The organism is Gordonia sp. X0973 (assembly GCF_013348785.1).
Taxonomy (GTDB): Bacteria; Actinomycetota; Actinomycetes; order Mycobacteriales; family Mycobacteriaceae; genus Gordonia.
Genome location: NZ_CP054691.1, coordinates 1,357,676 through 1,587,350 on the forward strand (window position 1 = coordinate 1,357,676; position 229,675 = coordinate 1,587,350).

At 68.3% G+C, this 229,675-nt stretch carries 223 protein-coding genes, 4 tRNA genes and 3 pseudogenes (2 of these 230 cut by a window edge); 147 read left to right on the top strand and 83 right to left on the bottom strand.

What is annotated here, in order from left to right; all coding sequences use genetic code 11:
• Positions 1–35 carry the start of a hypothetical protein gene (locus HUN08_RS06675; RefSeq protein WP_124248395.1) on the bottom strand. Its footprint begins 424 nt before the window's first position, so the window shows 35 of its 459 coding nt (coding positions 1–35); the start codon lies at positions 33–35; its stop codon lies off the left edge, out of view.
• A 103-nt stretch (positions 36–138) separates the two neighbouring features.
• The gene (locus tag HUN08_RS06680; RefSeq protein WP_124248396.1) at positions 139–570 is read right to left on the bottom strand and encodes a molybdenum cofactor biosynthesis protein MoaE; all 432 of its coding nucleotides are present in this window, start codon (positions 568–570) and stop codon (positions 139–141) included.
• 173 nt (positions 571–743) lie between these two features.
• Here HUN08_RS06680 and HUN08_RS06685 point away from each other — a divergent pair, with 173 nt between their 5' ends.
• From HUN08_RS06685 to HUN08_RS06695, 3 genes are all read left to right on the top strand, one after another.
• The gene (locus HUN08_RS06685) at positions 744–1,619 is read left to right on the top strand and encodes an ABC transporter permease (protein ID WP_124248397.1); all 876 of its coding nucleotides are present in this window, start codon (positions 744–746) and stop codon (positions 1,617–1,619) included.
• Positions 1,595–2,320, top strand: coding sequence for an ABC transporter ATP-binding protein (locus tag HUN08_RS06690; RefSeq protein ID WP_124248398.1), 726 nt, complete (start codon positions 1,595–1,597; stop codon positions 2,318–2,320). Before HUN08_RS06685 ends, HUN08_RS06690 begins: the two co-directional genes overlap by 25 nt.
• Positions 2,321–2,408: 88 nt before the next feature.
• On the top strand, positions 2,409–3,449 hold the full coding sequence (locus HUN08_RS06695; protein ID WP_124248399.1) for an ABC transporter substrate-binding protein: 1,041 nt from the start codon (positions 2,409–2,411) through the stop codon (positions 3,447–3,449).
• Positions 3,450–3,470: 21 nt separating this feature from the next.
• Here HUN08_RS06695 and moaCB read toward each other — a convergent pair whose 3' ends face one another.
• Together moaCB and glp are read right to left on the bottom strand one after the other, a co-directional pair.
• Positions 3,471–4,478, bottom strand: a complete 1,008-nt coding sequence (gene moaCB / locus HUN08_RS06700; RefSeq protein WP_124248400.1) for a bifunctional molybdenum cofactor biosynthesis protein MoaC/MoaB — start codon at positions 4,476–4,478, stop codon at positions 3,471–3,473.
• Positions 4,454–5,656: a gephyrin-like molybdotransferase Glp gene (glp, locus tag HUN08_RS06705; RefSeq protein ID WP_124248401.1), complete on the bottom strand. Its 1,203-nt coding sequence runs from the start codon at positions 5,654–5,656 to the stop codon at positions 4,454–4,456. Before glp ends, moaCB begins: the two co-directional genes overlap by 25 nt.
• 68 nt (positions 5,657–5,724) lie before the next feature.
• Between glp and moaA the strand changes: the two genes are divergently transcribed.
• The 7 genes from moaA (at position 5,725) to HUN08_RS06740 (ending at position 11,873) form a co-directional block, all read left to right on the top strand.
• The gene (gene moaA / locus HUN08_RS06710; RefSeq protein WP_301546930.1) at positions 5,725–6,738 is read left to right on the top strand and encodes a GTP 3',8-cyclase MoaA; all 1,014 of its coding nucleotides are present in this window, start codon (positions 5,725–5,727) and stop codon (positions 6,736–6,738) included.
• Positions 6,731–6,979, top strand: coding sequence for a MoaD/ThiS family protein (locus tag HUN08_RS06715; protein ID WP_301546931.1), 249 nt, complete (start codon positions 6,731–6,733; stop codon positions 6,977–6,979). The genes moaA and HUN08_RS06715 overlap by 8 nt, the downstream gene beginning before the upstream one ends.
• A gap of 42 nt (positions 6,980–7,021) precedes the next feature.
• Positions 7,022–7,759 carry a molybdate ABC transporter substrate-binding protein gene (modA, locus tag HUN08_RS06720; RefSeq protein ID WP_124248404.1) on the top strand — a complete coding sequence of 246 codons (738 nt, stop codon included), beginning with the start codon at positions 7,022–7,024 and terminating at the stop codon, positions 7,757–7,759.
• A complete protein-coding gene (gene modB / locus HUN08_RS06725; RefSeq protein WP_124248405.1) occupies positions 7,756–8,577 on the top strand; it encodes a molybdate ABC transporter permease subunit in 822 nt (273 codons plus the stop codon). The genes modA and modB overlap by 4 nt, the downstream gene beginning before the upstream one ends.
• A 97-nt stretch (positions 8,578–8,674) precedes the next feature.
• Complete coding sequence (locus HUN08_RS06730; RefSeq protein ID WP_124248406.1) at positions 8,675–10,072, top strand: MFS transporter; 1,398 nt, start codon at positions 8,675–8,677, stop codon at positions 10,070–10,072.
• A complete protein-coding gene (locus HUN08_RS06735) occupies positions 10,072–11,202 on the top strand; it encodes a uroporphyrinogen-III synthase (RefSeq protein WP_124248407.1) in 1,131 nt (376 codons plus the stop codon). The genes HUN08_RS06730 and HUN08_RS06735 overlap by 1 nt, the downstream gene beginning before the upstream one ends.
• 35 nt (positions 11,203–11,237) lie before the next feature.
• Complete coding sequence (locus HUN08_RS06740; protein WP_165353423.1) at positions 11,238–11,873, top strand: YoaK family protein; 636 nt, start codon at positions 11,238–11,240, stop codon at positions 11,871–11,873.
• Here HUN08_RS06740 and HUN08_RS06745 read toward each other — a convergent pair.
• The 7 genes and pseudogenes from HUN08_RS06745 to HUN08_RS06770 all read right to left on the bottom strand — a co-directional run bounded on the left by HUN08_RS06745 (position 11,780) and on the right by HUN08_RS06770 (position 22,599).
• A complete protein-coding gene (locus HUN08_RS06745) occupies positions 11,780–12,511 on the bottom strand; it encodes a sirohydrochlorin chelatase (protein ID WP_124248409.1) in 732 nt (243 codons plus the stop codon). The genes HUN08_RS06740 and HUN08_RS06745 overlap by 94 nt on opposite strands.
• On the bottom strand, positions 12,508–12,933 hold the full coding sequence (nirD, locus tag HUN08_RS06750) for a nitrite reductase small subunit NirD (protein ID WP_124248410.1): 426 nt from the start codon (positions 12,931–12,933) through the stop codon (positions 12,508–12,510). Before nirD ends, HUN08_RS06745 begins: the two co-directional genes overlap by 4 nt.
• Positions 12,930–15,509, bottom strand: coding sequence for a nitrite reductase large subunit NirB (nirB, locus tag HUN08_RS06755; protein WP_124248411.1), 2,580 nt, complete (start codon positions 15,507–15,509; stop codon positions 12,930–12,932). The genes nirD and nirB overlap by 4 nt, the downstream gene beginning before the upstream one ends.
• Positions 15,510–15,761: 252 nt before the next feature.
• A complete protein-coding gene (locus HUN08_RS18525; RefSeq protein ID WP_367649948.1) occupies positions 15,762–16,301 on the bottom strand; it encodes a molybdopterin-binding protein in 540 nt (179 codons plus the stop codon).
• A gap of 46 nt (positions 16,302–16,347) precedes the next feature.
• Positions 16,348–17,349 (bottom strand): annotated as a pseudogene (locus HUN08_RS18530) (NTP transferase domain-containing protein); the annotation flags it as partial.
• A gap of 35 nt (positions 17,350–17,384) precedes the next feature.
• Positions 17,385–21,506 (bottom strand): bifunctional nitrate reductase/sulfite reductase flavoprotein subunit alpha, encoded by a 4,122-nt coding sequence (locus tag HUN08_RS06765; RefSeq protein WP_124247528.1) that lies wholly within the window; start codon positions 21,504–21,506, stop codon positions 17,385–17,387.
• Positions 21,507–21,657: 151 nt separating this feature from the next.
• Positions 21,658–22,599, bottom strand: a complete 942-nt coding sequence (locus HUN08_RS06770; RefSeq protein ID WP_301546932.1) for an alpha/beta hydrolase — start codon at positions 22,597–22,599, stop codon at positions 21,658–21,660.
• Positions 22,600–22,818: 219 nt separating this feature from the next.
• Between HUN08_RS06770 and HUN08_RS06775 the strand changes: the two genes are divergently transcribed.
• The 3 genes from HUN08_RS06775 (at position 22,819) to ssb (ending at position 25,592) form a co-directional block, all read left to right on the top strand.
• Positions 22,819–22,891: transfer RNA gene (locus HUN08_RS06775), tRNA-Arg, on the top strand.
• Positions 22,892–22,964: 73 nt separating this feature from the next.
• Positions 22,965–24,953: a cytochrome c oxidase assembly protein gene (locus tag HUN08_RS06780; protein WP_301546977.1), complete on the top strand. Its 1,989-nt coding sequence runs from the start codon at positions 22,965–22,967 to the stop codon at positions 24,951–24,953.
• Positions 24,954–25,064: 111 nt separating this feature from the next.
• Positions 25,065–25,592: a single-stranded DNA-binding protein gene (gene ssb, locus HUN08_RS06785; RefSeq protein ID WP_124247526.1), complete on the top strand. Its 528-nt coding sequence runs from the start codon at positions 25,065–25,067 to the stop codon at positions 25,590–25,592.
• Between the two features lie 19 nt (positions 25,593–25,611).
• On the opposite strand, the gene HUN08_RS06790 is transcribed toward ssb, so the two are convergent.
• Complete coding sequence (locus tag HUN08_RS06790) at positions 25,612–27,444, bottom strand: alkyl/aryl-sulfatase (RefSeq protein WP_124247525.1); 1,833 nt, start codon at positions 27,442–27,444, stop codon at positions 25,612–25,614.
• A gap of 165 nt (positions 27,445–27,609) precedes the next feature.
• On the opposite strand from HUN08_RS06790, the gene ettA reads away from it, so the two are divergent.
• Genes ettA through HUN08_RS06810 form a run of 4 tightly spaced genes read left to right on the top strand, consistent with a single transcriptional unit; the run spans position 27,610 to position 34,926 of the window.
• Positions 27,610–29,286: an energy-dependent translational throttle protein EttA gene (gene ettA, locus HUN08_RS06795; protein ID WP_301546933.1), complete on the top strand. Its 1,677-nt coding sequence runs from the start codon at positions 27,610–27,612 to the stop codon at positions 29,284–29,286.
• A gap of 46 nt (positions 29,287–29,332) precedes the next feature.
• On the top strand, positions 29,333–33,775 hold the full coding sequence (locus HUN08_RS06800) for an NAD-glutamate dehydrogenase domain-containing protein (RefSeq protein ID WP_301546934.1): 4,443 nt from the start codon (positions 29,333–29,335) through the stop codon (positions 33,773–33,775).
• Between the two features lie 12 nt (positions 33,776–33,787).
• A complete protein-coding gene (locus HUN08_RS06805) occupies positions 33,788–34,237 on the top strand; it encodes a thioesterase family protein (RefSeq protein WP_124247524.1) in 450 nt (149 codons plus the stop codon).
• Entirely contained in the window at positions 34,237–34,926 is a 690-nt protein-coding gene (locus HUN08_RS06810) for a hypothetical protein (RefSeq protein WP_124247523.1), read from the top strand. Before HUN08_RS06805 ends, HUN08_RS06810 begins: the two co-directional genes overlap by 1 nt.
• Here the strand turns inward: HUN08_RS06810 and HUN08_RS06815 are convergent.
• From HUN08_RS06815 to HUN08_RS06825, 3 genes are all read right to left on the bottom strand, one after another.
• A complete protein-coding gene (locus HUN08_RS06815; protein WP_124247522.1) occupies positions 34,913–36,091 on the bottom strand; it encodes a Fic family protein in 1,179 nt (392 codons plus the stop codon). The genes HUN08_RS06810 and HUN08_RS06815 overlap by 14 nt on opposite strands.
• Before the next feature lie 62 nt (positions 36,092–36,153).
• The gene (locus HUN08_RS06820; protein WP_124247521.1) at positions 36,154–37,794 is read right to left on the bottom strand and encodes an alpha-amylase family glycosyl hydrolase; all 1,641 of its coding nucleotides are present in this window, start codon (positions 37,792–37,794) and stop codon (positions 36,154–36,156) included.
• Between the two features lie 24 nt (positions 37,795–37,818).
• Positions 37,819–38,202, bottom strand: coding sequence for a globin (locus tag HUN08_RS06825; RefSeq protein WP_124247520.1), 384 nt, complete (start codon positions 38,200–38,202; stop codon positions 37,819–37,821).
• Between the two features lie 121 nt (positions 38,203–38,323).
• Between HUN08_RS06825 and HUN08_RS06830 the strand changes: the two genes are divergently transcribed.
• Complete coding sequence (locus HUN08_RS06830; protein ID WP_301546935.1) at positions 38,324–38,845, top strand: HNH endonuclease; 522 nt, start codon at positions 38,324–38,326, stop codon at positions 38,843–38,845.
• On the opposite strand, the gene HUN08_RS06835 is transcribed toward HUN08_RS06830, so the two are convergent.
• The 6 genes from HUN08_RS06835 to HUN08_RS06860 form a co-directional block, all read right to left on the bottom strand.
• A complete protein-coding gene (locus tag HUN08_RS06835; protein ID WP_124247519.1) occupies positions 38,842–39,261 on the bottom strand; it encodes a hypothetical protein in 420 nt (139 codons plus the stop codon). The genes HUN08_RS06830 and HUN08_RS06835 overlap by 4 nt on opposite strands.
• A gap of 235 nt (positions 39,262–39,496) precedes the next feature.
• A complete protein-coding gene (gene fadD1, locus HUN08_RS06840; RefSeq protein WP_124247518.1) occupies positions 39,497–41,068 on the bottom strand; it encodes a fatty-acid--CoA ligase FadD1 in 1,572 nt (523 codons plus the stop codon).
• 2 nt (positions 41,069–41,070) lie between these two features.
• Positions 41,071–42,030 carry an alpha/beta hydrolase gene (locus tag HUN08_RS06845; RefSeq protein ID WP_124247517.1) on the bottom strand — a complete coding sequence of 320 codons (960 nt, stop codon included), beginning with the start codon at positions 42,028–42,030 and terminating at the stop codon, positions 41,071–41,073.
• Positions 42,027–43,406, bottom strand: coding sequence for an NAD(P)/FAD-dependent oxidoreductase (locus HUN08_RS06850; protein WP_124247516.1), 1,380 nt, complete (start codon positions 43,404–43,406; stop codon positions 42,027–42,029). Before HUN08_RS06850 ends, HUN08_RS06845 begins: the two co-directional genes overlap by 4 nt.
• A 73-nt stretch (positions 43,407–43,479) precedes the next feature.
• Entirely contained in the window at positions 43,480–43,854 is a 375-nt protein-coding gene (locus HUN08_RS06855) for a type II toxin-antitoxin system VapC family toxin (RefSeq protein ID WP_124247515.1), read from the bottom strand.
• The gene (locus HUN08_RS06860) at positions 43,851–44,108 is read right to left on the bottom strand and encodes a ribbon-helix-helix protein, CopG family (protein ID WP_165353415.1); all 258 of its coding nucleotides are present in this window, start codon (positions 44,106–44,108) and stop codon (positions 43,851–43,853) included. The genes HUN08_RS06855 and HUN08_RS06860 overlap by 4 nt, the downstream gene beginning before the upstream one ends.
• An 86-nt stretch (positions 44,109–44,194) precedes the next feature.
• Between HUN08_RS06860 and HUN08_RS06865 the strand changes: the two genes are divergently transcribed.
• The 3 genes from HUN08_RS06865 (at position 44,195) to HUN08_RS06875 (ending at position 45,697) form a co-directional block, all read left to right on the top strand.
• Positions 44,195–44,821: a histidine phosphatase family protein gene (locus HUN08_RS06865; RefSeq protein WP_124247513.1), complete on the top strand. Its 627-nt coding sequence runs from the start codon at positions 44,195–44,197 to the stop codon at positions 44,819–44,821.
• A 61-nt stretch (positions 44,822–44,882) separates the two neighbouring features.
• Positions 44,883–45,347, top strand: coding sequence for a type II toxin-antitoxin system Phd/YefM family antitoxin (locus HUN08_RS06870; protein WP_124247512.1), 465 nt, complete (start codon positions 44,883–44,885; stop codon positions 45,345–45,347).
• Between the two features lie 2 nt (positions 45,348–45,349).
• Positions 45,350–45,697: a hypothetical protein gene (locus HUN08_RS06875; RefSeq protein ID WP_124247511.1), complete on the top strand. Its 348-nt coding sequence runs from the start codon at positions 45,350–45,352 to the stop codon at positions 45,695–45,697.
• Between the two features lie 29 nt (positions 45,698–45,726).
• On the opposite strand, the gene HUN08_RS06880 is transcribed toward HUN08_RS06875, so the two are convergent.
• The gene (locus HUN08_RS06880) at positions 45,727–46,155 is read right to left on the bottom strand and encodes a hypothetical protein (protein WP_124247510.1); all 429 of its coding nucleotides are present in this window, start codon (positions 46,153–46,155) and stop codon (positions 45,727–45,729) included.
• Positions 46,156–46,349: 194 nt separating this feature from the next.
• On the opposite strand from HUN08_RS06880, the gene HUN08_RS06885 reads away from it, so the two are divergent.
• Genes HUN08_RS06885 through HUN08_RS06900 form a run of 4 tightly spaced genes read left to right on the top strand, consistent with a single transcriptional unit; the run spans position 46,350 to position 48,031 of the window.
• Positions 46,350–46,622: a helix-turn-helix domain-containing protein gene (locus HUN08_RS06885; protein ID WP_124247509.1), complete on the top strand. Its 273-nt coding sequence runs from the start codon at positions 46,350–46,352 to the stop codon at positions 46,620–46,622.
• Positions 46,623–46,667: 45 nt separating this feature from the next.
• A complete protein-coding gene (locus HUN08_RS06890) occupies positions 46,668–47,270 on the top strand; it encodes a TetR/AcrR family transcriptional regulator (RefSeq protein ID WP_124247508.1) in 603 nt (200 codons plus the stop codon).
• A 43-nt stretch (positions 47,271–47,313) separates the two neighbouring features.
• Positions 47,314–47,574 (top strand): hypothetical protein, encoded by a 261-nt coding sequence (locus tag HUN08_RS06895; protein WP_124247507.1) that lies wholly within the window; start codon positions 47,314–47,316, stop codon positions 47,572–47,574.
• Positions 47,561–48,031, top strand: a complete 471-nt coding sequence (locus HUN08_RS06900) for a DUF5130 family protein (RefSeq protein ID WP_124247506.1) — start codon at positions 47,561–47,563, stop codon at positions 48,029–48,031. Before HUN08_RS06895 ends, HUN08_RS06900 begins: the two co-directional genes overlap by 14 nt.
• A 199-nt stretch (positions 48,032–48,230) precedes the next feature.
• Here the strand turns inward: HUN08_RS06900 and HUN08_RS06905 are convergent, their stop codons facing one another.
• From HUN08_RS06905 to pepN, 4 genes are all read right to left on the bottom strand, one after another.
• Positions 48,231–48,830 (bottom strand): hypothetical protein, encoded by a 600-nt coding sequence (locus HUN08_RS06905; protein ID WP_301546936.1) that lies wholly within the window; start codon positions 48,828–48,830, stop codon positions 48,231–48,233.
• A gap of 361 nt (positions 48,831–49,191) precedes the next feature.
• Entirely contained in the window at positions 49,192–49,914 is a 723-nt protein-coding gene (locus HUN08_RS06910; RefSeq protein WP_124247504.1) for a hypothetical protein, read from the bottom strand.
• A 445-nt stretch (positions 49,915–50,359) separates the two neighbouring features.
• A complete protein-coding gene (locus HUN08_RS06915; protein ID WP_124247503.1) occupies positions 50,360–51,730 on the bottom strand; it encodes a cation:dicarboxylase symporter family transporter in 1,371 nt (456 codons plus the stop codon).
• A gap of 31 nt (positions 51,731–51,761) precedes the next feature.
• A complete protein-coding gene (gene pepN, locus HUN08_RS06920; protein ID WP_124247502.1) occupies positions 51,762–54,341 on the bottom strand; it encodes an aminopeptidase N in 2,580 nt (859 codons plus the stop codon).
• A 249-nt stretch (positions 54,342–54,590) separates the two neighbouring features.
• Here pepN and HUN08_RS06925 point away from each other — a divergent pair, with 249 nt between their 5' ends.
• The 3 genes from HUN08_RS06925 (at position 54,591) to HUN08_RS06935 (ending at position 55,801) form a co-directional block, all read left to right on the top strand.
• Complete coding sequence (locus HUN08_RS06925) at positions 54,591–54,833, top strand: hypothetical protein (RefSeq protein ID WP_124247501.1); 243 nt, start codon at positions 54,591–54,593, stop codon at positions 54,831–54,833.
• 69 nt (positions 54,834–54,902) lie between these two features.
• Positions 54,903–55,163 (top strand): CopG family transcriptional regulator, encoded by a 261-nt coding sequence (locus tag HUN08_RS06930; protein ID WP_165353414.1) that lies wholly within the window; start codon positions 54,903–54,905, stop codon positions 55,161–55,163.
• A gap of 35 nt (positions 55,164–55,198) precedes the next feature.
• Positions 55,199–55,801, top strand: a complete 603-nt coding sequence (locus tag HUN08_RS06935; RefSeq protein ID WP_124247499.1) for a DsbA family protein — start codon at positions 55,199–55,201, stop codon at positions 55,799–55,801.
• A gap of 30 nt (positions 55,802–55,831) precedes the next feature.
• On the opposite strand, the gene HUN08_RS06940 is transcribed toward HUN08_RS06935, so the two are convergent.
• Complete coding sequence (locus HUN08_RS06940; RefSeq protein WP_124247498.1) at positions 55,832–56,836, bottom strand: M48 family metallopeptidase; 1,005 nt, start codon at positions 56,834–56,836, stop codon at positions 55,832–55,834.
• A gap of 49 nt (positions 56,837–56,885) precedes the next feature.
• Here HUN08_RS06940 and HUN08_RS06945 point away from each other — a divergent pair, with 49 nt between their 5' ends.
• Together HUN08_RS06945 and HUN08_RS06950 are read left to right on the top strand one after the other, a co-directional pair.
• Complete coding sequence (locus HUN08_RS06945; RefSeq protein ID WP_124247497.1) at positions 56,886–57,359, top strand: ribose-5-phosphate isomerase; 474 nt, start codon at positions 56,886–56,888, stop codon at positions 57,357–57,359.
• A complete protein-coding gene (locus HUN08_RS06950; protein ID WP_124247496.1) occupies positions 57,352–58,173 on the top strand; it encodes an Fpg/Nei family DNA glycosylase in 822 nt (273 codons plus the stop codon). Before HUN08_RS06945 ends, HUN08_RS06950 begins: the two co-directional genes overlap by 8 nt.
• Positions 58,174–58,200: 27 nt before the next feature.
• On the opposite strand, the gene HUN08_RS06955 is transcribed toward HUN08_RS06950, so the two are convergent.
• From HUN08_RS06955 to HUN08_RS06965, 3 genes are all read right to left on the bottom strand, one after another.
• A complete protein-coding gene (locus HUN08_RS06955) occupies positions 58,201–60,378 on the bottom strand; it encodes a protein kinase (protein WP_124247495.1) in 2,178 nt (725 codons plus the stop codon).
• A gap of 99 nt (positions 60,379–60,477) precedes the next feature.
• Positions 60,478–61,236, bottom strand: a complete 759-nt coding sequence (locus tag HUN08_RS06960) for a hypothetical protein (protein ID WP_124247494.1) — start codon at positions 61,234–61,236, stop codon at positions 60,478–60,480.
• Positions 61,237–61,292: 56 nt separating this feature from the next.
• Positions 61,293–62,510 carry a MinD/ParA family protein gene (locus HUN08_RS06965; protein ID WP_174900891.1) on the bottom strand — a complete coding sequence of 406 codons (1,218 nt, stop codon included), beginning with the start codon at positions 62,508–62,510 and terminating at the stop codon, positions 61,293–61,295.
• A 146-nt stretch (positions 62,511–62,656) separates the two neighbouring features.
• On the opposite strand from HUN08_RS06965, the gene HUN08_RS06970 reads away from it, so the two are divergent.
• Positions 62,657–64,282 (top strand): MinD/ParA family protein, encoded by a 1,626-nt coding sequence (locus tag HUN08_RS06970; RefSeq protein ID WP_124247493.1) that lies wholly within the window; start codon positions 62,657–62,659, stop codon positions 64,280–64,282.
• A gap of 28 nt (positions 64,283–64,310) precedes the next feature.
• Here HUN08_RS06970 and HUN08_RS06975 read toward each other — a convergent pair whose 3' ends face one another.
• Entirely contained in the window at positions 64,311–64,985 is a 675-nt protein-coding gene (locus HUN08_RS06975; protein WP_165353413.1) for a hypothetical protein, read from the bottom strand.
• Positions 64,986–65,062: 77 nt separating this feature from the next.
• Between HUN08_RS06975 and HUN08_RS06980 the strand changes: the two genes are divergently transcribed.
• Both HUN08_RS06980 and HUN08_RS06985 read left to right on the top strand, forming a co-directional pair.
• Entirely contained in the window at positions 65,063–65,419 is a 357-nt protein-coding gene (locus HUN08_RS06980) for a hypothetical protein (RefSeq protein WP_124247491.1), read from the top strand.
• Positions 65,416–65,841, top strand: coding sequence for a YbaB/EbfC family nucleoid-associated protein (locus HUN08_RS06985; protein WP_124247490.1), 426 nt, complete (start codon positions 65,416–65,418; stop codon positions 65,839–65,841). The genes HUN08_RS06980 and HUN08_RS06985 overlap by 4 nt, the downstream gene beginning before the upstream one ends.
• A gap of 1 nt (position 65,842) precedes the next feature.
• On the opposite strand, the gene HUN08_RS06990 is transcribed toward HUN08_RS06985, so the two are convergent.
• From HUN08_RS06990 to HUN08_RS07045, 12 genes are all read right to left on the bottom strand, one after another.
• Positions 65,843–66,394, bottom strand: a complete 552-nt coding sequence (locus HUN08_RS06990; protein WP_124247489.1) for a hypothetical protein — start codon at positions 66,392–66,394, stop codon at positions 65,843–65,845.
• Complete coding sequence (locus HUN08_RS06995; protein ID WP_124247488.1) at positions 66,391–67,020, bottom strand: hypothetical protein; 630 nt, start codon at positions 67,018–67,020, stop codon at positions 66,391–66,393. The genes HUN08_RS06990 and HUN08_RS06995 overlap by 4 nt, the downstream gene beginning before the upstream one ends.
• A 10-nt stretch (positions 67,021–67,030) precedes the next feature.
• A complete protein-coding gene (locus HUN08_RS07000; RefSeq protein WP_124247487.1) occupies positions 67,031–68,257 on the bottom strand; it encodes a hypothetical protein in 1,227 nt (408 codons plus the stop codon).
• Between the two features lie 2 nt (positions 68,258–68,259).
• On the bottom strand, positions 68,260–68,553 hold the full coding sequence (locus tag HUN08_RS07005; protein ID WP_124247486.1) for a hypothetical protein: 294 nt from the start codon (positions 68,551–68,553) through the stop codon (positions 68,260–68,262).
• Between the two features lie 75 nt (positions 68,554–68,628).
• The gene (locus HUN08_RS07010; protein WP_124247485.1) at positions 68,629–69,378 is read right to left on the bottom strand and encodes an ESX secretion-associated protein EspG; all 750 of its coding nucleotides are present in this window, start codon (positions 69,376–69,378) and stop codon (positions 68,629–68,631) included.
• On the bottom strand, positions 69,375–70,673 hold the full coding sequence (locus HUN08_RS07015) for a WXG100 family type VII secretion target (RefSeq protein ID WP_124247484.1): 1,299 nt from the start codon (positions 70,671–70,673) through the stop codon (positions 69,375–69,377). The genes HUN08_RS07010 and HUN08_RS07015 overlap by 4 nt, the downstream gene beginning before the upstream one ends.
• 68 nt (positions 70,674–70,741) lie before the next feature.
• Positions 70,742–71,119: a hypothetical protein gene (locus tag HUN08_RS07020; RefSeq protein WP_124247483.1), complete on the bottom strand. Its 378-nt coding sequence runs from the start codon at positions 71,117–71,119 to the stop codon at positions 70,742–70,744.
• Between the two features lie 10 nt (positions 71,120–71,129).
• Positions 71,130–71,792 (bottom strand): DUF3558 family protein, encoded by a 663-nt coding sequence (locus tag HUN08_RS07025; RefSeq protein ID WP_165353412.1) that lies wholly within the window; start codon positions 71,790–71,792, stop codon positions 71,130–71,132.
• A gap of 315 nt (positions 71,793–72,107) precedes the next feature.
• The gene (locus HUN08_RS07030) at positions 72,108–72,872 is read right to left on the bottom strand and encodes a DUF3558 family protein (RefSeq protein ID WP_124247481.1); all 765 of its coding nucleotides are present in this window, start codon (positions 72,870–72,872) and stop codon (positions 72,108–72,110) included.
• A 199-nt stretch (positions 72,873–73,071) separates the two neighbouring features.
• Positions 73,072–73,665, bottom strand: a complete 594-nt coding sequence (locus tag HUN08_RS07035; protein WP_165353411.1) for a DUF3558 family protein — start codon at positions 73,663–73,665, stop codon at positions 73,072–73,074.
• A 348-nt stretch (positions 73,666–74,013) separates the two neighbouring features.
• Positions 74,014–74,925 carry a DUF3558 family protein gene (locus HUN08_RS07040; RefSeq protein WP_165353410.1) on the bottom strand — a complete coding sequence of 304 codons (912 nt, stop codon included), beginning with the start codon at positions 74,923–74,925 and terminating at the stop codon, positions 74,014–74,016.
• Positions 74,926–75,157: 232 nt separating this feature from the next.
• Positions 75,158–75,757: a DUF3558 family protein gene (locus HUN08_RS07045; RefSeq protein ID WP_165353409.1), complete on the bottom strand. Its 600-nt coding sequence runs from the start codon at positions 75,755–75,757 to the stop codon at positions 75,158–75,160.
• A gap of 220 nt (positions 75,758–75,977) precedes the next feature.
• Between HUN08_RS07045 and HUN08_RS07050 the strand changes: the two genes are divergently transcribed.
• Positions 75,978–76,139 (top strand): hypothetical protein, encoded by a 162-nt coding sequence (locus HUN08_RS07050; RefSeq protein WP_165353408.1) that lies wholly within the window; start codon positions 75,978–75,980, stop codon positions 76,137–76,139.
• 8 nt (positions 76,140–76,147) lie between these two features.
• Here HUN08_RS07050 and HUN08_RS07055 read toward each other — a convergent pair whose 3' ends face one another.
• From HUN08_RS07055 to HUN08_RS07075, 5 genes are all read right to left on the bottom strand, one after another.
• Positions 76,148–76,552 (bottom strand): hypothetical protein, encoded by a 405-nt coding sequence (locus HUN08_RS07055; RefSeq protein ID WP_124247477.1) that lies wholly within the window; start codon positions 76,550–76,552, stop codon positions 76,148–76,150.
• Between the two features lie 276 nt (positions 76,553–76,828).
• Positions 76,829–77,233, bottom strand: coding sequence for a hypothetical protein (locus HUN08_RS07060; protein ID WP_124247476.1), 405 nt, complete (start codon positions 77,231–77,233; stop codon positions 76,829–76,831).
• Positions 77,234–77,267: 34 nt separating this feature from the next.
• Entirely contained in the window at positions 77,268–78,053 is a 786-nt protein-coding gene (locus HUN08_RS07065) for a hypothetical protein (RefSeq protein WP_124247475.1), read from the bottom strand.
• A 74-nt stretch (positions 78,054–78,127) separates the two neighbouring features.
• Positions 78,128–78,436: a hypothetical protein gene (locus HUN08_RS07070; protein ID WP_124247474.1), complete on the bottom strand. Its 309-nt coding sequence runs from the start codon at positions 78,434–78,436 to the stop codon at positions 78,128–78,130.
• Positions 78,437–78,441: 5 nt separating this feature from the next.
• Positions 78,442–79,143, bottom strand: a complete 702-nt coding sequence (locus HUN08_RS07075; RefSeq protein WP_124247473.1) for a hypothetical protein — start codon at positions 79,141–79,143, stop codon at positions 78,442–78,444.
• Between the two features lie 405 nt (positions 79,144–79,548).
• Here HUN08_RS07075 and HUN08_RS07080 point away from each other — a divergent pair, with 405 nt between their 5' ends.
• From HUN08_RS07080 to HUN08_RS07115, 8 genes are all read left to right on the top strand, one after another.
• Positions 79,549–79,869, top strand: a complete 321-nt coding sequence (locus tag HUN08_RS07080; protein ID WP_301546937.1) for a type VII secretion target — start codon at positions 79,549–79,551, stop codon at positions 79,867–79,869.
• Positions 79,866–81,161 carry a hypothetical protein gene (locus HUN08_RS07085; RefSeq protein ID WP_174900893.1) on the top strand — a complete coding sequence of 432 codons (1,296 nt, stop codon included), beginning with the start codon at positions 79,866–79,868 and terminating at the stop codon, positions 81,159–81,161. The genes HUN08_RS07080 and HUN08_RS07085 overlap by 4 nt, the downstream gene beginning before the upstream one ends.
• Positions 81,162–81,174: 13 nt before the next feature.
• A complete protein-coding gene (locus HUN08_RS07090) occupies positions 81,175–81,483 on the top strand; it encodes a PE domain-containing protein (RefSeq protein WP_124247470.1) in 309 nt (102 codons plus the stop codon).
• Positions 81,484–81,527: 44 nt separating this feature from the next.
• Complete coding sequence (locus HUN08_RS07095) at positions 81,528–82,508, top strand: PPE domain-containing protein (RefSeq protein ID WP_124247469.1); 981 nt, start codon at positions 81,528–81,530, stop codon at positions 82,506–82,508.
• Positions 82,505–83,290: an ESX secretion-associated protein EspG gene (locus HUN08_RS07100; RefSeq protein WP_124247468.1), complete on the top strand. Its 786-nt coding sequence runs from the start codon at positions 82,505–82,507 to the stop codon at positions 83,288–83,290. The genes HUN08_RS07095 and HUN08_RS07100 overlap by 4 nt, the downstream gene beginning before the upstream one ends.
• Before the next feature lie 104 nt (positions 83,291–83,394).
• On the top strand, positions 83,395–83,712 hold the full coding sequence (locus HUN08_RS07105; RefSeq protein WP_124247467.1) for a WXG100 family type VII secretion target: 318 nt from the start codon (positions 83,395–83,397) through the stop codon (positions 83,710–83,712).
• Positions 83,713–83,743: 31 nt separating this feature from the next.
• Complete coding sequence (locus HUN08_RS07110; protein ID WP_124247466.1) at positions 83,744–84,034, top strand: WXG100 family type VII secretion target; 291 nt, start codon at positions 83,744–83,746, stop codon at positions 84,032–84,034.
• 119 nt (positions 84,035–84,153) lie between these two features.
• Positions 84,154–84,504, top strand: a complete 351-nt coding sequence (locus tag HUN08_RS07115; RefSeq protein ID WP_124247465.1) for a hypothetical protein — start codon at positions 84,154–84,156, stop codon at positions 84,502–84,504.
• Positions 84,505–84,528: 24 nt separating this feature from the next.
• Here the strand turns inward: HUN08_RS07115 and eccE are convergent, their stop codons facing one another.
• Positions 84,529–86,271 (bottom strand): type VII secretion protein EccE, encoded by a 1,743-nt coding sequence (eccE, locus tag HUN08_RS07120; RefSeq protein WP_165353406.1) that lies wholly within the window; start codon positions 86,269–86,271, stop codon positions 84,529–84,531.
• 153 nt (positions 86,272–86,424) lie between these two features.
• Here eccE and eccB point away from each other — a divergent pair, with 153 nt between their 5' ends.
• Positions 86,425–87,822, top strand: a complete 1,398-nt coding sequence (gene eccB / locus HUN08_RS07125; RefSeq protein WP_165353405.1) for a type VII secretion protein EccB — start codon at positions 86,425–86,427, stop codon at positions 87,820–87,822.
• Positions 87,823–87,829: 7 nt separating this feature from the next.
• Here eccB and mycP read toward each other — a convergent pair whose 3' ends face one another.
• Positions 87,830–89,218, bottom strand: coding sequence for a type VII secretion-associated serine protease mycosin (mycP, locus tag HUN08_RS07130; protein ID WP_124247462.1), 1,389 nt, complete (start codon positions 89,216–89,218; stop codon positions 87,830–87,832).
• A gap of 5 nt (positions 89,219–89,223) precedes the next feature.
• Positions 89,224–90,726 (bottom strand): type VII secretion integral membrane protein EccD, encoded by a 1,503-nt coding sequence (eccD, locus tag HUN08_RS07135; RefSeq protein WP_124247461.1) that lies wholly within the window; start codon positions 90,724–90,726, stop codon positions 89,224–89,226.
• 160 nt (positions 90,727–90,886) lie between these two features.
• Here eccD and eccCa point away from each other — a divergent pair, with 160 nt between their 5' ends.
• Complete coding sequence (eccCa, locus tag HUN08_RS07140) at positions 90,887–94,930, top strand: type VII secretion protein EccCa (RefSeq protein ID WP_124247460.1); 4,044 nt, start codon at positions 90,887–90,889, stop codon at positions 94,928–94,930.
• Between the two features lie 29 nt (positions 94,931–94,959).
• On the opposite strand, the gene eccA is transcribed toward eccCa, so the two are convergent.
• Together eccA and HUN08_RS07150 are read right to left on the bottom strand one after the other, a co-directional pair.
• Positions 94,960–96,729: a type VII secretion AAA-ATPase EccA gene (gene eccA / locus HUN08_RS07145; protein ID WP_124247459.1), complete on the bottom strand. Its 1,770-nt coding sequence runs from the start codon at positions 96,727–96,729 to the stop codon at positions 94,960–94,962.
• A 118-nt stretch (positions 96,730–96,847) separates the two neighbouring features.
• Entirely contained in the window at positions 96,848–97,522 is a 675-nt protein-coding gene (locus HUN08_RS07150) for a L,D-transpeptidase (protein WP_124247458.1), read from the bottom strand.
• 303 nt (positions 97,523–97,825) lie between these two features.
• Between HUN08_RS07150 and HUN08_RS07155 the strand changes: the two genes are divergently transcribed.
• The 6 genes from HUN08_RS07155 (at position 97,826) to clpX (ending at position 102,288) form a co-directional block, all read left to right on the top strand.
• Positions 97,826–97,896 (top strand) — tRNA-Gly (locus tag HUN08_RS07155).
• Between the two features lie 31 nt (positions 97,897–97,927).
• A tRNA-Pro gene (locus HUN08_RS07160) sits at positions 97,928–98,001 on the top strand.
• A 39-nt stretch (positions 98,002–98,040) separates the two neighbouring features.
• Complete coding sequence (gene tig, locus HUN08_RS07165; protein WP_124247457.1) at positions 98,041–99,393, top strand: trigger factor; 1,353 nt, start codon at positions 98,041–98,043, stop codon at positions 99,391–99,393.
• A 218-nt stretch (positions 99,394–99,611) separates the two neighbouring features.
• Entirely contained in the window at positions 99,612–100,187 is a 576-nt protein-coding gene (locus HUN08_RS07170) for an ATP-dependent Clp protease proteolytic subunit (protein ID WP_124247531.1), read from the top strand.
• Between the two features lie 31 nt (positions 100,188–100,218).
• On the top strand, positions 100,219–100,905 hold the full coding sequence (locus HUN08_RS07175; RefSeq protein WP_124247456.1) for an ATP-dependent Clp protease proteolytic subunit: 687 nt from the start codon (positions 100,219–100,221) through the stop codon (positions 100,903–100,905).
• 102 nt (positions 100,906–101,007) lie between these two features.
• Positions 101,008–102,288 carry an ATP-dependent Clp protease ATP-binding subunit ClpX gene (gene clpX, locus HUN08_RS07180; RefSeq protein WP_124247455.1) on the top strand — a complete coding sequence of 427 codons (1,281 nt, stop codon included), beginning with the start codon at positions 101,008–101,010 and terminating at the stop codon, positions 102,286–102,288.
• A 19-nt stretch (positions 102,289–102,307) separates the two neighbouring features.
• Here clpX and HUN08_RS07185 read toward each other — a convergent pair whose 3' ends face one another.
• Positions 102,308–102,949 carry a hypothetical protein gene (locus HUN08_RS07185; protein WP_174900895.1) on the bottom strand — a complete coding sequence of 214 codons (642 nt, stop codon included), beginning with the start codon at positions 102,947–102,949 and terminating at the stop codon, positions 102,308–102,310.
• Positions 102,950–102,965: 16 nt separating this feature from the next.
• Here HUN08_RS07185 and HUN08_RS07190 point away from each other — a divergent pair, with 16 nt between their 5' ends.
• From HUN08_RS07190 to HUN08_RS07200, 3 genes are read left to right on the top strand one after another with little or no spacing between them, the layout of a single operon-like run.
• Positions 102,966–105,623, top strand: a complete 2,658-nt coding sequence (locus tag HUN08_RS07190; RefSeq protein WP_124247453.1) for a valine--tRNA ligase — start codon at positions 102,966–102,968, stop codon at positions 105,621–105,623.
• On the top strand, positions 105,620–107,050 hold the full coding sequence (locus HUN08_RS07195) for a folylpolyglutamate synthase/dihydrofolate synthase family protein (protein WP_124247452.1): 1,431 nt from the start codon (positions 105,620–105,622) through the stop codon (positions 107,048–107,050). The genes HUN08_RS07190 and HUN08_RS07195 overlap by 4 nt, the downstream gene beginning before the upstream one ends.
• Positions 107,047–107,451: a DUF4233 domain-containing protein gene (locus HUN08_RS07200; protein WP_124247451.1), complete on the top strand. Its 405-nt coding sequence runs from the start codon at positions 107,047–107,049 to the stop codon at positions 107,449–107,451. Before HUN08_RS07195 ends, HUN08_RS07200 begins: the two co-directional genes overlap by 4 nt.
• Here the strand turns inward: HUN08_RS07200 and HUN08_RS07205 are convergent.
• A complete protein-coding gene (locus tag HUN08_RS07205) occupies positions 107,448–107,846 on the bottom strand; it encodes a hypothetical protein (RefSeq protein WP_124247450.1) in 399 nt (132 codons plus the stop codon). The two genes, HUN08_RS07200 and HUN08_RS07205, sit on opposite strands and share 4 nt — an antisense overlap.
• Before the next feature lie 112 nt (positions 107,847–107,958).
• On the opposite strand from HUN08_RS07205, the gene ndk reads away from it, so the two are divergent.
• From ndk to mutM, 13 genes are all read left to right on the top strand, one after another.
• Positions 107,959–108,378, top strand: a complete 420-nt coding sequence (gene ndk / locus HUN08_RS07210) for a nucleoside-diphosphate kinase (protein ID WP_124247449.1) — start codon at positions 107,959–107,961, stop codon at positions 108,376–108,378.
• Positions 108,379–108,781: 403 nt separating this feature from the next.
• A complete protein-coding gene (locus tag HUN08_RS07215) occupies positions 108,782–111,745 on the top strand; it encodes a translation initiation factor IF-2 N-terminal domain-containing protein (RefSeq protein ID WP_124247448.1) in 2,964 nt (987 codons plus the stop codon).
• A gap of 136 nt (positions 111,746–111,881) precedes the next feature.
• Positions 111,882–112,193 carry a 50S ribosomal protein L21 gene (gene rplU / locus HUN08_RS07220; RefSeq protein WP_124247447.1) on the top strand — a complete coding sequence of 104 codons (312 nt, stop codon included), beginning with the start codon at positions 111,882–111,884 and terminating at the stop codon, positions 112,191–112,193.
• 13 nt (positions 112,194–112,206) lie between these two features.
• Positions 112,207–112,470: a 50S ribosomal protein L27 gene (rpmA, locus tag HUN08_RS07225; RefSeq protein ID WP_124247446.1), complete on the top strand. Its 264-nt coding sequence runs from the start codon at positions 112,207–112,209 to the stop codon at positions 112,468–112,470.
• A gap of 100 nt (positions 112,471–112,570) precedes the next feature.
• Positions 112,571–114,109, top strand: a complete 1,539-nt coding sequence (obgE, locus tag HUN08_RS07230) for a GTPase ObgE (protein ID WP_124247445.1) — start codon at positions 112,571–112,573, stop codon at positions 114,107–114,109.
• Positions 114,106–115,233 (top strand): glutamate 5-kinase, encoded by a 1,128-nt coding sequence (gene proB, locus HUN08_RS07235; protein WP_301546938.1) that lies wholly within the window; start codon positions 114,106–114,108, stop codon positions 115,231–115,233. Before obgE ends, proB begins: the two co-directional genes overlap by 4 nt.
• A gap of 18 nt (positions 115,234–115,251) precedes the next feature.
• Entirely contained in the window at positions 115,252–115,812 is a 561-nt protein-coding gene (gene rsmD / locus HUN08_RS07240; RefSeq protein WP_124247443.1) for a 16S rRNA (guanine(966)-N(2))-methyltransferase RsmD, read from the top strand.
• A complete protein-coding gene (locus HUN08_RS07245) occupies positions 115,809–117,107 on the top strand; it encodes a glycoside hydrolase family 125 protein (RefSeq protein WP_124247442.1) in 1,299 nt (432 codons plus the stop codon). The genes rsmD and HUN08_RS07245 overlap by 4 nt, the downstream gene beginning before the upstream one ends.
• Before the next feature lie 24 nt (positions 117,108–117,131).
• Entirely contained in the window at positions 117,132–117,620 is a 489-nt protein-coding gene (gene coaD, locus HUN08_RS07250) for a pantetheine-phosphate adenylyltransferase (protein ID WP_124247441.1), read from the top strand.
• 105 nt (positions 117,621–117,725) lie between these two features.
• Complete coding sequence (locus HUN08_RS07255; protein WP_124247440.1) at positions 117,726–118,508, top strand: DivIVA domain-containing protein; 783 nt, start codon at positions 117,726–117,728, stop codon at positions 118,506–118,508.
• A gap of 27 nt (positions 118,509–118,535) precedes the next feature.
• The gene (locus tag HUN08_RS07260; RefSeq protein ID WP_124247439.1) at positions 118,536–119,102 is read left to right on the top strand and encodes a DUF177 domain-containing protein; all 567 of its coding nucleotides are present in this window, start codon (positions 118,536–118,538) and stop codon (positions 119,100–119,102) included.
• A 6-nt stretch (positions 119,103–119,108) separates the two neighbouring features.
• The gene (gene rnc, locus HUN08_RS07265; RefSeq protein WP_124247438.1) at positions 119,109–119,822 is read left to right on the top strand and encodes a ribonuclease III; all 714 of its coding nucleotides are present in this window, start codon (positions 119,109–119,111) and stop codon (positions 119,820–119,822) included.
• The gene (gene mutM, locus HUN08_RS07270) at positions 119,815–120,720 is read left to right on the top strand and encodes a bifunctional DNA-formamidopyrimidine glycosylase/DNA-(apurinic or apyrimidinic site) lyase (protein ID WP_124247437.1); all 906 of its coding nucleotides are present in this window, start codon (positions 119,815–119,817) and stop codon (positions 120,718–120,720) included. The genes rnc and mutM overlap by 8 nt, the downstream gene beginning before the upstream one ends.
• Before the next feature lie 50 nt (positions 120,721–120,770).
• Here the strand turns inward: mutM and HUN08_RS07275 are convergent, their stop codons facing one another.
• On the bottom strand, positions 120,771–121,769 hold the full coding sequence (locus HUN08_RS07275) for an HNH endonuclease (protein WP_124247436.1): 999 nt from the start codon (positions 121,767–121,769) through the stop codon (positions 120,771–120,773).
• Positions 121,770–122,343: 574 nt separating this feature from the next.
• Between HUN08_RS07275 and HUN08_RS07280 the strand changes: the two are divergent.
• Positions 122,344–122,508, top strand: a pseudogene (locus HUN08_RS07280) (zinc finger domain-containing protein); the annotation flags it as partial.
• Positions 122,509–122,516: 8 nt separating this feature from the next.
• Here the strand turns inward: HUN08_RS07280 and HUN08_RS07285 are convergent.
• Positions 122,517–122,882, bottom strand: a complete 366-nt coding sequence (locus HUN08_RS07285) for a DUF2510 domain-containing protein (RefSeq protein ID WP_124247435.1) — start codon at positions 122,880–122,882, stop codon at positions 122,517–122,519.
• A 343-nt stretch (positions 122,883–123,225) separates the two neighbouring features.
• Here HUN08_RS07285 and HUN08_RS07290 point away from each other — a divergent pair, with 343 nt between their 5' ends.
• From HUN08_RS07290 to dprA, 25 genes are all read left to right on the top strand, one after another.
• A complete protein-coding gene (locus tag HUN08_RS07290; protein WP_124247434.1) occupies positions 123,226–123,636 on the top strand; it encodes an OsmC family protein in 411 nt (136 codons plus the stop codon).
• Between the two features lie 4 nt (positions 123,637–123,640).
• On the top strand, positions 123,641–123,937 hold the full coding sequence (locus HUN08_RS07295) for an acylphosphatase (RefSeq protein ID WP_124247433.1): 297 nt from the start codon (positions 123,641–123,643) through the stop codon (positions 123,935–123,937).
• 19 nt (positions 123,938–123,956) lie between these two features.
• Positions 123,957–127,574, top strand: coding sequence for a chromosome segregation protein SMC (gene smc / locus HUN08_RS07300; protein WP_124247432.1), 3,618 nt, complete (start codon positions 123,957–123,959; stop codon positions 127,572–127,574).
• A gap of 40 nt (positions 127,575–127,614) precedes the next feature.
• A complete protein-coding gene (gene ftsY / locus HUN08_RS07305; RefSeq protein WP_124247431.1) occupies positions 127,615–128,844 on the top strand; it encodes a signal recognition particle-docking protein FtsY in 1,230 nt (409 codons plus the stop codon).
• A 77-nt stretch (positions 128,845–128,921) separates the two neighbouring features.
• The gene (locus HUN08_RS07310) at positions 128,922–129,566 is read left to right on the top strand and encodes a HEAT repeat domain-containing protein (RefSeq protein WP_124247430.1); all 645 of its coding nucleotides are present in this window, start codon (positions 128,922–128,924) and stop codon (positions 129,564–129,566) included.
• Between the two features lie 5 nt (positions 129,567–129,571).
• Positions 129,572–130,624 (top strand): MerR family transcriptional regulator, encoded by a 1,053-nt coding sequence (locus HUN08_RS07315; RefSeq protein ID WP_124247429.1) that lies wholly within the window; start codon positions 129,572–129,574, stop codon positions 130,622–130,624.
• A gap of 88 nt (positions 130,625–130,712) precedes the next feature.
• A complete protein-coding gene (locus tag HUN08_RS07320) occupies positions 130,713–132,050 on the top strand; it encodes an ammonium transporter (protein WP_124247530.1) in 1,338 nt (445 codons plus the stop codon).
• A gap of 46 nt (positions 132,051–132,096) precedes the next feature.
• The gene (locus HUN08_RS07325) at positions 132,097–132,435 is read left to right on the top strand and encodes a P-II family nitrogen regulator (RefSeq protein WP_124247428.1); all 339 of its coding nucleotides are present in this window, start codon (positions 132,097–132,099) and stop codon (positions 132,433–132,435) included.
• A gap of 30 nt (positions 132,436–132,465) precedes the next feature.
• A complete protein-coding gene (locus tag HUN08_RS07330; RefSeq protein ID WP_124247427.1) occupies positions 132,466–134,862 on the top strand; it encodes a [protein-PII] uridylyltransferase in 2,397 nt (798 codons plus the stop codon).
• A gap of 63 nt (positions 134,863–134,925) precedes the next feature.
• Positions 134,926–136,503 (top strand): signal recognition particle protein, encoded by a 1,578-nt coding sequence (gene ffh, locus HUN08_RS07335; protein ID WP_124247426.1) that lies wholly within the window; start codon positions 134,926–134,928, stop codon positions 136,501–136,503.
• A 6-nt stretch (positions 136,504–136,509) separates the two neighbouring features.
• Positions 136,510–137,595 carry an amidohydrolase family protein gene (locus tag HUN08_RS07340; RefSeq protein ID WP_124247425.1) on the top strand — a complete coding sequence of 362 codons (1,086 nt, stop codon included), beginning with the start codon at positions 136,510–136,512 and terminating at the stop codon, positions 137,593–137,595.
• Between the two features lie 210 nt (positions 137,596–137,805).
• Positions 137,806–138,378: a 30S ribosomal protein S16 gene (gene rpsP, locus HUN08_RS07345; protein ID WP_124247424.1), complete on the top strand. Its 573-nt coding sequence runs from the start codon at positions 137,806–137,808 to the stop codon at positions 138,376–138,378.
• Positions 138,378–138,623, top strand: a complete 246-nt coding sequence (locus HUN08_RS07350) for an RNA-binding protein (RefSeq protein ID WP_124247423.1) — start codon at positions 138,378–138,380, stop codon at positions 138,621–138,623. Before rpsP ends, HUN08_RS07350 begins: the two co-directional genes overlap by 1 nt.
• Positions 138,624–138,640: 17 nt before the next feature.
• Positions 138,641–139,174 (top strand): ribosome maturation factor RimM, encoded by a 534-nt coding sequence (gene rimM / locus HUN08_RS07355; protein ID WP_124247422.1) that lies wholly within the window; start codon positions 138,641–138,643, stop codon positions 139,172–139,174.
• Positions 139,175–139,178: 4 nt separating this feature from the next.
• Positions 139,179–139,904: a tRNA (guanosine(37)-N1)-methyltransferase TrmD gene (gene trmD / locus HUN08_RS07360; protein WP_124247421.1), complete on the top strand. Its 726-nt coding sequence runs from the start codon at positions 139,179–139,181 to the stop codon at positions 139,902–139,904.
• A 146-nt stretch (positions 139,905–140,050) separates the two neighbouring features.
• Positions 140,051–140,392: a 50S ribosomal protein L19 gene (gene rplS / locus HUN08_RS07365; protein ID WP_124247420.1), complete on the top strand. Its 342-nt coding sequence runs from the start codon at positions 140,051–140,053 to the stop codon at positions 140,390–140,392.
• Positions 140,393–140,514: 122 nt separating this feature from the next.
• Positions 140,515–141,297 carry a signal peptidase I gene (gene lepB, locus HUN08_RS07370; RefSeq protein ID WP_124247419.1) on the top strand — a complete coding sequence of 261 codons (783 nt, stop codon included), beginning with the start codon at positions 140,515–140,517 and terminating at the stop codon, positions 141,295–141,297.
• An 8-nt stretch (positions 141,298–141,305) separates the two neighbouring features.
• A complete protein-coding gene (locus tag HUN08_RS07375) occupies positions 141,306–141,983 on the top strand; it encodes a ribonuclease HII (protein ID WP_124247418.1) in 678 nt (225 codons plus the stop codon).
• Positions 141,980–142,285, top strand: a complete 306-nt coding sequence (locus HUN08_RS07380; RefSeq protein WP_124247417.1) for a DUF2469 domain-containing protein — start codon at positions 141,980–141,982, stop codon at positions 142,283–142,285. Before HUN08_RS07375 ends, HUN08_RS07380 begins: the two co-directional genes overlap by 4 nt.
• Before the next feature lie 136 nt (positions 142,286–142,421).
• A complete protein-coding gene (locus HUN08_RS07385; protein WP_124247416.1) occupies positions 142,422–143,993 on the top strand; it encodes a DNA mismatch repair protein MutS in 1,572 nt (523 codons plus the stop codon).
• Complete coding sequence (locus HUN08_RS07390; RefSeq protein WP_124247415.1) at positions 143,990–145,525, top strand: DNA mismatch repair protein MutS; 1,536 nt, start codon at positions 143,990–143,992, stop codon at positions 145,523–145,525. The genes HUN08_RS07385 and HUN08_RS07390 overlap by 4 nt, the downstream gene beginning before the upstream one ends.
• 4 nt (positions 145,526–145,529) lie before the next feature.
• A complete protein-coding gene (locus HUN08_RS07395; protein WP_124247414.1) occupies positions 145,530–146,102 on the top strand; it encodes a histidine phosphatase family protein in 573 nt (190 codons plus the stop codon).
• An 86-nt stretch (positions 146,103–146,188) separates the two neighbouring features.
• Entirely contained in the window at positions 146,189–146,590 is a 402-nt protein-coding gene (locus HUN08_RS07400) for a YraN family protein (protein WP_124247413.1), read from the top strand.
• Positions 146,590–148,101: a YifB family Mg chelatase-like AAA ATPase gene (locus HUN08_RS07405; RefSeq protein ID WP_124247412.1), complete on the top strand. Its 1,512-nt coding sequence runs from the start codon at positions 146,590–146,592 to the stop codon at positions 148,099–148,101. The genes HUN08_RS07400 and HUN08_RS07405 overlap by 1 nt, the downstream gene beginning before the upstream one ends.
• Entirely contained in the window at positions 148,098–149,228 is a 1,131-nt protein-coding gene (gene dprA / locus HUN08_RS07410) for a DNA-processing protein DprA (RefSeq protein ID WP_124247411.1), read from the top strand. The genes HUN08_RS07405 and dprA overlap by 4 nt, the downstream gene beginning before the upstream one ends.
• Positions 149,229–149,240: 12 nt before the next feature.
• Here the strand turns inward: dprA and HUN08_RS07415 are convergent, their stop codons facing one another.
• Positions 149,241–149,837 carry a maleylpyruvate isomerase family mycothiol-dependent enzyme gene (locus HUN08_RS07415; protein ID WP_124247410.1) on the bottom strand — a complete coding sequence of 199 codons (597 nt, stop codon included), beginning with the start codon at positions 149,835–149,837 and terminating at the stop codon, positions 149,241–149,243.
• A gap of 114 nt (positions 149,838–149,951) precedes the next feature.
• Here HUN08_RS07415 and HUN08_RS07420 point away from each other — a divergent pair, with 114 nt between their 5' ends.
• The 5 genes from HUN08_RS07420 to HUN08_RS07440 all read left to right on the top strand — a co-directional run bounded on the left by HUN08_RS07420 (position 149,952) and on the right by HUN08_RS07440 (position 154,446).
• Positions 149,952–150,584 (top strand): TetR/AcrR family transcriptional regulator, encoded by a 633-nt coding sequence (locus tag HUN08_RS07420; protein WP_124247409.1) that lies wholly within the window; start codon positions 149,952–149,954, stop codon positions 150,582–150,584.
• 100 nt (positions 150,585–150,684) lie between these two features.
• The gene (locus HUN08_RS07425) at positions 150,685–151,560 is read left to right on the top strand and encodes a PHB depolymerase family esterase (protein ID WP_301546939.1); all 876 of its coding nucleotides are present in this window, start codon (positions 150,685–150,687) and stop codon (positions 151,558–151,560) included.
• A 65-nt stretch (positions 151,561–151,625) separates the two neighbouring features.
• Positions 151,626–152,495 carry a siderophore-interacting protein gene (locus HUN08_RS07430; protein ID WP_124247407.1) on the top strand — a complete coding sequence of 290 codons (870 nt, stop codon included), beginning with the start codon at positions 151,626–151,628 and terminating at the stop codon, positions 152,493–152,495.
• A 366-nt stretch (positions 152,496–152,861) separates the two neighbouring features.
• A complete protein-coding gene (locus HUN08_RS07435; protein ID WP_124247406.1) occupies positions 152,862–153,776 on the top strand; it encodes a tyrosine recombinase XerC in 915 nt (304 codons plus the stop codon).
• Positions 153,777–153,843: 67 nt separating this feature from the next.
• A complete protein-coding gene (locus HUN08_RS07440) occupies positions 153,844–154,446 on the top strand; it encodes a M15 family metallopeptidase (RefSeq protein ID WP_301546978.1) in 603 nt (200 codons plus the stop codon).
• On the opposite strand, the gene HUN08_RS07445 is transcribed toward HUN08_RS07440, so the two are convergent.
• Positions 154,439–154,924, bottom strand: coding sequence for a M23 family metallopeptidase (locus HUN08_RS07445; protein ID WP_124247404.1), 486 nt, complete (start codon positions 154,922–154,924; stop codon positions 154,439–154,441). The genes HUN08_RS07440 and HUN08_RS07445 overlap by 8 nt on opposite strands.
• 261 nt (positions 154,925–155,185) lie before the next feature.
• Between HUN08_RS07445 and rpsB the strand changes: the two genes are divergently transcribed.
• From rpsB to HUN08_RS07470, 5 genes are all read left to right on the top strand, one after another.
• Positions 155,186–156,031 carry a 30S ribosomal protein S2 gene (rpsB, locus tag HUN08_RS07450; protein WP_124247403.1) on the top strand — a complete coding sequence of 282 codons (846 nt, stop codon included), beginning with the start codon at positions 155,186–155,188 and terminating at the stop codon, positions 156,029–156,031.
• A gap of 47 nt (positions 156,032–156,078) precedes the next feature.
• Positions 156,079–156,903 (top strand): translation elongation factor Ts, encoded by an 825-nt coding sequence (tsf, locus tag HUN08_RS07455; protein ID WP_124247402.1) that lies wholly within the window; start codon positions 156,079–156,081, stop codon positions 156,901–156,903.
• A 161-nt stretch (positions 156,904–157,064) separates the two neighbouring features.
• Positions 157,065–157,799 (top strand): UMP kinase, encoded by a 735-nt coding sequence (gene pyrH, locus HUN08_RS07460; protein ID WP_124247401.1) that lies wholly within the window; start codon positions 157,065–157,067, stop codon positions 157,797–157,799.
• A gap of 16 nt (positions 157,800–157,815) precedes the next feature.
• Positions 157,816–158,373 carry a ribosome recycling factor gene (gene frr, locus HUN08_RS07465; protein ID WP_124247400.1) on the top strand — a complete coding sequence of 186 codons (558 nt, stop codon included), beginning with the start codon at positions 157,816–157,818 and terminating at the stop codon, positions 158,371–158,373.
• A 12-nt stretch (positions 158,374–158,385) separates the two neighbouring features.
• Positions 158,386–159,249: a phosphatidate cytidylyltransferase gene (locus HUN08_RS07470; RefSeq protein WP_124247399.1), complete on the top strand. Its 864-nt coding sequence runs from the start codon at positions 158,386–158,388 to the stop codon at positions 159,247–159,249.
• A gap of 88 nt (positions 159,250–159,337) precedes the next feature.
• Here the strand turns inward: HUN08_RS07470 and HUN08_RS07475 are convergent, their stop codons facing one another.
• Both HUN08_RS07475 and HUN08_RS07480 read right to left on the bottom strand, forming a co-directional pair.
• Positions 159,338–159,958: a GPR1/FUN34/YaaH family transporter gene (locus HUN08_RS07475; protein WP_174900896.1), complete on the bottom strand. Its 621-nt coding sequence runs from the start codon at positions 159,956–159,958 to the stop codon at positions 159,338–159,340.
• Between the two features lie 195 nt (positions 159,959–160,153).
• A complete protein-coding gene (locus tag HUN08_RS07480; RefSeq protein WP_124247397.1) occupies positions 160,154–161,122 on the bottom strand; it encodes a zinc-binding alcohol dehydrogenase family protein in 969 nt (322 codons plus the stop codon).
• 68 nt (positions 161,123–161,190) lie between these two features.
• Here HUN08_RS07480 and HUN08_RS07485 point away from each other — a divergent pair, with 68 nt between their 5' ends.
• The 5 genes from HUN08_RS07485 to rlmN all read left to right on the top strand — a co-directional run bounded on the left by HUN08_RS07485 (position 161,191) and on the right by rlmN (position 165,275).
• Entirely contained in the window at positions 161,191–161,802 is a 612-nt protein-coding gene (locus tag HUN08_RS07485; RefSeq protein WP_124247396.1) for a TetR/AcrR family transcriptional regulator C-terminal domain-containing protein, read from the top strand.
• Between the two features lie 292 nt (positions 161,803–162,094).
• Positions 162,095–163,339, top strand: coding sequence for an amidase domain-containing protein (locus HUN08_RS07490; protein WP_124247395.1), 1,245 nt, complete (start codon positions 162,095–162,097; stop codon positions 163,337–163,339).
• Positions 163,336–163,743 carry a hypothetical protein gene (locus HUN08_RS07495; RefSeq protein ID WP_124247394.1) on the top strand — a complete coding sequence of 136 codons (408 nt, stop codon included), beginning with the start codon at positions 163,336–163,338 and terminating at the stop codon, positions 163,741–163,743. The genes HUN08_RS07490 and HUN08_RS07495 overlap by 4 nt, the downstream gene beginning before the upstream one ends.
• Before the next feature lie 35 nt (positions 163,744–163,778).
• Positions 163,779–164,123, top strand: a complete 345-nt coding sequence (locus tag HUN08_RS07500; RefSeq protein WP_124247393.1) for a hypothetical protein — start codon at positions 163,779–163,781, stop codon at positions 164,121–164,123.
• A 45-nt stretch (positions 164,124–164,168) separates the two neighbouring features.
• Positions 164,169–165,275 (top strand): 23S rRNA (adenine(2503)-C(2))-methyltransferase RlmN, encoded by a 1,107-nt coding sequence (gene rlmN, locus HUN08_RS07505; protein WP_124247392.1) that lies wholly within the window; start codon positions 164,169–164,171, stop codon positions 165,273–165,275.
• Positions 165,276–165,297: 22 nt separating this feature from the next.
• On the opposite strand, the gene HUN08_RS07510 is transcribed toward rlmN, so the two are convergent.
• Positions 165,298–165,567, bottom strand: coding sequence for a DUF2631 domain-containing protein (locus HUN08_RS07510; protein ID WP_124247391.1), 270 nt, complete (start codon positions 165,565–165,567; stop codon positions 165,298–165,300).
• A gap of 96 nt (positions 165,568–165,663) precedes the next feature.
• On the opposite strand from HUN08_RS07510, the gene dxr reads away from it, so the two are divergent.
• The 4 genes from dxr to HUN08_RS07530 are packed head-to-tail and all read left to right on the top strand — an operon-like array spanning position 165,664 to position 170,137.
• Positions 165,664–166,851 carry a 1-deoxy-D-xylulose-5-phosphate reductoisomerase gene (gene dxr, locus HUN08_RS07515; protein WP_174900897.1) on the top strand — a complete coding sequence of 396 codons (1,188 nt, stop codon included), beginning with the start codon at positions 165,664–165,666 and terminating at the stop codon, positions 166,849–166,851.
• Positions 166,848–168,068, top strand: a complete 1,221-nt coding sequence (locus tag HUN08_RS07520) for an RIP metalloprotease (RefSeq protein WP_124247389.1) — start codon at positions 166,848–166,850, stop codon at positions 168,066–168,068. Before dxr ends, HUN08_RS07520 begins: the two co-directional genes overlap by 4 nt.
• Before the next feature lie 8 nt (positions 168,069–168,076).
• On the top strand, positions 168,077–169,246 hold the full coding sequence (ispG, locus tag HUN08_RS07525; protein ID WP_124247388.1) for a flavodoxin-dependent (E)-4-hydroxy-3-methylbut-2-enyl-diphosphate synthase: 1,170 nt from the start codon (positions 168,077–168,079) through the stop codon (positions 169,244–169,246).
• Between the two features lie 57 nt (positions 169,247–169,303).
• Entirely contained in the window at positions 169,304–170,137 is an 834-nt protein-coding gene (locus tag HUN08_RS07530; protein WP_124247387.1) for a GNAT family N-acetyltransferase, read from the top strand.
• Positions 170,138–170,152: 15 nt separating this feature from the next.
• Here HUN08_RS07530 and HUN08_RS07535 read toward each other — a convergent pair whose 3' ends face one another.
• Together HUN08_RS07535 and HUN08_RS07540 are read right to left on the bottom strand one after the other, a co-directional pair.
• Positions 170,153–170,710 (bottom strand): hypothetical protein, encoded by a 558-nt coding sequence (locus HUN08_RS07535; protein WP_124247386.1) that lies wholly within the window; start codon positions 170,708–170,710, stop codon positions 170,153–170,155.
• A 13-nt stretch (positions 170,711–170,723) separates the two neighbouring features.
• Positions 170,724–172,430 (bottom strand): AMP-binding protein, encoded by a 1,707-nt coding sequence (locus tag HUN08_RS07540; protein WP_124247385.1) that lies wholly within the window; start codon positions 172,428–172,430, stop codon positions 170,724–170,726.
• 130 nt (positions 172,431–172,560) lie between these two features.
• Here HUN08_RS07540 and HUN08_RS07545 point away from each other — a divergent pair, with 130 nt between their 5' ends.
• The 5 genes from HUN08_RS07545 to HUN08_RS07565 all read left to right on the top strand — a co-directional run bounded on the left by HUN08_RS07545 (position 172,561) and on the right by HUN08_RS07565 (position 178,381).
• A complete protein-coding gene (locus HUN08_RS07545) occupies positions 172,561–173,166 on the top strand; it encodes a TetR/AcrR family transcriptional regulator (protein WP_124247384.1) in 606 nt (201 codons plus the stop codon).
• Positions 173,167–173,268: 102 nt separating this feature from the next.
• Positions 173,269–175,101, top strand: a complete 1,833-nt coding sequence (locus tag HUN08_RS07550) for a penicillin-binding transpeptidase domain-containing protein (RefSeq protein ID WP_124247383.1) — start codon at positions 173,269–173,271, stop codon at positions 175,099–175,101.
• Positions 175,102–175,136: 35 nt separating this feature from the next.
• Positions 175,137–176,015: a type I methionyl aminopeptidase gene (gene map / locus HUN08_RS07555; protein ID WP_124247382.1), complete on the top strand. Its 879-nt coding sequence runs from the start codon at positions 175,137–175,139 to the stop codon at positions 176,013–176,015.
• 4 nt (positions 176,016–176,019) lie between these two features.
• Positions 176,020–177,528 carry a cobyric acid synthase gene (locus tag HUN08_RS07560; RefSeq protein ID WP_124247381.1) on the top strand — a complete coding sequence of 503 codons (1,509 nt, stop codon included), beginning with the start codon at positions 176,020–176,022 and terminating at the stop codon, positions 177,526–177,528.
• A gap of 28 nt (positions 177,529–177,556) precedes the next feature.
• Positions 177,557–178,381 (top strand): alpha/beta fold hydrolase, encoded by an 825-nt coding sequence (locus HUN08_RS07565; protein WP_124247380.1) that lies wholly within the window; start codon positions 177,557–177,559, stop codon positions 178,379–178,381.
• Positions 178,382–178,393: 12 nt separating this feature from the next.
• Here the strand turns inward: HUN08_RS07565 and HUN08_RS07570 are convergent, their stop codons facing one another.
• Complete coding sequence (locus HUN08_RS07570) at positions 178,394–179,473, bottom strand: alpha/beta hydrolase (protein ID WP_124247379.1); 1,080 nt, start codon at positions 179,471–179,473, stop codon at positions 178,394–178,396.
• Between the two features lie 122 nt (positions 179,474–179,595).
• On the opposite strand from HUN08_RS07570, the gene mqo reads away from it, so the two are divergent.
• Genes mqo through HUN08_RS07590 form a run of 5 tightly spaced genes read left to right on the top strand, consistent with a single transcriptional unit; the run spans position 179,596 to position 186,760 of the window.
• Positions 179,596–181,089, top strand: coding sequence for a malate dehydrogenase (quinone) (gene mqo / locus HUN08_RS07575; protein WP_124247378.1), 1,494 nt, complete (start codon positions 179,596–179,598; stop codon positions 181,087–181,089).
• Between the two features lie 7 nt (positions 181,090–181,096).
• Complete coding sequence (locus HUN08_RS07580; protein ID WP_124247377.1) at positions 181,097–183,046, top strand: VWA domain-containing protein; 1,950 nt, start codon at positions 181,097–181,099, stop codon at positions 183,044–183,046.
• Positions 183,047–183,057: 11 nt separating this feature from the next.
• A complete protein-coding gene (gene cobO / locus HUN08_RS18360; protein ID WP_124247376.1) occupies positions 183,058–183,675 on the top strand; it encodes a cob(I)yrinic acid a,c-diamide adenosyltransferase in 618 nt (205 codons plus the stop codon).
• Entirely contained in the window at positions 183,669–185,087 is a 1,419-nt protein-coding gene (locus HUN08_RS07585; RefSeq protein WP_301546940.1) for a cobyrinate a,c-diamide synthase, read from the top strand. Before cobO ends, HUN08_RS07585 begins: the two co-directional genes overlap by 7 nt.
• Complete coding sequence (locus tag HUN08_RS07590) at positions 185,084–186,760, top strand: GAF domain-containing protein (RefSeq protein ID WP_124247374.1); 1,677 nt, start codon at positions 185,084–185,086, stop codon at positions 186,758–186,760. Before HUN08_RS07585 ends, HUN08_RS07590 begins: the two co-directional genes overlap by 4 nt.
• Positions 186,761–186,767: 7 nt before the next feature.
• Here the strand turns inward: HUN08_RS07590 and HUN08_RS07595 are convergent, their stop codons facing one another.
• The gene (locus HUN08_RS07595; RefSeq protein ID WP_124247373.1) at positions 186,768–187,304 is read right to left on the bottom strand and encodes a hypothetical protein; all 537 of its coding nucleotides are present in this window, start codon (positions 187,302–187,304) and stop codon (positions 186,768–186,770) included.
• Positions 187,301–187,954, bottom strand: coding sequence for a response regulator transcription factor (locus tag HUN08_RS07600; protein WP_124247372.1), 654 nt, complete (start codon positions 187,952–187,954; stop codon positions 187,301–187,303). The genes HUN08_RS07595 and HUN08_RS07600 overlap by 4 nt, the downstream gene beginning before the upstream one ends.
• A gap of 159 nt (positions 187,955–188,113) precedes the next feature.
• On the opposite strand from HUN08_RS07600, the gene HUN08_RS07605 reads away from it, so the two are divergent.
• The 3 genes from HUN08_RS07605 to cobA are packed head-to-tail and all read left to right on the top strand — an operon-like array spanning position 188,114 to position 190,610.
• Positions 188,114–189,148, top strand: coding sequence for an acyl-ACP desaturase (locus HUN08_RS07605; RefSeq protein WP_124247371.1), 1,035 nt, complete (start codon positions 188,114–188,116; stop codon positions 189,146–189,148).
• On the top strand, positions 189,145–189,363 hold the full coding sequence (locus HUN08_RS07610; RefSeq protein WP_124247370.1) for a hypothetical protein: 219 nt from the start codon (positions 189,145–189,147) through the stop codon (positions 189,361–189,363). Before HUN08_RS07605 ends, HUN08_RS07610 begins: the two co-directional genes overlap by 4 nt.
• Before the next feature lie 23 nt (positions 189,364–189,386).
• Complete coding sequence (cobA, locus tag HUN08_RS07615) at positions 189,387–190,610, top strand: uroporphyrinogen-III C-methyltransferase (RefSeq protein WP_124247369.1); 1,224 nt, start codon at positions 189,387–189,389, stop codon at positions 190,608–190,610.
• Between the two features lie 47 nt (positions 190,611–190,657).
• Here the strand turns inward: cobA and HUN08_RS07620 are convergent, their stop codons facing one another.
• Positions 190,658–191,311 carry a hypothetical protein gene (locus HUN08_RS07620; RefSeq protein WP_124247368.1) on the bottom strand — a complete coding sequence of 218 codons (654 nt, stop codon included), beginning with the start codon at positions 191,309–191,311 and terminating at the stop codon, positions 190,658–190,660.
• 146 nt (positions 191,312–191,457) lie between these two features.
• The gene (gene yaaA / locus HUN08_RS07625) at positions 191,458–192,198 is read right to left on the bottom strand and encodes a YaaA family protein (protein WP_124247367.1); all 741 of its coding nucleotides are present in this window, start codon (positions 192,196–192,198) and stop codon (positions 191,458–191,460) included.
• 44 nt (positions 192,199–192,242) lie between these two features.
• Between yaaA and HUN08_RS07630 the strand changes: the two genes are divergently transcribed.
• Positions 192,243–193,985, top strand: a complete 1,743-nt coding sequence (locus tag HUN08_RS07630; protein WP_124247366.1) for a proline--tRNA ligase — start codon at positions 192,243–192,245, stop codon at positions 193,983–193,985.
• A 24-nt stretch (positions 193,986–194,009) separates the two neighbouring features.
• Here the strand turns inward: HUN08_RS07630 and HUN08_RS07635 are convergent, their stop codons facing one another.
• The gene (locus HUN08_RS07635) at positions 194,010–194,447 is read right to left on the bottom strand and encodes a ferritin-like domain-containing protein (protein WP_124247365.1); all 438 of its coding nucleotides are present in this window, start codon (positions 194,445–194,447) and stop codon (positions 194,010–194,012) included.
• Positions 194,444–194,971 (bottom strand): hypothetical protein, encoded by a 528-nt coding sequence (locus HUN08_RS07640; protein ID WP_124247364.1) that lies wholly within the window; start codon positions 194,969–194,971, stop codon positions 194,444–194,446. The genes HUN08_RS07635 and HUN08_RS07640 overlap by 4 nt, the downstream gene beginning before the upstream one ends.
• Before the next feature lie 93 nt (positions 194,972–195,064).
• Between HUN08_RS07640 and rimP the strand changes: the two genes are divergently transcribed.
• The 6 genes from rimP (at position 195,065) to HUN08_RS07670 (ending at position 201,334) form a co-directional block, all read left to right on the top strand.
• Positions 195,065–195,586 carry a ribosome maturation factor RimP gene (rimP, locus tag HUN08_RS07645; RefSeq protein WP_124247363.1) on the top strand — a complete coding sequence of 174 codons (522 nt, stop codon included), beginning with the start codon at positions 195,065–195,067 and terminating at the stop codon, positions 195,584–195,586.
• A gap of 101 nt (positions 195,587–195,687) precedes the next feature.
• A complete protein-coding gene (gene nusA / locus HUN08_RS07650) occupies positions 195,688–196,710 on the top strand; it encodes a transcription termination factor NusA (RefSeq protein WP_124247362.1) in 1,023 nt (340 codons plus the stop codon).
• Positions 196,711–196,798: 88 nt separating this feature from the next.
• Positions 196,799–197,098 carry a YlxR family protein gene (locus HUN08_RS07655; protein WP_124247529.1) on the top strand — a complete coding sequence of 100 codons (300 nt, stop codon included), beginning with the start codon at positions 196,799–196,801 and terminating at the stop codon, positions 197,096–197,098.
• A 76-nt stretch (positions 197,099–197,174) separates the two neighbouring features.
• Positions 197,175–199,892 carry a translation initiation factor IF-2 gene (gene infB, locus HUN08_RS07660; RefSeq protein ID WP_174900898.1) on the top strand — a complete coding sequence of 906 codons (2,718 nt, stop codon included), beginning with the start codon at positions 197,175–197,177 and terminating at the stop codon, positions 199,890–199,892.
• A 45-nt stretch (positions 199,893–199,937) separates the two neighbouring features.
• Positions 199,938–200,381, top strand: coding sequence for a 30S ribosome-binding factor RbfA (gene rbfA, locus HUN08_RS07665; protein ID WP_124248190.1), 444 nt, complete (start codon positions 199,938–199,940; stop codon positions 200,379–200,381).
• Complete coding sequence (locus HUN08_RS07670; protein ID WP_124248191.1) at positions 200,378–201,334, top strand: bifunctional oligoribonuclease/PAP phosphatase NrnA; 957 nt, start codon at positions 200,378–200,380, stop codon at positions 201,332–201,334. The genes rbfA and HUN08_RS07670 overlap by 4 nt, the downstream gene beginning before the upstream one ends.
• Before the next feature lie 10 nt (positions 201,335–201,344).
• On the opposite strand, the gene HUN08_RS07675 is transcribed toward HUN08_RS07670, so the two are convergent.
• Both HUN08_RS07675 and HUN08_RS07680 read right to left on the bottom strand, forming a co-directional pair.
• Entirely contained in the window at positions 201,345–201,743 is a 399-nt protein-coding gene (locus HUN08_RS07675; RefSeq protein ID WP_124248192.1) for a hypothetical protein, read from the bottom strand.
• Between the two features lie 36 nt (positions 201,744–201,779).
• A complete protein-coding gene (locus HUN08_RS07680; RefSeq protein WP_124248193.1) occupies positions 201,780–203,075 on the bottom strand; it encodes an MATE family efflux transporter in 1,296 nt (431 codons plus the stop codon).
• A 102-nt stretch (positions 203,076–203,177) separates the two neighbouring features.
• Here HUN08_RS07680 and HUN08_RS07685 point away from each other — a divergent pair, with 102 nt between their 5' ends.
• The 10 genes from HUN08_RS07685 to HUN08_RS07730 all read left to right on the top strand — a co-directional run bounded on the left by HUN08_RS07685 (position 203,178) and on the right by HUN08_RS07730 (position 213,512).
• Positions 203,178–203,939 (top strand): lipase, encoded by a 762-nt coding sequence (locus tag HUN08_RS07685; protein ID WP_124248194.1) that lies wholly within the window; start codon positions 203,178–203,180, stop codon positions 203,937–203,939.
• A 22-nt stretch (positions 203,940–203,961) separates the two neighbouring features.
• Positions 203,962–204,765 carry a class I SAM-dependent methyltransferase gene (locus tag HUN08_RS07690; RefSeq protein ID WP_124248195.1) on the top strand — a complete coding sequence of 268 codons (804 nt, stop codon included), beginning with the start codon at positions 203,962–203,964 and terminating at the stop codon, positions 204,763–204,765.
• A gap of 72 nt (positions 204,766–204,837) precedes the next feature.
• On the top strand, positions 204,838–205,800 hold the full coding sequence (locus HUN08_RS07695; RefSeq protein ID WP_124248196.1) for a metallophosphoesterase: 963 nt from the start codon (positions 204,838–204,840) through the stop codon (positions 205,798–205,800).
• A gap of 32 nt (positions 205,801–205,832) precedes the next feature.
• The gene (locus tag HUN08_RS07700) at positions 205,833–206,504 is read left to right on the top strand and encodes a 4'-phosphopantetheinyl transferase (protein WP_124248256.1); all 672 of its coding nucleotides are present in this window, start codon (positions 205,833–205,835) and stop codon (positions 206,502–206,504) included.
• Positions 206,501–207,436: a tRNA pseudouridine(55) synthase TruB gene (gene truB, locus HUN08_RS07705; protein ID WP_124248197.1), complete on the top strand. Its 936-nt coding sequence runs from the start codon at positions 206,501–206,503 to the stop codon at positions 207,434–207,436. The genes HUN08_RS07700 and truB overlap by 4 nt, the downstream gene beginning before the upstream one ends.
• 23 nt (positions 207,437–207,459) lie before the next feature.
• On the top strand, positions 207,460–208,353 hold the full coding sequence (locus HUN08_RS07710; protein WP_124248198.1) for an acyl-CoA thioesterase II: 894 nt from the start codon (positions 207,460–207,462) through the stop codon (positions 208,351–208,353).
• Positions 208,354–208,432: 79 nt separating this feature from the next.
• Positions 208,433–209,122: a hypothetical protein gene (locus tag HUN08_RS07715; protein WP_124248199.1), complete on the top strand. Its 690-nt coding sequence runs from the start codon at positions 208,433–208,435 to the stop codon at positions 209,120–209,122.
• Positions 209,119–211,041 (top strand): ABC transporter ATP-binding protein/permease, encoded by a 1,923-nt coding sequence (locus HUN08_RS07720; protein WP_301546941.1) that lies wholly within the window; start codon positions 209,119–209,121, stop codon positions 211,039–211,041. The genes HUN08_RS07715 and HUN08_RS07720 overlap by 4 nt, the downstream gene beginning before the upstream one ends.
• A 57-nt stretch (positions 211,042–211,098) precedes the next feature.
• Complete coding sequence (locus HUN08_RS07725) at positions 211,099–211,572, top strand: hypothetical protein (protein ID WP_124248200.1); 474 nt, start codon at positions 211,099–211,101, stop codon at positions 211,570–211,572.
• A 113-nt stretch (positions 211,573–211,685) separates the two neighbouring features.
• The gene (locus HUN08_RS07730) at positions 211,686–213,512 is read left to right on the top strand and encodes a long-chain fatty acid--CoA ligase (RefSeq protein WP_124248201.1); all 1,827 of its coding nucleotides are present in this window, start codon (positions 211,686–211,688) and stop codon (positions 213,510–213,512) included.
• On the opposite strand, the gene HUN08_RS07735 is transcribed toward HUN08_RS07730, so the two are convergent.
• The 9 genes from HUN08_RS07735 to HUN08_RS07775 form a co-directional block, all read right to left on the bottom strand.
• Positions 213,513–215,975, bottom strand: a complete 2,463-nt coding sequence (locus tag HUN08_RS07735) for a LuxR family transcriptional regulator (protein ID WP_124248202.1) — start codon at positions 215,973–215,975, stop codon at positions 213,513–213,515.
• A 108-nt stretch (positions 215,976–216,083) separates the two neighbouring features.
• On the bottom strand, positions 216,084–216,833 hold the full coding sequence (locus tag HUN08_RS07740) for a hypothetical protein (protein ID WP_124248203.1): 750 nt from the start codon (positions 216,831–216,833) through the stop codon (positions 216,084–216,086).
• A 64-nt stretch (positions 216,834–216,897) separates the two neighbouring features.
• Positions 216,898–217,449: a pyridine nucleotide-disulfide oxidoreductase gene (locus HUN08_RS07745; protein ID WP_124248204.1), complete on the bottom strand. Its 552-nt coding sequence runs from the start codon at positions 217,447–217,449 to the stop codon at positions 216,898–216,900.
• Positions 217,446–217,991: a pyridine nucleotide-disulfide oxidoreductase gene (locus HUN08_RS07750; RefSeq protein WP_124248205.1), complete on the bottom strand. Its 546-nt coding sequence runs from the start codon at positions 217,989–217,991 to the stop codon at positions 217,446–217,448. The genes HUN08_RS07745 and HUN08_RS07750 overlap by 4 nt, the downstream gene beginning before the upstream one ends.
• A 77-nt stretch (positions 217,992–218,068) precedes the next feature.
• Positions 218,069–218,671 carry a YdcF family protein gene (locus tag HUN08_RS07755; RefSeq protein ID WP_124248206.1) on the bottom strand — a complete coding sequence of 201 codons (603 nt, stop codon included), beginning with the start codon at positions 218,669–218,671 and terminating at the stop codon, positions 218,069–218,071.
• 96 nt (positions 218,672–218,767) lie between these two features.
• Positions 218,768–220,504: a cytochrome c biogenesis protein CcdA gene (locus tag HUN08_RS07760; RefSeq protein ID WP_124248207.1), complete on the bottom strand. Its 1,737-nt coding sequence runs from the start codon at positions 220,502–220,504 to the stop codon at positions 218,768–218,770.
• 1 nt (position 220,505) lies between these two features.
• Positions 220,506–220,772: a hypothetical protein gene (locus HUN08_RS07765; protein WP_124248208.1), complete on the bottom strand. Its 267-nt coding sequence runs from the start codon at positions 220,770–220,772 to the stop codon at positions 220,506–220,508.
• A gap of 90 nt (positions 220,773–220,862) precedes the next feature.
• Positions 220,863–222,152 (bottom strand): acetyl-CoA C-acetyltransferase, encoded by a 1,290-nt coding sequence (locus tag HUN08_RS07770; protein WP_124248209.1) that lies wholly within the window; start codon positions 222,150–222,152, stop codon positions 220,863–220,865.
• 69 nt (positions 222,153–222,221) lie between these two features.
• Positions 222,222–222,608, bottom strand: coding sequence for a helix-turn-helix transcriptional regulator (locus HUN08_RS07775; RefSeq protein WP_124248210.1), 387 nt, complete (start codon positions 222,606–222,608; stop codon positions 222,222–222,224).
• A gap of 273 nt (positions 222,609–222,881) precedes the next feature.
• On the opposite strand from HUN08_RS07775, the gene HUN08_RS07780 reads away from it, so the two are divergent.
• The 4 genes and pseudogenes from HUN08_RS07780 to HUN08_RS07795 form a co-directional block, all read left to right on the top strand.
• Positions 222,882–224,624, top strand: a complete 1,743-nt coding sequence (locus HUN08_RS07780) for an ABC transporter permease subunit (RefSeq protein WP_124248211.1) — start codon at positions 222,882–222,884, stop codon at positions 224,622–224,624.
• A gap of 37 nt (positions 224,625–224,661) precedes the next feature.
• Positions 224,662–226,011, top strand: a complete 1,350-nt coding sequence (locus tag HUN08_RS07785; protein ID WP_124248212.1) for a nitrate/sulfonate/bicarbonate ABC transporter ATP-binding protein — start codon at positions 224,662–224,664, stop codon at positions 226,009–226,011.
• 444 nt (positions 226,012–226,455) lie between these two features.
• On the top strand, positions 226,456–227,373 hold the full coding sequence (locus HUN08_RS07790; protein ID WP_124248213.1) for a hypothetical protein: 918 nt from the start codon (positions 226,456–226,458) through the stop codon (positions 227,371–227,373).
• 319 nt (positions 227,374–227,692) lie between these two features.
• Positions 227,693–227,935 (top strand): annotated as a pseudogene (locus tag HUN08_RS07795) (tyrosine-type recombinase/integrase); the annotation flags it as partial.
• A gap of 46 nt (positions 227,936–227,981) precedes the next feature.
• Here HUN08_RS07795 and HUN08_RS07800 read toward each other — a convergent pair.
• Positions 227,982–228,058, bottom strand: a tRNA-Leu gene (locus HUN08_RS07800).
• A 93-nt stretch (positions 228,059–228,151) separates the two neighbouring features.
• Between HUN08_RS07800 and HUN08_RS07805 the strand changes: the two genes are divergently transcribed.
• Both HUN08_RS07805 and HUN08_RS07810 read left to right on the top strand, forming a co-directional pair.
• Entirely contained in the window at positions 228,152–228,742 is a 591-nt protein-coding gene (locus HUN08_RS07805) for an ANTAR domain-containing response regulator (protein ID WP_124248214.1), read from the top strand.
• A 10-nt stretch (positions 228,743–228,752) separates the two neighbouring features.
• Positions 228,753–229,675, top strand: the 5' portion of a protein-coding gene (locus HUN08_RS07810; protein WP_124248215.1) for a branched-chain amino acid ABC transporter substrate-binding protein. The gene runs 355 nt beyond the window's last position; 923 of the gene's 1,278 nt are visible here — the first part of the coding sequence; the start codon lies at positions 228,753–228,755; its stop codon lies beyond the right edge, outside the window.

Sequence of the window (229,675 nt, forward strand, 5' to 3'; positions counted from 1 at the left end):
GCCACCAGGGTCAAACCGGCTCCGAAGGTACTCATCGCGCGCTGCCTCCTCGACGCTTGCACTACACGTTGTCGTAATTCCCAACCTAGTGCGGGGCGGAGGATCTTCTCCACGGACCAAAGTCCCCGGCCGGGAACCTCAGCAGTGGGGGACCTGCCACTCGGCGTCCCCGTCGGCGTAGGTCTCGTACTTCCAGATCGGCACGGTCGCCTTGATCTCGTCGATCACGGCGGCGCAGACCGCGAAGGCCTCCCGACGGTGCGGTGCGGCGACCGCGACCACGACCGCCGCCTCGCCGATCGGTACCTCGCCGACGCGGTGTTGCGCCGCGACGCGCACGTCGGGTCCGCGGTGGGCGACGCAGACGCGCTCCAGGAACTCCGCCGCACGCGGGTGGGCCTCGTAGCGCAAGCCGACGACCCGGCGGCCGTCATGGTGGTCGCGGACGGTGCCGACGAATGTGACGACGGCGCCATCGGCGTCGGTGGCCGCGGCGCGCTCGCACGCCGCCCGGTCCAGCGGGCCTTCGACGATGGACTCGGGAGGGGGCGGGCCGGAGGCCTCAGTCATGACCGCCGCCACGGGATCGCCGAACGCGTGGTCGGCGTGATCTCTGCACCAGAAACACTGTAGTTAACCGGGGTTTCGATTCATAGGTTCGGCGCTGTCGACCGAATGCCTCGTCTGAACCTGCCTGATCGCAACCCTCCTCGCGGCGGGTGCGGCGGGCCAGACTGGCGGACATGAGCATCAGTATCGCGCCGGCGATCCCATCGGCCCTGGTGCCCGATGCCGAGCCCACCGCCCGCGTCGGGCGTCCCCGCCGAATAGTCGGTCGTGCGCCGCGATCGACGCCCGGGTGGTATCGGCTGCTGAGTCCTCTTGCGGTGCTGGTGCTGTGGCAAACGGCGAGCGCGACCGGTTTGGTGTCACCCGAGAAGGTGCCGTCGCCGGTCGACGTCTGGCGCACCGCGGTACGCCTGATCACGACGGATTCGCCGGCCTACGGAACCCTGCAGGGCGCGCTGATCGCGTCGTTGGAGCGCATGGCCGAGGGGTTCGCCCTCGGCGCGGCGGTCGCCCTGGTCCTAGCGGTGATCGCCGGACTCAGCCGCGTTGGCGAGACGGTGGTCGATCCGCTCATGCAGATGCTGCGCACGGTGCCGCTCTTCGGATTGGTACCGGTGTTCATCGTGTGGTTCGGAATCGGCCAGCAGCCCAAGTTGGTGCTGATCGCGCTCGGTGCGGCGATCCCGCTGTACCTCAATACCTTTTCCGGAATCCGGGGAGTGGACCCGAAGCTCGTCGAGGCCGGACGGGTGCTCGGGCTGAACCGGTTGGAGGTGTTGCGACATGTCGTGCTGCCCGGCGCGCTGCCGCAGATCCTCGTCGGATTGCGCCAGAGCCTGGGCACGGCGTGGTTGTCGCTGGTGGTCGCCGAACTGCTGAACACCAAGGCCGGGCTGGGCTTTCTGATCAATCAGGCCACGCAGTTCCTGCAGAACGACGTCATCTTCGTGGCGCTGATCGTCTACACGCTTCTCGGCCTGCTCACCGACTGGCTGGTCCGCATCGTCGAGAGGAAGGCCCTGGCATGGCGTCCCGAATTGGTGGCCTGATCGATACTCGCCCGGTGGTGCGGGCGCGCGGGGTGACGCGGGCCTTCGGGGACGACCGCGTGCTGGACGACCTCGACCTGGAGATCGCGCCCGGCGAGTTCGTCGCACTGTTGGGCCGCAGCGGTTCCGGCAAGTCGACGTTGCTGCGAATCCTGGCCGACCTCGACGACGGTGTGACCGGCTCGCTGGAGGTCGACGGAACCGTCGCGATGGCGTTCCAAGAACCGCGTTTGCTGCCGTGGAAGACGGTGCTGGCGAACACCGTCCTCGGCCTGCGAGGCGCCGAACCGAAACGTGTCGCGCGGGAGGCGCTGCAGGAGGTCGGGCTCGCCGACCGTGCGGACGCGTGGCCCCGGACGCTGTCCGGCGGTCAGGCGCAACGGGTTTCGCTGGCACGCGCACTGGTTCGCGAGCCGCGGCTGCTCCTACTCGATGAGCCGTTCAGCGCTCTGGATGCGTTGACGCGCATCACGATGCATCGACTGGTGCTGAGCCTGTGGCAGCGGCACCGCCCGGCGGTGCTGCTGGTCACGCACGACGTCGATGAGGCGCTGGCACTCGCCGACCGCGTCCTGGTGCTGCGCGACGGGCGGATCGAATTCGAATCTCGCGTCGTCGTATCGGCACGTCCCCGCAAGCGGGACGACGCGGAGTTGATCGCCTTGCGGACCCGGCTGCTGAGCGCGCTCGGCGTCGACTGAACCGAATCCCGTTTTCGGCAACGGCACAGTCCCGTGCCGCTGCCGTGTTCCATGCCGTAACCGTCTCGACAGTGAAAGAGGAAACACCATGAAGCACAGCCCATTCCGGTACCGATCGGCCGTCGCAGTGTCGGCCACACTGGTCGCGTCTGGACTGCTCGCCGCCTGTGGCAGTCCCAGCCCGACGTCGGAGACGACGGTGTCGGCCGCACCGCAGGCGAGTGGTCAGGGGCCGCGGGTCGACCTGTCGAAGGTCACGCTCACCGTCGGCGATCAGGCCGGGGTTGGGTCGCAAGCGCTGTTGTCGGCGGCCGGACTCACCGAGAAGCTGCCGTTCACGGTGAAGTGGGCGAACTTCAACGCGGGCCCGGTGATGCTGCAGGCCGCGGCCTCCGGTTCGGTGGACATTGGCAGCGTCGGCGACGCCCCGCCGGTCTTCACGGCGGCCGGCGGCGCACCGATCGCGATCGTGTCCGCGGTCCGCAATCCGGCCGGCTACGAGGCCATCGTCGTGCCGAAGAATTCGCCGATCACCTCGGTGGATCAGTTGCGCGGCAAGAAGATCGGTGGAAACCAGGGAAGCAACACCAACTACTTCACCTTCCAGGTGCTGAACAAGGCCGGACTCAAGCCGTCGGACGTCTCCCTGGACTACCTGGCACCCGCGGCAGGCTTGGCGGCGCTGGCGAATGGCTCGATCGATGCCTGGGCGGCGTGGAGCCCGTACATCGAGCAGGCGACCGTCCAGCACGGCGCCCGCGTCCTCACCGACACGGCGCCGTACGGCACGCACTACTCCTTCAACGTGGCGTCCAAGCGGGCCCTGAGCGATCCGGGCAAGGCGTCCGCGATCCGGGAGTACGTGCGGCTGTGGAACCAGGCACGGGTGTGGGCCAACGAGCACCCCGATCAGTGGGCGCAATTCTGGTCCAAGGCGACGGGTCTGCCGCTGTCGGTGACCGCGGTCGCGGCGCGGAACTCCGGCGGCGTGCCGGTCCCGATCACCAAAGAGGTCTCCGATTCCGAGCAGACGCTGGTCTCGACCTTCGCGGCCAACGGGCTGACGCCGAAGGATTACGACTTCTCGCCCTATGTCTTCACCGGACTGAACAACCTTTACGGGGGATGAGCGGCGTGGCGCGGTCGCGGCTCAGTCGTGGCCGCCGCCGACGGCGAGGTCGAACAGGTGCTTGACCAGCGGATCGAGTACGGCGATGCCGTCGCGGACACCCCCGCGGGAGCCGGGCAGGTTGATGACGAGGGTGCGACCGGCGAAGCCGGCCAGGCCGCGGCTCAACGACGAATACGGCGTCGACGCCCGGCCGGTTTCGCGCAGCGCCTCGGCGATGCCGGGCAGTTCGGTGGTCAGATAGGGGCGCGTCGCCTCGGGGGTGTGGTCGTCCGACGTCGGGCCGGTACCCCCGGTCGTGATGAGTAGTGACGGCCGGACGGCCAACGCGTCGGCGATGGCGCCGTCGATCTCCGCGTCGGCGACGATGATCGGCTCGTCGACCTCGAATCCCTTGTCCGTCAACCACTCCCGCAGAATCGGGCCGGTGGCATCGGTGCGCTCGCCGGCCGCGACGCGTGTCGACGACACGATTACGTGGGCCCGGCGGCCCGGATAGATGTCGACGACGGCGGGTGAGGAGGCGGTCGCCGGTGCGGCCGCTCCCGCATCGCGACGCCAGGCCCCGCGGCGACCGCCGTCCTTGGCGACGAGGCCGATGTCGGTCATCGTCGCCGCCGGATCGACGGCCTTCACCATGTCGTGCAGCGTCAACCCGGCGACGCTCACGGCGGTCAGCGCCTCCATCTCGACACCGGTTTTGCCGGTCGTCGTCGCCGTGGCGGTCACGGTCACGGCATCGGACTCCAGCGCGAACTCGACGTCGACCGAGTCGAGGGGGAGCGGATGGCACAGGGGGATCAGCTCGGCGGTCCTTTTGGCGCCCATGATCGCGGCGACCCGGGCGACGGCGAGCACGTCCCCCTTTCCGTGTCCGCCCGATTCGACGAGTCCGACGACCTCGGCGGTGGTGCGGAACACCCCGCGGGCCACGGCGGTCCGCCTGGTCACGGCTTTCGCAGAGACGTCGACCATGTGCGCGGCCCCGGAATCGTCGAGATGGGTCAATCCGACATCGTCAGCGGCCATAGCGGTACCTCCAGGTCTGGGGTGAGTTCGGTGAGGTCGGCGGGGACTTCGACGAGGACGTCGGCTTGGGAAGCGGTCGCGATGAGGTGGCTGCTCGGGCCGCCGATGACGGCGACGCGATTCCCGTCGGCCGTCCTCCCGCGCAGGAATTGAGTCTTTCCCGGCGCCGAGGCAACGGGGTCGAGCACGCGTCCCCGACCGCACCGCACCGGTGGGCGCCCCAGCACCGCATGGAGCGCGTCGCGCACGAACACCTCGAAGGACACCAGGACGCTGACCGGATTGCCCGGCAGGCAGAGCACCGGGGTGCCGTTGCGACGGGCCAACCCCTGCGGACCGCCCGGTTGCATCGCCACCGCGCCGAACCAGTTGCCGTCGGCGCCGGCCAGCAGGTCGCGCACCGGCTCGTGCTCGCCGGCGGAGACGCCGCCGGTCGTGATGACCAGGTCGGCCGAGTCGCATGCCGCGTCGAGCGCGGCGGCGAAACCGCCGTCGTCGCCGACAGTGCCGACGCTGGCCACGCGGGCGCCGCTGGTGGCGACGAGGGCTGCGAGCAGCGTCGAATTCGATTCGTAGATCTGGCCGGGGCCCAGCGGTTGACCAGCGCTGACCAGCTCAGACCCGGTGGAGAGGACCGCGACGCGGGGCGGGCGCCACACGTCGACCGTCTCGATGCCGGCCGCGGCCAGTGCGCCGAGCCGGTGCGGCGCCAACCGGGTTCCGGCCCGCGCGATCGGGTCGCCGGCGCGAACGTCGGACCCGGCGGGTCGCAGGAAGGCCCCGGTCGCCGGGGACACCGAGAAGGACACCTCGGTGCCGCCACCCGCACTCGGCCGCTCGTCGGATTCCTCGACGGGGATCACGGTGTCGGCGCCCCGGGGGACCGGTGCCCCGGTCATGATCGCCGCCGCCGCGCCCGGGGCGAGGGCGGGTGCCCGTGTTCCCGCCGGGATGCGGAAGGCGACGGGGAGCGCGCTCCCGGATACGACATCGGCGGCCCGCACCGCGAATCCGTCCATCGCCGAATTCGCGAAGGGCGGCAGTGCGAGCGGGGCGTCGACGGTGGTGGCGAGCACCAGGCCCAGGGCGTCGGCCACCGCGACTGGGGCGATGGCGGCCACGCCGGTGACGTGCTCGGCAACGGCGCGTCGGTGCTCGGAGACCGGACGTCTGGGCATCCTCCTAGCTTAGGGCGCCCGGATCGAACGGAACATTGCCGAAACACCGCAGGGGTAGCGTCACAGGTGTGACCGCGCCCGAATCGCCTGCGCTTCCCGCGCTGCTGGTTGACACGTTGGGACGGCGCGCCCGCGACCTGCGGATCTCGTTGACGCAGGCGTGCACGCTGCGCTGTCGCTACTGCATGCCCGCGGAGGGCTTGCCGCTCCTGCCGCGCGAGGAGTTGCTGTCGGCCGCCGAGGTGACCCGGTTGGTCGACGTGGCCGTCGGGCACCTGGGCATCGAGGAGGTGCGGCTCACCGGCGGCGAGCCGCTCGTGCGGGGGGATCTGGAGCTCGTGGTCGCCGGCATCCGCGCGCGGCATCGGGATCTGCCGATCGCCTTGACCACCAACGCCATCGGACTGGCCCGCCGCGCCGAAGCGCTCGCGCACGCCGGTCTGACGCGGGTCAACATCTCCCTCGACGCGGTGGACGCGGAACTCTTCGCCCGGGTGACCCGCCGCGACCGGCTCGCCGACGTGATCGCCGGGATCGACGCCGCCCGCGCCGCCGGGCTGCAGCCGGTGAAGATCAATGCGGTCCTGCAACGCGAGACCCTTTCCCACGCACCGGAATTGCTGCGCTGGTGCCGCGACCGCGGATTGCCGCTGCGCTTCATCGAGGCGATGCCACTCGACGCCGACCGCGCCTGGTCGGCGCAGACCATGGTCACCGCCGACGAGCTACTCGACGTGCTGGGCGCCACGATGGTGCTCACCGAGGCGGGTCGTGACGATCCGAGTGCACCGGCGGCGTTGTGGCTGGTGGACGGCGGACCGTATCGGGTGGGGATCATCGCCTCGATGACCCGCTCCTTCTGCGGGAGCTGTGACCGTACCCGTGTCACCGCGGAGGGCCGCGTGCGGCCGTGCCTGTTCTCCGACGACGAGATCGATCTCGCCGCGATCCTGCGCACGGGCGGGTCCGACGAGGCGCTGGCGGACGCGTGGCGCGCCGTCACCGTGCGCAAGCGGGCCGGCCACGCCGATGCGGCGCAGCTCGTCGCCCCCCGGCGCAGCATGGGGGCGATCGGTGGCTGAATCGGTGACCGTCACCTACTTCGCGGCCCTGGCCGACCGCACCGGTTGCCGCCGCGAGGAACTGCTCGTCGACCTGCTGACGGTGGGATCGCTGCGCGCCGCGGTCGGCGCCCGCCACGGTCCCGCGGTCGCGGAACTGGCCGGGCTGTCGTCGGTCCTGACCGGCGACGACGTGGTCCGTGACGACGCCGACCCGATCGGCAGTAGCGTCGACCTGCTCCCACCGTTCGCCGGTGGCTGACGAAAACCGCCCCCCCCGGGGCCGTGACGAAGGAGAACCGAAGTGAAATCCACCAGACTGCTCGCCGCGACGGCAGCCGCCTCGCTCGCGATCGTCTCGCTGGCCGGGTGCTCGAGCGACGGCACGTCGTCGCAGTCGATCCGCGTGCTCGCCGCCGCGTCGCTGGTCGACGTGCTCAGGCCGATGGTGTCGGCCTACGCGAAGGAGCATCCCGGGGCGAAGGTGCAGGTGGACACCGGCGCGTCGTCGGCACTGGTGCAGAAGCTGACGTCCGGGGCCAAGGGCGACGTACTGATCACCGCCGACGAGAAGACCATGACCAAGGCGGTCGACGGCAAGGTCGCGCACGACCCGCGCGTGGTCGCGACCAACCGCCTCGTGATCGTCGTGCCGAAGGGTAACCCGGGCAAGGTGACCGGCGTGAAGTACTTCACCGAACCCGGCAGTCGCGCGGTCATCTGCGCGCGGGAGGTGCCCTGCGGCGCGGCGGCGGAGAAGGCGATCGCCGCCATCGGCGGCACCCCGCATCCGATCAGCCGCGCCGTCGACGTGCGCGCCGCCTTGGCGTCGGTGACCAGCGGGGAGGCCGACGCGGCACTCGTCTACGCCACCGACGCCGCCTCGGCGGGCGACCGGGTGGAGACCATCGCGATCCCGGACGCACCGGTGAATCGTTACCCGGCTGCGGCGCTGACCGATGACGGCAAGGCATTCGTCGACCTGCTCGCCGGTCCCGAGGGGCAACGCATCTTCCGGGAGGCCGGATTCGGGGCTCCGTGAGGGGGCGGCCGGCAACGCCGATCCGCGCCGTCGGTGTCATCGGCCTGGTCGTCCTCCTGACACCGCTGGTCGCGCTGATTGCGACGGCGCCGTGGGGGCAGATGATCGGATTGCTGACGGCGCCGTCGGCGCGTTCGGCCCTGTGGTTGTCCCTGGCCTCGGCCGCCATCGCCACGGCGATCGCCGTCGTCCTCGGCGTCCCGCTCGCCGCGCTGCTCGCCGACGGCATCTCCTCGGATCGGCTGCGGGCCGCGTTGCGGCTGGTCGTGCTGGTGCCGATGGTGCTGCCCCCGGTGGTGGTGGGCGCCGGCCTGCTGGCGGCATTCGGGCGGCGCGCACCGATCGGCTCGCTACTGGACTCGTGGTTCGGCTGGACGCCGACCTACACCTTCGCCGCCGTCGTCATGGCGCAGCTGGTGGTGTCCATGCCGTTCCTGGTGATCAGCGTCGAATCGGCGTTGCGCAGTCGCGACGTCGACGCCGAGGAGGTCGCGCACACCCTTGGTGCGGGGCGGGCCACCACGTTCTGGCGCGTGACGCTACCGATGATCCGCGGGGGGATCGGGGCCGGTGCGCTGCTGTGCTTCGCGCGTTGCCTCGGCGAATTCGGTGCGACGGTGACCTTCGCGGGCAACGTCGAGGGCGTCACCCAGACGATGCCGCTGGCGATCTATCTGGCGCTGATCCGCGACGACCGGTCGGCCGTCGCGATGTCGGTCGGGCTGGTTTTGATCAGCCTTTTCGTACTTGTCCTCCTGCGTCGTCGCTGGTTGCCCGGCCTGCGCGGCGACCGCACACCGTCGGATTCGCGGGCGTGAGGATCTGGTTACGTCCCGGTGACCGCGGCTGACGAAAGCCGCAACACGGAATCCATAGCGTCGGCGACGACAACGGCTCGAACGCTTGGGAGGAAACGTGAAGGAACCGCGACGCACTGGCGGATTGCTGGAGAACTGGGATCCGGAGAACACCGAGCAGTGGGACAACGGCGGGTCGGCCATCGCCCGGCGGAACCTGATCTGGTCGGTGGCGGCCGAACACATCGGGTTCTCGGTGTGGTCGTTGTGGTCGGTCATGGTGCTGTTCATGCCGGCCGACGTCTACGGCCTCACCACGGGTGACAAATTCCTCATCGGCGCCACCGCCACGTTGACCGGAGCGCTGCTGCGCTTCCCGTACACGATGGCTACCACGCGCTTCGGCGGGCGCAACTGGACGGTGTTCTCCGCCTTCGTCCTGCTCATCCCGGTCAGCGCGACCCTCTGGATCCTGGCGCATCCGGGTATGCCGCTGTGGGTGTACCTGGTGTGTGCCGCCTCGACGGGGCTCGGCGGCGGCAACTTCGCTTCGTCGATGACCAATATCAACGCCTTCTACCCGCAGCGCCTCAAGGGCTGGGCGCTGGGCCTCAACGCCGGCGGAGGCAACCTGGGCGTGCCGGCCGTCCAGCTCATCGGGTTGCTGCTGGTGGCGTGGATCGGCGACGCCGCGCCCTACTGGGTGTGCGCGGTCTACCTGGTGCTCTTGACCGTCGCCGGTATCGGCGCCGCCCTGCAGATGGACAACCTGACCATCCCCGGTGTCGACATGCGGGCGATGCGCCGCGCCGTGGCCAACCGGAACACGTGGATCATCGCGGCCCTCTACATCGCGACCTTCGGCTCGTTCATCGGCTACTCCTTCGCCTTCGGCCAGGTGTTGGCCGGGTACTTCCGCGATCACGGCGACAACCCGTCGCAGGCGGCGCTGCACGCCGCTCAGATCGCCTTCGTCGGCCCGCTCCTCGGCTCCATCAGCCGCGTCTACGGTGGCAAGCTCGCCGATCGCATCGGTGGCAGCCGCGTCACGCTCGGCGTGTTCCTCGGCATGATCGCGGGAGCCGGGATCCTCGTCGCGGGCAACGGCTCCCTGGTCTTCTACATCGTCGGATTCGTCGTCCTGTTCGTGCTGTCGGGGATGGGCAACGGATCGGTGTACAAGATGATCCCGTCGGTCTTCGAGGCCGCCGCGCAGTCCAAGGGGTTCGCCACGGTGCAGGAGCGCGCCGACTATTCGCGCTCGCTCACCGGGGCGGTCATCGGCATCGCGGGCGCGATCGGCGGTCTCGGCGGCGTCGGCATCAACCTCGTCCTGCGGCAGTCCTACCTCAGCTCGGGTTCGGCGACCTCGGCCTTCGTCGTGTTCGCCGTGGTCTACGTCGCCGCGGCCGTCATCACCTGGTCGGTCTACCTGCGGGTGCCCCGTGCAGACCGACCGGTCCCCGTCGGCGCGGGCAGCGGTGCGCCGGCGTCGGCATCTGAGAGACTGGGGTGATGATTGCCGACGCAACGACCGGGCCGGCCGGGTTGATCGGGTTCACCGTCGCGATCACCGCCGCCCGACGGGCCGACGAGTTCGCGATGCTGCTGCAGCGCCGCGGTGCCACCACCCGCAGCGCCCCGGCGATGGCGATCATCCCGCTCGCCGACGACGTGGCCCTGCGCGCGGCCACCGACGAGGTCCTCGCCCAAGCCCCCGACGTGCTGATCGCGACCACCGGCATCGGCTTTCGCGGCTGGGCCGAGGCCGCCGAGGAGTGGGGGTTGGCGTCGGCGCTGATGAAGCAACTCGAATCCACCCGGATCATCTCGCGCGGGCCGAAACCGACCGGGGCGCTGCGGGCCGCGGGGCTGCGGGAGGAATGGTCGCCGGCCTCCGAGTCGTCGGTGGAGGTGCTGGCGCACCTCCCGCAGGACCTGTCCGGTCAGCGCGTCGCCGTGCAGCTGCACGGGGCGACCGACGACTGGGATCCGAACCCGGGATTCCTCGCCGAACTGCGCAGACGCGGGGCGACCGTGATCGCGGTACCCGTCTACCGGTGGACCGCGCCGGCCGACCAGGACCGGTTCGACGCGCTGTTGGTGGAGATCGCCGACGCCCGCGTCGACGCGGCCGCGTTCACCTCGGCTCCCGCCGTCGCCGCGATGCTGGAACGGGCCAGGCAGCTCGGGCGGGTCGACGCCCTGCTGGACGCGTTGCGCGGGCCGGTGGTGCCCTACTGCGTCGGCCCGGTCACCGCACGGCCGCTCGAAGACGTCGACGTGCCCAGCGTCGCCCCGGAACGGATGCGCCTGGGGGCGCTGGCCCGGTTGATCGGCGACGACCTGCCGCGGCGGCGCCCCGAATTGGCGGTCGCCGGGCACGCGATGGGGGTGCGCGCGGACGCGGCCGTCGTCGACGGGCGGGTGTGCGACGTCTCCCCGTCGGGCCTTGCGCTGCTGCACGCACTGGCCGCCAACCCGGGTGAGGTGGTCTCCCGCACCGACCTGTTGGCGCTGCTGCCCGTCGCCGGCGGCGATGCCCACGCGGTGGAGGTGGCTATCGGGCGGCTGCGGTCGGCATTGGGGGCGCGCGAACTCATCGCCACCGTCGTCAAACGCGGATACCGGCTCGCCGTCGACTAGATTCGACCGTCATGCAGTCGATTCGTCAGCGCGAGGTGGTGCTCGCGGTCGTGTTGGCGGCGACGGCCGGCTATGTCGACGCGGTCGGGTTCCTCGATCTCGGCGGCTATTTCGTGTCCTTCATGAGCGGTAACACCACCCGGATGGGGGCCGAGTTCACCAACGGGCGACTGGCCGGCGCGGGCAAGGCGCTCGGCCTGATCGGCCTGTTCTTCGTCGGCTGCGTCCTCGGCGGTCTGCTGGCCCGGTTCCGCGACGGTCGGGTGGCGGTGCTGGTCGCGACGACGCTCCTGGTGGCGGCTGCCGGACTCGCCGACACCCAGTCCTGGTTCCCGGTGCCCGCCGCACTCGTGGCGACCGTCGGCATGGGGACGATGAACGCGACCTTCCTGCGCGGCGGCGAGGTCGCGGTGCCGCTGACCTATGTGACCGGGTCGGTCGTGAAGGCGGGACAGCGCCTGGCCGACGCGCTGCTCGGCGGCCCGCGCTGGGAATGGGTGCGCCCGGCGCTGATCTGGGCCGGATTGGCCTGTGGCTCGGTCCTCGGCGGCTGGGTCTATTCGACGGTCGGCAACCTTCAATCGCTGTGGCCCGCGGTGCTGATACTCGTCGTGACGACCTCGGTCACCTGGTGGGTGCGCCGGCAGGCGAGGTCGAGTACCGCGGGATGAACCCCGAGCGGGGCGGCGACGACGTCGGCGCCGCACTCGTGCAGGCGGCGGGCGAACAGGCCGTCGGCCAGCAGATAGGTGGCGACGGCGATACGGCGACCGGCGCCGCAGTCACGTCGCAGGGTCGCGACGGCGTCGGGGACCGAGGGAAACCCGGATCGATCGGCGGGCGGGATGACGAAGCCGACGCGCACCGGTGCCCCGACGCGCAGCGACAACAACCGGCCCATCGTCGCGATGTCGGCCTGCGCGCGGGGATCGCGAGAACCGGCGGCGGCGAGGACGACCGGATCGCCCGGCTGCCATCCGGCGATGAGCAACCGCGAGACCATCGCGTCGGCCAGCAGCGGGTCGGGGCCGAGCGGGCGCGTCAACAGCGTCGCCCGCGGTGATCGCTCCAGATAGGCGGGTAGATCGGTGTGCACGTGGTAGCCGCCGGCGAGGAAGGCGGGTATCACCCGCACCGGGTCGGAGCCGGGGATCGACTCGAGGGCCTGTGCGGGGTCGGGGCCGAGGACGTCGACGAATCCGACGCGCACATCGTCGTGCAGGCGCCGGCCCAGCGCGTGCGCGAGGTCGCCGATCACGGCCACCCCGTGCGGGTTGCGCGTGCCGTGCGCGACGAGCAGCGTCGTCACGACGCGCTCCCCACCGCTGTACGCCGGTAGCCATCGGGGCGGTAGCCGAAGCTGATATCGGGGGAGTTCGCGACGAAGACCGTCCCGTCGAGGCCGATGCGCGTGGCGTAGACCGGGATGCTGATCCCGTCTGCGTCGAGGCACCGGCCGTCGATGAGGCTGAACGCCTGCTTCTTGAGCGGCGACTGGACGGTGGGGAAGCCGCCGCGGTCGCCGACGATGCCGCGTGACATGACCGCGGCCCGGCCGATCGGGTCGATGTTCCCGATGGCGCGAATGCTGTCGTCGGCCAGTCGGAACAGTGCGACCTGCGCGTTGTCGGGCAGCAGGACCGCCACCCCGCGCAGCGGCTCCAGCCGCGAGAGCGGACACGCCGCGGTCCAGTCCCGGGTCCAGCGGTGCAGGTCGAAGTTGAGGCTCATCGGAGGTTCCCTTCGGTGGCGAGGTCGGCGGCGGGCTCGGCGGCAGTCAGCACGGTCGGGGTGCCGAGGAGCACCGGGACCTTTCGCCCGTTGTTGCTGGTGAAGCTGACCGTCGGGTCCGGTGTGTCCGGGGCGTTGACGAAGGACACGAACCGGGAGAGTTTGTCGGGGTCGTTCAGGACGCCCTTCCACTCGCATTCGTAGCCCTCGACGTGGCGGGCCATGTCGGCCTCGAAATCGGCGGCCAGGCCCAGGCTGTCGTCGACGACGACCGACCGCACGTGGTCGAGACCGCCATCGATCTCCTCGAGCCAGGCCGCGGTGCGCTGCAACCGGTCGGCGGTGCGGATGTAGTACATGAGGAACCGGTCCACGTAGCTGACGAGGGTGGCCGTGTCGAGGTCGCCGGCGAGTAGTTGGGCGTGCCGCGGCGTCATGCCGCCGTTGCCGCCGACGTAGAGGTTCCAGCCCTTGTCGGTGGCGATGACCCCGACGTCCTTGCCGCGTGCCTCGGCGCATTCGCGGGCACAGCCGGAGACGCCCATCTTGATCTTGTGCGGCGAGCGCAGGCCCCGATAGCGCAGCTCCAGGTCGATGGCGAGCTGCACGGAGTCCTGCTGGCCGTAGCGGCACCAGTCCGAACCGACACAGCTCTTCACGGTGCGCAGGGACTTGCCGTAGGCCTGACCGGACTCCATCCCGCCGTCGACGAGGCGCTGCCAGATCTGGGGCAGCTGGTCGACGGTGGCGCCGAACATGTCGATCCGCTGGCCGCCGGTGATCTTCGTGTACAGGCCGAAGTCGCGCGCGATCTCGCCGATCAGGATGAGGTGCTCGGCGGTGATGTCCCCACCCGGGACCCGGGGGACCACCGAATAGGTGCCGTTGCGCTGGATGTTGGCCAGGAAGGCGTCGTTGGTGTCCTGCAGCGAGGCCTGCTCGCCGCCGAGGATGTGATCGGAGCTGGTGGAGGCCAGGATCGACGCGACGGTGGGCTTGCAGATGTCGCAGCCGGTGCCGGTGCCGAAGCGCCCGATCAGCCCGGAGAAGGTTCGGATTCCGCTGGCACGGACCAACTCGAACAACTCGGCGCGCGAGACGTCGAAGTGCTCGCACAGCGACGTGCTCTGCTCCACGCCTGAATCGGCGAGGATCTGCGAGAGCAGCGGCACGCAGGAGCCGCAGGCCGTGCCGGCACCGGTGCACTTCTTGAGGTCGGCGACCGTACAGGAACCGTCGGCGATCGCCGCGCACAAGGTGCCCTTGCTGACGTCGTTGCAGGAGCAGATCTGTGCGTCGTCGCCGAGTGCGCCGACGCCGATCCCGGGGGAGCCGTCGGTGGCCGGCGAGATCAGGCTCACCGGGTCGCCGGGCAGCGTCTGCCCGACGAGCGGGCGCAGCAGGCCGTAGGTGCTGGCGTCACCGACGAGGACGCCGCCCAGCAGGGTCTGCGCGTCGTCGGAGAGGACGAGCTTGGCGTAGGTGCCGTTGATCGGGTCGCTGACGACGACGTTGAGCGCGCCGTCGGTGCGCCCGTGCGCGTCGCCGAAGCTGGCGACGTCCACCCCGAGCAGCTTGAGCTTGGTGGACAGGTCGGCGCCGGGGAATTCCGCGTCCCCCTCCAGGAGGCGGTCGGCGACGACTTCCGCGGTGGCGTAGCCGGGTCCGACGAGGCCGTAGCAGACGCCCTCGATGGCGGCGACCTCGCCGATGGCGAAGATCGCCGGATCGGAGGTCGCGCAGCCGAGGTCGGTCAGGACCCCGCCCCGCTCGGCGATGTCCAGCCCGGCGTCGCGGGCCAACTCGTCGCGCGGGCGCACACCGGCGGCGAAGACGAGCAGGGCCGCGTCGACGACGGTGTCCTCGCCGAGGGTGACGCGCAGGCCGCCGTCGTCGGCGGTCTCGATATTCGACGTGCCGACCCCCAGCGACACGTCGATGCCGAGTTCGCCGACCATACGGGCGAGGTGCTCGCCGCCGGCCTCGTCGACCTGTTGTGGCATGAGTCGCGGGTTGTATTCGACGACGTGCGGTCGCAGGCCGAGCTGGCGCAGGGCGTTGGCCGCCTCCAGCCCGAGCAGGCCGCCGCCGACGACGATGCCGACGGCACCCGGGTCGCGCTCGAGGGCCGTCTGCGCATCGGCGCGGATCGCGTCGAGGTCGTCGAGGGTGCGGTAGACGTGGCAGTTGTCCGCGTCGTGCCCGGGCACCGGTGGGACGAAGGCGTAGGAACCGGTGGCCAGGACCAACGCGTCGTAGGCGAGCTGCGCGCCGTCGGCCAGCGTCAAGGTGCGCTCGTCGCGGTCGATCCGGGTGACCGCGTTGCCCAGGCGCAATTCGACGAGGTCGTCCCCGGCGTAGTCGTTGCCGGCCAGCGCGAGGTCGCCGCGCTCCCAGGTGCCGACGTAGGAACTCAGCCCGACGCGGTCGTAGGCGGCATCGGACTCCTCGCCGAGGATGACGACGCGCCAGCGGTCGTCGGCGTCGCGGGTGCGCAGCGCTTCGACGAACCGGTGGCCGACCATTCCGTGGCCGACGACGACCACGGTTCGGGTGCGGGTGGGCGCGGTTGTCATGTGATCCTCCTGGGCGGCTGTGACGGTGAAACCCACGGTAGGAATCCGGTGTTGCACCGGTGTTGCCGCGACTGTTGCGCCGGCATGACAAATACGACGGTCGTGTTTCGATCCGGTTCGAAACAGCGCACAGCTGTGCGGGATCGGATGTGAGAAGCAGTCAGATCAGACGGCGAACCGGGCCACCGGCCTGCGGCGCGAGCAGCGCGATCCCCCGTGCCCCGATCAACGAACCCGGTTCGGCCGTGCTCGTCACCGCGGCACCGAGCCATCGGCCGGCGCCCTGCGGACGGATCGGCACGACCCGCCACAGTGTCGGGTGGGCGAGTTCGGCGGCGTTGTCGACGGCGATCTCGTCGGCCGGCGCGGGTGCCGCGGCGAGCAGGGCATCGCGCAGCGGCGGCGCGCACAGGGCGGCGCCGGCGAGGGCGGCGACCGGGTTGCCGCCGAGGCCCAGCAGGGTGCCGCCGTCGGGAGGGCGGCGACGATCAGCGAGCCGCCCGGGCGGATCGGGAGCCCGTCGACGAGGATGACCGCGCCGACCGCGTCGAGTGCCGCCCGCAGGTGATCGGCGGTGCCGCGCCCGGTCGCGCCGATGATGACGACGAGTTCGCCCGGCATGCGGTCGGGCCCGACGGCATCGCGCACGGCGTCGGCGGTATCGGGCAGGTGCGCGCCGGTCGCGACACGGATGCCGGTGCGCGCCAACAACTCCCGCACCAGGGGTGAGGCGGTGTCGGCGATGCCTCCGGCGGCGGTCGCGCCGACCTCGTCGCCGGAGGTGTGCAGCACCGCGCAGCGGGCCGCGCACCGAGATCCGGGCGACCCCGGCCGCGTGTGCCGTGCCGACCAGCGCCGCGTCGACCGTGGTGCCCGCCTCGGCGAGGAGATCGCCGGTGGTCCAGGAATCCCCCTGTCGACGGGTGTCGTCGCGACCCTGCGACGTCGGGGTCACGGAGCCGTCGGGGAGCTTCGCGACCTCTTCGACGCGGACCACCCGATCGGCACCGTCGGGTAGCGGGGCTCCCGTCGCGATCACCGCGGCCGTGCCGTCGGCGACGAGTGCTCCGGGCCGGTGGCCGGCGCGGATCGGGGTGCCGACGAGATGCCACGGGGGTTCGCCGCGGACCGCGAACCCGTCCATCGCCGCCGTATCGAAGGCGGGGAAGGGGAGCGCGGCGCGCAACGGTTCGGCGAGGACCCCGCCGAGTGCGTCGGCGGGGGGAGCCGTCCGGACGGACGCGATGCCCATCCCCGCGAGCGCGGTCGTCAACGTTCCCGCCGGCCCGGCAAGACGTCGGGCCGCTTCGAGGTCGGCGGGGGTGTCGACGTCGGCGATACCCGGCAGCGGCAGCTCGACTGCCTCGTCGGGGATCATCGAGCGCATCGATTCGCCCGCGGCGGCGAGCGCCTGCCGCAGGGCGTCGGCCCGCCATACCCCGACGAGATATTGGCGCCGGCCCTCGTCGTCGACGGCCAGCGCGACCGGTGCCTGGGCTGCGCTGCGCGCCCGCGCGAGCGCGACCAGGTGCGCGGCGGTGAGGAAGGGCAGATCGGCGGCGAGGACTGCCACGGCGCGATCGTCGGGAAGGTCGTCGAGCGCGGCGAGGCCGGCGCGCAGCGCCGCCACCGGACCGGCGAACGGCGGGTCCTCGCGGGTCGTCCGGATGTCGGCGGGCAGGTCGCGCTGCGGACCCACGACGACGATCCGGTCCGCGTCGGCCACGGCGGCCAAGGCCACGTCGACCAACCGCCGACCGCCGACGAGGCTCGCCGGCTTGTCGGCGCCGCCCATCCGCCTGGCCTGCCCGCCGGCCAGGATGACCGCGTCGAAGTCCACCGCCTCACCGTATCGGTCGCGCCGGGTGTTCGTCGTCAGTAGACGTCGCGGACATAGCGGTTCTCGGCGGCCAGCGCGGCGACGTACGAGTCGGCCATGTGCGGCGACATGCGGCCGTGCTGCGCCACGATCTCACGCAGGGCGTCGTCGACGTCGCGGGCCATCTTGTCGGCGTCGCCGCACACGTAGACGTGGGCGCCGCGGTGGATCCAATTCCACAGTTCGGCCGCGTTGGCCCGCATCCGGTCCTGCACGTAGACCTTCTCCTCCTGATCGCGGGAGAAGGCGAGGTCGAGCTTGGTCAGGACGCCGGTCGTGGCGAATTCGGCGAGCTCGTCGCGGTAGAGGAAATCGGTCGACTCGTGGCGGTCGCCGAAGAACAGCCAATTCGGCCCCGGTGCGCCGGTGTGGGCGCGGTCGTGCAGGAATCCGCGGAAGGGTGCGACCCCGGTGCCGGGGCCCACCATGATCATCGGGGCGTCGCCGTCGACCGGCGGGCCGAACTTCTTGTTCGGCGCGATGAAGACGCGCATCGGCGCGCCCGGTTCGGCGTCGGCGAGGAAGGTCGAGCACACCCCGTGGCGGGTCTGGCCGTCGTGGTCGAAGCGCACCGCCGACACGGTCACCTCGACGCGGCCGGGGTCGGAGCGCGGCGACGACGAGATCGAGTAGAGCCGCGGCACCAGGGGTTTGAGAATCTGTAGCCAGTCGTCGCGCGGCGCGGCGACGGGGAACCGCGCCAACAGGTCGACCGCCTGCCGTCCCCACGACCATTCCCGCAGCTGGGCGGGCTGCGCGGCCAAGTCGGCGAACCCCTCGTCGGGGTGGTGCACGTGCAGCAGTCGCAGGAGATCCGGCGTGATCCGGGTGATGTCGTAGTGGTCGGTCAGCGCGTCGACCAGGGTGCGCTGTGCGCCGCCGACGACCACCGGCTCATCGGCCTCGAGCCCGGTGCGGGCCAACCACTCCTCGACGACCGCCGGCCGGTTCGTCGGCCAGACGCCGAGTGCGTCACCGGCGCTGTAGGAGAGCGTGTCCTCCGGCAGCGCGAAGGCGAATCGTCGGACGTCCTTGTCGGATTCGGGCGCGGTGAGCCGGGTGTTCTCGACGAGTTCGGTGGTCAGCGGGTGCTTGCGGGAGTAGGTCGTCGGCGCCGGTTCCGAAGCATTCGCCCCGGCGGCGGGCTCGCCGGCAACCGTTGTCTCGGCAGTGGACTCGCCGCTGGGCTCCTGCTCGGCCGCGAGGGCCGCCAGTGTGCGCTCCTGCCACGTCGCGGCCTGCTCCTCGTAGTCCGGCTCGCACGAGCCGCGCTCGGCGATCCGCGTGCCGCCCAGATCGTGCAGGCGGGCGTCGAGCTTGCGGGCGAAACCGCAGAAGTCGGCGTAGGAGGAGTCGCCGAAGCCCAGCACGGCGTAGCGCAGCCCGGCGAGTTCGTCGTCGGACTCGACGGTGGCGAGCGAATCCCACAGCGCCACACCGGAATCCGGTGCGTCGCCGTCGCCGGTGGATGCCACCACGAACAGGACGTCGCCGGTCAGCGCGTCGACCGACACCTGGTCGGCGCAGCGGTCGCGGACCGCGAATCCGGCGGCGCCGAGTGCGGCGGTCAGGGTGGGGACGTACTCCTCGACGGTGCCCGTCTGCGACGACCACACCACCTCGACCGTGCGTTGGGCCGGTCCGATCGGAGCGCTGCCGCCGGCCGCCGTGTCGCCGCCCCCGACCGATGGCGCGCCGCCGGTGAGGGGGATGCGGGAGAAGACGCCGGCCAGCACCCCGTCGACCCAGGCCCGCGAGGTCGGCGAGAGCGGGGCGTGTACCGGCACCGCGGGTACATGACCCTCGGGCGGGTTCGTCCGCAACCCGATGAGCAGACCTCCGACGTAGGCGCGTTCGGCCTCCGACAGCGTGATCTCGGCGGTCTGGTCGCCGAAGGCGGATGCGAGCAGGGTGACGGCATCGGACACGGGCTCTCCCAGGGGTGCGGTGATCGGTGCGGGGGACAGGGCGACGGCGCAGGCCTTGAATTCGGGCTGCAGCGAATCCGGGTCGACGGCGTCGTTGGTGACGGCGTTGATCGCCAGATCCGGACCGGTGGCGTCGGCGAAGTGCATGGGCACGAAACACGTTCCGACGGTGATGTTCTCGGTGACGACGGCCGGGGCGAACGCGGTCCCGCGGCGCGAAGAGACCGCCACGCGATCACCGTCGGCGATCCCCAGCCGCTGCGCGTCGAGGGGGTGGATCTCGACGAAGGTCGACGGGTTGAGCTTCATCAGCTTGGCGACCTTGCGGGTCTTCGTCATCGTGTGCCACTGGTGCGGGAGGCGGCCGGTGGTGAGGACGAGCGGGAACTCCTCGTCGGGCTGTTCGGCCGGCGGCAGATAGGGGCGGGCGAAGAACCGTGCGCGGCGCGACGGGGTGGCGAAGGCGAGGCGCGGCGCGGTGCCGTCGCCGTCGACGTGGCGGGACTGGCTGACGCCGTCGTTGAGGTAGCGGATCGGGTTGCGGTCGGGGGAGCCCGGCGGGGCCGGCCACTGCACCGGCCCGCGCCGCAGCCGCTCATAGTCGACACCGCGCAGATCCCACCCGGTCCGGGGGTTGTGGAATCGTTTGATCTCGTCGAATACCGCTGCCGCGTCGGGGAAGTCGAAGCCGTCGAATCCCATTGCCCGCGCGACGCGGCAGATGAGTTGCCAATCCGGCAGTGCCTGGCCGGGTGCGCGCATCAGGGGGGCGGTCAGCGTCAGGTTGCGCTCGGAGTTGATCATCACGCCCTCCGACTCCGACCAGAGGGCGGCGGGGAGCACGACATCGGCGTGATCGGCGGTCTCGACGCCGGAGAAGGCGTCCTGCACGACGACGTATTCGGCGGTGCCCAGGCCGGCGATCACCTTGGCGCGGTTGGCCATCGACGCCACCGGATTGGTGCAGATGATCCAGACGGCCTTGATCCGACCGTCGGCGAGGGCCTCGAACATGTCGACGGTGCCGCCGCCGACCTCGGTGCGCAGTGTGCCGTCAGGCAGGTCCCACAGTGCCTCGACCTCGGCGCGGTGTGCGGGGTCGGTGACCACGCGCTGACCGGGCAGGCCGGGCCCCATGTAGCCCATCTCGCGCCCACCCATCGCGTTGGGCTGCCCGGTGAGGGAGAACGGTCCGCTGCCGGTGCGGCAGATCGCCCCGGTCGCCAAGTGGAGGTTGCACAGCGCGTTGGTGTGCCAGGTCCCGTGGGTGGACTGGTTGAGGCCCATGGTCCACAGGCTCACCCAGTTGTCGGCGGAGCCGATCCAATCCGCGGCGGTGCGCAGATCGGCCTCGTCGATGCCGGTGATCTGCGCGACCCGCGCGGCTGGGTAGTCGGCGAGGTGGTCGGGCATCTCCTCCCACCCCTGCGTGTGTTCGGCGATGAACCGCTCGTCGAGCCGACCGGCGTCGACGATGAGTTTGAGCAGCCCGTTGAGCAGCGCCATGTCGGTGCCGGGTTTCACCGGCAGGTACAGGTCGGCTTTCGCCGCGGTGGTGGTGCGCCGCGGGTCGACGACGATGAGCTTCGCCCCGGCCTTGACCCGATCCATCATCCGCAGGAAGAGGATGGGGTGGCAGTCGGCCATATTCGCGCCGATGACGAGGAAGACGTCGGCGTGGTCGAGGTCGTCGTAGCTGCCCGGCGGGCCGTCGGCGCCGAGGGATTGTTTGTAGCCGGTGCCGGCGCTGGCCATGCACAGCCGCGAGTTCGACTCGATGAGGTTGGTCCGGAAGTAGCCCTTGCACAGCTTGTTCGCCAGGTATTGCGCCTCCAACGACATCTGGCCGGACACGTAGAAGGCGACGGCGTCGTTGCCGTGTTCGGCCCTGATCTCGGTGAACCGGCGCGCGACCTCGTCGACCGCCTCGTCCACGTCGACGGGCACCTGGTCGGCGTCGCGGGTCGGCCGGCGCAGCGCGGTGGTCAGGCGCCCGCCCCCGTTGAGCAGGTCGGCGGTCGTGTTGCCCTTGGTGCACAACCGGCCCTGATTGGCGGGGTGCGCCGCGGTGCCCTTGGCCTTGGTGATCGTCGGCTGCTCGTCGTCGGACCTGGTCAACGTCAGCCCGCAGCCCACACCGCAATAGCCGCAGACGGTGTCCACGGTGGTCGGCAGGACGGGCGAGTGCATGGCACCCATGGTTGGTCGGGTGCGTTTCGCAACCGTCGGCAGGGCGTAACGCGAGGGTCAACTCGTGCTCACAGTGACGATGGACCGAATGTGAGGAGCAACGCGCCCGGCGGAGTCGTGCTCCGCCGGGCGCGTTGGATCTACCTGTGGGTCACAGGTGCTTGTGGAAGAACGGCACCGCGGCCTCCAGGGCCTTGCCGGTCGCCTCCGGCTGGTCGTACAGGTCGTAGTGCGACACCCCGGGGAGGACCAGCAGGTCCTTCTCCTTCGACGCGGCGCGGCCGTACAGCTCCATGCCCAGGCGATACGAGGCGAAGGCGCCCGGCTTGTCACCGATCACGATCAGCAGCGGCTGGGTGAGGAAGGTCTCCGCGTGGTCGTAGGCGTCCCAGGTCGCGAGCGCACCCTGCCGGGCGAAGTTGAAGCTCGTGCAGGCCCGGTCGTGCTGGCCGCGCGGGGTCTTGTAGTACTCGGTGGCCTCCAGCACGTCGATGTCGGTCAGCCCGTTCTCCTTGGCGAACTCGACGGTCGGCGGCAGCAGGTCGTTGATCTGCTCGGCCTGGCCGCGCGCCTCGGCGGTGCGCTGCGCGGCGACCGCCTCGAGCATCGCGATCGGGTCGTAGTTCGAGAAGCCCTCGCGCATGAGGCGGCCCACGTTGGAACCGGCGATGGTGGTCAGCGCCTTGATGCGACGGTCGATCATCGTCGCGGCGACCGCGTAACCGGCACCGCCGCAGATGGCGAGGACGCCGATCTTGTCCTCGTCGACCCACGGCTGGGCGACCAGGTAGTCGACGACGAAGCTGAAGTCGCCGACGCGGAAGCCCGGGTCCTCGACGAAGCGGGGCTCGCCGCCGCTCTCGCCCTGGAAGCTGGCGTCGAAGGCGATGGCCACGAAACCCTCCTTGGCCAGCGCTGCGCCGTACACGTTTCCGGAGGTCTGCTCCTTATCGCTGCCGGTCGGGTGGGCGGTGATCACGACGGGGTACTTGAGCGCCTCGTCGAAGTTCGCCGGGAAGTAGATGTCCGCCGCGAGATCCCAGGCCACGCCGGGGATTTTCACGGGGGTGATGGTGGTGTTGGCGTCGGTCACGGCGTTGCTCCAATGATTGATGGCGGAGTCCCGGCGGTTCGTTGTTCCGGGAACACCATCTACTCTGCGGCGGCGCGAACGGGCCGACCAGTGAGGAACGGTGCCGGGGAAGGATCCTTCCCCCTCTCGTGACGCGGCGAGCGGTGGTCCGCGATGTGTTCGAGGGCGGTGGCCTTAGAATCGGGCGTGATCATCGGGTGTTCTCCCGACGATCGCCATGCCCTGGTAGCTCAGTGGATAGAGCAGCCGCCTTCTAAGCGGTTGGCCGCGAGTTCGAATCTCGCCCGGGGCGCGCGCGTGGGGCGGTTCTGGCGGCTCACTACCCTGGACCTATGACCGCGCACGACGAGAACACCTTCGACGAGATGGACGATCGCGGTTCGGTCGTCCGCGTGCTGAGCGCGATTCTCGCCGTCGTCGCCGCCGGTGTCGCCGTGGCGGTATTCCTGCCGTCGGCCGATCAGGCGCGGCTACTCAAGGGTGTGACCAACCCGGGTGCGCTGACCACTTACGGCATTCCCGCGGTCACCGCCGTCGGCTACGTCGCCGTCGCGATCGCCGTCGGGTCCTCGTTGTTCGCCGCCTTCTTCGTGCCGCCACAGCACGACGGCGTGTTCGACATCGGCGGCTATCGCGCGCTGCGCTGGGCCGGGAAGCTCTACGCGGCGTGGGCGGTGTGCTCGGTCGCGATGATCGCGTTGTCGATTTCCGACCTCGTCGGACGGTCGGTGGGGCAATTGCTGACGTCGGGGGAGTTCTTCACCGCCTATTCGACGGTGTCGAACGCCCGGACCTGGACGGTGACGGCGGTGCTGGCGGTGCTCGCCATGCTGCTGGCGCGGTTCGGCATGCATTGGGGATACGCCGTAGGCGCCCTACTCTTCGGGGTCTTCTCCCTGCTGCCGCTGGCGTTGGCCGGGCACTCCGCGGCGGGCGGCAGCCACGACTACGCCGCGAACAGTCTGATCCTGCACATCCTCGGTGCGGTCGGCTGGTTCGGCGGACTGTTCGCCGTGGTCGTCTACGCGATCGCCGGCGGACGGTGGCGCGAACTGGCGGTCCGGCGCTTCTCCCGGGTCGCCTTCTGGCTGATCCTCGTCGTGGGCGTCTCCGGTGTCATCAACGCGGCGGTGCGGATCACCCCGGGTGAGCTGTTCACCTCCACCTACGGGCTGATCGTCGTGGCCAAGGGCGTGGCCCTGCTCGTCTTGGGTGGTCTGGGGGCCTGGCATCGGCGGCGAACCATCGCCACCCTGGCCTCCTCTGACGACCCGCCGCGGTCGCTGTTCGTCCGGTTCGGCCTCGTCGAATTGTTCGTCTTCGCCATCACCTATGGGATCGCTGTCGCACTCGCGTGGAGCCCGCCGCCCGGCGGCACCGTCAAACCGAACATCACGCCGATGGAGGAAACCCTCGGGTATCTGCTCGACGGCCCGCCGACACCGTCGCGCCTGGCTTTCGACTGGCGGTTCGACCTGCTCTTCGGCACGGCCGCGATCGTGCTCTGCGTCGTCTACCTGCGGGGTGTGCTGCGACTGCGCCGTCGTGGCGACGCATGGCCCGTCGGGCGGACCATCTCGTGGGTGGCGGGGTGTGCGGCCCTGTTGATCGCGACGTCGTCGGGGCTCGGCCGCTATGCCCCCGCCATGTTCTCGGTCCACATGGTCAACCACATGATCCTGTCGATGCTGGTCCCGGTCCTACTCGTGCTGGGCGGCCCGATCACCCTCGCGCTGCGGGCGCTGCCGGTGGCCGGGCGCGGTAATCCGCCCGGTCCGCGCGAGTGGGTGCAGTACCTGGTGACCAGTCCGGTGGCCAAGGTGCTCGGGCACCCCGCCGTGGCCATCGTGATGTTCGTCGGCAGCTTCTATTTGCTGTACCTGGGCGGCCTGTTCAGCGTGATCGCCCCCTTCCACGGGGCGCACATCCTGATGAACGTCCACTTCCTGGTATCGGGCTACGTCTTCTATTGGACGGTGATCGGCATCGATCACGCGCCGTACCGGTTGAGTCCTCTCGGAAAGATCGGCGTGGTGTGGGGGACGCTGCCGCTGCACGCCTTCTTCGGGGTCGCGTTGATGATGACCACCGCGGTCATCGCGGAGACCTACTACCGCGGACTGCAATTGCCGTGGAACACCGATCTCGGTTCCGACCAGCGCGTCGGCGGCGGAATCGCATGGGCGGCCGGAGAGATCCCGCTGGTCCTGGTGATGGTGGCGCTGGCGGTGCAGTGGCGCCGCGAGGACGATAAAGAGGCCAGGCGCTACGACCGCAACGCCGAGCGCGACGACGACGCGGAACTGCGCGAATACAACGAGATGCTGGCCTCGCTGCGTAAAGGCGGCCGATAGTTCTCCACAGTTCGGCGTTGTCCACAGCGAGCCGATTTGGCGGTGGCGCCGGGTGATTCCGTGCATGAGAGTGGGTGGGGCAAGCACCATTCTCGGCTGGGGGAGGCCATCATGTTCGAAACATCCATGACCGTCGTAGGCAACGTCATCACCGATCCGATCGTCCGCCGTACCGCCACCGGCGACGTTTGCTCGTTCCGGATGGCGAGCAACTCGCGCCGGCGAAATCCGGACGGAGACGGCTGGGTCGACGACAAGACGCTCTACCTGACCGTTTCGTGCTGGCGACGGCTCAGTTCGGGGGTCGCGGCATCGGTCGAGAAGGGGCACGTCGTCATCGCCTCGGGCAACGTGCACACCTCGGAGTACGTCAACCGCGACGGGGAGCGCCGCGCGACATTGGAGATGAACGCCGCGCACGTCGGGCACGACCTGGTGCGCAGCATCGTCAAGGTGTGCGGATTCCCGATGGATGGCGCGCTGGTCGGCTCGTCGGACGAGGACTCCGACGCGGCCGAGGAGGTCGGCGCCGCGGGGACCACCGTCGAGGACGCCGTCGCGGGGCTGCCGCCGGTACGGGCCAGCGATGTCGACGAGGAGATCGCCGATCCGGTGCCGAGCATGGAGCCGGCCCTCTGAGGTCTTGGGAGGGACGGTTTCAGGGGGTCACGATGGCGAAATCCGGGTCGGGCCGCTGGAGGGCGCCGAAGACCTGGCCCAGCGCGGACACATCGCCGTCGACGGTGAGGCCCGCCTGCTGCGCACCGGGGATGTCGCCGGTGACGAGGTAGGGCAGCACGCCGTCGGGAACGGTCACCGTCGCGACGGCGTTCGTCCGCGGATCGTCCTCGTCGCGCAGCAGCACCCCGTTGTGCAACCGCGTCAGGAATCGGGAGTCGCCGAACACCCAGCGCATGGTCAGGTCGAGATCCCAGACCCGGGTGGCGTCGATCTGGATCGCGACGGCGTCGAGGAACATTTCCGGCCGCAATTGGGCGGCGATGTCGTTTCCGCTCCCCGCGGTCGGCGTGCCGAAGTTCTTCTGCCGCAACTCGAGTGCACCGGAGAGGAAGAAGTTGCGCCACGGGCCGCTCTCGGCGGCGAATCCGAGCTGCTCGAGGGTGTCGGCCTGCAGCTCCCGTGCCGCCCGGTGGTCCGGATCGGCGAAGATGACGTGGTCGAGCACCTCGGCGGCCCACCGGTAGTCGCCGTCGTCGAAGCATGTGCGCGCCTTCTCGACCACCGCGTCCGCGCCGCCCATGAACTCGACGTAGCGTTGCGCGGCGGCCTCCGGGGGATGCTGCCACAACCGTGCCGGGTTGCCGTCGAACCAGCCGAGGTAGCGCTGGTAGATCGCCTTGACGTTGTGATTGACCGAGCCGTAGTACCCGTGCGCGTGCCACGCCTTCTCCAGTCCGGGTGGCATCTGGAACTGTTCGGCGATCTCGATGCCGGTGTATCCCTGGTTGAGCAGGCGCAGCGTCTGATCGTGCAGGTAGGCGTACATCTCGCGCTGTGTGCGCAGAAACTCGATGATCTGGGCGTTGCCCCAGGTCGGCCAGTGGTGCGAGGCGAAGACGACATCGGTGTCCGAGCCGAACATGGCGATCGCCTCACCGAGGTAGTGCGCCCAGCTGTGCGGGTCGCGCACGACCGCGCCGCGCAGGGTCAGGATGTTGTGCAGAGTGTGCGTCGCGTTCTCGGCGATGCACAGTGCGCGGCGATCGGGGAAGTGGAAGTGCATCTCGGCCGGGGCCTCGGTGCCCGGGGCGAGCTGGAAGACGATGCGCACACCGTCGACCGTCAGTTCTTGGCCGGTCTCGGTGATGTCGACGGTCGGCTCGATCAAGGTGACGGTCCCGGTCGACGTCGTCTGGCCCAACCCGGCGCCGATGGCTCCGCGCGGCCCCTTGGGAAGGGCGGCGCCGTACATGTAGCCCGCGCGACGGCCCATCGCCGTTCCCGCGTAGAGGTTCTCCGAGATCGCGGGCTCCATGAATCCGGCGGGCGCGATGATCTGGACTTTCCCGGCGTCGACCTCCGCCTGCGTGGTGACGCCCTTGACGCCGCCGAAGTGGTCGACGTGGCAGTGCGTGTAGATAACCGCCGCGACGGATCGGTCGCCGCGGTGCTCGCGATACAGGGCCAGGGCTGCGGCGGCGGTCTCCGTGCTGATGAGGGGGTCGATGACGATGATGCCGGTGTCGCTTTCGACGACGGTCATATTCGACAGGTCGAAACCGCGGATCTGATAGATCCCGTCCGTCACCGCGTAGAGCCCGTGCTTGGCACACAGCTGCGACTGGCGCCACAGGCTGGGATTGGCGGAGTCGGGTGCGTCCGCGGCGAGGAAGTCGTAGGCATCCAGATCCCAAATCACCTCACCGGCGGCGTTCGTGATCGTGCGGAGGTCGAGGGTGGCGATGAAGCCGCGGTCGGCATCGTCGAAATCCCGGGTGTCGTCGAAGGGGTATGTCGGCCTGTCGACCATCTGAACTCCTCGTGTCGTGGTCGCGTCGTCGCGGCTATCCCCACTTTGTCAGCCGGCGGCCCGCGGCGCAGGATTCCCGCATCGCGGGCGGGGCGGGCAGGGCCGCGCACTGCCACTACACTGGGGGGCTGTTGTGCCCAGGCGTCGTTGAAGAAGAGGAAATCCGTGGCAGGCGAGTTCATTTACACGATGAAGAACGTGCGCAAAGCGCACGGTGACAAGGTCATTCTCGACAACGTCACCATGTCCTTCTACCCGGGCGCGAAGATCGGTGTGGTCGGCCCGAACGGCGCGGGTAAGTCGTCGATCCTCAAGATCATGGCCGGCATCGACCAGCCCTCCAACGGCGAGGCCTTCCTTGACCCCGGCGCCACCGTCGGCATCCTCCTGCAGGAACCGCCCCTCAACGAGGAGAAGACGGTCAAGGAGAACGTCGAAGAGGGCATGGGCGACGTGATGACGAAGCTCAAGCGCTACAACGAGGTCGCCGAGCTGATGGCCACCGACTACTCCGACGAGCTGATGGAGGAGATGGGCAAGCTGCAGGAGGACCTCGACGCCGCCGACGCGTGGGACCTCGACAGCCAGCTCGAGCAGGCGATGGACGCCCTGCGCTGCCCGCCGGCCGATTCGCCGGTCACGCACCTGTCCGGCGGTGAGCGCCGTCGCGTCGCACTGTGCAAGCTCCTGCTGAGCAAGCCCGACCTGCTGCTGCTCGACGAGCCGACCAACCACCTCGACGCCGAGTCGGTGCTGTGGCTCGAGCAGTTCCTCGCGAACTACCCGGGCGCCGTCCTGGCGGTGACCCACGACCGGTACTTCCTCGACCACGTCGCCCAGTGGATCTGCGAGGTCGACCGCGGCAAGCTGCACCCCTACGAGGGCAACTACTCGACCTACCTGGAGAAGAAGGCCGAGCGCCTGGAGGTCCAGGGCAAGAAGGACCAGAAGCTCCAGAAGCGCCTCAAGGAGGAACTGGAGTGGGTGCGCTCGGGTGCCAAGGCGCGTCAGACGAAGAACAAGGCCCGCCTGGCCCGCTACGAGGAGATGGCCGCCGAAGCCGAGAAGCACCGCAAGCTCGACTTCGAAGAGATCCAGATCCCGACGCCGCCGCGCCTGGGCAACGTCGTCGTCGAGGTCGCGAACCTGGACAAGGGCTTCGACGGCCGCGTGCTCATCAAGGACTTGAGCTTCACGCTGCCGCGCAACGGCATCGTCGGCGTCATCGGTCCCAACGGCGTCGGCAAGACCACGCTGTTCAAGACCATCGTCGGGCTCGAGGAACCGGATTCGGGCACCGTGAAGGTCGGCGACACGGTCAAGCTCTCCTACGTCGACCAGGGCCGCGCGAACATCGACCCGAAGAAGTCGGTGTGGGAGGTCGTCTCCGACGGTCTCGACTACATCGAGGTCGGACAGAACGAGATGCCGTCGCGCGCCTACGTCAGTGCCTTCGGCTTCAAGGGCGCCGACCAGCAGAAGCCGTCGGAGGTTCTCTCCGGCGGTGAGCGCAACCGCCTCAACCTCGCGCTGACCCTGAAAGAGGGCGGCAACCTGATCCTGCTCGACGAGCCGACCAACGACCTCGACGTGGAGACCCTCTCGTCGCTGGAGAACGCGCTGCAGCAGTTCCCGGGCTGCGCCGTGGTCATCTCGCACGACCGCTGGTTCCTGGACCGGACCTGTACCCACATCCTCGCGTGGGAGGGCAACGTCTCCGAGGGCCAGTGGTTCTGGTTCGAGGGCAACTTCGAGGCCTACGAGGCCAACAAGATCGAACGCCTCGGTGCCGACGCCGCACGGCCGCACCGCGTGACGCACCGCAAGCTCACCCGCGACTGAGCGCGGCACACCGCCGACCCACCGGCGGGGGCCTAGCATCGGAGATGTGGCCACGCCGACAGCGGTATCCGCGGAAGCTGTGTCGATCCTGCGTGCTCGCGGAGTCGCTGCCGAGTCGGACGCCGCGGGGTTGGCGGCTACGGGCGCGAGCCGCGTCGACGGGGCACCGTCGATCCACATCGTGGAGGATGCCGGGCTGATCACGGCCTTCGTCGTCACCGACGACATGCCGATGATCGTCGAATCGGTGTTGGCGGCTGCCGCCGCGACCGGGCTGCGCGTCGAAGCCGTCGGGCACCCGGTCGTCTCGGTCACTCGTGACGACGACGGGCGGCTCGCCTCGATCGGCCCGCGCGACGGCGCCGACGACGAGTCGTGGATCTGTCTGCGGTTGCGCGGTTCCGGTTCCCGGCCGCCGACACCGGACGTCTCCGAGATCCTGTCCGCGACGATCATCCGCGCCCTGGACAGCGTGGCGGCCATCCACGCCGACCGGGCGGCGATGGTGGCGGCATTGGCCGCGACGGCGGCGGAGGTCGACGATGCCGACGGGGATGCCGAGACCGCCGCCTTGTTGCGGTGGCTGGCCGACGGCAACTTCGTGCCCGTCGGCGAATCCGGAGACGGGAATGCGCGCGGGATCTGCCGCGCTGGCCTGACCGATGCCCGCCTTCCCGAGTATTCGAGCGACGCGCCGATTCTGGCGCGGTGCTACTTTCCGACGCTGGTCGCGCGCACCGACTATCCGGTTGTGGTAACCGTCGACGACCACCGCTTCATCGGGCTGCTCAGCACTGCCGGGTTGAGCCAGTCGGTCTTCGACATCCCGGTGGTGCGACGGGCGGTCGGGGAGGTGTTCGACGCGGCGGGTATCGACCTCGACTCCTACATGGGCGAGGAGATGAGCGGATACCTACAGGCCTATCCGCTCGCCGAGTTGTTCGCGACGCCGGCTGATGAGTTGGCCCGCCGGATGCGCGATCTGCTCGACTCGTCGGCGGCCACCGCGCTGCACTCCTTCATCCGGGTCAGCCCGGCCTCGCGCACCGCCACCGCCCTGGTGTACCTCCCGCGCGAGCGCTACAACACGACCAGCCGCCTACAACTGCAGGACCTGCTCGCCGCGGAACTCGGCGGCACCGACGTGGAATACACCGGTCACGTCGGCGACGGTCCGCGCGCCCTGCTGCACGTCCTGCTCCGCATCGACGCCGATGCCGACGGATCGTTCTATGCGACGGGGGCCGCCGCGCAGCGCGAGTTGCAGGATCGTCTTGCCCAGGTCATCGTCACCTGGGATGAACGGCAGGTCTACGCGATGTCGGCCGGCGACGCGGCCGTCACGGTCCCCGGCCCGCAGTCGGTGGTGCTCTATCTGTGTGGCGATTCGGCCGACCTCACCGACCTGCTCCCGGTCTTCGACTCCCTGGGGGTCCGCGTCGCCGAGGAACAGGCCTTCCGCATCGACCGGCCCGACGGGCAGACATGTTGGGCCTACGACTTCGACGTCGAGTTGCCGGCCGGGAGCGCCGCCGATCCACAGGCGTCACAGCGCCTCATCGACGCCTTCGAGGCGATCTGGCGCGGTGATGCGGAGCTGGACCCGTTCAACGCGCTCGTCCTGGGCATCGGACTGACCTGGCGCGAGGTCGCCGTGTTGCGCGCCTATCACCGCTACCTGCGCCAGTGCGGCTTCGCCTATCGCGGCGCCTATGTCGCCGACGTGCTCGCGTCGCACCCGGACGTGACCGCGGCCCTCGTCGGGCTGTTCGCCGCCACCTTCGACCCCGACCAGGCCGGCGACGACCATCGGATCGCGGCGGCCAATCGTCTCGACGCGGCGGCTGCGAAAGTCCTCAGCCTCGACGCCGACCGGGTCCTGTCCGCTCTGCGTTCGGCGGTCCTGGCCACGCTGCGCACCAATCACTATGTGACACAGGCATATTCGCCCGAAACGCGCCGGGCGCTCGCGCTCAAGCTGGCACCGCAGCAGATCCCGCTCACCCCGGCGCCCCGGCCCCGATTCGAGGTCTACGTCCACTCGCCGCGCGTGGAGGGCGTACACCTGCGATTCGGCACGGTCGCCCGCGGCGGCCTGCGCTGGTCGGACCGAAGCGAGGACTACCGCACCGAGATCCTCGGGCTGGCCAAGGCGCAGTCGGTCAAGAACGCGGTGATCGTGCCGCTGGGCGCCAAGGGCGGCTTCGTCGTCAAAGACGTCCGCGACCCGTCGCGCGAACTCGTCGTCGACCGGTACCGCGAGTTCATCGCGGCGCTGCTCGACGTCACCGACAACGTCGACCACACGAGCGGGGCGGTACTCGCGCCCGCACGGGTGGTCCGGCGCGACGGCGACGACCCGTACCTGGTCGTCGCGGCTGACAAGGGCACTGCCTCCTTCTCCGACGAGGCCAACGCCGTGGCCGCCGACTACGGTTTCTGGCTCGGCGACGCCTTCGCCTCGGGCGGTTCGGTCGGCTACGACCACAAGGAGATGGGCATCACCGCGCGCGGAGCCTGGATCTCGGTGCGCCGCCACTTCGCCGAGCTGGGGATCGACCCGCAGACCCAGGACATCACCGTCGTCGGGATCGGGGACATGAGCGGCGACGTGTTCGGCAACGGAATGCTCAGCTCACCGCATATCCGTCTGATCGGCGCCTTCGACCACCGGCACATCTTCCTCGACCCGGACCCCGATCCGGCCGCTTCCTTCGCCGAGCGGAAGCGGATGTTCGCGCTGCCGCGCTCCTCGTGGGAGGACTACGACGAGACGCTGATCAGCGCGGGCGGCGGCATCCACAGCCGCGACCGCAAGTCGATCCCGATCACACCCCAGGTGCGCGCGGTGTTGGGGATCGACGAGGAGATCGTCGAACTCTCCCCGCCGGAGCTGATCCGGGCGATCCTGCTGGCGCCCGTCGACCTGCTGTGGAACGGCGGGATCGGGACATACGTCAAGGCGTCGACGCAGACCAACGCCGAGGTCGGGGACAAGGCCAACGACGCCGTCCGCGTCAACGCCAACCGGTTGCGCGCCACCGTCGTGGGGGAGGGCGGCAACCTCGGCGTCACCGAGGCCGGCCGCATCGAGGCCGACTTGCACGAGGTGGCGATCAACACCGACGCGATGGACAACTCGGCCGGCGTCGACTGCTCCGATCACGAGGTCAACCTGAAGATCCTGCTGCAGTCGGCGGTGGCCTCGGGTGCTTTGCCCGTCGACGATCGGGCGGCGCTGCTCGCCTCGCTGACCGACGAGGTCGCGAAGGACGTGCTGGCCGACAACATCGCGCAGAACAACGAACTCGGCTTCGAGCGCACCCAGGCCACCCGCTACGTCGACACGCATGTGCGGATGCTCGCCGACCTGGCAACGCACCGCCACGTCGAGTTGGCGCTGGAGAGTCTCCCGACGCCCGAGCAACTGCGGGAGCGCTTCGCCTCGACGGGTAGTGCGGGCCGCGCGCGGGCGCTGACCAGTCCCGAGCTGGCCACGCTGATGGCGCACGTCAAACTCGCCCTGAAGGCGGACCTGCTGGAATCGGACCTCCCCGAGAACGAGTTGCTCCTGCGCCGTCTGCGGGCGTATTTCCCGGCGACCGTCGTCGACCGCTTTCCCGACGAGCTCGCCGGCCACCGGCTGCGTCGCGAGATCATCGTGACCGGCGTGATCAACGACGTGGTGGACCTGGGCGGGCTCTCGCACGTCTTCCGCCTCGGGGAGGGCAGCGGGGTCGGCACGGTCGACGTGGTGCGGGCCTTCGTCGTCGCCACCGAGGTGTACGACCTGCTGCCGCTGTGGGGCGGCGTCGTCGGATCGCCGGTGTCGACCGCGGTGATCGACGAGATGCTCTACTACTCGCGGCGGCTGCTGTTCCGCACGTCGCGCTGGTTGCTGGCGACCCGACCGCAGCCGCTCGCGCTGGCCGCCGAGGTGACGCGGTACCGCGCCCGGGTCGCCCACCTGCACGACCGGCTCTACGGCTGGCTGGGGCAGGCGTCGCGGTCCGATGTCGACGCGCGTCAGCGGTTGCTGGTGACCGAGGGGGTCGACCAGGAGCTGGCCAGACGGGTGGCCCTGAGCCTGCACAGCTATGCGCTGCTCGACATCGTCGACGTCGCCGAGATCACCGACCGCGACGCCGACGAGGTGGGGCAGGTCTATTGGACGCTGTGCGAGCGGCTCGACGTCGAGCAGCTACTCACCGCCGTGACGCAGCTGCGGGCCCGCGACCGCTGGCAGGTGCAGGCCCGCCTGGCGATCCGCGACGATCTGCACGGCGTCCTGCGCACACTGACACAGGCGGTCCTCGTGCAGGGGGAGCCGGGGGAGTCGCCCGAGGCGCAGATCGCCGATTGGGAGGTGCGCAACGCGACCCGCGTCGCACGGGTGCGCACCACGGTCACCCAGGTGCGCGAGTCGGGGGAGGTCGACTTCGCGTCGCTCTCGGTCGCCGCCCGCGCGCTGCGCAGCATCGCCTTTTGAGACAATGGCGCCATGATGATTCCCGACGACGGGCTGCGAACCGAGCGCGGCTATGTGGTGAAGGTGCCGGTTCGCTGGTCGGACATGGACGTGTTCCAGCACATCAACCATGCGCGGATGGTCACGTTGATCGAGGAGGCGCGGATCCCGTGGCTGTTCTACGACGAGCGGCCGACGGCGCCGCTGCGCGAGGGCTGCGTCGTCGTCGACATGCACGTCAAGTACCAGGCCCAGTTGCGCCACGACCAGGGCCCGATCGAGGTGCTGATGTTCGTCGAGAAGCTGCGCTCGGTCGATTTCGTGGTCGGGTACGAGGTGCGCCCGGCCGGTGCCGACCTCGACTCCAAGCCGGCGGTCGTCGCGACGACCCACCTGGCCTCCTTCGACATCGAGACGCAGCGCCCGCGGCGGATGACCGACGCGGAGAAGGAGTACCTGCGCGAGTTCCTGCGGGAGGCGTGATGGGCGACCGTCGGCTCGCCCTGGCGTCGGCGTCCGATGCCGCGGACGTGGCGGCCTTCGCGTCACGGCTGCTGCGCCTCGACGAAGCCGCGGTCATCCGGTTGCGCCAACGCGAGGACGGGCTCGTCGGGCTGTGGGGGACGACGGGTTTCGAGGTGCTGGCGACTCGTGCCGTATTCGGCTCGCTGACCCCGGCCGACGTAGTCTGCGATGCCCACACCCTCGCCGACGCCGCCGGGCGCGGTGACCTGGCGATCGACCCGGGCTTCGCGCTCGACAGCGCCTGGCGCGGCGCGCTGCCGCCGCAATCGGGATACCGGCAGATCGACGACGTGCCGCTGCGGACCGTGGTCGATCTGGCGCAGCGCGGCGCCGCCCTTGCGAAAGAACCGGTGAGCGGTGGCCACGGACCGGTCACCTCGTTACTCGACCAGGTCGTCCTCGAGGTCTCCGACCCGGCCGGTGACACCTCGGTCGGCGTCGCCCTGCGGTCCCTGTTCGCCCTGACCGGCATGGGGTTCGCCCGCGACCGCAACGGGCACGCGATAAGCGAATCCTCCAACCTGGACGAGATCGCCGACGACGAGCCGGTCCGCGTGCGGGCAAGCGGCACCTGGGTCCGCCTCGATGCGCGGTTCGGCGCCGTCTACCAGCGCCGCGGCGACCAGTTCTCCGTCACCGTTCTGTGAGACCGACCAGGGCCAGGTAGCCGTCGGCCGTAAAGCACACGAGGCGACCCCGCGGGTCCTTCGACCTGCCGAGGATTCCGGCGTCGGCCAGCTCGACCAAAGCGCGGTGCGCGGCCGACGAGGAGGCTCCGAGCCGCGCGGTGACGAGGTCGGCCGTGAGCACCGGATAGGACGCGAGGGACCCGAGGATCCGCAAGACCAACGAGTCGGCCCGGGGGACCGCCGGCGATGCGCCTTGCCGACGACGGTGGTCCACCAGATCGACGAGACATTTTTCGTCCAATTCGACTACCCGCTCGGCCAGCCGCACAGCGTTCGCGGCAGCCACCTCGACCGCATGCGCGAATCCGGTGACCCAGGCATCGACGTCGCCGGCCCGGAAGGCGGTGAGACCGGCGATGTAGCTGTCGGCGTCGGCGGCGAAGACCGAACTGATGGGCACGATCGCGTGTCGAACGGCGTCGGCCCGGCGAAGGATCGGGTGGATGAGGGCCCGTCCCGTGCGACCGTTCCCGTCGATGAAGGGATGAATGGTTTCGAACTGTGCGTGTGCGATTGCGGCGCGAACGACTGCGTTTCCCGCCGTCGCGCTGGAGAAGCGGCACAGATCCTCGACGAGGCGGTGAACCTCCGTCTCGGGCGGAGGTATGAAATCCGCGCGGAGCGGACTCCAGCCGGGACCGCCGACCCAGTTCTGCTCGGTTCGAAGTCCGGATTGCAGACGCGGTTCGATCACGTGTTGCAGCCGCTCGATGGCATCGATGGTAATCGGGCGGTCGGGGTCGGAGAGGTCGGTGATGGCCTCGGTGGTCGCCCGAACATTGGCGACGACTTCGAGAGCCGCGCGGCTGCCACGATTCAGTACCTCGGCCACCGCCAGTCGTTTGGCGGTGACGCGCTTTCCTTCGATCCACGACGACGAGATGCTCTCGGAATGGATTAGGAGGTAGTTGAGGTATCCGGCGTCGGCGGTGATCCGTTCGTCAGCCCGGGCGAGCACGACGAGGGCATCCGAGGCCGCGTCGGCCGTGCGCGGGGACAACGATGGGAGGGCGGTTCCAAGGGTGTCGGGGACATAGGCGCGATAGACACCGGGTGTCCGGTCCGCACGCGCGAGGCCACCGGTGTCTTCTGCGTTCCAGAGTCGTTCGACATAAGCGGGCACGGCCACCTCCTATTTCCACTTTAGCTGATCTAAGTGGGAAATATATCGGGTGACGATCCCGGTTAGCGGCGCGGCACCAGCCAGACCGCGGCGTCGGCCGCCAGCTTCCCGTCGACGAGGGGTTTGCTGGTCAGCAGGATCTCGCCAGGCGGCATCGTCACCGGCTCCGGTCGGGTGTTGAGCACGCAGACCAGGTGGCCCGCGGTGCGGCGGAAGGCGAGGCAGCCGGCAGGGGCGCCGTACCACTCGATGCCCTCGCCGGAGAACTCGCGACGGTGATCGCGCAGCTCGATGGCCCGGCGGTAGAGCGACAGCGTCGAATAGACGTCTTCGAGCTGTTTCTCGACGGTGAGGGCGGCCCAGTCCGGCGGCATCGGCAGCCAGGTGTGCGGGGTGGAGCTGAAACCGAAGGGCGGCGCGCTTCCCTCCCAAGGAATCGGTACCCGGCAGCCGTCGCGGCCGCGTGCGGTATGTCCCGACCGTTCCCACACCGGGTCCACGAGTGCTTCGTCGGGCAGGTCGACGTTGGGCAGTCCCAGCTCGGCGCCGTTGTAGATGAACACGGTGCCCGGCAGTGCCAATTCCACGAGCAACAGGGCGCGGGCGCGGTCGACGCCGATCGCATGTCCGGCCGGCGAGTCGTCGGGTGCGTAGCGGGTCGCCTCGCGGTAGACGTCGTGGTTGGACAGCGTCCACGTCGGCGGGGCCCCGACGGAGGCGACTGCCGCCAGCGAGTTGTCGATCGCCGAGCGGATCTCGTCGACGCGGTAGCCCGCCGTCGCCAGCCGGAAGTTGAATCCCAGGTGCAGTTCGTCGGGACGCAGATACGCCGCGAACTGCGCGTTGTCGTCGACCCAGACCTCTCCGACGGTGAACGCGCCGGGGTACTCGTCCACGACGGCCCGGATGCGGCGGTGGATCGGGTGCACCTGCGGGTTGTTGAAGCGCGGGTCGGAATCGGTGTGCCGCAGCACCTGCGCCGCGCCGACGTCCATATCGGGCAGGCCCGGTGCCTTCGCCAGGCCGTGTGCGACGTCGATCCGGAATCCGTCGACGCCGCGGTCGAGCCAGAACCGCAGCGTGTGTTCGAGGTCGGCGACGACGTCGGGGTTCTCGAAATCGAGGTCCGGCTGCTCGGGTGCGAACAGATGCAGATACCACTGACCCGGCCGACCGTCGGGTTCGGTGATCCGCGACCACGCCGGACCGCCGAATACGCTGACCCAGTTGTTGGGCGGCAGCGAACCGTCGTCGCCGCGACCGTCGCGGAAGAAGTACCGGGATCGTGCCGCGCTCCCGCGGCCGGCCGCGAGCGCTTCGGCGAACCACGGATGCTCGATGCTCGTGTGGTTCGGCACGAGGTCCATGGCGACGCGAATATCCCGGGAGTGGGCTTGCGCGATGAGGCGGTCGAAGGTCGCGAGGTCGCCGAACAGTGGGTCGATGGCTCGTGGATCGGACACGTCGTATCCGTGGTCGGCCATCGGGGAGCGCATCACCGGGGAGAGCCAGACCGCGTCGACGCCGAGCAGTTCGAGGTGTCCCAGCTTGCCGATGATCCCGTCGAGGTCGCCGATCCCGTCGCCGTTCGAGTCGGCGAAGGATCGCGGATAGACCTGGTAGACGACGGCGTGGCGCCACCAATCGCGGTCGGCGGGGTTGAGTTGGGAGGCGGTGCGGGAGCGAACGATGTTGGGGCTCATCGCGAGTGCGAATCCTCTTCCTGTCTAGAACTCCGCGTTGACCAGCGAATTCGCGGCCATGATCATGTAGTCGACAATCGCTTTCCGATGATCCTCGTCGAGGACGTCTGCCGGGATCTCCGCTATCGCCGTATTCATGCAGCGAAGCCACGCATCCCGCTCGATCGGGCCGATGTGGTACGGCACGTGACGCATCCGGAGCCGCGGATGGCCGCGCTCGTCGGAGTAGGTGTGCGGCCCGCCCCAGTACTGCTCGAGGAACATACGCAGCCGCCGCTGCGCCGGCCCGAGGTCCTCCTCGGGGTACATCGGTCGCAGGATCTCGTCGCGCGAGACCTCCTCGTAGAACCGTTTGGTGATCGCCTCAAAGGTGGCGTGGCCACCCACCTCGTCGTAGAAACTGGGCACGCACCCATTGTCCACCTCGCGCCGATTTACGTGACGGTTGGGGATTGTTAACTCCGTGTACCTGCGACGACACGCCACAATTAGAGTGCACGAGTGCGTCGCCCGTGGTTGTCTGGAGGGCGTGATCGGAATCTCATGGCAACGCCAGCGCGTCCTGCTGCTGAACGCCACGTATGAGCCGCTCACCGTCGTGTCGACGCGGCGGGCCATCGTGCTCACCATCGCGGGCCGCGCCGAGATCGTGCACGAGGACGAGGATCACGCCATCGCGCACTCCGAGCAACTCGACGTCGTGGTGCCCTCGGTGATCCGACTGCGGCATTTCGTGCGCGTGCCCTACCGTGCGCAGATCCCGATGACGCGAGCCGCGCTCATGCGACGCGACGCCCATCGCTGCGTGTACTGCGGGTCCAAGGCGACGACGATCGACCACGTCCTGCCCCGCAGCCGCGGCGGGCAGAACACGTGGGACAACTGCGTGGCCTGTTGCGCGCCCTGCAACCGCCGCAAGGCGGATCGTCTGCTCCACGAGCTCGGGTGGACGCTCAACCGGCAGCCCGTCGCCCCGAAGGGACAGCACTGGCGACTGCTGGCGACCGTGACCGACATCGACCCGGTGTGGGAGCAATACCTGGCCGCCTAGCTCGCGCCCCACTTCCGTGCGACACCGGGGAGGTGCCGCGCTCCTTTGGCCGCCTCCTGCGCGTAGGTGGCGAACTCGGCTCGCGCGTCCTCGACCGGCATGCCCAGGGCGGTCTCGACGAATTCACGATTGCCTCCGACGAGGATGAAGTCGTCGACGGATACCAACACCGCCGCGTCCAATTCGGGTGAGGCGAGAACCGTGTCGCACCAAAACATCTCCGATAACCACTCCTGGACCCCAGCTATGGGAGCGACGACGGCCTGATTCGGGACAGCGGAGTGCTCCGGACGGGTCGGTGTCATGTCGTCGACGGTGAAGCACACCAGTTCGGTGCAGCCGTGCGAGGCGAAAGCGGCCAAGAGTCGGCGGCCGTCGGGGTCCGTAGTCAGGTCGACGATCTCTTCGAACGGCACCACTACCCGACTCGGAGCTGCCGCCCATTCCTGGTTGAACTCCGGTCCCTCGCCGAGGAGGCTTCTCCGAATTCGGGTAGCTTCTGCCGCGCCAAGTAGTCGCATTATGCGCCGATGGCCTCCGCTCACGGGTCACGCCTCGCAACCGCCACACCGGTCTCAGCCGGCGTCCAAATCACTTCGGGGACAGAGTAATCGACCACCTTCGCCGCTCGACTGACTGCGGCATTGCGGACTATTCGCTGTAGACCTTGGTGCGCGGCTCGCGCGTCCAGATCTGGTCCGCTCCGGCGTCGGTGCCGAGGGTGACAAGTTCGCGCTTGAGGATCTTGTTGGTCGCGGTCGACGGCAGGTCCGCGGCGATCCGGACGACCGTCGGCCACGCTTTCGGTGACAGGTCGGGCTGTGCGGCGAGGAAGTCGGCGAACTCGGCGGCGGACAGCGTTGCGCCGTCGCGCAACACCATCGCCGTGGCCACCCGGTCGCCGCCGTTCGGATCGGGCAGCGCGTAGACGGCAATCCGGCTGATCGCCGGCAACCGCATCAGCACCCGTTCCACGGGCGCGGCGGCGAGGTTCTCCCCGTCGACGCGCATCCAATCCGACGTGCGGCCGGCCAGGTAGATCCAGCCGTCGGCGTCGCGGTAGGCGAGGTCGCCGGACCAGTACATGCCTCCGCGCATGCGCTCGGCATTGGCCTTCTCGTCGTTGTAATAGCCGGAGAAATAGCTGGCGCCCTCGGTGTTGACCAATTCGCCGACGGCGGCGTCGGCGTTGACGAGGGCGCCGGTGTCGTCGAACTCGGCGACGGCGCATTCGGTGACGGTCTCCGGGTCGTAGATCGCGACGCCGGGCAGACCGCGCCCGACCGAACCGGCCGGGGTGTCGGCTTCGCGGCCGATGATCACCGCGTTCTCGGTGGACCCGAACGCGTCGAGCACCATGACGCCGAATCGTCGGCCGAACTCGGCGATGTCGCGGTCGGCGGCCTCGTTGCCGAAGGCGATGCGCAGCGGGTTGTCCGCGTCGTCGGGGCGCTCCGGAGTCGCCAGGATGTAGGCGAGCGGCTTGCCCACATAGTTCATATACGTCGCGCCATAGCGGCGGATGTCGGACAAGAATCCCGACGCGGAGAACTTCGCCGGCGCCATCGTCGCGCCCGCGGTGATCGCGAGTGCGTACCCGCTGGCAATCGCATTGGAGTGGAACAGCGGCATCGCCATGTAGCAGACGTCGTCGCGCGTCAACCCGAACTTCTCGACGAGGAATTGGCCGGCGACGGTCACCATGAAGTTGCTCACCAGCACGGCTTTCGGATCGCCGCTGGTGCCGGAGGTGAAGATCATCATGAACGGATCCATCGCACCGGTCTCGCACAACGGGGTCAGCGGATCCGCCTGCGCGCACTGGCCCCGCCACTCGTCCGACTCGACGGCGACGACGCGCACCCCGGGCAGCTCCACGTCGTCCAGGAGCGCGCGGTTCTCCTCGTCGACGAGAAGGATCTGTACGTCGGCCTTCGCGACGTCACGTGCCAGACCCTCACCGCGCCGGGTGTTGTTGATCCCGCAGAGGACGTATCCGCCCAGTCCCGCGGCGGCCAGCGCGGTGAGCATCGCCGGGGTGTTGCCCAGCAGCGTCCCGACATGCGGCGGGCGGTCGGGGTCGAGTAGGCCGATCAGCGTCGACGCCTGTCGCTCCGCGTCGTCGAGGTACTGCTTCCAGCTGATCCGCTCGTCACCATAGGCGATCGCGGTTCCGGGGTTGTCGCGCTGGTCGCGCAGGGTCTGCTGGATGGTGTCGGCCATCGTCACTCCTGGTCGGTGGTGGGAATCGGGTTTCGCAGGTGGTGATCGAGGAAGGCGACCTGGTGTGCGACGCATCGGTCGAACCAGTTGGTGCCGCCGACGCCGGCGAAGACGTCGAAGTGATCGCACGGATAGTGGCGCACCTCGGCGCGGGCGGCGAAGGCGGCTTTCGCCGCGGCGTGGGGCGGCGCGCCCTGGTCGAGGTCGGCGATCTGCACCAGCATCGGCGCGGTGATGTGTTTCGCGAACCGGCCCGGCCGATGGGTGGCGATTTCCGTGCCGATCGTCGCGTCGACCTCGTTGCGCCACGACGGTCCGGCAAGCTCCGTGTAGGCCTCGTAGTAGCCCGGCGCGGTCAGGGCCCCGAATTCTCCGGGCCGCGCGACGATCGGGATGGTGGCCGGGCTCTTGCCCGCGAGTTGGCGCGCCGAACTGCGCCACCCCGTCGTCGTCGATCGGAGCAGACTGCGCGGGGTGTGCAGCGGCAGGGCGTGCCGGGCGGCCGCCAAGCCGTTCACCAGCGGCACGACCGCGAGAATCGCGGCGACATCGCTGCGGGTCGCGCCGACTTCGAAGACGTGTCCGCCCGACTGCGAGACTCCCCACAGGATGAGTCGTGAGGGGTCGACGCCGGGTTGCCGGGCCGCCGCGGCGCACGCGGCGTGGTAGTCGGCGACCTGGTTGCGCATCGAGACACGTTGGCGCGGAAGGCCTTCGGATTCGCCGAACCCGCGGTAGTCGAATGCGAACACGGCGTAGCCCGCCTGCTGCAGTGCCCGGGCGTACGGGTCGAGCCCGGTGTCCTTCGTGCCGCCGAGGCCGTGGCCCATGACGACGACCGCCGCTGGCCGCTTGTCATCGACCACGGCGGCCGCCGGGTAGAACCAGGCGGCGCATTTGACTCCGTCGCTGTGGAAGGTGACGTCCAGCCGGTCCGCGGCGATTCGCGTCGCCGGGCTCATGCGCTCGCCCCCGACGTCGTCGCCGGACTGGATTCGCCGACGCCGGCCCAGGTCGGCGGTCCCTGCCGACGGGCGCGCTCGAGGCCCGCGGGGAGTTCCTTCGTGCGCATGTTGTGCTCGTAGAGGAAGTAGTCGAGCTGCTGGGTGTGGCGCGGGCGGTCCAGCATGTGGCCCGTGTAGAGCGCCATGTCCTCTTCGATCACGCGCCGCATCTCCTCGACCGAGGGCGGCCGATAGTTGCCGACCGCGTAGGCGCCGACCAGCCGCGCCTGCGATTCGACGAAGGGGAACAGCGTCGGTGTGGCCTGCGCGAATCCGTGGAACAGGAGGTCGTCGATTCCGGGATAGAACATCCGCTTGTAAAGGTCGATCCGGTTGTCCGGGGCGCTGATGAACTCCTCGTCGAAGAAGGGGAAGGTGATGTTGTAGCCGGTCGCGTAGATGATGACGTCGAAGTCGGCCGATGTCCCGTCGTCGAAATGGACGGTCTCGCCGTCGAGGCGCGCGATATTCGGCTTGGGGATGACGTCGCCCGAGCCGAGGCGCAGCGGCAGGTCGATGGACTGTGTGGGGTGCGCCTCGAAGAACTTGTGGTTGGGCGTCGGCAGCCCGAAATTCTCCGGTCGCCCGGCCATCGGGATCATCATCTGCAGCACCTTGCGCTGCCAGCGCAGCGGGATATGCGGCGACGTGCGGTAGAACTTGTCGGCCGGCGTGCCGCCGTAATACTTCGGCACGATCCATGCGCCGGATCGCGTCGAGAGCATCAATTCGTTCTGCAGCGCCTTCGACGACAGCTCGACGGCGATGTCGGCGGCGCTGTTGCCCAACCCGACGACGAGGATGCGCTTGCCGGTGAAGTCATGCGGTGTCTTGATGTCGATGTAGTGGTGGGCGTGCATCTCGATGCCGGAGAACTCGCCGGGGAAATCGGGGAAGCGCGGATCCCAGTGGTGTCCGTTGGCCACGACGAGCAGGTCGAAGCGACGCTTGCCGGTGCGTTCGGTATCGAGTTCCCAACCGCCGCCGGGTAGCCGTCGCGCATGGATGACGCCGTTCTCGAACTCGATGTTGTTCTTGAGGTCGAAGGCTTCCGCGTAGTCCTCGAGGTACTGCTTGATCTGGGTGTGATGCGGGAAGTCGGGGTAGTGCTCCGGCATCGGGAAGTCGCGGAAGGAGAGCTGGTGCTTGGAGGTGTCGATGTGCAGCGAGCGGTAGGCGCTCGAGTGGCCGTTCGGGTTGCCGAAGGCCCAGTTGCCGCCGATGCGGTCCGACGACTCGAAGACGGTGTGCTCGACGGCGTAGTCGGTGAGCATCTTCGACGAGGTCAAGCCGCTGATCCCGGCGCCGATCACCGCCACGGAGGGGATTGCCATGCGCCGAGAGTACACAGATTGTTGGATGTGTCTACTTGGTTTGGGGAGACTCGGGTGTTGGAAAGCTGAGTTATCAGTAGGGCGCGGCTAGTCCCGGGAACATGGGAAAGTGCTTCACGTTCTTGGTGAGCGGCACTGTGTGGAGCACGATTGCCGTGGCCGCGATGGCTAGGTCGGCCGAGTCGATGTTGCGATAGGCCGGGAGCCACTCACGGCCGAGTGACCCCGCAGCTTCGGCGATTTGCTCGTCGACGGGATGCCAGGTCAGCGTCGCCAGCAGCGTGCGGGTCGCTGTCTCTTCGCGGGGTCGCATTCCTGCCAAGACTTCGAGCCGCGTTACCTCGCTCGCGTGCAATGGTCCCGCACGACGAGAATTCCGGAGTGCATCAAGTGCCGCCGGCGTTCCCCGGAGCACGTCGATGAGTACCGAGGTGTCGACGACGATCATCGGTGCGCGGCATCGCGAAGGCGGCCGCCACTCCGAAGCGAATCGACGTAGGTTTCCCCGTCGAAATCCCTGTTGGTCCAAGCGCCGAAAGCGGCGTCGAACGCGTTGAGATCCTCGTCGAGGTCTCGGTGGCCGCCGTAGGTCTGCACGACTGCGTCGCGAATGAGTGCCGAGATCGAGAGCCCGGTGCGGGCGGCCTCGGCGTTGAGCAGCCGACGATCCTCATCGGTCAACGAAATCTGCGTGCGCCGCATGATGTAATTATACATCATTGGGCGCAGATCTCCTGTTCTCTCAACGGCATGAAGCAACCGTGATCGACGGTCGTACGCTGGATCGCATGCCGTCGAAGCCCCGCCCGCGTCGCCACGTCCTGGTGATCCGCCACGGGCAGACCGAATGGTCCCTCTCGGACCAGCACACCAGCCGCACCGACATCGACCTCACCGTGCAGGGCGAGGAGGACGCCCGGTCGCTGCGGGGGATTGTCGAGCGGACCGGTTTGGATCAGCCGTATGTCATCGCGTCGCCGCGCCGGCGTGCGCAACGCACCGCGGCACTCGCCGGATTGCGGGTCGACGAGACCAGCGAGTTGTTCACCGAATGGGACTATGGCGCCTACGAAGGGTTGACCCGCAAGCAGATCCAGGCCGACGACGAGCCGGGCTGGGCGATCTGGACACACGGGGCCCGCGGCGGCGAGTCGGTGGCGCAGATGACCGCCCGCGTGGACCGCGCGGTGCGCCACGTCGAGGACTTGCCGGACGCGCGCGACGTCGTCATCGTCTCGCACGGACACTTCTCCCGGGCGTTCATCTGCCGGTTCTTGGGGTGGCCCATCGTTCAGGGCGCGAATATCGATCTGCGACCGGCGGGAACGGCACTGCTGGTGGAGACCGATTCGGATCGACGACTGTGCGAGCTGCACGGTCCGGCGGGACAGCGGGCGTCGTCCACGTCGATCTGATCCAGTAGTCGGCTGTTGCTATCACGTCGACTTCCGATCATATTCCGAATACAATCGAGGCATGGTCAGAACCGCACTCCGAACTACCGCGACCCGTCACTCTTCGGATCTGAGCAAGCGTCCTGCCGAGGTATTTGCGGAGGCTGAGAACCATCCGGTGACGGTGACTCGGCGTGATGGCGAGGCTCTCGTGCTTATGTCGCAGCGCGAGGCGGTGGCACGCGAACGCCTCCTGGAGTTCGCCGCACAGCTCATCGGGGTGGCAGTGGATGACGACGGCCCGCTGGTCAGCCGGATGTCGCGCGCTTTCCCGTGGATGTTTGCGTTGTCGCCGGACGACCGGAACACCTGTGCTCAGGATCTCGTCGACGCGGCGCGCGCATCCTTCTCCACTGACCAGCCACACCTGGCACTCGCTGAGCTCACTTCGTGGCGGGAGACCGCGACCGCTCTCGCCGCCGGTCTGGGTTCGGTGGACATCGAGTGGCTCGCAGCTGATGGCAAGTCCGCAGTCGAGCGCCCGTAACGATGGGGCGTAAGCGCGACGAACTTGTTCCGCGTCCTACGAAGAAGGTCGAGTACGAGATTCGCTTTGCGACTGCCAATGCGCAGAAGGGGTGGCAAGACCTCAAGGCGTCAATCCGCAACCCTCTCGCAGATACCTGGGACTTCCTGACACGGACGCCGCTAGAGAAGACTCCGACCAACTATCCGTTGCGCGGCCAACTTGGTACGGTCACCCGCGACGGCAGGGCATATGAACGCTGGCAGCACAAGCCCACCCAGCAAGGAGGCGCCAGGGTTTGGTTCTACGTCGAAGACCGCATCGTGTACTTAGAGCAGGTGCATACACATCACCCGAATGAGACGAAGTAGGTGCAACCCCAAGGGGCTCTGCACCAGATCTATGGCTGGGCCTCGACGAGAGCGATGATGCGGGTCCAGGGGACTGCCCTGCGGAATGCTGCGCACTCGCTCGACGGGTTGTGACCAGCTGCGTCGATAGCTGCGACTGCCTCGCGGAGCACCATTGGGTCCTCCCCGAGCGCTTCGGCGAGCCACAAGAGTCCGGGCGCACAACGGAAGTGGTTGTAGAACGTTTTGCCGCTCGTCGAAGGATTCTTGCGGGAGTAGGCGCCCGGACCATTGTATTCGCTCAACCAGCCGTCGAGATGTGCCTTCTGCTTGCTATTCGCGTAGCGGCCGCGGGAAGCGGTGCGAGCTTCGTACTCATCGGTGATCGGTTGGCGCTCATCTAGGCTCTGCACGATCTTGCGCAGCGCATCGACGGAGATGTCGCCATCGACGACTGGCTGGGTCTTACGTCGAAACATCGAACACCTTCATCACTTCGTCACGGTAGTCGTTGATGACTTTAGTGCTGACGGGACCGAGTCGAAGGGCGGCTTGATGACCGGATTGTCGATCACCTCCGCAGTCACTCATCCTCGCCTCCCACCATGTAAACCAGGTAGAAACCCATGTATACACGGTGGCCCACGAGACGTTGCGCCAGAACCCTTGATCTGTGGCCACCTCACCCGTCGAACAAGCCCTCGCGCGGGGTCTCGGTGTCGAGGTGCAACGCCTTCGGTTGGAGGCGAAGCTCAGCCAGGAGGAGTTGGCCCAGGCGATCGGGATCAGCAAGAACCACCTGCAACTGCTGGAGAGCGGGCTGAGCGATCGCAAGAAGAAGAGCCCGGCCAACCCGCGTCTGAGCACTCTGGCGGCATTGAGCCGTGAACTGGGCGTCGAGCTCCCGGAACTCCTGCGGCGCGTCGAGTCCGGCCAGGCGGGCTGAGCGACGCCGTCGTGTGCGGCGATCTCGCGGCTACACTCCACACCCATGACCCGACCGGATGCGGCGACGACGCGGGAGCGCTTGCTCGACGTCGCGGATGCGCTATTGGCGGAGAAGGGGATCCGGGCGACGACGATGAGCACCGTCGCCGATCGGGCCGGGGTGTCGCGGGCCTGGCTCTACCGCCTCTTTCCGGACAAGAACGCGCTGCTTGGCGCGGCGCTCATGCGGCTGGTGGAGACGACCTGGGAGCGCGATCACGCCGAACTGGAGGCGATCGACGGGCTGGAGAACCGGCTCGCCGCCGGCGTGCGGATCGGTCGCCGCGCATACGACAACCCGGGGGCGACGCTGATGCGGCTGCGCACCGCGGAGCCGGAGGAGTTCGCGGCGGCGATCGGAGTCGGCGTCGCCGGCATCGTTCCCGACCTCGCGGCCTTCTGGCGCCGGTATCTGCGGGCCGCCGTCGATGACGGCGAGATTCACCCCGGAACCGACCTCGACGAGGCGTCGGAATGGGTCGCCCGCGTCCTGATCAGCCTGGGCAGTGTGTCGGGCAACCAGATCGATCCCGACGACCCCGACGCCGTCCGGCGACATTTCCGCCGCTATGTTCTGCCCGCGCTACGCCAGGCTCCCGCCGACTGATAAATTCAACGCATCAGATCGTTCGAAACTGAGAGGACCAGACGTGGTTGAAGACCTCATCGTCCCAGTCGGCCTGCCGGTGGTGATTTTGGTGTGCGCGTCGGTGATCCTGTGCGTGCTGTCCATGGTGTGGCTGACGTTCTTCGGTGTCACGCGTTACAAGGCGCCGCAGCACTACACGCTGGACCAGCCGTGGGACCACGATCCGATCCTCTTCTCCGCGACCGGGGTGCCCAACATGGCGTTGCCCGCCCACGCGACGGAGTCCGATACCGAAGGCGGTGCCGCTCATGGCAAGTGGTGACCTCGTCGTCTCCGCACCGGTCGGCGACCTGCCGACGGGCACGGTGGTGACCAACAGCGGCCGCATCTCGGCCACCCGTTTCCCCGACGCGGAGGTTCCGGGCTTCCCGTTCACGCCCAAGGAGCTCGAGAAGCTCGACGAGGCGCTGAAGGACTGCTCGGAGAAGGCTCGCGTGCGGTTCTCGGTCTACCTCGGCGATCTCGGCGCCGACCCGGTCGCCAGCGCCCGCGAGATCCTTCTCAAGGCCCCGGAACCGGCGCACGGCACCCTCATCGCGGTGTCGCCGAATTCGCAGGACATCGCCGTCGTCTCCGGTAGCGAGGTCGCCGGCCGCGTCAATGACCGCGTCGCCGCCCTCGGTGTGACCGCAGCCGCCGGATCGTTCCGACGCGGCGACCTGATCGACGGCCTGGTCTCGGCGCTGCGCGTGATGACCACGGCGGCCGTCGCGCCGTAAGAACGGCACCGTAACCGACGACAAAGGCCGGGTGGACGAGGAATCGTCCACCCGGCCTTTTGCGTGTCGAGTTGGGTCTCGATGTGCCTTGTCGGCTAGCGCGGTCTCGATACACCGACTCGGCTAGCGCCTCGCCGGCACTCGACCACCCGTCTGCGGTACTCGACCACCGTCTTAACGGCAATCGATGACCGGCGCGCTAGACGTCGCCGTTGGCGTGCAGGCGCTGGTATTCGTAGATGCCGCTGGCGATTCCGACGGGCACGCCGACGACGGCGCCACCGATGATGACACCGAGGCCGCCGACGGCGCCCGCTCCGAGGACGCAACCGAGAACGGCGGCAACCGGCGAGACGGGGAACACGGGCAGCGTCGCCAGCCCGCCCGTCACGGCCCCGACGGGGCAACCGATAACCGCACCGCTGACTCCGCCGACGAAGGCACCCACGGCGGTGGCGAAGCCGAAGTTGGTCGCGACGTTGTTGATCGAACTCTGGATGTCGTCATTCTTCTGCGCCTGGGTCTTCGGCTTACCGGACTTCTCCGGCTCGTCGACGGGGTGCCAATTCGACGAGGTGGGGCTCAGGGTCGCGGGGGCCGGCGTGGTGCGGCCCTGGGCGTCGAGCGGGGTGACTCCCGTTGTCTGCGGATTGCCGAAGAGTGGATGGCCGTTGGCATCGGAGATCGCCGCCTGACCCGGGGCGGTGCGCAGGGTTCCCCACGGCGTGGTGATCTGCGCGCGACCGTCCTTCGAATCCCCGGTATAGGTCACGCCGGGGATGATGGTGGTGCTGATCATCAGCGGATTGACGGGCTGCGGATGGGGATGGTGCGCGGGAGTGGCGGCATTCGCCGACGCCGTGGCTCCGCTTACCGCAGCCCCAACGAGGACTGTCGCAGCAATTCCCTTGGTCATAATGTGACGCATGATTCATTTCTCCCTTTAGTGTGATCCCGGCAATTCTGGCAATGGCCTGATAACGACAGTGGAATCGACTAAAGGTGTATCAAGCCCATTGGCCAATAACAAATGCATAACACTGCACGTCATTGCCGATTGGGAGCAATGTCGGAATTGCGAAATATAGTCCGACGCGAATTAAGGGGCTGTTGGACAATCGTTCATCCAACAGCCCCTTAACCGGCATTACGCCATTAACTCACAGCGCGCCCTTCGACTGCAGATACTGGATCTGCTGGACGGTGCTCACGATGCCGACCGGGGTGGCGACGGCCGCGCCGCCCAGGATGGCGCCGGTGGTGCCGAAGGTGCCCAGGCCGACCGCGCAGCCCAGCACGGCGCCCGCCAGCGGGATCGGCACGGCGACCTGCATGGCCACTGCGCCGATCGGGCAACCGATCACGCCGCCGACGACGCCGCCGACCATGGCTCCCACGCCGTAGGCGAGACCGAAGTTGGTCGCCACCTTGCTGACCGATGCCTCCCGAAGGGCGATCTTGTCCGCCTCGCTCAGCGGCTTATTCGACGTGGAGTCGTCGACCTGGTTGCGGACAGCTCCCAGCTGGGGTGACCCCAGAGCCGTGGAGGTAGCCGAGACGGGCGCCCCCTTGGCCTCGGGGAGGGCCTTGATCGTCGGGTCGCCAGCGACGGTGCGCCCGCCGTTGTCGGCGAGCGAGAAGCGCCCCTGCGCCGTACGGACGACGCCCCACGGCGTCCGCAGCTCGGCGGCACCGGCCTTGGAGTCGCCGGTGTAGGTGACGCCGGGGGCGATTCCGGCGACGATCCGGTACGGGTCGACCGGGGCCTGCTTGCTGTAGACCGGGTGGGCCGGCTTCGGGTGGACCGGTGCCGCGTTGGCCATACCGGTGCCGAGTGCGAGGGCGCCGCCCGTCAACGCGGTCGCCGCGATGCCTTTTGCCAAGGTGTTCATCATCTGTGTCACTCACTTTCGCTGATCCGGCCAATGGCGTCGGAATACGGTGAAATCGGGCTGAATGTTTGATGGGCGTGGCGCCGTTGCCACCAAACCCGACTGTGCGGCCATGTAGCGCCTACCTGGGGTGGTAGGCCCTGGTCAGGGCCGTCGCGAATAGGTTTATCAATCCGTGATCACCAAGGCAAATAAGGGAATCCTTGGATCAATCCGGCGCCCGGAATATCAATTGTTCCGGCAATGTAAACAAACGTTTCATCGACTGCCGAAGTGCGAGAATCGGTAACAACGGCGTCATTGGTGGGGCGATGAGAAACATGGATTCAACATTTTCGGCGAGTGGCCATCGCGTGAATCCGCGTAAATAAGTGACACACCTCACATTCGGTTTACCCGATGTGTGAGGTGTGTCCGGTTTCGACGGGCTGCTGGCTCAGTGTCGCGACGGGTCGGCTGCCGCGCCGTCGGACCCGACGATTTCGCCCTCGATCGCCTGTGCCGGATCGAAGGGCAGTTGCCCGCTCAGCACCTGCTCGGCGCGGGATCGGTCGATGGTCTGTGTCCACGTCCCGACGAGTAGGGTGCCGACGGCGTTGCCGGAGAAGTTCGTCAGCGCCCGGGCCTCGGACATGAATCTGTCGACGCCGACGACGATGGCGACGCCGTCGAGCAGATCCGGCCGGTGTACCTGCAGTCCGCCGGCTAGCGTGGCCAAGCCCGCTCCGGTGACCCCCGCCGCGCCCTTCGAGGCGATCATCATGAACAGCAGCAGGCTGATCTGTTGACCGAAGCTCATGGGGTGACCGGTGGCGTCGGCGATGAACAGCGACGCCATCGTCAGATAGATCGCCGTCCCGTCGAGGTTGAACGAGTAACCGGTGGGGACGACGATGCCCACCGTTGACGTGTTGACGCCCAGGTGCTCCATCTTCGCGATGAGCGAGGGGAGTGCGGGTTCCGACGACGAGGTCGCGAAGATCAGCAGGTATTCGCGGGCCAGGTACCGGATGAGACGGAACACCGACAGTCCGGTGACCAGTCGCAGCAGCAGCCCGAGAACCACGACGACGAACAGGATGCAGGTCGCGTAGAAGGCGAGTACGAAGACGAAGAGTTCGCGCACCGCGGACCAGCCCGTCTGGGCGACGACGCCGGCGATCGCGCCGAACGCGCCGATGGGGGCGGTCCACAACACCATGTAGAGTACCTTGAACACGAGTTTCTGGAAGGTGCCGACGGCCCGCAGGATCGGCTCCCCGTCCGATCCCAGCGCCTGGATCGCGAAGCCGACGAGAAGGGCGACGAATAGTGCCTGCAGGATCTGACCCGACGTGAGAGCCGAAAGCAGGGTGTCGGGAATGATCCCCTGCAGGAAGTCGATCGTCCCGCCCGACTCGTGGGCCTTGTTGGCGAGTTCGGCACCCTTGCTCGCGTCGGGGTGCAGGTTGAGCCCGGTTCCCGGCTTGAGGACGTTCCCGACGATCAAGCCGATGCCCAGCGCGACCGTGGACATGATCAGGAAGTACACGAACGCCAGGCCGCCGACCCGGCCCACCGTCGCCGCCTTGCGCACCGATCCGATGCCGATCACGATCGTGCAGAAGATGACCGGAGCGATCATCATCTTGATCAAGCTGACGAACATGGTGCCGAGGAAGGCGACATCCTTCCCGAAACCGGGCGCCGCCAGGCCGACGATGACGCCCGCGATCACCCCGAGTATCACCAGGATGTAGAGCCAATGCGTGCGGTCGCGCTTGCGCTTGGACGGCAGGGGATCGAGATGCTCGACGTCGGTGGCCACGGGTCTCCTCGAAGGCTCGGTCAAGAGGCGGCTAAGCCCCGGTGCGGTCGAACTGCTGGGCCCGCAAGGCCCGGGCGACACTGTCACGACCCTCGAGGACCAGTCGCCGCAGCGCGGGCGGGTGGTCGGCGCCGAGGAAGGCGTCCGCCTTGGCGAGCCCATCGTCGCTGATGTCCCAGCCAGGGTAGAGGCCGATGACGACCGTTTGGGCCACTTCGCTCGAACGTCGCGCCCAGACGTCGGCGACGGTCGCGAAATACTTCTCGGCATACGGCGCGAGCAGTGCGCCCTGACCTGGTCGGACGAAACCTTCGGTGATCGACCGGACGGTGATGTTGGCCAACGAGTCGTCGCCCATCGCGGCCTCCCACGCGGCAGCCTTGGCTTCGACGGTTGGTCGCGCGGCCTTCGCCGCCTCGGCGTTGCGGTTGCCTGCGGCGGTCGGATCGCGCTGCAGTTCGGCGTCGATCTCGGCGACGTCGACGACGCCGGCCGCGGCGAGGGCCTTCACGATGCGCCACCGCAGATCGGTGTCGACCGACAGTCCGGCGAGTCCGTGCGACGCGGGGTCGTCCCCGTCGAGCAGACCGCGCAGAACCGCGTGCTGGTCGTCGAAAGTGACGCCGGTGAGCAGGGTGTTGACGAAGGCGAGTTGGTGGTCGGAACCCGCCTCGGCGCCGCGGGCCAGCTCCAGCAGACGTGCGGCGAAGGCGGGCCACCCCGTCGACGCCGCCCACTGCGGGTCGGCGTAGGAGTCCAGTGCGGTCGTCGCCTGCAGCAGGACGCGCTGGACGACGCCGATCTCGGTTTCCGCGGCGATCCCGCGCGACACCAGGTCGACGAAGCCGCGCGCGGTCATCTCCGCCTGCCGGGTCATCTCCCAGGCGGCCGACCAGATCAGGGTGCGGGGCATCGGGTCGGCGATGTCGGCGATCCGCTCCGTGGCCACCATCAGCGACGCCGGGTCGAGGCGGACCGAGGCGTAGGTGAGGTCGTCGTCGTTGAGCAGCACGAGTTCGCCCGCCGCGGTGCCGACGAGGTCGGGGACGTCGGTCCGCTCGCCGTCGACGTCGAGCTCGACGACGCTGGTGCGCACCAGCTTGCCGTCGTCGTCGGTGGCGTAGACGCCCACTTTCATCCGGTGCACACGCGTCTCACCGGCGCCCGGCGCGGCGCCCTCCTGGACGATCGTGAAGCGGGTGAAGGTCTTGTCCCCGCCGATCTCGAAATCGGGGCGCATGACGTTGATGCCGGTGGTCTTGAGCCACTGCGCGCCCCAATCGGACAGATCGCGTCCCGACGAGCGCTCCAGCGCGGCCAGCAGGTCGTCGAAGGTGGCGTTGCCGAACTTGTGGGCCGCGAAGTAGTCGCGCAGCCCGGCCAGGAAGGGTTCGAGGCCGACGTAGGCCACCAGCTGCTTGAGCACCGAGGCGCCCTTGGCGTAGGTGATGCCGTCGAAGTTGACCTCGACGGCGGCGATGTCGGGGATGTCGGCGGCGACCGGGTGCGTCGAGGGCAGCTGGTCTTGGCGGTAGGCCCACGACTTCTCGACGTTGGCGAAAGTGGTCCAGGCGTTCTTGTACTGCGTCGCATCCGCCTGGCACAGCACGGAGGCGAAGGTGGCGAAGGACTCGTTGAGCCACAGATCGTCCCACCAGCGCATGGTCACCAGATCGCCGAACCACATGTGCGCCATTTCGTGCAGCACCGTCTCGGCGCGGCGCTCGTAGAGGTAGTTGGTGACCCGCGAGCGGAAGACGTAGTCCTCCAGGAAGGTCACCGCGCCCGCGTTCTCCATCGCGCCGGCGTTGAACTCGGGCACGAAGAGCTGGTCGTACTTGCCGAAGGCGTAGGGGACGCCGAAGTTGCGGTGGTAGAAGTCGAAGCCCTGCTTGGTCTCGGTGAACAGGCGGTCGGCGTCCATGTGCTCGGCGAGTGACGCGCGGCAGAACAGTCGCAGGTCGATGGTGCCGTGCTCGTCGGAGTAGGCGTCGGCCCAATGCGAATACGGTCCGGCGATCAGGGCGACGAGGTAGGTGCTGAGCAGGGGAGTGGTCGCGAAGACATGCGTCGCGCTGCCGTCGTCGTCGGCGGTCGTCGAAGCGGTGGCGCCGTTGGACACGACCTGCCAATCGGCCGGTGCTTTCACGGTGACGTCGAAGACGGCTTTGACGTCGGGCTGGTCGAAGCAGGCGAACATCCGCTTGGCGTCGGCGGTCTCGAACTGCGAGTACAGGTACACCGCGCCGTCGGTCGGGTCGACGAAGCGGTGCAGGCCCTCACCGGTGTTCGAGTACGCACAATCGGCGACGACGACGAGCTCGTTGTGCTCGGCCAAACCGCTCAGCGCGAGGCCGACCTCTTCGTCGTAACCGTCGACGGGGAGCGCCGCTCCGTTGAGTGTCGCGGAGATCAGTTGCGGGGCAACGAGATCGACGAAGGTCTCCGATCCGGGGCGTGCGCCGAAGGTGATCGTCGTCGTCGATCGGAAGGTCGTCTCGCCGGGCTTGCCGTTGCCGTCGGTCAGGTCCAGATCGATCCGGTAGGCCACGTCGGTCAGGACGTCTCGGCGGGCAGCTGCTTGGTCGCGCGTCAGGTTCGGCTCAGTCACGAGCTACAGCGTAACGACGTCGGTGCCTGCGCATGGGTTTCGGCCTGTGGATAACTCGCGGAGCAGGGACTCGGCCGGCCCGAGCATCATTACGGTTCACGTACCGGTGGTCGATGCCGTCCGTCGGAGTCGGCAAGCATGGGTAAATGCAGTGCATTTAATGCGAGAGCTAGGTACGTTGCGATCGGGTGAATCGAGATTCACCCGATCGCGCGGCAGCACGGAATCACCGATGCCGAGATTCGTTGCGTGGTCGAGTATCCGTTTCTCGTCGTCGGGGACTTCGAGGCACAGGTCGCCACCGACGCGTCGCTGTTTGTGGGGCGCGCCGACGAGAACGAACCACTCGTGGAGGTGCTGGGTGAGCTCGATGACGACGGCGAGACGATCGTGGTGTTTCACGCCATGTACCTCACGACTGGAACTGTGCGAACGGCAGGGATAGGGAGCTTCGTCGGTCCCGGCGACCTGGCCGGGAAGCAGCGAAAGTGATGAAATGGAACTCAAGGCGGCAGTGGAGGCAAAGCAATGGCCCGACGATCCGATGACGAGTATCAAGCCATGTCGGACGCGTTTCAAGCAGGGGAGTGGCGTCCGGTGGGTGAACCCGTCGTGGGTCCGGGAGCATTCGTGAAGCTCAAGGAAGGGCGGCCCGCGGGGCGTCGTGAGGCTGGTGGAAACACGCCTACGACTTCGGTCCGTCTACCCCAGGACATCCGCGACGCGCTGGACGCGCAGGCGGCCGAGGAACGCGTCAAACCCGCCGAGATCATTCGTCGCGCCCTCGTCGAATACCTCGAACGGCACGTGGAGGCCTCGTAGGCTCGCGTCCGCCCGCGGTGGAGTACAACGTAACCATGACCAATCGTGTTGATTTCTGGTTCGACCCGTTGTGCCCGTGGTGCTGGATCACCTCCCGCTGGATCTTGGAGGCGGAGAAGGTGCGGCCCATCGACGTCAACTTCCACATCATGAGCCTGGCCGTGCTCAACGAGGGTCGCGACATCCCCGACTCCTACCGCGAGCTGCTCAAGGATGCCTGGAAGCCGGTGCGGGTGCTGGCCGCCGCCGCTGCCCAACGCGGTGACGAGGTGCTTGCGCCGCTCTACGCGGCGATGGGCACCCGCATCCACAACGAGGGCGACAAGGACTTCGACTCGGTGATCCGCGGCGCCCTCGCCGACGTCGGCCTGCCCGCGGAACTCGCGCAGGCCGCCGATTCGACCGACTTCGACGAGGCGATCCGCACCAGTCACCACGAGGGCATGGACAAGGTCGGCGACGACGTCGGTACTCCGACCATTCACGTCAACGGCACCGCGTTCTTCGGTCCCGTGCTTTCGCGGATCCCGCGCGGCGAGGACGCCGGCACCCTGTGGGACGGGGTCGTCGCCGTCGCGTCGAATCCGCACTTCTTCGAACTCAAGCGCACGCGCACCGAAGAGCCGCAGTTCGACTGAGAGGGCCGAGCACTCGGCTCGGCGCGTCGGCTACGGGCGCGTCTGCGAGATCATCCCGTTGGGCAGATAGCCCTCGGGGACGGCCGCGGGGTGCGCCGGCTGGGGGATGAGGGTCATCGCGTTGCCCGAGCCGGCGTCGCGCTTGGCCTCGACCGGTCGGAACAGGATGGCGCCGGCACGGGTGCGGTCGCGCAGCGCCGCGGCCCGCCAGGTCAGCACGGGGTGGGTCGAGAGCGCGTTGATCAGCCAGACGAAGAAGCCGCGTTCCTGGGTGGCGCGGTCGGCGAACTGATCGAAGTCGACTGCGGAGAGCAGGTACTTGCCCGACGAGAGAGCGCCGATCACACCGGGTGAGCCGTCTGGTCGCGTGTAGTAGCCGTAGTTGTCGGCGGTGTACTCCTGCGCACGCGAGAGGGTGGTGCCGATGATCGGGATCGACATCCCGATGCTCGACGCCAGTTGGCGCCAATAGGAGACGTGACCGGCGGCGATATGGCCCACCTCGTGGCCGATGACGAAGCGCAGCGCCTCGGGACTTCGGGCCTGTCCGCCGACTTCGAACAGGTCGCTGGTGACGACGACGAAGCGGCGGTAGCCGTGGCCCGACGCGAAGGCGTTCATCGTCCCGTTGCCGTTGATCAGATAGGCGTCGGGAACGTATTCCAGCCCGTAGCGGGCCGCCGCGTCGACGACCATCTGGTACACCTCGGGGAACTGCGTCGGCGTCAACTGGACGCCGTTGACGCGGGGCTTCGCGTAGTTCATGCCACGACCGACGGCGTAGATGATCGGCAACAGCAGGACGGTGAGGAGTTTCGCGCTCACGCTGGTCGTCGCGACGGCGACCATGAAGCCCCCGTAGACCAGCACCGTGATGGCGATGACGGCCACTAGCATCGGGATCTCCCACGGATGCCGCTGCGGGCTGCCGGCGAAGCGGGCCGGAGGCAGCCAATGCGCGTCGGGCGGTAGCTGCAGCGGCTCCGGGGCCGGTCCGGCGGGGATCCCCGGGACCGAAGGGATCGGTGAAGTCATGCCGGGGGTCGTTTCTGGTTGCGCCACGACTCCAAACTATAGTGGCGCCATGCGCGTCTACCTGGGGGCCGACCATGCCGGCTTCGAATTGAAGAACCGAATCGCCGAGCACCTGCGGTCCGCCGGCCACGAAGTGGTCGACTGCGGCGCGCACGAGTACGACGCGCTCGACGACTATCCGGCGTTCTGCATCGACGCCGCGACGAAGACCGTCGCCGACCCGGGCAGCCTGGGCATCGTCCTCGGCGGCAGCGGCAACGGCGAGCAGATCGCCGCGAACAAGGTGCCCGGTGCGCGCTGCGCCCTGGCGTGGAGCACCGAAACCGCCGAACTGGCCCGCCAGCACAACAACGCGCAGCTCATCGGTATCGGCGGCCGCATGCACACCGAGGAAGAGGCGCTGGCCATCGTCGACGCCTTCTTGGCGGCGAAGTGGTCGGAGGAGCCGCGGCACCAGCGTCGCATCGACATCCTCGCCGAGTACGAGCGCACCGGCATCGCCCCCGCCGTGCCCGGTGCCTGAGGGACATACCCTTCACCGACTCGCCCGACGTCAGCAACGACTGTTCGGCGGGCATCCGGTCGCGCTGAGCAGCCCGCAGGGGCGTTTCGCCGACGAGGCGGCCGCCCTGGACGGCTGGACCTTTCACCGCGCGCAGGCGTGGGGCAAGCACCTCGTCCAGGAATACCGATCGCCGGATTCGACGCCGCGCGCGGGAGCACGGCAGCTGGTCCACATCCATCTGGGTATCTACGGCGCCTTCCGCGACCTGCCGGTTCCGCCCGGGCCGCCCGTCGGACAGGTGCGGCTGCGGATCGTCGGGCCCGATGCTGCCGTCGACCTGCGCGGTCCCAACGCGTGTGAGCTGTACACGCCCGCGGACCTCGACGATCTGATCGCCCGCCTCGGGCCCGATCCGCTGCGTGCCGACGCCGACCCGAGTCGCGCGAAAGCGGCGATCCAGCGCTCCAAACGACCCGTCGGCGCGTTGTTGATGGATCAGAAGGTCATCGCCGGCGTCGGCAACGTCTACCGCGCCGAGGTGTTGTACCGCGCGGGTATCAACCCGTACCGTCCCGGGACATCGATCTCCGACGAGGAGTTCGACGCACTCTGGACCGACCTGCTGCTCCTCATGCCGGTGGGCGTGCGCCGGGGCCAGATGCATGTGATGCGCCCCGACGACGATCACGGCGCCCCGTCGTACCGGCCCGACCGTCCGCGCACCTATGTCTATCGCCGCGCCGGTGAACCGTGCCGGATCTGCGGCACCCCCGTCGCCCATGCGGTCATGGAGGGCCGGAACCTGTTCTGGTGCCCGACGTGTCAGCCGTAGCGACCTAGCCCGCAGCGGCGTCGGCGATCACGCGGCCTTCGGTGGCTGTCCCCAACAGTAACGTTCGCCATCGGCGATGGCGCAGGTGAACGTGACGCCCGCCGCCACCTGGGTGACTCTGGAAAGCCCCGGGACCTGCGTGGGAACGTAGTATTCGCCAGCCGGCAGACCGAGTCGGCCGGTCTTGAGCACGTCGTTGCCCCAGCAGTAGGCGAGACCGTGGGCGGCAGCGCAGAAGTAGTCGTCGCCGCCCGAGACCGATGTGGGGTCGGTCAGGACGTCGACCCGGGTCGGGCTGAAGGGGCCGACGTCGTTTTGGCCGTTGCCGACCATTCCGTAGAGGCCCTGTCCCCAGCAGTAGACCGAGGTCTTGGTAACGGCGCACCAGGTCTTGCCGAACCCGGTAGCGGCCAGAGCGACGACCCCCGACGGCCCGGCGATGGTGGCCGCGTACGCGGGGAAATCGGACGGCTTCTCGATCGGGGCACCGGTAGCCGTCTGTGCCTGACAGGTGACGTTGGCCGGTCCGGTGGAGATGACGCAGGTCGACATGAGCGTGGTCAGGACTGCTGTCGAGGGCGGAAAGATATTCATCGCCGTGGCGCGATCCGAACCGGGTTTGCTCTTGTCGAATGGCGGGATGAGGGCGCCGGTGGCTCCCCAGCACTTCACGGTGCCATCGGCGACGACGGCGCACGCCCGGTAGGGCGAGGTGCTGATGCTGATGGCGTCGGTGACGGGGCCTTCGGTGTCCTTCTTGTCGTCGGAGACGTTGAGCGGGCCGGTGCCCCAGCAGGAGACCTTGCGCTTCGGCCCGCCGATCGCGCAGGAATAGTCGCTACCCACCGAGATGTCCGAGACATTGCTGTCGCTCTTCTGCCCCGCGACGAGGTGCTGGGTGGTTGGCCCGTTCTGCTTTCCGGTGCCCAGCTGATAGCGGGAGTCGTCGGTTCCCCAGCAATAGACCTTTCCGGCAGCAATGCCGCAGGCGGTGATGCCTTTCGCGTTGAGCCCGTAGTTCGCCGCGGTGGAGATCGAGGTCCACGAACCCTTTTGCACCCCGGGCGGATTGGGGATGTGCCAGGCCTCGTTCTGGATCGGGTGGTGGTCGCGGGTCGCGACAATTCCGCCGACCGTCCCGCCTGCGGCCAGCAGGATGGCGACGACGGCGGCAATGAGGTACTTCTTCCGCTTCCGCTTCGGCTTGACGGTCACGAATGTCGGGCTGGTGACACCACCGGGGAACGGGCCGTTGATGGCGGTGCCGGGGTAGGGGGTGTGCGCGGCGGGGGTGGGGAACAGGTTGGGCTGCGGCGGCCTGCTCACGGCGGGCGGTATCGGCGTGGTCATCGCCCCGGGGATCAGCGTCTGCTGAGACGGGGTGGAGATTGCGGCACCGAGCGCCGTAGCGAAGTCGGTGCAGGTGGGGTAGCGCTCGGCGGGGTTCTTGGCGAGTGCTCGGGTGAGAACGTGATCGGCCGCGGCGAGGTCGGGCCGGTGGCGCGAGATGGCGGGCGGCGGCGCGGTGGTGTGCGCGGCGAGGAGTTCACCGGTCGACCCGGTGTACGGCGTGTGGCCGGTCAGAGCCTGGAAGGCGGTGACGGCCAGCGAATACTGGTCCGAGGCGGGCGAGGCCGGTTCACCGCGGATGATCTCCGGCGCCATGTAGGGCGGGGAGCCCAAGGGAGCGAACGGCTGGGTGAGGTTCACCGGGTTGGTCGCGGTGTCCTTGACGATGCCGAAGTCGACGAGGATGGCACGGTCGAGATGGCCGGACGGGGCGCGGGTGAGAATGATGTTCGCCGGCTTCACGTCGCGGTGGATCACGCTGCGCGCGTGGGCATAGTCCAGTGCGGCAGCGACTTGGCTGATGGTCTGGGCGACCGTCGGGGCCGGCAACTGGCCGGCGGTCGCGGCCAGATCCTCGCCGGCCAGATAGTCCATCGTGTACCAGGGCACACCGTCGGTCACGCCGAACTCGTGGATGGTGACGATGCCGGGATGATGCAGATTGGCCGCGGCGCGGGCCTCGCGTCGGAAGCGTTCGTCGGCGTTGTCCATGCCGGTCTGGGCCCGGACCGTCTTCAGCGCCTCCTCGCGCTCCAAGCGCGGATGCGAGACGCGGTACACCGTGCCCATCCCGCCGGTCCCGAGGACATCGATGATCCGATAGCCCGCGAACACCTCGCCCGGTTCGAACGCCATCAGTACTGCCCCCGTAGGTCTGCCTTGTGCTGCGATGTGCGCACCTAGGAAAGGATACGAGGCGATGCCGACATCAGACCAATCAGTAGGGTTGCGGGCTCAGTCGCAGAAAGCGGCCAGAACCCGACGAACAGCGCGCTCGTCGGCCAATTCGGCTCGGGCGTCGGAGTTTGCCCGGTAGAACTCGAGGAAATCCAGCAGACGGTAGGTGCCGACGGCGAGGAGGTCGGCCGGGCAGATGACCGGCCCCGATTCCGTCCCGAACTTCACCGGCGCGAAGCGGTGACAGGGAACGAAGTCGATGCCGCGCGTCGCGAGGTGGATACCGGCGTTTCGGCCGTCGGCGACGGCCTCCACGTCGGTGATCTCGTCCCACGAGAGTTGCTGGGAGACGAGGAACCGGCGAGAGGTGACTGTCGTCGGCGAACACCTCACCTCGGGGAACCGTGCCCAGCCGAACAGGAACCAGGTTCCAACAACCACGTACCAGACGGCCAACGCCGCTCCGACTACGGGAAAGCCGAGCCGTTGCGACTCGGACGGCATGGGAAACGACAGGCGGCCGGTCCAGGTGCCGAGTGCGAATGTGGCACCGGCGATGACGGTGCAGACAATCGCAACGACGGTCAAGAGCCGCACTGCCGTCGACTGTCTGAAGACGATGCCGTCGTTGGTCACCCGGATCGACCTCGGATCGGGACGGTACTCGGGACGACGATGGCGGTGCACCTCACCGATGGGGAACCAGGCAGCGAGCCAGGCGATGGCCCCAGGGAGGTAGAAGAGCGCATACAGCCACCGCCCGTCGAGCACTGCCCGGCTACCGTGCCACAGCCAAAACGCAGCGAAGAACCACATCAAAACGTAGAGCATCCATAGGCGCGCGGTATTGGAGAGCTGGTCCCACGCACTGGTCAATTGATGCGGCCCATATCGTCGGCGATGGTGGCGCTGAGTTCGGTGAGCGCCTCGCGCGCCGCACGGCTGACCTGATCGAGGTCGACGATGGACCCCTCGGCAAGATGCTCGTCGTACGGGAGTTCGTGCACGGCCCGGCATTTGGTGAGGAAGTGCTGTGCGAGCTGGTCGGCGTCGATCCGCGACGAGCCGGCGCGCGAACTGCTGATCACCAGCACCGCGTTGGACACGAGGTGGCCGTATCCGTGGGCCTGGAGCCAGTCGAGGGTCGCGTCGGCACTGCGCGCGCCGTCGAGCGCGGGGGAGGTGACCAGGATGATCGAGTGGGCCAGGTCGAGGACCCCGCGCATCGCCGAGTGGCTCAGGCCGGTCCCGCAGTCGGTCAGAATGATGTTGTAGTAGCGCTGCAGAATCGCCATCACCTGGCGGTACTCGTCCTCGCTGAACGATTCGGCCTGAGCGGGATCGCGCTCGGAGGCGAGCACTTCGAGCCGGTTGGGTGCCTGCGACGTGTGGGCGCGGACGTCGGAGTAGCGCTGGATCGTCGTGTCGGCGATCAGGTCGCGGACGGTCGAGTTCGTCTGCAACGGGACGCGCTGTGCCAGCGTGCCGAGGTCGGGATTGGCGTCGACGGCGATCACGCGGTCGCCGCGCAGCGTGGCGAAGGTGGCGCCCAGGCCGATGGTCGTCGTCGTCTTGCCCACGCCGCCCTTCAACGAGAGGACGGCGATGCGGTAGTCGCCGCGAATCGGCTGGTTGACGCGGGCGAGCAGCTGTTCGTGGATGCTGGTCTGCCCGACGCCGCGTCGACCGAAACCGGGCAGTCCCCGCCACCTCTGTCGCATGCTCGTGCGCGTCATCGACGCCAGATTGTCGACGCCCGGAACCTGCGGACGAAGGGCCGGCGGGCGGTGCTGCACGGGTGGCGGACCGGGTGCGTACTGCCCCGGAGGCATCTGCTGCGGCATCGGCGGCATCGGTGGCCGCGGCATCGGGGGAGCAGGTTGGACGTACTGCTGCGGCGGCGGTACCGCTTGACGGACCGGGGGTGGCGGCGGCACGGACGGGGTGACCTGCGGTGCCGAGGGTGATGCCTGCGGGGTGATCGAGGCCGACGGCACCACCGCGTCGTCATTCGGTTGGTCGTCGCCGAGGGGCACCCAGCTCGGCAGGGCGGCAGACGATTCCGCCGCGGCCTGCTGTTCGTCGGCCATGAGTCCTCCCAGGTGGATACCTCCGCGACACCCGGGGAGTGCCGCTAACGCGGTGAACGCTACCAGTGGTCAGGTCGGTGCGGCCCGTTCAGTGCGGGTACGATGATCGGCGCTGTTTCCGAAACTTTCTGGGGGCTACGTTTTTCATGGCTGACGAGTACGCCGACGATGCTTTTGTGGACCCGCCCTGGCTGCAGTCGGGTGGGGGTACCCCCACTACCGCGCCACCCCCTCCGCCGCCCGTGCCGATGCTCGAACTGGACGGCGCAGTGCTCGGTGAGAACTCCCACGTCGGCCCCCTTGAGTCGGCCGAAGCCGACGAGGATCGAGCGGTAGTCCCGGCCCAACAGCGCCCGCCGGAGCCGGCCGCGCCGCAGCCGATCGTCCCTGGGCCGCCGGCGCCGGGACCGGTGCCGCAGGGATCGCCGCAGCCCGGGCCGCTGCAGGAGGCGCCGCCGAACGCGCCGGTACAGCAGATGCCGCCGCAGGGCTTCCAGCCCGCTCCCGGATTGCCGCCGCAGGGGCCGATGCCGCAAGGCGGCCCGATGCAGCAGATGCCGATGGCTGGCATGCCGATGCCGCAGGGCCCGATCCCGATGCCTCCGCAGGGCCCGGGATACTCCGAGCAGATGCCGCCGCAGGCCTACTACGGCCAACAGGTTCCGATGGCCGCGGTGCCGCCGCAGGTGGCGCACGCCATGCAGCAGCAGGGTCCGCAGTCGCACCTGGGCCTACACGAGCCGCAGCAGCGGAAACTCGCCCAGCAGGGATGGCGCAAAGCCGTCAACGCGGCGTCCGGCGGCTTGATCAAGCTCGGCGAGAGCAAGAGCCAGCAGCAGGTCAACGCCTTGGTGCAACGCGTTCGCGCACCGATCAGCGGGCAGTTCAACCTGGCCGTGCTCTCCCTCAAGGGCGGTGTCGGCAAGACGACGACGACCGTCGGCATCGGCTCGGCCTTCGCGTCCCTGCGTGGTGACCGCGTGATCGCCGTCGACGCCAATCCCGACTTGGGCACCTTGGCCAGCCGCATCCCGCGCCAGACCAATTCGACGGTGCGCACGCTGCTCAGTGCCGAGCGGACCGAGACCTATTCGGACATCCGGATGCACACGTCGCAGGCGGTGTCGCGCCTGGAGGTGCTCGCATCGGAGCGCGATCCGGTGATCTCGGAATCGTTCAGCGAGGACGAGTACCGCAAGGTCATCGACATCTTGCAGCGGCACTACAACATCATTCTCACCGACTGCGGTACCGGACTCATGCACTCGGCGATGGGCGGCGTGCTGGATGTCGCGGACTCGCTCATCATCATCAGCTCACCGGCGATCGACGGGGCCGAGAGCGCGACGGCGACGCTGGACTGGCTCAGTCTGCACGGCTACCAGCACCTGGTGCGCCAGGCCGTCGTCGTCATCTCCGCGTCGAAGCCCGGCGGTGCGCTGGTGGACCTGGACATGCTGACCCAGCACTTCCTGGGCAAGGTCCGCGCGGTGCAGATCATTCCCTACGACGAGCATCTCGCCGTCGGCAGTCACATCGACCTGGATTCGCTGAACTCGCGTACGCGCACGGCATTCCTGGAGCTGGCCGCCACGGTCGCCGATTCCTTCGGACAGCCGGCCGCGCAGAACACGTGGGGCCAGATGCCCGCCCACGCTATGCAGCAGGGCGGCTACGGGATGCCGCAGGGGGGTCCTGAGCAGCAGCCCATGCCGCAACCGGGCATCGACAGCCAGATGACGCTGCCGCCCATGCCGCCGCAGCAGCCGTAGCCCGCGCGGTGTCAGCTCTCGAGCGGTATCAGCTCACGGGCTTGCGCCAGCCGCAGTAGGTGGTGAAGGGTGCGCCCCTGCTGCGGATCCAGTTGTTGGCTCCGGGGACGGAAGCACAGTCGTCGGTGTGGTCGCCGGGGATGATCGTGATGACCCGGAACGCGTATCCCGCGCAGTCCGGCGAGGGCAGCAGCCACTTGGTGGAGTCGTCGTAGCAGTGACCGACGAGCATGTTGGCGTCGGCGCAGTAGACGCGCTCGTCGGAGAGAGCGAACTTGCCGTCCTCTTTCCCGCATTCCGCTTTGGTCTTGACGACGTTGATGACGCGGTAGGTGGCGTTGGGGGAGTCGCACGGGGCCTTCACCGCGTCGTCGGGCAGGCCCGACGCGCAGTCGCCGACGGCGAACGCCGGGATGGTCGACCCGTCGCCGCGGAAGAAGATCAGGGCGACCGCCGCGATGGCGCCGACCACCAGGACGACGGCGCCGACGCAGAGTCCGATGATGAGTCCCTTGCGTGACTTGCGCGGCCCCGCGGGCGGCGAAGGCGGCGCGCCCGGAAACCCGGGGGGAGGACCGGTCGGGGCACCGCCCGGGAATCCGGGCGGAGGGGTGCTCGGAGGTCCGAAGGGCGGCCCGGATGGCCCGCTCGGCGGGCCGAACGGGGGTCCGGAAGGTCCTGGCGTCACGGGGGGTTGGTTCACGGTGCGTCAGCCTAACCTATGCTGGTCCGCGTGACCGGTGGGTAACGCCGGATATGCCAGATCAGGGTGGGGAGGATATGGACGCGGAGAACGAGACGCCGCCACCGCAGGAGTGGATGGTGCCGACGGTGGGGCGGGCCGCGACGCGGTCGGGATCGATCGTCGTCGAGACCACCGAACAGGGACTGCCGCGGGCGATCACCATCGAGGCGTCGGAGATGGATCAGCCGGCTGCCGTGTTGGCGAAACGAATCGTCGGGCTGTGCCGGCAGGCCGCGTTGACCGCCGGGTTGCGCCGTCGGGAGCAGTTGGTGGCGGCCGGCGTCGACTCCGCGACGCTCTCCTACATGGGTCTGCCGACCGCCGACGACGTGCGGGCCGCCGAGGACGAGTCCGACGACGAGCCGCCAGAGACGTGGTTGAGGCGGGTATGAACGAGAAGAATGCGACGCCGCCGCCGTGGCCGGTGAACGAGAACGGGTTTCCCGCGGCGGTACCGCTGCCGGATTCGCCGCCACTGCCGCCGGAGCGCGCCATCACTTTCGACGATTTGCAGCAGGCCGCGACCGCTGCGCTGGATCGCATCCAGACCGCCGCGGAAGAGATGGGTGCCATCAGCATCCGGGAGTCGTCCGAAGACGGCTATGTGACCGTCGACGTGAACGGCAAGGGTGAGCTGACCGGGTTGTGGCTCGACGACGCCGCGATGGAGCAGACGGGCGCCGAGTTGGGTGCCCAGATCGTCGCTACCGCGTCTGCGGCCGTTGCGAAGGCTTTCGGTCAGGTCGGTGACGTCATCACCGCGTTCAACGAGAAGTCGGCAGAGATCGCCGGGCCGTCGTCGCCCGAGCAGTAGTTCAGCGGGGCGGCGGGCGCTTGTCGAGGGCGACGAGTGTGCCGTTCAGCGGGATGAGCGCCTGCCCCCTGGCGATCGGGCCGTCGAATCCTTGGTCGTTCCGGAGGTCTTCGATCGGTCCCTTGTCGGTCAGTCCGACGTATTGGATCGGTTGGCCGTCGCGCAGGAACAGGTAGGCGACTCCGTCGGGTCCGCCGACGGAGGGGGTGCCGGTGAAACAGATGTTCTGCTCGGGATAGGAGATTTCCATGATGTTCTGGGCGCGCCTCGCGGTGTTGGCCGCGAGGACGATCATCTGATCGAAGTCGCGTCGCCAATGGGCGTCGGCGGCAATCTCGTCGACCGAGGTCAGCCGTGACTTGTCGGCGGCTCGTCGAGCGGCCGCGGTGACGAAGGCGGGGCCCGAGCCGAGACGCTCGGGGGAGTCGACTGGGAACGTCACGTCGCACGACTTCTTCGAGTTCGGCATCGGAATGCACGCGGTGAGGGACAGCGCGGTGGTGGTGGCGCAGGCGAGCAGTGCCAGCGTGCGAGCAGTGGTCCCAGTGGTCATCGGTACGGCACACTCCATTCCGGTTCGGCCAGCAGCAGCGGTATCCCGTCAGGTCCGGCGCGGTAGGGAATCAGCTTCTGCTCCCACGTGATCCGTGCTTTGCGCTCGGTCGAGTACAGGATCGGGTGCGACCCGGTCCACGGGACGCTCTGCACGGGAGTGAGGCTGTCTTGGAAGATGTAGGTTCCGCCGTGGTTTCCCGCCGGATCGGGCGGTGAGCGGAAGTCGAATCCGTGCCAACACGGCGGCGGCGGGCTGTGCTGATCGGAGTAGGTCATCTCGTCGAGGTCCGCCTTGGTGAACCCCGCTCGCGCGCTGTAGACCACAACGTGGGTGTACCTGGGACTGGGCCAGTCGGCGGCCGCTTCGCGGGGCCAGCCGGCGGCGTCGGTGATCTGCTCTAGTGTGGTGGGGCGTCCAGCCAGCGCCGCTCTCTGCAGCGCTTGTAGAAAGGCCTCGTTTGATCCGAGGGGCGTCGGTCCGTCGGCATAGCGGAAGCTCCCCGTGCAGGGCTTCACCGCGGTGGGCGCCGATTTCCGGCCGGCCAGGTGACAGGAAGAAACGGCGACGAGCAAGGCGAGCGCGATAGGTAGCGCGGCGAACACTCGGGTGCGTTTGGGCTTCACGATTGCTCCGCTAGTTCGCCGGCATCGGGATGCCGGTGGTGCGGGGCACCCCGGTGCCCTTGCCGTCAGCGTGGGCGGCGCCGTCCGCAGTGCTGCGATGGATCTGGAGGTCGTGTCCGACGACGATGTTGTCCCCGTTGCTGATCGACGCGCGCACCTTCGTGGCGAGTTCCTCCGGCGAGGCGTTGGGGTTCTCCATCGCTATCTTGCGGCCGACCTCGTTGTTGTACAGGTCCATCGCCTCGCGGGCCGGAGCATTGCCGCCGAGGCCCTCGTGCGCGGTGCCGTACGCCTTGGCGAAGTCCGCTCCGAAACGCCTGGTCATCAGGGCGTTCCAGTAAGTGTGACGGAAAGCGTCGGAGTATCCGCTGTCAACGAGGTTCTTCCTGTTGTGCGGATCCACGTCGTGGGGGAACTGTGCCCATGCCTCGTTTTCGGCGCGTTCCTTGATCTTGTAGAAGTCGTACACCGAAGCCGCGAAAGCCGCGGGATCCCCGTGGTTGAGTGAAAGTATGATGGCAATCTCTTCCTCGGTGAGCATCTCCGGTGTTTTGTCCATGCCGATCGCCTTCAGCGCCGTCCGCAGCCAGGGGGGAGGGAAGAGGTAGGACTTCTTGCTGGCCTTGGTCTGGTACTTGCGCATGATCTCGGCCAGATCCTTATCGGACGGCAGTTTGTTGGCGCCCTCCTGAACGGCCCGACTCAGCTTCTCCATATTGGAATTGAGCTTCTCGAACCCGGTCTTGTCGATGATCTCGATCCGTGAAAGGGCAGCGGTGATTTTGGAGGTAAGGTCGTGCTCTTTGGCTTCCTTCAACGGCAGCTTGTAAACGGCCGACGGTCCCCACTTCTCGATCCATTCTTCATTCGACAGCTTCGAATAGACCTTGCCGTCGTCGTTGCACAGCAGCTGATACTCCGAATGGTCGACCTCGTCCAACGCCTCTTTGACCACCTGCGCCTCGGGCTTCAGCTGATCGAAGAGCTGGCCCGCTTGGTCGGCGATGTCTTCGATGACGTTCGCCGTGATGCGTGCATCGTCGGCGTGCATCCGGGACAGGTTGCGGGCGGCGTCCCCGGCGCTTCCGGCCCAATCGGAGCCGCTGGAATCGAACTCGACACTCGATGACCGAACGGCGGCGCGGAAGTTCTCGCCGCGCCGTTTCATTTCCGCGATCGTCTGATAGCCGCTGGCGAACGTCCACTTCGCCACCACCCGGGGTGCATAGCTACCCACCCCTAGCCCCCGATCCGGTGGCGGTTGTTGCGCTCGGTGTGCTCGTAGGCATTCGCTGACTTGGTGGCCAGGTCGCCGAAGTGCGCAATCCGCTGTGCGTGGTACTCGATTGCCTTGTCAAGCGCGATCGCCGAGTCACCCAGGCTGCGGGCCACCAGCGCCCCTCGGGCGTCGGATTCTGGGTCGTGGCCGCCGTTCAGCGGCTTCGCCTGGCCGATAGCCTTCGACGCGGACCGCGCACTCGTCGCGAGATCATGCAGGTGCGAGACGTTGACCGTGGTCGGATCCGGGGCCATCGGGGACTCCATTCGAGGTCTGGATTGTCAGGATTGCGGCGCTGGACCGAAAGCAGGCTATCACCGGGCGCCGGGTCAAACCTTGCGGTGGTACTTCAGATCGCTGACGACTTGCGTGAGGAGTCTGGTGAGTTGCTTTGCGGTGACGGGGGTGGATGACTTGGTCTTTCGGCCATAGGCGGCGTATCGACCGTCGCCGGTGATGTCACCGATGGCGACTCGTGCTCGCGAGAGGACGGTGGTGTCCTGGACGTCGAGCTCTTCGAGGATGAATTCACCGAGTAGATCCGTGGGGGCCGTCAGGAGGATGTGTCTGGCGCGATCGACCGGGTCGGGCGTGGCGTTGATCAGCACGGAGTCTGGTTCGTCGGTGCTCGTCATGTTGGGGACCGGCGGGAGACGCCCGGGTTCTCTGGGCGGTAGAGCGGAGACGAGGGCGGTGATCCAGCCGGCGAGGTCGGTACTGGTGATGCTGACGCTGCCGCCGCGGTGGGCCCAGGGGTCGCCGGGGGCGGTGGATTGGGAGGCGATGACGGCATTGCCGTCGCGGAACCCGGACGCGATCCGCACCCCGCGCTTGCGGTTGTTGAGCGGGAACGCGACAACGCTGATCCGGTGCGACGGGCGGTTGAGGGTGTCGATGGCGGCAGCCCGTGCCTCGGTCATCGTGGTCAGGAGGTGTGCTTCCGCGGCGTCGTTGACGGCGTCTCGATCGTCTGGATCAACGTCGTCGAGGTTCGCGAACAGTGGGTAAGGCAAGCGATCGAACCCATCGGCATCGCACAGGACCGCCAACTCGGTGGGGGTCAGTGTCCACACGCTCATTCGTTGATGACCGGGGGAGCGACGGGCGCCTGCTCGCCGATGATCTCTTCGGTGTTCTCCTTGGTGACCAGGTAGTCGGCGGCCTTGTGTTCTTTGCCGTCGGCATTCTTCGACGCACTGGCCCCGCGGCCCATCATCGGGTTGCCCGATCCCTTTGAGGCCGCGGCTTTCTCGGCCTGCATCGCTGCTTGCAGGCCGGTGCGCGGTGACATCGCGGCCGGACGGGTGGATTTGGCCGCGGCGCCGAGCCCGCCGGCACCGACCTTTCCGCCACCGCCGCCTTTTCCGCTGCCCGCGCCACCGGCGCCGAGTCCGGCCGGTGTCGTCTTGATCTTCTTCTTGTCGATCGGAGTACCGGGGACGACCGGGGTGCCGGACTTGTTGGCGTTGCCGTTCTTGTCTCCGTTGCCAGAGCCATTGGGTGCCGAGGGAGTATTGGCGTTGGGGGATCCCGACGACGGGTTGCCCTTCGACGGCGACGGCGTGTTCCCGGTCGGCGACTTGGGCACATTCACCCCGGCCGGTGACGGGCCCGCACCGCCGGCACCACCCGTGCCCCCGCCACCACCCGCACCGCCGGACCCACCCGCGCCACCGCTGCCACCGACGCCGGGCATTCCGCCCACCACTTCGGGGACCATCAAGTCCTCGATTTTGTGGTTGTTGACGTCGTTGACGGCCGGATTGAACATGCTCGAGACGATCTCGTTGAGACGCCGCTGCTCTTCGGCGGCTTCGTTGACCTCGTCGCTGATCGAACTATCCCCAAAGACGACATCGCCGAACCTTTGAAACTTGCTTTCGCCGCCTTTGGACGCGGCCTCGATCGCTTCCTTCGTCTTGCCGAAGCGGTCCGCGGTAGAATGCAGATGGTTCTGCATTTTGATGGCACTGTTCTTCATGGGCTCGCCCACTTGCGAGAATGTCTCCACTGAGGCGAGCATCTGGTTCGCGGCCTCCCCGGTCCACGAGTTTCCCATGATCTGCATGATTGAGTTCAAGAGATCCTGCGAGTGGGTGTAGGCCTCTTCTCCCGCGCTCCATCTATCTGCCCGCGTCGAAATCAGATCACTCTTGATCGGCGCTGCGCTGCCCTTGATGTATTTGGTATCAAGCCCTCGCGGCTCCTGTCCAACATTTCCGCCGGCGTCAATCTTCCCTTTTCTTCCCGTTGTGGTGGGATTCTTTCCGCCTTGGATGAGGTCGGCGTTTCTTTGCGAACGTTCGTCCGGATGGTCGTGACGATAGCGCCCAAAGAATCTCTCACGTAGGCTATGGGGATGTTCCTTGGACACTAAAGAACTCCTGTTAATTCGGGAGAAGGTAGGATTCGGGCGTACTGAAGATCAGCGCGGAGTGTAGATCAGTGCGGACCAGAACCGGCGATATGGCTTTGGTTGATTTGTTCTTGCGTAACGATGCACTTCGCTGCAGCCTCGAAAGCGTCTGCCATGGACTTTGCAACGTCTGCACAGTCGCTGGCTTGCTGTGCCCACTTCTTAGATTGAATGTCGTAGAATTCCTTGGCCTCGATTGACGTGCCGAATCCTCCAAATCCATCCAGCGACTTAAGGTTCGCAATCGTGCGACTTAGATCACGCATTTTAGCAATGTATTCATTACATGCGACAACAGCTTTAGAGGCGGCTGCCGAATCGAAGGTCATCTCGCCGTTGCCTGCTCGCGTCGAAAGACTGTGGAAATCGTCAGCTAAATTGCCCAGAGTCTTATGCTCACTCATAGCATGTTCCTTATTTCTTGAGGGGTGCGGTCGGGGTGAAGGGTTGAACGTGTTGCGCTGCTTGTTCCACTTTGTCGCAAGCCTGTTCCTGGGTCAGTGGATAATGCGAGCTTTCCGATACCGTGTATGAGGCTGTGCCGAATACTGTGCCGACGGAAATTGAGCAAGTATGGGGATCTCCGGGGCCGTCCCATCCTTCAACACGGTAGATGCTGGCAGGCTGACCATTTAACTTAGTGTCTTTCTTGTGAATTCTCGATTGGTTGTCGAGATGTTCTTGGTAGGTGTACACAAGGTAGTCAATGCCGAACCCCCATGTCTCGGTCGCATCGCCGCCCGGTGGTACCGGTGAGTTGTAGAGGCAGGTCAGCATGACTTGGTAGCTGGCTTTGGGGTGGGCTTCGCCGACTGCTCGGCTGCTGGGGTCGAGTCCGGCGGCGCGGAGTGCGGTGTCGGGGATGCCGGTGCAGGGGTCGGGGAGGTGTCCGGTCCAGCCGGATTCGTCGCCGCGGACGCCTTTGAGGGTGGGTGTGGGGTCGCTGGGGGTGAAGGGTGAGTGTCCGGTGGTGATGGCGATGACGGCGGCGGCGAGGCCGATGACGACGACGATCGCGGCGGTGCTCAGTCCGATGACCAGGCCTCGGCGCTTCTTCTTGGGCTGTGTCGGCGGCACCGGTGGGTACGGGTTTACCGGGTAGTTGCTGGTCGGGTAGCCGCCAGCTGAATAGACAGGGGGCGGTGGCACGGGTGGCCCGGGCGGCGGGTAGCCGGGTGGTGGTGTGCTCACGGTGTGCTCAGTTCCCCTCGTGGTCGTCGTCACGGCCAGTACCGGAGAACTTTACCGTATCGGTGGCGCCTGTCGATCGTCTCGCCGACGGCTTGCGCGGTGCTGGTTCCGCGTCGCTGTGCGGGCTCTTCGGAAGCGATGAACGTGGATCAGCATGGCGAATTTGCCGGAATCCGAACAAAACGTCCGGTTAATCGATCCTCACTTCTGTAGCGGTGTGGTGGGAATAAAAGGCTGGAATGCGTTTGCTGCCGCCAATACTTTGTCGCAGGTTTGCTGCTGTGTGAGGTGGACATTCTGGTCATCTGCGATGGTGTAGGAAACCGTTCCAAACACGGTTCCGACTACAAGAAGACACTGATGCTCACCATCCGGAGGGAACCATCCCTCGACGCGATAGAAGTTGGCGCGTTGTCCTTGTACCCGGGTCTCCCTCTTATCCACACGCGAGGTATTATCCAGGTGCTCCTGGAAGGTGTATACGAGGAAGCTGACGGTCAATGAGTATGTCCACGTGACGTCATGGTTGATACCAGGAGGTATCGGGGAGTCGTAGAAGCAGGAGACCATGACTTTGCCGTGGTCGCGCTTGCGGCTCTGAGGGTTGAAGCCGGCTTCGCGTATTGCGGCATCGGGGACGCCAGCGCAGGGATCGGGCAGGTGCCCCATCCAGCCGGAGTCTTCGCCTCGGACGCCTTCGAGGGTGGGTGTTGGGTCGCTGGGGGTGAAGGGTGAGTGTCCGGTGGTGATGGCGATTACCGTGGCTGCGAGTCCGATCACCACAACCAGTGCGGCGGTGCTCAGTCCGATGACCAGGCCTCGGCGCTTCTTCTTTGGCGGTGTCGGTGGCATCGGCGGGTACGGGTTCGTCGGGTAGTTGCTGGTCGGGTGGCCGCCGGCCTGATAGGCAGGGAGCGGTGGCACGGGTGGTCCGGGCGGCGGGTAGCCGGGTGGTGGTGTGCTCACGGTGCGGTCAGTCCCCTCGTGGTCGTCGTCACGGCCAGTTCCCGAAAACTTACCGTATCGGTCGCGTCTCTCGATCGTCTCGCCGACGGCTTGCCCGGTGCTGGTTCCGCGTCGCTGTGCGGGCTCTTCGGAAGCGATGAACGTGGATCAGCATGGCGAATTCGCCGGAATCCGAACAAAACGTCCGGCTGATCGATCCTCACTTCTGTAGCGGGGCGGTTGAAATATAGGGTTGAAAATGGGTTGCTGCAAGGACGGTTTTATCGCATGTTTGCTGCTGAGTCATTTTTGCATTGGTATCGTCATTTATCGTATAGATCGCGATTCCAAACACTGTTCCGATAGCGACCATGCATTCGTGTAGGCCTCGGGATGCCCCCCAGTTCTCGACCCGAAAGAATGTGGCTGGCTGGCCATTGATCTTTGTCCGCCGCTGGTCCACTCGCGATGAGTTCTGGAAATATTCCTGATAGGTGTCTATAAGGAAGTCGATACTGAGTGACCAAGTGTATGTGGCGTTGTACTCGATTCCGACGGGTTGAGGAGAGCTATAGTAACAACTGATTATTACCTCATTCTCACCTTTCAGGTCCCTCCATCCGCGATTCCGGGTTGTCGGGTCGAGGCCTGCGGCGCGGATAGCGTCATCGGGTACGCCGACACAGGGATCGGGGAGGTGTCCGGCCCAACCTGAGTTGTCACCGCTGCCTTTGAGTGTCGGCGTCGGATCAGACGGGGTGAAGGGGGAGTGTCCGGTGGTGATAGTGATGACGGTGGCTGCGAGTCCGATCACCACAACCAGTGCGGCGGTGCTCAGTCCGATGACCAGGCCTCGGCGCTTCTTCCTGGGCCTTGCCGACGGTACAGGCGGGTATGGGTTCGTCGGGTAGTTGCTGGTTGGGTGGCCGCCGGCTTGGTAGGCAGGGGGTGGTGGCACGGGTGTTCCGGGCGGCGGGTAGCCGGGTGGTGGTGTGCTCACGGTGCGGTTAGTTCCCCTCGTGGTCGTCGCTACGGCCAGTTCCCGGGAACTTACCGTATAGGTGGCGTCTCTCGATCGTCTCGCCGACGGCCTACCAGTGCCGGGTCCGGGTCGCGAGCGGACGGAAGTCGGACTAGCTCTCCGCGATGCGACAACGCGGCCTCATTTCGTGGGAACGCGCGGGTAGAGGACGGTAGCGACTTCGGTGGCCTTGTCGCACGGCCTATTCCCTCCTCGGGAGAGGCGATATTCGACGCTGCCGAACACTGTGCCCGTGGTGATGGTGCACGTTTGGGAATCCTCGGGATGGTTCTTGCTAGCCGTCGACCGAATCGCGCGCTGGCCGAGAATCGTCGCGGCGTGTAGCTCTGGGTCGCGGGGGTCGGAGCGCACCCGCTCATCGAGGTTCGCCGTGGAGTACGTCACGTAGACAAGCCACGTCGGCTTATCTCGTCCGAGGAAAGCGAGGAAAGCACAGACACGTTCGTCGGGCGTACCTTCGGATACCGCGTCGCGCTGGGCGTTACCGCCTAGGCGGATCAGGTCTCGTGTCGACAGCGTGGAGCACGGATCGGGAAGCTGCCCCTTCCATGGTGAGTCTTTGCTGGCCACCGTCGCCGTCGTAATCGAGTTCGACGGCAGGCTGGGGGAGTTGCGTCCGTTGATCGTTGTGGCCGAAGCAGCGACGACGGTGATGGCTACCAGTGCGAGGAGTCCGGTGCCGATACGGGCTATCCGTGCGCCAACGGCGCCGAGGGTGATGAGTGCCGGGATCATTGTGATCACGAATGGTGTGACGATCATCCAGGGATTCCACATCGCTGTTGCGTCGCTGAAGACCGATGCGACTGCGCCGACGAGGAGGAGGACGGACACTGCCAGGGCGGCGATGGCCAGGGTCCTTCTGGGTAGTAGGCGGGGTGCGCAGGCGATTGCGGTGAGCACGTAGCCGATGGCTGCGGAGACAAGCGGGAGGAAGACGACCCACGGTGTCGTGTGTGCGCTGTTGATCCCGGTCGCCCAGTGGATACCGCCGACGGCGATGAACGCGATCGAAGATGCCGTGGCTAGCAACAGTCCGACGATCGAGCTGGTGAAGCAAACGACGCGGACAATGCGATTGTCGCTGGCGCCAGTTGACTGTGGGAAGCCGTAGGGCGGAACCCGGGTAGGTCTGGGACTGGCCGCTGAGTACGGCGTGGGGGGTGGCATGGTCACGGGCGATCAATCTTCCTTCACGGGGATGTTCTCGTTGGAGACCGGAGTCAACGGCTCCCGTCGCAGTGAAGATACTCAAAGGAGTTCTTCATTTTGGTTGAGTATCGGTAGGTACAAAGGGTTGCATGGTGTTCGCCGCGTTCCAAGCTTTTTCGCATACTTGCAGTGGTGTGAGGGGGTGGTTGGTATCGTCGCCCGCATAGTAGTATGCAACCCCAAATGTCGTTCCGACCATTACTCCGCATTTGTTCCCTGGGGTATTTCTCTCTATTTCTTGTTGGAAGTAGCTGGCAGGTTGTCCGTGAAGAGTCGTTGGGCGCAGGTCGTAAATTGTGTCGGTGTGTAGTTGTTCGTCATACGGATATGTGGAAAACCAAACGTTGAGACTCCAGGTGTAGGTTGCGTCGTATTGAAGTCCCTTAGGCTGCGGCGAAAAGTACATACATCCTCGGATGCTTTTGACGTGTGATTGGACGTCGTGGCGTGCAGCGGGGTCGAGGCCGGCGGCTTTGACTGCGCTGTTGGGGATGGTGTCGCAGGGGTTGGGGAGTTTGCCGCGCCATGGGGACTGGTCGCTGGCGACGGTGGCTGTCTTGGTGGGGTCGGTGCTGCCGGGCGTGGTCTTGTTGGTGACCAGCAGGGCGATTCCGCCGCCAAGGACGATGACGGCGAGGAGTGCGGCTGCCACGATCCACCCGGTTCGTCGTCGGCGTGGGTTCGGTACATGCGGTTCGGGGTAGGCGTACCGCGCGCCGTTGGGATGGGCGCCGTAAGGCGGTCCAGGTGAAGGTGGGATGCTCACGGGGCGGACCATACCTTTCAGGACCATACCTTTCATAGGTGTCTTGTGCGACGGACGTTATCGCAGCGTCGGGCATCGACAGGCAGGTTGGCGACCTTCCAACGACGTGCCCGCCGCCGACGTCGAAGGTCTGACCTTACTGGCCGCGAGCCGTTTGAACAGGCTGCTGTTTTGGCGCGCACGCCGTGATCGCTCGATCGTCTGCGATTCGGTGTTCGACGTTGCGAATGTCGGCGTAGACGGTTGGTCCTGGGGGACTGCCGACTGAATCACAATCTATTTGTTGGAGCCGCGGCGCCTCCCGATTCGGGCGGAGCGGGGGATGGTTCCGGTGACGACGAAAAATAACGTCAAGATAGGAAGTCCCACGTAGATAATGGATGAATGTGCATCAACCACCCCTGCAGCAATCAAAACGCCCGCAGCAATCCCAGCCAGGGCGGCGGCCACTCCGCAGATAATGCGAATGAGTCCACGCGGCAAAGGCCGTTTCAAACAAGCGAGCGCGATGATGACAACAAGAGTGGCCGCGAGCGAGAGGCCGATGTATACGAAGGCGTGCTCTTTGCCGTAGCTCTGGGACCAGAGCACGAGCGCCTGGCCGAGGCAGAAGAGAAATGCCACGACAGCGCAGGTGATGGTTGCAGCCCGGTCTCCCCGATCGCTGTCTTGGGTGCTCATCGTGTTGCTCCGTTTCTCGTACACTGGTGCGTCACGTCGGCTTCTACTTAGTCGGGACGCCAGGGTATAGCGCGGTCGCTACCTTTACGGCCGTGTCGCAAGGTCGATGGTACCGATCGCTGACTCGGTACTCGACGGTACCGAACACAGTGCCGATAGTGATGACGCACTCGTCAGAATGCCCGGGTGTCAGCACTGACTTGATTCAGATTAGTGCGCAGTGCCGCGAATCTGGTTGATGACTTCGGTGAGATCGGCGCGACCAGCCCAGGAAATCTATTCGTCGGGGCTGCGGTGCCTCCGGATCCGAGCGGACCGAGGAATGGTACCAGCGACGACGAAAACGAACATCAACATGGGCAATCCCACATAGGTAGTCGATAACTTCGAATCAACCATGCCCGCCGCAATCAAAGCCCACGCAGCGATCCCGGCGAGGCAGGCAGCAGCTCCGCAGATGACGCGAATGGGTACGCGTGGAAATGGGTGTTTGAACCACGCTAGCACGATGATGGCGACGAAGATGGCAGCAAGTGGGAGACCGATGTAGACGAAACGGCGCTCATCGCTGTGGTTCTGAGACAAGAGCATCAGCGTCTGGCCGAGGCAGAATAGAAATCCCACCATGGCGTAGATAGCGGTTTCAATACGGTCTCCACGCTCGCTGTCTGGAGTCTTCAAGAGGCCTCTGCTTCCTTCGGGTCATCGAAACTAGTCACGCCGGTTTCACCGACCAATCGGCATCGCCGTCGAGCACCGTCGCATCGCTGAAATCGCCCGATGTTGTCGCTTTTGGCCACTTACCGTCTTCGAAGCCGTTTGCGCTGTCACCTTCGACGTTGAGGCTCGAAATGTTTGATGACTGAGTATTAATCATGTTGGTTATAGCCGCCGCAAGCCCAAGGAGTATAATGATTCCCTTCACTGAACTTGCCACGGCTGCCGCGGCCGCAGGTATCGCTCCAATCACCGTTTCCGCAGCGCCAAGTTCTGCGCCCAACTCAACAAGAAAGCTTATCGTTGCAGCCGTCACGCCGATGTAGAAAGCGATTCCGGCCCCGCCAGCTGAAGACAGTGCGGTCCGCAGACTTCCCGACATGCTCGCCACCCGCGCTGCGGCGGGCGCCTGCTTTCCGGTCGCACCTCGGTAGTTGTCCGCGGCTGATCCCTGCCATGACCCGAGGGCAAGCTTTGGGGAGGTGATGCCAGCATTCAGATTGTTGGCGCTAATCTGGATATGTCCCCAGCCGTGGGAGGCTTTGATGAAGTAGACCGGCGCCCAGCATCCCCGGAGGTACTCGAGAATCTTGTCGAGTAGCTTCTGGGCGGTCTCCAATGCCCATTTTCCGGCTGAGATGATCGCATCTGAATTGTTCAGAATGAAGCGTGCAAGAAAACTGTTTGCAGCGACGGTGAACACCACGCCGATATCCGGAATTTTGTGGCTGATCTCTTCCAGTTTATCTAGAAAGTCTTGGATCGCCTTTTCGGCATCATTCATTTGTATCTCCTCGAATTTGGGGAATGGTTGTGGTCAGCTCTGAGTGCCCTAGAGACTATGACTATCTGTGGCGCCTAGTACAAGCCGCGAATCGCGTGTTCGTTGTTGCGCTCCTCAGCTTCATAGGTTTTGCCGGCCTGGATCAGTGTGCTCGCGATAGCTGTCATCTCGTCGTGCCCTTCTCGGCACCGGGTTGAGATTCCCTTGCGAACTTTGTCGTACGGCCCCGACATTGGAAAGAATATTCCAGATTCAAGGGTAGTGAAATCCAATTCGTCAGCCTTCGTTGCGATACCTTCTACGGTTTTCGCGTGTTCGTCCCAGAGTGGACCGGCGGCCTTTAGTTCTCCGATTGCTACCCAGAGATTCTTGGGGGGTGCCATACTATTTACTCCTTCGCGTCTGGATTGTTGCCGTTTGTTGTGGCGGTGATGTATCCGAGGACTTGAGATATTAGCTCTCTCGTCGCGTCTTCGGTCTGTTGCGCTGACTCCTCAACTCGGCGTAGGGCGTCGTGAGCGAGTTCGAATGCGTAGTTTACTTCGCGGCTGAGCACTGCGGGCGACTGTCCCGTCGCCCATTCCTGATCGATTTTGAGATCGACAATTCCAAACTTTCCTACTTTGACTTTTACCGTCTTCGCACTATTGGTAACTTCCCGGGTGGAGTCTCCGACAGATGCAGCGTGACTCTGAAGGTCTTGCGACATTTCAAATATCTGCGCTATGCCGAAGGGATCTGAGGCTGGCGCGACTTCGAAGTCGTGGATACTGGTCGTCTCCGGTGGAGTCTGATGCCCGGCGGCTCGGAACTCTTCCTCGGCGCGTTCCCACGCGTTGTTGGCTGCGATCGCGATGGCTTCAATGATCGTCGCGTCGAGTCTTGTTCCACTGGTTGCCCACGAGCCGAAGATAGTCACATCTTGAGGGAGGTTGTTTCTCGCCAGAGTTACCTGCACGCTGCGCGAGCGATCTTCGGCTTGTCGCGGATGTTGAGGGTTCTTTGCCCACTGGTCTATCGTTTCGAGTTCCGCGACGGTGCCTAGCAGGTCGTTGGCGAGGTCTTCGAACTCTCGCATCATATCTTTCATGTGGTGGGTCTCATCCTTAGATTTCGTGCTGCTGAAGGGTGTCCGCCTTCGTCGACATGGTCGGGTCAGGAGCGGTTGTGGCTACCGAGCGCAGGGTCGACGATGGTGGGAGCGTACATCTTCGGTTTGTCCGAATTGGCGAGCCGGTGTGGCGTAGCTCACACTGGGCCGTGACCTGCTGGTCTTTCACGTTCAGGGGCCAACCGGGTATCGTTTGACCGAATGATGCCGGTGGGCGGCAGGCCCTCCGCGAGCGTGATTGCAGGGGGAGTACGAGGCCATGCGCCGCGGGCACTGCGTGCCGGGCGGGCGCGGGAACGCAGAGTTTGTCATTCAATGGATCCACGCAGACGAGGCGTGTGCGAAGATTGTCCGCCGTAGGGCTACTTGATGAGGGGAAAGACATTGAGCGAGCAAGTATCAGCAGAAACCGACGGCATCCGTGCTTACGGGGTCGCGACCGCAGCGATCGGTGACGTCATCACCGCAGCTAGCGGCATGAATCTGGCGGCCAACGTTGCCGTCATGGTGCCCGTTTTCGGTCTGATCGGCCAGGACTTCCTGGCATCGTTCGGCGTCGCGCAGTTCAACAACGCGGCGTCGTCGGCGCTGCTCGCGGCCGTACACAACGGCACCGCGGCCGGTGCGCTCGCCGGTGCGGAGCAGTACGACACGACCGACGCCTCCACCGCGACCGCGCTCACGTCCGCGGGCAAGGGTCTGTGACGAACGCGCCCGCGGTCGGGGCGCCTACCGGGTTGGACCTGATCGCTCACAGCCCGGTCGCTCCGCTGCTGAACGTGCCGGTGCCTGATCTGCTGAACCAGATGGGCTTGCCGCCCCTGCCACAGATGCCGCATCTTCCGCCGCTACCGGGGCTCCCGGAACTGCCGGCCATCGACGTCGAGGCACTGTTCAAGCCGCTGACCAACCTGCTCGGCGGCTTCGGTACCGGCAACCTCTCGTCGGCACCGTTCGACCCGACGCAGATTTTCAGTCAGCTTTCCTCCGCCCTGCAGACCGCGGTGACCATGGGGACCACCGCGATGCAGGCGATGCAGTCGGTGTGGAGCGGTGTCGCCTCGGTGGCCGCCGCGGGGAGCGGGGCTGCCGCCCAGGCCAACGGCGTCGCCACCGGTGCGCAGAGCAAGGGGATTTCGGCGACGACCACTTCGGCCAGCGTCGTCGTGGCCCGAAACGCGGCCCTGCTGCAGGGAGTGATCTCGAGTTTCGCCAGTGTGGTCGCCGCTATGAACGTCGCGATCTTCACACCGGTCGGCGCCGGCATTCTGATGGGAGTGGCCGCAGCGCACCTTTCGGCCGGCCTAGCGATCGTCGCCGAAGCGCGCGCCGAGTTGAGCGCGCATACCGGGGAGATGCTCGCCACCGCCGTTCCGGTCGCGATCACGGCCGTGCCGCAGGTTCTTTCGGCCGCCACGCAGGCGGTCAGCACCGCCGCCCAGGGCGCGACCCAGCTCGCGTCGACCGTCGCCAATGCCGCCAAGCCGGTCACAGACAATAAGGCGACGCTCAAGACCCGCCCGGACCTCGCGAAGCGAGGGAAGAAGGACGCTCTCAAGGGCAAAGGCGGCGCAGGCAAGGGCGGCGGCGGCAAAGGTGGCGGCGGTAAGGGCGGCGGCGGAGGTGGCGGCCTCGGTGGCATGGCGACGCCGCTGGGTGCGCGCCCCGCGGAGTCGTTGGGCTCGCCGAACGGCAAGAGTTCCAGCCGCGCGACCATCGACACCACGACGACGGTCAACGGCACCAACGTTTCCCAGTCCGGCGGCTACATGCCGATGGGCGGGGGAGCAGGGGCAGCCGGGGCCGCGGGAGCGGCCGGCGCGGGCGGTGCCTCAGCATCCTCGTCGCAAGACCGCAACCATGCGGTCTCGGCGTCGCACACCGAACTGGTCGGCGACCTGCCGATGGCCTCACCGGCCACCGTCGGGGGACCCGACTCGCTCGGCCTCAACCTCGACACCGACGATTCGACGGCCGAAGCGCCGCACCTGAGCTGACCCGGAGGACCTCATGTCGCAGAATTCACTTTCCGTCAACACCGCCGCGACCCAGAAGTCGGCGGTTCAGCTCGACGACATCGCCCAGCGCATCGAGCGGGTGATGAACCTCGCCCGCGAGACGGTGGCGGTGCAGTCCGCCGGGGCGGACAAAGTGTCGGTGACCGCTGCCAACACCTTCAACACCGTCGCCAAGACGTTCGACGAGCAGATGACCGCCGGCACCAAGGTCATGCGTGAAGTCTCGACGGCGATCACCACCCACGGCGCCTCTGTCACTCAAGTGGATGACGAGGTCGCCACGACGATCGTCTTCGTGTAAGACTTCGCACATCAGCATCACGACGAGCGCGCAGGGAGAGTGATTTGACCGGCTTCACCGGCGAAGTGTGGCAACGCATTCCGGCCGAGCAACTCGCGCGCGATCTGATGGATGGTGTCGGTCCCAAGGCCCTGTTCGAATCGGGTCTGACCTGGCTGAATATCGAAGCCGAGTTGAACGAACTCGCCGCCGACGTCGCGCATTCGATCAAGACGGTCGACGAGGGCTGGCAGGGTGACGGCGGCGAAGGCATGATCGGCGCCCTGCGGAAACTGCACACCTGGCTCGTCGAGACCGCCGACATGGCCCAGCGCAACGCCAAAGCGGCCGAGGTCCAGGCCGTGGCGACCACCGTCGCCCGGACGACCATGCCGCAGGCCTCCGAGGTCGAGCAGCTCACCGAGCTGCACACGTCGATGAAGACCATGGATTTCCCCGCCGGCAGCATGCTCGGCGGCGGAATGGCATTCGTCGAATCGTCCCTCAAGACCGTCAAGGCCCAGGCCGCGCGCGTGATGGAGACCTACGAGCAGGCCACCACCCCCGTCGCCCAGCCATGGGACCCGGTGATCGCGCCCAAACAACTCGTCAAGGTGGTCGAGGTGAAACGCCCCGACGGCACGTTGGTCTCGATGAAGGGCGGCACCGGACGGGTTCCGGTGGCGGCGCTCAACGCACTTGTCGCGACGGTGATGGCACCGGTGGCGCGCACGGCGGGCACCAGCGAGTACAACGTGCAGAAGCGGCAGGGCGTCAATCCCGTGTCGGCGAACATCGACGACGAGCTGGTCGAAAGCGCCGTCGTCGATCACGTGGACCAGGCTCAGACGCAGGCCCAGGCAACCCAGGCTCACACGCCGATGGTCGGGCCGATGAGTGCCGCACCTGCGACGTCCGTCGGCTCCGGCCACGCGGTCAGCCAGCTCAACCTGACCACCGTCGACGACGGTGAATCAGTGGCTCCGCAGGGTGAACAGGTCGCCGCACCGGCGGTCTTCGGAATGGCCGAGGGGAATCAGGCGTGAGCGTGCTGACCTCGGCGAGCCAGATCGCACTCTCCGAAGAGGAATTGACCAGCCTGTGCCGCATCCTCGGCGTCCAGGTGCTGCCCACGGTGCTCGCCGTCGACCTCGACGCGGTTGACGCCGACGAGTCCGATGCACCGGTCCGGGCCGCATTGGCCGAGCGCGGCATCCTCGATTCCGACGACGATCTCGACTACGGCCTCGCCGAGCAGCTGCGGGCGCTCGCGACGCCCGACTGGACGATCGAGTGCCGCCGCGTCGACGCCAAGCAGATGCTTCGGATCTGCCTGGTCGCCCGCGGCGACCTACGTCTGCTCGTGGTCCGCGACGACGACGGGTTCACGCTCACCCCGCAGACACTGCCGCGCGACGGCGAGCTGATCGTCGCCGCACTCACGCCGTACGTCGGAGTCGGACAGTCAGCTTCAGTCGCCGAATTCCGCTGTCTCAGCGACGATTTGGACCGCCACATGAGTACGGCACGGTCCGCGCAGGAGTACGCGGGCGTGTTTGCGGCCCTAGGGGCCGACGTGAAGCAGGCGGGTCAACTCGGTACCTTGCTCACCTCCTGTGCCGGGCAGACCGAGATCGTCGCATACCATCCCGCGTTGACTGTGCCGCGCGTCACAGCCATCATTGACACGCCCTATGGGCGGATAGTTTCCACCGCGCTCGCCGAGTTCGGTGACCCACGGCGATGGACCACCATCGCACCCGGCAGCAGGGAACGAGTGCGCGACGCGCTCGCCCGACTGCTCCACGATTTACCCGAGGGGGGCTGACATGTTGGCTCTTAGCGGGGGAAGGAAGGCGGCTTCGGCCGCACTACACACGCCGAGGCTTTCCGTTCACCGGATGCTGAGGTCACTCAGAAAGGAAAGTCGGTATGCCGTCGACTCAGATTGATATTCCGGCCATGACCAAGGCCAAGTCGGACATCTCGAACGTCCAGAACGACATGGAGGGCCTCCTCCGCCAGGTCCACGCCACCCTGGAGAGCTCCTCCGGTGTGTGGAAGGGCGACGCCCAGGTTGCCTTCGCCAAGGTCACCCAGGACTACAACGACGCCGCGCGAAAGATGAACACCGGCCTGATCGACATGGTCAGCAAGCTTTCGTCGTCGCTGAACAAGTACGGCCACCAGGAGAGCGAGACCACGCACGCGGTCACCACTGCCGGCGGCTCCCTGAACATGAACCAGTAGTCGTTCACACACTTTCGAAAGGACCCTGAGCATGACCATTCATTACAACTACGCCGGCATCGAGTCGCTCGTCGGCGACGCGCTGCGCGAGCAGAAGGCCCTCCTCGACATGGGCAACCACCTGCAGGCCATCACCGACAGCACGCAGGACGCCTGGGACGACCCGGAGTCGGCCGAGGCCTTCCGTGCCGCCCACCGCAAGTGGGTCGAGGGATCGACCCAGCTGCAGGAGGCGCTCGGCGCCGTCGTCCGGGCCGCCGGCCAGGGCAGCGACGACATGAACCACACCAACAAGAAGATCGCCCAGGTGTGGGCTCACTGAGTCTCTAGCACGGCTTCTGAGGCCGGGATCCGCATTTAACGTGCGGGTCCCGGCCTTTGTTGCAGCGCGTGTTCGCCGTTTCTGCAAGGTCAGGTTGCGTACAACGAGGTGAAGGTGCCATGAAGCTGCTGCGAATCCTGTTCCGCCCGTGGTCGCTGTGGCTGTTCTTGCTGTCGGTGCCGCTGAGCTACGTACTGTTTGTCGGGCTGTTCAGCATCGTGGTAGTTGCCAACAGTGGGGAATTGAATGACCTCGAACCGTCCCTGGTCGGCTTCTCGATCCTCTGGGTACCCGGTACCTACATCCTGATTCCCGGATGTTGGCTGGTGCTGTCGCTCATCGGGTCAGCGATTCGCCGACTATCAGGGAACGCGCCCCGCAACGACGGGGAGCCAGACAATGCAGTTGCCGGCGAGGGGGCTGTGCACGCGTCCGCGGAGCCGCTCACAGGCGGCCAGGAACTCAGATGACCCGTAGTGGCGCGTCGCCGGGCCTCACTGCGCGGCGGAAGTCTTGCGGTTCCCGAACAACTGCCGCTCCTCGTTGGTCGACACCAACCGCAGGCGCGTGCGCGAACCGGGGCTGACGACCGTCACCGTCGTCGGATCATCCGAGTCCTGGTGGAAGGCGAGGTCGACCCCGTCGGAGAGTGACATGCGCATCGCCGGGCGGCGGTGCACCCGGATGTGCGTCGCGATATTCGCGTCCTCGACGGCCTCGTCGGAATCCAGCAGGCACAGCGTGTACTGCGGCAGCGCCTGCTGGGCGGGCATACGCCAGGCCGAAACCCACATGCTGGCCGGGGCGGCAACCGCGTCGACCATCGTCCGCCACACCTCGGGGCGGTCGGTGTGAATCAGGATGCGGGCGCCGATGACGCTGGCGCGCAACACGATCTGCTGGACCAAGGTCAGCCCACCCCACACTTCGACGCGTTTCACGCGAGGCCCGAAGAGGTTCATCGCGACCGCTCGGCCCTTCTCGTCGGCGCCGACGAGCTGACCGCAGCCGCCGATGGCCAGGTGGATGGAATCGAGGTCCTCCACGGTCCCGAGCCCCTCGGCGACGGGCAGCTGTTGGCGTGCGAGGGGGAGGGTGGCGCGCAGCGCGGGCAGCTGATCGCCCTCCAGCAGGCTCAATTCCGGCGAGGGCGGCTGTGTCAACGGGCCGGTCGTTCCGTAGCGCACGAGCGTGTCGATGGAGTGGATGCCCGATCCGTTGTCGTTCTGTACCGCGGTGCGCGTGGTCACCGAGATGCCTGGGTGCGACCAGATGTTCTGCAGGGCGGCGACATCCAGGCTCGGTCCGAGTGCGTAGACGGCGCTCCGGTAACCGGCCCAGTCGACGCCGTTCCACTGTTCCGACGCGGTGCGCAGCTGCATCCCGTCCATCAGCTGGGCCGAGAGCGCGGTGATCTCGGCAGCGGTCAGCGCCGTCGCGTGGTAGGACTCCGCGGCCATCCGGTTCGCCAGTCGACGCGTCGCGGAGATCGCCGTGCGCAACGCGCCGGTCGGTCCGCCGCCGCGGGAGGCGACGGCGTCGGGACACTTCGCCGGGTTCAGGCGCATCACCAGGAAGACGTCCTGGTGGGCGACGGCCCCCAGGGTGCCGACCAGCTCGGTGTACACGCGGGCCAGGTACGGGCTGGTGCGCGTCTGCCAACCGTGGGTGATGATGTCGATCGAGGTGACCTCGATGTCGAACTGGTGCAGCGCCCGGGCGATCGTCCCGACGTTGAGCGTGCGCTCCGGACCGACCCCCGGACTCAGTCGCGTCAGCTCGCCGGGCCGGGTGGCCACCCGTAGCACCGAGAGCAGCTCGGTGCCGTCCCACCGCAGCCCGATCAGACCACCGTCGGGGGTGGGAACGTCGAACGGCGGCCGCGGGTTGGGCTCCTCGGCACGGGTGCGGCGCCAGAAGGCCAGTCGTCGTTGCAGGTGGGCGCCGAGCGTCATCCCACCGCGCGGCGTCGCGAGCAGCAGACCCAGCCCGACGCCGACGATGACCGCGACCAATGCCGTCGCCCACACCGGCAGGGAGGTGAACAGCTCGAGGACCGCGAACAATGCGACGGCGAGCAACTCGGTGACGACAATGGTCCACAACGGAACCGTCTTGTAGAGCGGTTTGGGGTGTTGCGTCAGGCTCGGCGCGTCGCCGGATGAAAATACCGTCGCCGATCCCGGGTGCGTGAGCACGGTGCCGGCCGGGGCCAATGCGGGACTTCCCGGGACCACAGGTTTGAGATCCGACGCCCGCCCACGATTTCCCCACCTCACGACGGCTGATGCTAGCAGGACGGGTGACGGTCACCGCGACGAGGCAAGTATTGTCAATGCGTTGAAGGTGTACCGCATTGGGCGGCGACGAGTCTCGGGGGAATCCGCAACGTGGCAAAACGAACTACCACGCCTCAGGTAAACGGCTACCGGTTCCTGGTGCGGCGCTTGGAGCACGCGCTCGTGCGCCGCGACGTCCGCATGATCCAGGATCCGATGGGGGCCCAGGTCAAGTCGTTGATGATCGGCCTCATCATCACGGTGCTGATCGTCGGCATCGGTCTGGTGATGTCGTTCTTCAAACCGCAGGGCTCCGTCGGCGACGCCAAGATCCTGGTGTCGAAGAACTCCGGCTCCCTGTATGCCCTCGTCGACAACAGGCTGCACCCCGTCCTGAACCTCACCTCGGCCCGCCTCGCGACGGGAAGTGCGGAATCGCCGACGTCGGTGAAGGAATCGCTGCTCGACAAGTTCCCGCGCGGATCGCTGATCGGCATCCCGGGCGCCCCGTGGTCGTTGGAGGCGAACGGCTCCGGCTCGCCCAGCCAGTGGACGGTGTGCGACAAGACGTCCAACCCCAACAACGCCGACAGTTCGACCGCGGTGGCCGTGATCGTCGGCGATGTCGCTTCGACGCCGCACCTGACGGGCAAGTCGGGCCTGCTGGTGACCGTCGGCGGCAAGGAGTACCTGATCACCGACAACAGCCGGGCCGAGATCAACACCGACGACACCGCCGTCGCCGACGCGTTGAAGCTGCAGATGGTGACCCCGCGCCCAATCTCGCGCGCCGTGCTCAACGCCATTCCGGCTGCGCGCCCGATCGTCGCACCCACCATCGCCGACGCCGGCAAGCCCAGTCGGTTCGCCCTCGGTGCGCGGACGCCCATCGGATCGATCATCGAGTCCGACGCGGTCGGCGGCAAGGAGCTGTACGCCCTTCTCCCCGACGGGGTGGAGTCGATCTCCCCGCTGGTGGCCTCGATGATCCAGGTGCGGTACCGGTCGTCGGTGGTGCAGGTCAACCCGGCCGACCTCGCATCGGTGCCGCGGGTGAAGGCGCTCGGCGTGCAGAGCTATCCCACCGAGGCGCCGCATATGGTCGACAACCCGTCGGCCCTGTGCTTCCAGTGGTCGCCGAGTGGCATCGCCTTGACGATGGGACCGGAGGTCCCGGTCCCGACCGGAACCACGATGGTGCCCGTGATCGGCCGCACCGGCGCCGGAGCGCAGGCCGACGCGGTCGCCCTGCCTCCGGGTAAGGGCTGGGCCGTCCGGACCACCGGCAACACACCGGACAGCACCCGAATGGACTCGTACTTCTTCGTCAGCGACACCGGCGTACGTTTCGCCGTGCCCGACGCCGACGTCTCGGTCCTCGGCCTGCCTGAGCCGCAACGCGCACCGTGGGCGATCGTGTCCCTGCTGCCGTCCGGGCCGATGCTCTCGCGGGAAGCCGCACTGGTCGAGCGTGTCGACATCGACACCGCTTCTCAAACGGGCAAGTAGGCGGACGCTAGAAGTCAGTGCCCTCGACGAGTTTGCGACGGTCGTGGGTCGGTCGGGTGCGCAGGAACACCAGCAGCAAGGCCAGCGCCCCGGCGAGTAGCGCCCCGCCGGTCGCGATCAGCGGCGCCTTCGACTTCGCCGGCGCCACCGTGGGCGTGGGCAGGCGGTTGGTGGCGTAGGGGTTGGCCAGGGCCGACGTCGGCGGCACCTCGTCGGCGAGCGCGGCGACCGGGTCGATGACGCCGTAGCCGATCGAGGTGTCCCGGGCGCCGGGGCCGTGCGCGGTGCGCTTGATTCGGTCCATGACCTGCCCGGCCGAGAGCGAGGGATAGCGGGAGCGGATCAGCGCCGCCAGCCCGGACACGTAGGCCGCCGAGTAGCTCGTCCCGCGGAAGGCGACGAATTTGCCCTCGGCGACCTCGCCGTTGGCCAGCTCGGCCTTCGCCGGCTTCGACGAGAGGGAGACGATGTCCGATCCGGGGGCGGCGACGGCCACCCACGGCCCCCACAGGCTGAAATCGGAGACGGAGCCGTCGGATTCCACCGAGGCGACCGCCAGCGAATAGTCCGAATACCAGGCGGGGGTGGCCACGGTCGACACCGACGCCCACGGGTCAGATGTCGACGGAGCCGGGTTCTGCGACTTGCAGCCCGTCTTGTCGCTGACGTTGCCCGCCGCGCTGACCACGACGACGTTCTGCCGGTACGCATAGGCGATCGCACGCCCCAGCTCACCGCTGCCGTTGATGCTCTCACCCGGGCTCATACACGCGACCTGCGAGATGTTGATGACCGTCGCCCGCAGTTCCACCGCCCGGACCACGGCGCGGGCCAACGTGGCGGTCGTTCCATAGCCGCTGCTCGTCTTGTTGTTGACGGACTGGTCGCCGCGGTCCTTCTCGCGATAGGACGGGCTGGACTGCCGGATCGCGATGATCGTCGCGGCGGGTGCGACCCCGGCGAAGGCGTCGCGGCTGCTCGGGTGACCGGCGATGATCCCGGCGACCGCGGTGCCATGACCGTCGCAATCGGTCGTCCCGTCGCCGCCGGACACGTAGTCGCCGCCGGGGACCACCGAGAGGCGCCGCTGCGGGGTCACGCCGGTGTCGATGACGGCCACGCGCTGACCCGCGCCGCGCGAGAACGTCCACGCCCGGGCGACCTCCATCGCGGTGAAGGGCTTGCTCGGCATGGTGAAATCCGACCCGTTACCCGCGGGCTGCGCGCACACGACGCTCTGCTGCGTCGGCTCGGCCGGTGCGACCGGCCCCGACGACGGCGGGCCTCCCGACACCTTGGGGGGCGAGATCGCCCAGGCCAGCGGTGCGGTGAAGGTGGCGGCGGCGGTGACGGCCGTCGCGGTGGTCAGCCGGAGGAACGCCTCACGCCTGCGCATCGCGGTCAGAGTCCGCGGGCGAGGCCGTAGACGCCGGCGATCCCGGCGGCCAATGGGACGCAGACGGTGATCATGACGTATTCGAGGATCTCGCCGGCCCGCCGGACGGGCGGGGTGTGCTCGCGCCGGGCGACGACGACTCCGATGTAGGCCGAGCCGGCGGCGAGCAGCAGCAGCCAGGCGAAACCGACGATCATCCACCAGCCGTTGGCGAGGATCACCATGACGCCCAGCGCGACGGCACCGGCGAGGCCGGCGCCGATCATCGACCCGGCGGCGCTCAGGTCGCGGTGCAGGCGCCCGCGGGAGGCGATCGCCGTGCTGGCCAGCAGGGCGAGGAGGATCGCCTGCCAGTGGGCGCGGCCCTCGTAGGGGAACGCGGTGATCGTCGCGGCGACCACCGCGACCGTCGCGCACCCCAGCACGAGGCCGGCGAGGTAGCTGTTGGCGGCCTTGGCGCGGATCTCCAGCGCCTGCGACTGCGGCATGGCCAGGTTGGCGATGGCCGAGACACCCGGCTCGACGTTGATCGCCGGATCCGAATCGTCGTCGGTCAGCGGTTCCCCGACGTTGGGGACGGTCGGAATCGGCAGGCGCGCCAACAGAATCGTCAGCCGCGGTCCGACGAAGGAGGCGAACATGGCGACGACCGTCATGATCGCCGCGGTCTTCACCAGGTCGTCACCCCAGAGCGTCTGCAATAGCGCCCCGAGTGCCGCCAACACGGTCCCGGAGATCAGCGCCAGGTGGGCCATCGGGCTGCCGGCCGAGACTCGCAGCGAGATGACGGCGACGATGGCCGCGAGCGCGAAGCCGAGGAAGAAGGCCAGGGCCACCCGATCCGGTCCGACCGCCAACCAGCCCGTCGCGAAGGCGGTGGTGCAGGAGGCACAGGTCATCAGGGCGCCGACGGTGACGTCGCGCAGTCGCTGCACGCTGAGGAAGGCACCCAGCAGGAAGCCGGCGGCCCCGACGGCCGCGAACGCCAGCCCCACCCAACGGTAGGGACTGGTGTGGGCGGTGAGCAGGAGGGCGACCACACCAGCGAGGGCCGCGACCGGCAGTCCGATCGCACCCATCCACCGGGCCGACCGCGTCGACCAGGAACTGAACTCGCGGGCGTTGATGCCGGCGATCGCCTCGATCACGTCGTCGTAGATGACCGGGATCTCGGTGGTGGACTCGGTGCGCAGAACCAGCAGGTCGCCGTCACGGACTCCGGCCGAGGAGAGGGAGAGGTTGTCGTCGAGCGGGCGCTGGCCGACGCGGCTGAGCGTCCACTGCTCGGTGAGGTCGAGGGGTACGTCGGCGGGCTCGTCGAATTCGTTGCGCAGCAGCAGGCGGGCCAGCTCGGGCAGCAATGCTGCCACCGATGCCTCCGACGGCACGCCGACGTCGATCTGGCGGTGTCCGCACAGCACCGAAATCCTCGTCAGCTCGGTGGCGAGCTGCTCTGCGGCCGGCGTCGCATCCGTCGACGTCGTGGCCTGAGGCGAAAGATCAGTCACCTTGGGAACCCCCTATTTCCAACCGCGGGGGATGCTACACGAGCCGTCGGCCTCGAACGTAAGGCGGAGCAGAGGATGCGCTAGCATGACCGAGGCCGGCGAATGGGCGGGTGGGGCGTTCGACGCTGAGACGACAGACTGCCGAGGTGGGGGAAGCGCAATGACCACAGACGGATTCGTCCGCCGCGCCCGTCGTAAACAACCGCGTTCGCCCGGTGGCGATCTGGCATTGCAGGCACCCCCGGAGATTCCCCGCGCCGTACCGGCCAACATTCTGCTGCGCATCCTGCCCGTCGTGATGGTGGTCGCGATGATCGGCATGATCGCGCTGTTCATCAGCGTCGGCGGCTCCGCGGCCATGCGGAACCCGATGATGATGATGTTCCCGATGATGATGCTCATGTCGATGGCCGGCATGTTCTTCGGCGGGGGCCGGGGCAACGGCAAGCGCGCGGCCGAGCTGAACGAGGAGCGCAAAGACTACCTCCGTTACCTGGGCCGGATGCGCGACGACGTCGCGACGACGACGTCGGACCAGCACGACGCGCTGGCGTGGTCGCATCCGGAACCCGAAGGACTGCTTCCGGCGATCGGCGGCGACCGCATGTGGGAGCGCCGGCCCGACGACTCCGACTTCTGCCACGTCCGCGTCGGCGTCGGCTCACAACGCCTCGCGACGCGGCTCTCCCCGCCGGACACCGGGCCGCTGGAAGACCTCGAACCGGTCTCCATGATGGCGCTGCGTCGATTCATCCGCGCCCACACCGTGACCCGTGGCATGCCGACCGCGGTGTCGTTGCGCGGATTCGCGGCCATCGGGATCGAGGGCGCCACCGACCGGGTCCACGGCCTGGTCCGGGCGATGCTGGTGCAGATCGCGACCATGCACGGTCCCGACCACGTGCGCATCGCGGTCATCTGTGCGGACCCCGACGCGGAGGCGTGGTCGTGGCTCAAGTGGGTCCCGCACGCGCTGCACCCGACCCGCACCGACGGCATCGGCGCCGCCCGGATGATGTACCGCTCACTCGGCGAATTCGACCAGGATCACCACGGCGACCTGATGGAACGCGGCCGGTGGGCGCGCAGCGCACCCCCGACGCAGGGCCGCGTGCAGTGGGTCGTCGTCCTCGCCGACGGGTATGTCGCGGGCAACGAGCCGGTCATCAGCGACGGCGGGCTCGACTCGGTCACCGTCATCGACGTCCGCGGCGCCGCCTACGAATTGACGGCGCGCAAGGGCCTGCAACTGGAGATCCGCGACACCGGGCTGCTGGCCGCTCGCACCGCGACGGATTCCGAGGAGTTCGCCGTCGCCGACAACGTCAGCGTCGGGCTCGCCGAGACCATCGCCCGCCGCATGGCGCGCTTCCGACTCGCCACCGCTGCGCAGCTGGTGAACCTGTCGACCACCGACACCGAGAACGCCGATCCCGGCCTGATGCGGCTGATCGGGGCCGGCGACGCGGCCCGGATCGATCCGTCGGTCGTGTGGAGGCCCCGCTCGGCGCGCGAACGCCTGCGGGTGCCCATCGGTATCCGTCGCGACGGCAGCCCGATGGAACTCGACATCAAGGAGGCCGCCGAATACGGCATGGGGCCGCACGGCCTGTGTATCGGCGCGACCGGTTCGGGTAAATCGGAGTTCCTGCGGACGCTGGTGCTCTCCATGGTGACGACGCATTCGCCGGACGCGCTGAACCTCGTGCTCGTCGACTTCAAGGGCGGCGCGACCTTCCTCGGACTCGACGAACTGCCGCACGTGGCCGCGGTCATCACGAACCTCGAGGAAGAACTCTCGATGGTCGACCGCATGCGCGACGCGCTGGCCGGCGAGATGAATCGCAGGCAGGAACTGCTCCGCTCGGCCGGAAACTTCGCCAACGTCGGCGACTACGAGGCGGCGCGGCGCAACGGTGCCGATCTCGACCCGCTGCCTGCGCTCTTCATCGTCGTCGACGAGTTCTCCGAATTGCTCTCGCAGAAGCCCGACTTCGCCGAGCTGTTCGTCATGATCGGTCGCCTGGGCCGTTCGCTGCACGTCCATCTGCTCCTCGCGTCGCAGCGCCTCGAAGAGGGCAAGCTGCGCGGGCTCGATTCGCACCTGTCCTACCGGATCGGCCTCAAGACCTTCTCGGCCGCCGAGTCGCGCGCGGTGCTGGGCGTCCCCGACGCCTATCACCTGCCGAGCCAGCCCGGTTCGGCCTTCCTCAAGTCCGACGCCGACGACCCGGTGCGGTTCAACGCCTCCTACGTGTCGGGGCCATATATCCCCGGCGTCGTCGAGGCCGGTGGCGACGACGGCGGGCGGGCGTCGCTGGGCGGCGGCTCGCTGAAGCTGTTCACGGCCTCCCCGGTGGAGGCGGACGCGGTCCCGGAACCGACCGAGACCCCGGCCATCACGCGCGCCAGCAGCTCGACCGAGCCGTTGATCCGCGACGGTCGCACGGTCACCCTGCTGGACATGGTCGTCAGCCGACTCGTCGGCCACGGGCGCCCGGCACACGAGGTGTGGCTGCCGCCGCTCGACGAGTCGCCGGCCGTGAACTCGTTGTTCCCCGGTGACGACTGGCGCTCGAGTGCCTTTGCCCGCGGCTCGCTCGTCGTGCCGATCGGTATCGAGGACCGGCCCTACGACCAGCGTCGCGACGTACTCACCGTCGACGTCTCCGGTGCCGCGGGCCATGTCGCGGTCGTCGGCGGACCGCAGTCGGGCAAGTCGACGACGGTCCGAACCTTCATCCTGTCCACCGCGGCGACGCATACCCCGGCCGAGGCGCAGTTCTACTGCCTCGACTTCGGTGGTGGCACGCTGACCGGCCTGGCCGGGCTCGCACACGTGGGATCGGTCGCCACCCGAATGGAGGACGATCGCGTCCGCCGCACCGTGGCGGAGGTCGTCACGTTGCTGCGACAGCGCGAGGCGCGGTTCCGCGATCTGGGAATCGAATCCATCCGCGACTTCCGTCGTCGCAAAGCCCTCGCCTTGGCCGCCGATTCCGACGACCCGATCCTCGAGGACGAATTCGGCGACGTCTTCCTCGTCGTCGACGGCTGGGGAGTGGTCCGCAGCGAGTTCGAGGCCCTCGAGGAACAGTTGACCGCGGTGGCCGGCCAGGGGTTGTCCTACGGCATCCACTTGGTGCTGACCGCGTCGCGCTGGATGGAGATTCGGCCCGCCGTCAAGGATCTGCTCGGCACCCGGCTGGAGCTGCGACTGGGCGATCCGGGGGATTCGGAGTTCGACCGCAAGGTCGCGCATCTGGTGCCGTCCGGCCGACCGGGACGCGGGTTGACGCCGGACAACCTACACATGCTCGTCGGCCTGCCCCGGCTCGACGGCGAGACCGACCCCAACACCCTGCAGGACGGGGTCGCCGACGCGATTACGCAGATCGCCGCCTTCTACGGGGACCTGGCGGCACCTGCGGTCCGCATGCTGCCCGAACGGGTCGATCGGGACGAACTCTCCGCACGCGCGTGGCAGATGCACGAGAAGAACCCCACGAGCGTCGCGCTCGGCATCAACGAGTCCGAACTCGCGCCGGTCGTCATCGACTTCTTGGCGCAACCGCACGTGTTGGCGTTCGGCGATACCGAGTCCGGCAAGACGGCGCTGCTGCGGACGATCTTGCGCGGCCTGGTGGAGAACTCCACCCCGTCGCAGACCAAGATCGTCCTCATCGACTATCGGCGGACCCTGCTCGGCGAGGTCGAGGGCAACCACCTCGCCGGGTACGCCTCCCAAGCGTCGACGACTCAAACGTTGATGACGGATCTGGCGGCGGTGCTCGACAGCCGCCAACCCGGTGCCGACATCACGCCGAAAGAACTGCGCGACCGCAGCTGGTGGGAGGGCCCGGAGTTCTACGTCGTGATCGACGACTACGACATGGTGGCCCTCGCCTCGGGCAACCCGATCCTGCCCATCGTCGACTACCTGGCCCAGGCGCGCGACGTCGGGCTGCACGTGATCCTCGTTCGGCGCTCGGGCGGCGCGTCACGAGCGCTCTACGACCCGGTCATCACGCGACTGCGCGACGTCTCCGCCGAGGGTCTGGTGATGAGCGGCAACAAGGACGAGGGCGTGCTCCTCGGCACCACCAAGTGCTGTCCGCGTCCGCCGGGGCAGGCGATGATGGTGTCGCGCACCCAGGGCGAGGGACTGGTTCAGATCGCCTGGACGCCACCGCGCGAGATCTAGCCCCCGCGGGGCTCGCGGGACGGCGCGGACTACACCGGGAGCCGCAGGCCGCCCAGGACGGTGCTCAGTGCGGCCCGCATGTCGTCGGCGGTGACCGTCGTCAGATCGTCGGTGGACAGTTCGCTGACGTCGACGTCACCCGAGCTGAGCCGAAACTCGCGCTCTTCTTCGGCGCTCTCGATGACGTTGCGGATGAATCGGCCGTTGCCGGCGAGATCGATCAACCGCCGCGGGCGCCCGGACTGGTCGACCGACGTCTGGTCGAACAGGGGACCGCAGGCCTGCTCCAGGGTGGTGATCGCCTCCGGGGTCAGATGGGAGTCACGCTTCTCGGCGAGGACTTCGCCGATCTGGGCGAGCTCGGTCGGCGCGTAGGACTCGAAGGAGAGGCGTCGGGAGAAGCGCGACGAGAGGCCGTCGTTCGCCGCGAGGAATCGGTCGATCTCACCGTCGTAGCCCGCGATGATGACGATGATGCGGTCGCGCTCGTCCTCCATGCGGGCCAGCAGGGTGTCCACCGCCTCCCGGCCGAAGGCGTCGCCGCCGGACAGCCCGTCCTGGATGAGCGTGTACGCCTCGTCGATGAAGAGGACGCCGTCGAGCGCCGAGTCGATGAGCGCCGAGGTCTTGGGTGCGGTGGAACCCAGGTGCTGTCCGACGAAGTCGCGGCGGCTGGCCTCCACGACCTTGTCGGTCTTGATGAGGCCCAGGCCGCAATAGATCTTGGCGACGACCCGCGCGATCGTCGTCTTACCCGTTCCGGGCGGGCCGGTGAAGATGAGGTGCTGGCTGCGCGCGTTGGTGGCCAACCCCTTTTCGGCGCGCACCTGGGCCATCGTCGCGGCGGACTTGAGTTTGGCCACCTGGGTCTTGACCGCCTGCAGCCCGATCTGGCTGTCGAGTTCGGCCTGTGCCTCGTCGAGCAGTGCGGCTTGTTCTGTCGCCGGGCCGGCGGCCGCATCGGAGGGCACCGATTCCGGGTCCCACCGATCGGTGCGGCGGTCGATGTCGGCCGGATCGGTGACGATCAATCGTCGACGCGGGTCTTGCAGGGCGAGGGCATTGGCCTCGAAGCCGGGGTCGCGGGAGTAGATCTCCTCGAAGATGGCCCGTGCCTCGGACTCCTTGTCCTCGGCGCGCAGCACGAGGCCGTGGACGTGGCGGGCCATCGTCGCGGCGGCGGGGATGGGGCCCGCCTCCGCCAGTTCGAGGCGGCGCAGTGCCTCGCCGTTCAAGCCGGTGCGCGCGCACGCGATGCCGACCATCGTGTCGGCACCGGCCCGCATGTACTCGTCGCTCCACTCGGCGGAGCCGTTGAGCGCCTTCATCACGTCGGGCCAGCGTTGCGTCGCGAAATGCAGGACGCCGCGGACGTAGTTGGTGATGGGCGTGCTCTCGGCGCTGTCGAGGACTTCTTCGGCGGCCGAGTAGTCCTGGTCGGCGACCAGGGAGGCCGCGTATGCGGCCTCGACGTCGGTCCGCGTCAGGATGGGGTAGTCGAGGTAGGAGCCGGTGGCGAACCGGGCGTCGACGGCGGTGGGCGCGAGACCGTTGCGCCGGAACTCCAGGTGGAAGTTGGACCGCGACCGGTAGAGGTTGAAGATCACCGCGCTGTCGCGGTCACCGCAGGCGATCCGCCCGAGCCACGCGTCGCACATGTCCGGCTCGAACTCGCTGGCGCGCTGGAATGCCAACCGCGCCTGCTGACGGTCGACGACGGCCTCCTGGCCGTCGAGCGGCACCCCCAACGACAGGACTCCGACATCGAACAACTGACGAGTCTGCCGCAGGTCGGCCACTGTGCCCCCAAGAAGATCTGAATTCGTGTGCGTGGACACCGAAAGTTTACGTGAGGCGCGCAAAGCACTGAGCCGGGCCTTGCATCTGCAAGGCCCGGCTCAGTGTGCGATTACGTGCTCAGTCGCGCGGCGTGCGCCAGTTGCCGCCGCCGACGGTGCCGCGAACGACGATCGGGGTGCCGCGCGGGATGTTGTCGAACACCCACTTGCCGTTGGCCTCGCTGATGTTGATGCAGCCGTGGCTCGCGTTGCTGCGACCCTGCTGGGCGACCGACCACGGAGCGGCGTGGATGAAGATGCCGTCCCACGACATGCGGGTCGCGAAGTCGACCGGGGTCTTGTAACCCTCCGGGCTGTTCACCGCGACGCCATACGTGGACGAGTCCATGATGATCATCCGGTGCTTCTCTTTGGTGTAGTACGTCCCGTTGGGCGTCGGGTGCTTGTTGGTGCCCATCGAGATCGGCATCTGGCGGTTGTAGGTGCCGTTGTGCCACCAGAAGATCGTGTGCGTGTTGTCGTCGGCCAGCGCCACCCAGCCGGTGCGGCTCGCGACGGCGGGCATCGCGGGCACGCCGGGAGCCTGGTTGACCTGAGGCTTGGGCTTGTTCGGCTTCGGCTTCGGCGGCGCCGGGACTCCGGGGATCTCGACCGGGGGGAGACCCGGGATGATCGTGATCGGAGCGGCGTTGGCCGCGGCCGGCAGGGCGATGCCCATGGCCAGAGCGCCGGCGACGGCGGCAACCACGGCCTTGGCAGCGGTGCGCCGAGCATGCTCGGTGGTGCTAAGCATTCTCAAAAGTCCTTCACATTCTCGGATTCAACATGTGCGGACTCAAAGTCCACTCAGCTTTCTCATCGTCAATCGTTGCATAATTGTTTCACATCGGCCACACGCTGAGCCGCTTCCACAGGGGATTGGCAGGATGGCGCGCAGCCCTGACCGGTGGTTTCGCGGAAGAGCCGACGGGGCTGTGACATTTTCCACTGATCGTCGGCGGGTGCGCCGCGCCCCTAGATTTCGACGCGTGCCCGCGACACTGTACAGTCGGTCATCGCAGCGGCGATTGCGGCGACCCCGCGATGCTGCCTGCACGCGGGTGTAGCTCAATGGTAGAGCCCTAGTCTTCCAAACTAGCTACGCGGGTTCGATTCCCGTCACCCGCTCTGCGGCGAGCCCCGCTCGACGGCGAGCCTGCGGGATGTGGCGCAGCTTGGTAGCGCATCCGCTTTGGGAGCGGAGGGTCGCAGGTTCAAATCCTGTCATCCCGACAACGACACCACCGACAGACGTATATAAGGAGAACGCGCGTGAAGAGCAGCGTCGAGCAATTGACCCCGACCCGGGTGAAGCTGAACGTCGAGATTCCGTTCGAGGAACTCTCGAAGGAGTTCGACGGCGCTTACGCGGCGCTGGCCCAGCAGGTCCGGATTCCCGGCTTCCGCCCGGGTAAGGCGCCGGCGAAGCTGATCGAGGCCCGCGTCGGTCGTGACGCGGTGCTCGCCCAGGTCGTCAACGACGCCCTGCCCGCCAAGTACTCCGAGGCCGTCGAGCAGGCCGACCTCAAGGTCATCAGCAACCCCGACATCGAGTTGGGCGAACTGGTCGACGGCCAGCCGGTCACCTTCACCGCCGAGGTCGACGTCCGCCCCGAGATCACCCTGCCCGACTACTCCAAGCTCGCCGTCACGGTCGACGCCCTCAAAGAGGACGACGAGGCCGTCGCCGAGCAGCTCGAGGGCCTGCGTGAGCGCTTCGGCACCCTCAAGGCGGTGGAGCGCGGCGCGCAGAACGGCGACCACGTCACCCTCGACCTCGAGGCCACCGTCGACGGCAAGCCCGTCCCGGACGCCACCACCGAAGGCCTCTCGCACGAGGTCGGCTCCGGCCAGCTGATCGACGGGCTCGACGAGGCCGTCGTCGGGCTCAAGGCCGGCGAGCAGGCCGAGTTCACCACCAAGCTGGTCGCCGGCGAATTCGCCGACTCGGACGCCACCGTCACCGTGAAGGTGAGTTCGGTCAAGGAGCGCGAGCTGCCCGAACTCGACGACGAGTTCGCCCAGATGGCCAGCGAGTTCGACACCATCGACGAACTGCGGGAATCGGCGCGCGAGCGCGTCGCGCAGTCCAAGAAGATGGAGCAGGCCAACGCCATCCGCGACAAGGTCCTCGACGAGCTGCTCGAGAAGACCGACTTCCCGCTGCCGGAGAAGGTCGTCGACGAAGAGGTCGACGGCCAGCTCGAGCAGGTGCTGCACAGCATCGGCCACGACGAGGAGATGCTCGGCCGCCTCTTGGAGGCCCAGGGCACCACGCGCGAGGACTTCGAGAAGGACGCGCGCGAAGGCGCGGAGCGGTCCGTCCGCACGCAGCTGCTGCTCGACGCCATCGCCGACGAGAAGGGCACCGAGGTCAGCCAGGAAGAGCTGACCCAGCAGATCATCTTCTCCGCGCAGCGCTACGGCATGGCCCCGCAGGAGTTCGTCAACCAGCTCCAGCAGGCCAACCAGATCGGTGCGGTCTACGCCGACGCCCGGCGCGGCAAGGCGCTGGCCTCGGTGGTCAACCAGGTCACCGTCACCGACGACAAGGGTGCCGCCGTCGACACCGAGGAGTTCTTCGGCGAGCCGGCCGCTCCGGCCGAGGATGCCGTCGACGCCTGACGACACGTCTTTACCGCAAACGGTCGGGCCGGGGAGCATTCCCCGGCCCGACCGTTTCGCTTGCGGCGATCATCGTTTAGCTGTGAGCGAATCGGCGTGTTACGGGGATGGGTTGGGCGCGTCGATTGGTTAGTGTCGGTTACAAGCCAGAGCGCGAGATCGAAACCGACCGCGAGAAGATCCGAAGGTAGGAACCCGTGAGCAATTCCCCGATCCACATGCCGCCCGCGATGTCGTCGGGCGTCGCCGGCCTGACGCTGAACGACTCGGTGTACGAACGGCTGCTGCGCGAGCGCATCATCTTCCTCGGGACCCAGGTCGATGACGACATCGCCAACCGGCTGTGCGCGCAGATCCTGCTGCTCACCGCCGAGGCGCCGGACAAGGACATCCAGTTCTACATCAACTCACCGGGCGGATCGGTCACCGCGGGCATGGCGATCTTCGACACCATGCAGCTCTCGCCGTGTGACATCTCCACCTACGCGATGGGCATGGCCGCGTCGATGGGGCAGTTCCTGCTCACCGCGGGCACCAAGGGCAAGCGTTTCGCCCTGCCGCACGCGCGGATCATGATGCACCAACCGTCTGCCGGAATCGGCGGTACCGCGGCCGACATCGCGATCCAGGCCGAGCAGTTCGCGCTCACCAAGAAAGAGATGAACAAGCTCAACGCCGAGCACACCGGCCAGAAGCTGGCGAAGATCGAGGCCGACTCCGACCGCGACAAGTGGTTCCGCGCCGACGAGGCCAAGGACTATGGCCTCGTCGACCACGTCGTCACCTCCCTCTAGCCACCGCCACCACCGACTTCGAAAGAGCAACATGAGCAACGACGCGAATCTGACCGCCGCTCCGGGCGCCGGCGTGCCGGCCTCGGCGCAGGCCCTGCGCGACATGCAGGCCCGCTACATCCTGCCGAGCTTCATCGAGCAGACCCCCACCGGGCACCGCCAGTACGACCCGTACGCCAAGCTGTTCGAGGAGCGCATCGTCTTCGTCGGCACCCCGATCGACCAGACCGTGGCCAACGACGTGATGGCGCAGCTGCTGGTCCTGGAGAGCCAGGACCCCGACCGCGACATCACGATGTACATCAACTCGCCCGGCGGCAGCGTGCCCGACATGCTGGCCATCTACGACACGATGCAGTACGTCCACTGCGACATCATGACCGTCTGCCTCGGCGAGGCGGCGTCGGCGGCGGCGATCCTGTTGGCCGGCGGCACCCCGGGCAAGCGCGCCGCGCTGCCCAACGCCACCATCCTGATCCACCAGCCGCGCACGGGTGGCGCGTACCAGGGCCAGGTGTCCGACCTGGAGATCCAGGCCGCCGAGATCGAGCGCATCCGCAACAGGCTCGACGAGATCCTGGCCGGTCACACCGGTCAGACGCCGGCGAAGATCCGTGAGGACACCGACCGCGACAACATCCTGACCGCCGACCAGGCGAAGGACTACGGGATCATCGACGAGGTCTTCGGCTACCGCAAGAAGTCGCTGAAGAAGTAGTCGCGCCAACCGGCGACATTCGCGCTAAGTAACGCGACGTTGCCCGCGGACGCGGGTACCGTCTCCAGTACCGGGTTGTGAGCAGGAAGTAGGTAAAGATAGATGGCGCGAATCGGAGACGGTGGCGACCTGCTGAAATGCTCCTTCTGTGGAAAGAGTCAGAAGCAGGTCAAGAAACTCATCGCCGGGCCAGGGGTGTACATCTGCGACGAGTGCATCGACCTGTGCAACGAGATCATCGAGGAAGAGCTCGCCGAGAACAGCGACGTCAAACTCGACGAACTCCCCAAGCCGGTGGAGATCCGCGACTTCCTGGACAACTACGTCATCGGGCAGGACAACGCCAAGCGCACCCTGGCCGTCGCCGTGTACAACCACTACAAGCGGATCCAGGCGGGGGAGAAGAAGGACGCCAAGACCGGCGAGACCGTCGAACTCGCCAAGTCGAACATCCTGATGCTCGGCCCGACCGGCTGCGGTAAGACCTACCTGGCGCAGACGCTGGCCAAGATGCTCAACGTGCCGTTCGCGATCGCCGACGCCACCGCTCTCACCGAGGCCGGCTACGTCGGCGAGGACGTCGAGAACATCCTGCTCAAGCTGATCCAGGCCGCCGACTACGACGTGAAGCGCGCCGAGACCGGCATCATCTACATCGACGAGGTCGACAAGATCGCCCGCAAGAGCGAGAACCCGTCGATCACGCGCGACGTGTCGGGCGAGGGCGTGCAGCAGGCGCTGCTGAAGATCCTCGAGGGGACGCAGGCCTCGGTGCCGCCCCAGGGCGGGCGCAAGCACCCGCACCAGGAGTTCATCCAGATCGACACGACGAATGTGCTGTTCATCGTGGCCGGCGCCTTCGCCGGGCTGGAGAAGATCGTGTCCGACCGCGTCGGCAAGCGCGGCATCGGCTTCGGCAACGAGGTCAGCACCAAGGACGAGGTCGACACCACCGACCACTTCGCCGAGGTCATGCCGGAGGATTTGATCAAATTCGGACTGATTCCCGAGTTCATCGGCCGGTTGCCGATCGTCGCTTCGGTGACCAACCTCGACAAGGACTCGTTGGTCAACATCCTGGCCGAGCCGAAGAACGCCCTGGTCAAGCAGTACACCAAGCTGTTCGAGATGGACAACGTCGAGCTGGAGTTCGCCGACGACGCGCTCGAGGCGATTGCCGATCAGGCCATCCACCGGGGAACCGGTGCCCGTGGCCTGCGCGCGATCATGGAGGAAGTCCTGCTCCCGGTCATGTACGACATCCCCAGCCGTGACGACGTCGAGAAGGTCGTCGTCACCGGGGAGACCGTGCGCGACAACGTCCTGCCCACGGTCGTGCCGCGCAAAAAGCACCGCGCCGAGCCGCGCGACAAGAGCGCCTAGCCCGCAGGAGGAACCCCGGTCAGCTCGTCGTGTGAACGCCGGCGGCCCGCAGCTTGGCCAGGGCGTCGTCGGGAAACAACGCACCCGGGTAGACCGAGCGGCAGATGGTCAGGCGACTCGTACCGCGCAGGGTGATCGTCGCGACGTCGGCGTAGCGCGCGACTGTCTTGATCGTGCGGTAGTCGATCCGTCGGAAATCCACGCCATCCAGGGCGAGGTCGAGGTGGTGGGTATCGAACCTCGCGGCGTAGGTATACGCGGCGAGGTCACACCCCTGGCCGAGCTGGGCCAGGTACTGCCGGTGGCGGCTCTTTCTGGAGAGGAAGAGCAACAGCGCGGTCACCGCGGCAATCAAGACGAACACGACGGGGATCGCCGCGAAGTAGATCCAGCGCCAATCCTGCGGTGCGCTCATCGCGGCGACGCTGAGGTTGGCCGAGAACACCACGGCCCACAATGCCGCGACGCCATAGGTGTTCCCCACCATGGCAGCCAGATCCTTGACGTGCGTCGCCATCGCGTCGAGTTGTTCCGGGCTCACGGTGACGACCGCGTCCGGCTCGTCGATGACCGGAAAGGCACATGCGGAAGTCGAGGTGGACTCGGGTTGCATGCGGTGAATAGTACAAACTGCACCCGTGCGCGGCTTCATCGTGGTCATCCCTAGAATTGACGTCGTGACTACCCCCGAAGCGACCAGCTCGCTGCCCGCTGCCTGGAATCCCGCCGACTTCGAAGAGGCGCTGTACCAGGGGTGGGTAGACGCCGGGTATTTCACCGCCGATGCGAACAGCGAGAAGCCGCCGTTCTCCATCGTCATCCCGCCGCCCAACGTCAACGGGTCGCTGCACATGGGGCACGCCTACGAGCACGTCCTGATGGACACGCTGAGCCGCCGTCGCCGCATGCAGGGCTACGAGGTGCTGTGGCTACCCGGGATGGATCACGCCGCGATCGCCATGCAGACGATGGTCGAGCGGAAGCTGGCCGACGAGGGCAAGACCCGCGACGACCTGGGCCGCGAGGCGTTCATCGACCGGGTCTGGCAGGAGAAGGCCAACATCTCCGGCAGCATTGCCGACCAGATGCGTCGGCTCGGTGACAGCGTCGACTGGTCGCGCGAGCGTTTCACGATGGACGAGGGCCTGTCGCGCGCCGTCCACACCATCTTCAAACAGCTCTTCGACGACGGGCTGATCTACCAGGCCGAGCGCCTGGTCAACTGGTCGCCCACGCTGCAGACCGCGGTCAGCGACATCGAGGTCAAATACGAAGACGTCGACGGCGAGCTGGTCTCCTTCCGCTACGGCTCGATGAACGACGACGAGCCGTATATCGTTGTCGCGACCACACGCCTGGAGACGATGCTGGGTGACACCGCGATCGCCGTGCACCCCGACGACGAGCGGTACGCGAAACTTGTCGGCACCGAACTCGAGCACCCGTTCCTGGACCGCCGTATCCCGGTGATCGCCGACGATTACGTCGACCCCGAGTTCGGTTCCGGCGCGGTGAAGATCACCCCGGCCCACGACCCGAACGACTTCGCCATCGGACAGCGCCACGACCTGCCGATGCCGACCATCCTCGACGAGCAGGCCCGGGTCGTCGACACCGGCACGCGCTTCGACGGGCTGGACCGGTTCGAGGCCCGCAAGGCCGTCTGCGAGGCGTTGCGCGAGCAGGGGCGCATCGTCAAAGAGGTGCGTCCGTACAACCACAGCGTCGGCCATTCCGAGCGCACCGGCGAGCCGATCGAGCCGCGCCTGTCCATGCAGTGGTGGGTGGCGGTCGAGTCGCTGGCCAAACGCGCCGGTGACGCGGTCCGCGACGGCGAGACGACCATCCACCCGCAGTCGATGGAGCCGCGCTGGTTCGGCTGGGTCGACGATATGCACGACTGGTGCATCTCGCGCCAACTCTGGTGGGGCCACCGCATCCCGATCTGGTACGGGCCCGACGGCGAGGTCGTCTGCCCGGCGCCGGGGGAGGAGCCGCCCGCCGGCTACAGCCAGGAGACCGACGTCCTCGACACCTGGTTCTCCTCCGGACTATGGCCGTTCTCGACGATGGGCTGGCCCGACGACACCGCCGATCTGCGCAAGTTCTATCCGACGTCGGTGCTGGTCACCGGTTACGACATCCTCTTCTTCTGGGTCGCGCGGATGATGATGTTCGGCACCTACGTCGGCGCCAAGGACACCGCGGGTCTCGCCCAGCGCGACGCCACGGTGCCCTTCACCGACCTCTTCCTGCACGGCCTGGTGCGCGACGAGCACGGTCGGAAGATGAGTAAGTCGCGGGGCAACGGCATCGACCCGCTGGACTGGGTGGAGCGCTTCGGCGCCGACGCGCTGCGCTTCACCCTGGCGCGCGGCGCCAACCCGGGCAGCGACATCTCCGTCGGCGAAGACCACGCGCAGAGTTCGCGCAACTTCGCCACGAAGCTGTTCAACGCCACCAAGTTCGCCCTCATGAACAATGCGACGTGCGACGGGGAACTCCCGCCGCGCGAGGCGCTGACCGCCGCGGACCGGTGGATTCTGGGCCGCCTCGACGAGGTGCTCGCCGTCGTCGACGAGGGGTTCGAATCCTTCGAATTCTCCCGGGCGTGCGAGGCGCTCTACCACTTCGCCTGGGACGAGGTGTGTGACTGGTATCTGGAGCTGGCCAAGGTCCAGCTGTCCGACGAGGCGCTCGCGGCGTCGACGGCCCGCGTCCTCGGCGCGGTGCTCGACCCGCTGCTGCGCGCGCTGTCACCGGTGATGCCGTTCGTCACCGAGACCCTCTGGAAGGCGTTGACCGGCGGTGAGTCCGTCGTCGTGGCGCCGTGGCCGCAGCCGAGCGGCGCCGCGCGCGACGAGGCCGCTGCGACGACCATCGACGACCTGCAGAAACTGATCACCGAGGTGCGACGTTTCCGCAGCGACCAGGGCCTGCGCCCCGGACAGCGCGTCGCGGCGAAACTGACCGGACTCGACGAGGCCGGGCTGGCCGACCAGCGCCACTTCCTCGATTCGCTCGCGCGACTGGACCCGGCCGAGGAGGGCTTCACCGCGACCGCATCCATCGAGGTGCGGCTCAGCGGGGCAACCGTCCTCGTCGACCTCGACACCTCCGGCACCGTCGACGTCGAGGCGGAGAAGCGCCGCGTCGCCAAAGACCTCGCCGTCGCGGAGAAGGAGATGGCCTCCACCACGGCCAAGCTCGGCAACGAGCAGTTCCTGGCCAAGGCCCCCGACGAGGTCGTCGCGAAGATCCGGGCCCGCCAAGAGGTCGCCCGCGAGGAGATCGCCCGCCTCGGCGCGAAGCTCGCGGCGCTGGGCGGCTCGTGAGCGATCCGCAACCGGGGACCGCTCCGGCACAGCCGGTGGACCCGGCCGACCTCGCCGAACTCGCCGAGGTCGAGGCCGAGCTGGATACACGCTGGCCGGAGACCAAGATCGAGCCGTCGTTAACCCGGATCACCGCGCTCATGGACCTGCTCGGGTCGCCGCAGAACGCGTACCCGTCCATCCACATCGCCGGCACCAACGGCAAGACGTCGGTGACGCGCATGATCGACGCGCTCCTCACGGCCATGCACCGCCGCACCGGCCGCATCACCAGCCCGCACCTGCAATTGGCCACCGAGCGGATCTCGGTCGACAACGCTCCGATCAGTCCGCGCGCCTACGTCGACGCCTACCGTGAACTCGAACCGTTCATCACCATGGTCGACGACTCGTCGACGGCCGAAGGCGGCCCGCGGATGAGCAAATTCGAGGTTCTCACCGCGATGGCCTACGCCGTTTTCGCCGAGGCGCCGGTCGACGTCGCCGTCGTCGAGACCGGGATGGGTGGCCGCTGGGACGCGACGAACGTCATCGCCTCGCAGGTCGCCGTGATCACCCCGATCGCCATGGACCACGCCGACTACCTCGGCGACACGCTCGCGGCGATCGCGGGGGAGAAGGCGGGGATCATCTCCGGCGCAGACCCGGAAGCGCTGATTCCCCTCGACCCGGTCACCATCCTCGCTGCGCAGGCACCCGAGGTGGCCGAAGTGCTGCTGCGGGCCACCGTCGACGCCGGGACCGTCGTCGCCCGCCAGGACTCGGAGTTCACCGTCTTGGAGGCCCGCACCGCGGTGGGCGGGCAGCTACTGGAGCTCCAGGGCCTGGGCGGGGTGTACTCGGAGATCTTCCTGCCCTTACACGGTGCGCACCAGGCGGCGAACGCGTCGCTGGCACTCGCCGCCGTCGAAGCATTCTTCGGCGCCGGCCCGGACCGTCAGCTCGATGTCGACGCGGTGCGCGCAGGCTTCGCCTCGGTCACCAATCCAGGCAGGCTCGAACGCGTGCGCAGCGCCCCGACGGTATACCTCGACGCGGCGCACAATCCGCACGGCGCCCAGGCGCTGGCCACCGCGCTGGCCGACGAATTCGACTTCCAACGGCTGATCGGCGTCGTCTCCGTACTCGGCGACAAGGACGTCGTCGGCCTGCTCGAGGCGCTGGAACCGGTGCTCGACAAGATCGTCCTCACCAACAACGGTTCCCCGCGCGCACTCGACACCGCCGCGCTCGCCGACGCCGCCGAACCGATCTTCGGCGAAGACCGCATCGTCGTCGCGCCATTCCTGCCCGACGCCGTCGAGCAGGCCATCGCGTTGGCCGAAGAAGACGAGGGGGCACCCCTATCGGGAACCGGTGTGGTCGTCACCGGCTCGGTGGTCACGGCTGGCGCGGCGCGATCGCTGTTCGGAAAGGAACCGGCATGACCGACGAGCATCCCGAGTTCACCCCGCCGACCACCGACCCCTGGAAGGGGTTGCGCGGCATCACCTCGGGCCTGCTGATCCTGCAGGCCATCGTCGTCGGCTTGGCGTTCCCCGTGGTCGCCAAGATCGGCAACGGGCTGACGTGGTTCTCCGTCGGCTATCTGAGTGTGCTGATCGTGGCGCTCGTGCTCGCCTGCGGCGTGCAGAGTCGCCCCTGGGCGCTGTGGCTCGACTGCGGGCTGACCCTGCTGACCATTGTCGGCGGGATCATCCACTGGTCGATCGCCGTCATCGGGCTCATCTTCGCCTGCGTGTGGGCCTACGTCCTCTACATCAAGCGCGACGTCGCCGAACGCGAGGCACGCGGACAACTCCCCGGCCAGGAGCGCATCGACGGCTAGCCGCCCAAGCGGTCGAGTACCAGGTCGAGCTTCGTGTCGATGGTCTCGACCTTGGTCTCGATCCCGTCGAACCGGCTCTCGATCCCGTCGAACCGGCTCTCGATCCCGTCGAACCGGCTCTCGAGACCGTCGAATCGGGTTTCGAGGTTGTCGAACCGGGTCTCTAAGCCATCGATCCGCCCGGTGAGCCGGGTGTCGAGTTCGTCGATCCGCCCGGTGAGCCGCACATCGAGGTCGTCGATCTTGCGATCGAGGCCTTCCAACAGGACGGTGTGTTGGTTGAGCAGCGCGGTGTGCTGACCGAGAGTGACCGTGTGGTCGGCGAGGATCTCGTAGATCGCACTGATGTCGTTGTCGTGCTGCCTGAACTTTCGTTCCACTTCGGTGGCGTCCATGGTCGAAGAGTACGCCGGGACGAGGGGCGTCGGAATCGTCGAACGGCAGGTTGTGGATAACTCGGCGGAGGCCGATTCCGTGCTGTGGAATACGGTCGTTTACGATTCCAGCGTGACCGAACGCACCCTGGTACTCATCAAGCCCGACGGCGTGGCCCGCGGCCTCGTCGGAGAAGTGATCCGCCGTATCGAGAGCAAGGGCCTGTCCCTCGTCGCGATGGATTTGCGGACCGCGACGCGCGACGTGGCCTCGGGTCACTATGCCGAGCACGCCGACAAGCCGTTCTTCGGTGACCTGCTCGAATTCATCACCTCCGGGCCGCTCGTCGCCGCCGTCGTCGAGGGTCCCCGTGCGATCGCGGCATGGCGACAGATCGCCGGTGGCACCGACCCGGTGGAGAAGGCCACGCCCGGCACCATCCGCGGTGACTTCGCCCTGGAAACCCAGACCAACCTGGTCCACGGCTCCGACTCGCCGGAGTCCGCCGCGCGCGAAATCGCCCTCTGGTTCCCCGGTTTCGCCGCCGTCTGATCGACCCGCCGCGCGCCGATCGGCGCGTGAATTCTCCCTAACCGACCGGGGTGTGGGATAATGGTCGAGTTGTGCCCGACACATTCGTCTCGGTGCCCACAACACCCGGTGACGGTCCACCGCCCGCGGGAAGAATGCGACTTCTCCGCGAGCAGGCCCTCCCCACGATGCGAATCTCCGTCAGCGGAGAATCCAGCGCGGCGTCGAGGTTCGTGAACCAGGCTCACCACGAGGGGCGTTTGCGCGTTCTGACCGGGCATCCCCGGGCGCTCGCGGAACCACCCCGAAAGACCAGCTCACGCGGTCGCCGCCGGTCACACGGCGCGACCCACAACCGCATACCGAATGAGCCCCCGAGTGGCCGCGTTGATGTCCGACGCGCCCGGGGGTGCAAGGAGAATACGTGACCGAGAACGGGTCGCCGGCTGACGCGAACGCGTCGAGCCCGACAACAGAACTTCCCGACAAGATGCGCGTGCACGCCCTCGCCCGATTGCTGGGCGCCACGAGCCGCGAGGTGCTCGACCACCTCGAGGCGCTCGGATCAGAGATCCGCAGCGCTTCCGCCACTATCGAGCGGGGGATCGCCGAACGCGTCGTCGAACGCGTAGGCGGGCTGCCGACCGGTGAGGTCGCCGGATCTGCCGAGTCGCAGACCGAGGCCCAGGCGGGCGGCAACAGCTTGTTCTCCGCCGCGGCGGAGATCACCGACGCCCCCATCGCGGCACCGGTAGCACCTGCCGCGGTCAACCCCCTGTTCCTGCCGCCGCAGCAACCCGAGCCGTCCGTGGTGCCGTCCCGCAAGCGGGCCGAAGCCCCGGTAGAGGCCGAAGACGGCGCCGCAACGGACGAGGCCGCGAGTGACGACGAGGTCGTCGAAAACGAGGACGACTCCCAGCAGGACTCCGACGACCAGCCGAACCGGGCCCGACGGCGACGTCGGGGCCGCCGCGGCCGCGGTCGGGGACGCGGAGACAACGGCGACGCCCAGGGCGGCGACGATGCCGAGGGCGACGAGCAGACCGAGGACGGCGGCACGGCCGATCAATCGGCAGCCGACGCGGAGAAGGGCACGGCGAAGCCCGCCTCGGAGGCCGACGACTCCGAAGCTTCCGACACCGACGGGTCGGACGCCGACGAGTCCGATGACGAGGACGGCACCGGCGCGACCTCCAAGCGCCGTCGACGCCGCCGCCGTCGCAAGACGGGCGGGGAGGGTGCCGACGAAGGCTCGCCGGATGATCCGCCGAACACCGTCGTGCACGAACGGGAGCCGCGCAGCAAGCGGGTCCGTGACGAGGTGCAGGGCATCTCCGGTTCGACGCGTCTCGAGGCCAAGCGGCAGCGCCGGCGCGACGGGCGCGACGCCGGCCGTCGTCGCCCACCGATCTTGAGCGAGTCCGAGTTCCTGGCGCGTCGCGAGGCCGTCGACCGCGTGATGGTGGTGCGCGAGAAGGTGCACGCCGCCGCGGAGAAGGACCACGAGGACTACACGCAGGTCGCCGTCCTCGAAGACGGTGTGCTGGTCGAACACTTCGTGACCACGGCCAACTCGACGTCGATGGTCGGCAACATCTACCTCGGCCGCGTGCAGAACGTCCTGCCCGGCATGGAGGCGGCCTTCGTCGACATCGGCCGCGGCCGCAACGGCGTCCTCTACGCCGGCGAGGTGAACTGGGAGGCCGCCGGACTCGACGGCGGTTCCCGCAAGATCGAGCAGGCCCTCAAACCGGGCGACAACGTGCTCGTCCAGGTGTCCAAGGACCCCGTCGGGCACAAGGGTGCCCGGTTGACCACGCAGATCTCGTTGGCCGGCCGCTACCTGGTCTACGTGCCGGGCGGCTCGTCGACGGGCATCAGCCGCAAGCTCCCCGATGTCGAGCGCAAGCGTCTCAAGTCCATTCTCGGCAAGATCGTGCCCGAGGGCGCCGGCGTCATCATCCGCACCGCGTCGGAGGGGATCAGCGCCGAGGACCTCGAGGCCGACATCAAGCGCCTGGAGGCGCAGTGGACCAAGATCGAGGCCGCGACCGAGGATTCGACCAAGGGCGGTAAGGGCGGCAAGGCCAAGTCGGTGGCGCCGAAGGCCCTCTACGAGGAGCCGGACCTGCTGGTGCGCGTGGTGCGCGACCTGTTCAACGAGGACTTCAAGAAATTGGTCGTCGAGGGGCAGACTGCCTGGAGCCTGGTCGAGCGCTACATCAACGACGTGGCGCCGGATCTCATGGACCGTGTCGAGCGCTTCGAGAAGAACGGCCCCGACGCACCCGACTCCTTCGTCACCCACCGGATCGACGAGCAGCTCGCGAAGGCGCTCGACCGCAAGGTCTGGCTGCCGTCGGGCGGCACGCTCATCATCGAGCACACCGAGGCGATGACGGTCATCGACGTCAACACCGGCAAGTTCACCGGTTCGGGCGGCAACCTCGAGGAGACGGTCACCCGCAACAACCTGGAAGCGGCCGAGGAGATCGTGCGGCAGGTGCGTCTGCGCGACCTGGGCGGCATGATCATCGTCGACTTCATCGACATGGTGCTCGAATCGAACCGCGACCTCGTGCTGCGGCGTCTCACCGAGGCCCTCGCGCGTGACCGGACCCGCCACCAGGTGTCCGAGGTGACGTCGTTGGGCCTGGTCCAGATGACGCGCAAGCGGTTGGGCACGGGTCTGCTCGAGGCCTTCTCGACCACCTGCACCAACTGCGCCGGCCGTGGGGTCATCGTGCATGCCGACCCCGTCGAGGTGCGTTCCTCCGACGACGCCGGCCGCGACGGCGGCGGGTCGAAGCGCTCGCGCCGCAAGAAGGGGAAGTCCGAGGGTGGCGCGCCCGACGCGGGCAAGTCGCCGACGCACAACCCCGCCGAGCACCCGCTGTTCCGCGCGATGCACGCCCACATCCACGAGCACGACGACGAAGCCGTCGATCACATCGACGTCGACGAGGCCGACGAAGTGATCGGTGTCGACGCCGCCGACGCCGTCGACACCCTGGATGCTGTGGAGGCGGAGGCCGTCGTCGCCACCGAGCCGGATACTGCCGAGCCGGAGGCCGTGGAGCCCGAGCCCGCGGTAGCCGAGTCCGTCGTCGAAGAGGTTCTCGTCGAAACGGTGGTCGTCGAGGCGGAGCCGGAGCCGGCCCCCGCCCCGAAGGCGCGCCATCGTCGGGTCCGGCGTGCGCCGGTGTCGACCGGATCGGGCACGACGATCGTGATCGGTGCCGACAACCATGAGACGCCGCCGACCCAGACCACGACCACGGCCGGGCCGACGTCGGCCGCAGCAGAATCGGAGGCGGTGGCCGTCGTCAGGCGTCCGCGCCGACGAGCCGCCAGCCGACCGTCGGGGGCGCCCCAGCACGAGGCGTGAGCGCGCTCACGTCGGGGAGCGGCCCGTCGGTTTGACCGGCGGCGAGTCGCTCCCGTAACCTTGGAAAGTCGCCTACCTGCAGCGCAAACGCAGGCAGGCATTTTATTTGTGACAACGAAGATTGAGGGAATACCCGATGGCTACGTACGCGATCGTCAAGACCGGCGGTAAGCAGTACAAGGTCGCCGAAGGCGACGTGGTGAAGGTCGAGAAGCTCGACGGCGAGCCCGGCAGCACCGTGAAGCTCCCGGTCGCGCTGGTCGTCGACGGTGCGAAGTTGACCACCGAGGCGGACAAGCTTGCCAAGGTCTCGGTCGCCGCCGAGGTCGTCGAGCACGTCAAGGGCCCGAAGATCCGCATCCACAAGTTCAAGAACAAGACCGGCTACCACAAGCGCCAGGGCCACCGTCAGCAGCTGACGGTGCTCAAGGTCACCGGAATCAAGTAGAGGAGCACCTCAGATGGCACACAAGAAGGGCGCATCGAGCTCCCGTAACGGTCGCGATTCCAACGCCCAGCGCCTCGGCGTGAAGCGCTTCGGCGGCCAGAAGGTCAACGCCGGCGAGATCCTCGTCCGCCAGCGCGGCACCCATTTCCACCCCGGCGTGAACGTCGGCCGTGGTGGCGACGACACCCTGTTCGCCCTGGCGGCGGGTGCGGTCGAGTTCGGCAGCAAGCGCGGCCGCAAGACCGTGAACATCGTTCCGGATACCGCTTCGGTCTGATCCGGGGCGCATAAGCTCTCAAGCAGGGCGGGCGGGGATCACCGAGATCCCCAGGCCCGCCCTGTTTGTATTTCACCGCAGTTCTGATCAGGAGGGACCGATGTCGCGCTTCGTCGACCGGGTGGCGATCCACGTGACCGCCGGAAACGGCGGCCACGGGTGTTCGTCGGTGCACCGGGAGAAGTTCAAGCCGCTCGGCGGGCCCGACGGCGGCAACGGCGGCCGCGGCGGCGACGTGCGGCTCGTGGTCGACCCGCAGGTCCACACGCTGCTCGATTTCCACTTCCGGCCGCATGCCAGCGGCGGCAACGGCAAACCGGGGATGGGTGACAACCGCAACGGCGCCAACGGCGACGACCTGGAACTCGCCGTGCCGGACGGCACCGTCATCCTCGACCGGAACGGGAAGATCCTGGCCGACATGGTCGGTGCGGGCACCACCTTCGTCGCGGCCCAGGGTGGCCGGGGCGGGCTGGGCAATGCCGCGCTGGCCTCCAAGGCGCGCAAGGCGCCCGGTTTCGCGCTGCTCGGCGAGCCCGGTCAGGAGCGGGAACTCGTCCTCGAACTGAAGTCGGTGGCCGACGTCGGTCTGCTCGGCTTCCCGTCGGCGGGCAAGTCGTCGCTGGTGTCGGTGCTCTCGGCGGCCAAGCCGAAGATCGCCGACTACCCGTTCACCACCCTGGCGCCCAACCTGGGCGTGGTGCAGACCGCCCCCGGAAAGGCGGGGGATCGGTCGAGCAGCATCGACGCCTTCACCATCGCCGACGTCCCCGGCCTGATTCCCGGGGCCTCGGAGGGGCGCGGCCTGGGATTGGACTTCCTGCGCCACATCGAGCGCTGTGCGCTGCTGGCCCACGTCGTGGACTGTGCGACCCTCGAACCGGGACGCGATCCGGTGTCCGACATCGAGGCACTCGAAGCCGAACTCGCCGCGTATCAGCCGGCCCTCGACGACGACCACGGCCTCGGCGACCTCGCCAAGCGCCCGCGCATCGTCATCCTCAACAAGACCGACATCCCCGAGGCCGCCGAACTCGCCGACATCGTCGAGAAGGACCTGGAGAAGTTCGGCTGGCCGATCTACCGGGTCTCCGCGGTCAGTCGTGAGGGATTGCGCGAACTCGCATTCGCGCTGGCCAAGATGGTGCACGAATACCGCGACGCCCAACCGGAGCAGGTGGCCAAGCGCACGGTGATCCGGCCCAAGGCCGTCGACGCGGCCGAGTTCACCGTCGAGCCCGATCCCGAGGTGCCCGGTGGATTCATCGTGCGCGGTGAACGTCCGGAGCGATGGATCCGGCAGACCCAGTTCGACAACGACGAGGCCGTCGGCTACCTCGCCGACCGGTTGAGCCGCCTCGGCGTCGAGGACGAGCTGAACCGACTGGGCGCCGAGCCCGGTGCGCCGGTGACGGTCGGCGACGTCTCCTTCGATTGGGAGCCCACCGCCCCGAGCGGCGACGACGTGCCCATCACCGGACGCGGCACCGACATCCGGCTGGATCGCAGTGACCGCATCGGCGCCACCGACCGCAAAGCCGCACGCAAGTTGCGCCGCGAGCACCACGACGAATGGGACCACCTCGACACCCTCGACGGCGGCGACGAGGAGGACGGCGACCGGGGGGACGGGCGGTGAATGCCCCCGCGCTGACCTCGCCGACCCGCGAGGCGGTGGCCACCGCGCGCAGCGTCGTAGTCAAGATCGGCTCGGCCGCCATCACCGACCTCGGCGAAGGGCTCGACGTCGACCGGCTGGATCGGCTTGCCGACGCGCTCGAACACCGCATGCGGTCGGGTACCGACGTCATCATCGTTTCGTCGGGGGCCATCGGCGCCGGCCTGGCTCCGCTGCGGCTGCGCAAACGCCCGGCCGACCTGGCCACCAAGCAGGCCGCGGCCAGCGTCGGTCAGTTGGCCTTGGCGCACGCGTGGGGTACCTCCTTCGGCCGCTACGACCGCGTCGTCGGCCAAGTCCTGCTCACCGCGCACGACATCTCGCGGCGCTCCCACCACGCCAACGCGCAACGCACCCTGGACCGGTTGCGCGCACTCGGCGCGGTGGCCGTCGTCAACGAGAACGACGCCGTCGCCACCAACGAGATCCGCTTCGGCGACAACGACAGGCTGGCGGCGCTCGTCGCGCACCTGGCCGGCGCGGAGGCGCTGATCCTGTTGTCCGACATCGACGGGCTGTACGACGGCGACCCGCGCAAGGCCACCCCCGGGCATCCGGTGCGGTTCATCCCCGAGGTCGCTGGGCCGGCGGATCTCGACGGCGTGATCACGGGTGCCGGCGGCTCCCTCGGCACCGGCGGGATGGCGTCGAAGCTGGCCGCCGCACGGCTGGCCGCCGACGGCGGCGTCCCGGTGCTGCTGGCCGCCGCCGACGACGCGGACACCGCGCTGCGCGACGCGTCGGTGGGGACGGCGTTCGCGCCACGCGCGGAGCGGATGTCGGCGCGACGGTTCTGGGTGCGGCACGCCGCGGAGACCCACGGCCGGCTCATCCTCGACGACGGCGCCGTCGCCGCGGTCGCCCGTCGGCGCTCGCTCCTCTCGGCCGGAGTGGTCGAGGTGCACGGCGCATTCGACGCCGGTGACGTCGTCGAACTCGTCGACCAGCGCGGAGAGGTCTGCGCGCGGGGCGTGGTGGGATACGGCACCGACGAGGTGACGCGCATGATCGGGCTCTCGACCGCGGATCTGCCCGCGGATCTGCGCGGCCCGGTGGTCCACGCCGATGACCTGGCGCTGCTGTAGATGACCGGGATGCGCTGAATGCCCAGGATCATCGCCGGGGACTATCGCGGCCGACGGCTCGTCGTCGAGTCCGACGCCACGCGTCCCACGTCGGACCGGGTGCGCGAAGCGCTGTTCGCCGCGCTCGACGCACGGGTCGACCTCACCGGCATGACGGTGCTCGACCTCTTCGCCGGTACCGGGGCACTCGGCCTGGAGGCGCTGTCGCGCGGTGCGGCGTCGGCGGTATTCGTCGACGAGGACAGGCGGGCCGTCGAGGGGCTGCGCGCCAATATCGCGGCGTGCGCGGCGGGGGAGCGGTCGACGGTGGCGCGCCAGGATGCCGCGAGCTTCCTGCGCGGTACGCCGGGACGGTTCGACATGGTGTTCTGCGATCCGCCGTACGGCCTGCCCGACGACGACCTCGCGACGATCCTGTGCCTGGTGGCGCCCGTGCTCGGCGACGGCTACCTGGTCCTCGAACGCGCCAAGCGTTGCGCTGCGACCCGATGGCCGGACGGGTTGGAGCCGGTACTGGAGAAGGTCTACGGCGATACCCGCACCGAGTGGGCGCAGGTCGCGACGCCGGGGCAGCCATGACGACGCCCCTCGACCCCGACGTTCTGCTGCCGTCGCCCGTCCTGGCGCGGTGGACCGACCGGGTCGACGCGGCCGCCGGCGCCGAGTGCGCCAACCTCTTCGCCGCCGCAATGCGCCGGACGTTGGCGCGCACGCTGCACCCGCTCGACGACGGGACCGTCTTCGTCATCACCGGTGACATCCCGGCGATGTGGTTGCGCGACGCCGCCACACAGATGCGCCCCTATGTGCGCCTGCTCGCGCTCGACGACGATCCGCGCCTGGGCGCACTGACCGAGGTGATCGGCGCGGTGGTGCGCCGACAGTTCGCCTATGTCGCCCACGATCCGTACGCGAATGCGTTCAACGCCGCCCCTAACGGCAACTGCCACGAGCCTCGCGACCTCGGCGACGACCCGTGGTTGTGGGAGCGCAAATACGAGATCGACTCGCTCTGCTTCCCGTTCCAACTCGCCGAGCAACTGGCCGAAGCGACCGGTACCGCCGACCATTTCGACGATGCCTTCCACGCGGCCGCCGTGGCCGCGATCGACACGCTGAGCGTCGAACTCGACCACGAGGGCTCCTCGTCGTATCGCTTCGTCCGCCCCGACACCGTCGCGCAGGACACGTTGCCGCGCGACGGACTCGGTTCGCCGGTGGCGGTGACGGGTATGACCTGGTCGGGATTCCGCCCGTCGGACGACGCCTGCACCTACGGCTATTTGGTACCGGCGAATCTGATGGCCGCTCATACGCTCGACGGGATCGCCGCGCGCCTGCGCGGAAGCGACGACGGGCTGGCGGCGCGGGCCGGGGAATTGGCCGCTGGCCTGCGCGACGGGGTGGCGCAGCACGGCCGCGTCGTGCATCTGCGCCACGGCGAGATCTGGGCCTACGAGGTCGACGGTCTGGGATCGGCCCTTCTCGCCGACGACGCGAACATGCCGAGCCTGCTCTCGTTGCCACTGGTCGCGGGGATCGCGGCCGACGATCCGCGCTATGTGCGCACCCGGCGGTTCGTCCTCTCCGGCGACAACCCGTACTTCTACCGCGGCCGGGTCGCCGCCGGACCGGGGAGCCCCCACACCCCGGTCGACCACGTGTGGCCGATCGCGCTGGCCGTCGCCGGGCTGACCTCGCCCGACCCGGCTGAGTCGATGCGATTGCTGCAGTTGATCGCGGAGACGACCGCGGACACCGAGTACGTCCACGAGAGCTTCCACGTCGACGATCCGACGCGCTACACCCGCGAGTGGTTCAGCTGGGCCGACTCGATGTTCTGCGAGTTGGCGCTGCACGTCTGTGCCCCGTGACCGGCGCACGGTAGGTTCGTGCCCATGAGCATCGCATTGTGCCCGGGTTCCTTCGATCCGTTCACTCTCGGCCACCGCTTCGTCGTCGAGCGGGCCGCCGCCCGCTTCGACGAGGTGGTCGTCACCGTCGTCGTCAATCCGAATAAGCAGGGGATGTTCACCGTCGACGAACGGATCGACCTGATCTCGTCGACATGCGCCGATCTGCCGAATGTGCGCGTGGACCGCTGGCGCGGCCTGCTGGTGGATTACATGCGCAACGAGGGCATCACGACGATGGTCAAGGGACTGCGATCCACCGTCGACTTCGAATACGAGGTGCCGATGGCACAGATGAACCGAGAGCTCGCCGACGTCGAGACGCTCTTCCTGTGGGGAGATCCGAAGTTCGCGCACGTGTCCAGTTCACTGGTGAAGGAGGTGGCGAAGCTCGGCGGCGACGTGGAGCCGTTCCTGCCGCCCGACGTCTTTGCCGCCGTGATGCGGAAGGTCAATGGCGAACTGAGCGTGTAGCCCCTGCACGGACGACACGACACGCCGACCTGGAAGCCTCCCCAATCACACCAGTAACATTCGGCACAATGGCCTCATAAGTCACTATGAGACAGGGGTGTTGCTGTGTACCGCGTATTCGAAGCCCTCGATGAACTGGTCGCCATCGTCGAAGAGGCGCGCGCCGTGCCGATGACCGCGGGCTGCATGGTTCCGCGCGGGGACGTGCTCGAACTCCTCGACGACATCAAAGACTCCATCCCGGGCGAACTCGACGATGCCCAAGACGTGCTCGACCAGCGGGATTCGCTCGTCGGCTCCGCGCGTCAGAACGCCGACTCGATGGTCGCCACCGCCCGCGCCGACGCCGACGCGATGCTCGCCGGGGCCAAGGCCGAGGCCGACCGCATCCTCGCCGATGCGCGCGCGGTCGCCGATCGCACGGCCGAGGAGGCGTCCAACCACAGCCGCACCCTGATCGAGGACGCGACCGAGGAGGCCCACCGCCTCACCACCAGCGCCGCGCGCGAACACGAGTCGCTGACCGGTCGCGCCCGCTCGGAGGCCGGTCGGATCATCGAGAACGCCAACGCGCACTACCAGCGCTCGGTGGCCGACGGTATCGCCGAGCAGCAGCGCCTCGTCGCCGAGACCGAGGTCGTCGCCGCGGCCAAGTCGGAGGCGCAGCGCATCATCGACGCCGCCCACGCGGAGGCCGATCGACTGCGCGGCGACTGCGACATCTACGTCGACACCAAGCTCGCCGATTTCGAGGAGATCCTCACCGGAACGCTGCGCTCGGTGGGTCGCGGTCGCCAGCAGCTGCGGACCGGCGCCGGCACGCACGACTACGTCGAGTACCCGCGTGCGGTCGACGACGCCGACCGGGAGCCTCCGGTCGCGGTATAAGCCGCCCGTGGGGCGTATCGTGTCGGTGTGGCTCAAGCAGTTGACGCACCTTTTGTCCTCGATGTCCGATCATTGGGGCGCCGTCCCGGCAGCATGATCGAGTGTCACCGGACGGTGGCCAGCCCGATCCGTATCGGCACCGAAATGGTCGCCATCGAACCGGGGACCGAGATGGATCTGGACCTACGTCTGGAGGCGGTTTCCGAAGGCGTCCTGGTCACCGGTACCGCGTGCGGCGAGACCGAGGGACAGTGCGTTCGATGCCTGGAACCCCTGGAGGACACGGTCACCGTCTTCCTTACCGAACTGTTCGCCTACCCCGACAGCGAGACCGACAAGACGACCTCCGACGAGGAGGTCCACCGCATTTCCGACGACCAGATCGACCTCGAGCAGACGCTCATCGACGCCGTCGGCCTGGAGCTGCCGATGTCGCCGTTGTGCCGTGAGGACTGCCCGGGGTTGTGTCCGGACTGCGGGGTCGCGCTCGCCGTCGCCGAGCCGGGGCATGGGCACGAGAAGATCGACCCGCGCTGGGCCGGATTGACCGGCAAGCTCGACGAGATGCGCCAGCCCGAGCAGGGCAACGGCTGATCGGGTATGGCTGCATCGGACCGCGACCCCGCGGCACTGCTCTCGTCGCTCGGCATCACCGTCGACGACGATCTGCTGACCCTGGCGCTGACGCACCGCTCCTACGCCTATGAGAACGGCGGTTTGCCGACGAACGAGCGGCTGGAGTTCCTCGGCGACTCGGTGCTCGGCGTCGTCGTCACCGAGAAGCTGTATCGCGACTACCCGGACCGCCCGGAGGGGGAGCTGGCCAAGATCCGCGCCAGCGTCGTCAACGGGCAGGCCCTGGCGCGTCTGGCGCGCACCTTGGGGCCGGGCGGACTCGGTCGGCACCTGTACCTCGGCCGTGGCGAGGAGATGACCGGCGGCCGCGACAAGGACAGCATCTTGGCCGACGGGATGGAGGCGCTGCTCGGCGCGGTGTACCTGGAGCACGGGTTCGAACCCGCGAAGAAGGTGATCCTCAAGCTGTTCAGCGACGCGGTTGCCGATGCCGGGCGGCTCGGAGCCGGGCTGGACTGGAAGACCTCGCTGCAGGAGCTGTCCGCGGCGCGCTCGCTTGGCCCGCCGTCGTACTCCATCACCTCCACCGGTCCAGACCACGACAAGGAGTTCACCGCGACGGCCATCGTCGGCGGGGAGGAACTCGGCAGCGGAGTCGGGCGCTCCAAGAAGGAGGCCGAGCAGGTCGCCGCCGAGGAGGCGTGGAAGGTGCTCGACGCGAGGCAGGAGGGTGCCTGAGCTTCCCGAAGTCGAGACGGTTCGGCTCGGCGTAGAGAAGCACGTCATCGGTGCGACGTTCACCGGTGTCCAGGTACACCACGACCGGGCCGTCCGACGCCAGGTCGGGGGAGCGGCCGCACTCGTCGGTCGGCTGCGCGGGACGACCGCGGTCGCGGCCCGGCGACGCGGCAAATACCTGTGGCTCGAACTCGCGGATCCTTCGGGCGTCGTCGACGAGGCGCTGGTCATCCACCTCGGTATGAGCGGGCAGCTGCGGATCGTCGACGAGGACAAGCCGGCGGGGGAGACCAAGCACCTGCGCATCCGCTCCGAGCTGATCGGGGCCGACGGCGGCCCGAGTGAGTTCTGGTTCGTCGACCAGCGGACCTTCGGCGGCTGGCAGGTCGACGACCTGGTGCCCGATCTCCATTCGCTGGGACGGTCGGTGCCGTCGATCATTGCTCATATCGCGCCGGACCCGTTCGACGAGGCTTACGACGCGGAGAGAGTCGCGGGGGTTATGCGCCGCAAGCACACCGAGGTCAAACGTGCGCTGCTCGACCAGTCGCTGGTCTCGGGCATCGGCAACATCTACGCCGACGAGGCGCTCTGGCGGGCGCGCCTGCGCGGCACGAGGCTCACCGATTCGATCTCGAAGGTCAAGCTGGTGGAACTGCTCGGTCACGCGCGGGCCGTGATGGACGAGGCGCTGGCCGTGGGTGGTAGCTCGTTCGACGAACTGTATGTGAACGTCAACGGCGAGTCGGGGTATTTTTCCCGATCTCTTGACGTTTATGGCCGGGCTGGGGCGCCGTGCAATCGGTGTGGAGCACCGATTGCACGCGAGCAGTTCATGAATCGCTCCAGTCACTTTTGCCCGCGTTGTCAGCGGAGTTCATCGACGCCAGGCGTCTGATGGTCGAGGTGTTCCGCTCCTATCGGGCGCTCGTGTGCGTGGACAAGATGTTAGGCGGCCATCTTCGCACCCTTGGCGCGGTTGCAACGCCAGCACAGCGTCTGAAGGTTCTCGGGCTCGCTGAGGCCTCCCTTGGACACCGGCACGATGTGATCAACTTCGAGGAGCAGGTTCGGCTCGACGGCGACCGAGACGCCGCATGCGGGGTTCTGACAGGTATGGTCATCACGATCCTTGATCCAGCCGCGTAAGCGGGCGGTCATCAGCGCCCGCTGACCGGCGGCCGACTTCGACCAGCGAATCTTCTGCGCGAGTGTTTCCGAGAGAGCGTCGAGGGTCGGGGTATTCAGGTCGATATTCACCGTCTGGCCGCTGTTGCCACCGGCGGAGACGTACTGGAACTTGTAGTTCGGATAGGGCACCGTTATCGGCGAGAGGTGCACGCCGACGAAGATCCAGAACTCGTCCGCGTACCGCTGGAGGATGAACGCGGGCGGGTTGATCATTGCTGCAATTTCTGCCTCGCGGCGCTGCACGTTGGCGACGGCCTCTTCTAGTCGCGAGATGTCCTCGGCCACCCGCTGCACGTCGGCCAGCGTCTCTTGGTTCGCTTTGATCTCAAAGTACTTCATCAGGTACTTGATCGGATCCATGCTCGCGTTGCGCACCACCTGCAGCGACGCGTTATGGACGTGCGGCGCGTACTCGGCCACGTTGCGGTTGCGCTGATAGTTCCAGCTCGAAGTGTTCTCGAACGTCGCGAGGTGAGCGTACTGCCCGGTGGAGGACGTGCCCAGCTCGAAGGCACCCCGTCCGCGAATCTCCGCGACGTAGTTCACGACCTCGTTGTGCTCGGCAACGACGGAGGCAATCTGAGCGCGGAGCCCTTGGAACTCTTCACTGTTGAAGTACTTGTTCTTCCGGTGCTTCCAGATGATCGGATTCGCGATCAGCACCCCGGCGAGGACGAGAATGAACAGGATCGGATGGATCGAGCCGAAAAGGAGTGGCAACGTAATGACTAACGTGATGAAGAGCCACTTGGGCATCCGTGTTTCTCCTAAGTAGAGCTATGTTTTCGTCCGTGACGTCTGCTCCCAGAATATAGAGCACCTCCGACAAAGTTGGGGTGTCATCGTCCGCTGATCTGGTGCACTCCGGTGCGGGGCCGGTCTGCTGGCGGACTCTGGCCGTGAGGGCCCCTCGGGCGCGCTAGGGGCGATGCGACGTGCGTCGATCATCTGATCAGCTTCATACGGGCGCTGCGGACCAGGTTCGTCTTGGTTTGCCGTGGGTCGCGGATCTCGTGCTCGCCAAGCCGGACCAGGTAGCCCGGCGGAGCTACCTGCTCTCGACGTGGCTGATCGAAGTTCGGCCGGCGGCGACTGACGCGGCACCACTCGCCACCTGGCAGCGGGTTGTCGACGCTCTGGTCGTCGCAGGCGACTCGCAGCTGGCGCCCTACTCGGAGTAGCCCGGCACACTCCGCCGCGCGGTACGGCAGCCACCCCGCGAGAACGCACGCCGGTTCCACATGTTTGTCCGTCGTGCTCTGTCGATTGAGCTAGTCCGCGTTTTCGGCCATGGTCGGACAAACGTGGGCATCAATGTCAGATGGTGCTCAAGTCCGGCTACTTCGCCCGCTCCTTGAATGCCTACGGTCGTGAAGGCCGGCCCTGCTACCGCTGCGGCTCGACCATGCGACGCGAGTCATTCATGAATCGCAGCTCGTTCTATTGTCCAAGTTGTCAGCGACCGCCGAGACGGCTGGCGGAGCCCGCTTGGTAGCGGGTCGGTCAGGACGAGCGGCCAATCTCGCCCACCTCGTTGATGAACAGCATGAACCGCGCGTTACTTCGAACGCTTTGAATGAGCAGCCACCCCCAGAGATTCCCCAGCCCGGGCAGCCACCGGAGAATGGTCTCCTTCCGTCGCGCACCATCGGGGCGATGGTCGACCTCGACCAGGTAGGGGTTGATCCAGCGGACCTTTGCCCCGCGCGCGATCTCGCGCTGCACCGCCGCGGCCATCGCCCGGGTGCGTTCCTGTTCTGACCAACCCTGTCGCCGGTCGCCGGTCCAGGCATGTCCGTCCCACCACGAGTACCAGCCCGGTTCTCCCGAGCGGCTCGAATACCATCCCGCCGCAGCCGTTTTCGTCACCGTTTCCCCTGCGTTGTCGCCGCCCGCTGACCCTCGGTGCGATTGCCCACGTCGATGGTCGCGGTGCGCACCATGCCTCTTCGACGCTCGTTCGTCGTTTTCGATGACGACGCTAGGGTCCGGTTCTCTCCTTGGCAATGGGTAGAACTCTCCGTCCAGAGCGCGAACGGTACGGTGCGGTTTCGACATCGTCAGCCACCTGGTCTTCTACGTTGAGAGCGCAGAGGGCGTCGATGTGGTCAGAATCCTGCACCAGCGCATGGATCCGACGCGGCACCTCTGATTGCCTCGACCCGAGACACTCGAGGAATGCCGCCGGACCCGGCACGTGTTGAATAGGACCATGACCGAACTCTGGGTACAGCGCACCGGATCACGCCGCTACGTCGGCAACAGCTCACGCGGGGCTACCGTGCAGATCGGCTCCGAAGACGTCGAGGGCGTCTTCACTCCGGGCGAGCTGCTGAAGATCGCGCTGGCCGCATGCACGGGCATGGCGTCGGACATCACCCTGGCCCGCCGCCTCGGCGACGACTACGACGCGACCGTGCGGGTCAGTGGCGACGCCGACCGGGAGTCGGAGACCTACCCGCAGCTCAACGAGGTACTCGAGCTGGACGTGTCCGAACTGGGCGACCCCGAGGCGGTGAAGCGGCTGCTCGTCGTCGCCGAGCGCGCGGTCGACCGGTCGTGCACCGTCGGGCGCACGCTCAAGGCGGGCACCCGAGTATCGCTGACCATCGAGACGGATTAGGCCGATGGCCGACGACGCCGACGTGACCGGGCCGCAGCGGCTGAGCGCCTTTGTGCACGGCCACGTCCAGGGCGTCGGTTTCCGCTGGTCAACCCGGGTGCGGGCCCTCGAACTGGGCCTCGTCGGCTACGCGATGAACCTCGCCGACGGACGCGTCCACGTCGTCGCCGAAGGACCGCGCGCCAAGCTCGACGACATGCTCGGCTACCTGCGCGGACCCGATGCCCCCGGGCGCGTCGACACCGTCGTCGAACGATTCGAGGAACCACGCGGAGACTTGCGCGGATTCGTCGAGCGTTGAGTGGGTAGTCTGTACGGTCGTGCATCTGAAATCCCTCACCCTTAAGGGTTTTAAATCGTTCGCGTCGGCGACGACGCTGCGATTCGAGCCCGGGATCACCTGTGTGGTGGGCCCCAACGGGTCGGGGAAGAGCAACGTCGTCGACGCGCTCACCTGGGTGATGGGCGAGCAGGGCGCCAAGGCGCTGCGCGGCGGCAAGATGGAAGACGTCATCTTCGCGGGCACCTCCGGCCGCCCGCCGTTGGGTCGGGCCGAGGTCACCCTGACGATCGACAACTCCGACGGCGCGCTCCCGATCGACTACTCCGAGGTCTCCATCACGCGGCGCATGTTCCGCGACGGTGCGGGCGAATACGAGATCAACGGCGAATCCTGTCGCCTCATGGATGTGCAGGAACTGCTCAGCGACTCCGGTATCGGTCGCGAGATGCACGTCATCGTCGGGCAGGGGCGCCTCGCCGCGATCCTCGAATCGCGACCGGAGGACCGTCGGGCGTTCATCGAAGAGGCCGCCGGCGTCCTCAAGCACCGCAAGCGCAAAGAGAAGGCCGTCCGCAAGCTCGAGTCCATGCAGGCCAACCTCGCCCGGCTCACGGACTTGACCGGGGAACTCCGCCGCCAGCTCAAACCACTCGGACGCCAGGCCGAGGTCGCACGGCGCGCCGCCACCGTGCAGGCCGACCTGCGCGACGCCCGGCTGCGCCTGGCCGCCGACGACCTGGTGGTCCGGCGCGCGGAGATGGCCGAGCAATCCCAACTCGAGGACACCATCCGACGCCAGCAGGCCGAGGTCTCCACCGCGCTGGACGCCGCGACCACCGAGTTGACCGCCCACGAGGCACAACTCGCCGAGATCGAACCCGCCGCCGCGGCCGCGGGGCAGGGCTGGTTCCGACTGTCCGCTCTTGCCGAGCGGGTCGACGCCACGATCCGCGTCGCGCAGGAGCGCAGCAAGCACCTGGCGACCCCGACGACCGTCGCAACCGGACCCGACCCCGACGAGCTGGACGCGCAGGCCGCCCGCGCCGCCGAGCAGGAGGCCGAGCTGGCCGCGCAGGTGCAGCAGGCGTCCGCCGCTCTCGACGAGGTGAAGGGACGCCTGGCGCAGGCCGAGGAGCACGCCACCGCGGTCGAACGCGCACACGCCGCCGCCGTCGCGGCCGTCGCCGACCGTCGCGAAGGGCTGGCCCGCCTGGAGGGCGAGGTCGCCAATCTGACCACCCGCGCCGATTCGGTCGACGCGGAGACCGCGCGGCTGACGTCGGCCATCGACGCCGCCGCGCAGCGCGCCGCGAAGGCGCAGACCGAGATGGACACCGTCTCGGCATCGGTCGCCGAGATGGAGTCGGCCGAGCAGGGCCTCGACGAACACCACGAACGCTGCACGGCCGCGGCTACCGCGGCCGACGAGCGGGTCGAATCGCTGCGGGCCTCGGAACGCGAGGCGGAGCAGAAGATCGCCTCGCTGACCGCCCGCATCGAAGCGCTGGCCGTCGGCCTCGAGCGCAACGACGGCGGCGCATGGTTGTTGGAACAGGCCGCCGACGGGTTGCTGGCCCCGGTATCGGATCTGCTGACCGTCCAGACCGGCTACGAGACCGCGGTGGCCGGTGCGCTCGGTTCGAGCGTCGACGCCATCGCGACGGTGGACGCACTGGCCGCGGCGAAAGCACTCGAGGCGCTCAAGACCGGCGACGGTGGTCGTGCCGCACTGCTCGTCGGCGGGCTGCGGGCACTGCCCGAGCCCGGCGGGGCGAGTCTGCCAACCGGTGCTCGCTGGGCGCGCTCGGTCGTCACCTGCCCATCGTCGATCCGGGGAGCCATCGACACCCTGCTGGCCGACGTCGTCGTGCTGGGCACCGACGTCGACGACGCGACGGCGGTGGCGAGCCGACTCGTCAGCGCGCATCCCCAGCTGACCGTCGTCACCGCCGACGGAGATCGAGTCGGCGCGGCCTCCGTCGAGGGCGGATCGGCTCGCCGGACCTCCAGCCTGGAGGTGCAGTCGGCGATCGACGCGGCCACCGCTGAACTCGCCCTGGCCAGCCGCAATGCAGAAGAACTCGGCGCGGCGCTGGCCGGCGCGCTGACCGAGCAGGCCGACCGTCGGGAGGCGGCCGAAGAGGCGCTCGCCGCGCTGCACGAATCGGATTCGTCGCTCGGAGCGGCCTACGAACAACTCGCCCGACTGGGCCAGGACATCCGCGCCGCACAGGACGAGGCGGACCGGCTCACCCGCCAGCGTCAACTGGCCGAGGACGGTCATGCCGAGACGGTGGAGAAGCTGGCGGCCCTGACCGAGCGCCTGCGCCTGGCCCGCGAGGAACCCAGCGACGGGGACGGCAACCCCGCCGGTCTCGTCGACGACGGGCGGCGCGAGGAGGCGAGCGCCGCCGTCGCGCAGGCCCGCACCGCCGAGGTGGAGGCCCGCCTGGCCCTGCGCACGGCCGAGGAACGCTCGGCCTCGGCGCGCGGCCGCGCCGAGGGGCTGCGCCGCTCTGCGCGCCAGGAGCGCGAGGCCAGGGAACGGGCCCGCCGGGCGGATGCCACTCGTCGCCACGCGGCGACGGTCGCCGCCGCCGTGGCCGATTCGGGTGCCAAGGTCGCCGCCCGCCTCGCCGAATCCGTGGCGCAGGCCCAGGCGGCGCGCGATCACCTGAGCCAGGTCCGCGCCACCCACACCGAGACCGTCGCCGAACTCAAGACGCGGGCGAGTGCGTTGACCGCCCAGCTCGACGGGCTGCGCGACGCCGTCCACCGCGACGAGGTCGCCAAGGCGCAGGCGGCGATGCGCATCGAACAGCTCGAGGAACAGATCGCCGAGCAGTTCGCGATCACCCCGGAAGACCTCATCAACGAGTACGGGCCGGACGTGCCGATGCCGCCCTCGGCCCTGGAGATCGCCGAGTACGAGGAGGCGAAGGCGCGCGGCGAACTCGTCGTCGCACCCGCGCCCATGCCCTACGACCGTGCCACCCAGGAGCGTCGCGCGAAGCAGGCGCAGAAGGACCTGAACACCCTCGGCAAGGTGAACCCCCTTGCCCTTGAGGAGTTCGCCGCGCTGGAGGAGCGCTACAACTTTCTCTCCGCCCAGCTCGAAGACGTGAAGGGGGCGCGCGCCGACCTGCTGCAGGTCGTCGAGGACGTGGACGCCCGCATCCTCGAGGTCTTCACGGAGGCCTACGCCGACGTCGAGCGCGAGTTCGCCGAGGTCTTCGGCAAGTTGTTCCCCGGCGGCGAGGGGCGCCTCGTCCTCACCGACCCCGCGGACATGCTGACCACCGGCGTGGAGGTGGAGGCCCGCCCGCCGGGCAAGAAGGTCAAGCGCCTCTCGCTGCTGTCCGGTGGGGAGAAGTCGCTGACCGCGGTGGCGATGCTCGTCGCCATCTTCCGCGCCCGGCCGTCGCCGTTCTACGTCATGGACGAGGTCGAGGCAGCCCTGGACGACACGAACCTGCAGCGCCTGATCGGGTTGTTCGAGCAGCTGCGCGAACGGTCGCAGCTCATCGTCATCACGCACCAGAAGCCGACGATGGAGGTCGCCGACGCCCTCTACGGTGTGAGTATGCGCGGCGATGGGATCACCCAGGTCATCTCGCAGCGCCTGCGCGGGCAAGACCTTGTCAACGCCAACTAGGGCCGACGCCGACTAGCGTCACCGCCAACCAGGGAGAACAGTGGAAACACCGGTCATCATCGGGATCGTCGTCGCGGTCGTGCTGGTCCTCGCGATCATCGCCTTGGGCCTGGTGCTGGCGCGGCGTCGTCGCGTCTCGCTGGGCTCGGCCGAACGCGAACGCGCCGTCGAATCCGCCCGCAAGGGCGGCTACCAGACGCAATCCGGCTTCGACTTCGGGCAGGGCGGCGATACCGCGGTCCTGGAGAAGGAGCCGCTCGGGTCGAGTACCGCCGAGGCGCCAGCCGAGGAGAAATATCGAGAGCCCGAGCCCCAGCCCGAACTCGCGCCCGAGCCCGAACTCGACGAGATCGCCCCGACGGCGGGCCGACTCGGGCGGTTGCGCGGTCGCCTGGCGCGGTCGCAGGGCGCGTTGGGCAAGAGCGTGCTCGGTCTCCTCGGCGGCGGCGACCTCGACGAGTCCTCCTGGGAGGAGGTCGAGGACACCCTGCTGATGGCCGACGTCGGGACGACCGCGACGATGGCGATCACCGGAAAGCTCCGAACCGAATTGGCCGCGAAGAGCATTCGCAACGGCGACGAGGCGCGTGCGCTGCTGAAGCGTGTGCTCACCGATCAGCTGCGCCCCGAGCTGGACCGGTCGGTCAAGGCGTTGCCCCACGACGGGCGGCCCGCGGTGGTCCTCGTCGTCGGCGTCAACGGCACCGGGAAGACGACGACGACCGGCAAGCTGGCCCGCGTCCTGGTGGCCGACGGTCGCCGGGTGCTGCTCGGCGCGGCCGACACGTTCCGCGCCGCCGCGGGCGATCAGCTCCAGACGTGGGGGGAGCGCGTCGGTGCCGATACCGTGCGCGGCAAAGAGGGGGCGGACCCGGCGTCGGTCGCCTTCGACGCCGTGACCACCGGAATCGACAGCGGAGTCGACGTCGTCATCGTCGACACCGCCGGGCGGTTGCACACCAAGACCGGCCTGATGGACGAGCTGGACAAGGTCAAGCGCGTCGTCGAGAAGAAGGCCGACGTCGACGAGGTGCTGCTCGTCCTGGATGCGACGATCGGACAGAACGGCCTGGCCCAGGCCCGGGTGTTCGCCAACGTCGTCGACATCACCGGCGTGGTCCTGACCAAACTCGACGGCACCGCCAAGGGTGGCATCGTGTTCGCCGTCCAGGAGGAGCTCGACGTCCCGGTCAAGCTCGTCGGACTGGGGGAGGGTGCCGACGACCTGGCCCCCTTCGACCCGGAGGCCTTCGTCGACGCGTTGCTGTAGACGCCGCGTGGCCCTTCGGTCGCTTGACCTTCACACTGTGTGAAGGGTTGTGCTGGAGGTCGAAGGAGGTGGTTTCGATGACCACGACCACGACGACCGCCGCGGCGTTGACGGCAACCGATCCCTCGACGCGCCTGCGCGCCGCCCTGATGGCCGGCCGTGCCGCCGATCCCGAACTCGCCGGTGCACTGATCGCCCGATGCGCGGTGGAACCCGACTTCTTCGTCCGCGACATGCTGACCTGGGCCGTGTGCCGGCTACCGGTCGGCATCGTTGTGCCCATGCTGACGGCCCAACTCGACTCGTCGGTTCCGCAGGCCAGGGCGCAGGCCCTGCACACGCTGTCGAAGATCGGTGACTCTTCGGCGTGGCCCCGGGTCCGCGAGCTGATCGCCGACACCGATGACGATGTCGCCCGCAGCGCGTGGCGGGCCGCGGTCGTCGTGGTGCCCGAGGGCGCCGAAGGCGAGTTGGCCGAGCAACTGGCCGGACAGCTCGGGCGCGGCGACCTCGACGTGCACCGCAGCCTCAGCCGGGCCTTGGCCGGGTTGGGGGAGGCCGCGCAGGAGGTGCTGAGCGTCGCATCGACGAGCGCGGACCACGGTGTCCGCGAGCATGCCGAGGCCACCGAGCGGCTGCGGCGGGATCCGGACAGCGGCTTCGCCCCGTCGGTGGAGATGGCCAAGCGGATCGCGTCTTTGGGCAGCGCCGGGCAGGGGTGAGCGCGATGCGGATCGGGGAGGTGGCACGACACTCGGGGGTGAGTGCCCGGATGCTGCGCCACTACGACGACCTCGGACTGGTGGTGCCGAGCGAGCGCACGTCGGCCGGATACCGCGAATACTCGGTCGACGATGTGCGCCGACTCCTCCACGTCGAATGCCTGCGGACGCTGGGGTTGTCGTTGAGCGAGGTCCGCCGGGCACTCGACGAACCGACCTTCGATCCGGCGTCGGTGTGGGCCGACCTCCTCGCGCACACCCGGGCCCGCATCGACGAGCAGCAGCGACTCCTCCACCGGCTCGAACAGGTCGGGGCGGGTGCTCCGGAGAACTGGGAGGACGTGGTCGACGTCGTCGGACTGCTGCACGACCTGGCCTCGGACTCGGGTTCGCGGCGCCAACGAGCCGCACTCGCCCGCCGCGAGGGCACCGACTTGCCGGTCGAGACACTGGTGGAGGCCCTGTTCTCCGAGGCCGACCCCAACGTCGCCGGCGCGCTGCGGTGGGCGGTCGCCCGGGCCGGCGAGGAGGCGCTGGCGGCCCTGGCCGGCGGGCTGGCGTCGACGGACGCGCAGGTGAGGCGGCGAGCGTTGGCCGCGGTCACGGAGATCGACGCGGACCGGGCCACCGAGCTTCTCCGCGGTGCGCTCGCCGATACCGACCTCTCGATACGGGACCGGGCGTCGGTGGAACTCGGTCGACGCGGGGAGCCGGCGGCCGTCGAGCATCTGGTGGGCATGATCGTCGCCGGGCGAAACGATGTCGAGGCGGCGGAGACGTTGGGGAGCCTGACCGGCGCCGCCGTGCCTTCGCGGGTCATCGCCTCGGCGCTGTGGACGGCCTTCGAGGGGACGGTCGAGCCCGCGCAACGGCTGCGCTTGATCCAGGCGCTCGCCGAGATTCCCGGACCGGAGGCGTCTGGTCTTCTCACACGGGTGGCCGCGGAAGACGAGCCGGTCCTCGCGGCGACGGCGGCCTCGATTCTGCGTCTTAACGCGCCCGAAACACGATCCCGGCGGGCGTTCACACGAGCGAAACCCGATGGGGACAGACGCTGAAACAGCGGCCTAGCAATCTTGCTCTCAACACCGGAGCACCCAGGTGTGGTTAAAGCAAGGAGGACGGCCCGTGGTGGGACAAACCGTAATGGCATTGCCGGACAACGTGTTCGGCGCCGCAGACACAGGCAACACGTCGTGGATGCTGATCAGCGCGTCACTCGTGCTGCTGATGACCCCGGCGCTCGCATTTTTCTACGGCGGACTTTCCCGAGGGAAATCCGTGCTGAACATGATGATGATGTCGTTCGGCTCGATCGGGGTCGTCGGCATCATCTATGTGCTCTGGGGATTCTCCGAATCCTTCGGCAGCACGATCACCGGCAAGAAGGACATCGCCGGGATCTTCTCCAATCCGTTCAGCCTGTTCGGCTCGGACCAGCTGACGGAGACCAAGAAGGTCGGTGACGCCACCCACGTGGTGCTCAACGCACCCGGCGGCTCGATCCCGGCACTGGTCTTCCTGGCCTTCCAGCTGACGTTCGCCGTCATCGCCGTGGCGTTGATCAGCGGCGCGCTCGCCGAGCGCGTCTCCTTCGGGACCTGGCTGGTGTTCTCCGGCGTCTGGGCCACCCTGGTGTACTTCCCGCTGTCGCACATGGTCTGGGGCGGCGGCCTGCTCTCGGCCTCGCCGGACGGCCTCGCGGCCAAGATGTTCGGCAAGAACGAAGCCGGTGACGCCGCGTCGGTGGCGCCGATCGACTTCGCCGGCGGCACCGTGGTCCACATCAACGCCGGTATGGCGGCCCTGGTGGTCGTCCTGATCATCGGCGCCCGTCGCGGCTTCGGGAAGGTCGCGTACCGGCCCCACAACATCCCGTTCGTGATGCTCGGCGCCGCACTCCTGTGGTTCGGCTGGTTCGGCTTCAACGCCGGTTCGGAACTGGCGGCCGACGGCAGCGCCGGCCTCGTCTGGGTCAACACCACCGTCGCCACCGCCGCCGCGATGATCGGCTGGCTCGCCGTGGAATGGATCCGCGACCGTCACCCCACGAGCGTCGGTGCCGCCTCGGGCATCGTCGCGGGCCTGGTCGCCATCACGCCCGCCTGTGCCGCGCTAACCCCGATCGGTTCGATCGCGCTCGGTGCGGTGGCCGGCATCCTCTCGGCCCTGGCGATCTCGCTGAAGACCAAGCTGGGCTACGACGACTCGCTCGACGTCGTGGGCGTCCACCTCGTCTCGGGCCTCTGGGGAACCATCGGCATCGGACTGCTCGCCAAGGAGACGGGTCTGTTCTACGGACACGACCTCAAGCAGTTGGCGGTGCAGACTGTGATCGCGCTCGTGGCGCTGGTGTTCACCGGGGTGTTGACTGCGATCATCGTCTTCGTACTGAAGCCGCTCGGGTGGCGGATCAGCGAGGAAGACGAGATGAACGGAATCGACGAGGCGGCACACGCCGAAACCGCTTACGACTTGGCGTGAGCACCGGAACTAGGCTGAACACCGGACCGAGAGGGACAGAGAACAGATGAAACTGATCACCGCAATCGTGAAACCGTTCACGTTGGAGGACATCAAGGCGGGCCTGGAACAGTCCGGGATCGTCGGGATGACCGTAAGTGAAGTGCAGGGCTACGGTCGGCAGAAGGGCCACACCGAGGTCTATCGAGGCGCGGAGTACTCCGTCGACTTCGTGCCCAAGGTGCGTATCGAGGTCGTCGTCGACGATTCGATCGTCGACTCCGTGGTCGACACGATCGTCAACGCCGCCCGGACCGGCAAGATCGGCGACGGCAAGGTGTGGGTGTCGCCGGTGGACTCGGTCGTGCGGGTCCGTACCGGGGAACGCGGACCGGAGGCGCTCTAGCCCGACCCGGGCCCGAGCGAGATGCGACCGATGAGTGTGGATCCGACCACCAACAAGGCCGCCGATCTCGCCCGGGCCCGAGCCGCGCTGATCGGCTCTCCGGCGCTGGCGCCGGAAAAGCGCCCGGTGCCCGACGCGGCGACGCTGCGCCGGGCACTGGGCGATCTCTTCGAACTGTGGCTGTCCGGCCAGGCGCGCGACGCCGGTGTCACCGGTGGCAGCGGGTTCGCCCTACTCGCCGTCGGCGGGCTGGCGCGCGGCGAGATGCTGCCGTATTCCGATCTCGACCTGGTCCTGCTGCACGACGGCGACCAGCCGGAGAAGGTCCAGGCCATCGCCGACGAGCTGTGGTACCCGATCTGGGATGCCAATATCGGCCTGGACCACAGCGTGCGGACCGTGCCGGAGGCGCTGCGGGTCGCGGGCGAGGATCTCTCCGCCGCCCTCGGCCTGCTCGACGCGCGGCACATCGCCGGCGACGAGGATCTCTCCGATCTACTCATCGGAGAGATCCGGCAGCAATGGCGACGCGACGCACCGCGCCGGTTGCCGCAGCTCGTCGAGCACGCCCAACAACGTTGGGTGCGGGCCGGGGAGGTGGCGCACCGCAGCGAACCCGACGTGAAGAACGGTCGGGGCGGCCTGCGCGACGTCCAGCTCCTCAACGCCCTCGCGCTCGCGCACCTGACCGACGGGCTGCGCCTGGCCGCCGAAGACGCCCCGGGCGGCGGCCTGGGCACCGCCTATCGGCGCCTGTTGGACGTACGCACCGAACTGCACCGGGTCGCCGGTCGCGGTCGGGAGCAGCTGCGCGCGCAGGACGCCGACGAGATCGCCGCGGCCCTGCACCTGGGCGACCGGTTCGCACTGTCGCGGTTGATCTCCGACGAGGCGCGCACCATCAGCTTCGCCGTCGAGGTCGGGTTGCGCACGGCGCGCGGGGCCGTCCCGCGGCGCAGCCGCTCGATGCGGGGGCTCCTCCCGGTGCGCCGACCGCTCGACGAGGGAGTCGTCGAGCACGGCGGGGAAGTGGTGCTGGCACGCGACGCGATTCCCAGCCACGACCCGGGCCTGGTGTTGCGGGCCGCGAACGCGTCGGCGCGCACCGGAATGCCCATCTCCACGTCGACCCTGCATCGCCTCGCCGACTACGCGCCGGAGATCCGCGGAACCTGGAGCGGCTCGGTCCGCGACAGCCTGCTCGACCTGCTGGCCACCGGCCCGGCGCTGCTGGAACCCGTCGAAGCCCTGGACCGGATGGGGCTGTGGGGTCGGCTGTTCCCGGAATGGGATTTCGTCCGCGACCTCCCGCCGCGCGACGCGATGCACGCGTGGACCGTCGACCGGCACCTGCTGGAGGCGGTCGCGCACGCCGCGCCGCTGACCACGCGGGTCTCGCGACCGGACCTACTGCTGCTCGGCGCACTCGTCCACGACATCGGCAAGGGGCGGGGCGGCGACCACAGCGAGATCGGCGCGCGGATGGCCGGCGTCATCGGGACGCGGATGGGCCTGTGGCCGGACGACGTCGACATCCTCGCCGACGTGGTGACGCATCACCTGCTGCTGGCGCAGACCATCGCGCGACGCGACGTCGACGCACCCGAGACCGCCGCCTACGTCGCGGGAAAGATCGGTCACAGCGCGGTCCTGCTCGAAATCCTCGGTGCCCTGGCCGAGGCCGACGCCAAGGCGACCGGTCCGGGGGTGTGGAGCGATTGGAAGGAGACGCTGACCGGCCGGCTCGTCGCGAACACCGCGGAGCTGATCGGCGGGGGAGTCGTCGAACCACCCGCGCCGTTGACCGAGGCCGCACTCGCCCGGTATCAGGCCGACGACGTGGTCGTCGAGATCACGCCGACCGATCAGGACCACCGCTTCGACGTGACGATGAGCGCGCCCGACGAGTCCGGCGTGCTGGCGAAGATGGCCGGGGTCCTGGCGATCTCGGATCTGCGCGTGCTGCGCGCGGTGGTCCGGTCCGAGGCGGGCAAGGCGATCAACACCTTCACCGTCGCGCCCTTCTACGGCGATCCGCCGGAGGCGGGCCTGCTGCGGCAGCGGTTGCGCGGTGCGCTGGCCGGGACCATCGACGTGCCGCAGCGCCTGGCGCAGATGCGGTCGGTGCCCGAACCACGCGCCCCCCGCGACGGAGTTCCCGGCCAGGCCGTCCTCGCACCCCCGGTCGTGCGGTGGGTCCACGACGATGTCGCGACGCTCGAGGTGCGCGCCACCGATCGCCCCGGCCTGCTGTCCGCGGTGTCGGCGGTCATCGAGCGCAACGGCGGCTCGATCCGATGGGCGGCGGTCACGACGATGGGCGGCACGGTCGTCGACACCTTCGCCTTGAGCTGGGAGGCGCCGGTCGACCAGCGGCGGAGGCTGATCATCGCCGAACAGGTCCGCGCGGCCTGTCTGGAGACCTGAGACCCCGGCCGGGGCCGCCCGGCAGTCGCCGGGCGGCGGCGCGGATGTGGAACACTGGACGCCATGTTCGACTCCCTGTCTGACCGGTTGACCGGTGCCCTCAAAGACCTGCGCGGCAAGGGGCGTCTCACCGATGCCGACGTCGACGCGACCGCCCGCGAGATCCGTCTCGCACTGCTCGAAGCCGACGTCGCGCTGCCCGTGGTGCGGACGTTCATCGACCGCGTCAAGACGCGCGCGAAGGGCGCCGAGGTATCCGGCGCGCTCAACCCGGCGCAACAGGTCGTCAAGATCGTCAACGAGGAACTCGTCGGGATCCTCGGCGGCGAGACCCGACGGCTGACCTTCGCCAAGAATCCGCCGACCGTCGTCATGCTCGCCGGCCTGCAGGGCGCCGGTAAGACGACCTTGGCCGGAAAGCTGGCCTCCTGGTTGGAAAAGCAGGGCCACACCCCGTTGTTGGTCGCCTGTGACCTGCAACGGCCCGGTGCCGTCAACCAGCTTCAGGTCGTCGGCGAACGCGCCGGGGTGCCGGTGTTCGCACCCCACCCGGGCACCAGCGTGGGCGGTTCCGGGGAGATGGGCGTCTCGGCCGGTGACCCGGTCGAGGTGGCGCGCGGCGGCGTCGAGCACGCGCGGGCCAACCACTATGACACCGTCATCATCGACACCGCGGGCCGCCTCGGCGTCGACGACGAGCTGATGGCGCAGGCCGCCGACGTGCGGGCCGCCACCGATCCCGACGAAGTCCTCTTCGTCGTCGACGCGATGATCGGTCAGGACGCGGTGACCACCGCCCAGGCCTTCGCCGAGGGAGTCGGATTCACCGGCGTCGTGCTCACCAAGCTCGACGGCGACGCCCGCGGCGGTGCCGCGCTGAGCGTCCGCGAGGTCACCGGGCAGCCCATCCTCTTCGCGTCGACCGGTGAGAAGCTCGAAGACTTCGACGTCTTCCACCCCGACCGCATGGCCAGCCGGATCCTCGGCATGGGCGACGTGCTGTCGCTCATCGAGCAGGCCGAGGAGCACTGGGACGCCCAGCAGGCCGAGGAGGCCGCCAGCAAGATCATGGGCGGCGAGCTGACGCTGGAGGACTTCCTGCAGCAGATGCTGATGATCCGCAAGATGGGGCCGATCGGGAACCTGCTGGGGATGCTCCCTGGCGCCGGGCAGATGAAGGATGCGCTGGCGCAGGTCGACGATTCACAGCTCGACCGGGTGCAGGCGATCATCCGCGGCATGACCCCCGCCGAGCGCGCCGACCCGAAGATCATCAACGGCTCGCGCCGGCTGCGCATCGCCAACGGGTCGGGGGTGTCGGTGTCGGAGGTCAACCAGCTGGTCGACCGATTCTTCGAGGCCCGCAAGCAGATGGCCGCGATGAGCCGCATGGGCATGCCCGGCGGCGGGCGCAAGAACACGCGCAAGAAGGGCGGCAAGAAGGGGAAGAAGGGCCGCGGTCGCGGTCCGACGGCTCCGAAGGCGCGCGGCGGCTTCCCCGGCATGCCGCCCGGTGCGTTCCCCGGCATGCCGGGCGGGATGCCGGATCTCTCCTCGATGCCCCCCGGCCTCGACGAGCTGCCCCCCGGCCTGGCCGATTTCGACTTCTCCCAGTTCGACCAGAACGGCCGGAAGAAGTAGCAGGCCGTGGCGACCGGGGCACTGCACGTCGGCGGCCGGGATGCGTTGTCGGGTGACCGCATCGACCGCTGGATCGTCGACGGCGAGTTCCGCACCGAGCGCGTAGCCGACGCGACCACGGTCGCCGACGACGCCTGGCTGCTGCCCGGCCTCGTCGACGCGCACAACCACGTCGGGATAGCCCCCGGCCTCGGAGTGACCATCGAGCAGGCCCGGGCGTTCGCCTATGCCGACGTCGCCGCCGGCACGACGCTGATCCGCGAGGTCGGCTCGCCCGTCGACACCCATCCGCTCGACGACGATCCGCGCTGCCCACGGTTCATCCGCGCGGGCAAGCACATCGCCCGCCCCATGCGGTACCTGCGCGACTACGGCGTCGAGCTCGACGATCCCGACGACCTGGCCGCGGAGGTGACGCGTCAGGCGGCGGCGGGGGACGGCTGGGTCAAGCTGGTGGGCGACTGGATCGACCGCGACGCCGGCGACCTCGCCCCGCTCTGGACGCGTGCACAGCTGGACGCCGCGGTCGAGGCGGCGCACACGGCCGGGGCGACCATCACCGCGCACGTCTTCGGCTCCGATGCCCTGCCGGACCTGATCGGGGCGGGGGTCGACTGCATCGAGCACGGCACCGGGCTGACACCCGACCTGATCGACGAGATGGTCCGGCGCGACATCGCGCTGGTGCCGACGATGATCCAGATCGAGAACTTCCCCGGTATCGCCGACGGCGCGGACCGGTTTCCGACCTACCAGGCGAATATGCGCGGGTTGTACGCGCGGGCCGGTACGGTCATGGCTGCAGCACGGGAGGCGGGAGTCCGGATCTTCGCCGGGACCGATGCCGGCGGATTCGTCGGGCACGGGCGGATCGTCGACGAGGTCGAGGCGCTCGCTGCGATGGGGATGCCGGTCACCGATGCCCTCGACGCGGCCAGTGCAGGGGCTCGACGGTGGTTGGGTGCGGGTGTCTTCGACGACGGGGACCGCGCCGACGTGCTCATCCTCGACGCGGACCCCCGCGCGGACCTGTCCACACTGCGGCGCCCGCGAGAGATCATCTGCGGCGGGGTACCGGTCGGCTCGCCGTAGCCGGGCTTCCACCCGCACTTTTCGCCTCTTCCCGCCGAAACTTCGTCGGGAAGAACCGATTTCTGCGGGAGGAACTGCTGTGGCAGAATGGACCCTCGGTTCGCCGGACCCGGTTACGCACCGACCGGCGGTCACACCGAATCAATCGCAAAACCGGGCTCGCGCACAACGTGCGGGTCGCTGAATTGCGCAGTGACCAATCGAGGGAACATGTCTGTCAAGATCAAGCTCGCCCGTCTGGGCAAAATCCGCCAGCCGCAGTACCGCATCGTCGTCGCCGACTCGCGCACGCGCCGCAACGGCCGCGTCATCGAGACCATCGGCAAGTACCACCCCAAGCAGGAGCCGTCGCTGATCGAGGTCGACTCGGAGCGTGCGCAGTACTGGCTGGGCGTCGGCGCGCAGCCGACCGAGCCGGTGGCCGCCATCCTGAAGATCACCGGTGACTGGCAGAAGTTCAAGGGCCTGCCGGGCGCGGAGGGCACCCTGAAGGTCGCCGAGCCGAAGCCGAGCAAGCAGGATCTGTTCAACGCCGCGCTCGCCGCCGCCGACAACGAGCCCGCCGTCGAGGCCACCACGCCGAAGAAGAAGGCCGCCGCCAAGAAGAAGGCCGAGAAGGCCGAGGAAGCTGCGGAGGCCGCCGACAAGGCTGAGGCGTCGGAGGCTCCGGAGACCGCCGAGCCCGAGACCGAGGCCGTCAAGGAAGACCTGGCCGCCGACGGTGAGACCGTCGCGGAAGCCGTCGCCGAGGGCGAGGCCAAGGCTGACGAGGCCAAGGCCTAATGAGTGCCGTCGTCGCCGACGCCGTCGAGCACTTGGTGCGCGGCATCGTCGCCAATCCCGATGACGTCCGCGTCGAGCTGCTCTCGGGCGGCCGCGGTGGTCGTCTGATCGAGGTTCACGTGAACCCCGAGGATCTCGGCAAGGTCATCGGGCGCAACGGTCGCACCGCGACCGCGCTGCGCACCCTGGTCTCCGGTATCGGGGGCCGTGGCCTGCGCGTCGACATCGTCGACACCGATCGCTGACCGGTAGACCGTTCGACGTGGATCTCGTCATCGGCCGGGTGGCCAAGGCCCACGGTGTCCGCGGCGAACTCGTCGTCGACGTCCGCACCGACGATCCCGGTAAGCGGTTCGCGCCGGGCACCACGGTGCGCGGCATCCTGCCGCGGGCCAAGGGTGCCAAGCGGTCCGGCGAGAAGGAATTCACCATCGCAGCCGCCCGGAATCATTCCGGGCGGCTGTTGGTGTCCCTGGCGGGCGTCGGTGACCGCACCGCCGCCGACGAGCTGCGCGGCGTGCTGTTCGTGATCGACGCCGCCGACGTCGATTCCGGCGACGATCCCGACGAGTTCTACGACCACGAGCTGGTCGGCCTGCCGGTCCGCACCGTCGCGGGGGAAGCCGTGGGGGAGGTGCGCGACGTCATCCACCTGCCGTCGTCGGATCTGCTGGCGGTGACCGCCGCCGACGACGGCAGGGAGATCCTGATCCCGTTCGTGAGCGAGATCGTCCCGACGGTGTCGCGTTCGGACGGCATCTTCGTCGATCCGCCCGACGGTCTGTTGGAGGGCTGATCCGGTGCGCCTGAGTGTCGTGACGATCTTCCCCGAGTACGTGGCCCCGCTGCGCGAGGCGCTGCTGGGGAAGGCGATCGAGCGGGGAATCGTCTCGCTCGACGTCCACGACCTGCGGGACTGGGCGCATGACGTGCACCGCAGCGTCGACGATTCCCCCTACGGCGGCGGACCGGGCATGGTCATGAAACCGCAGGTGTGGGGCGAGGCGCTCGACGAGGTCTGCGGAACCGAGTCGAATCTGGACGACGGCCCGATCCTCGTCGTCCCGACACCGGCCGGCATCCCATTCACCCAGGAAACCGCACAGCGGTGGAGCGCCGAACGCCACCTGGTATTCGCCTGCGGTCGATACGAGGGGATCGACCAGCGCGTCGTCGACGACGCCGCTCGCCGGATGCGCGTCGAAGAGGTGTCGATCGGCGACTTCGTCCTCATCGGCGGCGAGGTCGCCGTGATGGCGATGGTCGAGGCGACGACACGGCTCATCGACGGGGTCTTGGGCAATCCGGCCTCCCACCAGGAGGATTCCTTCTCCGACGGGCTGCTCGAGGGTCCCAGCTACACCCGACCGGTGTCGTGGCGCGGCCTCGACGTCCCCGAGGTGCTGCTCTCCGGCGACCACGCGAAAGTGGCCGCGTGGCGCCACGAGCAGGCACTGCGGCGCACCGCCCAGCGCCGTCCGGATCTGCTCGACCGCCCCGATTTGGCGCAGGACGACCAGTCCTGACACAATAGAGCGGTTGCCACGCGGCAGGTCGCGGCCTCGCGCCGTCCCCGCGTCGACACCAAATGCTCGGAGCATGAACCGGTCGATCCAGCGCGCTGGGCGCCAGGTTCCTCTACTCACGCACCCGCCCAGATTGGACAACCGATATGAACACCCTGGACTTCCTCGACAAGCAGTCCCTCCGCGACGACCTGCCCGACTTCGGCCCCGGCGACACCCTTGACGTCCACGTCAAGGTCATCGAGGGTTCCAAGGAGCGCGTCCAGGTCTTCAAGGGCGTCGTGATCCGTCGCCAGGGTGGCGGTGTGCGTGAGACCTTCACCGTCCGCAAGGTGTCCTTCGGCGTCGGCGTGGAGCGCACCTTCCCGGTGCACAGCCCGAACATCGCCAAGATCGACGTGGTCACCCGCGGTGACGTCCGTCGCGCCAAGCTGTACTACCTGCGCGACCTGCGCGGCAAGGCCGCCAAGATCAAGGAAAAGCGCTGATCCGCGCTTGACCCCAAGCATCGAGAACCCCGGAGCCCAGCGGCTCCGGGGTTCTTCGCATGTGCGACGTTGCGCCGTGCCGATCCGGCGCCACCGGAATCCGACCGCTAAGCTGTTGATTCGTGTCTGACGATAACGACGAGAACATCGAGAACGGCGCTGGGCGCCGGCCCTGGTCGTCCAAGGCCGACCAGCCCAAGGGGGAGAAGTCGTCCTCGTTCCTGCGCGAGCTGGCGATCATCGTCGGCGTCGTGCTCCTGGTCAGCTGGGTCGGGCAGACATTCCTGTTCCGCCAGTACGTGGTGCCGTCGCAGTCGATGGAGTCCACGCTGATCGGCGGCCCGGCAGCAGATGGGAAGCCGCGCACGAACGACCGGATCGTCATCGACAAGCTGTCCTACCGGTTCGGCGAGCCGCAGCCCGGTGACGTCGTCGTGTTCAAGGCGCCGACCGATTCCTGGAATCCCGACGGCCCGCCCCGCGACGGGAGCACGCTGCGCGGCAAGTTCGTCAACCTCCTCTCCTGGTTCGGCTATGCGCCGCCCAACGAGTACAGCCTGGTCAAACGCGTCATCGCCACGGGCGGTCAGACCGTCGAATGTCATAACGCCGACGGCGGGTTCAAGGTCGACGGCAAGCTGATCCACGAGCCGTACATCAACCAGGCCATCCAGCCGCCGGGTCACGAACCCTGCTACGACCGGGAATTCGACGCCATCACCGTGCCCAAGGGCAACGTGTGGGTGATGGGCGACAACCGCTCCATGTCAGCCGACTCGCGCTACCACACCGAGGACAAGTACCACGGGACGGTTCCGCTGTCCGACGTCCGCGGCAAGGTGCGGTTCATCATGTGGCCGTTCTCGCGCATGGGCGGCGTCGGAGCGGTGAACCCGCAGAAGTAGGCCTCCCGGTGTCGGCATCTCTGCGTTGGCCGCCGCGCCCGCCGGTGCGGCGGGCGGCGTCGCTGCGCACCTACGAGTTCGCGCTCCACAACAGCGGGTTGGGACCGGTCGCCGGGGTCGACGAAGCCGGGCGCGGGGCCTGCGCCGGGCCGCTCGTCGTGGCCGCCTGTGTGTTGCGGCCCAATCAGCTGCGCTCATTGGCCGATCTCAACGACTCGAAGAAGGTCGCCCCGGCCGCTCGTCGCCGGCTCTACGGCGCGGTGCGAAAGTATGCGCTCGCCCATTCCGTCGTCGTGATAGAGGCAGAGGAGATCGATCGGATCGGCATCCACGTCGCCAATATCGAAGGGATGCGGCGGGCGGTCGCCGCGCTGCGGCCGTCGCCCGGCTACGTCCTCTCCGACGGATTCGTCGTGCCCGGACTCCCCGTCCCGTCGCTGCCGATTATCGCCGGCGATGCCAATGCCGCCTGTATCGCGGCGGCCAGCATCTTGGCGAAGGTCACCCGCGACGACATCATGGCGGGACTCGACGAGCAGCATCCCGGTTACGAGTTCACGGTGCACAAGGGCTACTCGACGCAGCTGCACATGTCGCGGTTGGCCGAACTGGGACCGTCGCCGCAACACCGCATGTCCTATCGCAACGTCGCGGCGCACGCGGTGCGCGATACCCTGAACCCATGAGTGCCGAGGATCTCGAGAAGTACGAAGCCGAGATGGAGCTTTCCCTGTACCGCGAGTACAAGGACATCGTCGGCCAATTCACCTACGCGGTGGAGACTGATCGGCGGTTCTACCTGGCCAACGGCGTCGAGCTGGCGCCCCGCAACGCCGACGGCGAGGTCTATTTCGAGCTGCGCCTCACCGACGCCTGGGTGTGGGATCTCTACCGGCCGGCGCGATTCGTCAAGCAGGTCCGCGTGGTCACCTTCAAGGACGTGAACATCGAGGAACTCGAGCAGCCGGAGCTGCGGCTCCCCGAGTAGTCGACCGCGAACCCTGGCCCCGACGGGCGTCCGGGGGTAGCGTTGGCGCAACGGCAATGGATCCTGCCGAGGCAATCGCCTGAACCGCCACCCGGCTGATGGTTCCTCTCGCGACACGTCGTGGAGGAGTGCCCTGGTGGCCGCTGATCCGAGTACCCCTGACCCCGCGCGGTCCGCGGACGGCATCTCGGTGCTGTTCGCCCGGTCCGGAATCGAATCCGGCGCCGCCGAGCCCGCCTGCTTCGCCGACCTCAACCTGACGGCGGTGGTCGACGCCGTCGTCGGAGAGGGTGACGAGCACCGGTTGCGTCCGCTGTTCCACCAGCCGGTCGACGCGCCGACCGTGGCACTGCGCCACGAGGTGTTCCGCGACCTCGACGAGAGCGAAGAGCTCCGGGGCGCCGTGGACCGATTCCATGCCGCCATGACGCGGGTGCGGGAGTTCCGCGGGCTCGCGGCGAAGGTCGACAACCGGCTGGAACGGATGGGGTGGCACCTGCGCGCGTGCCGGAGCTACACCGAGGCGGTCGACGAGTTCGCCACGGCGATGGTCGGGGCCGCGCCGCGGTCGACGTGGCTGCGAGCCCTCACGGACTACCTGGAGAAGCTGGTGGCGGGGGAGGCCTTCGTGGGCCTGCGGCTCTCGCAGAACCGGGTGACCGCGGTGCTGGGCACGATCCGGTACTGCGTATTCCTGAAGAAGGACACCGTCAGCGTCCGCCACTACGCCGGCGAGCCCACCTACTCCGCCGACACGGCGACCGTCATGGCCGCCTTCACCTCGGGATCGCCACCGGCCCGGTTCGCGTATGGGGCGCGACCGGAGTTGAACCACGTCGAATCGCAGATACTCGACCGTGTCGGGCAGATCTTCCCCGACGAATTCGAGCAGCTCGGCCGCTTCGTCACCGCGACCGCCGCCTTCGTCGACGCGGGGTTGGAACGGGTCGATCGCGAATTGCACTTCTACACCGGGTATCGGGCGTTCACCGCGTCGATCGCGACGACCGGGCTGTGCTTCTGCCTTCCGACGATCGTCACCGACGCGGAGATCCCGACCTGGGCCGACGGCGCTTTCGACCTCGCCCTGGCACTGGCCCGGGTCGACGACAAGGCCGGCGGTCCCGTCGTCTGCAACGGCTTCCGACTGGATGCGCCCGAACGCGCGATCGTCGTGTCCGGGCCCAACCAGGGCGGTAAGACCACGTTTGCGCGGATGTTCGGCCAACTCCACCACCTCGCGTCGCTGGGGGTTCCGGTGCCCGGCACCGGGGCACAGCTGATCGACGCCGATCACGTGTACACCCACTTCGAGCGGGAGGAGGACGCGACCAGCGACCACGGCAAGCTGGCCGACGAGCTGATCCGCATCCACGACGTGCTCGAACGGGTGACCCCGCGCAGCGTCGTCGTCATGAACGAGAGCTTCACGTCGACCTCGCTGCACGATGCCCGCCAACTCGGGCGGGCGATCCTGTCGCGACTCATCGACGACGGCATCCTGTGCCTCTACGTCACCTTCGTCGAGGAACTGTCGCGGCTCTCGCCGGTCACCGTCAGCATGGTCGGCTCCGTCGACCCGGCCGACCCCGCCCGCCGCACCTTCCGCGTCACCCGCCGACCCGCCGATGGCCGGGCCTACGCACGGGCGATCGCCGAGAAATACTCGCTGACCTACGACGACGTGAAGCGGCGGGTGCGGTCATGAAGGTCCGGCTGCTGTATCCCGACCGCGATGCGGACTTCACCCGTACCACCGACCGGGAGTCCGAGCACATCGTCGCCGACCTCGGCATGGGTGGTCTCATCACCACCATCGCGGCCGGCGACCCGTACGTCGCCGACGTCATGACGGTGTCGTTGTTCGACCTGCTCACCGACGTCGAGGCCATTCGCTACCGGCAATCGGCCCTGGCCGATGCGGTGAAGAACGCCGACACCGTCGTCGAGCTGTACCGCCTGTCCGGGTCGGCGATCGACGATTTGCGCAAACACATCTTCTACTCGCTCGGGCGGCTCTCCCCGGAGCAGTACATGAACCGTTCGCTGTCGGTGGTCGACTCCCTCAGCGTGCGACTGCGGGAACTGGCCGAACTCGTCGGGCGGGTCCGACGGGATTTCGCGTCGCGGCCGTTCGGCGACTTCTTCGACGAGTGTGCGCGGTTGCTGACCCCGCAGCGACTCGACGAGGTGGCCCGACACCTGCGGGAGGTCTCCTTCGACCACGGTGCACTGCTGAGCGTTCGCCTGGGCGAGGGCGTCCGCGGCACCGACTACACGATGGTCAAACCCGCCCAGCACGGTCTGCTGGACCGCGTATTCGCCGAGCGCGGCCTGAGCTTTCAGATCGCGCCGCGCGACGTGACCGGCGCGAAGATCGTCGGCGAGCTGCGCGGCCGCGGAGTCCGCGAGGTCGCGGGGACCCTCGCCGACGCCGCCGACACGATGGAGCGGTTCTTCCGGGCGCTGCACTGGGAGGCGGCGTTCTACATCGGCGCCGCACGGCTCTTCGAGCTGCTGGAATCCGCGCACGGACGCGTGTGCCTGCCCGTTCCCGTTCCGCTCGCGGAACCGGTCTTCGCCGTCGAGGACCTCTACGACCCCGCGCTCGCGCTGCACCTGGGACGCGACGTCGTGCCGAGCGGCATCGACGCCGGTACCGGGCGGCTCGTCGTCGTGACCGGTGCCAACCAGGGCGGCAAGTCGACCTTCCTGCGCGCGGTCGGCCAGGCCCAGCTGATGATGCAGGCGGGGCTGCCGGTGGCCGCCTCGGGTATGCGCGCACAGGTGCGCTCGGCGCTGTTCACCCACTTCAAGCGCGAAGAGGACCGCGAGATGGTGAGCGGCAAGCTCGACGAGGAGATGGCCAGGATGAGCCGGATCATCGACGCGATGCCGCCGTCGGCGCGGGGATCCTCGATCTTCCTGTTCAACGAGTCCTTCGCGTCGACGAACGAGGGCGAGGGCGCCCAGATCGCCGAGGGGATCGTCGGCGCCCTGCTGGAGTCGGGGCATCGGGTGTTCTTCGTGACGCATATGTACGAGCTGGCCCGTCGCCTCTACGAGCAGGCGTCGCCGGCCGACCGCGCGTCGTGCTTCCTGCGCCCGCAGCGCCGCGACGACGGGACGCGGACCTTCCGCGTCGTCCCGGCGGAACCCGAGCCGACCAGCTACGGGCAGGACCTGTACCGACAGATTTTCGGAGCCGTCACCACGTCGGCGCCGACCAAAGGAGGATGACGCAGTGACCACCATCTACTTGTCCCGACACGGGGAGACCGCGCTCAACGCCGACGGCCGGCTGCGGGGATTGGCCGACCCGGATCTCGACGACACCGGTCGGGGACAGGCCGCGGCCCTGGGTAGGGCACTGGCCGACAGCGGAGCCGGATTCGTCGTGTCGAGCCCGTTGGCGCGCGCCAGACAGACCGCCGCCGCGATCGCCGCGCCGCTGGGCGTGACCGCGGAAGTCGACGAGGGTTTCAACGACCGCGATTACGGCGAGTGGACCGGGCAGGTCAAGGCCGAGGTGGTCGCCCGGTTCGGATCGGTCGACGCGGCGCCGGGCGTCGAACCCAGACGCGACGTCCTCGCGCGGGCCCGCCCGACCCTGGAGCGGTGGGCCGACCGCGGCGAACAGGCGGGGTGCCCGGTCGTCGTGGTCACCCACGACGCCGTGATCCGACCGCTCCTCGTTGAATTCGGCGTCGCCGAGGATCGGCTCGACGTGCGGACCGCGTCGTATCAGATCCTCGACCGCGTCGACGGCGAATGGACCGTGCGGGAGCTGGACATTCTTCCCGACGCGCGGGACTAATCCACAGTTCGCCACCGTCCACAGGGGACGGCGGCGAACGGGATTCACCGGGCCGGGGCGTCGTCGGCCGCGCGCACCATGAGCGCATGGCGGACACACGGCGACAACTCGGCGCGGTCGGCGAGACCATCGCCGCCGACTATCTGACGACGCTCGGCTGGCGGGTGTGCGCCCGCAACTGGCGCAACCGGTACGGCGAGCTCGACATCGTCGCGCGCGAGCCGAATCCGTCCGGCGTCGCGGACACCCTGGTGATCGTCGAGGTGAAGACGCGGCTCAACGGCGCGGTCTACGACGACCCGGTGGCGGCGGTGACCGATGCGAAGCTGGCGCGGATGGTGCGCCTGGCCTGGATGTGGATCGACGAGCGGCGGGAGGCCGGCGACCTGCCGTATTTCGAGGCGTTGCGGTTCGACGCGATCTCCGTCCGGATGGACGGCGAGAGCGGGGCGCCGACGCTGCGCCACCACCGCGGACTGGTCGACTGATGGCGTTGGGTCGCGCCCACTCCGTCGGGCTGAACGCCTTCGCCGCGCGGGTCGTCGAGGTCCAGGCCAACACGAGCCGCGGGACCCCGGGCTTCTTCATCACCGGCTTGGCCGATACCGCGCTTCGGGAAGCACGCGACCGGGTACGGCCCGCCATCGTCAACACCGGCGGCAAATTCCCCGAATTGAAGGTCGTGGTCGCCCTCGCCCCGGCCGACATGCCGAAATCCGGTCCGGCCTACGACCTGGCGATGGCGGTGGGGATCCTCCTGACGGGCGAGGAGGTATCCGACGAGAAGGTGCCGTCGACGGTCTTCCTCGGCGAACTCGGCCTCGACGGGGCGATCCGCCCGGTGCGCGGGGTGCTGCCCTGTCTGCTCGAGGCCCGTCGGGCGGGGTTCGCCCGGGCGGTCGTGCCGATGGCCAACGCCGCCGAGGCGGGACTGGTATCCGACGTGGAGATCCACGGCGCGACCAACCTCGGGGAGGTGTGCCGGTGGCTCAACGGCGAGACGGTGCTGGACGCGGCGGTGCCGCCGTCGTGCGATCCGCCCTCGTCGGCGCCCGACCTGGCCGACGTCGTCGGGCAGGCTCCGGCCCGTCGGGCGCTGGAGATCGCGGCGGCCGGCATGCACCACGTGCTGATGACCGGGCCGCCCGGAATCGGCAAGACGATGTTGGCGCGCCGATTGCCCGGGATCCTGCCCTCCCTGGATGCGGAGGCGTCGTTGGAGGTGACGGCACTGCACTCGATCGCCGGGGTCCTGCCGTCGTCGCGACCGCTCATCGTCGAGCCGCCGTTCATCGCGCCACATCACTCGGTATCGGTGACCGCGCTCCTCGGCGGCGGTATCGGGATCGCCGGTCCGGGTGCGGTGTCGCTGGCACACCGTGGCGTCCTCTTCCTCGACGAGTGCGCCGAGATGGGGGCGAAGGCGCTCGACGCCCTGCGGCAGCCGTTGGAGGAGGGGGAGGTGCGGGTGTCGCGTCGGGACGGGGTCGCCACCTACCCGGCGCGCATCCAGCTGGTGTTGGCGGCCAACCCGTGCCCGTGCGCCCCCGCGCATGATGTCGACTGCGTGTGCTCGGTGGTGACGCGGCGCCGCTATCTGGGGAAGCTGTCCGGTCCGTTGATGGACCGGATCGACATCCGGGTCCGGATGAACCCGCCCGGAAACGCCGCCCTGCTCACCGAGTCGGGTGAGTCGAGCGCGACCGTGCGGGCCCGAGTCGTTGCCGCGCGGGAGGCCGCGGTGGCGCGGTGGGCGAGGCACGGATGGCGCACCAACGTCGAGGTCCCCGGATCGGCGCTGCGCGGGGAGTTCCGGCTCGCCGCCGACGCACTGCGGCCGGTCGAACTGTTCCTGCGCGACGGCCGGGTGACCGCCCGGGGCGCCGATCGCGCTCTGCGATTGGCGTGGAGCATGGCCGACCTGCGCGGTGCACAGTCGCCCGACCAGGACGACGTGGCGCAGGCGCTGCTGTACCGCGATCGAGGGGGATCCGTATGAGCGCCGATGAGGAGAAGGCGCGGGCGTGGGCGTATCTCGCACGGGTGGCCGAGCCGCCGCATACCGGAATGCGCGAGCTGGTCGAGGCGGTCGGGCCGTGCGAGGCGGCGGCCGCGATCCGCGCCCGTCGGGTACCCGCGGGATTCGACGGGGTGCTCGGCGCCACGGCCGCGCGGTCCGCCGTCGATACGACGGGTGACCTGGATCGGGCCGCGGCGGTGGGCGCGCGGTTGATCACCCCCGACGACGAGGAGTGGCCGGGTTGGCAGCTGTGGGGTTTGCGCGGCGCGGACACCGCCGAACGCGGCGGCCCGCCGTTGGTGCTCTGGGTGCGGGGCGGGCGGAGCCTTGCCGCGGAGGTGGGCAAGAGCATCGGCGTCGTCGGGTCGCGCAGCTCGACCTCCTACGGCGAATACGTCACCGGGCAGCTGGTCGGCGGAATCGTCGACGTCGGTTGGTCGGTGGTCTCGGGCGGGGCATTCGGCATCGACGGAGTCGCGCACCGGGCGTGCCTGGGCAGCGGGGGCAGCACGGTCGCCGTCCTGGCCTGCGGGATCGATGTCGACTATCCCGCGTCGCACGCGTCGTTGTTCGCCGCGGTCGCGCGGGACGGGTTGATCGTCAGCGAATACCCGCCGGGGACGACCGCCGCCCGGCACCGGTTCCTGACGCGCAACCGTCTCGTCGCGGCACTGTCGTCCGCGGTGGTGGTCGTCGAGGCCGGTCGGCGCAGCGGCGCGGCCAACACGGCGGCGTGGGCGCGCAAACTGGGACGACCCCTCGGTGCCGTTCCCGGTCCGGTGACCTCGGCGATGTCGGTCGGCTGCAACCGGATGATCGCCGACGAGCAGGCCGCCCTGATCGTCGACTCGCAGTCCTTGATCTCGTTGGCAGCGCCCGACGGCGCGGGTGGTCCCACCGATGGTCCGGCCCGTCGGATCGATGCGTTGACCGGTGACCGCCAACGGGTCTACGAGGCCCTACCCGGCCGTGGGTCGATCACCGTCGACGAGATCGCCGTAAGCGCCGGTGTGGGTGCAAGCGCAGTGATGGCGGCCTTGGCGATGCTCGAGGTGGACGGCTATGTCACGGCGGTGGGAGACGGGTGGGCAATCGTGCGGGACTGACCGTCGTCGTGCTCACGAGTGGGGTGGGACCGGGCGCCGACCGCCGACGATGAGCGCGATGTCCTTCGCCGGCAGTGTGATCGGGGTGCCCGAGCCGAGGTGGATATCGGCGTCTTCGGCGACCAGGGAGATTCCGTCCAGGTCGACGCCGAAATAGGCGAGTTGGCGCTTGTCGGGCTGGCCGATGGCCAGGGCGATGCGGTCTGCGGGCGCTGACGGCAGCCCGAGCGGCTCGGTGATGTCGAGGCCGTGCAGGACGTCGTGGGCAAGGGCGCCGGCTTGGCCGCCGCGCGGTGGCTTCCACGGATGTTCGATGTTGGCGCGCATCGAATCGAGCAACTCGGCGTCGGACACTCGGGCGGTGTCCTTGCGCGCCTGGCGATCGGCATAGCGGTTGAAGTTCCCCCGGGCGGCAAGGATGCCGGCGATCACCCGTGGCCCGGAGATGCGGTAGGCCATCGTGATGTGCGCGACGACTTCGCGGACCCGCCACCCCTCGCAAAGCGAGGACTCGGCCCACTGCGCGGGCGTCAGCCCGGCGAGTAGATCGGCCAGGCGGCGGCGTTCGGCAAAGGTCTCGCGGCGGAGGTCTTCTTCGGTGGGGGACACGGGGTTGCCTTTCCGACGCGGTGGCTCGGGTCGACCGAATGGGTAGGACCGCAGCGTATCCCGGACGGCGCAACCGGCACACCGGCGCGGCCGGCACGGCAGTAGATTCGTGAGATGGACGAGAAGCCGCGGACGAGGCGAAAAGCGCTCACCAGGCGTCGCATCGACACGCGCGAGCGGTTACTCGACGCCGCGATGGGGGTCTTCGTCGCGAAGGGGTTCGGGCGGACCCGGATCGACGACGTCTGCCAGGCGGCCGGCTACACCAAGGGTGCGTTCTACTCGAACTTCACCAGCCTCGAGGAGTTGTTCTTCGCGCTCTACGACCGACAGTCCGAGGTCGGCGCCACCGCGGTCCTCGCGGCCGTCGATCCGGCGTCCGCCGCCGCGGCGGATTCGACCCCGGCCGTGGTCGCGGTCGTCGAGGAGTGGGCGATGACGGTGCCCCTTGATCGCGACTGGTTGTTGATCAATACCGATTTCGTCTCCTACGCCGCGCGGTTTCCCGAGGTGGCGGCCGATTTGGCCGATCACCGCCGGCGTCTGCGGGCCGAGGTCATCGAGGCGTTGACCGCCTTCGTCGCCGCGTCGGGCATCGAGCTGCCGGCTTCGCTGCCGACCCCGGCGGACCTCGCGCGAGCCGTGGTCACGGTCTATGACGGGGTGATCTACCAGTTGTTGCTCGACATGAGCGAGGCGCAGGTGCGCCAACACCTGGTCGCGATCCTCACGGCGGTGGTGTCCTGAGCACGAATCCCACCAGTTTGATACCTTTTGGTATCGAATCCGAACCGAGGGAGCATGCGCGATGAGACGACTGTTGGTGGGAGCGGCGACGATCGTCGTTGTGGGAGCGTCAGGACTCGTATCCGGGACCGGGAACGCCGCGCCCGTGGAGCACGGCCGTGGAACGTTGGTCACCAAGACGCTGACGAATGCGGCGGGCACCCGCGCCTATCAGGTGTATACCCCGAAGGGGCTGGCGCCCGGGCGTCCGCTCATCGCGTGGGTTCACGGCACGAGCAAGGTGCGCAACGGGGATCCGATGGGGCTGCGGCCGTCGAATACGCTGCTAGCCGAGGCCGATCGACTCGGCTTCAGCGTCGTGGCGCCGATCCAGTCGCTGCGCGCCAACGGCGCGGGAATGTGGCAGTTCTTCGAACCCGCCGGTCTGACCCGCGGCCAGGGCGAGGTCTCGATCCTCGCCGACATCCTGCGCAGAGCCGTCCGTGATCAGCGCGCCGACCCGACCCGCGTCTTCGCGATCGGTCACTCGGCCGGGGGTGGGGCGGTCCACATGCTCGGCGCCCTGTACTCGGATGTCGTCGCGGCGATCGGCGTCTCGGCGGGGTTCCCGTTCGTCGGCGATCCGACGGGGACGGCATTGCGCAACGCCAGGCAGGGTCGGCCGGTCCCGACCTTCCTCGTCCACGGCGACCGCGACGACGTCGCGCCCCCCGTGATCGGTGCCGTCGAGCTCTCCGCGGTGCTCGCCGCGAACGGCCTCGGCGGTGCCCGCCCGCGCGGTGTCGTCACCGTGCCGGCGAGAGGTCTGGACCGCTATCCCGCGCGGATCAGCAGGTTCGGTTCGGGACGTAGTGAGGTGGAACTCGCCGAGGTCATCGGTGCCGGGCATCCCACCGGTCCGGGCGGGGTGACCCTCGACGGTCCGCGACTGGACCGTCGGCTGATCGAGTTCCTGCTGGCGCATCGCCTCCGGTAGCGCACCGCACCGGCACTTAGGTAAACCTGAGTAGGCTGGTGCGCAGCGACTTTCGAGGAGGGTGCATGGCCAAGCGGCTGAACACGATGCAGGTACTGCGGACCGAACGGATCGGACGGCACTTCGTGCGGGTCTACCTGGGTGGCGACGGTTTCGACGACTTCACCCCGGTACGCGGACGCGACGACGTGACGGCCGATTGGGACACCGACATGTACGTCAAGATCGCGTTCATGCCCGACGGGTCGGAGTTGCCCGCAGAACTGGACCCGGCAGCGTTGCGCGGTGGGTCGGGGGAGCCGGGCACACCCGTGCTGCGCACTTACACGGTCCGTCGCTACGACCCCGCCGCCCGCGAACTGGCGATCGACTTCGTCGTCCACGGCGACGAGGGGCTGGCCGGTCCGTGGGCGGCCCGCGCCCAACCGGGGGAGACGGTGCGATTTCTCGGCCCGGGCAGTGGCTACCGACCCCGTGCCGACGCGCCGTGGCACCTGTTCGCCTGCGACGAGGCCGGGCTCCCGGCCGTCGCCGCGGCGCTGGAGGCGCTGCCGACCGACGCCAAGGGGCAGGCATTCATCGAGGTCGCCGGACCCGAGGACGAGCTCGAGCTGACGGTTCCCGAGGGCGTCGCGGTCTCCTGGATCCACCGCGGCGGCGATGCGGGTGAGGTCGGCGACGACGTCGCAGGCGACAACTCCCCGTTGATCGAGGCGGTCCGCTCGGCGCCGTGGTGGGACGGCGAACCACAGGTGTTCATCCACGGCGAGGCGCAGGCGGTCATGCACAACCTGCGTGGCTACATCCGGAAGACGCGCGGCGTCGGCGCGGGCAACGCGTCGATCTCCGGCTACTGGCGGCGTGGTCGCACCGAAGAGGGATTCCGGCAGTGGAAAGCCGATCTGCGCAAGGCGGAGGAATCGGCGACAGCGTAATTCGGCGACTTTTCGGACATAGAAAACGCACAGTCGTGCCTGGGTTTGGACCTAGCTGCGCTCCGTAGCTTCGTTGGTGCGGGGGCAACCGTCCCACAGTTCACTACGCAAGGAGTAGACACATGTCGAAGCCCAAGAAGGCCAAGCACAAGACCGCCCTGTTCGTCCCCTTCCAGGTGAAGAAGCAGGAGAAGAAGGCCCCGAAGAAGAAGTCCAAGTAAGGATTTCCTCCAGCCTTCGACGCCCCCGGCCAGTGGTCGGGGGCGTCGTGCTGTCACGACTGTGGCCGTCCCGAGTGCGTAACGGTCCGGTCGCAACCGGGCGCGGCGGATTGCCCCGGGCGACGGGGCGGCGTGGACTGGACCGATGAGCGATCCTCGTGTCGTCGACGACTTCGCGACCCACCTGCGCCTGGAGAAGGCCCGCAGTGAGCACACCGTGCGCGCCTACACCGGCGACGTGCGGGCGCTCATCGCCTTCGCCGGGGCGCGCGGTGTCGCCGTCGCCGATATCGACCTCGCGCTGCTGCGGGCCTGGCTTGCCGAACAGACCCGGCGCGGAATCGCCCGCACGACGATCGCCCGCCAGGTGTCGTCCGCGAAGACGTTCGGCGCGTGGGCCGCGCGAGAGGGAATCCTCACCCCCGATCCGACGGTGCGCCTGCAGGCGCCCAAGGCCCACCGAGTCCTCCCACACGTCCTGTCGCAGGAACAGGCGGAGGCCGCGACGGCCGCACCGGTCGGTACCGGAGACCAGGCCGTCGGTGAGGACCCGTCGCCGGTGCAACTGCGCGACCGCCTGATCCTCGAACTCCTCTATGCCAGCGGCATCCGCGTCGGGGAGTTGTGCGGCCTCGATCTCGGCGACGTCGACGATGCGCGGCAGGTCCTGCGGGTCATCGGCAAGGGAAACAAGCAGCGCAGCGTCCCGTTCGGGAACCCGGCGGCCCGGGCGCTGCACGACTGGCTCCGGCACGGGCGACCGGCGATCGCGACCGCGGCGTCGGGCGATGCATTGCTGCTCGGGGCCCGCGGCGGGCGTCTCGATCAGAGGATGGCGCGCACCGTCGTCACCAAGGCGGTCGAGGCGGTCGGGGGTCCGGCGATGGGCCCGCACGGCCTGCGCCACTCGGCGGCAACGCACCTACTGGAGGGGGGTGCGGATCTGCGCGTCGTGCAGGAACTCCTCGGTCACTCGTCGCTGGCGACGACCCAGCTCTACACCCACGTCAGCGTCGAACGACTCCGCGCCGTGCATGCCCAGGCCCACCCGCGCGCGTAGCCTGGTCGGCGTGAATACGCGCACCTCTGCTCCCGTCGCCGTCGCCATCCTCGCCGCCGTCGCCCCGCTGGTGGTCGCCGCACCGGCGCAGGCCGTCCCGTCGGTGAGCCCGCAGGCAGCCGCCGACGGCCTCGTCGACGTGCGGACCGCGGTACCCGACGCTATCATCGACATGCGATACGCGACGACCGACAACTTCACCCACGTCCGCCTGTATCCGGCGAACGCCCGCTGCCTCGTCCACAACTCCATGGCATCCGGGCTCGCCGCGGCCGGCGGGCAACTGCGCGGCAAGGGACTACGCCTGGTGTTCTGGGACTGCTACCGTCCGCATTCGGCGCAGGTCAAGATGTGGGAAGTCGTTCCCAACGCCGCCTGGGTGGCCAAGCCGGGCAACATGGCGACCAGCCACGAGTCGGGCCGTTCGGTCGACGTCACCCTCGCCCAGCGAGACGGTCGCCGCTTGGACATGGGCACCGGATTCGACGACTTCACCGCCGCGTCCCATGCCGACGCGCAGGGCATCGGCAAGGCCGCGCAGCAGAACCGCGCGACCTTGCGCCGCGCCATGGAGTCCGGCGGCCTGTCGCCGTACCAGGGGGAGTGGTGGCACTTCGACGGCCCCGGGTCGAAGACCCCGCGCCCCCACCTGCGCGCCCCGGTCAACTGACCGGGTAGAGCCGGACCCGCAGACCTCCGACGAGGCCCAACGGGTTGCGGTAGCCCGCGTCGTGGCCGGATCCGGTCCGAGCGCCCCAATGCAGGCAGATCGCCACCGGACATCCCTCGTGGCCCTCGCGCACGACGCCGACGACGTCTCCGCGTCGTACCGAATCCCCGACGGCGACCTTGGCCTCGACGGGCTCGTAAGTCGTCCACAACGTCGGCGAGTGCCGGATCGCGACGACCGGTTTGCCGCCGACCCTGCCGGCGAAGGTAACCGTCCCGTCGCCGGCGGCGAGCACGGGTTGGCCCACCGCCGCTGCCAAGTCGACCCCGCGGTGCCCGGACTGCCACCGTTGGGCGGGCGGGTCGTAGGCGGTTACCAGGCGCGGCCGGGGTTGCAGCGGCCAGCCGTAGCGTCCGGCGGCGTGCGCTTGGGCCGGAAGGAGAAGGGCGACGACGAGAAGGATCGGGATGCTCCGCATATGGAGTTGGACGCAGCGCGGCGCCGACCGGTTCCGTCTGATAGCCAATTTGGTACCCGCGACCTGCACCGTTAGACTTGATGACGCACTTCATCCCGGCTCGCGCCGGATGACGTGACTTCGCATGCTCGCTACCGATCTTCGCAGGTCGGCGCGGCGCGGGCAGTCCCGAGCACTCGGGTTCCGCCGCCGTGGCAAGCATCAGGATCTCCCGCCAAACCGGTCGGGCGATGACAACTGCAACAAGAAGGAGTCTCGACGATGGCTGTCGTGACCATGAAGCAGCTGCTGGACAGCGGCGCACATTTCGGGCACCAGACCCGCCGGTGGAACCCGAAGATGAAGCGATTCATCTTCACCGACCGCAACGGCATCTACATCATCGATCTGCAGCAGACGCTGACCTACATCGATCGTGCCTACGAGTTCGTCAAGGAGACCGTTGCCCACGGCGGCACCGTGCTCTTCGTCGGCACCAAGAAGCAGGCCCAGGAATCGATCGCCGAAGAGGCGACCCGCGTCGGCATGCCCTACGTGAACCAGCGCTGGCTCGGCGGCATGCTGACCAACTTCTCGACCGTCCACAAGCGTCTGCAGCGCCTCAAGGAACTTGAGACGATGGAGCAGACCGGCGGCTTCGAGGGACGCACCAAGAAGGAAATCTTGATGCTGACCCGCGAGAAGAACAAGCTGGAGCGCACGCTCGGCGGTATCCGCGACATGGCCAAGGTGCCCTCGGCCATCTGGGTCGTCGACACCAACAAGGAGCACATCGCCGTCGGTGAGGCGCGCAAGCTCAACATCCCGGTCATCGCGATCCTGGACACCAATTGCGACCCCGACCTCGTCGACTACCCGATCCCGGGCAACGACGACGCCATCCGCAGCGCCGCCCTGCTGACCCGCGTGGTCGCCTCGGCCGTCGCCGAGGGCGTGCAGGCCCGGGCCGGCCAGACCGGTGGGGACGACAAGCCGGAGGCCGGCGCGGGCGAGCCGCTCGCCGAGTGGGAGCAGGAGCTGCTCAACGAGGCCACCGCGTCGACCGACACCCCGGCGCAGGCCGCGAAGGACGAGGCCAAGGCCGTCGAGGCGCCCGCCGCCGAGTAGTCGGTCCCACACCAACCAGCAACCACTCATAAGGAGGCTCGCCACACATGGCGAACTACACTGCAGCCGACGTCAAGCGGCTCCGCGAGCTCACCGGCTCGGGCATGCTCGATTGCAAGAACGCCCTCGCGAACAACGACGGCGACTTCGACAAGGCCGTCGAGGAACTGCGCATCAAGGGTGCCAAGGACGTCGGTAAGCGGGCGGAGCGCTCGACTGCCGAGGGCCTCGTCGCCGCTCGTGACGGCGCGATGATCGAACTCAACAGCGAGACCGACTTCGTCGCCAAGAACGACGAGTTCCAGGCGCTCGCCGACCAGGTGCTCGAGGCCGCGCTGGCCGCCAAGACCAGCGATGCCGAAGAGCTCAAGGCCGCCAAGCTGGGCGACGGCACCGTGGCCGACGCGATCGCCGCCCTCTCGGCCAAGATCGGCGAGAAGCTCGAACTGCGCCGCGTCGTCTTCTACGACGGCCCGGTGGCGACCTACCTGCACAAGCGCGCGTCGGACCTGCCCCCGGGCGTCGGCGTGCTCGTGTCCTACGACGGTGACGGCGAAGCGGCGGCCGAGGCCGCCCGCAACGCCGCGCAGCAGGTGGCGGCGCTGAAGGCGACCTACGCATCCGAGGCCGACGTCCCCGAGGACGTCAAGGCCAGCGAGCGTCGTATCGCCGAGGAGACGGCCAAGGAAGAGGGCAAGCCCGAGGCTGCTCTCCCGAAGATCGTCGAGGGTCGCCTGAAGGGCTTCCTGAAGGACGCGGTTCTGGTGAACCAGCCGTTCGTGAAGGACTCGAAGAAGACCGTCGGTGCGGTTCTCTCCGAAGCCGGCGCCACGGTGAAGGCCTTCACCCGCTTCGAGGTCGGCCAGTCCTAGCCTGCCGGCCGAACACCGCGGACAACGCAGACGGGCCCCGTTTCCCGACCGGACAGGTCGGGGGCGGGGCCCGTCCATGTTGCCCCTAAGATAAGACGAGTGCGCGCCGCCGGTCGGGCGGGGCAGCGGGGTCCATTCACATCGCACGAGCGAGGAGTCACATGGCGGAATCGGGAGACAGCACAGCTCGGCACGGTTACAAGCGGGTCCTGCTGAAGCTCGGCGGCGAGATGTTCGGCGGCGGCGAGGTCGGACTCGATCCCGACGTCGTGGCCGCGGTGGCCGACCAGATTGCCGAGGTCGTCAAAGACGGCGCCCAGATCGCCGTCGTCATCGGCGGTGGCAACTTCTTCCGCGGGGCGGAATTGCAGCAGCGCGGGCTCGACCGTGCGCGCTCGGACTACATGGGCATGCTCGGCACGGTGATGAACTGTCTGGCGCTGCAGGATTTCCTGGAGAAGCGCGGCGTCACCACCCGCGTGCAGACCGCCATCACCATGGGGCAGGTCGCCGAGCCCTACCTCCCGCTGCGTGCCGTGCGCCACCTGGAGAAGGGGCGCGTGGTGATCTTCGGAGCCGGCATGGGTATGCCGTATTTCTCGACCGACACGACCGCCGCGCAGCGCGCGCTGGAGATCAAGGCCGAGGTCGTGTTGATGGCCAAGGCCGTCGACGGTGTGTACACCGCCGATCCCCGGGAGGATCCCGACGCGACCATGTTCAGCGAGATCACCCATCGTGAGGTTCTCGAGAAGGAACTGAAGGTCGCCGACGCCACCGCCTTCAGTCTGTGTATGGACAACAAGATGCCGATGTTGGTGTTCAATCTGTTGACGGAGGGGAACATTGCGCGCGCCATCGCCGGCGAGCGCATCGGCACCCTCGTCACGACCTAGGAGAACGTGGAAACCGATGATTGACGAAGCGCTGCTCGACGCCGAGGAGAAGATGGAGAAGGCCGTCTCCCGGGCCAAGGACGACATGGGGTCGATCCGGACCGGGCGGGCCAACCCGTCGATGTTCAACCGCGTCGTCATCGACTACTACGGGTCGCCGACGCCGGTCACCCAGGTCGCCAGCATCACGACGCCGGAGGCCCGCCTCGTCGTCATCAAGCCGTACGAACAGTCGTCGCTCGGTGACATCGAGACCGCGATCCGTAACTCCGATCTGGGCGTGAACCCGACCAACGACGGCAACCTCATCCGCGTCTCGATTCCGCAGCTGACCGAGGATCGTCGCAAAGAACTCGTCAAGCAGGCCAAGGCCAAGGGCGAGGACGCCAAGGTTTCCATCCGCAACGTGCGCCGCAAGGCGGTCGACGAGTTGAAGCGGATCCAGAAGGACGGCGAAGCCGGCGAGGACGAGGTCGTGCGCGCCGAGAAGGACCTCGACAAGACCACCGCGGGCTACGTCGCCCAGGTCGACGAGTTGGTCAAGCACAAGGAAGGCGAGTTGCTCGAAGTCTGAGCAGGAGCCCCGATGAGCACAACTCCCGCCGTCCCCGCCGACGACCAGAAGCCCTCGAAGGCCGGGCGCAACCTGCCCGCCGCCATCGGCGTCGGCACCTGTCTGGGCGGCCTTGTCATTGCCGTCCTCTTGCTGGCGCCCAAGTGGTGGTACCTGGTGGTCGGCGTCGCCATGGTGGTGGCCGCATGGGAGGTCGTCAAGCGGCTGCGCGAGGGCGGTTTCGACGTCCCGGTGATCCCCATCCTGGTCGGCACCGCCGCGATCATCGCCTCGTCGTGGTTCGCGAAGGGCGACCCGGCGGCCGTCCTCGTCGCACTGGTCGCGACGGTGCTCGTCACGATGGTGTGGCGACTGCTGAGCCAGGGCCTGTCGGCCGCACCCGTCGGCTATCTCAAAGACCTGGCCGCATCGGTGCTGGTGCTGGTGTGGATTCCGGTGCTCGCATCCTTCGGCGCCGCGATGGTCCTGGCCGACCACGGCCCGCAGCGCGTATTCACGCTGATGATCGTCGTCGTCTGTTCCGACGTCGGCGGCTACGTTGCCGGGGTGCTCTTCGGCCGCCACCCGATGGTGCGGGCGATCAGTCCGAAGAAGTCCTGGGAGGGGATGGGCGGTTCGCTCACCTTCGGCGTCGTCGGCGCCGTTTGCTGCGTGGTGTTCCTGCTCGACAACAAGTGGTGGATCGGCGTGATCCTGGGCGTCGTGCTGGTGATCTGCGCGACCTTGGGCGACCTCGTCGAGTCGCAGGTCAAGCGCGACCTGGAGATCAAGGACATGGGCACCCTGCTGCCCGGCCATGGCGGGATCATGGACCGCCTCGATTCGCTGCTGCCCTCGTCCTTCATCGTTTGGGCGGTTCTCTCGGCGTTGCTCTAGGCCCCGGAACGCGTGAGCGGAGTCGACGCGCGCGGATGCGCGGACGGCGGCTACCGCGCGGGTCGACTCCTGCTTCAGCGGGAGACCGCTATTCCGCGGCCGTCACCAGCGGGCTGCCCAGCGGCAACTTGTCGATTCCGGCCCACCGCAGCCAATACGAGGCGACGAAGTACAGGCCGCCGACCGCCGCGAGGATCAACAGCCACCCGGCGATGTGCTGGAGCGCGTTGGGCGCCCCGTCGGGCGAGGTGAAGAAGTTCACGACGAGGAGCCACAGCGCGATGTTGAGTACGAGCAGCAGAACGGCGAAGAACTTCGGCAACACCACGCTCAGCAGGAGCCACAGGGTGAGGATGATCGTCCACGTCAGCAGGAAGCAGCCGTAGACCTTGAGCGTTTCGGCCGGCGCGAGCTTCCACCACCCGTGCGCCGCGCCGAGGGACAGTAGCGCGAAGGAGATCAGGAACGGGCCGAAGGTCGAGAAGAACAGGCCGATGACGTGCGATCCGTTGATCGTGCCGATTATCCCGACGATCATCATCGCCAGGCCGATCAACAGTTCGGCCGGCAGGAATCCGTTTGCCGCACTCGCCGGGGCTATTCCGGCGAACTGGAGGCCGAGCATCAGGGCGGCCACCGTGAACAGTGTGACGCCGGCGCCTTCGGGCTCCGGCACGATCGCGGCTACGGCATTCGAGGGTTCTGACATTGTGTGCTCCACATCAATCATTCGAGAGCGCGACAGTTTTCGAAGCGCGCTCCCTATGCGCCGTGGACACCCCTGAGACTTGTCGCGCCCGCCGGTCGCATGTGGCGACCGGCGGACGGAGCGTAACACTATATAAAATGCGCGGTATGGGATTCTCGCGACGAGTCGTGCGTGGACTTTCGCCGGGCTCGGTGGTCAGTCCGGCACGACGACGGCCCGCTGCGGGCCGGAGTGCTCCCAGGCCCGTGCGACCTGTGACAGCGGGAATTGCCGGTAGGGCACGTGGATCGTGCCGTCGGCGACATGTCCGATGAACTCGGCGATGCCCTCGAACAGCACCGCGGTGTCGACGCTGCCCAACCCGCTGCCGCTCAGGGTGTACTGCCTGCTGCGCAGCAGTGCGCCGGGAACGCAGGCGTCGGCGCCGGCCATCGCGCCGACCTCGATATGGGCCACCGCGGCACCCTCCGCCAGCGGGGCCAGGGCGACGAAGGTCCGCTCCGCGACCGGTCCCCACAGGAAGTCGATGACGGTCGTCGGCGGTTGCCCGTCGAAGGCGTCGCGGATCGCGTCGGAGTCGGCGTCGGAACCGGTGAGCGCCACGGCGCGGAACCTGTCCCCGTGGGTACCCGTCAACTGATCGAGCACCTCGGTGTTGCGTCCGACGCCGACGACGAGCGTCGCGCCCATCGTCAGTGCCGCCGCCACGGCGATCTGGCCGGCCATGCCGGTGACACCCAGGACCAGCACGGCGCCCAGGCCGCCGGCGTCGGCGAGGGCGTCGCTTTGCTTGCGCAGCGGCAACCAGGAGGCCAGGCCGGGATTGCACCCGGCGGCCACCGCGAGGGGATCGGTCCCGTCGGGGAGGGGGATGGCGAATGCGGAGGCGACGGGGATGCGCTGCGCCATCGTGCCGTAGGGGATCGACTGCGTCGCGGTGTAGATCAGCCGCCCGTCGTCGGTCCGGGCCACCGCGTCGAGGCCGGGAATGAGCGGCCAGGTGTTCGACGAACTGTAGTGCCGGCCCGAGGCGCGCGACCGCACGACGTTGTGGATTCCCGCGGCGACCAGTTCGACGATGCGCTGCCCGTCACCGGCCGTCGGATCGGCGAAGTCGGTGTAGACGGGCGGTTGGTCGGGCCCGGTGATGACTGCTGCCTTCATGATTCCTCCGTTATTTAACAATGTTAAGGACTATGACCAGGTTCCTCTAACAGTGTTAAGCTGTCAAGGTGGCGGCGAAACTCAGCGTGAAAACCATCGTCGACGAGGCGTTCGCCCTACTCGACGAGGCCGGGATCGACGGATTGACCCTGCGGGCGCTGGCCGACCGGCTCGGTGTGAAGGCCCCGGCCCTGTACTGGCACGTGCCGTCGAAACAGGCGCTGCTCGACGAGATGGGCACCGAGGTGGCCCGTCGCATATCCGAGCGCTCGATGTCGCAGCCCTTCGGCGAATCCTTTGCCGCCGCGCTGAGCCGCTACGCGGCGACCGTGCGCGAGGAGTACCTCGCCCACCGCGACGGCGCGCGTACCTTCGCCGGCACCAGGCTGCGCGACCCGGAGCTGTTGCGCAGGCAGGAGATCGGTCTGGCGTACTGGACCGAGCGTGGGATCCCATTGGAACGGATCGTCGACGCCTACGACGTCGTCACGGCCTTCGTCGTCGGATTCGTCATCGAGGAGCAGGACCGTCAGGACGCCCAGCGCTACTCACTCGCCGACCGGGACAAGGAGGTCGGTGCCGAGAACGCGCTGGCGGTCGCGGCCGGACACCACGGCTTCCGGCCCGCCCAACAACGCTTCGACGATCAGCTCTCGTTCGTCGTGGCCGGATTGTCCTGAGCCGGTTCGGGCACGTGGTGAGTGGCCCGTCGCGCCGGACCTGGAGGCGGTCCGCATCCCGCGTGATTCCGCGCTCGGTGGAACTCGTGTTCGGGACTACGGTGGCCCGAGCGCGTTGGATCGTTGGTCAACCCCGGTATTTGCGGGAGTAGAACCAGTAGCCGACACCGAAAATGGTTGGGGGACTTGGTGTTGCTGGGCTCGAAGCCCGTCGAGTAGCCTCTTGCTGTGCCTGACCGCCAGGTAGTCAAGATGACATCGGAAGAGTTGTTCACAACGGCTCAGGAGAATAATGGTCACCTATAGACAGCTCTTCGATGCCAAACCCGCGCTGTGGGAAGCTGCCGCTGACGATGCCCTCGCAGTAGCCAAACAAGCGACTCGCACGGCCGACAATATTCACTTCAATGGCGCGAAGCCGCTCGCTGACAACTGGCCCGATCAAACGGGTGCACAAGCGAGGTCGGCGCTGGTCCGATGTGCGGACAGGATGGTTGATACCGGGATCCTCGCCCGTGGCGGCGCTGTGGCACTCGACACACTCGAAGACGCCGTGCGTACTGCCCAGGACTCCCTGAAAGCTGCTGTTTCCTTCGCGCTTTCGCGGGGGCTGACCGTGGGGGAGGACGGCAGTGTGACGGTTCCCGACGATATGCCTGATGATGAGATCGACCAGGCAAAGCGGGCTGCGGACCAAGCACGAGAACTGATCAGAGATGCCGTTGAGGCAGCAACTCAAGCCGATCAGTCTTGCGTGGACGCACTTAATGCCTGCACCGTCGATCCAGATTCGATTTCGACGCCTGATGCGCAGAAACGTCAGGCCAAAGCAGTTGAGGCCGCGCTCAAGTCGATTCGTAACCTGCTTCCGGATGGACAATCCCCCGAAAACGTTGCGCGATGGTGGGCAGGTCTGACCGACGAGCAGCGCAAGATGTTTGAACGTGCCGTCCCAGTCGAGCTGCACGATCTGCCAGGTATTCCGGGCGACGTAAAGCACAGGTTGGAGGACACCGGGCGGGGCTACAACCCGGTCGAAACGGTGCGATGGGCGAAGCAGAACGCACACAATGAGAAGATCGATGTCTTTTCTGTCAACTGTGCCAACTTCGCGTCCAACGCCCTCCACGCCGGAGGCCTCAAGTACAAGCTCGATGCGTGGCGGGGCACCTCGGACAGCCGCAACTGGGGCCGACGATACGAAGACCAGATTCCTCAGCCCGGCGCTACGCACACACGGTCGTGGTTCAACTCGGACGCCCAGCGCGAGTTCTTCCTCCATAACGACGGAACTGAAGTACCTATTGGTGAAGCCAGGCCAGGCGATGTCGTTTACTTCAACTACTCCCATCCGACCGGTGACGATGTCAGTCATCACACCGCTGTCGTGACGGCTGTGCTGCCCGACGGGCAAGTGCTCTACACGCAACACACTCCCGGCGCGGTTGACCAAAGTCTCCAGGACAGGCTTCCTATGATCTCCCAGGGTGAAGGACAGCAGACACCAGTTATCGTCCGCCCCAAGGAGTCGTGGTGAAGCCGAAAGAACGGGCTGCGTCGGCATTGATCCGATGGACGGGTTGGTTCGGTGGGCTGTGTTTGTCGTGCGCGATTATCGCCTTGGTCGTGTTGAACCGACTTCAGGCCAACTGGCTCAGCGACGTCGCGCACCGTCGCTGTTATGACCTGCCGCCACTGCCGCCCGCGGAGTTGTTCGCGCTTGGCGCCGCCGCGCTGGCAGCGGTGGCGGTGATAAGCCTCATGGTGTGGTGCGCATCCATAGGGGCCAGTGGTGCGGGATGGAAGGTGGCGGTCGCGACCATCCTCGTCGTCGTGGCCGTGGTGACATGCCTTTGGGCGCTGTTGATCAGTGGCACGTCGTCGTCCAACCCGCGTGACGGTGTTGACGGCAGCGGCGCGCCGTGTCGGTCGTACTACTAGAACAGACTGCCCGTCAGAGGCGAGGGAATGAAGAAATGACCGATCGAATCGAAATACGTCCCACCGAGGTAAAGAATGCGGGTGGGACCGTGAATACCGAGGCGAGTGAGGCTCGTGGTGCTCTGGCGGGGCTGTTCGACTCCGCTGAGCCGGCCGCGGCGGGTAACCCGGGGTTCGCCGCCGGACCGAAGTTGGTCGCCTTCAATACGTTGATGAAGGGCGAGATCAGCAGCACCATTGATGACCTGTCGGCAACCGCTGACGCGATTGTCGCCTCCGTCGAGGCAATCGAGCAGACTGACGGCCAAACAGCCGAAGGGATCAGCCGGATAGCCAGTGCGCTCAACGGCCTGGGGAAGGCGCCCCTGCCCGGACAGTAACGCGCAGTTATCGGTGGCGGGAGCGACCGTGGGACAATCGAACCCATGACCTCGTTGCCGCTGGTGTTCGACGCGCCCAAGCGCGGCAAGCCGCCGACCCATTTCGCCGACCTCTCGCCGGAGGAAGCGGTGGCCGCGGTCGAGAAGCTCGGGCTGCCCAAGTTCCGCGCCAAGCAGCTGGCCAACCAGTACTACGCCCGCTTCAACGCCGACGTCGCGGAGATGACCGACCTGCCGGCCGGTGTCCGCGCCGATGTGGGGGAGCAGTTGTTCCCGTCGTTGATGACGCCGATCCGGGCCATCGACACCGACGACCACACCACCCGCAAGACCCTGTGGCGCCTGCACGACGGGACCCTGTTGGAGAGCGTTTTGATGCGCTACACCGACCGGAACACGCTGTGTATCTCGTCGCAGGCGGGTTGCGGGATGGCCTGCCCGTTCTGCGCCACCGGCCAGGGCGGGTTGGACCGGAACCTGTCGACCGCCGAGATCGTCGACCAGGTCCGTTCGGCGGCCCGCACGCTGCGCGACGGCGAGTTCGGCGAGGCCGGGCGACTGTCGAACGTGGTATTCATGGGGATGGGCGAACCCTTGGCGAACTACAAGCGGGTGGTGGACGCGGTCCGCAAGATCACTTCGCCCGCGCCGCACGGCCTGGGCATCTCGGCCCGATCGGTGACGGTCTCCACCGTCGGGCTCGCCCCGTCGATCCGACGGCTCGCCGACGAGGGACTATCGGTCACGCTGGCGGTATCGCTGCACACCCCCGACGACGAGCTGCGCGACACCCTCGTGCCGGTGAACAACCGCTGGTCGGTGGAGGAGGTGCTCGCCGCGGCGCGGTACTACGCCGACACCACGGGACGACGGGTCTCGATCGAGTACGCGCTGATCCGTGACGTCAACGACCAGCCGTGGCGCGCGGACATGCTGGGCGCGAAGCTGCGCGACGCGCTCGGCCAACTGGTCCACGTGAATCTGATCCCGCTCAACCCGACGCCCGGGTCGGAGTGGGATGCGAGCCCGAAACCGGTCGAGCGGGAGTTCGTCGCACGGGTGCGCACGCAGGGCGTGTCCTGCACGGTGCGGGATACGCGGGGTCAGGAGATCGCCGCGGCCTGCGGTCAGCTGGCCGCCGAGGACCGCTGACGCGAGTCGGGGTGGGGGTCGGTCAGGCCGACTTGCTGCGGCGCGGCCAGAGGGTGTTGCGCAGCAGCAGGAACGCGACGACGACGGCGATTACGACGAGGTAGATGTCCTCGACCTTGCCCTGGTGGTTGCCGATCGTCATGCCCAGCAGGCCGATGACGACGATCCAACCGGCGATGCCCGCCGACTTGCGGCCGAAGCCGCTCCAGCCGAAGCGCGCCGACGGGACGTCGGCCGGCTCGCGGACCCAACCGGTGTCCACGGGTGCGTGATCGACCTCGGTGCTAGCCACTTGACGACTCCTTCGACGGTGCGGGTGCGTAGGCAGACATCATAACCGCCGGGCAGGGGCGCCGGGTGGACGGGGGAGAGCCGGCGGGGCGGCGTCATGGGGAAGAATGGCGATGTGACCACACGCGTACTGCTTCTCGGGTCGACCGGATCGATCGGCACCCAGGCCCTGGAGGTCATCGCCGAACACCCGGACCGTTTCACCGTGGTCGGCCTCGGCGCGGGCGGCGGCAACCCTGCGACGTTGATCACACAGGCCCGCACATTCGGCATCGCGCCGTCGGCGGTCGCCGTGGCCGACGACCGGGTGGCCGAAGAGGTGTCCGACGCGTTGGGCGGACCGGTACACCACGGCCCCGATGCGATGGTCGCCCTGGTCGGCGCCGTGCCCGCGGACATCGTCCTCAACGCGGTCGTCGGCGCGCGGGGCCTCGCCCCGAGCCTCGCGGTGCTGGAGACCGGTGCCCGGCTGGCGTTGGCGAACAAGGAATCCCTCGTCGCCGGCGGGTCGCTCGTGATGGAGGCCGCCGCGCCCGGCCAGATCGTCCCGGTCGACTCGGAGCACTCCGCCATCGCCCAGTGCCTGCGCGGCGGCAGCGCCGGCGAGGTCGACCGACTCGTCCTCACCGCATCCGGCGGCCCGTTCCGCGGGTGGTCCGCCGAGCAGTTGCGCGACGTCACGCCCGAGCAGGCGGGCAAGCATCCGACCTGGTCAATGGGGCCGATGATCACCCTGAATTCGGCAACGCTGGTCAACAAGGCGCTCGAGGTGATCGAGGCCCACCTCCTCTTCGACGTCCCGTACGACCGCATCGACGTCACTGTGCACCCGCAGTCGATCGTGCACTCGATGGTCACCTTCGTCGACGGGGCGACGATCGCGAAGGCCTCGCCGCCGTCGATGAAGCTGCCGATCGCCCTGGCACTCGGCTGGCCCGATCGGGTCCCCGGTTCGTCGCACGCGTGCGACTTCTCGACCGCGTCGGCGTGGACCTTCGAACCCGTCGACGACGAGGTGTTCCCGGCCATCGCCGTGGCGCGCGAGGCCGGCCGGGCCGGGGGGAGCCTCACCGCCGTGTACAACGCCGCCAACGAGGTCGCCGCCCAGGCCTTTCTCGACGGCGGGCTGCGCTTCGACCGCATCGTGCCCACCATCGCCGAGGTCCTCTCCGCCGCCGACGAATGGCGGGCCCGGCCGGGTAGTGTGGACGACGTATTCGCCGCTGATCGGTGGGCGCGCGCCCGGGCGGCCGAGATGGTGAGAGCAACGGAGTTGAACCAGTGAGCTTTGCCCTCGGGGTCGTGGGATTCGCGATCGCATTGGTGCTGTCGGTGGCCTGGCACGAGTGCGGCCACATGTGGGCGGCACAGGCCACCGGGATGAAGGTCCGTCGATTCTTCGTCGGATTCGGCCCCAAGCTGTGGTCCACCACCCGCGGGGAGACCGAATACGGCTTCAAGGCGATCCCCGCCGGCGGCTTCTGCGACATCGCCGGGATGACGCCCTACGACGAGTTGACTCCCGACGAGGAGTCGCGCGCGATGTACAAGCAGAAGCCGTGGAAACGCGTGGTGGTGCTGCTCGCCGGCCCGCTGCAGAACTTCATCCTCGGCTTCGTGCTCATCGTCGTGCTCGCCGTCGGATGGGGGCTTCCGGACCTGCATCCGGCCCCGACGCCGGCCGTCGTCGCGTCGACCTTCTGCGTCGCTCCGCAACTCGACGAGAAGGGGGAGAACGCCGCACCGTGTGCCGGTGTCGGCCCCGCGGCCGAGGCCGGATTGCGCGCCGGGGACAAGATCGTCGCGGTCAACGGCACCCCGGTCACCAAGGCCGCCGAGGTCAGCCCGGTGCTGGCCAAGGCCACCGGTCCGGTCGCGATGGACGTCGAGCGCAACGGCCAGATCCTGCACCTGTCGGTCACCCCGACCCCGGTGACCATCAGCGGCCCGGGACCCAACGGGACCACGACCACCGAGCACCGCAAGATGGTCGGCCTGAAATACCCGCTGCCGCCCGCGCCGGTGAAGCACAACCTGCTCTCGGCCATCCCGGCGTCCGTGGCGTTCACCGGCGACATGTTCTCGGCGACCTGGGACGCACTGCTGTCGCTGCCGACCAAGATCGGCGCCCTGTGGACCGCGGTCACCGGCGGTGAGCGGTCGGTGGATACCCCGATCAGCGTCTACGGGGCCTCCGTCATCGGCGGCGAGGCCGTCGAGCACGGGGTGTGGGAGTTGTGGCTCGGCCTGCTCATCAGCATCAACTTCTTCCTCGGCCTGTTCAACCTGGTCCCGTTGTTGCCGCTCGACGGCGGACACATCGCCGTGGTGGCGTGGGAGAAGGTCCGCGACGCGCTGCGCCGCCTGCGGGGCAAGTCACCCGCCGGTCCGGTCGACTACATGAAGCTCATGCCCGTCACCTATGCCGTCGTGGCCGTGATGGGCGTGTTCATGGTGTTGACCGTGACCGCCGACATCATCAATCCGATCAAGCTGTTCTGAGGAACGCCATGACCAGCCCCAGTTCCCCCCTCGCCATCGGCCTCGGCATGCCGGCGGGTCCGCCGCCCACGCTCGCCCCGCGACGCAAGACGCGCCAGATCCACGTCGGAAAGGTCGGGGTCGGCAGCGACTTCCCGATCTCGGTGCAGTCGATGACGACCACCAAGACGCATGACGTGAACGCGACGCTGCAGCAGATCGCGCAGCTCACCGCCTCCGGATGCGACATGGTCCGGGTCGCCTGCCCGCGCCAGGAGGATGCCGACGCGCTGCCGGAGATCGCCCGTAAAGCCAACATCCCGGTGATCGCCGACATCCATTTCCAGCCGAAGTACATTTTCGCCGCGATCGACGCCGGATGCGCCGCGGTCCGCGTCAACCCGGGAAACATCAAGGAGTTCGACGGCCGGGTCAAGGAGGTCGCGCAGGCGGCGTCGGCGGCCGGTATCCCGATCCGCATCGGCGTCAACGCCGGTTCGCTCGACAAGCGCATGATGGAGAAATACGGCAAGGCGACGCCGGAAGCGCTCGTCGAGTCGGCGCTGTGGGAGGCGTCGCTGTTCGAGGAGCACGGCTTCGGCGACATCAAGATCTCGGTCAAGCACAACGACCCGGTGATCATGGTCGAGGCCTACCGCCAGCTCGCCGCCCAGTGCGACTACCCGCTGCACCTCGGCGTCACCGAGGCCGGCCCGGCGTTCCAGGGCACGATCAAGTCCGCCGTCGCGTTCGGCGCCCTGCTCTCGGAGGGGATCGGCGACACCATCCGCGTCTCGCTCTCGGCGCCCCCGGCCGAGGAGATCAAGGTCGGCGACGCCATCCTGCAGTCGCTGAACCTGCGCCCGCGCAAGCTGGAGATCGTCTCCTGCCCGTCGTGCGGTAGGGCCCAGGTCGACGTCTACAAGCTCGCCGAGGAGGTCACCGCCGGCCTCGACGGCATGGAGGTGCCGCTGCGCGTCGCCGTCATGGGCTGCGTCGTCAACGGACCGGGGGAGGCGCGCGAGGCCGACCTCGGTGTCGCCTCCGGCAACGGCAAGGGGCAGATCTTCGTCAAGGGCGAGGTGGTCAAGACCGTTCCCGAGTCGCAGATCGTCGAGACGTTAATCGAGGAAGCGCTGCGGATCGCCGAGGAATCGGGCGACACTGGACAGGGCGCACCCGTCGTCACCGTCAGCTGATGCGGTAGCGCGCGGAGCGCCTCCACCCGGAAGCCGCCAGTGCAAGGGAGTCCGGCCATGTTGACCAGGCAACGCCGATCGCTGCAGAGCAGCGACGCGCTCGCGGTGGCGCGGGCGTTGGCCGCCGACCCGGTGTCGTCATGCATGGTCGCCGCCCGGGTCGAGGCCTTCGGGATCGAACCGCGCTGGCTCGGCGGACAGCTGTGGTCAGCCGACGACCCGGAGTATTCGCTGTGCTACTCGGGTGCGAACCTCGTGCCGGTCGTCGGGGACGAGGCCGATCTCGACTACTTCGCCGAAACCGCGCTGGCGGGTCCGCGCGAATGCTCGTCGCTCGTCGGTCCGGCACATCTCGCCCTGGGCCTCTGGGAACGGCTGGAGCCGACGTGGGGTCCGGCGCGCGAAGTGCGCGCGGTCCAGCAGCTGATGGCCCTGCCGGGCGATCCGCAGATCGAGGCCGACCCGGAGGTCCGGCTGGTCACCCGCGCCGACCTCGACCTGTACTTCCCGGCCGCGGTCGAGATGTTCACCGCCGAGATCGGACTCGACCCCCGCGCACCTGATGGCGGCCGCCTCTATCGCAACCGCTTGGCCGGGCTCATCGACGCGGGCCGCGTCTTCGCCCGGTTCGACGGCGATCGAGTGGTGTTCAAGGCCGAGATCGGCGCGATGTCGCACGCGGTCGGTCAGATCCAAGGCGTGTGGGTGGATCCCCGATTCCGGTCGGTCGGAGTCGGCAAGGCCGGAACCGCGGCCGTCGCGTCGGCGATCCGCGCACACGGCCGGACCCCGAGCCTCTACGTGAACGACTTCAACACGACCGCCCGAGCCGCCTATGCGGCGGTCGGTTTCGAACAGGTCGGCACATTCGCGACCGTGCTCATCGACTGAGCCGACCCCGCGCGACTACGCCGAGGCCGCCACGGCATCGCGATAGGCCTGGGGCAGTTCGTCGTCGGCCAACTCGCGAATCTCCATCGGTCCGCCCGTGTACGAGTCCTCGCCGATGATGTACAGGTTCTCGTCGTAGGGCCAGAAGATGACGTTGCGCATCTGGAGCAGGTAGTTCTTCTCGGGATCGGCGAACGCCGCCGCCATCGGGTTCTCGGCGAGGAAGGCGCCCGGCTGGATCATCGTGAGCACGCCCTCGATCACAATGCAGTCGTCGTCGACGAGCATGCGCTGGCAGTCGAACTCAAGGATGTGCGCGTTGGACTCGACCAGGTGCGAGTAGTACCCGCGGACACCGTCGAGGCCCTTCGGCCCGACGTCGCCGGACAGCTCCCAGAAGTGGTAGTCGGTCGCCGGTCCCAGCGTGCCCATCAGACCCTCGAGGTTTCCCTGGTGTTCGTGGTGGGCGTGTTCGAGCATCCGCTCGAGCATGGTGCGGTGACGCTCGTTGGTCGTCGCCTCCAAGCGGGTGCGAATGAACTCGCAGAGTGATTCCTGATTGATGTTCACCACGGCGTGGCTCCTCTCATTGTCCGGCCGGGGCTGCGGCCGGGGGTTGTTGGGCCGCGTCGGTCGCGGCCGGAATTAGATGGGTGCGGTCGTGGGCGTCGAACTCCTCGGCGAGCGCGGCGATCCGCTGCGCGTCGAGGAGTTGATAGGCGCCGTCCTGCCATTCGTAGACCGGGTCGTCGGTGTGCCACGCGCGCCGGCGCAGCGCGCCCTTGTCGAGCTTGCGGGTGGCGGTGAGGGGAAAGCGCTCGGTGACGCGGATCAACTGGGGCCACCACTTGGTGCCGATGTCGGGCTGCGCGTCGAGGAAGCGGGCGAAGTCGTCGACGTCGAAGGCTTCGCCGCTCACCGGCTCGACGGCGACCATGACGCGGTCGCCCGTGCGGGGGTCGGGTACGGCGTAGGCGGTGGCGCCCCGGATGGCCGGATAGCGCGCGACGATGCGTTCCAGCGGGGCGGTGGAGAAGTTCTCCGAGTCGACCCGGATCCAGTCGTTGGTCCGCCCGGCGAACCAGTACACGCCGTCCTCGTCGACATAGGCGAGGTCGCCGGACCAGTAGTCCCCGCCGCGGATCTTCTCGGCGGTGGCCTCCGGATTGTTGTAGTAGCCCTCGAATCGCAGGGCGCCGCCGCGCGCGACGATCTCGCCGATCGCCTCGGTCGGATTGACCAGGACGCCGTGCTCGTCGAACCGGGCCGGCGGGCACGGCTGCTGTTCGTCGTTGAGGACCTCCATGCCCAGCATCGGATTCGGCTTGCCGAGTGCGCCGAGCGGCGTCGTCTCGTCGCGGACGATGACGCAGACCCCCTCCGAGGAGCCGTACGACTCGATGATGGGGGCGCCGTAGCGCCGCACGAACTCCTCGCGGTCGCGGGGGGAGGCCTCGGTGCCCCAGCCGAAGCGCAGGTTGTTGTCGGCCTCGTCGGGGGACTCGGGCTGGGCGAGGATGTAGGCCAGGGAGCGGCCGACGTAGTTGAAGAAGGTGGCGCCGAAGCGCTGGATGTCGGTGCGGAACGCCGACGCGGAGAAGCGCGAGCGGATCGCGTAGGTGCCGCCGGCGTACAGGATCGGCGCCCAGGCGCTCATCAGGGCGTTGCCGTGGAACAGGGGCATCGCGTTGTACGCGACGTCGTCGGCGGTGGCGTTGTGGATGTTGATGCTGCCGATGGCCGCGAGCCGCGCCGAGCTGCACTTGACCGCCTTGGGCGCACCGGTCGAACCGGAGGTGAACAGCAGCAACAAGGTGTGGTTCTGCGCGGTGGTGTCGGTCCAGTCCCGGGGCCGCGAATCCGAGCAGCGGCCGAGGAGGTGCTGGTAGGCGGTGTCGGCCACGTGCAGCGTGTCGACGTCGGCGGCGAAGTCCGCGGCCAACTCGCGGTAGGACTCGCCGACGATGACGGTCTGGCAGTCGGTGCGCAGGATGTCGTTGCGCAGCTCGGCTCCGCGCCGCGTCGGGTTGATGCCGACGATGGTCGCGCCGCACAGGGCGGCGCCGCCGATGAGGAACAGGTACTCCGGGTCGTTGTCCATGAGTACGCCGACGTGCCAGGGGCCTTCGGCACGGATCGCGCTCAGTGCGGCCGCACGGATCGCGCACTGTTCGACGAACTCCTGCCAGGTCCACGAGCCGTCCGCGTTGACGAGCGCGGTGCCGGGATCGGCGGCGCGCGCGTGCAACAGGTCGGCGGCGGTCAATTGCGCGGGCTGTGGCGCATCCGACATTGCTCCTCCAGGGTGAGCCAAGTTACATTATGTGGTGACACGGAACGTAATGGATCTACGGCGGTCTGTCAACGGGCGGTCTGGAAGAATGTGATCCGGCGGGGAGAATCTCGAGGCGGAGGGAGACAGGGTGACGACAGAAAGCCTCACGGCCACGGGTCGGCCGCGCGACAACCGGATCGACGAGGCCGTACTCGAGGCCGCACGGGCGCTGCTGGCCGAGGTCGGCTACGCGGACCTGACGCTGACGGCCGTGGCCGCACGGGCGCAGACCTCCGTTCCGGCACTTCGCCGCCGGTGGCCGAGCAAGGCCCACCTCGTCCACCAGGCCGTCTTCCCCGACGACCTCGCCGTGCCCCCGCGAGACCCGGACGCCGGACTCGCCGACGAGGTCGAGACGGTCGTCGGCAATTGCGTCGCGCTGTTCTCCGATCGGGCGATGAGCCGGGCGATCACCGGGCTGCTGAGCGACCTGGTGGCCGACGACGAACTCCAACGCGAATTGACCGCCCGATTGCGCGACGTCGTGTGGAGCGACCTCGAGGAGCGATTCACCCGCGCCGCGCTGCGCGACGGCGTGGCGATCGTGGTCGACCCGTCGATCATCGTCGAGACCGCCTTCGGCGCGGCCCTGATGACCGTGGTGCTGCGCGGCTCCGACGCCCTCGACGACCAGTGGCGGGCGACCATGTCGGCGACCTTGCTCGCCGGTCTGCGGGCGGTCGGGTCGACCTAATCCCGTCCCGGGGCCGATCACCGGGCGCCGCGGGACGGATACGTTCGACGCTTCCGCGTGGCGTCCCAAGAATCACATGCGTCACATTTAGTATCGGCATTGATGATCTCTTCGAAGGCAAAGACCCGGATGGTTGCGATCGCGGTCGCCGCCCTGGTGGGCGTGTCGCTCTCGGCATGCGGCTCGGCCGAGGACAGCCCGCGCAAAGCCGTCGACCGCTTCCTGGCGTCGCTCTCGGCCCACGACGCGAAGGGGGCGGGTGCCCAGACCACCGATCCCACCGCCGCGTCGAAGGCGATCGCCGACCTCTGGGACGGTTTGGAGGGCGCCTCCCTCGACGTCACGACGGGGAAGGTGCGCCTCTCCGTCGACAACGCGCTGGCCGACGTCACCTACAAGTGGCAGCTGCCGGGCAAGCGCGAATGGAGCTACACCGCCCAGGTCGCGGCCAGTCGCGGCGACGCCGGCTGGTCGGTCCGGTGGATGCCGACCGACCTGCACCCCGAGCTGGGGGCCGACCAGCGGCTGCGGTTCCGCGTCATCGAGGCGCCGCGGGCGGAGGTGAACGAGGCCGACGGTTCCCGCGTGATGGCCAACGGCACCGTCGTCGGCGTCAGCTTCGACCCCAAGGCGGCCCGCGCGGCCGGTGCCGAGCCGGCCCAGTCGGTGGCGGCGGCGGTCGCCGCGCTGCACCGCTTCGACCCCAAGCTCGACACCCAGAAGATCCTGGAGACCGCGACGGCCTCGGGTAACCCGTACTCGCTGATCCGGTTGAGTCATCAGGACTTCGACCAGCTTCGGGACCGTCTCGCCATCCCGGGGGTCGTGGCCACCGATCAGGCCGAACTGCTTCCGACCAACCCCGGATTCGCCCCCGCACTGCTCACCCAGGTCCGCAAGGTGGTCGGCGACGAGACCGTCGGCGCCCCGGGGTGGCGCGTCGACATCGTCAACCCCAACGGTCTGACCGCCGGCGTCCTCACCGATCATTCGCCGACGCCGGCGCCGGCCGTCACGCTGACCATGTCGCGCACCGTGCAGGCCGCAGCACAGCGCGCGGTCAACGCCACCGACCGCTTCAAGATCGCCATGGTGGTCATCCAGCCCTCGACGGGGAACATCCTCGCCGTCGCCCAGAACGGCCGGGCCGACGCCGACGGCCTGATCGCGACCAACGGCCTCTTCCCACCCGGCTCGACCTTCAAGATGGTGACCGCCGCCGCGGCGATCCGGAACAACATCGCGCACCCGACGTCGATCGTGCCGTGCCCCGGCGAGATCCAGATCGGGCCGCGCGTGATCCCGAACTACGACAAATTCGCCCTCGGCGACATCCCGCTGCTCGGCGCCTTCGCGCAGTCCTGCAACACGACCTTCGCCGAACTCGCCAGCCGCATGGGCCCGTCGGCCCTGGCCAACCAGGCCGCGGCGATGGGACTGGGGGCGACCTACGACATCCCCGGGCTGGCCAATGTCTCCGGATCGGTCCCGATCGCCCCGGAACTCGTGTCTCGCAGCGAGGACGGGTTCGGCCAGGGCAAGGTGCTGGTGTCCCCGTTCGGGCTGGCGCTGGTCGCGGCGACGGTCGCCCACGGCTCACCGCCGGTGCCCAAGTTCATCCTGGGCCGCGAGACCAAGGTGTCCGGACCCCGTCCCACCGTCGACCCCAAGATCTACGACGAACTCAAGCCGATGATGCGGGCGGTGGTCACCGAGGGCACCGGCACCGTGGTCAGCGGAAACGGGCCGATCTTCGCGAAGACCGGTGAGGCCGAGTTCGCCGGCGGCTCGCACGCCTGGTTCGCCGGCTACCGCGGCGACCTGGCATTCGCCACACTGATCGTCGGGGGTGGCGATTCGACGCATGCCGTCGGCGTCACCCGGGATTTCTTCAACTCGCTCCCGTCCGACTACGCGCTGGGGCCGCGACCCTGACTCGGGGGCGCGGCGCCGCCGCTACAGTGGACGCCATGCCAGTCCGTGCCCCTCTCGCCCCCGGCGTCGTCTCCCCGCGCCGCGCCGTGCCCGATCACATCGTCCGCCCCGAGTACGTTGGCCGGACGACGGCCAAGGAGGGCGCCGAGCCGTGGGTGCAGACCCCCGACATCATCGAACGGGTCCGGGTCGCCGGGAAGATCGCCGCCAACGCGCTGGCCGTGGCCGGTGCGGCGGTCGAGCCGGGGGTCACCACCGACGAGCTCGACGGGATCGTGCACGACTACCTCGTCGCCCATGACGCCTATCCGTCGACCCTCGGCTACAAGGGCTATCCGAAGTCGTGCTGCACGTCGGTCAACGAGGTCATCTGCCACGGGATCCCCGATTCGACGGTGGTCGCCGACGGCGACATCGTCAACATCGACGTCACCGCCTACATCGACGGCGCACACGGCGACACCAACGCGACCTTCCTCGCCGGCGACGTCGCGCCGGAGGCCGCCGATTTGGTGGAGCGCACCCGCATCGCCACCGAGCGGGCGATCAAGGCGGTCAAACCCGGTCGGGAACTGAACGTCGTCGGCCGGGTCATCGAAGCCTATGCCAGCCGATTCGGCTACAACGTGGTCCGCGACTTCACCGGCCACGGAATCGGGGAGACCTTCCACAACGGGCTCGTGGTGCTGCACTACGACCAGCCGAACGTCGAGACCGTGATCGAGCCGGGCATGGTGTTCACCATCGAGCCGATGATCAACCTCGGCGGGCTGCCGTACGAGATCTGGGATGACGGGTGGACCGTCGTGACCAAGGACCGCAAGTGGACGGCGCAGTTCGAGCACACCCTCGTCGTCACCGACGAGGGCGCGGAGATCCTGACCCTGCCCGACGACGACCCGTTCACCGCCTGATCCGATGCGCGGCGCGCTGCTGATCGGCGGCACCACGAGCGACGCGGGCAAGTCCATGGTCGTCGCCGGGCTGTGTCGACTGCTGGCCCGGGAGGGTGTCGCGGTGGCGCCGTTCAAGGCGCAGAACATGTCCAACAACTCCGTCGCCACGCTCGACGGCGGCGAGATCGGTCGGGCGCAGGCCGCCCAGGCCCGCGCCGCGGGCCTGGAACCCTCGGTCCGCTTCAACCCGGTACTGCTCAAGCCCGGCTCCGACCGCCAATCGCACGTCGTGGTGCGGGGCCGCGAGTCGGGAGTGGTGGGGGCGGCCGATTACGCCTCGTGGCGCGAACGGCTGCGCGGCGTGGTGCTCGACGATTTGGAATCGCTGCGCGCCGAGTTCGACGTGGTGCTCGTGGAGGGCGCCGGATCGATCGCCGAGGTCAACCTGCGCGGCTCCGACATCGCCAACCTGGGCCTGGCGTCGGCCGCCGGACTGCCCGTCGTCGTGGTCAGCGACATCGACCGCGGCGGCTCGCTCGCGCACCTGTTCGGCACGACGGCGATCCTCGACCCCGCCGACCAGCGGTTGGTCCGCGGCCACCTGGTCAACAAGTTCCGCGGCGATCCGGCCCTGCTGGCACCCGGACTCGCGCGGCTCGCCGAACTCACCGGCCGCCCGACCCTCGGCACGATCCCGTTCGAGCCGCGCCTCTGGCTCGACGCGGAGGACTCCCTGGCGTCGCCGGTCGGCGCGCGCCTCGGTCCGCCCGGGCCGGCACCCGCGGACGCGTTGAACGTCGCCGCGATCCGCCTGCCGCGCGTCTCCAACACCACCGACGTCGAGGCGCTGGCGGCCGAACCGGGGGTGCAGGTGCGGTGGGTGGCCGACCCCGCGAGCGTCGCCGACGCCGATTTCGTCGTCGTGCCCGGTACGCGGGCCACCGTCGACGATCTCGACTGGTTGCGCGAGCGGGGGATCGCCGATGTGCTGGTCCGCCGCGCGGCGGCCCGACAGCCGATACTGGCCGTGTGCGGTGGGTTCCAGCTGCTCGGCACGAGGATCGTCGACGAGGTGGAATCTGGCCGCGGCACCGTTGACGGGCTGGGCATCTTCGATCAGACCGTCGTGTTCGCGTCGGAGAAGACGGTGCGGCGCAGCGTGGGGTCGGCCTGGGGGCACCGCGCCGCCGGCTACGAGATCCACCACGGGACGGTCGCCGAGAGCACCGAGCATCCGTGGCTGAGCGCCGACGACGGAACCCCGGAGGGAGCCGAGCGGGAAACACTCTGGGGTACGCACTGGCATGGGCTGCTGGAGAACGACGGGCTGCGCCGCGACCTGCTCGGCCGGGTCGGGGCGGCCCGCGGCAAGCCGTTCACGGCGGGGACGGTCGCCTTCGAGGAGGTGCGCGCCCAGCAGCTCGACGTCATCGCCGATCTGCTCGCCGCACATGTCGATCGCGCGGCGTTGACCGCCATCGTCGAGGGCCGTGACGCGACGCCCCCGGTGATCACCCATTCGCTGGCTTGAGTTCACCTCGCGCGGATAGCGTGGGGCGATGACGATCACGAAGAGTCAAGTCACCGTCGACGACCTCACCTTCGACGTGGCCGTCGGCGGACCCGAGGACGGGCCGACGGTCCTGCTGCTGCACGGCTTCCCACACAACAGCGCGAGCTACGACGGCGTCGTGCCGATCCTCAACGACGCCGGTCTGCGCACCATCACCGTCGACCAGCGCGGTTACAGCCCGGGGGCGCGCCCCGAGGGCGTGCAGGCCTATCGCATCCCCAATCTCGTCGCCGACGTGATCGGCGTCCTCGACGCGCTGGGTGTGGCGCGCTGCCTGTTGGTCGCTCACGACTGGGGCGCCATCGTCGGATGGCAGCTCGCGGCCCGTCATCCCGAGCGGTTCACCGGATACGTCGCGGTCAGCACGGGACATGCGGGTGCCATCAGCGAGGCACTCGAGCACAGCGAGGACCAGCGCAAGAAGTCGTCGTACATCAAGTTCTTTATCGAGGAGGGCTCGGAGGAGAAACTCCTGGCCCGCAACGCCGTGCTGTTGCGGCGGACCTGCCCGCGCGACGCGATCGGACCGCTGCAGGAGCCGGGAGCGTTGACCGCGGCGCTGAATTGGTACCGGGCCAACTTCACCGGCGACATCGCCGCCAACACCGCGTGCGGGCGGATCACGATTCCCACGACGATGGTGTGGAGCGACGGCGACGAGGCGCTGGGCCGCGAGCAGGCCGAGCGCACCGGCGGTTTCGTCGACGCCGACTACCGATACGTCGAGCTGACCGGCGTCGACCACTGGGTGCCGGAGAAGGCGCCGGAACGGTTGGCCGAGCTGATCATCGAACGGGCCGAGACCGCCTAGCGGCGGCCGGGCTCAGCTCGGCGCGACCGTCTTCTTCGGCGGAGTCGCGGCGGCCGCTTTCTTCGCCGCGGCCTTCGCCGTCGGCGCGCGCAGCCCGCTCGTCAGCCACGCCTCGACCTCGGCGTAGGCCTGTTCACGCACGGCAGGCAGGGACAGGAACACGTCGTGGCGCGCGCCGGGGACGGGAACCGAGGTCAGCCGTCCGCCCAGGCATCCGGCCCATTTCGCCATATGCGACACGTCGAGAACGGCGTCGGCCCGGTCGGTCTTCGACGAATACTGCTTGGCGAAGTACGACTTGTCCGAGCGCAGCACCAGCGACGGAACGGCCACGTCGAGCCCGGTCTGCAGGAGCGCGTGCCCGTTGCGGATCGCGCGAATCCACCCGAAGGTCACCGGGAAGCCGCCGAGCGGTTTGAAGTCGAGGTTGTACTTCCACTCGCCGTGGCGGCTCTCGTGGATGCTGTCGCCATAGGCGGGGGAGAGGTCCTGCGGCAGCACCGTCAGACCGCGGGTGATGCCCACGCCGCGGATGAGCGCGGTGACCGCCGGGGTCCGCAGCGCGGCCCGGCCCTGGAGGTCGAGCCACGGGCTGTTGAGGATCAGCCCGCCGATGAGGCTGTGGCGGGTGGGATCGAGGCGGCGGAGCCGGTCGACCCAGAGCGGAACGATCAGACCGCCCGTCGAATGGGCGCCGACGATGATCTTGGGATCGTCCTCGCCGCCGCCGATACCGACCTCCTCGGCGATCACGTCGACCGCGAGTCCCAGCTCCACGTCGTAGTGGGAGAGATCGGAGACGTAGTGGGCGGTCTGTCCGTCACGTCGGGAACGCCCGCATTTGCGCAGGTCTATCGCGTAGAAGTGGTAGCCCTGCGCGACGAAGAAGTCGGCGAGCGGCTCGTGGAAGAAGTAGTCGGTGAACCCGTGGACGTAGAGCACCGCGCCCTTGGCGGCCCGTGGCCGCTTCGGGGCGCGCACCAGGGTGGCCGCGATCGGCGTCTCGCCGTCGGGGTCGGTGCCCAACTCGAAGACCCGCGAGAAGTAGCCCGGGAGTTCGGAATCGGGCTGCCAGTCCAGTGTTTGCGTCACGGTTGCCGATCGTAACCCGCTGCGGCCGACTTGTCGTTCCGCCCACAATCTCGTCGACCGGTCGCAACGGCCGACCGGCAATGGGGAACAATGACTGCATTACCGCGAAGATTGGAGTTCACGTGTCGGTATCGGTGGTCAAGACGGACGTCGTTTTGGTGGGGGCGGGCATCATGAGTGCCACGCTCGGCGCGCTCCTGCGACAGCTCGAACCCACCTGGGACATCACGCTGTTCGAGAAGCTCGACGCGGCCGCCGCGGAGAGCTCGGACCCGTGGAACAACGCCGGCACGGGTCACTCCGCGCTGTGCGAACTCAACTACACCCCCCGCGATGCCGACGGCGACGTCAACATCGACAAGGCGCTCTCCATCAACGAGCAGTTCCAGGTGTCCCGGCAGTTCTGGGCGCACGCGGTGGACAACGGGGTGCTGACCAACCCCAGCGAGTTCATCAACCCGATCCCGCACGTGAGCTTCACCCACGGCCCGGCCGGCGTCGACTACCTGCGCACCCGCTACGACCGGCTGTCGCGCCAGACCCTGTTCGAGGGCATGGAGTTCATCACCGACCCCGGCGAGTTCGCGCAGCGCCTGCCGTTGATGGCCAAGGGCCGCGACTACACCGACCCGGTCGCACTCAACTGGTTCGAAGACGGCACCGACGTCGACTTCGGCGCGCTGACCCAGCAGCTGGTCAACTACGTCGGCCAGCATGCCGACGTGTTCTTCGGGCACACCGTCACCAACCTGTCCAAGCAGCGCGACGGCAGCTGGCTGGTCAGCGTCCGCAACAACCACACCGGCGAGAAGCGCAAGATCAACGCGCAGTTCGTGTTCGTCGGCGCGGGCGGCGGCGCGCTGCACCTGCTGCAGCGGTCCGGGATCAAGGAGGCCAAGGGCTTCGGCGGATTCCCAGTCAGCGGCGAGTTCCTGCGCTGCACCAACCCCGAGCTCATCGCCGAGCACGCCGCCAAGGTATACGGCCAGGCCGCCGTCGGCGCGCCGCCCATGTCGGTGCCGCACCTGGACACCCGCGTCATCAACCACCAGCCCGGCCTGCTCTTCGGCCCGTATGCCGGTTGGTCGCCCAAATTCCTCAAGAACGGCAGCATCACCGACCTGCCCTTCTCGGTCCGCCCGGGCAACCTGCTGCCGATGATGTCGATCGCGCCGAAGGAGTTCGGCCTGCTCAAGTACCTGATCAGCGAACTCGCGGCCAGCCCCGCCGACCGGATCAACACGCTGCGCGACTTCGTCCCCGAGGCGCTCGGCTCCGACTGGGAGACGATCACCGCCGGCCAGCGCGTGCAGGTCATCCGCGGCACGGGCGTCAAGGGCGCCCTCGAATTCGGTACCGCCGTCGTCGCCGCGGGCGACGGCAGCATCGCCGGCCTGCTCGGTGCGTCGCCGGGTGCGTCGACCGCGGTTCCGGCGATGCTCGACGTGCTGCGCCAGTGCTACGGCGACCGCTTCGAATCGGAGTGGACGCCCAAGCTCACCGAGATGATCCCCTCCTTCGGCAAGTCGCTCAACGACAATCCCGCCCTGTTCAAGCAGGTGTGGGACTGGACGTCGGCGAGCTTGCAGCTGACGAAGGCCGCGGCGGGCGCCTAGGACTCCGGTGTCGACCACGGGCGAGGTTCTGCGGTACCCGTTCAGCGCCGTCGTCGGCCAGGATCGGCTCAAGCTGGCGCTGATCCTGTCGGCGATCGCCCCCGGCATCGGCGGGGTCCTGATCCGCGGCGAGAAGGGCACCGCCAAGACGACGGCCGTGCGCGGCCTCGGGCCGTTGTTGCCCGCGGGCGCCGACGGCCGGCCCGCACGGGTCGTCGAACTCCCGATCGGCGCCACCGAGGACCGGGTGATCGGTTCGCTCGACCTGGCCCGCGCGCTGCGCGACGGCGAGGCCGTCTTCACCCCCGGTCTGCTGGCGCGGGCGGACGGCGGGGTGCTCTACATCGACGAGGTCAACCTGCTCGCCGACCATCTCGTCGACGTCCTGTTGGACGCCGCGGCATCGGGTCGGGTCACCATCGAACGCGACGGGGTGTCGCACACCCAGGACGCGGAGTTCGTGCTCGTCGGGACCATGAACCCGGAAGAGGGGGAGTTGCGCCCCCAATTGCTCGACCGGTTCGGGCTGGCCGTCGACGTGGTCGCGCCCTCCGACGTCGAGGAGCGGGTGGCCGTCGTGCAGCGGCGGATGGCATTCGATGCCGATCCCGCATCCTTCATCGCCGCCCATGCCGCCGCCCAGGCGGCACTCGCCGCACAGATCGCCGCCGCCCGGGAACGCGTCCACCGGGTGGGGATCGCACCGGCCCAACTGCGCCGCATCGCGGGGATCTGCGCACATCTGCAGGTCGACGGACTGCGCGGTGACCTCGTCGTCGCCCGCGCCGCGGCGGCCCATGCTGCGTGGCGCGGGGCCGACGAGGTCGACCAGACCGACATCGCCGTCGCCGTCGAACTCGCCCTCCCGCATCGTCGGCGGCGCGACCCGTTCGACACCGGCGGGCTCGGCGAACAGGAGTTGTCCGACGCGATGGCGGCCGGTGACGAGGCGGCCGGCGAACCCGAGCCCGACCCGGACCCGGACGGCGGGCCGGACGGAGGAGGTTCGGGTGACGGCGACGCCCCGGACATCCCCGACGGCGACACCGACGGCGACACCGACGGCGGCGACACCTCCGGTGACGGGGCCGGCGACGATTCGCGCCGGTTCGGAACAGCACCGTCGCGACAGGGCCCGTCGACGCGCCTGCGGGCGATGACGGTGACCGGCATCGGCGACGGGGACCCCGGCCGGCGCTCGCGTTCGCGCACCGTGCGCGGGCACACGACGCGGGCCGTCGACTTCGAGGCCGGGTCCGCGGTCCACCTGTTCGGCACGACGCTGGCCGCCGCGCAGCGCACCGTCGGCAGCGGCACCGCCTGGCGCGCGGCCGGACGCAGCCCGGTGCGCGTCGAGGATTTGCGCGGCGCCCAGCGCGAGGGGACCGAGGGCAACCTAGTCGTCTTCGTCCTCGATCTCTCCGGCTCCATGACCGCGCGCGATCGACTGCGGGCCCTCACCGAGGCGTGTGTGGCCCTGCTGCGCGACTCGTACACCCGGCGCGACCGGGTGGCGGTCGTGGTGGCGCGCGGCTCGGGCGCGCGGGTCGTCGTCCCGCCGACGCGATCGGTCGATCTCGCGGTCGCCCGACTGAGCGATCTACGGGTCGGCGGCCGCACGCCGCTCGCCGAAGGCCTCGACGAGGCGCGCTCACTGATCGCCAACGCCCGGATCCGCGAGCCCCGGCGGCGCCCGCTGCTCGCCGTGCTCACCGATGGCCGCGCGACATCCGGTCCGCGTGCCGTCGCCCGGGCGCAGGCGGCCGCGCGGGCGGTGCGGCGCGACGGCATCGACGCGGTCGTCATCGACTGCGAACAGGGCATGATCCGGCTGGGGCTGGCGGCGGAACTGGCCCACCGCCTGGGCGGTCGGCACGTGCCGATGACCGAGCTGTCCGGGACCTCGATCCGCGACGCGCTCGGTGTGCGGAACACGCCCGCCGACCGCGTGGCGTAGCGTCTGCAGACATGCCCAAAGGAGTGCCGGTCAGCGTCCCCGACGACGGTCTGACCACCCGCCAGCGCCGCAACGCGCCCGTCCTCGGCGTCCACACCGGCGACGGCAAGGGAAAGTCCACTGCGGCCTTCGGCATGGCGATGCGCGCGTGGAACGCCGGACTGAACGTCGCCGTCTTCCAGTTCGTGAAGAGCGCCAAATGGCGCGTCGGGGAGGAGGCCGCGCTGACAGCCCTCGGCGACGTCCACGAGGCCACCGGTGCCGGTGGCCCGGTCTCCTGGTTCAAGATGGGCAGCGGATGGTCGTGGCTGCGAGCCAACTCTGCCGACGCCGACGACCACGCGGCCGCCGCGCGGGAAGGCTGGGCCGAGATCGCGCGCCGCCTGCAAGCGCAGGAACACGACTTCTACGTCCTCGACGAATTCACCTACCCGCTGGACTGGGGATGGCTCGACGTGTCCGAGGTGGTTCACACCTTGCGCGAGCGGCCCGGCCGACAGCACGTCATCGTCACCGGCCGCCGGGCGCCACAGGAATTGATCGACGCCGCCGACCTCGTCACCGAGATGGTGAAGGTCAAGCATCCGATGGACGCCGGGCGCAAGGGGCAAAAGGGGATCGAGTGGTAGCTCGCTCCGGTCCCGGCGCCGGGACCCCCGCGGTGGTGATCGCGGCGCCCGCCTCGGGGACCGGCAAGACGACCGTCACCACCGGCCTGATCGGTGCGCTGCGGGCGGCCGGGCGCACCGTCGCGCCGTTCAAGGTCGGACCCGACTACATCGACCCCGGCTATCACGCGCTGGCCGCGGGGCGACCCGGGCGCAACCTCGACCCGAACCTGGTCGGCCCCGACCTGGTTCCCGAATTGTTCGCACACGGGTCCCGCGGAGCCGACATCGCCGTCGTCGAAGGTGTGATGGGTTTGTTCGACGGCCGGATCACGCCGGGCCAGCCCAGTGGCGGCACCGGCTCCACCGCCCACGTGGCGAAGCTGCTCGGGGCGCCGGTGATCCTCGTCGTCGACGTCGCCGGGCACAGCCAGTCGCTCGCGGCGCTGCTCCACGGGTTCGCCGCCTTCGACACCGGCATCCGGCTGGCCGGGGTCATCCTCAACCGCGTCGGATCGCCGCGGCACGAAGAGGTCGTGCGGGCGGCCGCGGAGTCGGTCGGGCTGTCCGTCGTGGGGGTGCTGCGCCGCGACGACGCGCTGGCCGTGCCCTCGCGGCACCTGGGCCTCATCCCCGCCGCCGAACGCTCACCGCAGGCGCGCGCGGCGGTCGACGCGATGGCCGCCCTCGTCGCCGATTCGGTGGACCTGGCAGCGGTCGAGGCGATCGCACAGGATGCGGGCGAGTCTCCCGGACCGGCGTGGTCGGCGGCCGACGCGGTCGGGGAACCGGTGCCGGGCAGTCCCGTCGTCGCCGTCGCCGCGGGACGGGCCTTCACCTTCGGCTACCCCGAGCACGCCGAGCTGCTGACCGCGGCCGGGGCCCGCGTCGTCGAGTTCGACCCGCTCACCGATCCGCTCCCCGCGCAGACGGCGGCCCTGGTCCTGGGCGGCGGCTTCCCGGAGGAACACGCCGACGAGCTGAGCGCCAATCGGCCGCTGCGCGAGGCGGTGCGTTCCCATGTCGCGGCCGGCCGGCCGGTACACGCCGAGTGCGCCGGGTACCTCTACCTCACCTCCGGGGTCGCGCGAAACGGCCGACCCGGCCCCGAACTGGCCGGGGCGCTGCCCGCATCGGGGAGCTTCGCCGACCGACTCACCCTGGGGTATCGCGACGGCGTCGCGGTGACCGATTCGGTTCTCTACCGCGCGGGCGAACGGGTCACCGGTCACGAGTTCCACCGCGCCACCGTGCCCTCCTCCGCGACGCCGGCCTGGGGATGGCGCGCCGACGGGACATGCGTCGACGGACACGTGCACGCGGGGGTGCACGCCTCCTTCCTCCACGTGCATCCGGCGGCGGTACCGGCCGCGATCAAGAGGTTCGTCGCGGCGGCGGCTCGCGCGACGCCCCGGGAAAGGGTGTATCGATGACCGACGAACCGGACGACCCGCGGACCGCGCTCGACGATCTGCACACCACCCTCAACACCTTGGCGCGGCACAGCTTGGGGCCGGAGAAGGCGCGCGACCTGCTGGAATCGGTGCTGGTCGTCAGTCAGGGACTGGACCTGGACCAGGCGCTGCAACGCATCGCCGACGTCGCCGCGCGCGTCCTCGACGCCCGCTACGCCGCGCTGGGCGTCCGCGCCGCCGATGGCGGCCTGCGCGCCTTCGTGCACACCGGCATCTCGCCGGAGGTGCGCGCCACGATGGGCTCGTTGCCGCGCGGCCGAGGGGTGCTGGGGGTGTTGATCAACGACCCGAAAGTCCTGCGGATACCGGACCTGTCGAAGCATCCGGCATCGGTCGGGTTCCCGCCCAACCACCCGCCGATGCGCAGCTTCCTGGGCGCCCCGATCCTGATCCGCGGGGAGGTGTTCGGGAGCATCTACCTGACGGAGAAGCGGACGGCGCCGGCCTTCTCCGCGGTCGACGAGGCGCTGATCGGTGTGCTCGCCGTCGCCGCCGGTATCGCCGTCGACAACGCGCGGGGCTTCGAGCGCGCCCGCATCCGGCACACCTGGATGGAGCTCATCGCCCGCCGCGGGGCGGAGCCGCTGGCGGGCATCAGCCTGGTGGCCAACCTCAACAGCATGTGCGCCGACGTCGCCGAGCTGACCGGCGCCCGCGCCGTGTACGTGTATCAGACCGAGGATTCCGCGGCCACGCTGCGGGCGAACTGGGGCTGGCCGGGACCGGTGGACGCGGTGCGATTCGGCGAGGCGATCACCGAGAGCGCCCAGCTGCGGGTGGTGGCCGACGACGAGATGCCGGGTTGGGGCGACCCGCAGGGCGGCTGGTTGACCCTGGTCCCGCTGGTCCGCGGACCGTGGGTCTACGGGGCGATCGTGATCCATCAGGACACCAAGCCGGATTGGGAGGCCGAGGAGCGCTCCGGGCTGGCCGGGGTCGCCGAGATCGCCTCGCTGGCCATCGCCTATGCCGAGCGGCGCGAGATGGGCCGCCGCCTCGAAGTGCTCGAAGACCGGCACCGCATCGCGCGCGACCTGCACGACCACGTCATCCAGCGGCTGTTCGCGATGGGCCTCTCGCTCCAGGCGCTCGCCGCGCAGGGCAAACCGGGGGACACGGCCGACGCGAGCGACCGCCTGGCCCAGGTGCTCAGCGACCTCGACGGGACGATCGCACAGATCCGCACCTCGATCTTCGACCTGCAGACCGGCGACTCGTCGCGGTCGCCGACGTTGCGCCGGCGTGTGTTGGCGGTCGTCGGGCAGGTCTCCGGACATGCCGAGGTCACGCCGATGGTGCGGTTCGACGGTCCGGTGGACACCGTCGTCGTCCCCGAGTTGGCGAGCCACGTCGACGCGGTGGTGCGCGAGGGCGTGAGCAACGCGCTGCGACACTCCGGCGCGGATCGGATCGAGGTGCGCGTCGTCGCCGAGCCGCGCGCCGGGGAGCTGATCGTCGAGGTCACCGACGACGGGCGCGGGATCAGCCCCGGGGTGCGCCGCAGCGGCCTGGAGAACCTGCGCATGCGCGCCCAGGAGTGGGAGGGCGAGTTCACCGTCGGGCCCGGACTCAACGGGCGCGGCACCCGGTTGTTGTGGCAGGTCCCGCTCGTCGAGCAGAAACGCGACTAGCGAGGGTTTACGGGACGGGCACCGCGGGGGCGGGAACGCTCACCGGACCGGGCACGGCGAGGGGCTCGATGTCGCCGATCGTGTGGATGCTCGAATGCCAACCCGGTTGATAGCGGTTTCCCCGCACGTCGACCCCCGGCGTCTGCAGCTCGCAGGTGATCGCCGTGATGGGGAAACCGGCCTTCAACTCGTTACACAGATTCCGGTTCACCGTCTCCCAGAACGGATTGCTGGCGAAATCGCCGTTGGTGAGGCGGTCGATGACGACCTCGCGCAGATGGAGGTAGTTGGGGAGTTCGGACTCGGCCAGATCGTCGTTGTAGCGGTAGCGGGCGAAGAAGTTGAGTTCGTGGCCGTGCTGGTTGGGACTCTGCAGGGAATTGATCTGGAACATGAACTCGCGCTTGGCGGCGTGGTCGGTACCGCCGGCCGTCGCCCGTCCGATCAGGACGCCGGCCGCCAGCGCGACGGCTAGCCCCGTGATCACGGCAAGGGTGCGGAACGATCGGCCGGGCGGGCGGATCGCAACGGTCGTCTCGGTCATTTGCCCGCCTGCGACGCCTTGGTGGCGAGGACGGCCACCTGGGTGCGGCTGGACAGGTCGAGCTTGGCCAGGATGCGGGTCACGTTGTTCTTGATGGTCTTCTCGGCCAGATGCATGCGCTTGGCGATGATCCGATTGGTGAGGCCCTCGCCGATCAAGTCGACGATCTCGCGCTCGCGCTCGGTCAACTTGCCGAACGGGTCGGTGGGAGTGGCCGAACGCCCGCGCAGGCGCTCCATCAGGGCGGCGGTGCTGCGCTGGTCGAGCAGGTTGCCGCCGCCGGCGACCGTGTGCACAGCGGCCACCAGGTTCTGCCCGAGGATCTGCTTCAGCACGAAGCCGGAGGCGCCGGCCATCACCGCGGCCAACAGGGCGTCGTCGTCGGCATAGCTGGTGAGCATGAGGCAGTGCGTGTCCGGGCAGGCCGAACGCACGTCGCGGCACAGCTCGACACCGCTGCCGTCGGGCAAGCGCACGTCGAGGATGGCGACGTCGGGCGGATTGGCGGTGATGCCGACGAGTGCCTCGGCGACGTTGGCCGCCTCGCCGATGACCTCCAGGTCGTCGGCGGTTCCCAAGAGGTCGCGCAGGCCACGGCGGACCAACTCGTGGTCATCGACGATGAAGACGCGCACGGGTGCATCGGACATATCTAGAAGGTACCCGGTGATGGCGCTTTACCTGCACCGACGAGCCGCCTCGGGCCCGCGCCGCGGACGTGGGTCCCCGTCGCGCCGGGACAGATGTCGTGGGGCGATCAGGACTTTGGACTCATGCGCCGGCCCCCGCTCGTCGGCAGTCTCAAGACTATGACCGCAACCGATGTGATCTCGCTGACCGAAAAAATGGAGGGCAAGGATCTCCTCGCGGAACTCGAGCCCGTCGCCGCGCGCGAGGTGGACCGCCACATGAAGGTGGCCGTCGACTGGATGCCGCACGACTACGTGCCGTGGGACGAGGGCCGCAACTTCGCCTTCCTCGGCGGCGAGGATTGGGACCCGGGACAGTCGGAGCTGTCGGAGACCGCCAAGGCGGCGATGATCACCAATCTGCTCACCGAGGACAACCTGCCGTCGTATCACCGGGTGATCGCCGAGAACTTCTCCCTCGACGACGCCTGGGGCTTCTGGGTGGGCCGGTGGACCGCCGAGGAAGCGCGCCACTCCATCGTCATGCGCGACTACCTGGTCGTCACCCGCGGCGTCGATCCCGTCGAGTTGGAGAACACCCGGCTGGTCCACATGACGCACGGCTACGACCCGATCGACCACGCCCGCGAGGTACACAAGCTCGAGCCGGCGTTCCACCAGCACACCGCCCTGGAGATGCTGCTCTCGGTCACCTACGTCAGTTTCCAGGAGTTGGCGACGCGCGTGAGCCACCGCAACACCGGCAAGGCGTGCGGGGATCCGATCGCCGATCGGCTGCTGCAGCGCGTCGCGGCCGACGAGCACCTGCACATGACCTTCTACCGCAACATCGTGTCCGCGGCGCTCGACGTGGTGCCCGACTTGGCGATGGCCGCGATCTACTCGATCGTCTCCAACTTCGCCATGCCGGGGGCGACGATGCCCAACTTCCGCCGCAACGCGGTGCTGATCGCCCGCGACGGCATCTACGACCTGCCGCAGCACCGCACCGAGGTCCTCGAACCGGTGTTGAAGAAGTGGCGGATCTTCACCCGCGACGACTTCGGCCCGACCGGCCAGTACTACCGCGACGAGCTCGCCAAGTTCCTCGCCGAACTCGACGTGAAGGTCGACAAATTCGAGGCGTCGCGCGAGCGCGCCCTGGAGCGGTTGCAGGCGAAGGCCGATCGCGACCGGGCCCGGGCGCGGTCATGACGATCACCGGATTCGACACGGCCATCACGATGGCCGAGGCGGCCGCCTGCGAGAACCCGACCTGGTGGAACGAGGTGCGCAACCACGACGCCGACGCGGGCTACGCCAGCTCGGTACTGCTCGCCGAGTTCATCCGCAGCTACGCCCACCAGATGGGCGTGCCGGTCAGCGATGTGTGGACGCGGATCCGCGCGACGGGCGAACTGCCGATCTGAGGCCGCCGGTAGGCTGTTCGCCTATGGCAGCCGACGACCCCGGTGCGGGGCACTACCTCGCGGGACTGAACCTTTCCGGGCGCAAAGTCGTCGTGGTCGGGGGCGGGTCCGTCGCCCAGCGCAGGTTGCCGAACCTCCTCGCCGCGGGCGCCGAGGTCGTCGTCATCGCCGTCGACCCGACGCCGGCGGTCGAGGCCAATCCGCGCGTGCGGGTGGACCGCCGCGCATACACCGACGGCGATCTCGACGGCGCCTGGTATGTCCTGGCCTGCACCGACGACCCCGCAGTCAACGCTGCGGTCGTCGACGAGGCGACGCGGCGGCATATCTTCTGCGTCCGCGCCGACGACGCCCGGCTGGGCACCGCGGTGACCCCGGCCAGCAGTCGCGCCGACGGGTTGACGCTGGGCGTCCTGGCCTCGGGCGACCACCGCCGTTCCGCGGCCGTGCGCGACCGCCTCAGCGCGGTCCTGGCCGGCGGCACCCCGGGGGCCGACCCGGTGCCCGCGCAGTCGCACGCACCGGGGGTCGCGCTGGTGGGCGGGGGACCGGGGGCACCGGATCTCATCACCGTGCGCGGCCGCGAACTGCTGCGGCGGGCCGACGTCGTCGTCGCCGATCGCTTGGCGCCCGCCGAACTCCTCGCCGAACTCGGTCCCGACGTCGAGGTCGTCGACGCGGCCAAGGTGCCCTACGGGCGCGCGATGCGGCAGGAGGCCATCAACACCGTTCTGGTCGACCGGGCGAAGGCCGGGAAGTTCGTCGTCCGCCTCAAGGGTGGGGACCCCTACGTCTACGGCCGGGGCTTCGAGGAGTTGCAGGCATGCGTCGACGCGGGTGTCCCGGTGACCGTCGTGCCCGGTGTGACGAGCGCGATCTCCGCGCCCGCGCTGGGGGGCATCCCGGTGACGCACCGCGGGGTGACCCACGAGGTGGTCATCGTGTCCGGGCACGTGCGCCCCGACCACCCGGATTCGCTCACCGACTGGTCGGCCCTGGCCCGGCTGCGCGGCACGATCGTGTTGATGATGGCGGTCGAGCGCATCGACGCCTTCGCCGACGCCCTGCTCGCCGGCGGACGCGACCCGCAGACGCCGGTCGCGATGATCGAGAACGCATCGCTGCCCACCCAGCGCGTGCTGAGTTCCGACCTCGCGCATGCCGCCGCGGCGGCCGCGCGGGACGGATTGGCTCCGCCGGCGATCGTGGTCATCGGGGAGGTCGCGGGGTTCGTCGACGGCCGGTGACCCGGTGCCGACCGCGCTGCGGAGATGCCGCGCAGGCTGGGCGCGCCCTAGATGAGGCGCAGAATGCCGATGACCACCAGCAGGACGGCGACGAGGTAACCGGCTGCGCGGACCACCAGGTCCTTGTGGGCGCGGGCGGTTTCGAAACCACGCCCGACGAGGGAGTTGGGCGTGCGGCGGACCAGGCCGAGCAGTAGCGCGGCGAGGATCGGCAGGCTGAGGGCCACGGTCGCGTACAGGAACAGCCCGCAATACCGCTGGGCGGGCGGGATGTCGCTGGCGGAGAGCACGGCCAATCCGGCGAAGAACGGCACCGACGTCGCCGACTGGATCGCGCCCAGGATCAGTCCGACGAGCACCGTCAACGGGGACGGGGACCGCAGCGGTTCGAGTATCCGGTTGATCAGCGCAGACGAATCGCCGCCGCGCAGGGTCAGGAGCGCAGTGAGGACACCGGTGAGGATCAGCAGGATGCCGAACACGGCGGAGTCGACGATGTGCTTGACGAATTCGCCGAGGCCGTCGAAGGCGAGCAGCACCACCAGCGCCAGGAGTAGCACGCCCAGCCAGTCGCCGAGGATCAGCAGACTCGCGATGGGGACGTAGCGCCCCTTGGCCGCCATCATGGCGAGGGCGACGAGAACGCCGATGAGCAGGACGTTCACCGCATCGACGAACGCGTAGGCCAGGGCATGGAGCATTGCTTGTCGCTCTCCGATCGTGGTCCTGGTCGCGGGCGTCTACCCGGCCAGAGTCTAACGGGCCGGACCGTTTGCGCCAGCATCGGCGATTGGGGCCTGTGACGGCCGCCACTTCCGTGCGGCGGCGCCGGCGGAGGTGTGGGCGCCTAGTCGGTGAGGACCACGACTGTCGTCGGATCGGCGATCTCGACGCGCTGACCGGCGTCGGAGAGGACCGCGGTGACCCCGTCGACGTCGACGACCCGACGCCGGGTGCGCACCAGCTCGCGCGCCACGAGTCCCTTGCAATGCTTGTTGAAGTGGCTGACGACCGATCGCGAACCGTCCGGCTTCTCGGTCATCACGGTGACGGTCACCGCGCCGGGCACACGGCCCAGGTTCTGGTAGGCGCCCGAGCGCAGGTCGACGACGAACTCGTCGAGGCCGGCGAAGACGTCGCGGAGCACCGGCTTCCACGTGGTGGTCAGTGTCGGCTCACCCGGCAGCTTCGACCCGGCGGAGAGTCGATAGGCGGGGATCGGGTCGGCGGCGCCCAGCGGGCCGAACAGCGCAGACCCCACGAGGATCCGGTCGAGGGCCTTGGTCTTCGTCGGTTTCGTCATGCCCGGGTAGTCCAACGCGTCGTAGAGGACCCCGGTGTAGCGCTCGACCGCCGGTCGCGTCGGCGCCTCCCACAGCTCGGCGTTGCGGTCGACCTCCGCGATCGCGGTGGCACCCAGACCGAGGGCCGCGCGACTGGCGTCGAGATCGGCCGACAGCGCGACGAGCGCGTCGACGAGGTGGCGCCGCGTCGCGGTGGCTTCGGGAAACGACAGCGAGCCCAGGTTCAGCGGGGCACCGGCGCCGCCGTCCGATTTGGTTTCCGATGGGGGCAGGATCACGCGCACCCCAGCACCCTAGTCAACGCCGCCGATCACTAAGCTGGTGCCTCGTGATCACCCGAATGTCGACGCTGTTCCTGCGCACCCTGCGAGACGATCCCGCCGATGCGGAAGTCCCGTCGCACAAGCTGCTGGTGCGCGCCGGCTACATCCGCCGCGCCGCCCCCGGCGTCTACGAGTGGCTGCCGCTGGGCCTGCGCGTCTTCCGCAACATCGAGAACGTGGTGCGGCAGGAGATGAACGCCATCGGCGCACAGGAGATCCTGTTGCCCGCGCTGCTGCCCCGCGAACCGTACGAGAAGACGGGCCGCTGGAGCGAGTATGGCTCGGCCTTGTTCCGCCTGCAGGACCGCAAGGGCGCCGACATGATGCTCGGACCCACGCACGAGGAGATCTTCACCCAGCTCGTGAAGGGCGAGTTCAGCTCGTACAAGGACCTGCCGGTCACGCTGTACCAGATCCAGACCAAGTATCGCGACGAGGAGCGCCCGCGTGCCGGCCTGTTGCGCGGCCGCGAGTTCACGATGAAGGACTCCTACTCCTTCGACCTCGACGACGCCGGGTTGCAGAAGTCCTACGAGGCGCATCGCTCCGCCTACCAGCGCATCTTCGACCGGCTGATGATCACCTACGTCATCTGCGCGGCGACCTCCGGCGCCATGGGCGGCAGCGCCTCCGAGGAATTCCTCGCCGAATGCGAGGTCGGCGAGGACACCTTCGTCCGCAGCACCGAGTCCGGCTACGCGGCCAACGTCGAGGCCGTGCTCACCCCGGTCCCGGAAGACCTGCCGACCGACGGGCTGCCCCGGCCCGCCGTCCACGACACCGGTGACACGCCGACCATCGACACCCTCGTCGACTGGGCCAACGGTGCATTGGACGGCACCTTCACCGCCGCCGACACCCTCAAGAACGTGCTGGTGAAGATCCGTAAGCCCGGCGAGGACTGGCAGATCACCGGCATCGGCGTTCCCGGCGACCGCGAGGTCGACATGAAACGCCTTGAGGCGGCGGTCGAACCGGCCGAGGTCGAGTTGCTCGGCGACGCCGATTTCGCCGCCAACCCCGCGCTGGTGCGCGGCTACATCGGCCCCAAGGGTGTGCAGGCCGCGGGCGGGACCTACCTGGTCGACCCGCGCGTCGTCACCGGCACCCGCTGGATCACCGGTGCCGACGAGCAGGGCAAGCACGTCGTCGACCTCGTCGCCGGTCGCGACTTCACCCCCGACGGCGTCATCGAGGCCGCCGAGGTCCGCGACGGCGATCCCTCGCCGGACGGCAAGGGAGTCCTGCAGTCGGCCCGCGGGATCGAGATCGGCCACATCTTCCAGCTCGGCCGCAAGTACACCGACGCCTTCGAGTTCGACGTCCTCGGCGAGAACGGCAAGCCGGTGCGGGTCACCATGGGCTCCTATGGCGTGGGCGTCTCGCGTTTGGTCGCGGTCATCGCCGAGCAGATGCACGACGAGAAGGGGCTGCGCTGGCCGCGCGAGGTCGCGCCGTTCGAATGCCATGTCGTGATCGCCAACAAGGACGAGGCGGCCGTCGCGGGCGCCCAGGCGCTCGTCGCCGAACTCGACGCCGCCGGGGTCGACGTGCTCTTCGACGACCGCAAGGCCTCACCCGGAGTGAAGTTCAAGGATGCCGAACTACTCGGTGTGCCGACGGTCGTCGTGGTGGGCCGCGGGTTCGCCGACGGGAAGGTCGAGATCCGCGACCGCCTGACCGGCGAGACCTCCGAGATCCCGGTCGCCGACGCCGTGGCCGTCATCACCGCGGCCGTGCGCGGCTGATCGGGTAGTCGAAGCGCGACCCGCCTATTTGATCCGCGGGTCGCCGGGCATCGCGATCACCGTCGGGTCGATCCCGGCGACGCCGCGCCAATAGACCGCGCGCACCGCTGATTCGGCGAGGCTCTCCGCCCCGAACCGGCGCAGCGCGTCGGTATCGGCCTGCTCCACCACCGATCGGTAGGCCACCTGGGTCTCGACCTCGGCCTCGACCGCGGCGCGTCCGGCCGAGCGGACGTCGGTCACCTTCACCGGCAGGCGATAGCCGGGCGCGGGATTGGGTACCGGGGTGCCGGTCTTGGTGAGGTCTTCGGCCAGCGCGCGTCGGCGCACGCGGTGGGCAGCGATGTCCACGGCGAGGCGGCTGCGGACGTCGTTGCGCGTGAAGGCCGTCAGCACGCCGTAGGTGAAGATGGCGGCGTCCTCCGCCTTGAGCGCCGCGGTGAGCGCATCGGCGACTGTCATGGCAGCAACCCCTTCAAGCTGGTGACGGCGGCCGATACCGATGCGGTCAGCCCGGCCTGGAAGCCGCTCGTGCCGATCGCCACCTGCTGTGCGGCGGCCGCGTCGGCGGACAGCGAGGACTTGAACGCATCGAGTCCGGCCGCCGCCGGGGCCGCGGGTGAGGGCGGCGGGGCAGACGACCCGGGAGCGGCGCTCGGCGTCGCCGAGGCGGACGGGTCGACGATGGCATGCCCCGAGGACGGGTGCAGACGCAGGATCTCCTCGCGCAGCAGCTTGGCGTGCTCGTCGCGGATCGTGGCGATCTGTCCGAGTGCCGTCGCCTGTTTGGGCTCGGTGGTGGCGAGGAGTCGCGCCGCCGCCGCGGAGGCGACGGCAGCCGAGGCCAGCGGGACGAGCCGATCCGCCAGGGTCTGCTCCGGGGACGGGCCGCGACTGCAGGCGGACAGGGCGAGGGCGCCGAGGGGGAGTGCGACGGTGGCGGTGGCGGCACCGCGCAGCACCGTCCGGCGAGACAGGGAGGTCACGTCGGACATGATGCCATCGCCTACACTCCTGTGGTGCGCGCCGGGGGATCCCGCGCGTGTGATCAGCGAAAACCGTGAGGCAGGTGAGTGACCGTGGCACCGGACACCAGTGGGGTGAGCGCCCTGGTCGAACCCGTCGTGACCGGTGCCGGGTTCGACGTCGACGAGGTGTCGGTCGTGCGCAAGCCCGGCTACGGCGTCAGCGCGATCACGGTCGTCGTCGACGGTGATGACGGCGTCGGCCTCGACGAACTCACCGCGCTCACGCGATCGCTCACCGCCGTCTTCGACGAGCAGCCGTGGGCGCAGGACTACGCACTCGACGTGACGTCGCGCGGCGTGGACCGCCCGCTCACCCAACCCCGGCACTGGAAGCGCAACCACGGTCGTCGCGTCGAGGTCGCGCTGCACCCGGCCGCGGGTGGAAAGAGCGAGAAGTTCCTCGGCCGAATCGGTAATCTCGGCGACGGGACCGTGGCGCTCGTCGTCAACCACAAGGGGCGGCTCGCCGTGCGCGAGGTGGCGCTGTCCGACGTCGAGTCGGCCGTGGTCGTCGTCGAATTCGGCGAACCGAGTCCGGCGGAGCTGAAGCTGTGCGACGGCGGGGAGGCCTGATCGGGCAAAGCCGGCGCCGCCCGTCGCACAACTGAACATCGAACAACTGAACATCGCACCGATAACTGAAGAATGCACAAGTGAATAGGAGTCACCGCGCCATGAACATCGATATCGCCGCCCTGCGCATGATCGAGGCCGACAAGGGCATCCCCACCGACACCGTCATCACCGCCATCGAGACCGCGTTGCTGACCGCCTACCGGCACACCGACGGATTCGCGCCGCACGCGCGGATCGACGTCAACCGCAAGTCCGGCGAGGTGCGCGTCATGGCGCAGGAGGTGGACGAGAACGGCACGGTGCTCAGCGAGTGGGACGACACGCCCGAGGGATTCGGCCGGATCGCCGCCACCACCGCGCGCCAGGTGATCCTGCAGCGGCTGCGCGACGCGGAGAACGAGCGGAACTTCGGCGAATTGGCCGCACACGAGGGTGAGATCGTCGGCGGCGTCGTGCAGCGCGACGTCCGCGCGAACGCCCGCGACCTGGTCGTCGTCGCCATCGGCAACGAGGCCGACGGCACCGAGGGCGTCATCCCGGCCGCCGAGCAGGTCCCGGGCGAGACCTACGAGCACGGCGACCGCATCAAGTGTTATGTCGTCGGCGTGGCGCGCGGCGCCCGCGGTCCGCAGATCACGCTGTCGCGCACCCATCCCAACCTGGTCCGCAAGCTGTTCGAACTCGAGGTCCCCGAGGTGGCGAACAAGTCCGTCGAAATCGTGGCGGTCGCCCGCGAGGCGGGGCACCGCTCCAAGATCGCGGTACACACGGGTGTGCCGGACCTCAACGCGAAGGGCGCGTGTATCGGCCCGATGGGGCAGCGCGTGCGCAATGTGATGAGCGAACTGGCGGGGGAGAAGATCGACATCATCGACTACTCCACCGATCCGGCGGTGTTCGTGGCCAATGCGCTCTCACCGGCGAAGGTGCTGTCGGTGACCGTCGTCGACGAGGCCAACAAGGCCGCCCGCGTCATCGTCCCCGACTACCAGCTGTCGTTGGCGATCGGCAAGGAGGGGCAGAACGCCCGGCTGGCCGCCCGGCTGACCGGATGGCGGATCGACATCCGGTCCGACGCCGATCCGGGGGCCCACGACCCGACGGCCAGCGCGGCAGTATGACATCGGTCTACTGCGCAAGCTAGACTGTGAAAGGTTGTGCGAGATCTCGCGCGGTTCCGGAGTACTGATGCACTTTCATCCGATGAGGATGTGTCTGGGCTGCCGCGGACGTGCGGATCGGGCACAACTGGTCCGAGTGGTCGCGGCAAGCGGCCCCATCGGGCCGGTGGTCGAGATCGACTACCGCAAGACCCTGCCGGGGCGCGGCGCCTGGCTGCATCCGTCCACTGACTGCTTGTCGGAGGCGGTGCGGCGCAAGGCTTTCGCTTCGGCGTTGCGGGTCGACGGGATCACCGTCGACCCAGACGGACTCGTCGCCTCGCTGGTAGCAGCGGGTGGCGGGGACCAGCCGGAAGAACAGGTAGCACAAGACATGAGCACACCGTGAAGTTCCCACGATGAGCATGTATCGGAGTTAACCGAGGTCGTAGCGGGTGCCGCTCGACCTCCAAGTGAGGAGAGCAGTGGCAGGCAAGGCCCGCGTGCACGAATTGGCCAAAGAGCTGAACGTGACGAGCAAGGAAGTGCTCGAGCGTCTCAAAGAACAAGGCGAGTTCGTCAAGTCCGCGTCGTCGACCGTCGAGGCCCCGGTGGCCCGGCGACTACGCGAATCATTCCCCAAGCCGACTGAGTCGGCAGCAACCGAAGCCCCGGCAAAGAAGGCGCCGGCGAAGAAGGCTGCGCCCAAGCCGGGCGCACCGGTGGCCGAGAAGGCCGCTCCGGCGCCCGCGGCACCGGCACCGGCCCCGGCCGCTCCCGCGCCGGCGGCTCCCGCCGCGGCAGCACCGGCCCCCGCGGCTCCGGCCGCCGCGACGCCCGCGGCCCCGGCTGAGCCCGCCGCGCCGGCAACGGCCCCCGGTGGCAACCGTCCGGGCGGTCCCAAGCCCGGTCCGCGTGCCCCGCGCGTCGGAAACAACCCGTATTCCTCTGCCCCGGCCCCCGCGCCCCGTCCGGTGGCGCCGCGTCCCGGCGCCGGTGGCGGTGCGGCTGGTCCGCGCCCCGGTGGCGCGCCGCGCCCGGGCGGCAACCGACCCAGCCCCGGCGGTATGCCGCCGCGGCCGAACCCCGGTGCGATGCCCAGCCGTTCGGCTCGTCCGGACGCCAACCGTCCCGCTGGCCGCGGTGGTCCCGGCGGCAACCGCCCGGGTGGCGGTGGCGGCGGATACCGTGGTGGCCCCGGTGGCGCACCCGCCGGTGGTCCTCCCGGTGGAGGCTTCCGCGGTCGTCCCGGTGGCGGCGGTGGCGGTGCACGTGGCCGCGGCGGTGCCGCGGGTGCGTTCGGTCGCCCCGGTGGCGCCCCCCGCAAGGGTCGCAAGTCCAAGCGTCAGAAGCGGCAAGAGTACGACTCGATGCAGGCTCCGACGGTCGGCGGCGTTCGGCTGCCGCACGGCCAGGGCCAGACGATCCGGCTCGCCCGCGGCGCATCGCTGTCCGACTTCGCCGACAAGATCGACGCCAACCCGGCAGCCCTGGTCCAGGCGCTGTTCAACCTGGGTGAGATGGTCACGGCGACCGAGTCGGTCAACGACGAGACGCTGGAACTGCTCGGCTCGGAGATGAACTACGTCGTCGAGGTCGTCAGCCCCGAGGACGAGGACCGCGAGCTGCTGCAGAGCTTCGACCTCAGCTACGGCGAGGACGAAGGCGGCGAGGACGACCTCGCCCAGCGCCCGCCGGTGGTCACCGTCATGGGTCACGTCGATCACGGCAAGACGCGCCTGCTGGACACCATCCGCAAGGAGAACGTCCGCGAGGGCGAAGCCGGCGGCATCACCCAGCACATCGGTGCGTACCAGGTCGACACCAGCCTCAACGGCGAAGACCGGCTCGTCACCTTCATCGACACCCCGGGTCACGAGGCGTTCACCGCCATGCGTGCCCGCGGCGCCAAGGCGACCGACATCGCGATCCTCGTCGTCGCCGCCGATGACGGCGTCATGCCGCAGACGGTGGAGGCCGTGAACCACGCGCAGGCGGCCGACGTGCCGATCGTCGTGGCGGTCAACAAGATCGATAAGGAAGGCGCGGACCCGAGCAAGATCCGCGGCCAGCTCACCGAGTACGGCCTGGTGCCCGAGGAATACGGCGGCGACGCCATGTTCGTCGACATCTCGGCCAAGGAGGGCACCAACATCGATGCGCTGCTGGAGGCGGTCCTGCTGACCGCGGATGCTTCGCTCGATCTGCGCGCCAACCCGGACATGGACGCCCAGGGCGTCGCGATCGAGGCACACCTCGACCGCGGCCGCGGCCCGGTCGCCACCGTCCTCATCCAGCGCGGCACCCTGCGCGTCGGCGACTCGATCGTCGCCGGCGATGCCTATGGCCGCGTGCGACGGATGGTCGACGAGCACGGCGACGACATCGACGAGGCGCTGCCGTCGCGTCCGGTGCAGGTCATCGGCTTCACGTCGGTGCCCGGCGCGGGTGACAACGTCCTGGTCGTCGACGAGGACCGGACCGCCCGTCAGATCGCGGATCGTCGCGCGGCGCGCAAGCGCAACGCGTTGGCGGCCCGCAGTCGCAAGCGGATCAGCCTCGAGGACCTGGATTCGGTGCTCAAGGAGACCAGCCAGCTCAACTTGATTCTCAAGGGTGACAACTCGGGCACCGTGGAGGCGCTCGAAGAGGCGCTCATGGGCATCGAGATCGACGACGAGGTGTCGTTGCGGGTCATCGACCGCGGTGTCGGTGGTGTCACCGAGACCAACGTCGACCTTGCTGCCGCGTCGGACGCGATCATCATCGGGTTCAATGTTCGCGCCGAGGGCAAGGCGACCGAGCGGGCCAACCGCGAGGGCGTCGACATCCGGTACTACTCGATCATCTACCAGGCGATCGACGAGATCGAGAGCGCGCTCAAGGGCATGCTCAAGCCGGTCTACGAAGAGGTCGAGTTGGGCCGCGCCGAGATCCGCGCGATCTTCAAGTCGTCCAAGGTCGGCAACATCGCCGGTTGCATGGTCAGCTCTGGTCTGATCAAGCGCAACGCCAAGGCGCGCCTGCTCCGCGACAACGTGGTGATCGCCGAGAACCTGACGGTGTCGTCGCTGCGCCGCGAGAAGGACGATGTCACCGAGGTCCGCGAGGGCTTCGAGTGTGGTCTGACCGTGACGTACTCCGACATCAAGGTCGACGACGTCATCGAGAGCTACGAGTTGCAGGAGAAGCCGCGCGACTAGGGTTTCCCGACTCGTGCGACTTCAAGTGAGAAGGGCGGTTCTCCCATGGTGGACCAGGCTCGGGCGGCTCGGCTGGCCAAGCGGATTTCATCGATCGTCGCCGCGGCGATCGGCTCGGGTGAGATCAAGGACCCGCGGTTGCACTACGTGACGATCACCGACGCGCGCGTGTCGGGCGACCTGCACGACGCGACGCTGTTCTACACCGTGATGGGGCAGACGCTCGACGTCGAGCCCGACTACGAGGGTGCGGCGGCGGCGCTGGCGAAGGCGACCGGGCATCTGCGCTCGCTGGTCGGTGCCGGTACCGGGGTTCGGTTCACGCCGACGCTCGCCTTCCAGCTCGACACGGTGCCCGACGCCGCACGCCACATGGAGGAGCTCGTCGCCAAGGCGCGCGCCAACGACGAGATGGTCGCGCGCCGGGCGGCGGAGGCCACACCGGCCGGTGACGCCGATCCATATCGGGACGACGAGTCGGAGCGGTGACGGCGGCCTCGGCAGCCGACGTCGCTTCCGCGTTGCGCGGGGCCGACGCGGTGACGATCCTCTGCCACGTCCGGCCCGATCCCGACACGCTCGGCAGCGGCTTGGCCCTCGGGCAGGCACTGGTCGGACTCGGAATGGCGGTCGAGGTCGCCTATCCGGGCGATCTGCCGTTGCCGTCGGCGATGAAGGCGCTGCCGGGCAGTGAGCTGCTCGTCCGCCCGGATGCGGTGGTCGGGCATCCGGTGGCCGTGTCGGTCGACGCGGCGACCCTCGGCCGCCTCGAGGACCTCGGCGAGGTGTTCGGCGCGGCGCGCGAGCGCATCGTCGTCGACCACCACGTCTCCAACACGGGGTTCGGCACCCTGGATTTCATCGATCCGTCGTCGGACTGCACGGCGTCGCTGGTCCTGGAGATCATCGACGAACTCGGGGTGACGCTCACCGAACCGATCGCCACCTGCGTGTACGCGGGCCTGATCACCGACACCGGCTCGTTCAAATGGGCGCGGCCGTCGTCCTTCGGCATCGCGGCCCGCTTGATCGAGGCCGGCGTCGACGGCGCGAAGTGGAGTCGGACGCTGCTGGACAGTCATCCCTTCACCTGGTTCGGCGTGGCGAGCGCCGTGCTGGGCGACGCGAAACTCGAGTCGGCGGCCTGCGGCGGCGCGGGACTCGTGTACGCTACCGTGCCGCACGAACTGCTCTCGTCGATGGCGTGGGACGAGTCGGAGAGCCTGATCGACCTGGTGCGGACCGCACAGGACGCGGAGGTCGCGGCCGTGTTCAAGGAATCCGAACCGGGCCGCTGGAACGTCTCGCTGCGCTCCAAGGACAAGGTCGACGTGACCACGATCGCGCGCGCCTTCGGCGGCGGTGGACACATCCGAGCCGCCGGCTACAGCATCGACGGCACCTCCGACGAGGTGGCCGCCGCGCTATTGGCGCAGGTCTAGTCGCACTGGTCTATTCGGCCAGGAGGAGTGAGACCAGCGCAACGCCTCCGGTCAGCCACGCCAGCAAGAGGCAGATGGCGGCGGGCACAATGCTCAGCTTGCCCCGCGCAGCCCAGATTAGTGCGGCGGTGATCGACGTGGCGAATAGGAACGCACTTACATCGGGGGCATATCCGAGAGCGTAGACCGCAATGGTTTGTCGAGTCGTGAGCGGCGGCCTGACGTCGTCGTCGGACGACGGCACCCAGTCCTGGAGGGCACGGCTGGCCAATAGGCCGTAGAACCACAACAGTAGGCAGGTCCAGACGTGTGCGGCCCAAACGAGCGCGGTGCCGACCCAGTTCGCGACCTTTGCCTTGGTACGTACGCGCTTCGGCTCGCGGGCCATGCTTTGTTGCGGTCCGGACATGTCCCGACAGTCTAGCCATTCGCCGAGCGAGCCCGGTTACACCGTCGTCCAGCGGCCCGACCGGTAGCGCCACCACACCGCGGCGAGTCGGGCGATCAGGAAGACCAGCAGTCCGGTCCAGATCCCGGCCAATCCCCAGCCGAAGATGTGCGACGCCCAGATCAGCGGGAGGAATGCGCCGAGGGCCGCCGCCAGCGTCGCCGTCCGCAGGAATGCCGCGTCACCCGCACCGAGCAGCACCCCGTCGAGCGCGAAGACCACTCCCGCGATCGGCAGCATCGCGATCAGGAACCACCACGGCACGGCAATCGCCGAGAGCACCGTCGGATCGCTGTTGAAGACCCGCGGGATGACTGACGAGCCGGCCGCCAAGACGATCGCGACGAGGACGGCGACGATCACCGACACGACGGTGACTCGTCGTGCGACGGCCTGTGCCCGTGCCGGTGCCGACGCTCCCAGCGCCGCCCCGACCAGCGACTGCGCCGCTATCGCCAGGGAGTCCAGGAGCAGCGAGAGGAACTCCCAGACCTGCAACGCCACCTGATGCGCGGCGACGGCGGCGACCGAGTAGCGGGCCGCGACCGCCGCGGCGGACAAGAAGCAGATCTGGAAGGAGGCGCTGCGCGCGATGAGGTCGCGCGCCATGACCAGCTGGGCACCGACGACGGCGCGGTCGGGGCGCGCCGATACCCCGGTTCGTCGTCGTTCGCGCAGCAACGCCGCGCCGAAGAGCGCGCCGGTGATCGACTGCCCGACGAGGTTGGCCCAGGCGCTGCCGACCAGGCCGAGGCGCGGGAAGGGGCCGAGGCCGTGGACCAGTCCGACGCAGAGGACGGAGGCGACGGCGAGCCCGACGACGACGTTGACGACGGGGGCGCGGGTCTCCTGCACGCCGCGCATCCACCCGTTTCCAGCCATCGACACGAGGACGAGCGGCACACCGAAGAGCGCGATGCGCAGCCACGCGGCCCCGTCGGCGGCGACCGCCGGATCGGGAACGAGTGCGCGCATCAGCCACGGCGCCGCCGCGAAGCCGACGGCGATAATCGCGCACCCGACGATCAGCGCGATCCAGGTGGCCTGCACCCCCTCGACGATCGCGCCGGCCCGGTCGCCCTCGCCGAAGCGGCGCGCCGAGCGGGCCGTGGTCCCGTAGGAGAGGAATGTCAGTTGGGTGCTGAGGATGGCCAGGACGAGGGTGCCGACCCCGAGGGCGGCGAGTTCGCGGGCACCGAGGCGTCCCACGACCGCGAGGTCGAGCAACAGATACAGCGGCGGCGCGATGAGCACGAAGAGCGCGGAGAGTGCCAGCTCGGCAATTCGTCGCATTCGCCGATCATCGCAGTCGGGTCCGCGGTCCCGACAACCGACTCGGCCAGTGGGAACGGGTTCGTTGGGCACCAGCGGTCAGCGCAGGCTATCCTTACCCGCATGATGAAGCAGATCCTTGCCGTTCTCGGCAGTGCGGCCGTCGCGACGACCGGCGTGGGGGCGGCCACCGCGACCCCGGCACCCCCGACGACCCGCGTAGTCGTCATTCCCGGCCAGACCGTGGGCACCATGCCGTTCGGTCCGATGAAACAGAACCTCGAGTCGCGTGGCTACCCGACGACGCTGCTGAACCTGCCGGGGGAGAACCTCCGCGCCGAGGCGGCCGTCGTCGCCAGGACCGTCGACGGGATCCGGCGCCAGCACCCGGGGGACAAGATCGCACTGGTCACCGAGAGCATCGGCGGCATCACCGGCCGCGTGTACCTGAAGGAGATGGGCGGAACGTCGAAGGTGGCCACCTACATCGCGATCGGTACCGCCCAGTACGGCTCGCCGGTGTCCTGCGCGCAGCCGATCGCGCGGGAGAACTGCCCCGGATCGCCCTTCCTCAAGAAGCTCAACGCCGGCGACGACACGCCCGGACCGACGAAGTACTTCTCCATCCGCAGTGCGCGCGAGTGGTCCGACGGCCGCCTCGACGGCGGTCAGTGCCGGGTGACGCCGATCCCCGCGAACGAGTCGCTGCCGGTGACCGGCATGGAGCACACCTTCGAACCCTTTGACGCCCGCGTGTGGAACGCCATCGTCTCCTCGTTGCGCGGTCACTGCGCCGGGAAGTTCGTCACCGACCCGGACGGCGTGCTGACCGCTGGGAAGTCCACCATGCCGGGGGCACCGGGCTACCACCCCGGGATGCGCTGAGCCCGGTAGCCGAGGAGGAGTGATGGCCGAGTCGGTCGACCTGGGCAGCGTCCAGGAAACCCTGCTGGTGCCGCTGTACGGTCGCGCGGTGGACGCGCGCCGACGATCGAGTGTGCTGTCCGACGCGCGGGCCGCCGAGATGGTCGACGAGATCGACCACGACTTCTCCACGTTCAGCACCCCGAACACCGTCGGCTCGGTGTGGCGGGCGGCGGTCTTCGACGGCTTCGTCCGCGACTTCCTCGCCGAGCACCCCGACGGCACCGTCGCCGACCTCGGTTGCGGGCTGTCCACCCGCTTCGACCGGGTGGACAACGGGCGGGTCACCTGGCTCGACGTCGACCTCGAGGACAGCATCGCGCTGCGCCGCAGATTCGTCGACGACGGCGACCGCTACACGATGCGCGTCGGGTCGATCTTCGACACGGACTGGTACTCCGCGATCGATGCGGGCAAGCCGGTTCTGCTGCTCAGCGAGGGCGTCCTGCTGTACTTCCACGCCGACGAGGTCGAGGAGGCGCTGCGCTCGATAGCGGCGGCGTTCCCGGGGGCGCGCTTCGCGTTCGACACCTCCGGGGCGGCGATGGTCGCCGGTCAGGACAAGACACACGCCGATGTGCCCGCCCGGTTCCACTGGGCGTGCGACGATCCGGCCGAGCTGGAGAAGTGCGGCCTGCGACTGCTCGAGTCGTACAGCTTCGCGAAGCCGCCAAAGGGGTTGGTCGCCTCGTGGCCGCTACTGCACCGGGCGGGGATCAGGCTCGTGGGACGGATGCCGGTGTCGAAGGCGTATCGGTTCAACCTGTTCGAGTGCGCGCGTCGATAGCGCGGGCGCGACGGCGGTCCGCCGACGACCGGGGCAGCGGCGCAGGCGGGCTCCCGTGGCACGATGGTCGGCATGGCAACGCTCTGGGCGATCAGCGATCTGCACGTGGCCCATCGCGGCAACGAGCACATCGTCGACGACATTCACCCGCGTGATGCCGATGACTGGCTGATCGTCGCCGGCGACGTCGCCGAGCGGACCGATGACATCGCCGAGACGCTCCGACGGTTGGCCGCCCGGTTCGCCACGGTGATCTGGGTCCCCGGGAACCACGAGCTGTACACGACCGCCAAAGACCCGCTCCAGATCCACGGCGTCGCGCGGTACGACTATCTCGTCCAGCAGGCGCGCGATCTCGGCGTCGTGACGCCAGAGGACATGTATCCGCTCTTCGATCCCGGCGACGGGCGCGAACCGGTGCGGGTCGTGCCGATGTTCCTGCTCTACGACTACACCTTCCGGCCGGAGGGCACCGCCACCGCGCTGCAGGCGCTGGCCCTGGCGCGCGAGCGCAACGTCGTCGCCACCGACGAATTCCTGCTCTCGCCGGAGCCGTTCGGAACCCGGGACGCGTGGGGACGCGCCCGGATGGCCGCCACCCGTGAACGCCTCGACGCCCTGGACCCGGCGGAGCGGACCGTGCTGATCAACCACTGGCCGCTGCGCCGCGAACCCACCGAGGTCCTCATGTACCCGGAGTTCGCGCTCTGGTGCGGCAGCGAGCAGACCGCCGATTGGCATCTGCGCTACAACGCCGCCTGCTGCGTCTACGGGCATCTGCACATCCCGCGCACGACCTACTACGACGGGGTGCGCTTCGAAGAGGTCTCCGTCGGCTATCCCCGGGAGTGGAAGCGGCGCGGCCTGCCCGATCCGCTGCTGCGCGCGATCATTCCCGACGCCACCCCCGACGACCTCGCCGAACACGGCACCCGTTTCGAACTCCCGCCCGACTACGAGGAGCGCGCCAGGCAGATGCGCCGTCGCATCGAGGAACGACAGCTTCGTCAACAGAGTCAGAAGGGACCGCAGTGACCGAGCCGGCACCGACCATCAGCACGCAGACGATGATCGCCCCGATCCTGGTCGGCGGTGTCGCCTCGGCCGAGGCCTTCGGCGACCCCGAGGGGCTGACCGCACACCCGGCCGAGGAGTCGATCATCGGCCGCGCGGTGGACAAGCGGCGCAAGGAGTTCATCACTGCGCGCAACTGCGCCCGGGTGGCGCTGGGCGAGTTGGGCATCGATCCGGTGCCCATCATGCGCGGCGAGAAGGACATGCCGCTGTGGCCAGACGGCGTCGTCGGCTCCATCACCCACACGGCCGGGTATCGGGCCGCGATCGTGGCCTACGCGATGGCCATCCGGTCGTTGGGGATCGACGCCGAGCCGCATGAACCCCTGCCCGAGGGGGTGCTGAACCTGACCAGCATCGAGGCCGAGCGCGATGTCCTCGCGACCCGCCCGGCCGGACTGCACTGGGACCGCCTGCTGTTCTGCGCCAAGGAGACCACCTACAAGGCCTGGTTCCCGCTGACCCGACGGTGGCTGGGGTTCGAGGACGCCCACATCACGTTCTCCCAGCTCGGCGAGCTCGACGGCGGGGGAGCGCACGGCACCTTCACCTCGCGCATACTCATCGATCCGGCCGCCGCCGACGGGGGCGCGCCGCTGCTCGAACTCCCGGGCCGCTGGCTGATCGCCCGCGACCTCATCACCACGACGATCGTCCTCCGATGACCGGTACCGACCCGGGGGCGGCCGAGCACGCCCACTTGGACGCCGCCGGCCTGGTCGTGATCGACAAGCCGGCCGGGATCACCAGCCACGACGTCGTCAGCCGGTGCCGCAAGGCGTTCAACACACGCCGGGTCGGCCACGCCGGGACCCTGGACCCGATGGCGACCGGCGTGCTGATCGTCGGGATCGAGCGGGCCACCAAGCTGCTCGGCCTGCTTTCGCTGACGACCAAGTCCTACACCGCGACGATCCGCCTCGGCGTCGCCACCACCAGCGACGACGCGGAGGGAGAGGTCACCAAGCGCGTGTCCGCCGACGCGGTGCGCGACGACGAGATCGCCGCCGTCATCGGCACCCTGACCGGCGACATCGAGCAGGTGCCGTCGACGGTCTCGGCGATCAAGGTCGACGGCAAGCGCGCCCACGCCCTCGCCCGTGACGGCGAGCAATTCGAGCTGGCGGCCCGGCGGGTGACGGTTTCCCGGTTCGACGTCGAGCAGATTCGGCGGACCACCGTCGAAGGAGTGGGGGTCATCGACCTCGACGTGGCGGTCGACTGCTCGTCGGGCACCTACATCCGCGCCCTGGCCCGCGATCTCGGCAGCGCTCTCGGGGTGGGCGGGCATCTCACGGCCCTGCGGCGGACCGCCGTCGGTCCGTTCACGCTGGAGCACGCGCGGCCACTCGTCGAACTCGAATCCGACCCCCGGCTCAGCCTGCATATCGACGAAGCGGCGCGCATCGCGTTCCCGCACCGTGCGATCAGCGCCGACGAGGCGGAGGGCATCAGCCAGGGACGGTGGCTGGACCCGGTGGGGATCAAGGAGGTGTACGTCGTCATCGACCCCGACGACCGGCCGATCGCGTTGATCCGCGAGAAGGGCCGACGCGCGTCGTCGGTGATGGTCGTGCGCCCGGCGACGCTGCGCTGACCGGCACAACCTAGGCTGTCCTCATGACTTCTGACGCCACCGCGGACGACCGGTCCCACGACCTGAACGTGCTGCTCGAATTGCTCGACGTGCAGCAGCGCGACGAGGACGTGTTCATCGGGCAGCATCCGGAGCAGAAGACGGCCCGCACCTTCGGCGGGCAGCTCCTCGGTCAGGGAGTGGTGGCGGCGACGAGGTCGTTGACGCGCGGCAACCCGCCGGTCCATGCGCTGCACGCCCATTTCATCCGCGGCGGCGACGTGGAAAAGCCGATGGAGTACCACATCACCCGCTTTCGCGACGGCAAGTCCTTCGCGAACCGCCAGGTCACGGCACGTCAGGACGGCGAGGACATCTTCACGATGCTCGTCTCCTACCAGGACAACACCGCCGGACTCGAGCACGCCGTCGAAAGCCCGACGGTGCCCTATCCGGAAGAACTGCCCGAACTGGGCGAGCACTTCAAGGGCTACGAGGACACCGTCTCGCTGTTCGTCAACGCCCTGCATCCCATCGACATCCGCTTCGCCAACGACCCCACCTGGAAGGCGCGCGAGGCGGGGGAGAAGCTGCTCAAGAACCGGGTCTGGATGCGGACCGACGGCACGCTGCCCGACGAGCAGATCTGGCACGTCGCCGCGATGTGTTATGCCTCGGACACGACGGTTCTCGATTCCATCATCACCACCCACGGACTCTCCTGGGGCATCGATCGCCTGTTCGCGGCGACGGTGAACCATTCGATGTGGTTCCACCGCGAGTTCCGCTTCGACGAGTGGATGCTCTACGCGACGGAGTCGCCGGTGGCGGCGGGCTCCCGCGGCATCGGATCCGGACGTTTCTTCATGCGCAACGGCACCCTGGCGACGTCGGTCGTTCAGGAGGCACTGATCAAGTACTTCCCGCCGAAGGACTGATCCGACGGTAACCTGGCGGGGTTGATTTCGGCCGCCCGGCCGGGTCGACCCTTCCCCCGCACCAAGGAGTAACCGCAGCGTGGAGCCAAACGAGCAGCAGCAGGACCCGACCGCGTCGGGTCCGATCGGGATCCCCGGATCGCCTGACGACGCGCCCGCAGCGGTGGCCCAGGCGGCCGAGGCCCCGGCGGCGCCCGCCGCACCGGGCTACGGCGGTTCCTGGATTCCCGGTCCGCCGGCGGCCCCGACCTCGCTGCCGCAACGGTGGTTGACGCCCGGACCGTATCTGCCGCGGCGCGATTGGCAGCGCAAGACCCGGACCGCGATCACCGCGATCACGGGTGTGAGCGGGGTGATGTGGCTGATCGGAGTCATCGCCCTCATCGCGATCGGCCTGGTGGTCACCTTCGTCATGCGCATCAGTCCCTTCGAGGGCAAGGGTCTCGTGATGGCGAGCTGCTCGTCGGCGTCCACCGGTGACGGCACCATCGCGGCGGGATCGCCCGTGGTCGCCTGGACCGACAAGACCGACAAGGTGCTCCACGGGACCCTGCAGGCTCTCAAGTCGGTGAAGGTCGCCGACGAGAAGGACCCGACCGTCAAGGTGAGGCGGTGCTACCTGCCGTTCACGCTGAAGGGCGTGCGCCCCGACGCGGCCGGCTACAACGTCAGGATCGGTGACGGCGCCCCGCAGTTCGTGACCACCCGCTCGCTCAAGACGGGCGCGGTGATCGCCCTCGTCCCGACGGTGCCCGGGAGTCCGGGGTGATCGCCGAGGGGAGGGACTGGGCGAATGAGCTCCAGGCCTCGGCGGTCTGGGTGTTGTGGGTCTCCGCACTCTCCTTCGCCTGCCTCGTGGTCGTCGGCGGGCTGCTCGCCGTCGGCACCCGATGGGGACGGCAGTTCTGGCGAGTCACGGGCGGGTTCTTCACCGAGCGCGAGTCGGCGCCGCTGACCTGGTTGCTGGTCGTCGTACTGCTGGTGCTGGCGATCTTCGGCGTGCGGTTGAACGTCCTGTTCACGTACCAGAGCAAAGAGATGTACGACGCGCTGCAGGCGGCGTCGGGGGTGCTGGACCACAAGAACGAGGTCCCCAACCTCCACGAGGCGATCGCTCCGGCCGAGTCGGCCTTTTGGAAGGCGTTGGGGATCTTCGGGATCCTGGCCACCATCTTCATCGTGCGCGGCGTGTTCGAGATGTGGGTCGGCGCCGCGTTCGAAGTCCGGATGCGGTCGTGGCTGACGTCGCACGTCAGTCAGGACTGGCTGGACGGGAAGGCCTTCTACCGCAACCGGTTCGTGCCGATCGAGGACAGCGACGGAGAGGTGACGGCGGGCGTCGACAACCCGGATCAGCGCATCGAGGCCGACATCACGACCCTCGTCGACTCGACTCGACAATTCGTGTTCAGCAGCGGCGGGTCGGCGACCGGCGGCGTGATCCCGGCCGTCGTCACGATCATCACGTTCACCGGGATGCTGTGGGGGCTGTCGGGGCCGATGGTCCTCTTCGGGTACACGTTGTCGCACGCGATGGTCTTCCTGCTGATGGCCTTCATCCTCGTCGTCACGGTGGTGGCCTTCTCGCTCGGCCGCCCCTTGATCCGGTTGAACTTCCTGCGCGACCGCCTGACGGCAAACTTCCGTTTCGCCTTGGTGCGAGTGCGGGAGAACGCGGAGAACATCGCGCTCTACTCCGGCGAGCAGGTGGAACAGCGCCACCTGATGAGTCGGTTCCGCTTGGTGATCGCCAACTACTGGCGGATCACCTATCGGCAGTTGATGTTCTCCGGCTGGAACTGGGGTAGCAGCCAGGCCTCGGTCGTGCTGCCGTGGATGGTGCAGGCCGGCCGATTCTTCACCGGCCAGATATCCCTGGGCCAGTTGTCGCAGACGGCCGGCGCCTTCGGGAACCTGAGTGATTCGCTCTCGTTCTTCCGGCTCATGTACGACGACTTCACCAATTTCCGCGCCTCCCTCATCCGTCTCGACGGACTGGGCGAGGCCGACGAGAAGGCGCGGGAGCTGCCCACGATCGACACCGCCGACGGCGAGGGCATCGGCCTGCGGGACGTCACCATCACCAAGCCCGACGGCGGCGTCCTCGTCGACGATTTGGACCTGTCCCTGGTGCCCGGCGATGCGCTCGTCGTCAAGGGGCGTTCCGGCAGCGGTAAGACGACGTTGTTCCGCGGTCTGTCCGGGCTCTGGCCGTATGCCGACGGGCAGTTCATCCGGCCGGGCGGCGAGGACACGCTGTTCATCTCGCAGGTGCCCTATCTCCCGCTGGCCGATCTGCGGTCGGTGCTCACCTATCCGGCCCCGGCGTCAGACTTCTCCGACGCGGAGCTGCGCGAATCCCTCGTCGACGTGTCGCTTCCACATCTCGTCGACCGACTCGACGAGGACGAGTATTGGGCCAAGGTGCTCTCGCCAGGCGAGCAGCAGCGCGTGGCCTTTGCCCGGATCCTCCTGTCGAAACCCAAGGCCGTCTTCCTCGACGAGGCTACCTCCGCGGTCGACGAGGGGTTGGAGTTCGCGCTGTACAGCCTGATCCGGACCCGGCTGCCGCAGACGATCGTCGTCTCGATCAGCCACCGCAGCACCACCGAGCAGCATCACACCAAGATGCTCGAACTCCTCGGCGACGGGCCGTGGGAGCTGACCGACGTTCCGGTGCACGCGTAGATTCGGTTGACCGACGACCCCTTGTGGGTCGAATGGGATGGGTCCTACCGTGGCTTCATGACTACTCGAAACCCCATGTCAGGGCACCTTTCCTCACTCGGTGCGCGAACGGTCGCCGCGGTCTTCGCGATTCTCGTCGGGCTGGTGGGCGCAGCGCTTCCGGCGGCTTCTGCCGCTCCGACCATCAGCCCGCAATCGGCTGCCGGGCGGGCGATCGTCGCCACCGGTGCGGCCGACGCCACCGCGACCGTCCACAAGCCGGTCCGCCTCGGTGGCGCGACCATCCGGGCGGATGGGATCTGGGCCTTTATGACCGCGAAGATGCAGGCCCCCGACGGCGGCAGGTTCTCCTATGTCGGCACTCCCGACGCCGAGGCCGCCGCCCACGGCGGGAAGTCGAATACCTACGACGGTCTTTTCCGCCAGACCACCCGGGGCTGGACCCGGATCGACAGCGCCGTCGGCCCGACTGACGTCGCGTGGGAGGGTTGGGCGGCCAAATACGGTGCGCCCGAGTCGATCTTCCACTGAGCTCGACGCCGTACTTTACGAACTCTTTACCTTTCTCGGCGAAACCCCGGACTCGGCCGTCCAATCCGCTTACGGTTGCAACAAACTCACCGTTCGAACACTAGGGGTTGGTCATGGCCGACGAGCTGATCACGTTTCCACACGCATCCGGGAAAGCGGTTTCCACGTTGCCGGAGGGTTTCCAAGAGACCATCCAGCTGGCCCCGGATCGGGTTGCGCTGCGCACGGTCGGCGGCGGCGTCGAGATCACCTGGCGCCAATACGGTGACCGGGTCCGGGCCATCGCCGGCGGGCTCGCGGCACTGGGCGTCAAGCCGGGCGACACCGTCGCGATCATGATGACCAACCGGCCCGAGTTCCACCTGGCGGACACCGCCGCCCTGCACCTCGGAGCCGTGCCGTTCTCGATCTACAACACCAGCTCACCCGAGCAGATCGAGTACCTGTTCGGCAACGCGGGCAATTCGGTGGTCGTCACCGAATCCGTGTTTCTCCCGCTGCTGGCGGCGGCCAAGACCGGCGTGACCAGCATCATCAGCGTCGACGGCGGGGAGGGAGCGATTCCGTTGGCGAAGGTGGAGTCGACGCCGGCGCCCGATGGATTCGACTTCGACGCGTCCTGGCGGGCGGTCACCCCGGCCGACCTCGCAACGCTGATCTACACGTCGGGCACGACGGGTCCGCCCAAGGGCGTCGAGATCACGCACCGCAACATGATCGCCGAATTGCTGGCGCTCAGCGACATCGTGGAGGCGGGCCTCGATGACCGCCTGCTCTCCTACCTACCGGCAGCCCACATCGCCGACCGGGTCTCCACGCACGCGACGAACATGGTTCGCGGGGCGCAGATCACCAGCGAACCCGATCCGCGGGCGATCGCCACGGCACTGCCCGACGCGCGGCCCACCTTCTTCTTCGGCGTCCCGCGCGTCTGGCAGAAACTCAAGGCCGGTATCGAGGCGAAGCTCGCCGAGGCCACCGGGGTGAAGGCAAAGCTTGCCGGGTGGGCGCTGGGCGTCGGCGACGAGGTCGCCGGTCTGCGCCTGGAGGGGAAATCCCCGTCGGGTCTACTCGGAATCCAGCACCGGCTGGCCGACAAGCTCGTGCTGTCGACGGTCCGCGAGGGAATCGGCATGGACGCGATCGACATCGCCTACTCCGGTGCCGCATCCATTCCGCCTGAGGTGCTGCGCTTCTTCCTCGCCCTGGGCATCCCGGTGTTGGAGGTGTGGGGGATGTCGGAGTCGACCGGCGCCACCACGTTGACCTCGCCGGACAACCTGGCGATCGGCACCGTCGGCCGTCCCGTCCGCGGCGTCGAGTGCAAGCTCGGCGACGACGGCGAACTGTTCGTCCGCGGCCCGGTGATCATGGCCGGATACCGCAACCAACCGGAGAAGACCGCCGAGACGATCGACGCCGACGGATGGCTTGCGACGGGCGACGTCGCGCAGATCGGCGCCGATGGCAACGTCAAAATCGTGGACCGCAAGAAGGAACTCATCATCAACGAGTCGGGCAAGAACCTCGCCCCGACCAATATCGAGAACGCGGTGAAGGCGGCCTCGCCGCTCGTGGGGCAGGTCGTCGCCCTCGGCGACGGGAAGCCCTACGTCACCGCCCTCGTCGTCCTCGATCCCGACATGGCCGCGGTCAAGGCGCATCAGCACGGTCTCGACGAAACGGATTTGGCGGCGATCTCCGCTCATCCCGAGGTCGTCGCCGAGGTGCGGGCGGCGGTGGAGAAGGGAAACGCGAAACTGTCGCGGGTCGAACAGGTCAAACGTTTCGTCGTCGTCGACACGCCGTGGGAGCCGGGTGGTGAGGAGCTGACGCCGACGATGAAGTTGCGTCGCAATCCGATCAACGCGAAGTACGCCGACGAGATCGTCGCCCTCTACTCCGATCCGGCGGGCGCCGGGGTGGTCGATCTGCGCTAGTCATCGCGAGCGCACCGGGGCGCCCAGGATCTGAGACGCCCGGTAGAGGTGCCCCTCGACGGTGCGGACGGACAAGACGAGTTGTTCGGCGATCTCCTTGTTCGACAGGCCGCTGCGGGCGAGAAGGACGACCGCGCGCTGCCGCGCCGATAAGCCGTCGGCGACTTCTGCCGCGACCACAGTGGGTGTGCGGATGCCGAATTCGGCGGTGAGGCGCTCCAGGTGCTGCTCGGAGGAGAGTCGCGCACCACGATGGCCCTGCTCACCGTGTGTCATAACGGCCTGACCGAGGGCGTCGACGGCGTCGCCGATCAATCCGGCGTCCAAATAGGCGGCCGCCACGGCGTCGAGTTCCGCACCATCGGCCGCTGCCACCGCCCGTGCGTGCCTGGCGGCAACCGCAGTGAGCGGAACTTCGGGAAGTGCCTGTGCCAGCTCGGCCAGCCGCTCGGCGCAGTCCGGTGAACCGAACCGCACCGCTGTCCGCAGTGCGTGTGCCTCGTGTGCGAGACGCGCGTCCGACGACGCCTGCTCGGCGACGCGTCGTGCGATGGCGATTGCGTTCTGTGTGGATGCCGCGGTGGCAGCCGACCACGCGTCGAGGAGGTCGCGACGAGGCGCCTGGAATTCGAAGGCCGCATGTGGGTTCTCGCGCAGTCGGGCCGTCAGCGAGGTGAGTGTCTCCGCATCGCCGGCGAGGGCTGCGGCGTGGGCGCGCTCCAGGCAGAACGGTAGCCACAGGAACGGGGGTGCTCCGATGGCGTCGAACCCGCCCAAGCAGACGTCGAGGAGGCGGGTCGCAGTGTGGACATCGCCGCGCGCAGCGGCGACCAGCCCCCGGCAGCCGGCTATCCAGATCATCGGCATGCCCGGTGCGCGGCCAATGAGGTCGTCCAGGGCGAGTACCGCGGCCTCGGCGGCGCCCGGATCGCCGACTAAGCACTCCGAGTAGGCGTGCAAGTGGGTCAGCGCGGTGCGGTGGTGGGCCGCGGCAGGGGAGTCGGCGGCGCGGTAGCCGGTTGCGGCCGCGCGTCGCATATCGCCGACCCGACCGAGGTCGGCGTAGGCGAGGACTCCGGCCCAGCAGCGGAGCATGTCGTCCAGCGGCGAGTCGAAGTCCGTGGATTGGTCCTCGTCGAGCACGGCGGCCGCTTGCCGCGACTGTCCCGCGAGCGCGTAGACCTGAGTTCGGATGGTCCCGGCGACCCTGGCCGGCACCCCATCGTCGATGACACGATTCGCCGCTTTGGGATCGCTCCTGGTCCACACGTGATTCGAGGCGCGGATCAGTGCGATCTCGCCTCGGAGACCGAGGGCTGGGATATCGGAGAATGCGCTCGCGAGCGTCGTTTCGGCGGCCTCCCCTTGGCCGAGGAGCGATAGTGCATAGCCGGACACCACCCGGGCCATCGTCGTTTCGGGGCCGGGCGGCACCGCCGCGGTCAGTTCGAGTGCGAGCGGGAAGTCCATTCCGCCCAAAGCTGCTTGCGCACCGGCCAGGAGTAGCCGGCCCCGGCCGGGGAAGTCGTCTGCGTCGAGCGCGAGCAGCCCCTGTTGCAGCGCAGTCGCGTGGCCGCCGATCTCACTGCGGTCGAGAGTCCGGGCGATCTCGCCGCGCAGCCGGTCGAGGCGGACGGCCGCCGAGGTGCGGCGGACCTCGCCGTACACCGGATGTGCAAGGCGCAACACCTGGACCGTGCCCTCCAGCATCGCGGAGACGAAGCCGCGCCGCTCGGCCTGCTCGATCGCGGTGAATCCGGTCAGCTCGGCCACCAACTTGGTCGGCAGCGGTTCTGCGACGGCTAGCACGTCGATAACGTCAACCACCGCGGGATCGCTGCCGTCGAACTGTGCGGCGATGGCGGAACTGAGGCTGGGCGGCAGGCGCAGATCGGTCGCAGTCCATTCGTCGTTCGTGAGCAGCAGGGATCCGTCGTCACGGCCTTGCTCGACGAGTGCCCGCAGGTAGAGCGGATTGCCGAGACTGCGTTCCCACAGCGTCGCATGTAACTGGTCGGAGACCGGGGCACCCAGGACGCCGTCGACTAGTTCGGCGGTCTCGGTGGCGGTGAGCGGCGACAGTTCGATGGTCTGCACCGCTGGCGAACCGATCAGGTCGACGACGGTAGCGGGCACGGGGTCGTCGGAGCGCAGGGTCATCACCACGCTGACCGAGCCCTCTTGGATCAACGTGGCGACGACGAATAGGGACATGTCGTCGAGCCTGGGAAGGTCGTCGATGACGATGAGCGAGTGCGAGGGCGCGCTCAGGGTGGCGACGAGGTTGCTGACGCGCTGCAGGTGGTCGACCAGTGAGGTGTCGACCCACGCGCTGAAGGCGCCGAGCGGGATCCGCTGGCCGACGGCGGTGCCGTTGACCCAGAACGTGGTGTGGTCGAGGCCGCTGATCGCCTCCCGGGCCAGTCGTGATTTTCCGACGCCGCTGGTGCCCCGGACGGCCACCGGGCGCCGCTGCGGTCCCCGTATCGCGCGTCGGATCTCTGCGCGCTCCTTCGACCGCCCGACCAGCGGCCACTGTCCCGGTATCGCCTGCACCCCCGAGACCCCCGTCTACCCGGCTCGCAGCACGGCGGCGTTCCCGTCGTGATCGCCGGTGGTGAAGGGCGTGTTCGGGCCACCCGCGTTGCGGAGCGGCACCGTCGCGTCGAGTTGGTAGACCCCGGTAGCGGTCAACGCCTGCGCGAGTTCGTCGCGGGCGCGGTTGAACGAGGAGTACACGTGCTGCGGCGGCACGTGGTCGTAGTCGACGTTCTCGCGGCTGAGCGCCCCGATGAACACCCAACCGGTGTCACCGCGGAACGGACCGAAGATACGGCCGTGGTTGTTGTCCATCTCGAACGGCCGGGTGGAGAAGGCATGGTCCTTCTGCTCCGGCAACTGGCTCTCGAGCCGACCGCCGATGACTCCCCGGTAGCCCGACGAGTGGCCGGTGCGCGGCGGGTATCCGGCCGCGGTCATGGCGTCGACCAGGCGCGCCTTAGCGCCAGCGGCATCGGGTGCGCCGGCGTCGACGAAGATCGTGTTGATCGGCTCCCGGAACGGCTTGCCGTTCAACGACATCCCGAGCCAGGCGGCGATCTGGCCGTCGGGGGCGATCATCCACTGGCCGATCGCCGGCAGACCCGGTACCGGCACAGTCGCCATCGCCGCGGGCGAGACCGTCGGCGCCGGCGCGGCGACCGATGATGCGGCGGCGGACGCGCCCGACACCGTGGGCCGGTCGTTGACCGTCGTGCATCCGGTGCCGAGAAGGGCGGCACAGGCCGCGGTGGCGAGGAGGTGGAGAACGCGTCGGGACATGGCGGTGATGGTAGCGGTACCCGTGGTCGTGGCGAGGGGATTGTCGGGCGGCGGCTGTCGCCGATCAGGGGTTCGTGTCCGACAAGCAGTAGCCGATCGACGACGGTTCGGTGAAGGCCCACTTCATCGTGTCGCCGGTGCAGACCACGTCGGCCTCGGCGCGCTCGACGAGCTTGCTCACGACCGTCGATGCCGCGGCCGGGGTTCCGCATTCGACCTTCCGGAAGTCGGTCAGCTTTCCACTCGGCAGCGGGATCTGATAGCAGGACGAGACCGCCAGATTGGGGGTGAGACAGACCTTGTCCCCGTCGCCGTCGAAGTCCAGCGACGGTCCCTCGAAGAGGTAGGCACTCGAATCGCGGGTGCAGTCACCGCTCCGGCCGACGATGCTCGCCGCGTAGAAGGTGAGCTTTGCGTCGGTGTCGCAGGTGCTCTTACGTGCGTCGATCAACCCGGTGCCGACGGTCAGGCAATCGCCGACGGCGACGTCGGAGGCCGTGGTGATCGGCGCTCCACTGGTCGAGAGCCGGCATCCCGCCAGCGCGGCGAAGGCGGCGAGGGAGGCCGCCGCCAGCGCCGCGCTGCGGACGAGTGGACCGCGTTGCCGGGCCGTCACGCCACCACTTCCTTGAGGCAGTAGCCGATCGAGGTGGGCCGGGAGAACTTCCACTTGGTCTGTTCCTCGGTGCACGAGATGTCCTCCGCGCCACGGGATTCGAGGGTCGCGACCACGGTCTTGTCGGCGGCGGGTGCGTCGCAGTGAACCTTGCGGTAGTCCACGAGATTCCCGCCCGTCGTCGGGATCTGGTAGCAGTTGGCGGCGACGAAGTTCGGTGTGATGCATAGCTTCTCGTCGGCCTTGCGGAACGTGATGTAGGCGCTGTTGCTGCCACTGCACGAGCCGTCGGCGCCGACCGTCTCCGCCGCGTAGAAGGTGAGCTTCTCCGCGTTGTCGCAGTTGCTGGTGCTGGCGTCGATCCGCCCCGGGCCCGAGCTGCCGTCGATGGTCAGGCAGTCGCCGGCCGCCACGTCAGACGCCTTCGCAATGGGGGTGGAGCCCAGCGAAAAGGTGCAGGCCGACGTGAAGACGGCGAGTCCGGCGCAGGCGGTGACGGCGGTGATGCGGGCGGATCGGGCCCGGGCGGTGGTGACGGTCATGGCGACTCCTTCGGTGTGTTGGTGTGACACCGAAAGGTTGTCGCCGCCCCCTTGGAGGGGACTTGGAACCCGCTTGACTACGCGTACGCGGGCACGAACCTGAGGCGGGCGCGCTGCTGGCGAGCGGCGTCGCGGAAGTTCTTCATTGCGCGCGGCATGTGGAATCCGTTGGTCACGATGACGGCACCGTCGGCGCCCATCGCCTTCAGCATCCGCACGGTGAAGGCCGCGTTTTGCACCGTGCTCGTCGACTTGCCCTCGTTCACCATCTGCCACGGTCCGATCCCGCGCTGGATCAGGCCCACGTTCATGAACTGGGCCTCGGAGACGGGGAGCCACCATGTGTCGCCGCCGGAGACGATGATCCGGTTGAACGGGTGCGTGCGGCCCAGCCGCGCGGCGACGCTGAGCCGGCGGTTGAGGATGTCCGGAGTCTGGCCGAACGTGCCCATCTTGGCGCCGAGGACGACGATGTAGCGCCCGCCCGGGTTCTGGTAGAGGAAGGTTCCGGCGGGTCCGAAGATGTCCGCGCCCGAGCTGCCGAAGTCGGCGCTGCCGGAACTTCCCGCGGCCGTGTGGGGCGCGGGTCCGATCGGTGCGGCGTCGGCCGGCGCCACGGCTCCGGTCAGGGCGATACCGGCGGAGAGCAGGGCGGTGGAGACGACGAGTCGCAGGCGCATGGGTGCGAGTCAACCACGATCGGCCCGTCCATGCGAAACCACCTCACCCTTCTCGACACCCCTCCGTTGTTCGATCGAGACCGGGGGATCGGGGACTCAGCCGAAGGTGAAGGAGTAGATGCTCAGTCCGGGGGAGACGGCGATACCGACCACGCCGTCGTGCGAGTCGGGGTGGGAGGCGACCGTGCGGATGTCGGGCGGGCCGGAGACGGGGATCGTGCGGGTCCTGCCGTCGTCGTCGGTGGTCAGGGTGCCCGAGCCGCCCACGTTGAGATAGACCTCGCGCGCCCGGTAGTTGAGGATGATGCGCGCGCCGTCGCCGGCGGTGAGTGATTCGTCGCCGACGGTCCAGGTCCCGCTCAACCGAAACGTGTTGGGCGCGGGTGCCCCGGCGTCGGCGAAGGTCCGCGTTCCCGCGGTGTATTCACCCGAGCCGCCGTAGTTCTGCTGTTTGGCCGCGCCGAGATAGGACTCCGGGGTGCGTTGCCGGTCTGTCGGCGTGTTGTCGGGCAGCCCCGCGGGTGGGGGTAGCACGACGCCGGGGTTGGCGGCGGTCAGCAGGTCGCGGATGTAGCCCTCGGTGCGGTCGTAGGCGCCTTCACCGAGGCTGACGTGGCGGATCGTGCCGGTGGCGTCGACGAGGTAGTCAGCCGGCCAGGCGACGTTCTGATAGGCCTTCCACGTCCCGTAGTCGTTGTCGACGGCGATCGGGAAGGTGAGTCCGAGCTTCGCCGCCCCGGCGGCGATGTTGCCGGTGTCGTGTTCGAAGGCGTACTCCGGCGTGTGTACCCCGACGACGCGCAGACCCGACTGCTCGTAGCGCTTCCACCATGCCTGGACGTGGGGGAGGGCCCGCTGGCAGTTGATGCACGAGTACGCCCAGAAGTCGACCAGCACGACCTTCCCGCGCTGGTCGGCCATCCGGATGGGGCTCCCACCCAGCCAGGTGTTGATACCCGTGAATTCGGGGGCGCGACCGCAGTCGGCAAGCCCCTCGGAGCTGCCGTTGAACGCGGCCTCCTGACAGGTGCGCAGCGATCCGGTCCCCGCGGCCGACGGCACCCGAACCTTCGCCTGTAGGGGATCGGCGATAGAACGGGTGTAGTCCGGTACGTGTCGTTGGATGACGCTGGGCAGGTCGAAGGTGAGGGCGACGGCCAGAGCGATGATCAGCGCCCCGGCGGCACCGCGGAGGAGCCGTTGGTGGCGTTGGAAGCCGCGTACCCGGGCGGTGATCCGCTCGCCGGCGAGGGCGACGGCGAGCAGGGGGATGGCGACGCCCACGGCGAATGCGACCGTCAGCAGGACGGTCTCGGTTCCGATCGTCCCCGTGGCGCCGGCCACCGCGATGGCGGCCAGCACCGGTCCGGCGCACGGCACGAAGACCGCGCCCAGCGCGAGGCCCAGGACGAATCCGCCCAGCAGGCCGGCACCCTTCGTCGATACCTGCCGCTGCGGGATCTTCGCGAAAAGGCGATCCAGGAACTGCTCGACCTGTGGGACGAGCATCGCGACGCCGACGAGGACGAGGGCGACCAGCCCGATCCAGCGCAGCAGCGAGGACGGCAGGTGCAAGGCCGCCAGCAGCAAGGTCCCGAAGAGGGTGATGAGGGCAAAGCTCACCGTCAAGCCCGCGACGATGGCCACCGGACGCCAGCGGCTCGCTCGGCTCTTCGCCGTGTTCGCCGCGCCCTCGGTATCGGCGGGGGTGTCGGCGGAGCGCGCCGCGGCGCTGCCGACGAGCACCACCGGGAGCACCGGGAGCACGCATGGCGACACCCCGGCCAAGAGGCCGCCGACGAACCCGACCAGCAGCAGGGTCAGGTTGTTCATGTCACCAGGTGGTGCCGTTCATACCCGGGATCACGCAGCGCCCGGTGCGGTCGACGCGGCCGACCAGCATCAGGTCGTAGCCGGTACACGACGAGTTGATCGGCGCACACGTCCCGATGGTGGTGACCACCTTGTTCGCTCCGCAGGAGGAGCCCGTCGGCGGTGCGGCGTTGGCGACCGACGCGCTCAGCCCGCCGATCCCGGTGATGAGTACCGCCGTCGCAGCGGTGGTTGCCGCAAGGCGGCCGATAGTGGGGAAGTGGGCCATCGCGGGCCTCCTAGGTGAGTGGTCTCGAACCCCCGTTTCACCAGGCTACGCGCCACGTGATTGACATCACAACCAATTCGGTCGTTCCTGCTAGGCGGCCTCGATGATCATGGCGACCGACATGCCGCTGCCCGCGCAGATGGAGACGAGTGCCCGGCCCGATCCCTTCTCGGCGAGGAGCTTCGACACCGTCGCGACGATCCGCCCGCCGGTTGCGCCGAACGGGTGGCCGGTGGCCAGCGACCCGCCGACGACGTTCAACCGCGAACGGTCGATCGAGCCCAGCGGTTCCGGTCGCGCCAGGAGGTCGCGGCAGAAGGCAGGGTCCTCCCAGGCAGCCAGTGTCGAGAGGACCTGGGAGGCGAAGGCCTCGTGGATCTCGTAGAAGTCGAAATCCTGCAGGGCCAGTCCATTGCGACGGAGCAACTCGTTGACCGCGTACACCGGCGCCATCAAGACGCCTTGGGTCTTGGGATCGCCGTCGACGTAATCGACGCCCCAGCTCTGCGCGTCGACGATGCGCGCCAGCGGTTTCAGGTCGTGCGCGGCCGCCCATTCCGCGTTGCCGAGCAGCACCGCCGACGCCCCGTCGGTGAGGGTGGTGGAGTTGGCGGCGGTCATCGTGCCGTCGCGGCCGCCGAAGCAGGGCTTGAGTTGCGCCAACCGTTCCGGCGTGATGTCGCGGCGCAGGTTGTCGTCCTCTGCGAGTCCCGCGAACGGCGTGACCAGGTCGGCGAGGAAGCCGCGGTCGTAGGCGGCGGCGAGGTTGCGGTGGGAGGCGAGTGCGATCTCGTCCTGTTCGGCGCGGCCGATGCCCCAGGCCTCGCCGGTAATGGCCTGCGCGGCACCGGGCGTGAGCTTGGTGCGACGCTCGCCGGGGCTGGGGATGTCGAAGTCGAGGGAGAACGGAATGCGTGCGGCCTGCTTGGCGCGATCGAGTGTCGAGCGCGACGCGTTGATGCGCACCAGCCGGTCGCGCAGTCGCGGGCCGAAGCCGATGGGCGGGTCCGACGTGGTGTCCGCGCCGCAGGCGACGCCGGATTCGATCTGCCCGCAGGCGATCTTGTTGGCGATGTGGACCACGGTCTGACCGCCGGTCGCGCACTGCTGCTGCATGTCGACGGTGGGGGTGGACCGCGACAGGGCCGTGTCCAGCAGTGCCTCGCGGGTGAGGCTGTGGTCGCGTGCCAGTTTCACCACCGCGCCGCCGGCCACCTCGCCCAGGTGTGCACCGGCCAGGTCGAAGCGCTGGACCAATCCGGTCAACGCGGCGGTCAGCATCGATTGGTTGGTCTCCGACAGATAGGCCCCGTTGGACCGGGCGAAGGGGATCCGATTACCGCCCAAGACGTAGACGGGGGTCAACTCACGAGTTGTCATGGCGCACAACCGTACTCGACGCGCAGACGACGTTGCCATTGGGCAATGGTAAGGATGCCTGGGGGCTCGCTACCGTGCGATCTCGCTGAACCGTGGTCGGCGCGGAGGGCGACGGGGATCGGCGAGCGCCGGATCGGAACCGAGCGTCCCGTCCGGGGCGATGTGGCCGAACATCTCCTCGATGACCGCGACGATATGCGGGTCCTCCACCCGATACAGCTGACGGCGGCCGTCCCGGCGTGCCGCAACCACCCCGGCGGCGCGCAGCTTGGCCAGTTGCTGACTCGCGGCGGGGACGTTGGCACCCGTCAGCTCGGCGAGGGTCGTGACGTCGTACTCGTTCGAGGCGAGCAGCCACACCAGATGGAGGCGGCCGGGGACCGACAACAGGTCGAAGGTGGCCGCGGCGGCATCGAGCTGTTCCGGGGTGATTCGCGCGTGGGGGATCTCGGGCATCGTGTTCACAACCCTGCCGGATGTTGTTCATTTGCGCAACTGATTGAATGAGCCTAACCTGGCGGGGTCAGAGGCGGGCGCGGTTCCACCGCCCCCCCGGAGCACGGCAACAGGAGGTGAGCGTCATGGGTTCCGACGAACCTCGTAGTCCCCACTGCGACGACTCGCCGCGCATCGTTGCGCCGACGTCGTCGTCCGTCGCCGCGCACCCCTGACCAACCTTCGCAGGTGGTGCGCCGAGTCCCTGCTCGCCACGCCTGAAGAGGTTGATCGATGACCACCACCCGCCCCTTTGTCTCGAATGACGCCGCGCTGCGCTCGGGTTCGCGCACCTGGGTCGATCTGCTCGTCGTAGCGGCCGTCGTCGTGTTGTTCTGGCTCGCGATCTGGGTTTCGCGCGGCGCGACCGCTCCGTTCGACGGTCGGACGGCAGCGGCGTCGGTCTCGACCGATCCGGCCAACCTTCCGTACTACGCCCTGCGGTCGCTGGCCCGCATGTTCGTCGCGCTCATCGCGTCGACGGTGTTCACCTTCGTCTACGCGACGGCCGCCGCTCGCCTGCGTCGGGCGGAGAAGGTGCTGCTCCCGGTCCTCGACGTGCTGCAATCGGTTCCGGTACTGGCCTTCCTCTCGGTGACGATGACCATGTGGCTGACGCTTTTCCCGCATTCGATGCTCGGCGTGGAATGTGCGTCGATCTTCGCCATCTTCACCAGCCAGGCGTGGAACATGACCTTTGCGTTCTACCAGTCGTTGATCACCCAGCCGCGGGATCTCGACGAGGCGGCGCGGCTGCTGCGGCTCACCAAATGGCAACGGTTCTGGAAGCTGGACGTGCCCGGAGGAATGATCCCGCTCGTCTGGAACGGGATGATGAGTTTCGGTGGCGGCTGGTTCTTCCTCGTCGCCTCCGAGGTCATCAGCGTCAACAACCACACCTACGCGCTGCCCGGCATCGGCTCCTACGTTGCGGCGGCGACCGAGCAACAGCAAATCGGCCGGATCCTGCTGGCGATCGGGGTCATGGTGATCATGGTCGTCGGGGTCAACGTGGCGTTCTGGCGCCCGCTGACCGCGTGGGCTGAGCGGTTCCGGGCCGAGGAGACCAGCGCCGCCGAGACCCAGCGCAGCGTCGTGCTGGACTTGCTGCGCCGCTCCAGCCTGCCGTCGCTCGTCGGTCGCGTCCTGAGTCCCGTCGGGCGACTGCTGGACACCGTCACCCGGCCGTTCGGCCTGGCCGACCGTCCCCTCCAGGTCAGCCGCGTCCGTATGCGGGCCGGCGACCTCGTGTTCGCCCTTGTCGTGGCCGCCGCCGTCGGGTTCGGCCTGTGGCACATGCTCGACTACATCAACCACCGGACCGGCCTCGGTGAGTTCGGTGACGCCTTTGTCCTCGGCCTGGCCACATTGGCCCGAGTGGTGATCCTGCTGGTGGTCGCCACCGTGGTGTGGGTGCCGATCGGCGTGTGGATCGGGATGAACCCGAAGGTCACCCGGTACGCGCAGCCGCTCGTGCAGGTGCTGGCGAGTTTCCCGGCGAACTTCCTGTTCCCCTTCGTCACCCTGGCGTTGATCTGGAGCGGCATCAGTCTCAACGTCGGCGGAATCCTGCTCATGGCGCTGGGGGCGCAGTGGTACATCCTGTTCAACGTCATCGCCGGTGCCTCCGCGATCCCCGGCGACCTGAGGGAGGCGTCGACGAGCCTGCGACTGAGCCGCTGGTTGCGCTGGCGGAAGTTGATCGGCCCTGCCATCTTCTCCGCCTGGGTGACCGGCGCGATCACCGCGGCCGGCGGCGCGTGGAACGCGTCCATCGTCGCGGAGATCGTCTCCTACGGACACACGACGCTGACCGCGACCGGTCTGGGTGCGTATATCGCCGAGTCCACCAAGGACGGCAACTTCGCCCGCACGCTGGTCGGGGTGACTGTCATGACCGTCTACGTCGTCGGATTCAACCGTCTGCTCTGGCGACGCCTGTACGTCCTCGCCGAGAAGCGCTACTCGCTCACGTAATCACCGCCCACTCTGACCCCCGAAGGGAGGTGCCGCCATGGCCACCAACGCAATCGACAACCCGACCCCCATCGTCGAGGTCGACCACGTCTCCAAGTCCTTTCCGTCCGCCGACGGCTCCACCATGTCCGTCCTCGACGACGTGTCGCTGACGCTGCACGACGGCGAGATCGTCGCCCTGCTCGGCAAGTCGGGTTCGGGGAAGTCCACCCTGTTGCGGACGATTGCCGGGCTCATCGGTCCGACGACCGGCCAGGTCCGCTACCGCGGGGAGGTGCTCAACGGCGCCAACCCGGGCGTGGCAATGGTCTTCCAATCGTTCGCGTTGATGCCTTGGCTCACCGTTCAGGACAACGTCGAACTCGGGCTGGAGGCACGCGGCGTGCCCGCCGAGGAGCGTCGTCGGGAGGCATTGGCGGCGATCGACCGCATCGGACTCGACGGGTTCGAGACGGCCTATCCGAAGGAGCTGTCCGGCGGGATGCGCCAGCGCGTCGGGTTCGCCCGGGCGCTGGTCCTGCAGCCCGACGCGCTGCTGATGGACGAGCCGTTCTCCGCATTGGACGTGCTGACCGCGGAGAACCTGCGCAACGAGCTGATCACCCTGTGGTCCCAGCCGGGCTTCCCGACGAAATGCGTCTGCATCGTCACGCACAACATCGAGGAAGCAGTGCTGCTCGCGGACCGGGTCCTGGTGCTCGGGTCCAACCCCGGTCATATCAAGGCGGAGGTGCCGATCCTCCTGCCGCGCCCCCGTGATCGGCGGTCGCCGACGTTCGAGGCAGTCGTCGACGAGCTGTATGGAATCCTGACCGAGCGCGAAGAGGCCGCGGGTGCCCGCGTCAGCGGCCCCGGCCCGTTGACCCATCCGCTGGCCGATGCCAGCGTCGGCGGTTTGGCCGGCCTCATCGAGATCGTGTACTCGCACAACGGTCAGACCGACCTGCCCGATCTCGCCGACCAGCTCGTCTTCGACGTCGACGATCTGCTGCCGCTGGTCGATGCCGCGCAGATGCTGGGGCTGCTCGACATCGACGGGGCCCAGGCCTTCCTCACCCGGGCGGGTCGCGATTGGTACCTGGCCGACATCCAGAGCAGCAAGGAGATCTTCGCCGGTCTGGCGGTCGAGCGGGCGCCGCTGGTCCGCACCATCGTGAAAGCACTGGAAAACAGCGAGGACGGCAGTCTCTACGACGCCTTCTTCCGCGACCTCCTGCGCACCGGCTACAACGCGGACGACGCCGAGAAGCAACTGGACATCGCCATCGACTGGGGTCGCTACGGCGAGTTGTACGACTACGACGCGGATACCGGCGAACTTGTGCTGGGGGAGGTCGCGGCTTCGATTTCGTCGGCCATGAGGGGCAACGGTGACCTGGACAGCTGAATCGAGCAGCGGTATGAAGCGACGAGCTACCACCGAAGGCTCACTCAACGAGCGATGGGCGGCGTCAAGCGGACTTCGTTCGGCCGATCACACGGTGCCGCGCTGACCTGGGGCCCCGACGTATTTGGCGGGTAGGTGGCGGATCGCACGCAGACTCGAGGCGTCTACTTCCCATTCGCGCTGTTCGGTGGTGCCCTCGGTGAGACTCGAACTTTAAACGCGCCTCGCCGCTACCTCGGGAGATCGACGTAACCGACTGGTGGGCAGCGATATTCGGATTACGTTGGATCAACTCGGATCAACACCTATCAACCGAACATGTAGCCAAAGTTTAGCCACTCGATCACCCGTTCTACCTGCACAAACGAACTGACCCCGTCGAGGTGTTCTCGACGGGGTCGGTTTACGTCAGAAATGTCCGACGTGGAGGCTAACCTACTTCGCATGACGACTGCCCAAAGCCCTGATGACGCCCAGCGAGAGCAGATTCGCGAGGGTCTGACTCAACTGGCAACGGGAGTCGTGACTGCCATGCAGTCACGACGTCCGAACAAACCCCGACGCGACAACAGCTCGATGTCGTTGTGGTTGCTGGGCTTGATCCCCATCGGGATGGCGTGCCTGCAATTGGCAATTGTTTCACGTGGCGACGCCGAGACGCTGCGGTCGCTGACCGAGAATCTGAACGTGACGGCACTGGTTCTCGCGACTGCGTTGCCGCTCTTGAGCACAGCGCTGACCTGGGTGTTCTTACTGATAATCCTCATGGCGATTGCACCTAGGGGCCAGAACCGGCCCAAACTGACGACTTTAGTTGTCTGGTTCGTCGTAATCTGTGTAATCGACTTCTTTGCAATGTCGTTGCGTTACATGCTTTTCAACGCCGTCATATTCGGCGTCTTGCTCGTCTTCATGGTTGGGGTTGTCCAACTGGCAACAAGGTTGCCAGCGCCTTGGGGCGAGCGGGTCGGCGCGATTGCTCAGAAGGTCTCGAAAGCTCTCGGAATTTCACTGCTCGTCGCTCCGCTCATTGTCTGGCTCGGATTCCTCGGGGTGTGGCTCCCCCAAGAGCGCCTAACTGTCGGCGAGACACAACTAGCGCCGGTCTACGTGCTGTCTTCCGATGTGCGATGGACAAAATACATGGACGCTGACCATAAAGTCCACCTCGTTCCGACGCAATCGATCACGCAACGCCAGATGTTGGGTACGCCGCAGTCGACTTGGAGCAAGACGCCGTTTGCGCTGATTCGCGGGAACGATGCGCCGAAGCCGCCTAACCCGCCGGTCCCACCGGCGGTAACAACGACAGTCATTCAGCCACCACCAGCACCCACTCCACAGCCCGCCCCAACCGGCTGACCGACAAACGAACCGACCCCGTCGAGACACCTCGACGGGGTCGGTTCGCGTTCGGCGTCAGCTCTGAGGGAGTAAATCGAAATGAGTACTACTGACCTACACAAGCAGACCCGGGAGCGGCGTCGGCGAGAGGCTGCGGCCGAGCTTGGTCTCGCCGTCGACGGCGAGCCGCTACCGCCGAGAGCGTCACTCGACCGGGCACGCGACGCGGCCGACGTTGTCGACGGATACCGCGACCCGACCGAGATCGCCTCGACTCTCGCAGCGCGCCGAGGAACGGCAGCGCAGCTCCGACGGTGAGCCGGTCACGGCGGTGTTCCCTCGGGTCACGCCGCACGATCTGCGCCACACCGCCGCGTCGCTCGCGGTGTCGGCGGGTGCGAACAAGGCGGTGCAGAAGATGCTGGGCCACACCTCGGCGATGACGCTGGACACTTACGCCGACCTGTTCGACAAGGATGCCGAGGCGGTCGCCGACGCCCACGATCAGCGCCTCGGTGGGCTCGTGTTCGCGCCGAATGTAGTCAAAGTGCAGCCAATCGTGGTGCGCGAGGCGCGGTAGTTGAGCGAGATAATCGCCTGACCAGCAACGATATTCGCTGGTCATATGGTGCCCTCGGTGAGACTCGAACTCACACTGGACGGGTTTTGAATCCGTTGCCTCTGCCAATTGGGCTACGAGGGCGTGGGATCCGAGTTTAGTAGATGATTCCCGCAGGGTGCCAACCGCTCCCGGTAGTGTCATCACCTAGCACCGCAGCCGAGGGAGAGGACACACGTGGCCGACGACGATCGCCCGCCGGGCCGGGTTCTGGTCGCCGAGGATGACTCGCTGATCCGGATGGACCTGGTGGAGATGCTGCGCGAAGAGGGTTACGAGGTCGTCGGGGAGGCGCCCAACGGGCAGGTCGCCGTCGACCTCACCGAGAGCCTTTCGCCCGACTTGGTGATCATGGATATCAAGATGCCGGTGCGCGACGGGATCGACGCGGCCACCGAGATCGCCGCGAAGCGCCTGGCCCCGGTCGTCATGCTCACCGCGTTCAGCCAGCGCGACTTCATCGAGAAGGCCCGCGACGCGGGCGCGATGGCCTACCTCGTCAAACCCTTCTCCAAGGCCGACCTGACGCCCGCGATCGAGGTCGCGGTCAGTCGCTATCGGGAGCTGCAGGCGCTGGAGGCCGAGGTCGAATCGGTCCAGGAGACCCTTGAGGCCCGCAAGCTGATCGACCGCGCCAAGGGGTTGCTGATGAGTCAGCACGCGATGACCGAGCCGGAGGCGTTCGCGTGGATCCAACGCGCGGCGATGGATCGGCGCACCACGATGAAGCAGGTGGCCGAGGTTGTCATCGAGAACGTCCAGTCGTAGCGGAGGACGCATGGGTATTCGGCGGGTGTCGGCGGCCATCGGCGCAACGATCGTCAGCGCGGGGCTCGTCGCCGGGTGCGCGTCGTCGGAGGAACCGGCCACCCCGTCGGCGTATCAGTCCGGCGCCCCCTCGCCGGGTGCGCTCGCGGCACCGGTTACCTCGGCGGAGAAGACCCTCGACTTGACGATCACGGCACGCGGCCAGATCAACCTCGAGGGCCACCGCTTCGACGCCCCCGCGCCGACCGATCCGGCGAACCCCGCCGGCGCCGGCAACGCCAAGTGTCGGCGACTGACGATCGCGGTCACCGGCGACCTCTCGTCGAACGACGGTGTCGCCGGCGCGGCGATCGCCAACGGCGCGCAGCTGGCCGTCGACCAGCACAACGCGGCGAACCGCGACTGCCCGCTCGTGCTCGCCCGCGTCGACTCCAAGGGCAACACCGTCACCGCCGCGGCACAGGCACGCAAACTCGTCGCGGACAAGGACGTCATCGGCGTCGTCGGGCCGCTCACCTCGGCGGACGCGCTGGCCGCCGTTCCGATTCTGAACGAGGCGGGGATCCCCGTGCTGAGTCCGTCGGCGACCGCCCCCACGCTCACCGATCGGCACTGGAAGTCCTTCTTCCGCGGCGTCAACAACGACGACGTCCAGGGCGAGGCGATCGCCGGGTACCTGACCGGAACCGCCGGTTGGAAGAAAGCGTGCGTCATCGCCGACGAGACCGACGGCGGCGCCGGGCTGGCGCGCGCGGTCACCCAGGGCCTCGGACCGGTGGCCGACGCGTCCTGCAGTTCGAGCCTGCGACGCGGTGCCACCGACTTCGGTCCGAAACTCGACAGCATCACCAAGGCGGGTGCCGACGGGGTGTTCTTCGCCGGCTCGGCCGCCGACGCCGGACCGTTCGCGGCGGCATTGCGCCGCGCGGCGCC

Coding starts and splice junctions, on each gene's coding strand:
- HUN08_RS06860 (WP_165353415.1), bottom strand. CDS start 44,108: ATGCGGCGCACGCAGATTTCGTTGACCGATGAGGATCGTCGGCTGCTC.
- HUN08_RS07470 (WP_124247399.1), top strand. CDS start 158,386: ATGAGCACAACTCCCGCCGTCCCCGCCGACGACCAGAAGCCCTCGAAG.
- HUN08_RS07690 (WP_124248195.1), top strand. CDS start 203,962: ATGGCCGAGTCGGTCGACCTGGGCAGCGTCCAGGAAACCCTGCTGGTG.
- HUN08_RS06695 (WP_124248399.1), top strand. CDS start 2,409: ATGAAGCACAGCCCATTCCGGTACCGATCGGCCGTCGCAGTGTCGGCC.
- HUN08_RS07380 (WP_124247417.1), top strand. CDS start 141,980: ATGAGTGCCGAGGATCTCGAGAAGTACGAAGCCGAGATGGAGCTTTCC.
- HUN08_RS07295 (WP_124247433.1), top strand. CDS start 123,641: ATGGCCGACGACGCCGACGTGACCGGGCCGCAGCGGCTGAGCGCCTTT.
- glp (WP_124248401.1), bottom strand. CDS start 5,656: ATGCCCAGACGTCCGGTCTCCGAGCACCGACGCGCCGTTGCCGAGCAC.
- HUN08_RS07605 (WP_124247371.1), top strand. CDS start 188,114: ATGACCGCAACCGATGTGATCTCGCTGACCGAAAAAATGGAGGGCAAG.
- HUN08_RS07400 (WP_124247413.1), top strand. CDS start 146,189: ATGGCGGACACACGGCGACAACTCGGCGCGGTCGGCGAGACCATCGCC.
- pyrH (WP_124247401.1), top strand. CDS start 157,065: ATGGCGGAATCGGGAGACAGCACAGCTCGGCACGGTTACAAGCGGGTC.
- HUN08_RS07445 (WP_124247404.1), bottom strand. CDS start 154,924: ATGCGGAGCATCCCGATCCTTCTCGTCGTCGCCCTTCTCCTTCCGGCC.
- dxr (WP_174900897.1), top strand. CDS start 165,664: ATGGGGAAGAATGGCGATGTGACCACACGCGTACTGCTTCTCGGGTCG.
- HUN08_RS06985 (WP_124247490.1), top strand. CDS start 65,416: ATGAACGAGAAGAATGCGACGCCGCCGCCGTGGCCGGTGAACGAGAAC.
- HUN08_RS07620 (WP_124247368.1), bottom strand. CDS start 191,311: ATGCTCCATGCCCTGGCCTACGCGTTCGTCGATGCGGTGAACGTCCTG.
- ssb (WP_124247526.1), top strand. CDS start 25,065: ATGTTCGAAACATCCATGACCGTCGTAGGCAACGTCATCACCGATCCG.
- HUN08_RS07790 (WP_124248213.1), top strand. CDS start 226,456: ATGACGACTGCCCAAAGCCCTGATGACGCCCAGCGAGAGCAGATTCGC.
- HUN08_RS07635 (WP_124247365.1), bottom strand. CDS start 194,447: ATGACAGTCGCCGATGCGCTCACCGCGGCGCTCAAGGCGGAGGACGCC.
- HUN08_RS06790 (WP_124247525.1), bottom strand. CDS start 27,444: ATGGTCGACAGGCCGACATACCCCTTCGACGACACCCGGGATTTCGAC.
- nirD (WP_124248410.1), bottom strand. CDS start 12,933: ATGAGCCTCAACTTCGACCTGCACCGCTGGACCCGGGACTGGACCGCG.
- HUN08_RS07170 (WP_124247531.1), top strand. CDS start 99,612: ATGCCGCCCGCGATGTCGTCGGGCGTCGCCGGCCTGACGCTGAACGAC.
- HUN08_RS07325 (WP_124247428.1), top strand. CDS start 132,097: ATGAAACTGATCACCGCAATCGTGAAACCGTTCACGTTGGAGGACATC.
- rpmA (WP_124247446.1), top strand. CDS start 112,207: ATGGCACACAAGAAGGGCGCATCGAGCTCCCGTAACGGTCGCGATTCC.
- HUN08_RS07740 (WP_124248203.1), bottom strand. CDS start 216,833: ATGTCCCGACGCGTTCTCCACCTCCTCGCCACCGCGGCCTGTGCCGCC.
- HUN08_RS07680 (WP_124248193.1), bottom strand. CDS start 203,075: ATGCGACGAATTGCCGAGCTGGCACTCTCCGCGCTCTTCGTGCTCATC.
- HUN08_RS06940 (WP_124247498.1), bottom strand. CDS start 56,836: ATGACTTCACCGATCCCTTCGGTCCCGGGGATCCCCGCCGGACCGGCC.
- rlmN (WP_124247392.1), top strand. CDS start 164,169: ATGACCTCGTTGCCGCTGGTGTTCGACGCGCCCAAGCGCGGCAAGCCG.
- HUN08_RS07590 (WP_124247374.1), top strand. CDS start 185,084: ATGACCGACGAACCGGACGACCCGCGGACCGCGCTCGACGATCTGCAC.
- HUN08_RS07310 (WP_124247430.1), top strand. CDS start 128,922: ATGACCACGACCACGACGACCGCCGCGGCGTTGACGGCAACCGATCCC.
- rpsB (WP_124247403.1), top strand. CDS start 155,186: ATGGCTGTCGTGACCATGAAGCAGCTGCTGGACAGCGGCGCACATTTC.
- rbfA (WP_124248190.1), top strand. CDS start 199,938: ATGGTGGACCAGGCTCGGGCGGCTCGGCTGGCCAAGCGGATTTCATCG.
- eccCa (WP_124247460.1), top strand. CDS start 90,887: ATGACCACAGACGGATTCGTCCGCCGCGCCCGTCGTAAACAACCGCGT.
- HUN08_RS07390 (WP_124247415.1), top strand. CDS start 143,990: ATGAAGGTCCGGCTGCTGTATCCCGACCGCGATGCGGACTTCACCCGT.
- HUN08_RS07070 (WP_124247474.1), bottom strand. CDS start 78,436: ATGGCACCCCCCAAGAATCTCTGGGTAGCAATCGGAGAACTAAAGGCC.
- HUN08_RS06685 (WP_124248397.1), top strand. CDS start 744: ATGAGCATCAGTATCGCGCCGGCGATCCCATCGGCCCTGGTGCCCGAT.
- HUN08_RS07350 (WP_124247423.1), top strand. CDS start 138,378: ATGAGTGCCGTCGTCGCCGACGCCGTCGAGCACTTGGTGCGCGGCATC.
- HUN08_RS07010 (WP_124247485.1), bottom strand. CDS start 69,378: ATGAGCGTGTGGACACTGACCCCCACCGAGTTGGCGGTCCTGTGCGAT.
- rplS (WP_124247420.1), top strand. CDS start 140,051: ATGAACACCCTGGACTTCCTCGACAAGCAGTCCCTCCGCGACGACCTG.
- HUN08_RS07105 (WP_124247467.1), top strand. CDS start 83,395: ATGCCGTCGACTCAGATTGATATTCCGGCCATGACCAAGGCCAAGTCG.
- HUN08_RS07550 (WP_124247383.1), top strand. CDS start 173,269: ATGATCTCTTCGAAGGCAAAGACCCGGATGGTTGCGATCGCGGTCGCC.
- HUN08_RS06855 (WP_124247515.1), bottom strand. CDS start 43,854: ATGATCGTCGTCGACACCTCGGTACTCATCGACGTGCTCCGGGGAACG.
- HUN08_RS06865 (WP_124247513.1), top strand. CDS start 44,195: ATGCCGTCGAAGCCCCGCCCGCGTCGCCACGTCCTGGTGATCCGCCAC.
- HUN08_RS06735 (WP_124248407.1), top strand. CDS start 10,072: ATGATTGCCGACGCAACGACCGGGCCGGCCGGGTTGATCGGGTTCACC.
- HUN08_RS07115 (WP_124247465.1), top strand. CDS start 84,154: ATGAAGCTGCTGCGAATCCTGTTCCGCCCGTGGTCGCTGTGGCTGTTC.
- HUN08_RS07730 (WP_124248201.1), top strand. CDS start 211,686: ATGGCCGACGAGCTGATCACGTTTCCACACGCATCCGGGAAAGCGGTT.
- rpsP (WP_124247424.1), top strand. CDS start 137,806: ATGTCTGTCAAGATCAAGCTCGCCCGTCTGGGCAAAATCCGCCAGCCG.
- HUN08_RS07710 (WP_124248198.1), top strand. CDS start 207,460: ATGACTTCTGACGCCACCGCGGACGACCGGTCCCACGACCTGAACGTG.
- HUN08_RS07530 (WP_124247387.1), top strand. CDS start 169,304: ATGTTGACCAGGCAACGCCGATCGCTGCAGAGCAGCGACGCGCTCGCG.
- mycP (WP_124247462.1), bottom strand. CDS start 89,218: ATGCGCAGGCGTGAGGCGTTCCTCCGGCTGACCACCGCGACGGCCGTC.
- HUN08_RS06810 (WP_124247523.1), top strand. CDS start 34,237: ATGGGCGACCGTCGGCTCGCCCTGGCGTCGGCGTCCGATGCCGCGGAC.
- moaCB (WP_124248400.1), bottom strand. CDS start 4,478: ATGGCCGCTGACGATGTCGGATTGACCCATCTCGACGATTCCGGGGCC.
- HUN08_RS07500 (WP_124247393.1), top strand. CDS start 163,779: ATGACCGATCGAATCGAAATACGTCCCACCGAGGTAAAGAATGCGGGT.
- truB (WP_124248197.1), top strand. CDS start 206,501: ATGACCGGTACCGACCCGGGGGCGGCCGAGCACGCCCACTTGGACGCC.
- HUN08_RS07760 (WP_124248207.1), bottom strand. CDS start 220,504: ATGAACAACCTGACCCTGCTGCTGGTCGGGTTCGTCGGCGGCCTCTTG.
- rnc (WP_124247438.1), top strand. CDS start 119,109: ATGGCTGCATCGGACCGCGACCCCGCGGCACTGCTCTCGTCGCTCGGC.
- map (WP_124247382.1), top strand. CDS start 175,137: ATGCCAGTCCGTGCCCCTCTCGCCCCCGGCGTCGTCTCCCCGCGCCGC.
- HUN08_RS06880 (WP_124247510.1), bottom strand. CDS start 46,155: ATGTTTCGACGTAAGACCCAGCCAGTCGTCGATGGCGACATCTCCGTC.
- HUN08_RS07175 (WP_124247456.1), top strand. CDS start 100,219: ATGAGCAACGACGCGAATCTGACCGCCGCTCCGGGCGCCGGCGTGCCG.
- rsmD (WP_124247443.1), top strand. CDS start 115,252: ATGCCCAGGATCATCGCCGGGGACTATCGCGGCCGACGGCTCGTCGTC.
- HUN08_RS07595 (WP_124247373.1), bottom strand. CDS start 187,304: ATGACCGAGACGACCGTTGCGATCCGCCCGCCCGGCCGATCGTTCCGC.
- HUN08_RS07065 (WP_124247475.1), bottom strand. CDS start 78,053: ATGAATGATGCCGAAAAGGCGATCCAAGACTTTCTAGATAAACTGGAA.
- HUN08_RS07610 (WP_124247370.1), top strand. CDS start 189,145: ATGACGATCACCGGATTCGACACGGCCATCACGATGGCCGAGGCGGCC.
- HUN08_RS07785 (WP_124248212.1), top strand. CDS start 224,662: ATGGCCACCAACGCAATCGACAACCCGACCCCCATCGTCGAGGTCGAC.
- HUN08_RS06965 (WP_174900891.1), bottom strand. CDS start 62,510: ATGGCCGACGAACAGCAGGCCGCGGCGGAATCGTCTGCCGCCCTGCCG.
- HUN08_RS07750 (WP_124248205.1), bottom strand. CDS start 217,991: ATGACCGTCACCACCGCCCGGGCCCGATCCGCCCGCATCACCGCCGTC.
- HUN08_RS07185 (WP_174900895.1), bottom strand. CDS start 102,949: ATGACCACGATGAAGCCGCGCACGGGTGCAGTTTGTACTATTCACCGC.
- HUN08_RS07200 (WP_124247451.1), top strand. CDS start 107,047: ATGACCGACGAGCATCCCGAGTTCACCCCGCCGACCACCGACCCCTGG.
- nusA (WP_124247362.1), top strand. CDS start 195,688: ATGAACATCGATATCGCCGCCCTGCGCATGATCGAGGCCGACAAGGGC.
- ffh (WP_124247426.1), top strand. CDS start 134,926: ATGTTCGACTCCCTGTCTGACCGGTTGACCGGTGCCCTCAAAGACCTG.
- HUN08_RS07150 (WP_124247458.1), bottom strand. CDS start 97,522: ATGCTTAGCACCACCGAGCATGCTCGGCGCACCGCTGCCAAGGCCGTG.
- HUN08_RS07320 (WP_124247530.1), top strand. CDS start 130,713: ATGGCATTGCCGGACAACGTGTTCGGCGCCGCAGACACAGGCAACACG.
- HUN08_RS07480 (WP_124247397.1), bottom strand. CDS start 161,122: ATGAAGGCAGCAGTCATCACCGGGCCCGACCAACCGCCCGTCTACACC.
- HUN08_RS06900 (WP_124247506.1), top strand. CDS start 47,561: ATGGCAAGTGGTGACCTCGTCGTCTCCGCACCGGTCGGCGACCTGCCG.
- HUN08_RS06890 (WP_124247508.1), top strand. CDS start 46,668: ATGACCCGACCGGATGCGGCGACGACGCGGGAGCGCTTGCTCGACGTC.
- HUN08_RS07330 (WP_124247427.1), top strand. CDS start 132,466: ATGAGTGTGGATCCGACCACCAACAAGGCCGCCGATCTCGCCCGGGCC.
- HUN08_RS07475 (WP_174900896.1), bottom strand. CDS start 159,958: ATGTCAGAACCCTCGAATGCCGTAGCCGCGATCGTGCCGGAGCCCGAA.
- HUN08_RS07565 (WP_124247380.1), top strand. CDS start 177,557: ATGACGATCACGAAGAGTCAAGTCACCGTCGACGACCTCACCTTCGAC.
- HUN08_RS06805 (WP_124247524.1), top strand. CDS start 33,788: ATGATGATTCCCGACGACGGGCTGCGAACCGAGCGCGGCTATGTGGTG.
- cobA (WP_124247369.1), top strand. CDS start 189,387: ATGGCAGCCGACGACCCCGGTGCGGGGCACTACCTCGCGGGACTGAAC.
- HUN08_RS06820 (WP_124247521.1), bottom strand. CDS start 37,794: ATGAGCCCCAACATCGTTCGCTCCCGCACCGCCTCCCAACTCAACCCC.
- cobO (WP_124247376.1), top strand. CDS start 183,058: ATGCCCAAAGGAGTGCCGGTCAGCGTCCCCGACGACGGTCTGACCACC.
- HUN08_RS07020 (WP_124247483.1), bottom strand. CDS start 71,119: ATGAGTGAGCATAAGACTCTGGGCAATTTAGCTGACGATTTCCACAGT.
- HUN08_RS07655 (WP_124247529.1), top strand. CDS start 196,799: ATGTGTCTGGGCTGCCGCGGACGTGCGGATCGGGCACAACTGGTCCGA.
- HUN08_RS06955 (WP_124247495.1), bottom strand. CDS start 60,378: ATGGCGTTCGAACCGGGCGAGGTGTTCGCGGGCTATCGGATCATCGAT.
- clpX (WP_124247455.1), top strand. CDS start 101,008: ATGGCGCGAATCGGAGACGGTGGCGACCTGCTGAAATGCTCCTTCTGT.
- HUN08_RS07275 (WP_124247436.1), bottom strand. CDS start 121,769: ATGCCCAAGTGGCTCTTCATCACGTTAGTCATTACGTTGCCACTCCTT.
- HUN08_RS07695 (WP_124248196.1), top strand. CDS start 204,838: ATGGCAACGCTCTGGGCGATCAGCGATCTGCACGTGGCCCATCGCGGC.
- obgE (WP_124247445.1), top strand. CDS start 112,571: ATGTCGCGCTTCGTCGACCGGGTGGCGATCCACGTGACCGCCGGAAAC.
- HUN08_RS06970 (WP_124247493.1), top strand. CDS start 62,657: ATGGCTGACGAGTACGCCGACGATGCTTTTGTGGACCCGCCCTGGCTG.
- HUN08_RS06690 (WP_124248398.1), top strand. CDS start 1,595: ATGGCGTCCCGAATTGGTGGCCTGATCGATACTCGCCCGGTGGTGCGG.
- HUN08_RS06945 (WP_124247497.1), top strand. CDS start 56,886: ATGCGCGTCTACCTGGGGGCCGACCATGCCGGCTTCGAATTGAAGAAC.
- HUN08_RS06845 (WP_124247517.1), bottom strand. CDS start 42,030: ATGAGCCCGGCGACGCGAATCGCCGCGGACCGGCTGGACGTCACCTTC.
- HUN08_RS07725 (WP_124248200.1), top strand. CDS start 211,099: ATGACTACTCGAAACCCCATGTCAGGGCACCTTTCCTCACTCGGTGCG.
- HUN08_RS07560 (WP_124247381.1), top strand. CDS start 176,020: ATGCGCGGCGCGCTGCTGATCGGCGGCACCACGAGCGACGCGGGCAAG.
- HUN08_RS06780 (WP_301546977.1), top strand. CDS start 22,965: ATGGACGATCGCGGTTCGGTCGTCCGCGTGCTGAGCGCGATTCTCGCC.
- HUN08_RS07540 (WP_124247385.1), bottom strand. CDS start 172,430: ATGTCGGATGCGCCACAGCCCGCGCAATTGACCGCCGCCGACCTGTTG.
- HUN08_RS07430 (WP_124247407.1), top strand. CDS start 151,626: ATGGCCAAGCGGCTGAACACGATGCAGGTACTGCGGACCGAACGGATC.
- HUN08_RS07770 (WP_124248209.1), bottom strand. CDS start 222,152: ATGACAACTCGTGAGTTGACCCCCGTCTACGTCTTGGGCGGTAATCGG.
- HUN08_RS06870 (WP_124247512.1), top strand. CDS start 44,883: ATGGTCAGAACCGCACTCCGAACTACCGCGACCCGTCACTCTTCGGAT.
- nirB (WP_124248411.1), bottom strand. CDS start 15,509: ATGACAACCGCGCCCACCCGCACCCGAACCGTGGTCGTCGTCGGCCAC.
- HUN08_RS06935 (WP_124247499.1), top strand. CDS start 55,199: ATGACCAATCGTGTTGATTTCTGGTTCGACCCGTTGTGCCCGTGGTGC.
- fadD1 (WP_124247518.1), bottom strand. CDS start 41,068: ATGGCCGACACCATCCAGCAGACCCTGCGCGACCAGCGCGACAACCCC.
- HUN08_RS07675 (WP_124248192.1), bottom strand. CDS start 201,743: ATGTCCGGACCGCAACAAAGCATGGCCCGCGAGCCGAAGCGCGTACGT.
- frr (WP_124247400.1), top strand. CDS start 157,816: ATGATTGACGAAGCGCTGCTCGACGCCGAGGAGAAGATGGAGAAGGCC.
- tsf (WP_124247402.1), top strand. CDS start 156,079: ATGGCGAACTACACTGCAGCCGACGTCAAGCGGCTCCGCGAGCTCACC.
- HUN08_RS07315 (WP_124247429.1), top strand. CDS start 129,572: ATGCGGATCGGGGAGGTGGCACGACACTCGGGGGTGAGTGCCCGGATG.
- HUN08_RS07765 (WP_124248208.1), bottom strand. CDS start 220,772: ATGGCCCACTTCCCCACTATCGGCCGCCTTGCGGCAACCACCGCTGCG.
- HUN08_RS07055 (WP_124247477.1), bottom strand. CDS start 76,552: ATGAGCACCCAAGACAGCGATCGGGGAGACCGGGCTGCAACCATCACC.
- HUN08_RS06765 (WP_124247528.1), bottom strand. CDS start 21,506: ATGCACTCGCCCGTCCTGCCGACCACCGTGGACACCGTCTGCGGCTAT.
- HUN08_RS07780 (WP_124248211.1), top strand. CDS start 222,882: ATGACCACCACCCGCCCCTTTGTCTCGAATGACGCCGCGCTGCGCTCG.
- HUN08_RS07405 (WP_124247412.1), top strand. CDS start 146,590: ATGGCGTTGGGTCGCGCCCACTCCGTCGGGCTGAACGCCTTCGCCGCG.
- HUN08_RS07490 (WP_124247395.1), top strand. CDS start 162,095: ATGGTCACCTATAGACAGCTCTTCGATGCCAAACCCGCGCTGTGGGAA.
- HUN08_RS07075 (WP_124247473.1), bottom strand. CDS start 79,143: ATGAAAGATATGATGCGAGAGTTCGAAGACCTCGCCAACGACCTGCTA.
- HUN08_RS06990 (WP_124247489.1), bottom strand. CDS start 66,394: ATGACCACTGGGACCACTGCTCGCACGCTGGCACTGCTCGCCTGCGCC.
- rplU (WP_124247447.1), top strand. CDS start 111,882: ATGGCTACGTACGCGATCGTCAAGACCGGCGGTAAGCAGTACAAGGTC.
- HUN08_RS06930 (WP_165353414.1), top strand. CDS start 54,903: ATGTCGGACGCGTTTCAAGCAGGGGAGTGGCGTCCGGTGGGTGAACCC.
- HUN08_RS07435 (WP_124247406.1), top strand. CDS start 152,862: ATGAGCGATCCTCGTGTCGTCGACGACTTCGCGACCCACCTGCGCCTG.
- HUN08_RS06680 (WP_124248396.1), bottom strand. CDS start 570: ATGACTGAGGCCTCCGGCCCGCCCCCTCCCGAGTCCATCGTCGAAGGC.
- HUN08_RS07245 (WP_124247442.1), top strand. CDS start 115,809: ATGACGACGCCCCTCGACCCCGACGTTCTGCTGCCGTCGCCCGTCCTG.
- HUN08_RS06960 (WP_124247494.1), bottom strand. CDS start 61,236: ATGTGGTTCTTCGCTGCGTTTTGGCTGTGGCACGGTAGCCGGGCAGTG.
- dprA (WP_124247411.1), top strand. CDS start 148,098: ATGAGCGCCGATGAGGAGAAGGCGCGGGCGTGGGCGTATCTCGCACGG.
- HUN08_RS07755 (WP_124248206.1), bottom strand. CDS start 218,671: ATGCGCCTGCGACTCGTCGTCTCCACCGCCCTGCTCTCCGCCGGTATC.
- HUN08_RS06850 (WP_124247516.1), bottom strand. CDS start 43,406: ATGGCAATCCCCTCCGTGGCGGTGATCGGCGCCGGGATCAGCGGCTTG.
- HUN08_RS07700 (WP_124248256.1), top strand. CDS start 205,833: ATGATCGCCCCGATCCTGGTCGGCGGTGTCGCCTCGGCCGAGGCCTTC.
- HUN08_RS07110 (WP_124247466.1), top strand. CDS start 83,744: ATGACCATTCATTACAACTACGCCGGCATCGAGTCGCTCGTCGGCGAC.
- HUN08_RS06905 (WP_301546936.1), bottom strand. CDS start 48,830: ATGATCAGCACCACCATCATCCCCGGCGTGACCTATACCGGGGATTCG.
- HUN08_RS07005 (WP_124247486.1), bottom strand. CDS start 68,553: ATGGCCCCGGATCCGACCACGGTCAACGTCTCGCACCTGCATGATCTC.
- HUN08_RS06875 (WP_124247511.1), top strand. CDS start 45,350: ATGGGGCGTAAGCGCGACGAACTTGTTCCGCGTCCTACGAAGAAGGTC.
- HUN08_RS06980 (WP_124247491.1), top strand. CDS start 65,063: ATGGACGCGGAGAACGAGACGCCGCCACCGCAGGAGTGGATGGTGCCG.
- HUN08_RS07420 (WP_124247409.1), top strand. CDS start 149,952: ATGGACGAGAAGCCGCGGACGAGGCGAAAAGCGCTCACCAGGCGTCGC.
- HUN08_RS07290 (WP_124247434.1), top strand. CDS start 123,226: ATGACCGAACTCTGGGTACAGCGCACCGGATCACGCCGCTACGTCGGC.
- HUN08_RS07205 (WP_124247450.1), bottom strand. CDS start 107,846: ATGGACGCCACCGAAGTGGAACGAAAGTTCAGGCAGCACGACAACGAC.
- HUN08_RS07090 (WP_124247470.1), top strand. CDS start 81,175: ATGTCGCAGAATTCACTTTCCGTCAACACCGCCGCGACCCAGAAGTCG.
- ispG (WP_124247388.1), top strand. CDS start 168,077: ATGACCAGCCCCAGTTCCCCCCTCGCCATCGGCCTCGGCATGCCGGCG.
- HUN08_RS07685 (WP_124248194.1), top strand. CDS start 203,178: ATGATGAAGCAGATCCTTGCCGTTCTCGGCAGTGCGGCCGTCGCGACG.
- HUN08_RS07600 (WP_124247372.1), bottom strand. CDS start 187,954: ATGTCCGATGCACCCGTGCGCGTCTTCATCGTCGATGACCACGAGTTG.
- HUN08_RS07775 (WP_124248210.1), bottom strand. CDS start 222,608: ATGCCCGAGATCCCCCACGCGCGAATCACCCCGGAACAGCTCGATGCC.
- coaD (WP_124247441.1), top strand. CDS start 117,132: ATGAGCATCGCATTGTGCCCGGGTTCCTTCGATCCGTTCACTCTCGGC.